212 protein-coding genes, 2 tRNA genes and 1 other RNA gene (2 of these 215 only partly in view) are annotated in these 226,897 nt (G+C 68.4%); 81 read left to right on the top strand and 134 right to left on the bottom strand.

Annotated features, from left to right (window positions below; translation table 11 throughout):
- Together AADV74_RS13895 and AADV74_RS13890 are read left to right on the top strand one after the other, a co-directional pair.
- Positions 1-208: the final stretch of a metallophosphoesterase gene (locus AADV74_RS13895; protein ID WP_342115033.1), read on the top strand. 779 nt of this gene lie to the left of the window's left edge; only the last 208 of its 987 coding nucleotides appear in the window; the start codon falls outside the window, past its left edge; its stop codon occupies positions 206-208.
- A gap of 74 nt (positions 209-282) precedes the next feature.
- Positions 283-356, top strand: a tRNA-Pro gene (locus AADV74_RS13890).
- A gap of 64 nt (positions 357-420) precedes the next feature.
- Here AADV74_RS13890 and AADV74_RS13885 read toward each other — a convergent pair.
- Both AADV74_RS13885 and AADV74_RS13880 read right to left on the bottom strand, forming a co-directional pair.
- A complete protein-coding gene (locus AADV74_RS13885) occupies positions 421-597 on the bottom strand; it encodes a hypothetical protein (protein WP_342115031.1) in 177 nt (58 codons plus the stop codon).
- A 154-nt stretch (positions 598-751) separates the two neighbouring features.
- A complete protein-coding gene (locus AADV74_RS13880) occupies positions 752-2,185 on the bottom strand; it encodes a sugar transferase (protein ID WP_342115203.1) in 1,434 nt (477 codons plus the stop codon).
- Between the two features lie 260 nt (positions 2,186-2,445).
- Between AADV74_RS13880 and AADV74_RS13875 the strand changes: the two genes are divergently transcribed.
- The 3 genes from AADV74_RS13875 (at position 2,446) to AADV74_RS13865 (ending at position 6,343) form a co-directional block, all read left to right on the top strand.
- Positions 2,446-3,384 (top strand): alpha/beta hydrolase, encoded by a 939-nt coding sequence (locus AADV74_RS13875; protein ID WP_342115029.1) that lies wholly within the window; start codon positions 2,446-2,448, stop codon positions 3,382-3,384.
- Positions 3,385-3,441: 57 nt separating this feature from the next.
- Positions 3,442-4,767 (top strand): tyrosine-protein kinase domain-containing protein, encoded by a 1,326-nt coding sequence (locus tag AADV74_RS13870; RefSeq protein ID WP_342115027.1) that lies wholly within the window; start codon positions 3,442-3,444, stop codon positions 4,765-4,767.
- Between the two features lie 91 nt (positions 4,768-4,858).
- Entirely contained in the window at positions 4,859-6,343 is a 1,485-nt protein-coding gene (locus AADV74_RS13865) for a hypothetical protein (protein WP_342115026.1), read from the top strand.
- Here the strand turns inward: AADV74_RS13865 and AADV74_RS13860 are convergent.
- The 10 genes from AADV74_RS13860 to AADV74_RS13815 form a co-directional block, all read right to left on the bottom strand.
- On the bottom strand, positions 6,292-7,344 hold the full coding sequence (locus AADV74_RS13860; protein ID WP_342115025.1) for a glycosyltransferase family 4 protein: 1,053 nt from the start codon (positions 7,342-7,344) through the stop codon (positions 6,292-6,294). The two genes, AADV74_RS13865 and AADV74_RS13860, sit on opposite strands and share 52 nt — an antisense overlap.
- Positions 7,341-8,468, bottom strand: a complete 1,128-nt coding sequence (locus AADV74_RS13855) for a polysaccharide pyruvyl transferase family protein (protein WP_342115024.1) — start codon at positions 8,466-8,468, stop codon at positions 7,341-7,343. Before AADV74_RS13855 ends, AADV74_RS13860 begins: the two co-directional genes overlap by 4 nt.
- Entirely contained in the window at positions 8,465-9,448 is a 984-nt protein-coding gene (locus AADV74_RS13850; RefSeq protein ID WP_342115023.1) for a glycosyltransferase, read from the bottom strand. Before AADV74_RS13850 ends, AADV74_RS13855 begins: the two co-directional genes overlap by 4 nt.
- Entirely contained in the window at positions 9,445-10,599 is a 1,155-nt protein-coding gene (locus tag AADV74_RS13845; RefSeq protein WP_342115021.1) for an acyltransferase family protein, read from the bottom strand. The genes AADV74_RS13850 and AADV74_RS13845 overlap by 4 nt, the downstream gene beginning before the upstream one ends.
- Before the next feature lie 240 nt (positions 10,600-10,839).
- Positions 10,840-11,811 carry a glycosyltransferase family 2 protein gene (locus tag AADV74_RS13840; protein WP_342115020.1) on the bottom strand — a complete coding sequence of 324 codons (972 nt, stop codon included), beginning with the start codon at positions 11,809-11,811 and terminating at the stop codon, positions 10,840-10,842.
- Positions 11,808-12,923, bottom strand: a complete 1,116-nt coding sequence (locus AADV74_RS13835) for a glycosyltransferase (protein ID WP_342115018.1) — start codon at positions 12,921-12,923, stop codon at positions 11,808-11,810. The genes AADV74_RS13840 and AADV74_RS13835 overlap by 4 nt, the downstream gene beginning before the upstream one ends.
- Complete coding sequence (locus AADV74_RS13830) at positions 12,920-13,447, bottom strand: acyltransferase (RefSeq protein WP_342115016.1); 528 nt, start codon at positions 13,445-13,447, stop codon at positions 12,920-12,922. The genes AADV74_RS13835 and AADV74_RS13830 overlap by 4 nt, the downstream gene beginning before the upstream one ends.
- Positions 13,447-14,700 (bottom strand): polysaccharide pyruvyl transferase family protein, encoded by a 1,254-nt coding sequence (locus AADV74_RS13825; protein WP_342115015.1) that lies wholly within the window; start codon positions 14,698-14,700, stop codon positions 13,447-13,449. The genes AADV74_RS13830 and AADV74_RS13825 overlap by 1 nt, the downstream gene beginning before the upstream one ends.
- A complete protein-coding gene (locus AADV74_RS13820; RefSeq protein ID WP_342115013.1) occupies positions 14,697-16,361 on the bottom strand; it encodes a lipopolysaccharide biosynthesis protein in 1,665 nt (554 codons plus the stop codon). The genes AADV74_RS13825 and AADV74_RS13820 overlap by 4 nt, the downstream gene beginning before the upstream one ends.
- Positions 16,358-17,407: a glycosyltransferase gene (locus AADV74_RS13815; RefSeq protein ID WP_342115011.1), complete on the bottom strand. Its 1,050-nt coding sequence runs from the start codon at positions 17,405-17,407 to the stop codon at positions 16,358-16,360. Before AADV74_RS13815 ends, AADV74_RS13820 begins: the two co-directional genes overlap by 4 nt.
- Positions 17,408-17,621: 214 nt before the next feature.
- On the opposite strand from AADV74_RS13815, the gene AADV74_RS13810 reads away from it, so the two are divergent.
- Positions 17,622-18,938, top strand: coding sequence for a UDP-glucose dehydrogenase family protein (locus tag AADV74_RS13810; protein WP_342115009.1), 1,317 nt, complete (start codon positions 17,622-17,624; stop codon positions 18,936-18,938).
- Between the two features lie 218 nt (positions 18,939-19,156).
- Here the strand turns inward: AADV74_RS13810 and AADV74_RS13805 are convergent, their stop codons facing one another.
- Together AADV74_RS13805 and AADV74_RS13800 are read right to left on the bottom strand one after the other, a co-directional pair.
- A complete protein-coding gene (locus AADV74_RS13805) occupies positions 19,157-20,050 on the bottom strand; it encodes a nitroreductase family protein (RefSeq protein ID WP_342115007.1) in 894 nt (297 codons plus the stop codon).
- Positions 20,051-20,225: 175 nt separating this feature from the next.
- Positions 20,226-21,131, bottom strand: a complete 906-nt coding sequence (locus tag AADV74_RS13800) for a hypothetical protein (RefSeq protein WP_342115005.1) — start codon at positions 21,129-21,131, stop codon at positions 20,226-20,228.
- A gap of 345 nt (positions 21,132-21,476) precedes the next feature.
- On the opposite strand from AADV74_RS13800, the gene AADV74_RS13795 reads away from it, so the two are divergent.
- Genes AADV74_RS13795 through AADV74_RS13785 form a run of 3 tightly spaced genes read left to right on the top strand, consistent with a single transcriptional unit; the run spans position 21,477 to position 23,679 of the window.
- Positions 21,477-22,628 carry a polysaccharide lyase family protein gene (locus AADV74_RS13795; protein WP_342115004.1) on the top strand — a complete coding sequence of 384 codons (1,152 nt, stop codon included), beginning with the start codon at positions 21,477-21,479 and terminating at the stop codon, positions 22,626-22,628.
- Positions 22,625-23,203, top strand: coding sequence for a hypothetical protein (locus AADV74_RS13790; RefSeq protein ID WP_342115002.1), 579 nt, complete (start codon positions 22,625-22,627; stop codon positions 23,201-23,203). Before AADV74_RS13795 ends, AADV74_RS13790 begins: the two co-directional genes overlap by 4 nt.
- The gene (locus tag AADV74_RS13785; protein ID WP_342115001.1) at positions 23,200-23,679 is read left to right on the top strand and encodes a VanZ family protein; all 480 of its coding nucleotides are present in this window, start codon (positions 23,200-23,202) and stop codon (positions 23,677-23,679) included. The genes AADV74_RS13790 and AADV74_RS13785 overlap by 4 nt, the downstream gene beginning before the upstream one ends.
- A gap of 61 nt (positions 23,680-23,740) precedes the next feature.
- Here AADV74_RS13785 and AADV74_RS13780 read toward each other — a convergent pair whose 3' ends face one another.
- Both AADV74_RS13780 and AADV74_RS13775 read right to left on the bottom strand, forming a co-directional pair.
- Positions 23,741-23,944, bottom strand: coding sequence for a hypothetical protein (locus AADV74_RS13780; protein ID WP_342114999.1), 204 nt, complete (start codon positions 23,942-23,944; stop codon positions 23,741-23,743).
- 165 nt (positions 23,945-24,109) lie between these two features.
- Positions 24,110-25,909 (bottom strand): DUF4012 domain-containing protein, encoded by a 1,800-nt coding sequence (locus tag AADV74_RS13775; RefSeq protein ID WP_342115201.1) that lies wholly within the window; start codon positions 25,907-25,909, stop codon positions 24,110-24,112.
- Positions 25,910-26,025: 116 nt separating this feature from the next.
- Here AADV74_RS13775 and AADV74_RS13770 point away from each other — a divergent pair, with 116 nt between their 5' ends.
- The 4 genes from AADV74_RS13770 (at position 26,026) to AADV74_RS13755 (ending at position 30,753) form a co-directional block, all read left to right on the top strand.
- Positions 26,026-26,925, top strand: coding sequence for an NAD-dependent epimerase/dehydratase family protein (locus tag AADV74_RS13770; protein WP_342114997.1), 900 nt, complete (start codon positions 26,026-26,028; stop codon positions 26,923-26,925).
- 144 nt (positions 26,926-27,069) lie between these two features.
- The gene (locus AADV74_RS13765; protein ID WP_342114995.1) at positions 27,070-28,197 is read left to right on the top strand and encodes an EpsG family protein; all 1,128 of its coding nucleotides are present in this window, start codon (positions 27,070-27,072) and stop codon (positions 28,195-28,197) included.
- A gap of 7 nt (positions 28,198-28,204) precedes the next feature.
- The gene (locus AADV74_RS13760; RefSeq protein ID WP_342114993.1) at positions 28,205-29,452 is read left to right on the top strand and encodes a lipopolysaccharide biosynthesis protein; all 1,248 of its coding nucleotides are present in this window, start codon (positions 28,205-28,207) and stop codon (positions 29,450-29,452) included.
- Positions 29,449-30,753 (top strand): polysaccharide pyruvyl transferase family protein, encoded by a 1,305-nt coding sequence (locus tag AADV74_RS13755; RefSeq protein ID WP_342114991.1) that lies wholly within the window; start codon positions 29,449-29,451, stop codon positions 30,751-30,753. The genes AADV74_RS13760 and AADV74_RS13755 overlap by 4 nt, the downstream gene beginning before the upstream one ends.
- 25 nt (positions 30,754-30,778) lie before the next feature.
- On the opposite strand, the gene AADV74_RS13750 is transcribed toward AADV74_RS13755, so the two are convergent.
- The 13 genes from AADV74_RS13750 to AADV74_RS13690 all read right to left on the bottom strand — a co-directional run bounded on the left by AADV74_RS13750 (position 30,779) and on the right by AADV74_RS13690 (position 44,580).
- A complete protein-coding gene (locus AADV74_RS13750) occupies positions 30,779-31,573 on the bottom strand; it encodes a glycosyltransferase (protein ID WP_342114990.1) in 795 nt (264 codons plus the stop codon).
- A complete protein-coding gene (locus tag AADV74_RS13745) occupies positions 31,557-32,699 on the bottom strand; it encodes a glycosyltransferase (RefSeq protein WP_425287307.1) in 1,143 nt (380 codons plus the stop codon). The genes AADV74_RS13750 and AADV74_RS13745 overlap by 17 nt, the downstream gene beginning before the upstream one ends.
- Before the next feature lie 50 nt (positions 32,700-32,749).
- Positions 32,750-33,658: an NAD-dependent epimerase/dehydratase family protein gene (locus tag AADV74_RS13740; RefSeq protein ID WP_342114987.1), complete on the bottom strand. Its 909-nt coding sequence runs from the start codon at positions 33,656-33,658 to the stop codon at positions 32,750-32,752.
- Positions 33,655-34,479 carry an MraY family glycosyltransferase gene (locus tag AADV74_RS13735; protein WP_342114985.1) on the bottom strand — a complete coding sequence of 275 codons (825 nt, stop codon included), beginning with the start codon at positions 34,477-34,479 and terminating at the stop codon, positions 33,655-33,657. Before AADV74_RS13735 ends, AADV74_RS13740 begins: the two co-directional genes overlap by 4 nt.
- A gap of 170 nt (positions 34,480-34,649) precedes the next feature.
- A complete protein-coding gene (locus AADV74_RS13730) occupies positions 34,650-36,476 on the bottom strand; it encodes a polysaccharide biosynthesis protein (protein WP_342114984.1) in 1,827 nt (608 codons plus the stop codon).
- Positions 36,470-37,426: a hypothetical protein gene (locus AADV74_RS13725; RefSeq protein ID WP_342114982.1), complete on the bottom strand. Its 957-nt coding sequence runs from the start codon at positions 37,424-37,426 to the stop codon at positions 36,470-36,472. Before AADV74_RS13725 ends, AADV74_RS13730 begins: the two co-directional genes overlap by 7 nt.
- An 11-nt stretch (positions 37,427-37,437) precedes the next feature.
- Complete coding sequence (locus AADV74_RS13720) at positions 37,438-38,025, bottom strand: arsenate reductase/protein-tyrosine-phosphatase family protein (protein WP_342114980.1); 588 nt, start codon at positions 38,023-38,025, stop codon at positions 37,438-37,440.
- 1 nt (position 38,026) lies between these two features.
- A complete protein-coding gene (locus AADV74_RS13715; protein WP_342114978.1) occupies positions 38,027-39,454 on the bottom strand; it encodes a tyrosine-protein kinase domain-containing protein in 1,428 nt (475 codons plus the stop codon).
- A gap of 158 nt (positions 39,455-39,612) precedes the next feature.
- Complete coding sequence (locus AADV74_RS13710; protein WP_342114976.1) at positions 39,613-40,224, bottom strand: thymidine kinase; 612 nt, start codon at positions 40,222-40,224, stop codon at positions 39,613-39,615.
- Complete coding sequence (locus AADV74_RS13705) at positions 40,224-40,889, bottom strand: response regulator transcription factor (RefSeq protein WP_342114974.1); 666 nt, start codon at positions 40,887-40,889, stop codon at positions 40,224-40,226. The genes AADV74_RS13710 and AADV74_RS13705 overlap by 1 nt, the downstream gene beginning before the upstream one ends.
- A complete protein-coding gene (locus AADV74_RS13700; protein WP_342114972.1) occupies positions 40,876-42,144 on the bottom strand; it encodes a hypothetical protein in 1,269 nt (422 codons plus the stop codon). The genes AADV74_RS13705 and AADV74_RS13700 overlap by 14 nt, the downstream gene beginning before the upstream one ends.
- On the bottom strand, positions 42,141-43,424 hold the full coding sequence (locus tag AADV74_RS13695) for a sensor histidine kinase (RefSeq protein ID WP_342114969.1): 1,284 nt from the start codon (positions 43,422-43,424) through the stop codon (positions 42,141-42,143). Before AADV74_RS13695 ends, AADV74_RS13700 begins: the two co-directional genes overlap by 4 nt.
- Before the next feature lie 145 nt (positions 43,425-43,569).
- The gene (locus AADV74_RS13690) at positions 43,570-44,580 is read right to left on the bottom strand and encodes an Rv2578c family radical SAM protein (RefSeq protein WP_342114967.1); all 1,011 of its coding nucleotides are present in this window, start codon (positions 44,578-44,580) and stop codon (positions 43,570-43,572) included.
- Positions 44,581-44,719: 139 nt separating this feature from the next.
- On the opposite strand from AADV74_RS13690, the gene AADV74_RS13685 reads away from it, so the two are divergent.
- On the top strand, positions 44,720-45,457 hold the full coding sequence (locus AADV74_RS13685) for a hypothetical protein (protein ID WP_342114965.1): 738 nt from the start codon (positions 44,720-44,722) through the stop codon (positions 45,455-45,457).
- A 3-nt stretch (positions 45,458-45,460) separates the two neighbouring features.
- Here the strand turns inward: AADV74_RS13685 and AADV74_RS13680 are convergent, their stop codons facing one another.
- The 3 genes from AADV74_RS13680 to AADV74_RS13670 form a co-directional block, all read right to left on the bottom strand.
- Entirely contained in the window at positions 45,461-47,230 is a 1,770-nt protein-coding gene (locus tag AADV74_RS13680) for an ABC-F family ATP-binding cassette domain-containing protein (RefSeq protein WP_342114963.1), read from the bottom strand.
- Positions 47,231-47,647: 417 nt separating this feature from the next.
- Positions 47,648-49,144: a malate:quinone oxidoreductase gene (locus AADV74_RS13675; protein WP_342114961.1), complete on the bottom strand. Its 1,497-nt coding sequence runs from the start codon at positions 49,142-49,144 to the stop codon at positions 47,648-47,650.
- 47 nt (positions 49,145-49,191) lie between these two features.
- Entirely contained in the window at positions 49,192-49,638 is a 447-nt protein-coding gene (locus tag AADV74_RS13670; RefSeq protein ID WP_342114959.1) for a VOC family protein, read from the bottom strand.
- A 218-nt stretch (positions 49,639-49,856) separates the two neighbouring features.
- Here AADV74_RS13670 and phoA point away from each other — a divergent pair, with 218 nt between their 5' ends.
- Positions 49,857-51,380 carry an alkaline phosphatase gene (phoA, locus tag AADV74_RS13665; RefSeq protein WP_342114957.1) on the top strand — a complete coding sequence of 508 codons (1,524 nt, stop codon included), beginning with the start codon at positions 49,857-49,859 and terminating at the stop codon, positions 51,378-51,380.
- Positions 51,381-51,455: 75 nt separating this feature from the next.
- On the opposite strand, the gene AADV74_RS13660 is transcribed toward phoA, so the two are convergent.
- From AADV74_RS13660 to AADV74_RS13635, 6 genes are all read right to left on the bottom strand, one after another.
- Positions 51,456-52,142 (bottom strand): SGNH/GDSL hydrolase family protein, encoded by a 687-nt coding sequence (locus AADV74_RS13660; RefSeq protein WP_342114955.1) that lies wholly within the window; start codon positions 52,140-52,142, stop codon positions 51,456-51,458.
- Between the two features lie 59 nt (positions 52,143-52,201).
- Positions 52,202-53,389 carry a nucleotidyl cyclase domain-containing protein gene (locus tag AADV74_RS13655; protein WP_342114953.1) on the bottom strand — a complete coding sequence of 396 codons (1,188 nt, stop codon included), beginning with the start codon at positions 53,387-53,389 and terminating at the stop codon, positions 52,202-52,204.
- Complete coding sequence (locus tag AADV74_RS13650) at positions 53,386-55,032, bottom strand: sensor histidine kinase (RefSeq protein WP_342114952.1); 1,647 nt, start codon at positions 55,030-55,032, stop codon at positions 53,386-53,388. The genes AADV74_RS13655 and AADV74_RS13650 overlap by 4 nt, the downstream gene beginning before the upstream one ends.
- A 59-nt stretch (positions 55,033-55,091) precedes the next feature.
- On the bottom strand, positions 55,092-55,844 hold the full coding sequence (locus tag AADV74_RS13645; RefSeq protein ID WP_342114950.1) for an SGNH/GDSL hydrolase family protein: 753 nt from the start codon (positions 55,842-55,844) through the stop codon (positions 55,092-55,094).
- A gap of 37 nt (positions 55,845-55,881) precedes the next feature.
- Positions 55,882-56,946, bottom strand: a complete 1,065-nt coding sequence (locus AADV74_RS13640) for an aspartate-semialdehyde dehydrogenase (RefSeq protein WP_342114948.1) — start codon at positions 56,944-56,946, stop codon at positions 55,882-55,884.
- A 172-nt stretch (positions 56,947-57,118) separates the two neighbouring features.
- Entirely contained in the window at positions 57,119-58,399 is a 1,281-nt protein-coding gene (locus tag AADV74_RS13635) for an aspartate kinase (RefSeq protein WP_342114946.1), read from the bottom strand.
- 140 nt (positions 58,400-58,539) lie between these two features.
- Between AADV74_RS13635 and AADV74_RS13630 the strand changes: the two genes are divergently transcribed.
- On the top strand, positions 58,540-59,028 hold the full coding sequence (locus AADV74_RS13630) for a hypothetical protein (RefSeq protein ID WP_342114944.1): 489 nt from the start codon (positions 58,540-58,542) through the stop codon (positions 59,026-59,028).
- A 76-nt stretch (positions 59,029-59,104) separates the two neighbouring features.
- Here AADV74_RS13630 and recR read toward each other — a convergent pair whose 3' ends face one another.
- Entirely contained in the window at positions 59,105-59,701 is a 597-nt protein-coding gene (gene recR / locus AADV74_RS13625) for a recombination mediator RecR (RefSeq protein WP_055825073.1), read from the bottom strand.
- 14 nt (positions 59,702-59,715) lie between these two features.
- Entirely contained in the window at positions 59,716-62,097 is a 2,382-nt protein-coding gene (locus AADV74_RS13620) for a DNA polymerase III subunit gamma and tau (protein ID WP_342114939.1), read from the bottom strand.
- Positions 62,098-62,300: 203 nt separating this feature from the next.
- Here AADV74_RS13620 and AADV74_RS13615 point away from each other — a divergent pair, with 203 nt between their 5' ends.
- The gene (locus AADV74_RS13615; RefSeq protein WP_342114937.1) at positions 62,301-62,453 is read left to right on the top strand and encodes a hypothetical protein; all 153 of its coding nucleotides are present in this window, start codon (positions 62,301-62,303) and stop codon (positions 62,451-62,453) included.
- 45 nt (positions 62,454-62,498) lie between these two features.
- On the opposite strand, the gene AADV74_RS13610 is transcribed toward AADV74_RS13615, so the two are convergent.
- From AADV74_RS13610 to ffs, 5 genes are all read right to left on the bottom strand, one after another.
- Positions 62,499-63,788 carry an MFS transporter gene (locus AADV74_RS13610; RefSeq protein WP_342114936.1) on the bottom strand — a complete coding sequence of 430 codons (1,290 nt, stop codon included), beginning with the start codon at positions 63,786-63,788 and terminating at the stop codon, positions 62,499-62,501.
- Positions 63,785-64,381: a winged helix-turn-helix domain-containing protein gene (locus tag AADV74_RS13605; protein WP_342114934.1), complete on the bottom strand. Its 597-nt coding sequence runs from the start codon at positions 64,379-64,381 to the stop codon at positions 63,785-63,787. The genes AADV74_RS13610 and AADV74_RS13605 overlap by 4 nt, the downstream gene beginning before the upstream one ends.
- Before the next feature lie 183 nt (positions 64,382-64,564).
- Positions 64,565-65,779 carry an acetate/propionate family kinase gene (locus AADV74_RS13600; RefSeq protein ID WP_342114932.1) on the bottom strand — a complete coding sequence of 405 codons (1,215 nt, stop codon included), beginning with the start codon at positions 65,777-65,779 and terminating at the stop codon, positions 64,565-64,567.
- Between the two features lie 3 nt (positions 65,780-65,782).
- Complete coding sequence (gene pta / locus AADV74_RS13595; RefSeq protein ID WP_342114930.1) at positions 65,783-67,906, bottom strand: phosphate acetyltransferase; 2,124 nt, start codon at positions 67,904-67,906, stop codon at positions 65,783-65,785.
- Positions 67,907-68,366: 460 nt separating this feature from the next.
- Positions 68,367-68,463: signal recognition particle sRNA small type (ffs, locus tag AADV74_RS13590), an RNA gene on the bottom strand.
- Positions 68,464-68,580: 117 nt separating this feature from the next.
- On the opposite strand from ffs, the gene AADV74_RS13585 reads away from it, so the two are divergent.
- Positions 68,581-68,665: transfer RNA gene (locus AADV74_RS13585), tRNA-Ser, on the top strand.
- 346 nt (positions 68,666-69,011) lie between these two features.
- Here AADV74_RS13585 and AADV74_RS13580 read toward each other — a convergent pair.
- Complete coding sequence (locus AADV74_RS13580) at positions 69,012-69,494, bottom strand: DUF1801 domain-containing protein (protein ID WP_342114928.1); 483 nt, start codon at positions 69,492-69,494, stop codon at positions 69,012-69,014.
- Positions 69,495-69,678: 184 nt separating this feature from the next.
- On the opposite strand from AADV74_RS13580, the gene AADV74_RS13575 reads away from it, so the two are divergent.
- Both AADV74_RS13575 and AADV74_RS13570 read left to right on the top strand, forming a co-directional pair.
- Positions 69,679-70,122: a helix-turn-helix transcriptional regulator gene (locus AADV74_RS13575; RefSeq protein WP_342114925.1), complete on the top strand. Its 444-nt coding sequence runs from the start codon at positions 69,679-69,681 to the stop codon at positions 70,120-70,122.
- A 4-nt stretch (positions 70,123-70,126) separates the two neighbouring features.
- A complete protein-coding gene (locus AADV74_RS13570) occupies positions 70,127-70,537 on the top strand; it encodes a VOC family protein (RefSeq protein ID WP_342114923.1) in 411 nt (136 codons plus the stop codon).
- 69 nt (positions 70,538-70,606) lie between these two features.
- On the opposite strand, the gene AADV74_RS13565 is transcribed toward AADV74_RS13570, so the two are convergent.
- Together AADV74_RS13565 and AADV74_RS13560 are read right to left on the bottom strand one after the other, a co-directional pair.
- Positions 70,607-72,502: a helicase HerA-like domain-containing protein gene (locus AADV74_RS13565; protein WP_342114920.1), complete on the bottom strand. Its 1,896-nt coding sequence runs from the start codon at positions 72,500-72,502 to the stop codon at positions 70,607-70,609.
- Between the two features lie 60 nt (positions 72,503-72,562).
- Positions 72,563-73,237, bottom strand: coding sequence for an SDR family oxidoreductase (locus AADV74_RS13560; RefSeq protein WP_342114918.1), 675 nt, complete (start codon positions 73,235-73,237; stop codon positions 72,563-72,565).
- A 196-nt stretch (positions 73,238-73,433) separates the two neighbouring features.
- Here AADV74_RS13560 and AADV74_RS13555 point away from each other — a divergent pair, with 196 nt between their 5' ends.
- The gene (locus tag AADV74_RS13555; RefSeq protein ID WP_342114916.1) at positions 73,434-74,039 is read left to right on the top strand and encodes a hypothetical protein; all 606 of its coding nucleotides are present in this window, start codon (positions 73,434-73,436) and stop codon (positions 74,037-74,039) included.
- Between the two features lie 59 nt (positions 74,040-74,098).
- Here the strand turns inward: AADV74_RS13555 and AADV74_RS13550 are convergent, their stop codons facing one another.
- Both AADV74_RS13550 and AADV74_RS13545 read right to left on the bottom strand, forming a co-directional pair.
- On the bottom strand, positions 74,099-74,905 hold the full coding sequence (locus tag AADV74_RS13550) for a putative protein N(5)-glutamine methyltransferase (protein ID WP_342114914.1): 807 nt from the start codon (positions 74,903-74,905) through the stop codon (positions 74,099-74,101).
- A 26-nt stretch (positions 74,906-74,931) separates the two neighbouring features.
- Positions 74,932-75,879 (bottom strand): NADP-dependent oxidoreductase, encoded by a 948-nt coding sequence (locus tag AADV74_RS13545; protein WP_342114912.1) that lies wholly within the window; start codon positions 75,877-75,879, stop codon positions 74,932-74,934.
- Positions 75,880-75,948: 69 nt separating this feature from the next.
- Between AADV74_RS13545 and AADV74_RS13540 the strand changes: the two genes are divergently transcribed.
- Positions 75,949-76,866: an aminoglycoside phosphotransferase family protein gene (locus AADV74_RS13540; protein ID WP_342114911.1), complete on the top strand. Its 918-nt coding sequence runs from the start codon at positions 75,949-75,951 to the stop codon at positions 76,864-76,866.
- 68 nt (positions 76,867-76,934) lie between these two features.
- On the opposite strand, the gene menC is transcribed toward AADV74_RS13540, so the two are convergent.
- The 18 genes from menC to AADV74_RS13450 form a co-directional block, all read right to left on the bottom strand.
- Positions 76,935-78,056: an o-succinylbenzoate synthase gene (menC, locus tag AADV74_RS13535; protein WP_342114909.1), complete on the bottom strand. Its 1,122-nt coding sequence runs from the start codon at positions 78,054-78,056 to the stop codon at positions 76,935-76,937.
- Positions 78,053-78,934, bottom strand: coding sequence for a hypothetical protein (locus AADV74_RS13530; RefSeq protein ID WP_342114907.1), 882 nt, complete (start codon positions 78,932-78,934; stop codon positions 78,053-78,055). The genes menC and AADV74_RS13530 overlap by 4 nt, the downstream gene beginning before the upstream one ends.
- 19 nt (positions 78,935-78,953) lie before the next feature.
- Entirely contained in the window at positions 78,954-80,234 is a 1,281-nt protein-coding gene (locus tag AADV74_RS13525) for a saccharopine dehydrogenase family protein (RefSeq protein ID WP_342114905.1), read from the bottom strand.
- Between the two features lie 193 nt (positions 80,235-80,427).
- Positions 80,428-81,705 carry a D-arabinono-1,4-lactone oxidase gene (locus AADV74_RS13520; protein WP_342114903.1) on the bottom strand — a complete coding sequence of 426 codons (1,278 nt, stop codon included), beginning with the start codon at positions 81,703-81,705 and terminating at the stop codon, positions 80,428-80,430.
- 70 nt (positions 81,706-81,775) lie between these two features.
- A complete protein-coding gene (locus tag AADV74_RS13515; protein ID WP_342114901.1) occupies positions 81,776-82,819 on the bottom strand; it encodes an arabinan endo-1,5-alpha-L-arabinosidase in 1,044 nt (347 codons plus the stop codon).
- Positions 82,820-82,862: 43 nt separating this feature from the next.
- Entirely contained in the window at positions 82,863-84,374 is a 1,512-nt protein-coding gene (arfA, locus tag AADV74_RS13510; RefSeq protein ID WP_342114900.1) for an arabinosylfuranosidase ArfA, read from the bottom strand.
- 88 nt (positions 84,375-84,462) lie between these two features.
- Positions 84,463-85,404, bottom strand: coding sequence for a carbohydrate ABC transporter permease (locus AADV74_RS13505; RefSeq protein WP_342114898.1), 942 nt, complete (start codon positions 85,402-85,404; stop codon positions 84,463-84,465).
- Entirely contained in the window at positions 85,404-86,357 is a 954-nt protein-coding gene (locus tag AADV74_RS13500; RefSeq protein ID WP_342114896.1) for a carbohydrate ABC transporter permease, read from the bottom strand. The genes AADV74_RS13505 and AADV74_RS13500 overlap by 1 nt, the downstream gene beginning before the upstream one ends.
- A gap of 71 nt (positions 86,358-86,428) precedes the next feature.
- Positions 86,429-87,766, bottom strand: a complete 1,338-nt coding sequence (locus AADV74_RS13495) for an ABC transporter substrate-binding protein (RefSeq protein WP_342114894.1) — start codon at positions 87,764-87,766, stop codon at positions 86,429-86,431.
- 203 nt (positions 87,767-87,969) lie between these two features.
- Positions 87,970-88,986, bottom strand: coding sequence for a LacI family DNA-binding transcriptional regulator (locus AADV74_RS13490; protein WP_342114892.1), 1,017 nt, complete (start codon positions 88,984-88,986; stop codon positions 87,970-87,972).
- A 70-nt stretch (positions 88,987-89,056) separates the two neighbouring features.
- Positions 89,057-89,767 carry a phosphatase PAP2 family protein gene (locus AADV74_RS13485; RefSeq protein ID WP_342114891.1) on the bottom strand — a complete coding sequence of 237 codons (711 nt, stop codon included), beginning with the start codon at positions 89,765-89,767 and terminating at the stop codon, positions 89,057-89,059.
- Positions 89,768-89,788: 21 nt separating this feature from the next.
- Positions 89,789-91,063 carry a multidrug effflux MFS transporter gene (locus tag AADV74_RS13480; protein ID WP_342114889.1) on the bottom strand — a complete coding sequence of 425 codons (1,275 nt, stop codon included), beginning with the start codon at positions 91,061-91,063 and terminating at the stop codon, positions 89,789-89,791.
- Between the two features lie 325 nt (positions 91,064-91,388).
- The gene (gene yicI, locus AADV74_RS13475) at positions 91,389-93,713 is read right to left on the bottom strand and encodes an alpha-xylosidase (protein WP_342114888.1); all 2,325 of its coding nucleotides are present in this window, start codon (positions 93,711-93,713) and stop codon (positions 91,389-91,391) included.
- Positions 93,713-94,636: a carbohydrate ABC transporter permease gene (locus tag AADV74_RS13470; RefSeq protein WP_342114886.1), complete on the bottom strand. Its 924-nt coding sequence runs from the start codon at positions 94,634-94,636 to the stop codon at positions 93,713-93,715. The genes yicI and AADV74_RS13470 overlap by 1 nt, the downstream gene beginning before the upstream one ends.
- Before the next feature lie 2 nt (positions 94,637-94,638).
- Positions 94,639-95,616, bottom strand: a complete 978-nt coding sequence (locus tag AADV74_RS13465) for a carbohydrate ABC transporter permease (protein ID WP_342114885.1) — start codon at positions 95,614-95,616, stop codon at positions 94,639-94,641.
- 124 nt (positions 95,617-95,740) lie between these two features.
- Positions 95,741-97,063, bottom strand: a complete 1,323-nt coding sequence (locus AADV74_RS13460; protein ID WP_342114882.1) for an ABC transporter substrate-binding protein — start codon at positions 97,061-97,063, stop codon at positions 95,741-95,743.
- Positions 97,064-97,280: 217 nt separating this feature from the next.
- Positions 97,281-98,486 carry an ROK family transcriptional regulator gene (locus AADV74_RS13455; protein ID WP_342114881.1) on the bottom strand — a complete coding sequence of 402 codons (1,206 nt, stop codon included), beginning with the start codon at positions 98,484-98,486 and terminating at the stop codon, positions 97,281-97,283.
- A gap of 116 nt (positions 98,487-98,602) precedes the next feature.
- Positions 98,603-99,793 carry an ROK family protein gene (locus AADV74_RS13450; RefSeq protein WP_342114879.1) on the bottom strand — a complete coding sequence of 397 codons (1,191 nt, stop codon included), beginning with the start codon at positions 99,791-99,793 and terminating at the stop codon, positions 98,603-98,605.
- 141 nt (positions 99,794-99,934) lie between these two features.
- Between AADV74_RS13450 and AADV74_RS13445 the strand changes: the two genes are divergently transcribed.
- From AADV74_RS13445 to AADV74_RS13425, 5 genes are read left to right on the top strand one after another with little or no spacing between them, the layout of a single operon-like run.
- The gene (locus tag AADV74_RS13445; protein WP_342114877.1) at positions 99,935-101,230 is read left to right on the top strand and encodes an extracellular solute-binding protein; all 1,296 of its coding nucleotides are present in this window, start codon (positions 99,935-99,937) and stop codon (positions 101,228-101,230) included.
- 12 nt (positions 101,231-101,242) lie between these two features.
- Positions 101,243-102,223, top strand: a complete 981-nt coding sequence (locus tag AADV74_RS13440; RefSeq protein WP_342114875.1) for a carbohydrate ABC transporter permease — start codon at positions 101,243-101,245, stop codon at positions 102,221-102,223.
- 2 nt (positions 102,224-102,225) lie between these two features.
- The gene (locus AADV74_RS13435) at positions 102,226-103,122 is read left to right on the top strand and encodes a carbohydrate ABC transporter permease (RefSeq protein WP_342114873.1); all 897 of its coding nucleotides are present in this window, start codon (positions 102,226-102,228) and stop codon (positions 103,120-103,122) included.
- Positions 103,119-105,548 (top strand): beta-xylosidase/alpha-l-arabinosidase, encoded by a 2,430-nt coding sequence (locus AADV74_RS13430; protein ID WP_342114871.1) that lies wholly within the window; start codon positions 103,119-103,121, stop codon positions 105,546-105,548. Before AADV74_RS13435 ends, AADV74_RS13430 begins: the two co-directional genes overlap by 4 nt.
- A gap of 4 nt (positions 105,549-105,552) precedes the next feature.
- A complete protein-coding gene (locus AADV74_RS13425; protein WP_342114868.1) occupies positions 105,553-106,797 on the top strand; it encodes an endo-1,4-beta-xylanase in 1,245 nt (414 codons plus the stop codon).
- Between the two features lie 191 nt (positions 106,798-106,988).
- Here the strand turns inward: AADV74_RS13425 and AADV74_RS13420 are convergent, their stop codons facing one another.
- Positions 106,989-111,281: an endo-1,4-beta-xylanase gene (locus AADV74_RS13420; RefSeq protein ID WP_342114866.1), complete on the bottom strand. Its 4,293-nt coding sequence runs from the start codon at positions 111,279-111,281 to the stop codon at positions 106,989-106,991.
- Positions 111,282-111,376: 95 nt separating this feature from the next.
- A complete protein-coding gene (locus AADV74_RS13415; protein ID WP_342114864.1) occupies positions 111,377-112,420 on the bottom strand; it encodes a LacI family DNA-binding transcriptional regulator in 1,044 nt (347 codons plus the stop codon).
- A 101-nt stretch (positions 112,421-112,521) separates the two neighbouring features.
- Between AADV74_RS13415 and xylA the strand changes: the two genes are divergently transcribed.
- Positions 112,522-113,709, top strand: coding sequence for a xylose isomerase (gene xylA / locus AADV74_RS13410; protein WP_342114863.1), 1,188 nt, complete (start codon positions 112,522-112,524; stop codon positions 113,707-113,709).
- A 122-nt stretch (positions 113,710-113,831) separates the two neighbouring features.
- Positions 113,832-115,235 carry a xylulokinase gene (gene xylB / locus AADV74_RS13405; protein ID WP_342114861.1) on the top strand — a complete coding sequence of 468 codons (1,404 nt, stop codon included), beginning with the start codon at positions 113,832-113,834 and terminating at the stop codon, positions 115,233-115,235.
- 97 nt (positions 115,236-115,332) lie between these two features.
- Here xylB and AADV74_RS13400 read toward each other — a convergent pair whose 3' ends face one another.
- Both AADV74_RS13400 and AADV74_RS13395 read right to left on the bottom strand, forming a co-directional pair.
- Complete coding sequence (locus tag AADV74_RS13400) at positions 115,333-116,496, bottom strand: glycerate kinase (RefSeq protein WP_342114860.1); 1,164 nt, start codon at positions 116,494-116,496, stop codon at positions 115,333-115,335.
- Between the two features lie 87 nt (positions 116,497-116,583).
- The gene (locus AADV74_RS13395; RefSeq protein ID WP_342114858.1) at positions 116,584-117,633 is read right to left on the bottom strand and encodes a Gfo/Idh/MocA family protein; all 1,050 of its coding nucleotides are present in this window, start codon (positions 117,631-117,633) and stop codon (positions 116,584-116,586) included.
- A gap of 277 nt (positions 117,634-117,910) precedes the next feature.
- Here AADV74_RS13395 and AADV74_RS13390 point away from each other — a divergent pair, with 277 nt between their 5' ends.
- Positions 117,911-118,075, top strand: a complete 165-nt coding sequence (locus tag AADV74_RS13390) for a DUF4175 domain-containing protein (RefSeq protein ID WP_162241224.1) — start codon at positions 117,911-117,913, stop codon at positions 118,073-118,075.
- A 102-nt stretch (positions 118,076-118,177) separates the two neighbouring features.
- On the opposite strand, the gene AADV74_RS13385 is transcribed toward AADV74_RS13390, so the two are convergent.
- From AADV74_RS13385 to AADV74_RS13375, 3 genes are read right to left on the bottom strand one after another with little or no spacing between them, the layout of a single operon-like run.
- Positions 118,178-118,432, bottom strand: a complete 255-nt coding sequence (locus tag AADV74_RS13385; protein WP_342114855.1) for a DUF6510 family protein — start codon at positions 118,430-118,432, stop codon at positions 118,178-118,180.
- Positions 118,429-119,217: an FAD-binding oxidoreductase gene (locus AADV74_RS13380; RefSeq protein WP_342114853.1), complete on the bottom strand. Its 789-nt coding sequence runs from the start codon at positions 119,215-119,217 to the stop codon at positions 118,429-118,431. The genes AADV74_RS13385 and AADV74_RS13380 overlap by 4 nt, the downstream gene beginning before the upstream one ends.
- The gene (locus AADV74_RS13375) at positions 119,214-119,807 is read right to left on the bottom strand and encodes a molybdopterin-dependent oxidoreductase (RefSeq protein ID WP_342114852.1); all 594 of its coding nucleotides are present in this window, start codon (positions 119,805-119,807) and stop codon (positions 119,214-119,216) included. The genes AADV74_RS13380 and AADV74_RS13375 overlap by 4 nt, the downstream gene beginning before the upstream one ends.
- A 109-nt stretch (positions 119,808-119,916) precedes the next feature.
- On the opposite strand from AADV74_RS13375, the gene moaA reads away from it, so the two are divergent.
- Positions 119,917-120,984, top strand: coding sequence for a GTP 3',8-cyclase MoaA (moaA, locus tag AADV74_RS13370; protein ID WP_342114851.1), 1,068 nt, complete (start codon positions 119,917-119,919; stop codon positions 120,982-120,984).
- 2 nt (positions 120,985-120,986) lie between these two features.
- Entirely contained in the window at positions 120,987-121,235 is a 249-nt protein-coding gene (locus tag AADV74_RS13365) for a MoaD/ThiS family protein (RefSeq protein WP_342114849.1), read from the top strand.
- 137 nt (positions 121,236-121,372) lie between these two features.
- Here AADV74_RS13365 and AADV74_RS13360 read toward each other — a convergent pair whose 3' ends face one another.
- From AADV74_RS13360 to AADV74_RS13345, 4 genes are read right to left on the bottom strand one after another with little or no spacing between them, the layout of a single operon-like run.
- Positions 121,373-121,786 (bottom strand): molybdenum cofactor biosynthesis protein MoaE, encoded by a 414-nt coding sequence (locus AADV74_RS13360; protein ID WP_342114847.1) that lies wholly within the window; start codon positions 121,784-121,786, stop codon positions 121,373-121,375.
- The gene (gene moaCB / locus AADV74_RS13355; RefSeq protein ID WP_342114846.1) at positions 121,779-122,882 is read right to left on the bottom strand and encodes a bifunctional molybdenum cofactor biosynthesis protein MoaC/MoaB; all 1,104 of its coding nucleotides are present in this window, start codon (positions 122,880-122,882) and stop codon (positions 121,779-121,781) included. Before moaCB ends, AADV74_RS13360 begins: the two co-directional genes overlap by 8 nt.
- Entirely contained in the window at positions 122,879-124,075 is a 1,197-nt protein-coding gene (locus tag AADV74_RS13350; protein WP_342114845.1) for a molybdopterin molybdotransferase MoeA, read from the bottom strand. Before AADV74_RS13350 ends, moaCB begins: the two co-directional genes overlap by 4 nt.
- A 33-nt stretch (positions 124,076-124,108) precedes the next feature.
- Positions 124,109-125,233: a ThiF family adenylyltransferase gene (locus tag AADV74_RS13345; RefSeq protein ID WP_342114843.1), complete on the bottom strand. Its 1,125-nt coding sequence runs from the start codon at positions 125,231-125,233 to the stop codon at positions 124,109-124,111.
- A gap of 220 nt (positions 125,234-125,453) precedes the next feature.
- Here AADV74_RS13345 and AADV74_RS13340 point away from each other — a divergent pair, with 220 nt between their 5' ends.
- Together AADV74_RS13340 and AADV74_RS13335 are read left to right on the top strand one after the other, a co-directional pair.
- On the top strand, positions 125,454-126,209 hold the full coding sequence (locus AADV74_RS13340) for an MBL fold metallo-hydrolase (protein WP_342114841.1): 756 nt from the start codon (positions 125,454-125,456) through the stop codon (positions 126,207-126,209).
- Positions 126,210-126,376: 167 nt separating this feature from the next.
- Positions 126,377-128,944: a transglycosylase domain-containing protein gene (locus tag AADV74_RS13335; RefSeq protein WP_342114839.1), complete on the top strand. Its 2,568-nt coding sequence runs from the start codon at positions 126,377-126,379 to the stop codon at positions 128,942-128,944.
- Here the strand turns inward: AADV74_RS13335 and AADV74_RS13330 are convergent.
- Both AADV74_RS13330 and AADV74_RS13325 read right to left on the bottom strand, forming a co-directional pair.
- The gene (locus tag AADV74_RS13330) at positions 128,874-129,653 is read right to left on the bottom strand and encodes a polyprenol monophosphomannose synthase (RefSeq protein ID WP_342114837.1); all 780 of its coding nucleotides are present in this window, start codon (positions 129,651-129,653) and stop codon (positions 128,874-128,876) included. The two genes, AADV74_RS13335 and AADV74_RS13330, sit on opposite strands and share 71 nt — an antisense overlap.
- 49 nt (positions 129,654-129,702) lie before the next feature.
- Positions 129,703-130,338: a ScbR family autoregulator-binding transcription factor gene (locus tag AADV74_RS13325; protein ID WP_342114836.1), complete on the bottom strand. Its 636-nt coding sequence runs from the start codon at positions 130,336-130,338 to the stop codon at positions 129,703-129,705.
- A 412-nt stretch (positions 130,339-130,750) separates the two neighbouring features.
- Here AADV74_RS13325 and AADV74_RS13320 point away from each other — a divergent pair, with 412 nt between their 5' ends.
- Positions 130,751-131,143, top strand: coding sequence for an SHOCT domain-containing protein (locus AADV74_RS13320; RefSeq protein ID WP_342114834.1), 393 nt, complete (start codon positions 130,751-130,753; stop codon positions 131,141-131,143).
- Here the strand turns inward: AADV74_RS13320 and AADV74_RS13315 are convergent.
- Entirely contained in the window at positions 131,140-132,177 is a 1,038-nt protein-coding gene (locus AADV74_RS13315) for an AI-2E family transporter (RefSeq protein WP_342114833.1), read from the bottom strand. The genes AADV74_RS13320 and AADV74_RS13315 overlap by 4 nt on opposite strands.
- Positions 132,178-132,282: 105 nt before the next feature.
- On the opposite strand from AADV74_RS13315, the gene AADV74_RS13310 reads away from it, so the two are divergent.
- Positions 132,283-132,540 carry a hypothetical protein gene (locus tag AADV74_RS13310; RefSeq protein WP_342114832.1) on the top strand — a complete coding sequence of 86 codons (258 nt, stop codon included), beginning with the start codon at positions 132,283-132,285 and terminating at the stop codon, positions 132,538-132,540.
- A gap of 41 nt (positions 132,541-132,581) precedes the next feature.
- On the opposite strand, the gene AADV74_RS13305 is transcribed toward AADV74_RS13310, so the two are convergent.
- Positions 132,582-133,430 (bottom strand): alpha/beta fold hydrolase, encoded by an 849-nt coding sequence (locus AADV74_RS13305; protein WP_342114830.1) that lies wholly within the window; start codon positions 133,428-133,430, stop codon positions 132,582-132,584.
- A 79-nt stretch (positions 133,431-133,509) separates the two neighbouring features.
- On the opposite strand from AADV74_RS13305, the gene AADV74_RS13300 reads away from it, so the two are divergent.
- On the top strand, positions 133,510-133,986 hold the full coding sequence (locus AADV74_RS13300) for a hemerythrin domain-containing protein (RefSeq protein ID WP_342114828.1): 477 nt from the start codon (positions 133,510-133,512) through the stop codon (positions 133,984-133,986).
- A 4-nt stretch (positions 133,987-133,990) separates the two neighbouring features.
- Here AADV74_RS13300 and AADV74_RS13295 read toward each other — a convergent pair whose 3' ends face one another.
- On the bottom strand, positions 133,991-134,899 hold the full coding sequence (locus tag AADV74_RS13295; protein ID WP_425287306.1) for a cytochrome b/b6 domain-containing protein: 909 nt from the start codon (positions 134,897-134,899) through the stop codon (positions 133,991-133,993).
- Positions 134,900-135,026: 127 nt separating this feature from the next.
- Between AADV74_RS13295 and AADV74_RS13290 the strand changes: the two genes are divergently transcribed.
- From AADV74_RS13290 to AADV74_RS13265, 6 genes are all read left to right on the top strand, one after another.
- Complete coding sequence (locus AADV74_RS13290; RefSeq protein WP_342114825.1) at positions 135,027-135,647, top strand: TOPRIM nucleotidyl transferase/hydrolase domain-containing protein; 621 nt, start codon at positions 135,027-135,029, stop codon at positions 135,645-135,647.
- 68 nt (positions 135,648-135,715) lie between these two features.
- A complete protein-coding gene (locus AADV74_RS13285; RefSeq protein WP_342114823.1) occupies positions 135,716-136,780 on the top strand; it encodes a trans-sulfuration enzyme family protein in 1,065 nt (354 codons plus the stop codon).
- A gap of 162 nt (positions 136,781-136,942) precedes the next feature.
- A complete protein-coding gene (locus AADV74_RS13280) occupies positions 136,943-137,548 on the top strand; it encodes a DUF6518 family protein (protein WP_342114822.1) in 606 nt (201 codons plus the stop codon).
- Positions 137,549-137,639: 91 nt separating this feature from the next.
- Positions 137,640-139,058, top strand: a complete 1,419-nt coding sequence (locus AADV74_RS13275; protein ID WP_342114820.1) for an LLM class flavin-dependent oxidoreductase — start codon at positions 137,640-137,642, stop codon at positions 139,056-139,058.
- Between the two features lie 140 nt (positions 139,059-139,198).
- Positions 139,199-140,128, top strand: coding sequence for a 5'/3'-nucleotidase SurE (gene surE / locus AADV74_RS13270; RefSeq protein WP_342114819.1), 930 nt, complete (start codon positions 139,199-139,201; stop codon positions 140,126-140,128).
- Between the two features lie 97 nt (positions 140,129-140,225).
- Entirely contained in the window at positions 140,226-141,317 is a 1,092-nt protein-coding gene (locus AADV74_RS13265) for a DNA glycosylase AlkZ-like family protein (protein WP_342114817.1), read from the top strand.
- A gap of 38 nt (positions 141,318-141,355) precedes the next feature.
- Here AADV74_RS13265 and AADV74_RS13260 read toward each other — a convergent pair whose 3' ends face one another.
- A complete protein-coding gene (locus AADV74_RS13260) occupies positions 141,356-142,879 on the bottom strand; it encodes an ATP-dependent DNA ligase (protein ID WP_342114816.1) in 1,524 nt (507 codons plus the stop codon).
- A gap of 102 nt (positions 142,880-142,981) precedes the next feature.
- On the opposite strand from AADV74_RS13260, the gene AADV74_RS13255 reads away from it, so the two are divergent.
- From AADV74_RS13255 to AADV74_RS13245, 3 genes are all read left to right on the top strand, one after another.
- Entirely contained in the window at positions 142,982-143,545 is a 564-nt protein-coding gene (locus AADV74_RS13255) for a TetR/AcrR family transcriptional regulator (RefSeq protein WP_342114814.1), read from the top strand.
- Positions 143,546-143,643: 98 nt separating this feature from the next.
- Positions 143,644-145,086, top strand: coding sequence for an MFS transporter (locus AADV74_RS13250; protein WP_342114813.1), 1,443 nt, complete (start codon positions 143,644-143,646; stop codon positions 145,084-145,086).
- A 48-nt stretch (positions 145,087-145,134) separates the two neighbouring features.
- Positions 145,135-145,470, top strand: coding sequence for a hypothetical protein (locus AADV74_RS13245; RefSeq protein ID WP_342114811.1), 336 nt, complete (start codon positions 145,135-145,137; stop codon positions 145,468-145,470).
- A 128-nt stretch (positions 145,471-145,598) separates the two neighbouring features.
- On the opposite strand, the gene AADV74_RS13240 is transcribed toward AADV74_RS13245, so the two are convergent.
- Positions 145,599-146,780 carry an MFS transporter gene (locus AADV74_RS13240; RefSeq protein ID WP_342114810.1) on the bottom strand — a complete coding sequence of 394 codons (1,182 nt, stop codon included), beginning with the start codon at positions 146,778-146,780 and terminating at the stop codon, positions 145,599-145,601.
- A 98-nt stretch (positions 146,781-146,878) separates the two neighbouring features.
- Here AADV74_RS13240 and AADV74_RS13235 point away from each other — a divergent pair, with 98 nt between their 5' ends.
- Both AADV74_RS13235 and AADV74_RS13230 read left to right on the top strand, forming a co-directional pair.
- The gene (locus AADV74_RS13235) at positions 146,879-147,346 is read left to right on the top strand and encodes a winged helix-turn-helix transcriptional regulator (RefSeq protein ID WP_342114809.1); all 468 of its coding nucleotides are present in this window, start codon (positions 146,879-146,881) and stop codon (positions 147,344-147,346) included.
- Positions 147,347-147,389: 43 nt separating this feature from the next.
- Positions 147,390-148,349, top strand: a complete 960-nt coding sequence (locus AADV74_RS13230) for a hypothetical protein (protein WP_342114807.1) — start codon at positions 147,390-147,392, stop codon at positions 148,347-148,349.
- A 39-nt stretch (positions 148,350-148,388) separates the two neighbouring features.
- Here AADV74_RS13230 and AADV74_RS13225 read toward each other — a convergent pair whose 3' ends face one another.
- The 4 genes from AADV74_RS13225 to AADV74_RS13210 all read right to left on the bottom strand — a co-directional run bounded on the left by AADV74_RS13225 (position 148,389) and on the right by AADV74_RS13210 (position 153,553).
- Complete coding sequence (locus AADV74_RS13225; RefSeq protein WP_342114805.1) at positions 148,389-150,197, bottom strand: glycoside hydrolase family 35 protein; 1,809 nt, start codon at positions 150,195-150,197, stop codon at positions 148,389-148,391.
- 111 nt (positions 150,198-150,308) lie between these two features.
- The gene (locus AADV74_RS13220; RefSeq protein WP_342114804.1) at positions 150,309-151,658 is read right to left on the bottom strand and encodes an ABC transporter substrate-binding protein; all 1,350 of its coding nucleotides are present in this window, start codon (positions 151,656-151,658) and stop codon (positions 150,309-150,311) included.
- Positions 151,659-151,751: 93 nt separating this feature from the next.
- Entirely contained in the window at positions 151,752-152,636 is an 885-nt protein-coding gene (locus AADV74_RS13215) for a carbohydrate ABC transporter permease (protein WP_055910125.1), read from the bottom strand.
- Positions 152,633-153,553 carry a carbohydrate ABC transporter permease gene (locus AADV74_RS13210; protein ID WP_342114800.1) on the bottom strand — a complete coding sequence of 307 codons (921 nt, stop codon included), beginning with the start codon at positions 153,551-153,553 and terminating at the stop codon, positions 152,633-152,635. The genes AADV74_RS13215 and AADV74_RS13210 overlap by 4 nt, the downstream gene beginning before the upstream one ends.
- 87 nt (positions 153,554-153,640) lie before the next feature.
- Between AADV74_RS13210 and AADV74_RS13205 the strand changes: the two genes are divergently transcribed.
- A complete protein-coding gene (locus AADV74_RS13205; protein ID WP_342114799.1) occupies positions 153,641-154,702 on the top strand; it encodes a LacI family DNA-binding transcriptional regulator in 1,062 nt (353 codons plus the stop codon).
- 114 nt (positions 154,703-154,816) lie between these two features.
- Here AADV74_RS13205 and AADV74_RS13200 read toward each other — a convergent pair whose 3' ends face one another.
- Both AADV74_RS13200 and AADV74_RS13195 read right to left on the bottom strand, forming a co-directional pair.
- Entirely contained in the window at positions 154,817-159,013 is a 4,197-nt protein-coding gene (locus tag AADV74_RS13200; RefSeq protein WP_342114797.1) for an Ig-like domain-containing protein, read from the bottom strand.
- 198 nt (positions 159,014-159,211) lie between these two features.
- Positions 159,212-160,006: an SDR family NAD(P)-dependent oxidoreductase gene (locus AADV74_RS13195; RefSeq protein ID WP_342114796.1), complete on the bottom strand. Its 795-nt coding sequence runs from the start codon at positions 160,004-160,006 to the stop codon at positions 159,212-159,214.
- A gap of 209 nt (positions 160,007-160,215) precedes the next feature.
- Here AADV74_RS13195 and AADV74_RS13190 point away from each other — a divergent pair, with 209 nt between their 5' ends.
- Together AADV74_RS13190 and AADV74_RS13185 are read left to right on the top strand one after the other, a co-directional pair.
- On the top strand, positions 160,216-160,809 hold the full coding sequence (locus tag AADV74_RS13190; protein ID WP_342114795.1) for a dihydrofolate reductase family protein: 594 nt from the start codon (positions 160,216-160,218) through the stop codon (positions 160,807-160,809).
- Positions 160,810-160,818: 9 nt separating this feature from the next.
- The gene (locus AADV74_RS13185; protein WP_342114793.1) at positions 160,819-161,391 is read left to right on the top strand and encodes a GNAT family N-acetyltransferase; all 573 of its coding nucleotides are present in this window, start codon (positions 160,819-160,821) and stop codon (positions 161,389-161,391) included.
- On the opposite strand, the gene AADV74_RS13180 is transcribed toward AADV74_RS13185, so the two are convergent.
- The 4 genes from AADV74_RS13180 to AADV74_RS13165 form a co-directional block, all read right to left on the bottom strand.
- On the bottom strand, positions 161,369-162,241 hold the full coding sequence (locus AADV74_RS13180) for an alpha/beta hydrolase (protein ID WP_342114790.1): 873 nt from the start codon (positions 162,239-162,241) through the stop codon (positions 161,369-161,371). The two genes, AADV74_RS13185 and AADV74_RS13180, sit on opposite strands and share 23 nt — an antisense overlap.
- A gap of 67 nt (positions 162,242-162,308) precedes the next feature.
- Positions 162,309-163,133 carry an alpha/beta fold hydrolase gene (locus AADV74_RS13175; protein ID WP_342114788.1) on the bottom strand — a complete coding sequence of 275 codons (825 nt, stop codon included), beginning with the start codon at positions 163,131-163,133 and terminating at the stop codon, positions 162,309-162,311.
- 123 nt (positions 163,134-163,256) lie between these two features.
- Complete coding sequence (locus AADV74_RS13170; protein WP_342114786.1) at positions 163,257-166,055, bottom strand: helix-turn-helix transcriptional regulator; 2,799 nt, start codon at positions 166,053-166,055, stop codon at positions 163,257-163,259.
- An 81-nt stretch (positions 166,056-166,136) separates the two neighbouring features.
- The gene (locus AADV74_RS13165) at positions 166,137-166,307 is read right to left on the bottom strand and encodes a hypothetical protein (RefSeq protein WP_342114784.1); all 171 of its coding nucleotides are present in this window, start codon (positions 166,305-166,307) and stop codon (positions 166,137-166,139) included.
- 174 nt (positions 166,308-166,481) lie between these two features.
- On the opposite strand from AADV74_RS13165, the gene AADV74_RS13160 reads away from it, so the two are divergent.
- The 4 genes from AADV74_RS13160 (at position 166,482) to AADV74_RS13145 (ending at position 169,818) form a co-directional block, all read left to right on the top strand.
- Positions 166,482-167,195, top strand: coding sequence for a DUF2306 domain-containing protein (locus AADV74_RS13160; protein WP_342114781.1), 714 nt, complete (start codon positions 166,482-166,484; stop codon positions 167,193-167,195).
- A gap of 4 nt (positions 167,196-167,199) precedes the next feature.
- Positions 167,200-168,330, top strand: a complete 1,131-nt coding sequence (locus tag AADV74_RS13155) for a sensor histidine kinase (protein WP_342114780.1) — start codon at positions 167,200-167,202, stop codon at positions 168,328-168,330.
- Positions 168,327-168,974 carry a response regulator gene (locus AADV74_RS13150; RefSeq protein WP_342114778.1) on the top strand — a complete coding sequence of 216 codons (648 nt, stop codon included), beginning with the start codon at positions 168,327-168,329 and terminating at the stop codon, positions 168,972-168,974. Before AADV74_RS13155 ends, AADV74_RS13150 begins: the two co-directional genes overlap by 4 nt.
- Before the next feature lie 64 nt (positions 168,975-169,038).
- On the top strand, positions 169,039-169,818 hold the full coding sequence (locus tag AADV74_RS13145; RefSeq protein WP_342114776.1) for an EI24 domain-containing protein: 780 nt from the start codon (positions 169,039-169,041) through the stop codon (positions 169,816-169,818).
- A 38-nt stretch (positions 169,819-169,856) separates the two neighbouring features.
- Here the strand turns inward: AADV74_RS13145 and AADV74_RS13140 are convergent, their stop codons facing one another.
- Positions 169,857-172,427 (bottom strand): ATP-dependent Clp protease ATP-binding subunit, encoded by a 2,571-nt coding sequence (locus AADV74_RS13140; protein ID WP_342114773.1) that lies wholly within the window; start codon positions 172,425-172,427, stop codon positions 169,857-169,859.
- Positions 172,428-172,614: 187 nt separating this feature from the next.
- On the opposite strand from AADV74_RS13140, the gene AADV74_RS13135 reads away from it, so the two are divergent.
- On the top strand, positions 172,615-172,989 hold the full coding sequence (locus AADV74_RS13135) for a hypothetical protein (RefSeq protein WP_342114772.1): 375 nt from the start codon (positions 172,615-172,617) through the stop codon (positions 172,987-172,989).
- 72 nt (positions 172,990-173,061) lie between these two features.
- Here the strand turns inward: AADV74_RS13135 and AADV74_RS13130 are convergent, their stop codons facing one another.
- From AADV74_RS13130 to AADV74_RS13110, 5 genes are all read right to left on the bottom strand, one after another.
- Entirely contained in the window at positions 173,062-173,826 is a 765-nt protein-coding gene (locus tag AADV74_RS13130; protein ID WP_342114770.1) for an ABC transporter permease, read from the bottom strand.
- Positions 173,823-174,638 carry an ABC transporter ATP-binding protein gene (locus AADV74_RS13125; RefSeq protein ID WP_342114768.1) on the bottom strand — a complete coding sequence of 272 codons (816 nt, stop codon included), beginning with the start codon at positions 174,636-174,638 and terminating at the stop codon, positions 173,823-173,825. Before AADV74_RS13125 ends, AADV74_RS13130 begins: the two co-directional genes overlap by 4 nt.
- Positions 174,635-175,000, bottom strand: a complete 366-nt coding sequence (locus AADV74_RS13120; protein WP_342114765.1) for a DUF1048 domain-containing protein — start codon at positions 174,998-175,000, stop codon at positions 174,635-174,637. Before AADV74_RS13120 ends, AADV74_RS13125 begins: the two co-directional genes overlap by 4 nt.
- Positions 175,001-175,002: 2 nt before the next feature.
- On the bottom strand, positions 175,003-175,362 hold the full coding sequence (locus tag AADV74_RS13115; RefSeq protein WP_135120782.1) for a PadR family transcriptional regulator: 360 nt from the start codon (positions 175,360-175,362) through the stop codon (positions 175,003-175,005).
- 172 nt (positions 175,363-175,534) lie between these two features.
- Positions 175,535-175,894 carry a PLD nuclease N-terminal domain-containing protein gene (locus AADV74_RS13110; RefSeq protein ID WP_342114761.1) on the bottom strand — a complete coding sequence of 120 codons (360 nt, stop codon included), beginning with the start codon at positions 175,892-175,894 and terminating at the stop codon, positions 175,535-175,537.
- Positions 175,895-176,022: 128 nt separating this feature from the next.
- Here AADV74_RS13110 and AADV74_RS13105 point away from each other — a divergent pair, with 128 nt between their 5' ends.
- Positions 176,023-176,490, top strand: coding sequence for a VOC family protein (locus AADV74_RS13105; protein WP_342114759.1), 468 nt, complete (start codon positions 176,023-176,025; stop codon positions 176,488-176,490).
- Between the two features lie 19 nt (positions 176,491-176,509).
- Here AADV74_RS13105 and AADV74_RS13100 read toward each other — a convergent pair whose 3' ends face one another.
- Positions 176,510-177,544, bottom strand: coding sequence for an NAD(P)-dependent alcohol dehydrogenase (locus AADV74_RS13100; RefSeq protein ID WP_342114757.1), 1,035 nt, complete (start codon positions 177,542-177,544; stop codon positions 176,510-176,512).
- Between the two features lie 99 nt (positions 177,545-177,643).
- On the opposite strand from AADV74_RS13100, the gene AADV74_RS13095 reads away from it, so the two are divergent.
- A complete protein-coding gene (locus tag AADV74_RS13095; protein ID WP_342114755.1) occupies positions 177,644-178,336 on the top strand; it encodes a TetR/AcrR family transcriptional regulator in 693 nt (230 codons plus the stop codon).
- Between the two features lie 26 nt (positions 178,337-178,362).
- Here AADV74_RS13095 and AADV74_RS13090 read toward each other — a convergent pair whose 3' ends face one another.
- The 3 genes from AADV74_RS13090 to AADV74_RS13080 form a co-directional block, all read right to left on the bottom strand.
- Positions 178,363-178,716: a nuclear transport factor 2 family protein gene (locus AADV74_RS13090; protein ID WP_342114753.1), complete on the bottom strand. Its 354-nt coding sequence runs from the start codon at positions 178,714-178,716 to the stop codon at positions 178,363-178,365.
- Positions 178,717-178,885: 169 nt separating this feature from the next.
- A complete protein-coding gene (locus AADV74_RS13085) occupies positions 178,886-179,752 on the bottom strand; it encodes an RNA polymerase sigma-70 factor (protein WP_342114751.1) in 867 nt (288 codons plus the stop codon).
- Positions 179,749-180,342, bottom strand: a complete 594-nt coding sequence (locus tag AADV74_RS13080) for a carboxymuconolactone decarboxylase family protein (protein ID WP_342114749.1) — start codon at positions 180,340-180,342, stop codon at positions 179,749-179,751. Before AADV74_RS13080 ends, AADV74_RS13085 begins: the two co-directional genes overlap by 4 nt.
- 218 nt (positions 180,343-180,560) lie before the next feature.
- Here AADV74_RS13080 and AADV74_RS13075 point away from each other — a divergent pair, with 218 nt between their 5' ends.
- The 6 genes from AADV74_RS13075 (at position 180,561) to AADV74_RS13050 (ending at position 184,623) form a co-directional block, all read left to right on the top strand.
- Positions 180,561-181,439: an RNA polymerase sigma-70 factor gene (locus AADV74_RS13075; RefSeq protein ID WP_342114747.1), complete on the top strand. Its 879-nt coding sequence runs from the start codon at positions 180,561-180,563 to the stop codon at positions 181,437-181,439.
- On the top strand, positions 181,429-181,809 hold the full coding sequence (locus AADV74_RS13070; protein WP_342114745.1) for a sigma-70 family RNA polymerase sigma factor family protein: 381 nt from the start codon (positions 181,429-181,431) through the stop codon (positions 181,807-181,809). Before AADV74_RS13075 ends, AADV74_RS13070 begins: the two co-directional genes overlap by 11 nt.
- 94 nt (positions 181,810-181,903) lie before the next feature.
- Entirely contained in the window at positions 181,904-182,689 is a 786-nt protein-coding gene (locus tag AADV74_RS13065; RefSeq protein WP_342114743.1) for an SDR family oxidoreductase, read from the top strand.
- A 6-nt stretch (positions 182,690-182,695) separates the two neighbouring features.
- Positions 182,696-183,460, top strand: a complete 765-nt coding sequence (locus AADV74_RS13060) for an SDR family oxidoreductase (RefSeq protein WP_342114741.1) — start codon at positions 182,696-182,698, stop codon at positions 183,458-183,460.
- 144 nt (positions 183,461-183,604) lie between these two features.
- Complete coding sequence (locus AADV74_RS13055) at positions 183,605-184,174, top strand: 13E12 repeat family protein (RefSeq protein ID WP_342114739.1); 570 nt, start codon at positions 183,605-183,607, stop codon at positions 184,172-184,174.
- A gap of 116 nt (positions 184,175-184,290) precedes the next feature.
- The gene (locus tag AADV74_RS13050; protein WP_342115197.1) at positions 184,291-184,623 is read left to right on the top strand and encodes an HNH endonuclease signature motif containing protein; all 333 of its coding nucleotides are present in this window, start codon (positions 184,291-184,293) and stop codon (positions 184,621-184,623) included.
- Between the two features lie 78 nt (positions 184,624-184,701).
- Here the strand turns inward: AADV74_RS13050 and AADV74_RS13045 are convergent, their stop codons facing one another.
- Positions 184,702-185,505 carry a formylglycine-generating enzyme family protein gene (locus AADV74_RS13045; RefSeq protein ID WP_425287300.1) on the bottom strand — a complete coding sequence of 268 codons (804 nt, stop codon included), beginning with the start codon at positions 185,503-185,505 and terminating at the stop codon, positions 184,702-184,704.
- 90 nt (positions 185,506-185,595) lie between these two features.
- The gene (locus tag AADV74_RS13040) at positions 185,596-186,627 is read right to left on the bottom strand and encodes an NADPH:quinone reductase (protein ID WP_342114737.1); all 1,032 of its coding nucleotides are present in this window, start codon (positions 186,625-186,627) and stop codon (positions 185,596-185,598) included.
- 71 nt (positions 186,628-186,698) lie between these two features.
- Between AADV74_RS13040 and ligD the strand changes: the two genes are divergently transcribed.
- The 3 genes from ligD to AADV74_RS13025 all read left to right on the top strand — a co-directional run bounded on the left by ligD (position 186,699) and on the right by AADV74_RS13025 (position 190,148).
- Positions 186,699-187,961 (top strand): non-homologous end-joining DNA ligase, encoded by a 1,263-nt coding sequence (gene ligD, locus AADV74_RS13035; protein ID WP_342114735.1) that lies wholly within the window; start codon positions 186,699-186,701, stop codon positions 187,959-187,961.
- 110 nt (positions 187,962-188,071) lie between these two features.
- Positions 188,072-189,379 (top strand): endonuclease/exonuclease/phosphatase family protein, encoded by a 1,308-nt coding sequence (locus AADV74_RS13030; protein WP_342114733.1) that lies wholly within the window; start codon positions 188,072-188,074, stop codon positions 189,377-189,379.
- A 37-nt stretch (positions 189,380-189,416) separates the two neighbouring features.
- Positions 189,417-190,148 (top strand): M23 family metallopeptidase, encoded by a 732-nt coding sequence (locus AADV74_RS13025; RefSeq protein WP_342114731.1) that lies wholly within the window; start codon positions 189,417-189,419, stop codon positions 190,146-190,148.
- A 107-nt stretch (positions 190,149-190,255) separates the two neighbouring features.
- On the opposite strand, the gene AADV74_RS13020 is transcribed toward AADV74_RS13025, so the two are convergent.
- From AADV74_RS13020 to AADV74_RS12985, 8 genes are all read right to left on the bottom strand, one after another.
- Entirely contained in the window at positions 190,256-191,728 is a 1,473-nt protein-coding gene (locus tag AADV74_RS13020) for an MFS transporter (RefSeq protein WP_342114729.1), read from the bottom strand.
- Between the two features lie 110 nt (positions 191,729-191,838).
- Positions 191,839-193,080 (bottom strand): RNA polymerase sigma factor, encoded by a 1,242-nt coding sequence (locus AADV74_RS13015; protein ID WP_342114726.1) that lies wholly within the window; start codon positions 193,078-193,080, stop codon positions 191,839-191,841.
- A gap of 21 nt (positions 193,081-193,101) precedes the next feature.
- Positions 193,102-193,521 carry a YciI family protein gene (locus AADV74_RS13010; RefSeq protein ID WP_342114724.1) on the bottom strand — a complete coding sequence of 140 codons (420 nt, stop codon included), beginning with the start codon at positions 193,519-193,521 and terminating at the stop codon, positions 193,102-193,104.
- Positions 193,522-193,687: 166 nt separating this feature from the next.
- Positions 193,688-193,918, bottom strand: a complete 231-nt coding sequence (locus AADV74_RS13005; protein ID WP_342115194.1) for a helix-turn-helix domain-containing protein — start codon at positions 193,916-193,918, stop codon at positions 193,688-193,690.
- Positions 193,915-194,412: a DUF2975 domain-containing protein gene (locus tag AADV74_RS13000; RefSeq protein WP_342114722.1), complete on the bottom strand. Its 498-nt coding sequence runs from the start codon at positions 194,410-194,412 to the stop codon at positions 193,915-193,917. The genes AADV74_RS13005 and AADV74_RS13000 overlap by 4 nt, the downstream gene beginning before the upstream one ends.
- A 61-nt stretch (positions 194,413-194,473) precedes the next feature.
- The gene (locus tag AADV74_RS12995; protein WP_342114720.1) at positions 194,474-194,968 is read right to left on the bottom strand and encodes a bifunctional nuclease family protein; all 495 of its coding nucleotides are present in this window, start codon (positions 194,966-194,968) and stop codon (positions 194,474-194,476) included.
- Positions 194,969-195,097: 129 nt separating this feature from the next.
- The gene (locus AADV74_RS12990) at positions 195,098-195,784 is read right to left on the bottom strand and encodes an NUDIX hydrolase (protein ID WP_425287299.1); all 687 of its coding nucleotides are present in this window, start codon (positions 195,782-195,784) and stop codon (positions 195,098-195,100) included.
- Positions 195,785-195,793: 9 nt separating this feature from the next.
- Positions 195,794-196,240: a VOC family protein gene (locus tag AADV74_RS12985; protein WP_342114718.1), complete on the bottom strand. Its 447-nt coding sequence runs from the start codon at positions 196,238-196,240 to the stop codon at positions 195,794-195,796.
- Positions 196,241-196,300: 60 nt separating this feature from the next.
- Here AADV74_RS12985 and AADV74_RS12980 point away from each other — a divergent pair, with 60 nt between their 5' ends.
- Both AADV74_RS12980 and AADV74_RS12975 read left to right on the top strand, forming a co-directional pair.
- Positions 196,301-196,765 (top strand): cupin domain-containing protein, encoded by a 465-nt coding sequence (locus AADV74_RS12980; RefSeq protein ID WP_342114716.1) that lies wholly within the window; start codon positions 196,301-196,303, stop codon positions 196,763-196,765.
- Between the two features lie 24 nt (positions 196,766-196,789).
- Positions 196,790-197,083, top strand: a complete 294-nt coding sequence (locus AADV74_RS12975; RefSeq protein WP_342114714.1) for a DUF4287 domain-containing protein — start codon at positions 196,790-196,792, stop codon at positions 197,081-197,083.
- A 3-nt stretch (positions 197,084-197,086) separates the two neighbouring features.
- On the opposite strand, the gene AADV74_RS12970 is transcribed toward AADV74_RS12975, so the two are convergent.
- Positions 197,087-197,305: a hypothetical protein gene (locus AADV74_RS12970; RefSeq protein ID WP_342114712.1), complete on the bottom strand. Its 219-nt coding sequence runs from the start codon at positions 197,303-197,305 to the stop codon at positions 197,087-197,089.
- 58 nt (positions 197,306-197,363) lie between these two features.
- Between AADV74_RS12970 and AADV74_RS12965 the strand changes: the two genes are divergently transcribed.
- From AADV74_RS12965 to AADV74_RS12945, 5 genes are all read left to right on the top strand, one after another.
- Positions 197,364-197,828 carry a MarR family winged helix-turn-helix transcriptional regulator gene (locus AADV74_RS12965; protein WP_342114710.1) on the top strand — a complete coding sequence of 155 codons (465 nt, stop codon included), beginning with the start codon at positions 197,364-197,366 and terminating at the stop codon, positions 197,826-197,828.
- Positions 197,829-197,934: 106 nt separating this feature from the next.
- Complete coding sequence (ectB, locus tag AADV74_RS12960) at positions 197,935-199,203, top strand: diaminobutyrate--2-oxoglutarate transaminase (RefSeq protein WP_342114708.1); 1,269 nt, start codon at positions 197,935-197,937, stop codon at positions 199,201-199,203.
- Positions 199,204-199,220: 17 nt separating this feature from the next.
- Entirely contained in the window at positions 199,221-200,129 is a 909-nt protein-coding gene (locus AADV74_RS12955; protein ID WP_342114706.1) for an endo alpha-1,4 polygalactosaminidase, read from the top strand.
- Between the two features lie 35 nt (positions 200,130-200,164).
- Complete coding sequence (locus AADV74_RS12950) at positions 200,165-200,563, top strand: hypothetical protein (protein WP_342114705.1); 399 nt, start codon at positions 200,165-200,167, stop codon at positions 200,561-200,563.
- A gap of 209 nt (positions 200,564-200,772) precedes the next feature.
- The gene (locus tag AADV74_RS12945) at positions 200,773-203,796 is read left to right on the top strand and encodes a hypothetical protein (protein ID WP_342114703.1); all 3,024 of its coding nucleotides are present in this window, start codon (positions 200,773-200,775) and stop codon (positions 203,794-203,796) included.
- Between the two features lie 57 nt (positions 203,797-203,853).
- Here AADV74_RS12945 and AADV74_RS12940 read toward each other — a convergent pair whose 3' ends face one another.
- Positions 203,854-204,696, bottom strand: coding sequence for a helix-turn-helix transcriptional regulator (locus tag AADV74_RS12940; RefSeq protein ID WP_342114701.1), 843 nt, complete (start codon positions 204,694-204,696; stop codon positions 203,854-203,856).
- A gap of 101 nt (positions 204,697-204,797) precedes the next feature.
- On the opposite strand from AADV74_RS12940, the gene AADV74_RS12935 reads away from it, so the two are divergent.
- Both AADV74_RS12935 and AADV74_RS12930 read left to right on the top strand, forming a co-directional pair.
- Positions 204,798-205,661 carry an SDR family NAD(P)-dependent oxidoreductase gene (locus AADV74_RS12935; RefSeq protein WP_342114699.1) on the top strand — a complete coding sequence of 288 codons (864 nt, stop codon included), beginning with the start codon at positions 204,798-204,800 and terminating at the stop codon, positions 205,659-205,661.
- Between the two features lie 143 nt (positions 205,662-205,804).
- On the top strand, positions 205,805-206,236 hold the full coding sequence (locus AADV74_RS12930; RefSeq protein WP_342114697.1) for a cupin domain-containing protein: 432 nt from the start codon (positions 205,805-205,807) through the stop codon (positions 206,234-206,236).
- A gap of 30 nt (positions 206,237-206,266) precedes the next feature.
- On the opposite strand, the gene AADV74_RS12925 is transcribed toward AADV74_RS12930, so the two are convergent.
- Positions 206,267-206,758 carry a MarR family winged helix-turn-helix transcriptional regulator gene (locus AADV74_RS12925; RefSeq protein WP_342114695.1) on the bottom strand — a complete coding sequence of 164 codons (492 nt, stop codon included), beginning with the start codon at positions 206,756-206,758 and terminating at the stop codon, positions 206,267-206,269.
- Positions 206,755-207,765 carry an AraC family transcriptional regulator gene (locus AADV74_RS12920; RefSeq protein WP_342114693.1) on the bottom strand — a complete coding sequence of 337 codons (1,011 nt, stop codon included), beginning with the start codon at positions 207,763-207,765 and terminating at the stop codon, positions 206,755-206,757. The genes AADV74_RS12925 and AADV74_RS12920 overlap by 4 nt, the downstream gene beginning before the upstream one ends.
- A 135-nt stretch (positions 207,766-207,900) precedes the next feature.
- Here AADV74_RS12920 and AADV74_RS12915 point away from each other — a divergent pair, with 135 nt between their 5' ends.
- Positions 207,901-208,716 carry an NAD(P)H-binding protein gene (locus AADV74_RS12915; protein ID WP_342114690.1) on the top strand — a complete coding sequence of 272 codons (816 nt, stop codon included), beginning with the start codon at positions 207,901-207,903 and terminating at the stop codon, positions 208,714-208,716.
- A gap of 21 nt (positions 208,717-208,737) precedes the next feature.
- Here the strand turns inward: AADV74_RS12915 and AADV74_RS12910 are convergent, their stop codons facing one another.
- The 5 genes from AADV74_RS12910 to AADV74_RS12890 form a co-directional block, all read right to left on the bottom strand.
- Positions 208,738-209,499, bottom strand: coding sequence for a ParA family protein (locus AADV74_RS12910; protein ID WP_342114688.1), 762 nt, complete (start codon positions 209,497-209,499; stop codon positions 208,738-208,740).
- Between the two features lie 75 nt (positions 209,500-209,574).
- A complete protein-coding gene (locus tag AADV74_RS12905; protein ID WP_342114686.1) occupies positions 209,575-210,951 on the bottom strand; it encodes a class I SAM-dependent methyltransferase in 1,377 nt (458 codons plus the stop codon).
- Positions 210,948-212,339: an FAD-binding oxidoreductase gene (locus AADV74_RS12900; RefSeq protein WP_342114684.1), complete on the bottom strand. Its 1,392-nt coding sequence runs from the start codon at positions 212,337-212,339 to the stop codon at positions 210,948-210,950. The genes AADV74_RS12905 and AADV74_RS12900 overlap by 4 nt, the downstream gene beginning before the upstream one ends.
- 99 nt (positions 212,340-212,438) lie before the next feature.
- Positions 212,439-213,239 carry an alpha/beta fold hydrolase gene (locus AADV74_RS12895; protein WP_342114683.1) on the bottom strand — a complete coding sequence of 267 codons (801 nt, stop codon included), beginning with the start codon at positions 213,237-213,239 and terminating at the stop codon, positions 212,439-212,441.
- Between the two features lie 117 nt (positions 213,240-213,356).
- Positions 213,357-214,013: a helix-turn-helix domain-containing protein gene (locus AADV74_RS12890; RefSeq protein ID WP_342114681.1), complete on the bottom strand. Its 657-nt coding sequence runs from the start codon at positions 214,011-214,013 to the stop codon at positions 213,357-213,359.
- Positions 214,014-214,086: 73 nt separating this feature from the next.
- On the opposite strand from AADV74_RS12890, the gene AADV74_RS12885 reads away from it, so the two are divergent.
- Complete coding sequence (locus AADV74_RS12885) at positions 214,087-215,076, top strand: NAD(P)/FAD-dependent oxidoreductase (protein ID WP_342114679.1); 990 nt, start codon at positions 214,087-214,089, stop codon at positions 215,074-215,076.
- 120 nt (positions 215,077-215,196) lie between these two features.
- Entirely contained in the window at positions 215,197-216,579 is a 1,383-nt protein-coding gene (locus AADV74_RS12880) for an APC family permease (protein WP_342114676.1), read from the top strand.
- A 9-nt stretch (positions 216,580-216,588) separates the two neighbouring features.
- Here AADV74_RS12880 and AADV74_RS12875 read toward each other — a convergent pair whose 3' ends face one another.
- The 4 genes from AADV74_RS12875 to AADV74_RS12860 all read right to left on the bottom strand — a co-directional run bounded on the left by AADV74_RS12875 (position 216,589) and on the right by AADV74_RS12860 (position 220,122).
- Positions 216,589-217,038, bottom strand: coding sequence for an MSMEG_6728 family protein (locus AADV74_RS12875; protein ID WP_342114674.1), 450 nt, complete (start codon positions 217,036-217,038; stop codon positions 216,589-216,591).
- A 13-nt stretch (positions 217,039-217,051) separates the two neighbouring features.
- Positions 217,052-217,258 carry a hypervirulence associated TUDOR domain-containing protein gene (locus AADV74_RS12870; protein WP_342115190.1) on the bottom strand — a complete coding sequence of 69 codons (207 nt, stop codon included), beginning with the start codon at positions 217,256-217,258 and terminating at the stop codon, positions 217,052-217,054.
- A 149-nt stretch (positions 217,259-217,407) separates the two neighbouring features.
- Positions 217,408-219,468, bottom strand: coding sequence for a right-handed parallel beta-helix repeat-containing protein (locus tag AADV74_RS12865; RefSeq protein ID WP_342114672.1), 2,061 nt, complete (start codon positions 219,466-219,468; stop codon positions 217,408-217,410).
- 228 nt (positions 219,469-219,696) lie between these two features.
- Positions 219,697-220,122, bottom strand: coding sequence for a VOC family protein (locus AADV74_RS12860; RefSeq protein WP_342114670.1), 426 nt, complete (start codon positions 220,120-220,122; stop codon positions 219,697-219,699).
- A gap of 107 nt (positions 220,123-220,229) precedes the next feature.
- On the opposite strand from AADV74_RS12860, the gene AADV74_RS12855 reads away from it, so the two are divergent.
- On the top strand, positions 220,230-221,249 hold the full coding sequence (locus AADV74_RS12855; RefSeq protein ID WP_342114668.1) for a helix-turn-helix transcriptional regulator: 1,020 nt from the start codon (positions 220,230-220,232) through the stop codon (positions 221,247-221,249).
- Positions 221,250-221,370: 121 nt separating this feature from the next.
- On the opposite strand, the gene AADV74_RS12850 is transcribed toward AADV74_RS12855, so the two are convergent.
- From AADV74_RS12850 to AADV74_RS12830, 5 genes are all read right to left on the bottom strand, one after another.
- Entirely contained in the window at positions 221,371-223,107 is a 1,737-nt protein-coding gene (locus tag AADV74_RS12850) for an ABC1 kinase family protein (RefSeq protein ID WP_342114666.1), read from the bottom strand.
- Between the two features lie 4 nt (positions 223,108-223,111).
- Positions 223,112-223,657, bottom strand: a complete 546-nt coding sequence (locus AADV74_RS12845; RefSeq protein WP_342114664.1) for a PadR family transcriptional regulator — start codon at positions 223,655-223,657, stop codon at positions 223,112-223,114.
- A 128-nt stretch (positions 223,658-223,785) separates the two neighbouring features.
- Positions 223,786-225,096 (bottom strand): DUF2254 domain-containing protein, encoded by a 1,311-nt coding sequence (locus tag AADV74_RS12840; protein WP_342114662.1) that lies wholly within the window; start codon positions 225,094-225,096, stop codon positions 223,786-223,788.
- Between the two features lie 266 nt (positions 225,097-225,362).
- Entirely contained in the window at positions 225,363-225,908 is a 546-nt protein-coding gene (locus tag AADV74_RS12835) for a hypothetical protein (protein ID WP_342114660.1), read from the bottom strand.
- Positions 225,909-225,967: 59 nt separating this feature from the next.
- The gene (locus AADV74_RS12830) at positions 225,968-226,348 is read right to left on the bottom strand and encodes a DoxX family protein (RefSeq protein ID WP_342114658.1); all 381 of its coding nucleotides are present in this window, start codon (positions 226,346-226,348) and stop codon (positions 225,968-225,970) included.
- A 76-nt stretch (positions 226,349-226,424) separates the two neighbouring features.
- Between AADV74_RS12830 and AADV74_RS12825 the strand changes: the two genes are divergently transcribed.
- On the top strand, positions 226,425-226,897 hold the 5' portion of the coding sequence (locus AADV74_RS12825; protein WP_342114656.1) for a sigma-70 family RNA polymerase sigma factor. 430 nt of this gene lie beyond the right edge of the window; 473 of the gene's 903 nt are visible here — the first part of the coding sequence; the start codon lies at positions 226,425-226,427; the stop codon falls past the right edge of the window.

The raw sequence follows: 226,897 nt of genomic DNA, 5'->3' as shown, positions 1-226,897 counted from the left end.
GGTCTGCGTGCCCGGATTCGGCGCACTGGTGACCAATTGCGACATCCCGCGCAGGCAGGTCAAGGGGCTGAGCCTCTGGTGGCACGGCATGCGCAACGCCTACCTCAACGTCTCCGCAGGCCTCGGCACCTCGATCTACGCCCCGGTGCGTTTCGCCTGCCCGCCCGAGGCGACCCTCCTGACGCTGGTGCCTGAGAACGAGCGCTGAGTCGCGGTCCGGCCGCATCCGCTGGTCAACCCGATGCTTTTTATCGGCTATTCTTAGTGAGGCCTTCGGGCCATCGGGGTGTGGCGCAGCTTGGTAGCGCGCCTCGTTCGGGACGAGGAGGTCGTGGGTTCGAATCCCGCCACCCCGACAGATGAGCCCCCTTCCACTGGAAGGGGGCTTCGCTGTATCCGAAAGAGGCTCGCGGATGCCGATCAGTGGACGCGCGGTGCGGAGTTGCGCCCGGCGCCGACGAGGGTCGAGCCGTCCGGCTCCACCACGATGCGCCGTTCGCGGTCGGCGCGGCGGATCATCGCGCCGATGAACAAGGCCGTCGCGAATGCCACGATCGTCCACACGACGATGATCCCCACCACGACTGCTGTCGCCATTCTCGACTCCTCCTCGAGTCGTATCCCTCGAGCACTCCCCCGGTCACGCCGGGATACCCGCTACGATACGGCGCTGCTCTGAGCAGATACTGTACACGCGATACCCCTCGTTCGGGGGACGTGACAGCGAGAAGTCATGGCCGAGGGGAAGGAGTCAGTACGCCCCGTCGCTCCCGAGGACGGCCCGTGCCGTCTTCCAGAGGATGAGCAGGTCGCCCGTGAGGTTCCAGTTCTCGACGTAGTACAGGTCGAGCCGAACGGTCTCGTCCCAGTTGAGGTTCGAGCGGCCGCTGACCTGCCACAGGCCCGTGATGCCCGGCTTCACGAGGAAGCGACGGTGCACGTGCTGCGCGTACTGCTCGACCTCCCGCTCGAGCGGGGGCCTCGGCCCGACGATCGACATGGTGCCGCGGAACACGTTGAACAACTGGGGAAGCTCGTCGAGGCTGAAACGCCGCAGGAATCCGCCGATCGGCGTGACGCGCGGGTCGTTCTTCATCTTGAACATGACCGAGTTGCCCTCGCTCCGCGCGACATTCTCGAGCTCGGCGAGGCGGTCCTCCGCGTCCATGTACATCGACCGGAACTTGAGCATGTCGAATCTCTCGCCCCGGAGCCCGATGCGCTCCTGCCTGAAGATCACCGAGCCGGGGGTGCTGAGGCGCACGGCCACTGTCACGGCGAGGAGGAACGGCGCCAGGAGCACGATGAGCGCGCCCGAGGCCAGGATGTCGAAGAGGCGCTTGATGTACAGCTTCCCGCCGTAGTACCGCGGGGTCTCCACATGGATGAGCGGCAACCCGGCGACGGGCCGCGTGTGCAGGCGCGGGCCGCCGATGTCGGTGAGGCTCGGCGCCACCACGAGGTGCTGCCGCCCCGGCTCGAGCTGCCAGCTGAGCTCCCGCACCAGTGACGGCGACATCTCGTTCGCGCTGGTGATGACGACGGTGTCGGCCTCCACGGCGTCGAGGGACTCGAGCAGGTTGGTGAGCGATCCGGACACCGGGATCTCGGTGCCCTCGATGACGCCGGCCACGGCTCCGCTCGGAGTGCAGGCGCCGACGACCTTGAGGCCGGACTCCGGAGCCCGTGCCAGGTCACGTGCCATGGCGGTGACGGATGCCTCGGACCCGACGAGCAGCACGCGGTGCGACATCCGCCCCTCGCGCCGGCGGGCGGCCAGCCAGTTCCGCCACAGGTAGCGCTCCAGGATGATGCCGGGAAGCCCGAGCAGGAAGGCGAACGCGAAGTAGCGCTGCAGTCCGTCGATGTCGAGGAAGTAGGCGGCCATGCCGCCGGCGCCGAAGACGATCAGCGTCGAGTTGATGACCCGGCGGTACTCGATGGAGCCGGCACCGATGTGGCGCGTCGACCGGGATCCGGCCGCCGTCAGGGCGAACATCCAGACCAGCACGACCACCACCGACACGAGGGTCGGCGCTGTCAGCGTCATCATCTCGCCGATGCCGGCGATCTTCGCCGGCAGTCCGCCGACGTACTGCGCCACAGCGACGCAGAGTGCGATGACGACGAGGTCCGAGAAGAAGAGAAGCTGACCGTACTTCTGGTTCCAGTCGGTCTGCTTCATCACCCTCGAGCTCGTCGCCATGGTGTTTTCAATGGCTTGAGTCAAAAGTCCGTCCCCGTCGAGTTGGTTACACCTAAGCATCGAGCCGCCGCGACGTGCCATCTACGGGGGTCAGATTTAACACACCCGACATATCCTCGACACCGCTGGGTCCACAGAGCGCTATGGAATGGAAATCACGACGCGAGGGTGCGAACCACCGGTTCCCCGACGAGAGCACACGCTCGACGGGGCCGACCAGACAAGGACAGTGAGCCCCGATGACAGAAGCGTCGATCAGCCGTACCGGCAGGGCGTCGCGCCGAGCCGGCCGCGCCCTGGCCCTCGTCGTCTGCGCCGTCCTCGCCCTCCCGCTGGTCTCCTGCGCGAGCACGCCATCGGCCGCAGACCCCAAGGCCACCAACTCGAGCGTCGAGGTCACGCCCGGGCTCGTCTACTCCTCTCCGGAGGGCGGCGACCTCAAGCTCGATGCCTGCATACCGACGGATGCCGCCGAGCCCACCGCCGCCGTCGTCCTGCTGCACGGCGGCGGGTTCACCGAGGGCGACCGCACCGGCGGGGGCATGCGGGCAGTGTGCGAGCTGTTCGCGGCACACGGCTTCGCGGGCTTCTCGATCGACTACAGGCTCGCCCCCGAATTCGTCTATCCGAGCCAGGTCGACGACGTCGAAGCGGCGATCACCTGGATCCGCGAGCCGGAACAGGCTGAGCGCTTCGGCATCGATCCCGCCCGCATCGGACTGTTCGGCAGTTCGGCCGGCGCCATCCTCACCCAGACCGTCGCCACCCTCGGCACGGGCTCCCTGCAGGAGGGCCGGCGCGTCGCCGCGGCCGTCTCGCTGTCCGGTGTCTCGCTGATGACCGAAGAGGCCCTCGCGCTCGGCACCCCGTCTGATGAGGCCGCAGCGATGATCCTCAACTACCTGGGCTGCCCCACGGTGGTCGCCGCCGACTGCCCGCAGGCGGCCGATGCGTCGGCCCTGCTCTCCGTCGACTCCTCCGATCCCCCGATGATCCTGGTGAACGGTTCAGACGAGCTCGTCCCCGTCGAGCAGGCCGAGTCGATGGCCGCGGCGCTCAAGGCTGCGAACGTCCCGGTGCAACTGAGCGTGCAGGACGGCTCGAAGCACGGCATCCAGCTGCTCGGCCCTCGCATCCGTGCCCGCGTGCTCGAGTTCTTCACCGAGCGGCTCTCATGACCCCCACCCCATCCGTGGGCTCACGCCCGATCGACCGTCAACCCCGGAGGTAAGTCAGTGGACTTCAAGCAGACAATCCGCGTCATCCGACGCCAATGGGTTCCCGTCGTCGTCACGATCCTGGCCGGAATCCTGGCCGCGACCGCCTACGTCGCCGTGGCCCCGGCGCAGTACACGACGCAGACGAAGCTGCTCCTCGAGCCCACGGGGGGAACGGGCACGGCGCAGGAACTCGTCGCGGGCAACAACCTGCTCGTGCAGCAGGTGGGCACATTCACCCAGCTCGCCTCGACCCCGGTGGTGCTGCAGCCCGTCATCGACGAGCTCGGCCTCGACACGACGGCGGACAAACTCGCCGACAAGGTGAGCGTCGCCTCTGTCGGGCTGTCGGCGCTGATCGAGATCGAGGCCACGGCCGACACTCCCGAGGGGGCCGTCGACCTGGGCAACGCCGTCGCGGCGAGCCTGAGCGACCAGATCGAGAGCTCGGGATCGACGACCTCACCGGCTGCGATCAGCGCCTCCGTCGTGCAGGAGCCCGTTGCCCCGGCCTCGCCGTCGTCGCCCAACACGATCCTCGCGATCCTCATCGGTCTCTTCGGCGGTCTCGCCGTCGCCTTCATCATCGTCGTGCTGGCAGAGCTGCTGAACACCCGTGTTCGCAACGGTCGCGACATCGCGAAGGCGACGGATGCCGCCTACCTCGGCCGCGTTCCGGCGGAGCGCTCGCTCACGCGGAAGCCCGTACCCTCGCTGACAGCGCCCTCCGGACGCTTCGCCGAGGCCGTGCGCATCATCCGCACGAAGGTCGTCGCCTCGATCTCGGCGTCGACGGCCCCCGTCGTCGTCGTCAGTTCGCCGGGTCTCGGTGACGGCAAGAGCACCATCGCCGCGAACCTCGCCGTCGCCCTCGCAGAAGGCGGCCTGCAGGTCGCCCTCATCGACGGCGACCTGCGCTCTCCGTCGACGGCCAGACTGTTCGGCATCAGGTCCAAGGCCGGGCTGTCGAACGCCCTGCTCGCGGGCGTTGCCCCCGAGTCGATCACCCGCTCCGAGGTGGCCACGGGCCTCACCGTCATCACGACCGACGCCGTCGAGGCTGGAACCAGCGACGTCCTCTCCTCCGAGCGAACGAACGCCGTCATCACGGCACTGGCCGCCGATGTCGACATCGTCATCCTCGACGCCGGTCCCCTGCTGGCGAACTCCGACGGGCTGGCGCTCTCCGAGGTCGCCGACGGCTACGTCGTGGTCGCCCGCGCCGGACGCACCCGCGCCGACGAACTGCGACAGGCCGTCGACTCCCTCGAGGATGTCGGCGCCGAGATATACGGAGTCGTCCTGACGGCGGCGCCTGTGCGCGGCGCGGACGCCCGGGACTGATCGGCGGGCCGGGGACATGACGCTGCAGGCCACTCCGGGACGGCGGAGCACGCCGGACGCTCGGAGAGCGCCGGCGAGGCGGCCATCTCGCGTGAGCCCGCGCCTGAGAGCCGCTGTGCTGCTCTCGGCGACCGGGGCAGTCATCGCGATCGTGCTCGTCGTGGCGTCGCTCCTCGTGCAGCCGGCCCTGTTCATCATCGCCGTCGCCGGTGCCGCGCTGGTGTACCTCGCGGCCTTCCACCCCAAGGTGTTCGCGCTCACCGGCGTCTCGGCGATCATCCTGTCGAACGTGCTGCAACAGGTCGTCGGGCCCCTGGCGTCGAACATCGACGAGGCCGTCATCGGCCTGGCGGTGATCGCCTTCACGACCCGCAGGCTCGTGACGGAGCGACGCATCGTGCTCCTGCCCGGCACGATCTGGTTCCTGCTGTTCTTCGTGTTCGGCGTCCTCAGCGGGGTGGCACTGCACGTGCCGTACTCGCTGATGCTGCAGTCGCTCATCCTCATCGCCAAGGGACTGCTGTTCGCCTTCGCTCTCGCGCAGCTGCGCTGGACCGACCGCGACTTCAGGGTGCTTCTCCGGGCCGGCGTGGTCGCGATCGGCGTCATCGCGGTCACCGGCCTCGCCAACCTGGCCTTCCCCGACGTGTGGCGCGGCATCGTCGGCGGGACCATCACCCACCTCGGCGGCGTCACGGCTCTGCAAGGCCTGTTCCAGCATCCGGCTGCCTTCGGCCGCTTCACGGCTGTGCTCGCCGTCGGAGCCCTCGCCTACGCCTGCGTGGTGCGCACCTCGCTCGGCAACGCCATCCTCATCGGCGTGACGGTGGTGCTCACGACGCTGACACTCGAGGTGAAGTCGATCGTCGGTCTCCTCGCCGCCCTCGGCATCCTGACCCTCCGCTACGGTCGCCCGATCCTCATCGTCGTCGCGCTGTGCTTCGGCCCGTTCGCCATCGCGCTCATCGTGCCTCCTCTCATCGCGCTCGTCGGTGATGCCGTTCAGATGTACATCATCGAGTCCTCAGCGCGCTCCACGATGACCTGGGGATCACTGGCGGTCGCCACGGGGTACTTCCCGTTCGGCGCCGGCTTCGGCCGCTTCGGCAGCTTCCCGGCCGGCGTGAACTACAGCCCCGAGTACTACAACCTCGGCTTCGACCACGTATACGGCCTCGGCCCGGGCGAGAAGGGCATGTTCCTCAACGACACGCAGTGGCCGGCCATCATCGGGGAGAGCGGATGGCTCGGAGCCGCCGCCTTCGCCGTCGGCATCCTCTGCGTGCTCGTGAGCCTGCTGCGTCGCAGCTCGCCGACCGAGTCCGTGCTCGCGCACTGGGTTCGCATCACCGGCGTCGGATGGCTGGTGCTCCTCGTGATCGAATCGGCGGCCGCCCCGGTGTTCGTCTCGGCGCCGTCGTTCCCGTTCGTCTTCGCCGTGGCGGGCATCGTGGCGTCGCTGCGATCGGCAGCGCGCGACGAGCAGCTCGCGACGGGGCTGGTGCCGCCGCGGGTTGTCGCCCCTCAGCGGCTCCCGCGGAGCACGGCCCGCCAGCGCTCTGCGACCATCGGATAGACGGCGGCGGCCGAGTAGTCCCGCTGGAACCTGGCGGTTCCGGCAGCGCGCAGCTCGTCGCGAGCGGCATCCGACACCATCAACCGCTCGAGAGCCGCGGCCAGGCCGGCCGCATCGCCGGCGTCGACGAGCGACCCTGCGCCGTCGGCGAGCACGGCGGGGACGCCGCCGACACGGGTCGCGACGACGCAGTCCTGCCGGGCGAGGGCCTCGAGGATGAACATCGGCATGGCCTCGTCGCGCGACGGGAGGACGGCGATCTCGGCCGACTCGAGCATCTCCATGAGCTCGGCATGCGGGAGCCCGCCGTGGAAGACGGCATCAGGCAGCTCGGACGGGACGACCTCGCGGTCTGCGACGGGTCCGACCACGTGCAGGGTCCAGCCGTCGTGGTCGGCGATCCTGCGCCAGGCGTCGACGAGGACATCGACGCCCTTGCGGAGCGAGACGCTGCCACCGAACACGATGCTCTTGCCCTTGGCCCGCGGGGTTCCCTCGGGAACGGCGTTCGGAATGAGCTCCGTCGGTGCCGTCGGCAGGACTCCGAGTACCGCCGCCCGGGTCTCGGCGCTCAGCACGAAGACGCTGTCGGCGGCTCGCAGCACCGTCGCGACCCTGGCCGGCTCTCGCGCGGCGTACTCGGGGAAACTGCTGCCGTGCAGATGCGCGACGGTACCGAAGCCCCGCGCGTGGGCGAGGCGCAGCAGGAGTCCCTCGCGCACGAACGATCCACCCTGCGAGAGATGCACCACGACGACGCGCTCGTCGCGACCGCGCAGGGTCGCCAGCCGCCAAGCCGCTCCGAGGAAGATCGCCAGAGCCCGGGGACCGGTGGAACCGTCGCGTGACACGATGACACGCAGGTCGCAGTCGTCGAACGGATAGGAGAGGTAGCCGTTCACGACCTGCGTCATGCCGCCGGCGACCTCGCCGCGTCGACCGACGTGAAGCACCTCGATGCGGCGGAGTCTCGTGGGGGGAACGTCGACGGCCACGCTCATGCGTCGACCAGCTCCGTGCGCGCCGGAACTCCCGCGATGAGGCCTTCGACCCGGGCGCGCATGAGCTCGAGCTCGTCTCGCGCGTTCGCGAGGGAGGCACGCACGGCCGGTCCACGCTGCAGAGCCGTCGCCAGGGCCGCGACGATCTCGTCTTCGGTCAGCCCGCTCGACGGAACGCCGACACCCGAGACGCCCGCCGCCTCGAAGTGCCTGTCGATCTTGCCGGACTCGTCGACGAGCAGGGCGATCGGGGCGGCACCTTCGGTCGAGGCCGCGATCAGGACGTGCAGCCTGTCGCTGACGGCGAGTGCCGTCCTGTCGTAGACGGCGCGCAGGGTGTCCTCCTGGCCGGCGTGATCGGAGCCGTCCCAGTCGGCGAGGTCGGCGCCGAGGGCAGCGGCCAGATCGCGCGAGCGCTGGCGATCGCGTAGCACCTGCGTGACGACCTCGACGCGCAGTCCCTGTTCGCTTGCGAAGCGACGGATGCCGGAGACCCAGGCTGCGCCGGGTTCGGGGCGGTCGCTGCGCATCGACACCACGATGGTGTCGCGGCTCTCGGCTGCGGCATCCGTCGACGGTCCTGCTCCTTCACCGAAGGCGAGATCGGGCATGACCTCGCCGCCGAGGTAGGCCGCCGTCGTCCCGTCGCGCCAGGCCGTGAGCTGCGACAGGGCGATGGAGGGACGCATGAGCAGGCGGGGCAGCGGGGCGAAGTCGCGCGACCCCGAGCCCACTCGGACCACCGAACCGCCGCGCAGGCGCAGCAGGGCGAGCAGCGGCAGGACCACAACGTGCTCCTTCATGCCGATGATGGTGAGCTGGATCTCGCCGGGCTTGAACACGTAGTGCGCCGTGCCGCTCCATGCCCGCGACAGCCCGGCTCGGTACCAGGAGGAGAAGGAGCGGTAGACCACGTCGTCGCTGCCGACGCCCAGTGACTCGGCGTAGCCGTCGGGCGATGCGCCGACGTAGACGTGCAGTCGCCCGAGGGGCTTCAGCCAGGCGATGAGCTGGCGTCGCAGGATGATGTCGCCGATGTTGTCGTACTGGCCGACCCCCGGCACGAAGATGTCGATCGCCTCTGCGCCCGGATTCGGAGCCGCCGCAACGGCGCTGCCGCTCACGCTGCCGCCAGATCGCCGCGGATGCCCGTCATGGCTGCCGCGTGGATCATGTCGGAGGTGAGGTCCTCGACCTCGGTGGAGGTGCCGATGCCGAGCTCGGACATGAGCCTGGCGATCTGCTCCTGGTGGTTGTCGACGTGCTCCCCACGATCCTTGCGGCGCACCACGGCGATCGGCGAGATGCCCATCTCGAGCAGTCCGAGCACTGTGCCGACTCCGGCATGGGTGATGACGACGTCGGCCTCGCGGGCGTAGCGCTCGAAGTCCTCTGCGCTCACCTGGGCGTATGCGGTGCCCGGCAGTTCGCGCTTGGCCTCGGTGTAGCCCAGCTGCCAGGTGGTGTCGTCACCGGCGATGCCGAGATCGACGATGCGGTCGACGAGGGACTCGAAGCCGTATCCCTCGATGGTTCCGAGGGTCACGAACAGCTTGAGCCGACCGTCGGCAGGCTTGGGCTTCTCGACATTGTGGAAGGTCGAGAGCACACTCGGGTGGATGCCCCAGCGGCCCGACGACCAGTGCGGGTGCTGTGTGCGCAGTTCGGCCAGGCGGAACCTGTCGAGGATGCGCCCTGACAGCGACGGACCGTCGACCCGCGACACGCTCTCGATGTAGAGCGTCGGCAGACCGCCGAGCTTGGCGGCAGGCAGGGCGGCCAGGGCGAGCGCGGAGCCGGTGCTCACCGCTCCGTCGAACTGCGCGTTCTTGATGGCGGCTCGGATCGACTGGTAAGCGCGCACGACGTTCGCCGCGTCACGCGGCCGGATGTAGGGCACGTAGAGCACGTTGCGCCCCTTCAGCAGCGACTCGCTCTGCGGCGTGCGGAAGGTCACCCACAGCGAGTCGTCTGTCGCACCGAGCCCCGGAGCGAGACGCACCAGCTGAGCGAGGTGACCGCCGGTGGAGGCTGCGAGCAGCAGCTTTCCCCCGATCTCGGGGGTGCTCTCGTTCGTCGGCGTGGTGTCGAAGTCGGTCGTCATGTCGATATCTCCTTGTCGCGTGTGTTCGGAGGCGAAGTCACGGCCGTGAGGGGACCGTCGGGAATCGTGGGGGCATCCGTGGTGCTGACGGATGCCGGTGCCCCGGCCTGAGCCGAGGCGCGCCTGCGCCTGATGACGGGCGGAACATAGAGCCAGCGCACGCGCGTGGTGAGCTTCGAGAGGAGCAGCGAGACGACGATGGCCACCACGACGAGCCCGAACTGGATGGCGATGCCGACGCCGCGATGGACCCCGCCGAGCAGCAGCCCCAGCAGGCCGGCGATCGGCACGATCACGAACAGGTGCAGCAGGTAGATCTGCAGGCTCTCCGCACCCATCGTCGACACGAAGGACAGCATCCGGAGCCTCGCGAGGTAGGCGGAGAGCAGCACGCCGAGGGCGACGGCCGATGCCTGGCCGAGCAGCACGAGGAACGGGACCCAGCGAGCAGGCAGCAGGAACAGGATGGCGGCCGAGGCCACGAGCGCCGCGGCGGCGAGCAGGGTGCGCTGCACAGACACCTTCGCGACGGCGGCGTACACCCGCGGCGCGTACAGCGCCCCGAAGGCGTAGAAGACGTAGAGGGCGCCGACGCGGTTCCAGCCGATGTTGCCGCTGTTGATGAGGCCCGCTGTGACCGCACTCGACAGCAGGGCGGCGAGGATGACATGCACGACGGGTGGGAGCTTCCGCAGCGCCCAGGCTGCGAACGCGAAGACGGCGAGGGCGTAGATGAACCAGTAGCTGCTGCTCGGCCAGACGAGGATGAGCGCCAGGCTGATCGGGTTGCTGGCCGGCAGTTCGCCGAGTTCGCCGCTGAGACCCGGGATGATCAGGTAGAACGCGAAGCGCACGATCGACCAGACGATATAGAGGTAGAGCACGGGCAGCAGGCGCCGTCTCCACAGGTTGCCGAAGGTCCACGTGACCGCGCGTGCGCCGAAGAGTCCGGCGATAAGGAAGAACACGGGCATGGGGAACAGCTCGAGCACGAGCTTCATGCGGTTCGGCAACCCCATGATCCCGGCGTGCTGCAGGTACAGGGTGACGTGGTAGAGCACGACCATGGCGATGGCGACGCCCTTGGCGAAGTTCATCCAGGCGCGCGGGCGCGGCTCGGAGACGGTCCAGCGAAAGGCGGTGGCGGTCACGGCTGTCCAATCTCTCGGTCGGCCGTGCACCCGACTTGACTCGGGTGGGTGCACGCCCACCGTCGGGTCGCAGCTCCGTTCTCGCGATCGGTCCTGCACTGAAAACGTTAGTGAGGGCTCGTCACCTGCAGGAGTCGCCGAGGTTAACGCTCGGCGCTGGAGATTACAGTTGTGTGACGCGAATGGGGGTCGCCGTCTCGCTCGGCACGCCTGCCCCTCTCGCGACATCCGTCACCTGGCCTACTCGCGGGCGCCGCGACTGCTCATGATGCGGCGGTAGAGCGGCATGCTGGTGCGGGCGGCGACCAGCAGTGCGAGGCGATGCGGTTCGCGGGCACGGGCGAGCGAGAGCACGACCGACGGCGTCATCTCGCCGCGGGCCGTGCGCACCAGTGTGCGCGACTCCTGCTCTGTGTAGGCGCCGCTGGTGGCGTCCTTCATGCGGGACAGCAGCGAGAACCGTGCCGTGTAGTAGTCGAGTTCGCGGCCATCGCCTGCACCAACGCGGCGAGCGCAGTCGCGCACGACGGCGGCGACCTGTTCGAGGGACTGCGCCCGCTGGGTGTTCGACCTGATGATCGAGCCGCTGCGCAACCGATAGGTGTAGACGGTGTCGCGGATGCCGGCCACGGTCTCGGCCGCCACCAGGAGCTGCGCGACCATGGCCTGGTCGGAGTGCACCCGCGAGCGGGTGAAGCTGATGGCAGGGAACAGCCGACGGGCGAACAGCTTGTTCCAGAGGTGTCCGCTGACCCGGCCGAGGAGCATGGCCTTGAAGGCTGTGGCGCCGTCGACGGCGCCCGGCTGCAGCGACGGCACCGGTCGGCGCGTTCCGTCGACCGAGAGGTACTCGGCGCCAGCACACACCACGTCGGCCGCGAGTCCGTCTGCGGCGGCGAGCATGGTTTCTGCGGCATTCGTCACCCACTCGTCGTCGGCGTCCACGAACCAGATGAACCGCCCTGACGACGCCTCGACTCCGGCCTCGCGCGCCGCTGCCACTCCGCCGTTCACGGCGAGGGGAATGAAGACGACCGACGGATGCCTCTCGGCGAGCGCGGCGCCCAGCCGGGCGGTCGAGTCGCTCGAACCGTCGTCGACCACCACGATCTCGACGGCGATGGTCTGGCGCATCAGCCGCTCCACGGCGTCGTCCAGGAATTCGGCGGCGTTGTAGGCCGGGATGACGACGCTGACGTCGACGCCCGTCATCGCGGGCCGTCCGCAGCGACCATCTGCAGCACGGTCTCGAGATCCCTTCCGCTGGATCCCACGGAGAAGCGGTCGAGCCAGGCGTCGATGCCGGTGACGTCGATGGCACTCGCCCGCTCGACGGCATCGGCGAGCTGCTCTGCCGTCGGTCCGAGGGCGAGCTCGCCGGTGATGCCCGGCACGATGGCGTCGGCGACGCCGAGGGCGCCGGACACGGCGACCGAAGGAACGCCGGCGGCCGCGGCCTCCACGAGCACGTTGCCGAAGCCTTCACGCAGCGACGGCAGCAGCACGACGGAGTTCGGCTTGAAGTGCGAGAACCAGTCCTCGACCCAGCCCTTGTCGTCGAAGGAGACCCCGAGCCGCTCGGCCTCTGCCGTCACCGAGTCGAGCAGCGGACCGCCGCCGAACGAGATCACCTCGGTCGGAATGCCGCGGCGATTGAGCTCGGCCGCGGCGTGGATCGCCAGTTCCGGTCGCTTCTGGGCGACGAGTCGAGCGGCCAGCACGAGCTGCAGGCCGCCGGCTGTTCCCGGCACGCGCACGACGGGGTCCATGCCGGCCACCTTCGCTGTGGCGGGGTTCGCGACCACCGTGCAGCGCTCCCCCGAGACGCCGAAGCCGCTGACAAGCTCGCCGGCGACGGGGTGCGAGATCGCGATGACGTGGTCTGCCCGGCCGTACATGCGTCGGGCGAATCCGATCTTCACCTTGTGCGGCAGGTCGGAATCGGCCAGGCCCAGCGAGACCAGGTTGCGCTCGCTGATGATCACCGGCGGACGACGCGACTTGGGGCTGAGCGCGGCGGCCGTCAGCAGCACGAGGTTGGCGTGGGCCTGCAGGCTCACGGCGACATCCGGCTTGAAGCCGCCGAAGATCGCGATGAGGGCCCGCGACTTGCCCACATGACCGCGGGCCGTGGCGATCTGGTAGTGCACGACGCCATCGGGCAGGTAGGTGTCGGTGGCCTTGGCCGAGGTCGTCACGACGGCGACGGAGTGGCCGCGTTCGACCAGCCAGCCCATCCAGGTGCGCGCCACGAACTCGGCCCCACCGCCGTGCAGCGATGGAACGACGAACAGGATGCGCAGCGGCGCGTCGGGCTGGGTCATCTGACTCCTTGGGTGCGGCTGCCTTCTGGGGCGGCGTCGAGGGCACGGATGCGGCGGGCGGGGGTTCCGCCGTAGAGCGAATCGGGCTCGCAGTCGGCCGTGACCACTGAGCCTGCTGCGATGATGCAACCCGACCCGATGGCGACGCCGCCGAGCACGATGGCGCCGGCTCCGATCCACGTTCCGTCGCCGATGGTGATGGGGGCGCTGACCGAGGCGCCGGCCCTGGCAGAGGCCGGACCGATCTCGTGGGTCGTCGGCACGAGCTGAACCCGCGGGCCGAGCGACACCCTGTCGCCGAGCACGACGGGCGAGTTCGATCCGACGAGGAGTTCGACGTTGATGAAGCATCCGTCTCCGATGCTCAGCAGGTCGACTCTTTCGATGAAACGGATGCCGGGACGGATGCGGGTGCCGGTTCCCACCGTGACGCCGCAGAAGCGCAGCAGACGCACTCGCACCCGGGGCGACCACAGGGCGCTCGGCGCGATGGATGTCGCGATCAGCTGTCTGAGGCCGCCCATCAGCTCGACTTCCCCGCCGGGATCATGACGGGCTCGCCGAGCCCGGCCGTGTTCGTCCGGGCCAGCTCGATCACCCGGGGCAGCCCGGCGGTGATGGCCGCTCGAGTCGCCGACGACGCAGGCATCACGTGGGCGAGCGATGCGATGACGGGCCCGGCGAAGTCGCCGGCCGGCGATACGCACAGCTCGGGGGCGCCGATGAGCTCCATGAGTCCCTCGACCTTGCCCTGCGTGGCCATCGTCACCGCCGGGGTGCCGCCCATCATGGACATGATCGAGAGGTGCATCCGCCCTGTCACGGTGACTGTCGCCTGGGCTGCGAGAGCGCGGATCTGCGCCGGAGGCAGCAGCTCCTCCACGAACGTGACATCGGGACCGGCGACCACCTCGGCAACCGCGCGGCAGGCGACGAGGTCGTCGCTGAGGTCCTTGATCACGTGCGGCAGGATCACGACGTGGAGACCGGCCGAGCGCAGGTGGTCGATGATGCGCCGGTACTGCGCGGTCTGGTCGGTCGTTCGCGCGATCAGGCCGCTGACGTTGACGATGGCGAACGGCACGGTCGGGATCGCGACGCTCGCATCCGTCGTCGTGGCGGCGAAGACGATGTCGGAGACGAGAGTGACGTTGCTGATGCCGTGCTCGATCGCGCGCTCGGCCGACCGGGGATCGCGGAGCAGAGGCACGACACCGGCGCGACTGGCCCTGACCAGGGCACGACGGGCGCCGAAGCTCGGCGACCCGTTCCAGCTGAAGCCGACGATGCGGGTGGGAACACCCTCGACCGCTCCGATCTCGGCCAGCATGGCACGGCGCACGGAGCCGCGCAGGCTGTAGCGGCCGTCCATGATGTCGGCGCCGATGATGGAGAGGCTGCGAGCGCGCCGCAGCAGTTCGACGAAGGTGCGGATGGCCTGCTCGTGCGCCGGCCCCTCCCCGTAGACGAGGCTCGGGAGGGGGAACACCTCCACCTTCGCCCTCAGGGCGTCGGGTACGACGAAGTCATCGGACTCGCGCACGATGGCGATGATGGGGCCGGGCGCATTCTCGAGGAAGGCCTCGAAGAGCGCCTGGTCGCCGATGTTGCCTCGCCCGGGCGCGGCGATGAGCAGGTGCACGTCACGCGCTGCGGTTGCCGCCAGGGCTGCTGACGCCCGGCGGGCCGTCGCGCGATCCTGTCGGGGCGGCAGCCCGGAACTGTAGCGCAGGTCTCTCCACGTGCGGAGGAGTCTGGATCGGATGCGGCGTCTCATTCCTTCTCCGTTCGGGTCGTCGGTTCTGGGGTGTCGGTCGAGGTGGTGGCGGATGCCGATGCCGGCGCCGGCTCGTGCGTTGCGGCATCCGGAGTCTCGGCATACGGAGCCTCGGCGTCCGAAGCCTCGGCATCCGGAGCGTCGGCGTCTGGAGTCCGGCCGGCCGGGGCCGTCCGCGCCCGGCTGAGGTAGCGACGGGCGCCGATGACCTGCAGCACGTCGGCGCGGAACCGCGGCCAGATGGCCGCCTCCAGCGCGAGCATGCCGAGCAGGGCGACGGATCCGATGGCGAGATGGAGGAGCGGCTGATCGGCGGGCACGGCCAGGGTCGACGCGTAGGAGGCGCCCGTGGCGATTCCGAAGACGATGATCATGCGCAGGCCGTTGAAGAACAGGCGCTTCGCATCGACGTCGGAGACCTTGCTGATCCAGAAGAGGGCGATCGGCCAGGTGATGCCGAGGCCGAGGGCGAAGCCGGCTGCCACGCCGTAGACACCCCAGAGCGACCCGAGCAGGATGAGCCCGATCGTGAGAGGACGCGTGACGAGGGCGGACCAGAGGTTCTCCTTCGTGAGGCCCTTGGAGAGGAACACCCAGTAGCTCACGTAGGCGGCGGCCTGGAACCAGCCGGCGATGAGCAGGATCTGGAAGACCGGAACGGCCTCCAGCCACTGCTCGCCCAGCATGATCGAGACCACGGCCGTCGCCTGGGCTCCGAGGAACGCGAACATGAGGCCGACGATGGTGAGCAGCGTGGTCTGGCCGAAGCTGATGAAGGCGTTGAACCTCTCGCGCTGGTCCTGCAGGCGCGAGAGCACCGGGAGGGCGACGCGGGTGGCCGGTGCCTGCAGTTGCAGCAGCGGCAACATCACCAGCTGGAACGAGCGGTTGTAGAGACCGAGGGATGCCGGCCCGAAGCGGGCGCCGATGATGACGGAGTCGACGTTGCGGCTGACGTAGTTGAGCATCTGCGCCAGGAAGACCGTGACGCCGTAGGACAGCAGCGGCCTCATGCCCGCATGGCGATGGATGCCGCGCGGATACCAGTCGGTCACGATCACCAGCACGATGAGCACGAGGGCCGCCTGACCGACCTGCTGCACGGCGAGCGCCCAGTAGCCGCCGCCCATCACACCCACGACGATGGCGGCGACGAGGGCGATGGCCTGGCCAACGGCATCCGCCACCACCAGACGACCGAATCCGAGGTGGCGCCCGAGGTCGGCGCGGAACTGGGTCGAGAGGCCGTTCAGCAGGAAGGTGATGGAGAGCACCTCGGTGAGCAGCCGCAGCCTGTCGTCGCCGTAGAGCGAGGCTATGGGGCCGGCGAGCACGAAGGTCACGACGCTCAGCAGGGCGCCGATGCCCGTGTTGATCCAGAACAGGTTGTCCTTCTGGTGCGGCGAGAGCGTCTTGGCCTGCACGGCGGCCGATGAGAGACCGAAGTCGCGGAACACCTCGCCGATTCCGATCACGGCCGTCACCATGGCCACGAGGCCGAAGTCCGTCGGTCCGAGCAGGCGGGCGAGTATGACCACGCCGGCGAGCTGCACGATCACGCGTACGGCCTGGCCGCCGATCATCACGACGGCGCCGCGCGATGCCGAGGTGGCGAGCGACTGCTCGACGTCGTCGGCCGGCTGGCGCCTGGTGCGCGTCATCGTGCGGCCTGCGCGATCTCGATGGCGCGACGGTAGGCCGCGGCGTGCTCCTCGCCGAGAACCTTCCAGTCGCGACGCGACAGGTCGGGGGCTGCATCGGCGGCCACCGTGCGCACGGTCCGAAGCGCCTCCGCGATCACGTCGGGGGTGAGATCGCCGTCGTATTCGATGACCCAGCCGGGCCCGACCTCCTCGCGGAGTGCCGTGTTGGCAGGCGATCGCGGCACGAGGGCGGGGCGCGACAGCGAGAGCGCGACGAGGATGGCGCCCGAGTTGTGCATCTCGCGGTAAGGCAGCACGACGAGTTCGGCGTGGCCGATCTCGGAGACCAGCACGTCGTCGTCGACGTAGGCGAGCAGTGCCGAGGTGCGCGGGTCGCGGGCGACGCGCGCCTCCACCAGTTCGCGCTGGCCGACGCTGGGGCTGCCGACCACCCTCAGGGTGAGATCGTCGCCCGGCAGCTCGCGGAAGGAGTCGAGCAGCAGATCGACTCCCTTGTAGGGACGGATGATGCCGAAGTACAGGATGCGGCCGGGTTCGCGCGGCGGCAGCGGGTGCTGGGCGAACTTCTCGATGTAGTGGCCGTGGAGAATGGTGACGGCCTCGGCATCCGTGGGGAGCTCGGTGGTGGGGTTCAGGCGCAGGTAGAGCGAGGTGGACCTGTCGACGAGGTCGAGCGAGCGGTTCTCGGCCGCCGAGCCCTCCTCGTGCGGGGTCACGTTGTGCAGAGTGCGCACGATGGGGATGCCCTTGCGCCTCAGCCTGAACACGAGCACCTGCAGCGCGCGGCGGCGGGCGAAGCGCTTCAGGGGCTTCTTGCCGCGGATCATGAGCTCGGGCCAGTGCACGTGGAAGACGTCGTAGTCGGCCTTGAGCGCGCGCTTCCAGGTGAAGTACCGAATGCTGACGTCGGGAGCTGCGCCGTCGACGATGATGTCGACGTACTTGGTGCGGCCGTCCGGCGGGGCGAGGGTGTGCTGCACCACGAGCGGCCGAGATGGCGCGGGTGACAGCGGGAGGGTGCTGCTGGAGGTGCTGGAAGTCATAGGCGCCTTGTCGTCTCTTTCCGATCTGAAGGGTGGAACGACACTGAACCTCCTGCCGACAGTACCGCCGGATTTTCGCCGGTACGCTGGGTGTCGCGAGATGTACACCCGGTCGTAACGTGTGAGCAACACTCAGGGATGGGCGTTTGGTACAACTTGGAAGACCAGACGCGTGCGCCGTGGCTCGCAAGTGAAATCAACGAAAGGCCAATGCGTGAAGATCTCAGTCATCGGATGCGGTTACCTCGGAGCAGTGCACGCGGCCAGCATGGCCGAACTCGGGCACGACGTCATCGGAATCGATGTCGACGAAACGAAGATCGCCGCACTGGCTGAGGGGCGGGCCCCGTTCTTCGAGCCCGGCCTTCCCGAGATCCTGATCTCGGGCGTGAACTCGGGGCGGCTGCGATTCAGCACCGACATCGCGGATGCCGCCGGTGCCGTGGTGCACTTCGTCGCCGTGGGAACCCCTCAGAAGAAGGGCTCGTACGCCGCCGACCTCACCTACGTCGACGCGGCCATAGACGCGCTCCTCCCGCACCTCTCCGCGGGCGACCTGGTCGCCGGCAAGTCGACGGTTCCCGTCGGCACGGCGGCCCGGCTCGCCGAGAAGCTCGCTGCATCCGGAACCGGCGCGATCCTGGCGTGGAACCCCGAGTTCCTGCGCGAAGGGTTCGCCGTGCAGGACACGATCACGCCCGACCGCCTGGTCTACGGCCTCCCGCCCGAGCCTGAGGCCGCCGTGCGTGCCGAGTCCCTTCTGAGCGAGTGCTATGCGACCGCGCTCGGTGCAGACACTCCCCTGGTGACCACGGACTACGCCACGGCCGAACTCGTCAAGGTGTCGGCCAACGCGTTCCTGGCCACCAAGATCTCGTTCATCAACGCCATGGCCGAGATCGCCGAGGTGACAGGCGCCGACGTGACCCAGCTGGCCGACGCCATCGGATACGACGTCCGCATCGGCCGGCGCTTCCTCGGAGCCGGAGCCGGCTTCGGCGGTGGATGCCTCCCCAAGGACATCCGCGCCTTCACCGCTCGCGCCGAGGAACTCGGCCGTGGTGAGTCCGTCGCCTTCCTCAAGGAGGTCGACGCCATCAACCTGCGGCGCCGTCAGCGCGTCGTCGACCTGGCCGTCGACGCCCTCGACGGCGAGGTGAACGGCAAGCGCGTGGCCGTACTCGGCCTCGCCTTCAAGCCGTTCTCCGACGACATCCGCGACTCGCCGGCACTCGACGTCGCCGTGCGCCTCAAGGGTCTCGGCGCCGACGTGATCGCCACCGACCCCGAGGCCATCGAGAACTCCCGTCGCCTGCATCCGCAGCTCGACTACGTGACCGACACGTCCGAGGCGCTCACCGGAGCCGACCTCGTCGTCATCGTCACGGAGTGGAACGAGTACCGCCAGATGGAGCCGGCGTACGCCAGCGCCCTCGTCGGGGCGAAGATCGTGATCGACGGACGCAATTGCCTCGATGCTGCAGCCTGGCGCGCCGACGGCTGGACCTACAAGGGCCTCGGCCGCCCCTGACCCTCGCCCGGGACGACCTCCGCGGCACCCGCTCGCTGAGGCCCGGACGCAATCCGCGGCCACCGCCCGCTGAGGCCCGGACGCAGTCCGCGGCCACCGCCCGCTGAGGCCCGGACGCAGTCCGCGGCCACCGCCCGCTGAGGCCCGGACGCAGTCCGCGGCCGAAGCGCAGCAAACACCCCGCCCTCGCCTCACGGCGGGGCGGGGCGTTCCTGCGCTCAGTGGCGGGTGAGCACCTGCGACAGCGGACGCTTCGGCGAACGCGCCACCCTGTAGCCATCCGCCGGCGCGTGACCGACCGCGATGAGGCAGATGACGTCTTCGGACGCCGGGATTCCGGCCTCCAGCCGCAGCGCGTCGGTGCGGGCGTTGGTCATCGACCAGTTGAGCATGCAGCTCGAGAGGCCCAGCCCGTGCAGCGCCCAGACCAGGGTCATGGCGAACAGCCCGCCGTCGATCCAGCGCTGGTTGCGCTCCCCGGCGCCGGCGAACAGTCCGCGCTCGACCGTGACGATCAGCACGGTGCGCACGTGGTGACGGAAGCCCGCGTTGCCGTTCTGGTGCGCGAGGATGCGGGCGCTGTCCTCAGCGCCTTCGAACACGTGCACCCGGGCGGCCTGGCGGTTGCAGACCGACGGCGTGCTGCCTGCGAGGCGCACGGCCTCGTCGATGAGGCGAGGGTCGACCGGGCGGTGCTCGTCGAAGTCGCGCACGCTGTGGCGTGTGGCGAAGAACTGCTCCAACAACGCGGGATCGATGGCGTCGCTCGGCGCCGCCATCGGGCTCACGATGTCGCTCAGGGAGCCGGCGGTGTTCCAGCCTGCCAGCGCCTCGCGCGCGTCGACGGCGAAGGCCTGGTAGCCGTCGTCGATGGACGCTCCCGCGGGAACCAGCATCTCGAGTCGGCGATCGACCGCGTCACCGAAAGGATGCTTCGGCGAGCGCAGGCTCAGGCCCTTCTCGACGCGGTGATAGTCCTTCGTCACCTGCGTCTCGAGATGGATGCCTGTCAGCTCTGTGCTGGCGGCGTCGTCGGTCGGCGCCGCCGTCGCCCTGTAGGCGCGGTAGTCGCGGGCGAACTCCGCTCCCATCGCGAACCGCCTGCGCATCATCCGCACCGGCTTTCGAACCAGTTCCCGTACACCTGCCATGATCTGTCCTCCCCCGAGAGACGGGGTGGATACCCCTCGTTCAGGGTACAGACGTGGTGTTAAGGGCGGATTACGGGACGCTGCACATTCGATTCCCGCTCGCTGAGGCCCGGACGAAGTCCGCGGTCGAAGCGGCTCACATCCAGGACTGGAACGTCTTGATCATGTCGGTCTGCGTCCATCCGGGAACCACATGACCCTGATCGTGGTACTGCACGATCACCTCGGTCGCGACGGGCCTGGCCTTGTCAGCCAGGGCGAGCCCGTGCTTCGACGGCGTGACCAGCGGATCGAGCAACGACACCACGGTCTTGACGCGCGTGCCCTTCCAGGCCGACTGGTCGAAGCGCGCAGGGTTGGTGGCGATGGCCAGCGCGCGGTTGTTGCCGTACACCGGCGCAATGCGCACGGGATCGCGGTCGAAGAGGTCCTCCATGTCGTACGTGGCGTTGGCCATGTACATGCCCCGCGCCGCCGGAACGAGCTTCTTGCCGTAGGAGTAGCACATGAGGGATCCACCCCCGGAGTTGCCGCGCATGAAGCTCAGGCCGATCTTCCACACCGTGCTCATGTACTTCGCCACGTTCACCTGAGCCTGGATGGCGGGCTGCGTGGTCCAGAGGCTGCCACCGTAGTTGGCGCAGACGCACACAGCCCCCTGGTCGACGGCCATCTCGGCGCCGTACTTGTACGCGCCGTCGATGGACGTGTAGTCCGATCCGTTGGCGTGGAAGAACCACAGCACCCCGACGGCCTTCTTCGTGCCGGGAAGGGATGCGTATGGCACGAAGATGCGCACTCTGTCGGTGCCGAGCACCACGTCGATGGCCTCGTACTGCTTCTTGCCGAGCTTCGTCACCCGCACCGCACTGCGACTCACCTCATAAGGCAGCTTGGGGATGGGCGAGGTCGCAGCCTGCGCGACGCCTCCAGTCGAGAGCGCGCCGAGCAGGAGTCCGCCCGCGGCACCTCCGAGCACCGTGCGTCGATTGAGAAGGGTCGAGGGTCGGGGTTCGATCGACGTGGGGCGCGTTCCGGGCATGCTGCCTCCTGGCTCACTGACGGCCCGACCCGCGCCTGCGGGCGGCCGATTCGGCATGACTCTAACAACGCGACGAGGTCGAAAACACGGATGCCTCATGTTGTTAACAGGATCGACACGCAACCGTTTCTCCGGGCGGCGAGGCGTCCTTGCGCTTTGCGGATGCCCCCTATAACTTGTGAGAACCGTGACATGGCCCTCGGAAAGGTGGCCGTGTGCGGCGCGAGGGAACGGGCAATGATGCTGGACCGATGATGCGGCTCCGGCTACCGGCACTCGCTTCCCTGAGGTCCACCCCTCGCGATGTGAACTGAGTTGCAGCATCCGCGCGAGGGAGGAGAACCGATGGCCAGCATCGCGATCATCTCGCCTGCCACGGAGTCCAGGGTCTCGGGCACCGTCAATGTCGTCGCCAAGATCACCGGGGGGACGAAGATCTCCAAGGTGACCATCATCGTCGGCGTTCCGGAGTACGGAACACGCGAGGCGAAGGGCGTGGGCGGCGGCAAGTACTACATCGCCTGGGACACCACCAGGAAGCTCGTCGACAACGTGACGCAGACACCGTCGGACGGGGTCTTCTGGATCCGCGCCCGCGCCGTGGTCGACGGCGTCACCGTCACCTCACCCTTCATCGGGGTCGCGACGGCGAATCGATTCCAGAAGGACTCCCTGCCGGCGGGCGGCTGGCGGTCCGAGCTGGCCTGGGCCGCGAAATACGACGGCACCCTCGAGCAGTGGAAGGTCGGCCACGGCGCCGTCGTCGGAGCGAAGTACGTGCAGCTCGTCGACGACCCGATCCTGGGGGCTGCTCGCAAGGTGGCCAAGATCTCGATCCCCGAGAGCGCCCGCTACGACGCGGAGCAGCCCACCAAGACCACCGTGCGCTATCAATCGTCGAGTCGGCGCAACATCGTCGAGGGCGACGAGTTCTGCGTGGGCTTCGCCTTCATGCCGCCGGCCGACTTCCCGACGGTCTACCCCAAGAACGATCCGGCGAATCCACAGGGTCCGGACGCGACGGGCTACATCGCACTCTTCCAGTTCTACGGGCCGCCCTACGTCCAGGGCTCTCCGCTGGTGCTGCACGCCGACAGACGGCTCGCCAGCGACCCGCTCGACGAGTTCGTCATCCGGGGCAACGAGCTGAACGCCGGCGACCCGTGGCCCTACCTGTCTCTGCCCTATCGCCGGGGTCGCTGGACCGACGTGGTGCTGCGCATCCACGTCTCGCGATCCATCTCGAAGGGGTGGATCGAGACCTACGTGAACCAGGGGGCCGCCACGAGCGTGCAGCCGGTCCCCTTCGTCAACGGCGCCCATCGGGTACCCCGAGTGCTGGCTCGCCCCGACTCCGAGGCCTTCCGCACCGACATGCAGATCTACCGTGTCGCGAACCGATTCCCGGTGGTGTCGATGTTCCAGACCGGACACAGGATCGCGCGCACCGTGGCAGAGGCCGACCCGCGCTCGTACCGCAACGGAGCGAAGCCGTGAGCGGGGGCATCCGTCGTCGGACGGTCATCGTCGCCGCCCTGGGCACGGTTGCTGCGGGAGCCGCCGCGGTCGCGCTCCTGCCGCGGGATGCCGCACGCACCGCCTCCGGAGCGGATGGGGCGACTGCGATCCCCACGAAGGTTCCCGTGCCCACTCGCACGCTCGACGAGGTGCGGGCGGAGGCGCTCGGCAGTGCCGGCATGAGGCTCGCCGCGAGTCCGTGGAGCACGGATGCCGCAGCGACGACGACATGGAGCACGCTGTACGTGTCGTGGCTGCTGCGCGAGAACGCCGTGCCGCAGACCCGCGACCCACGTGAGCTGTACGAGCACTTCAGCGCTCTCGGCCAGGTCGGAACCGAGCCGCGCGACGGCGCCGTGATCTTCTACAGTGACGGGCCCGTCGAGAGCATCCACCACGCCGGCTACGTCGAGCGGACTACTGCGGGCGCTGTGGCGACGGTGGAGGGCGACGTGCCGGACTTCCTGCCGCACGACAAAACCTTCGTGCGGCGTTACGGTCAGCCGTGGGACTCCAACATCATCTACGGCTACCCCGAGTACGTGGTGGCATGAACCCGTCACAGCGCCGCCTTCTGGCCGGCGTGCTGCTGGCGGTCTACCTGGTCGTGCTCGCGCTCGTCGTCCTCTGGCCGGAGCCCGTCGACAAGCCGGCGAACCATGAGGTGTACGCCTCGATCATCTGGTTCCACGAGCACGGCTTTGCGTGGGTGACGTACGACACCATCGAGTTCACGTCGAACGTGGTGATGTTCCTGCCCTTCGGGATCATCATGACCGTGCTGCTCGGGCGTCGCCGCTGGTGGATCTCCACCCTCGCGGCAGTTGCCCTCTCGTCCGCGATCGAGCTCGTGCAGCTCCTCGCGCTGCCCGACCGCTATCCGAGCGTGCGCGATGTGATCGCGAACAGCACGGGGGCGCTCATCGGCAGCCTCCTCGTGCTACTGATCGGCACGCTCATCGCCCGTCGCGGACGGCGCGTTCGAGTCGCCGACCGCGGGATCCCCATACCTGCGCACACGTCGCACTGACGATCGGCTTCGACCGGCCTCGACCGCCGTCACCTCGACGACTGCCGCGGTGGGCGTCGGCTCAGCGGCGGTCGGAGCCCGAGGCGAACGCGAGCAGCCGCGCGAAGAGGGCGACGACCACCAGCAGGGGCGCGACCAGAATGATCAGGCCGGCGGATGCCGCCCGGTCGGCGAACCCGGATGCGTGGGAGTACGGCGGCTCCATGACGAGCGCGTCGAACGTGTCACTGAGAGGTCGCTGCGAAGCGCCCGTTATGGAGCTCATGATTCTCCCCGACTGCCCGCGCTACCCGAAAGCGTGGGACTGTTCCGATCGTAGCGACGCAAGGTGAACGCGTGCTGGACGGGAACACCCCAGTGTGCGGGGGTTCTTCAGCGCGCAGTTCACCGCACGGGCACTGTCGTCGGCGCCACGCATGCCGCTGCGCACTCAGCTCGCGGGGACCGTCCCGCAATCGAGCTTGGACTCCGTGACCTCAGTGGGGCTGACCACCGGGGTGACCTCAGCAGAGAGCTTGCGCAGCACGTCATCGGTCGCCAGCACGTCGAACGACATCACCGCGGTCTCCCCTGGTGCGATCGTCGTGATTGCCTGATTGACCGGGTACTCGCCGTCCGCCGTGATCATCGAGTCGACGGGCGCTCCGTCGCGGGTGATGTCCAGCATGGTCGAACCGGGCGGCGCGTAGACGAGAGTGTCGACACGCATATTGCCGATCGCAGTCGTCTGCCCGCCACCGGTGACGTAGTCGGGAAGCGTGGGCACGACATCCGGAGACACCGTATTGGTGAGCGACACGTTCACCCGCACGTGACGCTCGCCATCGGCGCCGCACACCGCCTGCCCCAGATCGACGCTCTGCGTCATGAAACGCTGCATCTTGCCGGGCGTGTAGTCGATGAAGTAGACGCCGAACGCATCCATCTTCTTCGTGCTCACCGGCGGTTCTCCATCGAATTGCGACCCCACGATGAGAGCCTGCTCGTCCGGGTCGTCGGTCCACATCCGGATGCGGCCCTCGGCTGCGGACTTCGTCAACGCGGTCGTTATCGCGGTGACGTCGGTCGCACCCGATCTGATCCGGTCGAATGCCAGAGTAGCGATCGCCTGGTTGATCGCGTCCACCTCGTAGGGCGTGTACTTCGAGTACAGATCGCCCAAGAGGATGGACACTGCGTTCTGTCCGGTGAGCTGCGTTCCGTCTGGGAGGTCCAGCGGGCCGGTGGCCGCGATGATGTTGGAGAGAGCGACGGTGTCAAGGGAGATGACGCCGTCGATGGTGTCGCCATAGCTTCGCTTCCAGATCTCCTTGGCGATGTCGTGCGTCAGCGAGAACCTCGGCGTGCGCGTGAGACTCTGCACGTACTTGCCCAAGCCGAATGGATACGTCGCGATCACGTCGTCGGCGATCGGGATGACGGGAGTGTCGTACATCGGAATGTCCACAGGGGCGGCCGATGCCTGCCTCACCAATTCGATCTGGCCATTGTCGACGTGGAACATGGCAAGGGAGCCGACGGTTCCACCTCCCGGCATGACTTCGCCGTTGTTCTGGAAGAGGAGGAGGTAGTTCTTCGGCCCGTCTCCGCCCAATGCGGCCGGCAGAACCGCGAGAACGCCGTCTAGGCCGGAAAGTGTCTTGCTCGCGGAGGCGAGGGAGCTGCCGAGGCGATCGAGCCCCCCGGCTACAGGAGCGATAAGGCCACTCCGGTCCACCTTCGAGATGCGGTCGCGACTTTCGGTCGCGGCTGCGTCAGCGGCGCTGACCGTGACACCCAGATCGCGGATACGAGCAATGTCGAATGCGCCATTCACCGGCTTGAGCGAAGCGACGTCGATCGTCGAGACCGGAACGACGACATCCGTCGCCAGCCGGTCCGCTTCCTCCGCTGCGACGCGCACCGCGTGGAGGTTAGGCCCGGCAACGGGCACCCATTCCAATGCCCCCCAGACGAGACCGCCAGTTGCGGCACGTGCCGCCGCCGTGTGGGCTTGCAGCTCCGTCGCATCGATCGCGGCCGCGTCTAGGTCTCCGGCGAGGGCATGCGACTGCACCGATGATGCGAGCGGGATGGAGGCCTCGAGTTCAGACCTGACCTTCATCACACCCGGGATGATTGCCAGAGCGATTCCGCCGATCAATAAAATCAGAAGCGCGACAGCCACCGGCACCCACAGCCGTGCACTGCGCACGAGGGGTGTCTTTGCATCTCGAGCGCTTTGTCCCATCTCGCACAACCCTATAGATATGCGCCTGAAAGAATGCCCTAGCATGCGGCAGTCTTCGGCTTCGATCCCTCAAAGTCTCAAGTGCCACATCTCACATCGGATACGGAGTTAAAGACGTGGAACGAGTGCTTGTCACCGGGGCAAACGGGATCATAGGTGCGGCTTTGCGCAGACTTCTCTTGGCCGACGATGCGACCACGAGCGTTTTTGCTGTGCATTCTCCTGCAATCGGAGAATCTGAAAGGGCCTTCGATTTGAGGGACGGGGACAGCATACGGACACTAGTTTCAGCTACTCGCCCGGACGTAGTAATTCACTTAGCAGGCCTGACCGGACCTGGTTGCGAAGTGAGTCCCCAAGACGCATTTCAGATCAATGTTGAAGGTACGCGTCGACTCGCAATGGCAGCCCTCGAGGAGGGAGTCAGACGTTTCGTCTTCGCATCCAGCGCAGCGGTCTATGGAGATCTCGCCAATCGTCCGGCGCGAGAAGACGATCCTCTCGCCGGTCGTTCGGTTTACGCGCGCAGCAAAGCAGAGGCTGAACAGGCACTGTCAGAGGTCGCACTCTCGTCGGGCGCTATGTCCTCGATCAGCGGGCGGATCTTCAACGTCGTGGATCTCAACTCGCGGCTCTCGCTTTTCTCTCGATTATTCGCCTCAGCCCGAGAGGGCAACGATGAGGTCGTCCTCCGCGGCTTGGATTCATTCGTTAGGGACTACGTCCGCAGTATCGACGTCGCCCGCGGACTTCTGGATCTCGCGAGGATCAGACCTCCCCGTCAGAACGATGTCACGAACATCGGCACCGGCGTAGCAACCTCCAACCGAATGCTCATTGAGATGATGACCAAGCGTGTCGCCGTCCGTCATCGTCTCGACGCCAAGGATCTCGGCAGCTACAGCGTCGCTGATACATCTCATTTTCGCGCCCTCGTAGGCTATGAACTTCCACCACTGCCGGGCCTTCTAGCTTCCGAAGCACCCATGGAATCCTTATTCCGAGTTGACGCCTAGGTTTGAGTTTCCTAATCATGTTTCAGTTCTCTAGACTCTGACAGATCGATCGGGAGAATCGCTCGCCCCGAGCCAGGTGCAGCGTCCACGATCCCGCCGCGTCTTCATTGCATTTGCGATGCGCACCGAACAGGAGAGGCCGGAATGCTTCCCTACCTCGGAATCGCTGTCGCAGTGTGGGTTGTCGCGAACTTTCAGTCGGCGTTCCGCCTTACTACTCGCAGGATGCGGTCCGTTCGGGAGCCTGCACCCGTGGCGGAGCTTCCGTCGGCCCTCGCGACACAGGCGGACCCCAAGTGGGGCTTTGGCGACGTAGTCATCGTTGCAATCCTGGTGACGTTTTCCGCGTTGCGATTCAACGTCGGCACCGATTATCCGATTTACCTTCAATTTTTCCGTCAGATCGATCCGGCATCTGATTGGGCGGCGCAGATCGCCGCGTCTCCCCAAGAGGCGGGCTACACCGTTCTCTCGTTGTCCATCGCATCGCTTTCGGATTCTCCATTTGCAATCTTCTGGGCAACGAGCTTCCTGACAGTGGTGCCGATTTATGCTGTCCTGCGCCGACAGAGCACCGACCTCCCGTTCGCCCTGGTCCTATACATCCTTTTCGCCTTCTTCCTCGGGCCCTTCAATACCATCCGCCAAGGGATAGCAGTGTCGTTGCTCTTCTGGGCAAATAGTTGGTACGGCCGAAGCAAAATCGTGTTCGCAATTCTCAGTGCGCTCGCAGTGCTGTTTCATGTGTCCGCTCTCGTCGCGCTTGCACTCATGCTCATCTCGAAGAACTGGAGACCTCGTCTGGCCCCAGTTCTGGTGAGTGTCGCTGTGATGATCGCTCTCGGCACAGCCGCCCTGGCACTCCCCGCCCTGTTGGATGTTCTTTCGACGCTGAACTCACGCTACGAGACTTACGCTGACGATCTGGGACAGGCGGGAGGTGTTGGGGTTTTCCTCCTCCTGGCGATGCGGCTTGCGCTGCTCGTTGTTGCATTTCGGCTGCCATTCCCCGAGGGAACCGTCCGATGGCTTGCGTTCGTGTGTGTGGGCACCGCGTTTCTTGCTCTAGGGACGCAATCGGTAGTCGTGGCGAGGATGGATCAATACTTTGGGATCTTCCTCCTCCTACTCCTCCCAAATCAGCTCAGTGCCACGAAGAATCCGGTGCCGGCAAAGCTTGCTCTGATTGTTCTTGGGGCAGCCCACCTCATCCTTTACGTCACGAACTACGCAGGCCTCCTCCCCTACGAGACTTACCTCGGGGTTCGGTGATCTTCGGATGACCACCTCCAGTAGTCGGTTCCGAAATCTCCAGCCAGCCTTCTGGCTCCTTAGCGCTAACCTGACGCGCTACGCCGGCCAGCTTGTCCTATTTGCATCGATTGCCGTTTACCTCGGGAGTGGGCCAGCAGGCAAGTACGCACTTGCGCAAGCAATCACCGCGCCCATCTTCATTTTGTTCGGTCTCGGCCTGCGCACACTAATACTGACGCTCAGTCCGTCTACGTCGCTCCGCAATTTCACAATTGCACGCTCGTTGTCGTTGCTTGTCGCCATTGGCGTCACGGTGCTGGTCGCAGTGGTCTTCCAGAGCGAGTTCTCGCTGATATTGCTCATCGTCGGTCTCTCTAAGTGCGTCGACTCATTTGCGGATTTCTATGGCGGAGTCTCGCAACGATTGAACTCGGAATGGATTGCAGCAAGCATGAGCGGTGCCGCAGCGCTCGGTGTTATAGGAGGCACCGTTCTCGCGTGGGGCTTGGGACTCACGCTCATCCCGTTAATTCTCATGTCGGCCACCGGCTCCGCTATTGGGTTATTCGTCGCGCAAACCACCTTGCTGCGTCCGCGCTTGGTCGAGTGGCGAGCAAAGCGAACGAGATACTCGACATCGGCGGACCCGTCGGTGCGGATGATCCTCAGGGCAGGGCTCCCTACGGGGTCGTCTGCGGTCCTCGCTCCGCTGCTTGTTGGAGTACCTCAGTACACTCTGGCGCTCACTGGCGAGCCCTCCCTGGTTGCCCATTTCACAGTGTTCATGTACATGCAGCTTGGGACGGAAATGGTGACGAACTCGCTTTCGCAGGCATGGACGCCCCGAGGCCGAGAACTGGAACTCAGCCGCGGACTTACGAGACGGGATGTCTTCAGGGTTTCTCTGCGCTGGGAACGAGCAATCATCCCGACGAGTGCTCTCAGCCTTTTGGCCGCTGCATTGCTTTTCCCGACTTTGTTTCAGGACGCCTATCAGCCCGATATGGCGTCTTACCTTCTGGTCGCCGCGTCGAGCGTGAGTCTGCCTTTCGTTTACGCCGGGCTAACTAGCCTGCCCATCCGGCATTTATACCGTCGCTCGGTGCTGACCAACGCGATCGCATTATCCGTGAGCATCATCCTGAGTGCTGCTCTCATACCGTCTTTAGGGGTTGTTGGCGCGCTCAGTGTCAATCTCGTTGGACTCCTGACTCGCGCCACGGTCGCCTTCCTAGTAATGAACACACCCCACACCAAAAGAGAACAATCGTGAGTGATCAGATTTCCCCGCGCCAGGCCACGCGATCTCACCGGTGGCTCCTCATCGGCAGTGCCAATGGCTCGACGAACTTGGGTGATGAAAGCATGTGGCTGGCTGCCGCCGATGTGCTTCGCTCGGAGCACCCTCATTCGACGATCGTCACCGATGCCGCCCCCGGATGGGAATCGGGCCTCGAACGTGTGGAGCTCCATCCGTTCCTCCTCGAATCGTTGCGACGAGGAAAGTTCCTCAGCCCCTGGACCCACCGCTCCCGCATCGTTGCATCCATCGAGCGACTGGTGTCGCGACCGGGCCGCGTTGCCTATGCACGTAGGGCCCTGGCGCGAGCCAAGAAGGGGCCACGAACGAAATTGCAGCGGCAGTGGTACAACGAAGTTCGGAGTGCCGACGCTGTCATCTTCACGGGAGCAGGGGCGATTAACGATGACTACGCAGCCCACGGCGTATATTCATGGTCCCTACTGACCCACTGGGCGCACACTCTGGGCAAACCCGTGGCATTCCTTGGACAAGGCCTGGGTCCATTGGACGCCTCGAACGCTGCCGAGACAGCGAAGATGCTCAAGTTGGCGAACGTTATCACTGTTAGGGAGGAGACGTCTTTGCACCTGGCCACGAGCCTCATTGACGGCGCGGGAGTTACCCCCTTGCTCACCCCGGACTGGGCCCTCGCCCTGCCCGCCACGTCAAGCGCGCAGTCTGACGCAAGGCAGCTCGTCGAAGTCGTGATCGGAGGAGGGCCTTTCATAGCAATGTCCTTTCACCGCCGACGAGCCGGATCCAGCGATCTTCTCGACCAGGTAGCCGTTCTCGCTGAATCGCTGGTGGAAGCGTTTAGGCTTCAAGGGCTCAAGGTTCTCTTCGTCCCCAATATGCGAGGTAATCGGTTTTCAGACGATCGCGAGACGGCCCGGATTCTGGTCAGATCGTGGTCGGCGGCAAATCGGGATCACATGACGATTCTCGAGCCGGAGACGGGGCCCGCGGTAACAAAGGCGCTACTAGGACTCGCTGATTACCTCATCTCTTCCCGCTATCACCCAATGGTGTTCGCCTTGGCGGAAGGGACCCCCAGCTTCGGTGTAGCGTACGACGACTATTACGTGCAGAAGCTCGTCGGTGTTTCGAGCATCTTCGGGCTAGCCGACAATGTGGCGAATCTCAGGGACCCTTCCCTGACTGCTCGATCGATAATCGCCTCTCTGACTGGCCAACGCGCGCCAGCTGCAGATGATGCCACGGTGGCTGACATTGTTGCTCCGCTTCGGACCTTTATCGCGGCCGTCAGATGAGCTGTCGGGGAAGGCCGAGGAACTCTCAGACAGAGTGACCGGGTTTCCGCAAGCCGAAATAACGGAGATACTGCGCCACGCTCCAAGCTGTCCTGCTCACAAGCGAGGCGACGGGGTTGATGCCGAGCACCTTTGCAAGGTGTCCTTGCCCTGACCAGACGCGCCGGGCGTAGAGGGAATATGGTTTAGCGCCGCGACTCATCTGCCCTCCATGGACGCGATATGAGACGAGTTCGTCAGCTAACACTGCAACTTCACCATCGACGGCCATCCGCAGCCAGAGATCGTAGTCCTCCATTTGTCGAAGCATGGGGTCGTAACCACCTGCCGCGAAATAGGCATCGGTTCGGAACAGAGCGGACGAGTGGATTATTGGATTCCGTTTGATCATCGCGAGGCGTACGTCGTCGCCGGTGGCCGGTAACAACGATCCGGTAGATCTTCCCTGCTCATCAATACGCGATGCACGCGATCCCACCAATAGCGTGTTTGGGTGTGCTCGAAGATAGTCGATTTGGGCCCTGAAGCGGTTCGGAGACGCGATATCGTCAGCATCCAGACGTCCTACAAACTCCTCGGAAACTGTCTCCATTGCCAGCGCCAGAATCCCCGCCAACCCGATCCTGGTCGCAGACTCCACAGTGTCTACGCGTGGATCTCCGAGCCACGGAAGAGAATCATCGGGGCTGGCACCATCATGAGCGACGATGATCCGAAGACCAAGCGATCGTTGGCAAAGCAGCGATTCGACGGCCTCTGACAGCCAGGGATCCCCGCCGATTGTCGGAATGATGACGACGACCTCAGCGTTCTGACCCATGCGGGGCCTCCTCGTCAGATCCTGACAGCATGCGAGAGTAGAACATTCTCATCTGCTCCCACACGACGGTTTGATCAAACCGCTCCGCCACAAATTGCTGCGCCGCGACAGCCTTGACCTTCGCGCTGTAGGGGTCGGACGCAACTGCGAGGATCGCAGCGGCGAGGTCATGCACAGCATCAATTTCAACGATGGTCCCTGTTACCCCGTCGATAACAACATCAGCGACACCTGTCGCATTAGTAGCGACGATAGGTACGCCGGCCGCAGCAGCCTCCAGGATGACGGTGGGCAGACCCTCCCGTCGCGAAGGTAAGCAGAATATGTCCATCTCCGGATATGCGGATGCGGTGTCCGGGAGGTCTCCGGTCATTGTCACCCACGGTTGCGCAAGGGCGGCCCGGGTGGCATCGGAGAGACTCTCAAGACTCTCGGGCGGGCCGACCAGTCTCAGGCGGAATTGCGGAAAGGACGTCCGCAGCTCTACGAGGGCGCCAACCAGAACGTCAATACCTTTGTCTGCCGTGATGCGGCCTACAAATCCGACGACTGTAGGACGTACCGCGTCAGAATGTATGGGCTGCGTCTCGATCGAAGTGCGCTCAGCACGAGCAGCACGGAAGTGCTGTACGTCCACGCCGTTTGCAGAGCCGGCACCGACGACCACAATGTTGCCAGTGGGTAGTCCCAGGTCCCGCATGCGTTTCATGAGACCGGCACCCACCGCCACCTGGACGGTAGAAAGCCTCATTGCGAGCGCCTCCCCTGAGAGGAGGATACGGCGCGTGACTCCGCTAGCAGTCTCAGCTCTGATCCCGAAAACCAAGTAGACACGGTGAGGCACTCCGATGACGCGCGCCGCCATTGACGCGAGCAGCGCTCCCTTTGGAGTTCCGTACACAACCATTCGCGGGCGTAGCCGTGCTATGTCGATCAAGAGCATTGCGAGACCCGCAATATCGGCGAACGGGCTAGGATCGCGGCGGAGGGGGCGTGAGTGCCCACTCACGCCATCTTCGTGCAGAATACGGTCCAGTCGACCGGTATCGCGAGCAATGACGTGAACAGTGAGTCCCGATCGCCTGAGGAAAGCCAACTGGCCCTTGAGGTGGGACTCGACTGACACATCCGTCGTTTCCACGAAGAGAATATCCGGACGATGACCGCTTCGAAACTTCACTGCTCCTGAGCCTCTCCATCCGAAACGGCGACAATCGACTGCCCATACCAAAGCACTTCCAGCCGGCGCGCCGATCCCTGAAATGCGGAATTGTTTGTCCAGCGAGCGACGCGATTCGCGACAGTCAGAACCGTACGGCAGACCCATGCCGGAAGCCGACGGGGTGGTTTGCCTCCATATCTCGCGAGGACGTCGAAGACGGTTTCTCCCTCCCAAGGCTGAACTGTGATCTCCGATGGCTCACCGAGTGCTACGCCTGCGACGCATACAGCGAGGCCATTGAGCGAGGAAACTGGAGACGGCGACAACCCACGCCCGGGGACGCTCGCAAAGGGCGAACGCGCAAAGGAGATCAAGCGTTGAGTTGTCTCTCTCGTCTCGTCGTGCACAGAAGAAGCTCGAACAATCGAAAGCTTCGGTAGTTGGGTGTCGGAGTCAGCGGCCTTGAGTAGCAAAGTCTCGCCCATGGCCTTGGACTCAGAGTACGGGGAGAAGGGGAAAACCCGCCGGGACGCATCGAGAGGATTGTGATTTCCTTGGACTGCGATCGAGCTGATGTGGACGAATCGACGCACACCGGCCAGCTTCGCAGCAATGAACAAGACGAGCGGCAGGAGGGCGTTGGCTCCGAACAATGCCGATGTCGCCTGCGAATCGGGCCGCGCTAGACCTGCGGCATTTATGACCACATCTGCGCCCCGCAGGCTTGATATGAGAGTCGGCCTAGACAAGGCGAGCGACTCAGCTACAGCAATATGCTCGCTCAGCGGTCGCGATTCTCCAAGGATGCGCGGTGCCACGATACTGACCACTTCCTGGCCTCCATCACGAAACGCCTCGGCGATTGCGGCACCAACGAAGCCGCTCGCACCGACGACTGCGACGACGACCGGTCTTGCGCTCATGTCCTGGGCACTTGCTTCCGTGCGAATATGACAGGGAGTGAGATGTAGCCGCCGCAGATCGCGACGATAGCCAGTATCGGTAGAAGCCAATAGCCGGAACCCGCCGACAGAATACCAATGCTGGCGCAGACGGCTGTGGCCCCGCCGACTATCGCAGTGCAGGTCAGGTGACCAAACCCTAGATCCTCGAGGCGGTGATAGACATGCTGGCGATGAGATTCATACCATCGCTCTCCTCGGGCTATACGCGAAAGCAATGTGTAACCGGTGTCAGCGAGGTAAACAGCAACCATGCTCAAGAGCGTCAGTAACGGTACCCCGCTCATCGCAGCCGATACCAAGATCGTCGCAATCACCGCACCCAAGACGTAACTGCCGACATCACCGAGGAAGACGCGTGGTGGCAGCAGATTCCACGGTAGGAAAGCGATAAATGAACCCGCAAGAACCAATCCAGCGGGGATCATCCAGGTGGGCCCGAGGCCCGTGAAGCCGATGGTGGCGACTGCCAGTCCGACGATGAAGCCATGAACGCTGGACATCCCGTTCACGCCATCCATGAAGTTTGCAATATTCATGTACGCCGCGATGGCGAGGCCGCCTACGGGCACCCACCACCAGCAACTGGACACTGCAACCACGACTATAAGACCGACACCAAGCTGCGACGCCGCTCGCACGGCAATGGGAAGGCCACGGAGATCCTCAAGAAACCCTAGAGATCCGGCAAGAACCGCGGCAATGATGATTGCAAGGGGATACGGGCCACCCGCCGGGTCGATTGAGATTGAAATCGACGTGCCAGCGACGACCCCAAGCAATGGGGCTATCCCGAGTCCGCGCAGCGTTGCAACACTGTGGGAGGATCGCGCCGACGGAACGTCGACTACCCGGAGAGAACGAACCAGTGGAACGAGAACGAACGGTGCCAGCCCTGACACCACGAGTGCCACCAAGCCGGCGAACACCCACGGCGATATTCCGGTAGCAATCAATGCCGGGTCCCGCCGCTGGTGCGAGACCTTGTGGATGTCACGACGCGAGCCAACCAGGCATCGAAGCTCAACTCTTCTGCTGGAAGAGATGGCACCTTGGCGTGTGAAATCTTCTGATGGAGTGGGCGGGCGTCTGATTCGCCAGAACCTACCAAGATCTCGTGAAGCTTCTCCCCGTCGCGGAGACCGGTGAAGACGATGGAGATGTCCTTGCCCGACATGTCGATCATGCGCTCGGCTACGTCAAGGATCCGAACGGGTTCGCCCATGTCGAGGATGAGCACTTCGGCAGGCCTTCCAATTCCGCCCGCCTGCACCACGAGCTGGCAGGCCTCGGGAATGGTCATGAAGTAGCGTGTCGCATCTGGGTGCGTGACCGTGAGAGGGCCGCCTGCCTCGATCATCGAGGTGAACGTCGGCAGCATAGAGCCGCGGCTGCCGATCACGTTGCCGAAACGCACCGAGAGGTAGCGCAGGCCGGTCTCATCCGCCATCCAGGCAGTGAGCTTCTCAGCCACGCGCTTAGAGTGACCGAGCACACTCGTGGGGTTCGCCGCCTTATCGGTGGAGATGTTGATAAAAGTGAGCACGCCGGCGTCGCGCGCGGCGTTCAGCACATTGAGGGTTCCGAGCACGTTCGTCTTCCACGCCTCATCGGGATACTGCTCGAGCATCGGGAGGTGTTTGAGCGCGGCCGCGTGGAACACCACCTCGGGCCGACGCTCATCGAAGATGCGGTGGATGACATCGGCCTCGCGGATGTCGGCCAGAACGACCTCGTTAGTATCGAGAAGACCGTGTCCTCTGGTGCCGAGTTGCGCGGTCTGCAGGCCGGTCTCGTCCCGGTCGAGCATGATGAGTTCGGAGGGCTTGAACTTGAAGATCTGGCGACAGAGCTCGGAGCCAATGGATCCACCGGCACCGGTGACGAGCACGCGTTTGCCGGTGAGATAGCCGGCGATGCTCTCCATCTCCGTATCAACCGGATGCCGCCCGATGATGTCTTCGATGGCGATGTCACGCAGGTCGGAGACGCGCGACTTGCCCGCGAGGATCTCTTCGAGCAGCGGCATCACCTTCACCGTGAGGTTGTAATGCACGCCGATGTCGGAAATCCGTCGCAGGAAATCGGAATCGGCATGCGCGATGGCGATCACCAAGACTCGGGCGTTAGTGTCGCCGACGATACGTTCGATCTGGTCGATCGAACCGCGCACTGGGACGCCACCGATGTGCCGATTGCGTAGAGCCGGATCGTCATCGATGATTCCGACCGGCAGGTACGACGAGTGCGGGTCGGTGACCATGCGTCGAATGAGCGCCGTGCCGATGTATCCGGCGCCGTAGACCAGCGTGGGCTGCGCGCCTTCACCCGGCCGGGCGTGGCGCTCTACGTAGAGGCGCTTGAGGTAGCGCACTGAGAACATGAAGAGCAGGGCGATCGGGAGGGCGATGAACATCGTGCTGCGCGGGGTATGGAGCCAGGTGCCGAGAATCGCGATCGGGATGCCGAGCAGAACAGCCACGACAAGCGCAGCCAAGCTCAGCGCGCGAACCTCGTCGAAATTTCCGTAGGTGTACCGCCCTTGATAGAGGTGGAACACGAGGCCAATACCATATTGAAGCGCAGCTGCGGCCAGCGAGAGGATGAGGAGCGGCAGGACGGCAATCTGCATCGCATTGAACTCGTAGCGGAAGAGTTCGGCCAGCGAGATGGCGAGGAACCACGAGAGTGCATCGAGAGCGTACTGGGAGCCGAATCGGATCGGTCGGCGCTTGTAGCCAGCCTCCACGATGTCGCTGACGCGATTGCGCCTCACCATGTCAGTCCCCCGTCGGTCGAGCGTGCGAACGCGTCACCTGACCACAACCAGATCGTATCGCCGCCCTGAGCCACGGCGTTGTCCTGTGGAGCCGCACCGGACTCCACGCAGGTCGATGGCTGCGTTGCTTCCGTGCCGCCTTCCACCGGGGTGGAGGAGACCTGGGCGCCGTCGCACCCGTTCTGGCGGGAGATCACGATCAGGTAGCCGTCGCCGCCGGGTGCGACTGCCGCGGCGCCGGTGACCGACAGCGGTTCGCTCCACGAGCCTCCGGCATCCGTCGTCGTCATGACCGTCGAGCTGGCGCAGAGCACGGCGGCCGCGGTGTCGCTGGTCGCGGCGACCTGCACAGGCTGGTCGCATGGCTGTGATGCAGCGCCACCGGGAGCGACGACCGACGTGGCATCCTGGCTCAGGTGCCACGTCGTGTCGACCTCGTCGGCAGCCTCCCACTCCTCGCCGGCCACGTAGGAGCGGGCGAACAGCGGGGTGCAGCTCGCGGCGTCTGCCGACACGAGGGCGACGTAGTCTCCGCTGCCCGGAAGGATCGTTCTGACGGATGCCGCCGCCGGCTCCACCGTCACTGTGAAGTCAGACCAGGATGCCCCGCCGTCGTCGGTCGCCTGGACGATGGGCTGGTCGCCCGGGCACGAGCCCACGCCCGCTCGATAGGCGCGCTCGCCGTCGACGGCTGCCATGATTCGGGCGGGCGGGGTCACGACAGCGACAGGCTCGGCCGACGGCTCGACGGTCGGCGTCGCACGGTCGACCGGGACCAAACTCGCGGGGGTCGACACCGCAGCGCCATCAGGAGCATTGCGATTCTGGGTGAGCGCCAAGTAGACGAGCACGATTACGACCAAGGCGAGTGCGGCGATGCCGACGATCCACAGGGGACGCGAGCGCTCCCCTGAGGAGCGATCGGTTCTGCCGGGGACTCGTCTTGCCATGGAACGACCGACTAACTGACCGATGCGGCGCGTTCGATGAACGCAACAGTGTCGCGGACGGCGGGAACGAGCTGGTCGGCAGAAGCCTGGTACACCGCGTTGGACTGACGGTAAGGATCGACGACGTCGTCGTCTGCGGGAGAGTCGGCGGGTGCGACTATCCCCCGGAACGATGATGCGACGGCGATTGCCGATGCGAACGGCTTCGAGCCAGGAACGAACCCGTCAGCCAGGTCCTCGTCGCTCACTTCAGTGACGAGGCGCGCGAACTCCCGGAGGGTGAATGTCTTCCTGACAGCACTCGGCACCATCTCGACGATCGCCCGACGGTGGTCACGCGACAGGGCGAGAACGAGGTCGGCCTCGACGATCTGCTCCGCCGTCAGCTGCCGCGCGACGTGTGCAGCCGCATCCGTGGCCCCGTAACGGGCGGCGAGGACCTGCGATTGGGGCGCCATCGGCGAGCCCACCATGGCGATGGTGCCAGCGCTCGTCACGGTCGCATCAGCAACCCCGGCCAACCCCTGACGAAGGAGTTGCTCGGCGAGGGGGGACCGGCAGATGTTCCCCGAGCAGACCGTGAGGATGGAGATCGCCATGTCAGCGCTTCCGTCGACTGCGGGTCTTGGTCGGTGCGGCCGACTCCGAGGCGTCGTCCTCTTCGTGAATGACGCCGTAGGTGTACGCGCCGTAGCCATAGCTGTCTGGACCCTTTGTCGGAAGCATCGTCACGACGACACCGGCGAGGCGGCCGCCGGATGCCGTCAGCGCACGGACGGCCCCGGCGAGCTCCTGCTTCTTCGTGCTTCCGGATGCAGCAACCAGGATGGTGCCGCCGGTGAACTTCGAGACGACAGCGGCATCCGTGACCAGCAGAAGGGGCGGCGCGTCGATGAGGATGTAGTCGAACTGCTCGGAGAGAGTCTCGAGGAGCTCGACCATGGGCCGTGACCCCAGCAGCTCGCTCGGATTCGGGGGGATGCGCCCCGCCGGGAGCACGAAGAGCTTGCCGCGGCCCCACTTCTGCAGTACATCGGCGAGCGTCGCACGACCGATGAGGAGATCGGTCAGTCCGACTCCACCCTCGATGCCCATGTACTCGGCGATCTTGGGGAGGCGGAGGTCGCCGTCGATGAGCGCGACCCGGGCACCGGTCTCCGCCAGCGAGATGGCGAGGTTGGCTGTCGTGGTCGACTTGCCCTCACCAGGGCCGGCGCTGGAGATGACGAAGCTGCGCGGACCACCCTCGACGTTCACGAACTGGAGGTTGGTGCGGAGGCTGCGGAAGGACTCCGCGCGCGGGTTGCGGGGATCGGCGTGCACGATGAGCGGACGCTTCTTGGCGTCGGGATCCAGGGCGATGCCGCCGAGGAGAGGCTTGTCGGTGATCTGCTCGATGTCGTGCAGCGAGTGGATGCGGGTGTCGAGGACACTGCGAAGGATGGCCAGGCCGATTCCGGCGGCGAGACCGACGAGCGCGCCGAGGATGAGGTTCAACGGAACGTTGGGGCTCGAGGGGCGCGACGGCGCGGTGGCAGGCTGGATCGTCTCGATCTTCACCAGGCTGGGGGCCTCTCCCGACGGCTTCTCGAGATTGTTCACGACCACGTCGGAGAAGTTCGCCCCGATGGAGTTGGCGATGAGCGCCGCCTGCTCCGGATCCCCGTCGGTGACGGTGATGGCGATGAGAACGGTGTTGAGCGGGGACGATGCCGTCACCTGCGCCGCGAGTTGGGCACTGGATTCGGAGAGGTCGAGTTCCTTGACGACGCGGTCCAGGACCACAGCACTGGCGACGACGTCGACGTAGGACGTGACGGCCTGGCGGGCGAAGCTTGTACCCTGAACGAGGTCTCCGGTGGCCGCCGCCTCACCGGCGCGAACCGAGACGTAGAGCTTCGTCGTCGCCTCGTACTTCGGGGCCACGAGGATGGAATAGGTGGCGGCGAGGCCGATTCCGAGGAGCGCGAAGACCACGATGAGGATCCAGCTCTTGTGCAGGATCCGGACGTAATCGCGTAACTCCATTGGTTCTGCTGTCCCCCGGTTTGTGGTTGTCGCAGACGTAGTACTGCGTCGTACATTTTGGCACACGGCATGAAGGGGCAGGTCCGTCGGACGCTGTGTTTCGGGCGGATGTGCCTTCTCATCGGCCAACATAGCCCCACTACCGGGTGCCGTCGCGCCTAACGGTTGGCGAGCCGCCCGCCGGACTCCTGCAGATAACACGATCCGCACAGCGACTCGTACCCGACGTGAACCCCATCGATCGCCACCTGGTCGCCGTCGAAGACGAAGGTGCCGTCGACGAGCCGGGCATTGAAGACGGCTTTGCGTCCGCAGCGGCAGATGGTCTTCAGCTCTTCGAGGCTGTGCGCGATCTCGAGCAGACGGCGGCTGCCGGGGAAGGCGACGGTGAGGAAGTCGGTACGGATGCCGTACGCCAGCACCGGGACGCCCTCGAGGATGGCGATGCGCAGCAGGTCGTCAGCCTGCTCGGCCGTGAGGAACTGGGCCTCGTCGACGAGCAGGCAGCTCACGTCGCGGCCCGTCACTGCGACCTGGGCCGCGCGGTGCCGCTGGAACTCGGCATAGGCGTCGGTGTCGGGACCGAGGACGAAGTCGACCTCGCGGGTGACGCCGAGGCGCGACAGGATGCCGAGGTCGCCTTTGGTGTCGATCGACGGCTTGGCGAGCAGCACGCCGTGACCGCGCTCCTCGTAGTTGTGTGCGGCCTGCAGGAGGGCAGTGCTCTTTCCGGAGTTCATCGCTCCGTAGCGGAAGTACAGCTTGGCCATTACTCGAGGAATCCGTCTTCGGCTGCCCGACGGATGAGGTCGGTCTTGCGGCTGGCCGGCCGGCCCACCTTCTGGTACTTCTCGCGCACGCGGCGGAGATACGTCTTGGCTGTCTCGTACTTGACGTCCATCGCCTCGCCGACCTCGATGGTGCTGCGGCCTGTGACGTAGAGGACGAGGGCCTGGCGCTCGCCAGGGCTCAACTGCGGCTTGACGAGAGTGACGCCGGGGGTGCTGGCCACTCGATCAGCGACGCCCGACGTGGGGACCGGCATCCGCAGGGCCGATCGGACCGCCGCCATGACCTCGGCCATCGGGAGCGCCTTCGACAGGAAGGCGAGTGCTCCGGCCGATGTCGCCCGTGCACGGGCGTCGGCGCTGTCGAGGGCGCTGATGACGATGACCTTGGCGCCGGCCGCACGACAGGTGCGGATGCGGGCCTCGATGGAGACCGGTTCGACGAGCTGGAAGTCCATGAGCACGACGTCGACCGGGAAGTCCTCGCTGCGCACGAAGTCGAGCCAGCGGTTGGCCGCCACGGCCAGAGTGAAGTCGGGAGCGTTGCTGGCGATCCAGCTGGCGACGGAGTCGAGGATGACCTCATGGTCGTCGAGCAGCCCGACTCGAACAGGCCGCGCCGCGACGGCGTTCTCAGTGCTGGGCATAGTCGAATCCTACTGTCACGGTCCCCGGTGCAACGCGCACGACGACCCCCTCGAACAGGACACGCACGACCGCGAGATACTGCACGAGGATCCCCTCGGCCCGGCGCGCACTGAGCGATCGAGGCGCGGCATCCGTCATCGCGGAGATCTGCACGGAGACGGATGACGCAGCCGACCCGCCGCCGCCACGCAATCCCGAGCGTGCTCCTGGCCCCTGGCGCAGAACCACTGCGACCGACCGTGCAGCGATCTCGTCGTCGCGGCTGATGGCCGCGACCAGGGCTGCACAAGCGACGCGCTGCTCACCGCTCATTCGCAGCGCGAGCACGTCGGGGTCGTCGACGCCGGGCGAGCCGCCGCCGGGCAACGCGATGCCGTCGGCCACGTCGTCCAGCCAGGTGCGACCTATCTCGGCGACGAGGGACCCGCGCAGGGTGTCAGCCAGCGCGCGGGCGCGGTCCACATCTTCGCGCTCGACGGTTTGGGCGTTGATGCCGCGGGTGAGGAACGGCAGCACGTCGCGCGCCAGCACGCTCACCTGTTGCTGCTGTACCGAGCGCGCGAGGCCGATGCGCGCCTCGTCCTCGATCTCGAGAGCCGCTCGCGACACCACCCGCTGCCAGTCGCGCACAGCGCACACGAAACCGTTCGAGAACGCCGCGGCCGCGATCCCGAGAGCGAGCGGCGGCACCACGAGCACCACGATGTACTCGGCCAGCGGGGCGTGCACGGCGAGGTAGGGCGCCTGGGCGATGGGGAACAGCGCGAGCGCGAGCGACGCTGCGACGGCGCCGACGACGAGCGAGAGCGCCGGCCTGTACGGCGCCATCATGGCGAGCAGGATGGCCACGGTGACCTGCCCGAAGTCGTCCTGCAGCAGCAGGTTGGTCCCGAAGCGCGAGATCGTCTCGAGCGCCGCCGCGACGACCGCGAGCGTCACGACGGCGAACGCCGCCTGCGGCCCGAACGGCGACGACGAGGGGTGGGCTGCCGCCAGGAAGACGGCGCAGGCCACGACGAGCACGACCACCGCTGCGATGCCGACGGCCGGCTGCTGCACGGCCTCCCACTGGCGCGCGGTCTGGAAGCCCGCGTAGCTGACGGCCATGATCGAGCCGATCCAGGAGAGCGGATGCGCGCTCAGTGTTCCGAGCGGATCGACGACCTGTGGACTCCTGCGCCACGACGCATCGCGCGTCGCTTCGATACGCGAACGGATGTCGCCCCAGCTCACTCCGCTGCCCGCCGCGCTCACGAGGCTGTCCCGTCAGCTGCAGGACGGTCTGCGGTCGACTGAGACGCCGCGGGTACCGACTCGACCCGGCCGGTTCCGGACATGGCCGGGAGCACGATCACGACACTTGTTCCCGAGCCCGGGGTCGACCACACCCGCACGGACCCGCCGACGGCCTCGACCCGCGCGAGCACGGAGTGGCGCAGGCCGAGGCGAGGCGCCTCGGTCTCCGACGGCACGAAGCCGACCCCGGCGTCCGTCACGGCCACCACCACCTCGTCTTCGTCTGCACTGACCGAGAGATCGGCATCCGTCACCCCGGAGTGCCGCAGCACGTTGATGAGGCACTGCGTGACCGCGAGACCGAGCGCTTCCGCCTTGTCGGCATCGAGCCTGAAGACGACGGAGCGGTCGCCGGAGACGTCGATGGAGAGTCCTTGGGCTCTGGCCGCCGAGATCGCCGAGGCGAGCGGGGTGGCGAGCCAGTCGGCGGAGCCCGTGCTGATGGCGTCGCGTGAGAGCAGCCAGTCCTGCCCGATGATGCGCTCGAGGTCGCGGGCGATCATGGAGCGCAGGCGCGGATCGATGGGGCCCGGCTCGGCTGCCGCGACGGCCATGAGGTGGCTGAGCGCGGTGTCGTGCAGCAGTGCCGTGGCGCGCGACCCGAGTTCGCGGCGAGCCGTGAGCGCGCTGTCGCGGCGGGACGCCTGGTGGATGAACTGCTGCGCCGACTTCGCCCGGCCCGTGTCGAACGTGGTCGCGAGCAGCACGATCGCGATGAGCAGGTATGTCGCCGGGGCGAAGGGATCGATGCGGAACTCGACGCCCGTGGCCATGGCGGCCAGCAGTACGGCGGTCTCGCCGAGCAGGAGGCCGAGTGTGCTCCAGACCAGGCCGACCAGTGGGGTGTCGCCTGCCCCGCCCACCATCACCAGAGCCATGACGGGCAGCGCGACGATGAACAGGTCGGTCGTGGGGAAGAGCAGGTCGTCGCTCAGGATCGTGACGGCGTAGATGAACGTGCTGGCCGCCCCGACCGCCAGGTAGCCGACGGTGGCGAGAACGGTGTGGTGCCTCGTGAGCGTGATGAGCAGGATCGCCATCGGAATGAGCGCGACGATCGTGGGCCAGAGTCCGTCGTGCGGATGCTCGAGGCTGAGCGAGATGATCGCTGTCAGGGCGCCGGCGAGGCAGACGAGGCCGAACCAGTGCGCGGCGCGCGCGATGACGCGACTCATCGTCGGTGCGATGAGGTGGTTCGGCAATCCGAGCGTCACAGTGAGCACCCCCTCGAGGTTCATTCCAGCGCATGAGCGGCGGTCGTACCCCGCATTCTCTGGAAATGTACCCCGCTCTGGGACGGTGCGCGAGCATTCGGGGGACAAATTCAGGTGTCAATTGGCGCATAGGACACCGTGAACCTCGCGTCGGCCGAGCTCGCAGCCCTCAGAACAGCGTCGGCTCCGGGTCGGATCGAGAAAGCACTCCCCCGGTGTTCGGCGAGAGTCGGGTGCGGTTCAGTCCGTGCTTGCGCACCAGCGGTGCCACCCTCTCGGCGAGCCAGGCGCGGTACTCCTTCGGTGCGTAGGTTCCTCGGTACATCGCCCGGTACCTGGGCAGAAGCGCCGGATACTCCCGCCCGAGCCAGAGGAAGTACCACTCCTTCACGCCGGGCTTGAGGTGCAGCGCCGAGTGCACGACCCCCGTGGCCCCGGCCTCCTTCGCCTGCCGCATCGCCTCGTCGAGATGGGCGACGGTGTCGGTGAGGAACGGCAGGATCGGCATCATGAAGACGCCGCAGTCGAGGCCGGCCTCGCGCACGGCCGTCACGGTGGCGAGACGCGCCTTGGTGGTCGGTGTCCCCGGTTCGACGGACTGCTGCAGCTCGTCGTCGTAGACGGCGATGGACATCGCGATGTCGACCGGCACGCGAGTGGCGGCATCCGCCAGCAGCGGAAGATCGCGACGGAGCAGGGTTCCCTTGGTGAGGATGCTGAACGGCGTTCCGGTGTCGGCGAGCGCCCCGATGATGCCGGGCATGAGGGCGTAGCGCCCCTCGGCGCGCTGGTATGGATCGGTGTTGGTGCCGAGGGCGACGGCGTCGCGCTTCCAGCTCGGGCGGCTGAGCTCCTTGCGCAGCACCTCGGCCACGTTCACCTTCACGATGATCTGCCGGTCGAAGTCGTCTCCGCCGTCGAGGTCGAGGTAGGTGTGCGTCGGGCGGGCGAAGCAGTAGGCACATGCATGGCTGCACCCCCGGTACGGGTTGATGGTCCACTCCATCGGAACCTGGCTCTGCACCGGGAGCTTGTTCAGCGCCGACTTCGCCAGGACCTCGTGGAACGTCATGCCCGCGAACTCGGGGGTCCTGACGGAGCGCACGAGGTTGTTGAGCTTCGCGAGTCCGGGCAACGCGTCGGCGTTCTCGACTCCCAATTCCTGATTGCTCCACCGCATGCGTTCATTCGAACACATCTTCGAATCGATGGCAAGCAGGTCGACTCGGAGTGTCGGACGGGGCGCAGTGTGTATCTGTTTGATCACGACGCCTTCAACGGGACTGACGGGAAGCTAATCTTCAGGTCAGGAGGCCGAAATGGCGAAAATGTCCGCAGTGGGTGCTGCGTGGGTGGCGGTGGCCTCGTTGCTGCTCGTGGGATGCACGTCAGCCCCGTCTTCGAAGCCGACGACGGGGCCGGGAACGTCGACGTCGGATCCCAGTCCGACCGCGACGCCGACCGAGGATGCCGTACCTGCAGTGTCGCCCGGACCTGAAGCCGAGTCCCGCGCAGCCATCACCCGGATCGTCGTGCGACCTGAGTACCTTCAGTTCATCGACGAATCCGGCGCCGAGCTGCAGAGCATCTCCTACGACGACGCTGCCGACGCGTACGTCGAGCTGTTCACCGACCTGATGGGAGCTGGACCCGACATCTCGGACACTCCGGGCGGGAATGAGTCCCTACCGACCACCCACTACGAGTGGGACGGCTTCGTTCTCCGCGATGACCACGAGAGCGGCGATACGGAGTGGGACATGAACGTCTCCGTCACGTTCACGAAGGCTGAACTCGGCCCCCGCCACATCGGCGTCGCCACCACCCAGGGGTTCCAGCCGGGAGACGACCTCGGCTGGCTCGCGACCTACATGAACGAGCCGTACGACGAGAACGCGGCCTTCCACCAGGTGCAGGCGGAGCACGGTGAGCCCATCGGTGAACAGAATCCGGACAACCCCTACTCGAACTCGAATTCGGTCGCCGGACAGGACGGGTTCAAGCAGGAGGGCACCGTCATCTTCGCTCCCTGGAACTTCGGCATCGGCCACGTCTGACGTTCAGCGAACGGCCACCACCAGGGCGGCATCCGACACCGGACGCAGATGCAGCTCGGCACCGGTCCAGCGCCGACGCAACCAGCGATCGTGGCTCGCGATCACGACGGCACCGGGGTAGGTGCCCAGAGCCTCTTCGAGGTCCGTCGCGAGGCCCAACGACAGGTGGTTCGTCGGCTCGTCCAGCAGGAACAGGTGCGGAGGCTTCGCGATCACCAGCGCGAGCGCGAGCCGACGCTGCTGCCCGACCGAGAGGGTGCCCACGGGTCGGTTCTCGTCTCGCGGAGCGATGAGGCCGAGGCTCGAGAGCGGCACCTGCTCCGCCCGCCGTTCCCCCATCACCGACTCGTAGACGGCGCGCGCGGGGAGGGCGGCATCCGGGAACCTCACATCCTGCTCGAGCAGGCCGACGCGCAGGCCACGGCGGCGCTGGAGCACGCCATCGCCCGAGCCGATGCGGCCGGCGAGCAGCCCCAGCAGCGTCGACTTTCCGGCTCCGTTCGCGCCGGTCACGAGCAATCGCGTCTGCGGCTCGATCTGCAGGTCGACCGGGGCGAGGCGTCCTGCAACCGCGAGACCCGCCGCCTGCACGAGCAACCCGGGCTCGTCACCGAGCGCCTGCGATCCGCGCGGGATGCCGGCGAAGGCGAGGGGTGCCGGAGGCTTGCGCACCTGCTCGCGCTCGAGGACGCTCAGACGCCCCTCGGCGTTGTGCACGCGCCGCGCGATGGCCTGGTCGTTGCGAGCGCCCTTGAAGCCGTGGATGAACTTGTCGTTGTCGCGTGGACCGCGACCGTGAGCGACCGAGCGCGTCGTGACCGCCACCGCATGCCGAAGGCGGCCGAGCTCCTCCTGTTCGACGACGTACTGGCGCTCCCAGCGCTCGCGTTCCGACGCCTTGTGGTCGAGGTACTCACTGAAGCGACCTCCGAACACTGTGACGGATGCCGCGAACGTGTGCGAGTCAGCGGAGTTCGCGGCAGCGACCGGGCTCCAGGGGCCGAATCCGGGCCGCGGAGTCGATGAACTCCGCTGACTCGCACCAGCGTGGTGTGCGCGCGCAGCGTCGAGATCGACCAGCCCTGTGGCGACGGCGTCGAGGAAGGCACGGTCGTGGCTGGCGAACAGCACCGGGCCCGGCCAGTCGCGCAACTGCCGCTCGAGGAACTCGGCGGCGGAGTCGTCGAGGTGGTTGGTCGGCTCGTCGAGGAGCAGGGCGTCGGGCCGCCTCAGCAGGAGGGCGGCCAGGGCCACGCGACTGCGCTGGCCGCCGGAGACCTCGTCGAGGCGCCGGTCGAGCGGAAGGCCGAAGACGCTGAGGCCGTCGCGCAACACGTCGCGACGGGCATCCGCTCCCCAGACGTCGGCGCGCTCTGCGTCGTCGAGGGCAGCGGCATAGCGCTCGGAAGCGGCCCGGGACTCCGGGTCGCCGGCGAGGGCGGATGCCGCATCGTCGAGTTCGCGCTCGATCGTACGGATCTCGGCGAGGGCGTCCTCGAAGACGCGCCCGACGGTGTCGCTCGGACGGAACGGAACCTCCTGCCACAGGATGCCCGTGCGCAGCGGCCTCGTGATGACGCCGTGGTCGGGAGCTTCGACTCCGGCGAGGATGCGCAGCAGCGTCGACTTGCCGGCGCCGTTCTCGCCGATGAGGCCGACGCGCTGGCCGCGGCCGACGCTGAAGCCGACGTCGCTGAACACGCGACGGTCGCCGTAGCTGCGGGAGACCCCGTCGAGGCGGAGGTGATCGGAGTGGATGAGGGGAGATCGCAAGAAGGGAACCACCTTGTCGAGGTGGCCCGCCGCGTGCCGTTCGATCGGGGCGCGGATGCGCGTCGCTGAGCGGCACGCGGCGGGCGGGGGGATCCCGCCGGGCATGTGCCGCCGATTGCTCGAAGCCCTCCCTGACGGTTCATCGCAGTGCGCCGGAACCGTGCTGCGGATGTCGATGTCCGGGCCCACGAATCGAGGACCGGACCGGCTGCATCCGCCGGGAAGGATGCCGAACGTCGACGGCGCCTCGGGCGCGGGACTGATCGGCAGTTCTACTTCATAGCGGGGTCGACGATAGCAGGGCGTGCTGGGAGGTGTCCAGACCGGATGTATCGGATGCGCTTCGGTCGCGGACTTCGTCCGGGCCTCAGCGAGCGGGGCCGGGAGCAACCTCTCGCAGAGGCGCGAGTGCTGTGGCTAGACGAGCGCCTTCTGCGGCGTCGGCAGACCCAGCGTGGCGGCCGTCGACGCCAGCGATGCCGCCGCTACCTCGGGCTTGTCGTTGAGCGTCGTGCCGAAGCTCGGGATCATCTCGCGCAGCTTGGGCTCCCACGACGGGAACTCCGTCGGGAAGCAGCGCTTCAGCACGTCGAGCATGATGGGCACTGCGGTCGAGGCCCCGGGCGACGCGCCGAGGAGTCCGGCGATGGTGCCGTCGGCCCCGGTGATGACCTCGGTGCCGAACTGCAGAACGCCGCCTGCCTTCTCATCCTTCTTCATGACCTGCACGCGCTGGCCTGCCGTGATGAGCTCCCAGTCCTCGTCCTTCGCCGTGGGCATGAACTCGCGCAGCGCGTTCATCTTCTTGCGACGGTCGGCCGCGAGCTCGCCGATCAGGTACTTCATGAGGTCGAAGTTGTGGAAGGCGACGGCGAGCATGGGCCAGATGTTGTGCCAGCGGATGCTGAACGGCAGGTCGAACCACGTGGAGGTCTTCAGGAACTTGGGCGTGAAACCCGCGTACGGCCCGAACAGCAGCGACGTCTCGCCGTCCACCACGCGGGTGTCGAGGTGAGGCACGGACATGGGCGGGGCTCCGACCCCGGCCTTTCCGTAGACCTTGGCCTTGTGCTGGGCGACGACGGCCGGGTTCGAGGTCTTGAGGAACTGCCCGCTGATCGGGAAGCCGCCGAAGCCCTGCACCTCGGGGATGCCGGAGTGCTGCAGCAACGCGAGAGCGCCACCACCGGCACCGACGAACACGAAGCGAGCGTGCACCTCACTGCGGGTGCGGCCGACGCCGTTCAGCACCTTGACTCGCCAGGTGCCGTCCTTGGTGCGCTTCAGGCCAGTGACCTGGTGGTTCAGGTAGAGCTCGCCGCCGCGCTTGGTGAGGTCGGCGAACATGGAGTGCGTGAGCGAGCCGAAGTCGACATCCGTTCCCGACTCGATGCGGGTGGCTGCGATGCGCTGGCGCTTGTTCCGCCTGCGGGTGATGAGGGGCGTCCACTCCGCAATCTTCGCGGGGTCGTCGCTGAACTCCATGCCCTCGAACAGCGGCTGGTCCTTGAGGGCGTCGTGACGACGGCGCAGGTACTCGATGTTCTTCCTGCCGTGCACGAAGGTCATGTGCGGCGTCGTGTTGATGAACGACGACGGCTCGGGCAGCGCACCCGTCGACACGAGGTGCGACCAGAGCTGGCGGCTCACCTGGAACTGCTCGTTGATGCTGATGGCCTTCGCGGGGTCGACGGCGCCGTCCTTGCCCTCGGGCATGTAGTTCAGTTCGCAGAGGGCGGCGTGGCCAGTTCCCGCGTTGTTCCACGGATTCGAGCTCTCCTGGGCGACATCGCCGAGGCGCTCGTAGGCGCGGATCGTCCAGTCGGGCTGGAGCTGCTTGATGAGGGTGCCGAGCGTCGCGCTCATGATGCCGCCGCCGATGAGGACGACGTCGATGGGGGCCGGAGAAGTCACGGATACCAGTCTATCCGCGCGCGAGCCGGCACTCTCGCGCCAGCGGCCTACTCGCCGCCGAGGACGGGCAGCCCACGCTCATCGAGTGGCCAGAACGGGTTGTGCGCGATCTCCCAGAGGTTGCCGTCGGGGTCGGCGACGTAGCCGCTGTATCCGCCCCACTCGGTCTCAGTGGGAACCTTCGACACCGAGCCGCCGAGCGCCATCCACTCGCCGACCGCGTCATCGACCTCGTCCCGGGAGGCCACGTTGATGGCGAGGGTGACGGCGCGGAACGCCGGGGCGTTGGCGTGCATCGTCGAGGTTCCGGCATCCTTCGCCAGCTCGGCCGTCGACCAGAGCGCGATCACTCCCCCGGGCGTCGCGAAGAAGGTGATCTCGCCCTCCACGGAGGACGGCGCCGGCTCCCAGCCGAGCGAACGGTAGAACGCCGTGGCGGCGATGACGTCGGCGACGCCGAGCGTGACGAGTGAGTAGCGCTGCGGAATGGCCATCCCTCGACGCTAGCGGGGCGGCATCCGTCTGCCTACCCCCGGATGCCACTCCGCCGCGTGTCCCCCATTCGAGGGTGTTCACCCGAATGGCCCCGTGCGTTCATGCGAATGTCGGATGCGGCTGCTGACCTGTGTATCGCCTGTGGAGCAGGCATCGTGCCCGCCTCGGCGGACATCCCGCGCAGACCACATCACGCAGACCATCACCAGGAGAGACCATGCCCTTCCGCCCCACCTCTCGAGCCATCGGCCGCGCCGGCGCCGCCGTCGGCGTCCTCGGCCTCGCCGCAGCCCTCGTCGTGGGTTCGAGCCTCGCCGCCACGGCGACCTCGCAGCCCACTCCCGACCAGACCGGTGGCGCCGCCCGCAACCACGGCTTGGACCAGACCCTCACCGTCGCCGGCGCCCTCGCCAGCGGTACCAAGGCGCGTAACGTCATCCTGCTCATCGGGGACGGGATGGGCGACAGCGAGATCACGATCGCCCGCGACTACCTCTACGGCGCCGGCGGACGCCTGCCGGGCATCGATGCCCTGCCGCTCACCGGCCAGTACACGACCTACTCCCTCTACAAGGACGGAGACCCCCTGGCCGGCAAGCCCGACTACACGCCCGACTCGGCCGCGACGGGCACGGCGTGGGCAACGGGCACCAAGACCTACGACAACGCCATCAGCGTCGACATCCACAACAAGGCCCAGAAGACCCTGCTCGAGCTCGCCAAGACGCAGGGCCTGCGCACGGGCGATGTCTCGACCGCTGAGATCCAGGATGCGACTCCGGCCGTGCAGGTCGCACACGTTGCGGCCCGCAGCTGCTACGGGCCCGACAGCCCCACCTGCGGCGCAGACGCCCTGGTCGCCGGCGGGGCCGGCTCCATCTCGGAGCAACTGCTCGACACCCGTCCCGACCTCACCCTCGGCGGCGGCGCTGCCACGTTCAACCAGACCGCGAAGGCCGGCGAGTGGAACGGCCAGACGCTGTTCGCGCAGGCTGCAGACCGCGGTTACCAGGTCGTGAAGGACGCGGCATCGCTCGCGGCCGTGAAGAAGGCGAGCCAGGACTCGCCCGTGCTCGGCCTGTTCGCCGACGGCAACTTCCCGACCCGGTTCGCTGCGTCGACCGCGACTGTCGGCGGTTCTGGTGGCGCTGCCACGACCTGCACGCCGAACCCGGCGTACCTCGGGGCCGGACTCACGCTGAGCGACCTGACCAAGAAGTCGATCTCGCTGCTCAACGACAAGAAGGCGAAGAAGGGCTTCTTCCTTCAGGTCGAGGGAGCCTCGATCGACAAGCGCGACCACGCTGCAGACGCGTGCGGTCAGATCGGTGAGACCCAGGACCTCGACGAGGCCGTGCAGGCTGCTCTGGCCTTCGCCAAGGCCGACCGCAACACGCTGGTGATCGTCACCGCCGACCACGCGCACTCCAGCCAGATCGTCGACGGAGCCACCCCCGGCCTCGGCTCGACGCTCACCACCGTCGAGGGTTCGCCGCTGCGAATCTCCTACGGCACCGCGGCAGCCGGCGGCTCGCAGCAGCACACGGGATCGCAGCTGCGCATCGCCGCCTATGGTCCCGGTGCGGCGAACGTGGTCGGCCTGACCGATCAGACCGACACCTTCTTCACCATCTCGAACGCGCTGCGTCTGAACGGCTCACTGGCTGTCGAGTGGCCGGTGAAGCACGGGCACGGCTCGAAGAACTGGTGGAACTCGAAGGGCGGCAAGGGCGGCAACTGATCGCCTGAGTCACTCACGAGCGGGGCGCATGCTGCGGCATGCGCCCCGCCCTCGCGTTCTCACGACCCGAGCCGGTCACAGGCCGATCGCCGCGAGCGCGGAATCCATCTTCTCGGCCATCTCCGCGTAGCCGGCGTCATTCGGATGCAGCCCGTCGGGGGCCATCCACTCGGGATTCCCCTCGATCCAGTGCGAGGCGTCGGGGATGTGGTCGGCTCCGATGCGATCGGCACCGGCCTCGACCCAGTCGATGATCTGCTGCACCGAGTCCGGCCGATCGTCGGTGTACCAGAAGGGCTCGACCACCACGATGCGCGCATCGGGCAGTTCCGCCGACAATCTGGTGAAGTCGTCCTCGATGGCGGCCTCGATGTCGTCGGCCCGATCGGGCATCGAGAAGTTGTCGTTCAACCCCATCGTCACGATCACGATGTCTGGGTCCGCGGCGATCACGGAGTCGAGCTCGTCGACGCTCTGGTACTCGCGGTTGTTGACGAAGCCGAGGCCGTCGGTCGACGGGTTGACCTCGGTCCAGCCTCGATCGGCGCTGATGATGCTCGACCAGCGCTTCTCCGTCGACGACGCACCGGTGCCGCGCGTGTAGGAGTCGCCGTAGAAGGCGACGACGGGGGCGTTCGGATCGACATCGACGGAGGCGGTCGATCCGCCGACGGGCTCCGCAACGCTGCAGCCCGTCAGTGCGAGTACCGTCGCCGCCAGGACGGCTGCGATCCCGGAGGGCAGGAAACGGCGCTGGGTCATGCGTGGGGTTCGCTGCGGCCGGCCGTGCGGATTGCGCCTCGCCACGGTGATCGCCGCCCTCAGCCGGCGGGGGCCTCGGCCCGCTCGTCCGTCGCGATCACGACGGACTCCCCCAGGGCGATCGCGTACTGGGCCGTCGACTCGGCCCTGCTGATCAGGGTGCGTGCGCCTTCCTCCGGGTTCGTCGGATCGCTCAGCGCCACTCCGATGGTGGCTGTCGGCCGGATGCCGCCCAGATCGGCCATGCCGGGGTCGAGCAGGCCGTCGACGATCCGATCGGCGATGGCGCGCGCATCCGTTCCCTGATCGATCGACGTGACGACGATCAGGGATCCGGGAACGTCTTCGAACACCGCGGCGAATGGCGGACAGTGAGCGCGAACGGATTCCGTCCAGGCCGTGCACATCTCGTCGGCTGCGTGGCGGCCGAACGCCGTGGCGACGGCACTGAGCGTGTCGAATCGCACCGCCAGCACGGCGACGCCGCGACCGTACCGGGATCCGCGCTTCATCCAGCCGTCGGCCAGCGCCTCCAGCCCGCCGATGGCGAGGCCGCTGGCATCGTCCGGCCGCCGCGACCGACGGACGCCCCGGAGGCGCGCGCGGTCGGCGCGGAGCACCGACATGGAGATGGCGCCGACGATGGTGACGGTGATGACGACGAAGCTCGTCGGGATGGTTGAAAAGCCCGCCTGGAACAGCTCGGTATCGGGGCCGCCAGTGATGAAGAGCACCGTGCGCACGGAATAGTAGGCGCTCTGCAGGAGGAGCACGATGGCGAGGGCACGAGCGTTCGGGTTCGCGCCCATGCTGCCTGTGAGGGATTCCACCCCGGCGCCACCGGCGAAGGCGGCAATGGAGATGAACATGATGCCGGCGCCGGCCCAGTCGCCACCTGATGGTCCCTCGATGATGACGGCGATGGCGGTCGCCACCGTCATCAGCACCACGAAGACCCAGATGAATCCCGGTCGATTGTTGTAGGCGCGGGCGCCGACCCACATGCATCCGGCTGTGGCGACGTAGCCGGCGTTGCCGACGGCGACAGCCCACCAGGCGTCGCCGTTGGCGGCCCAGAACAGGTAGCTCACGACTGTGAGCATGCCGCTCAGGTAGGCCAGGGCCCAGATGCGCCCCGCAACCTCGTCACGGCGCACGAGGGTGTCGGCGATGAACGTGACTCCGGCGACGACCACCACCAGAGCCGTGACGAAGACCACGGACTGCAGATCGAACTCGATGTTCATGTCTTCTCCCAGGGGATTCGCACTCTGGCGACGGTGCCCACGCCGAGGGCGCTCTCGATGGTGAGCTCGCCCCCGTGCCGGCGCACGATGTCGCGACTGATGCCGAGGCCGAGGCCGCTGCCGTGCACGCTCGATCCGCGCACGGACTCGCTGCGGAAGAACCGCTCGAACAGCCGCGGCACCTCCTCGGGCGCGATGCCGGTACCGGTGTCGCGCACTGTGATGACGGCGGCGCCAGCGGCCCCCGGTGCAGCCTCGACCGTCACGGTGCCGCCCGCTCGGTTGTACTTGATGGCGTTGGTGACCAGGTTGTCGACCACCTGCCGGATCCTGAAGGCGTCGACGACAGCGTGCAGCTCACGGATGCCCGATGCCTCGATCGTCACGTGGCTCTCCCGAGCCCGCGGCGCGAGGCTCTCGACCGAGGCGGCGACGACCGAGGCGAGGTCGGTGGGTCGGCGGTCGATGGTGAGTTCGACCGGGCCGTCGCCTGCCGTCGAAGCCGCGAGGATGTCGGTGATGAGACCGAGCATGCGGTCGGCGTTGCGGTCGGCCACCTGCAGGTAGCGCTCGGCTCCCTCTGAGAGCTCCTCGTCGCGGGCGAGGTCGAGGTATCCGACGATGCTGGTGAGAGGCGTGCGCAGTTCGTGGGAGACGGATGCCACCAGGTCATCGCGGGCGCGCACGGCAGCGAGCTCGGTCGTCACGTCGCGCGTCACCACCACTATGCCCTCGTTCGTGGCGCCGGGTCCGCTGCGCAGCCGACGGGCGGTGATGCTGAGCGCGATGCCGCGGCCGGGGGCGCCGACCCACACGATCATCCCGGCGAACTCCTCGCCGCGCTGCAGCCTGGCGAGAGGGGCGTCGTGCGCGTCGATGGGAGTGAGCCCGTTCGCAGCGAAGAACGGGGCGCTGCCGGCGGCATCCGGAGCGAGGATGTCTCCGCCCGCGGCGGCCATGATGCGACCGTGGCTCCTGTTCATGACGGCGACCTCACCGTCGGTGCCGACGCGTGCCACGCCGAACTCCACGGCGTCGAGCACGTCGGCGAGCAGGTTCTCCTGGCGGCGGGCCCGGACCATCGCCGACTCCAGTACGCGCGATTGGCTGCGCAGCAGCTGCCGACGAGCCGCGGAGCGCCGAGCCGCGGTGACGGTCGATGCCGCAACGGCGGCGAGGACGAGCGGCAGGATGACCACCGACGGAACCGTCAGCGTGCCGACGGGGTCGCCGGTGAGGAATGCCCCGGTGACGATCATCGCGCAGATCGAGAGAACACTGCCGACGGCGCCGATGATGCCGAAGTAACTGCTCAGCCAGATGACCGGGAAGATCCAGAGCAGACCGGCTCCGAGCGACGGGTCGGCGAACCGCAGGCAGACGATGGCGACGATGTCGAGCGCCGGGAGCGTCGCGGCCCAGCCGCGCGGGAATAGATGCCAGGGCACGGCTACGGCGAGCCCGCATCCGAGGAACGCAAGGAAGACACCGAGGAAGAACGCGCCCGGCCTTTCGGTGTCGTCTGAAGTGACCTGCTGCACCGCCACGACGAAGAGGATGACCACCCCGAAGAGCAGCTGGCTGAGCGTGACGGCGCGATCGAGGGAGCGATCGGGAGCCGCAGGGAGCTCGGTACCGGACATGGTCTCGACACTAACGCGTGGTCGGACCTCCGACTGCTCGCGCCACTGCGGTCGTCGGGCTACAGACCGAGCTTGGCCAGAGCCGCGTTCATCTTCGCGGCGATCATGGCGTAGCCGGCGTCGTTCGGATGCAGACCGTCTGCCCCACGCAACTCGGGGCGGCCGTCCATCCAGTGCGAGGCACCCGGGATGTAGTCGGCGCCGATGGCGGCGGCCTCCTCTTTCACCCACGCACTGATCTGCGCCACTGAGGCAGGTCGCTCGTCGCGGTACCAGAACGGATCGACGATGATGATGCGCGCATCCGGGAGCTCGGTGGCGAAGCGCCGGAAGTCAGCCCTGATCGCAGCGTGCACCGCAGCGGCGGCACCGGGCGCGGCGATGGCCGAGTTGTCGTTCAGACCCATCGTGCTGATGACGATGTCCGGTCTGGCGGCGACGATGGTGTCGACGATGTCGATCGGGTCGCGGGTGCGGTTCGTGACGAAGCCGAGACCGCCGATGCTCGGATTCACCTCGATCCAGTCGTGGGCTCTGCTCACGAGAGTCGACCAACGATTGCCCGAGACGGATGCGCCCTCACCGTGCGTGATCGAGTCGCCGTAGAACGCCACGACCGGACGCTGCACCGCAGGCGTCGGAGCGGGGGCGGGCGTCGGGGTCGACGTGGCGGTCGGTGCGTCGGTCGGGTCGGCTGCTCTCGTCGACGAGTCGATCATGGATCCGGAGGCGCTCGGCGAGCATCCGGCCAGCAGGAAGATGCCGAGGAGAAGCACGACGGCGCCGGCGACGGATCGCGAGACGGGGTTCATCTGTGGACGTGGGACCTTCGGGTGGCGAACGGGCGGCTCAGACGGCGGCGGGAACGAGCTTCGCGGCGACGAGCTCCGCGATCTGCACCGCGTTGAGGGCGGCACCCTTGCGCAGGTTGTCGTTCGAGATGAACAGGGCGAGGCCGCGCCCGTCGGGGGCACCCTCGTCCTGACGGATGCGACCGACATAGCTGGGATCCGTTCCGGCGGCCTCGAGAGGAGTCGGAACGTCGGTCAGGACGACGCCTGGAGCCGTGGCGAGGATTTCCTCGGCCCGGGCGACGGAGATCGGGTTGGCGAACTCGGCGTTGATCGAGAGCGAGTGGCCGGTGAAGACGGGAACGCGCACGCAGGTGCCGCTCACGAGCAGGCCGGGCAGGTCGAGGATCTTGCGGCTCTCGTTGCGGAGCTTCTTCTCCTCATCCGTCTCGAAGTCGCCGTCGTCGACGATGGAGCCGGCGAGCGGGATCACGTCGAAGGCGATGGGACGCACGTACTTGTTCGGCGCGGGCAGCTCGACGGCGCGGCCGTCGTGCACGAGTCCGAGCACGTCGCCCTCGAGGGCGGCCCGCACCTGACCCTCGAGCTCCTCGGCGCCGGCGAGGCCGGATCCGGAGACAGCCTGGTAGGTGCTCACGATGAGTCGCTCGAGCCCGGCCTCCTCGTGCAGCACCTTCAGCACGGGCATGGCCGCCATGGTGGTGCAGTTCGGGTTCGCGATGATTCCCTTACGGGCGTCGGCGATGGCCTCGGGGTTCACCTCGCTGACGACGAGCGGGACATCGGGGTCCATGCGCCAGCCCGACGAATTGTCGATGACGGTGACACCGGCCGCCGCGAAGCGCGGGGCCTGCGCCTTGGACAGCGTGGCGCCGGCGGAGAAGATGGCGATGTCGAGGCCGGCAGGGTCGGCCGTCGCGGCGTCCTCCACCACGATGTCCTCACCTCGCCATGGCAACGTGGTTCCGGCGGAGCGGGCCGAGGCGAAGTAGCGGATGCTCGCCACAGGGAAGTCGCGCTCGTCGAGCAGGCGGCGCACGACCGCTCCGACCTGTCCGGTCGCTCCGACCACACCGATGTTGATTCCCACGCTGTTGCTCACGTCTCTTGCCTCTCGTTCACGTCAAGTCTGACAGGGGCGGGCCACGCACCGGGTTCGGATCGGTGTGATCTCACCGTTTTGGCGGCTTCGCCCTGTGGAACGGCAGTCGATCGACTGCCTGGTGGGCTGCTGCCCGACGGATGCCGCCCCACGGCTCCGCTGCATCCGGACCCTAGCGGCCGGTGCCTCCGTGCACGACCGCCTCGTCCTCGGCGTCGAGCCCGAACGCCGTGTGCACGGCGCGCACGGCATCGTTGATGGCGTCGGCGCGGGTGACGATGGAGATGCGGATCTCGGAGGTCGAGATCATCTCGATGTTAATGCCGGCCTCGTAGAGGGCCTCGAACAGGGTGGCCGAGACGCCCGAGTTGGTGCGCATGGCGTTGCCGACCACGGCCAGCTTGCCGATCTGGTCGTCGTACTGCAGGCTCTCGAAGCCGATGCCATCCTGCGCGTTGCTGAGGGCGGTGATGGCCTTCTGGCCGTCGTCCTTCGGCAGGGTGAATGAGATGTCGGTGCGTCCGGTCGACGCTGCAGACACGTTCTGCACGATCATGTCGACGTTGGCGTTGGTGTTCGCCACGATCTTGAACAGCTTCGCGGCGACCCCCGGAACGTCGGGGACTCCGACGACGGTGATCTTGGCCTGGCTGAGGTCGGTCGCGACTCCGGCGATGATCGACTCTTCCATGGTGGACTCTTCTCCCTCTGGCAGCTTCTGGGGGTCGTAGACGATGGTGCCCTCGTTGTAGTTGAACGACGAGCGCACGTGCAGGGTGACGCTGTGACGGCGGGCGTACTCGACGGCGCGGATGTGCAGCACCTTGGCACCGGATCCCGCGAGCTCGAGCATCTCCTCGCTGGTGATGCGGTCGATCTTGCGGGCCCTCTTCACGATGCGCGGATCCGAGGTGAAGATGCCGTCGACGTCGGTGTAGATCTCGCAGATGTCGGCACCGAGGGCGGCGGCGAGGGCTACGGCCGTGGTGTCGGATCCGCCGCGGCCGAGGGTGGTGATGTCGCGCGACTCGCGACTGAAGCCCTGGAAGCCGGCGACGATCGCGATGGCGCCCTCGTCGAGGGCCTCGCGGAGGCGACCGGGGGTGACGTCGACGATGCGCGCTGCGCCGTGCTGGGCATCCGTGATCATGCCGGCCTGACTGCCGGTGAAGGACCTGGCGTCGTAGCCGAGGCTGCGGATGGCCATGGCGAGGAGCGCCATCGAGATGCGCTCGCCTGCCGTCAGGAGCATGTCGAGCTCACGCGGCGCCGGGATCGGCGTGACCTCGTGCGCGAGGTCGAGCAGGTCGTCGGTGGTGTCGCCCATGGCACTGACGGCCACGACGACCTCATTGCCCTCGCGATGCGTCTCGACGATGCGCTTGGCAACCCGCTTGATGCTCTCGGCATCGGCCACGGAGGAACCGCCGAACTTCTGCACGATCAAGCTCACGAACAACTCCTGGGGTGGGACGAGGCGGAACCCCCATCATAAACGGCGCGCATATGCCCTCTGCGCTATGTGACGTGGGGACGCGGCAACGTGGGCAGGGTGATGGCGCCCCATCTGCGGTGCGCGGTAGTGTGCGGCGCATGGGCGCGCTCGATCAGTGGTCGGACTTCAATGTGGCTCTTGCCGGGGCCACTGCGGCGCTCGCCGGCCTCATCATCGTCGCGATGTCGGTGAACATCGCCGAGATCATGAAGGCCGCGACCCTGCCCACGCGGGCTGCGGCGGCGATCAGCACCCTCGTGCTCGCACTCATCGCAAGCCTGATCGGCCTCTTTCCCGGCACTCCGCTCTGGGCTGTCGGTGCCGTCGTCCTGGTCGGCGCCCTCATCGCCGCGACGTTCCAAGCTCGAGCGATCCACTGGATCCTGAAGGACGGAGGTGCCCCTCGCGGCGCCGCACCCGCCAAGATCACTCTCGGCGTGGTTCCCCTGGCGACCTACGCCGTCGGAGGCGTCAGCCTGCTCTGCGGTCTCGAGTGGGGGCTGACCGTCGTGGCGGCGGCGAGCATCGTCGCGATCGTCGGCGCCGTGGTGCTGGCATGGGTGGTGCTGGTCGAGATCCTGCGCTGAAGGTCGCTCGCCGCCCGCGCGCACACGGGAGTATCAACGGGTCGTCAGCTGACCAGGTCGTCAGCTGACCGGGTCGTCAGCTGACCGAGCGCCGGCCCTCGAAAGCACGACCGAGGGTGACCTCGTCGGCGTACTCGAGGTCGCCGCCGACGGGCAGCCCCGATGCCAACCGCGTGACGCGGATCTCGAGCGTCGTGAGCAGACGCGACAGATATGTGGCCGTGGCCTCGCCCTCGAGGTTCGGGTCGGTGGCGATGATCACCTCCTGCACAGTGCCGTCGGCGAGCCGCTGCATCAGCTGGCGGATGCTGAGGTCGTCGGGGCCGATGCCGTCGATCGGGCTGATGGCCCCGCCGAGCACGTGGTACAGCCCGCGGAACTCGCGGGTGCGCTCGATCGCGACGACGTCCTTCGCCTCCTCGACCACGCAGATGAGAGCCGGGTCGCGTCGCGGGTCGCGGCAGATCGTGCAGGTGTCCTGCTCGGAGATGTTGCCGCAGATGCTGCAGAACTTGACCCGCTCACGCACAGTGGTGAGGATCTCGGCGAGGCGCGCGACATCGAAGCTCTGCGTCTGCAGGATGTGGAACGCGATGCGCTGCGCCGACTTCGGACCGATGCCCGGCAATCGGCCGAGCTCGTCGATCAGGTCTTGGACGATTCCCTCGTACATGTCTCTTCCCGCCCCTAGGCCCGCTCGCGGAAGCCGGTCTTGGGAGTGTGTGGCTGCTCCTCGAGGAATGTGGCTCCGAGCACCTCGCGCACGACCGACTCACCGTAGCGCTGGCCGGGGGCCACGGGGCGCTGACCGCGCGCAGGCTGCCGCTGTGCACCCTGCTGCTGGTGCGGGGCCGCGGGGGCCGGGCGCTGGGGAGCAGTGTCGTAGCGGGGGCCGGGGTCTTCGGGGAGGCCGGGGTCGTAGGGCGGCTCGTCGTCGAAGGGCGGGGGCACATCGTCGAACGGCGGCTCGTCGTCGGACGGGGCTGGCGCAGCTGGGGTGGGCGCCACCGTGGGAGCAGGGCTCGTCGCGGGGGGCGCAGGTGCGGCCTTCGGCTGTGGAGGAGTTGGAGCCGTCGCCTCAGCGGCCGCAGGTGCTCCGGCTCCGGGGATCGCGATGGTGGCCCAGCCGTCTGCGGAGTCGCCGGGGGCTGATGTCACAGACGCAGCTGCCCCGGTTGCTGATGGCGCAGACGCGGATGCGGTCGGCGTGCGCGCCGACGGGGATGCCGCCGGTGCCGTCGCCGGAGCGCCACTCGACGAGGCGGCGGTGGCTGCGGCGCCGCCCCCATCACCGGTGGGAGGCGTCGTCACCTCGGGCGTTCCGGGGCCGCCGGGGCCGCCGGGGGTCTCGACGCGGGCGATGAGCTTCGGAGTGAAGCCGAGGATGTCGGACACTGCGCGCTTGAGGTGGTCGCCCACACCTTGGCCCGGAGCGGCCTGCTGCTTGAGCGCTGCGACGTCCTTCTGGCTCGGGAAGCCGAGCACGAGGACGTCGTCGTCGCGGAGTTCGCGCACCTGGGCGGTGAAGACGACCATCCAGGCGTTGAGGTTGGCGACCTTGACGGCCTCGAGCACCTCAGGCCAGGCGTCTTTGACCTGGGCGAACGTGACCGGGCCGACGGGGGTGGTGCGCACGGCGGCGGCGGTCGCGGCCGTCGCGGCGGCGTCGGCAGCCGGCGACTGCGCGGCGGGGGTCGTCTCAGCAGGAGCGGCGGCGGGAGCCGGCGCCTCTGCGGCGACATCGTCGCTGCCTCCGCTGGAGGACGCGGCGGGCCGAGCCGTCGGAGGCGCTGCGGGTGCAGGGGCGGCGGCGGGCGCAGGCGCGGAGGCAGCGGGCGCGGCTGGGGCGGGTGCACGGCCAGCGGCGGGGGCGGCCGGAGCGGATGCTGCGGGGGCGGCATCCGTCACCCCGACACGACGTTCCAGGCGCTCGACGCGGGCGAGGGCGCCGCGTTCGGTGTCGTCGGCCGCCGGCACGAGGGCACGGGCGACGAGCAGCTCCAGGTGCAGACGCGGCGACGTGGCGCCGGTCATCTCGGTGAGGGCGGCGTTCACGATGTCTGCCGTACGCGAGAGCTCGGCCTGGCCGAAGGCCGTCGCCTGAACGCCCATGCGGTCGAGTTCGTCCTGCGGAACACCGCGCAGCACGGCCGCGGCGCCCTTGGCCGTGGTCGCGCCGACCACGATGAGGTCGCGCAGGCGCTCGAGCAGGTCTTCGACGAACCGCCGCGGGTCTTGCCCGGTCTGGATGACACGGTCGATGCCGGCGAACGCTCCCGCCGCATCGCGGGCCGCGATGGCGTCGATGATCTCGTCGAGCAGGGCGCCGTGGGTGAAGCCGAGCAACGCCACCGCCCGCTCGTAGTCGACCGTGGAGTCTTCCGACCCGGCCATGAGCTGGTCGAGCAGCGAGAGGGTGTCGCGTGGGGAACCGCCCCCGGCACGCACGACGAGCGGGAGCACGCCCGGGGCGACCTTCACGCCCTCCTCGTCGCAGAGCTTCTGCACGTACTCGAGCATCTGGGCCGGCGGCACCAGCCGGAAGGGGTAGTGGTGCGTACGCGAGCGGATGGTGCCGAGCACCTTCTCGGGCTCGGTCGTCGCGAAGATGAACTTGACGTGCTCCGGCGGCTCCTCGACCAGCTTGAGCAGGGCGTTGAAGCCCTGTGGCGTGACCATGTGGGCCTCGTCGAGGATGAAGATCTTGTAGCGGTCGCGGGCCGGGGCGAAGATGGCCCGCTCGCGCAGGTCGCGGGCGTCGTCGACGCCGTTGTGGCTCGCCGCGTCGATCTCGACGACGTCGAGCGATCCTCCGCCTGCGCGCGAGAGCTCGATGCAGCTGTCGCACTTTCCGCATGGGGTGTCGGTCGGACCCTCTGCACAGTTGAGGCAGCGCGCGAGGATTCGGGCCGACGTGGTCTTGCCGCATCCGCGGGGCCCGCTGAAGAGATAAGCGTGATTCACCCGGTCCGCGCGCAGGGCGGTCATGAGCGGATCGGTCACCTGGGACTGCCCGATCATCTCGGAGAACGTCTCGGGCCGATAGCGGCGATACAGGGCGGTGACCACGGTTCAAGAGTAGTCGGCGCCGCCGACATTCCCGCCCGGTGCCGCGAGCCCCTGTGGAGTCCCCCAGTGGTGGGCACAAACGTCCGTTTCACGGCGGGAATGGGTCGTTCTCCCAGTGATCTCGAGGATTCTGGTGTTGCCATCGAGATACCCCATCTCTCGCGCTCCCGCGCGACACCGCTACCCGAAAGCCGGTGATCGTCATGTTTCACCACGCTGCGTCGACGCTGCACACGAGCACGTCGCTGTTGGCGACGTCCGGCATGAATCCGGGCCTCTCCATCGTCGTCGCGGCGGGCGCCCTGCTGACCGGAGTCGCACTCTACCTGGGCCTGCGCCGGCGCAATCAGGGCTGAGATCACCGCAGCTGCCGCATCCGGAATCGACTCGGATGCAGCGAGTCAGGCGCGCGGCGACGACTCCATGCGCGCCGCCGACAATCCGTGGAACGAGCGGTCCACGAGGGGCGTGAGCGTGAGGCACCCGTAGAGCACGGCCGCGGCCACCAGGGTCGCCTGCAGCCCGAAGGCCTCGACGGACAGGCCGGCGGCGAACGCTCCGAGCGGCATCGTCGCTGCGACACCGGCCGACGTCGCGCCGAACACACGGGCCCGCATGGAGGCCGGCGTCATGCCGTACATGACCGTCGAGATCATCGGGTTGATCGCGCCCGCCGCGAAGCCTGAGACGAGCATCACGGCCAGGAGGATGGCGAAGGGGACGGCGAGGGCCATCGCCGCGTACGGGACCACGCCGGCGACGGCGAAGCAGGCGACGAACAACGCCCGCCCGGCCAATCGATGACCGACGCTCGCGAACACCACGGACCCGACGAGCGCTCCGCCAGCGAAGCAGGCGATCATGGCACCGAGCGTCGCGGGGTCGCCGAGCACCGTCGTGGCGTAGACGGGCTTCAGCACCGTCATGCCTGCCACGTCGATGGCGTTGGTCGCGGTGACGAGCAGTACGACGGCACGGATCAGGCGGTTCTCCCACAGGAATCGGAACCCCGCCGTCAATCCGGAGAGATACGACTCCGGATGCCGTTCGGCCGCGCTGCCGCCGGCTCCGTCCCCGGCGCGGCCGGCGCGCGGCACCAGGACGGCCACGATCACAGCCGAGACGATGAAGGTGCCCGCATCGATGAACAGGGCCCCGAGGGGACCGACCAGAACGACCAGGCCACCGGCGAGAGCAGCCCCGAGCATGCGCGCCGACCGCTCGATGGCGCTCTGCGCCCCGGCGGCACGCGTGATCGGCACCCTGCCGAGGCGCGCGAGGTCTGGCACGAGCGACGCACGCGCCGAGTCGCCCGGGGTGTCGAGGAGCCCGCTGAGGAAGACGAGGAACAGCAGCCCCCAGAACGGCAACCCCACTGTCGCGGCGAGCACGGGGATGGCGAGGACAGTGAGCCCGCTGGCCAGGTCGGCCACGATGCTCGAGAGGCGGAATCCGAACCTGTCGACGATCACCCCTCCGAGCGCACCTCCGACGACGATGGGCACCGTTGCGAACACTCCGGCCACACCCGTGGCGATGGGCGAGCCCGTGGTCTGCAGCACGTAGAGCGGCACGGCGATCACCGTGACGGCGTTGCCGGCGAGCGACACGAGCTGCGCGGTCAGCAGCGCGACGAGTGGCAGGCGTCGCTTCGGCGCGAGTGCCGCATCCGTCGTCATCTGCTCGGTCATGGTCGCGGGAAGGCGTTGTAGAGGTAGCGCACGACGCGGGTGCCCTCGCGGGTGGTGCGTCCCCGGTCCCACCACTTGGTCACGAGCGCGTCGAACTCGCCGGTCATCTCGGCGAACTCCTCGAGGGTCAGGTGGGCGAGGAAGTCGCCGCTGCTCGAGGCCGCGAGCCACTCGCTCTCGAGTGTCGCCTCGGCCTCGAGAGCCTGCAGCTGCTCGGAGAGGTTGTGCTGCAGGAACATCTGCCGCATGGCGACGGATGCCGCGAGCCTGGCGGGATCGTCACGGAGCTCGAGGGGCTCGAAGTGGGTCGTGTCGTGGGCGGCGCGCCACCATCGCTCTCGTCCGTCGCTCGCGAGCTCGGGTGCCTCGACGACGTAGCCCCACTTGGCCAGGGTGCCGAGGTGGTAGCTCACAGTGCCGGGGGCCTCGTCCACGGCGTCGGCCAGGCGACCGACCGGAGCAGGCCCGTCGGAACGCAGCAGGCCGAGCAGCGTGAGCCGCAGAGGGTGCGCGAGTGCGCGCATCGACTTGGGGTCGGTGACCGTGACGGATGCCGCCGGCTCGGGCGCGGGCTGCTCGCTGTCGCTGCTCATGAGCCCACCCTAGTTCCACAAGAAATCTTGTGCAACGTTTCTTGTGGAACTCCCGCGGCGCTCGCTGAGGCCCCGACGAAGTCAGCGGTCGAAGCGCCCCTGACCGGCTCGGGGGCGGTGAAGACGCTTCGGGTGGTCGCTACGCTCGGCCCTCAGCGAGCAGAGCGTCGCTACGCTCGGCCCTCAGCGAGCAGATGCGCGCGTGACCGCCAGAGTCTGCCGGGCGATCTCGAGCTCCTCGTTCGTCGGGACCACGAGCACCGCCACTGTCGAGTCGTCCGTCGAGATCACCCGGGCGGCACGCGAGCGCGCCTCGTTCCGCTCCGCATCGATCCGGATGCCGAACGACTCCAGGCCCTCGAGCGCCCTGGCGCGGATGACCGGCGAGTTCTCCCCCACCCCGGCGGTGAACACCACGGCATCCACGCGACCGAGCTGGGCGAAGTAGTTGCCGACATACCCGCGCAGCCGGTGCACGTAGACGTCGAGGGCGAGGGCGGCATCCGCATCACCATCGAGGGAGGCGTCGACGACGTCGCGCATGTCGCCGCGTCCGCTGAGCCCGAGCAGGCCGCTGCGCTTGTTGAGCAGGTCGTCGACCTCGTCGATGCTGAGCCCGGCCCGGCGCTGCAGGTGCAACAGGACGGCCGGGTCGATGTCACCGGAGCGCGTGCCCATGACGAGTCCCTCGAGCGGCGTCATGCCCATGCTCGTCTCGACCGAGCGGCCCCCGGCGACGGCGCAGGCCGACGCTCCGTTGCCGAGGTGCAGCACGATCTGGTTGATCTCGCCGACGTCGCGTCCGAGGAACTCGGCGGCGGCGTGGGACACGAAGCGGTGGGAGGTGCCGTGGAAGCCGTACCGACGCACCCTGTGCTTGGCAGCCAGCTCGGCGTCGATCGCATAGGTGTAGGCGGCGGGCGGCAGTGTCTGGTGGAACGCCGTGTCGAAGACGGCGACGTGCGGCACGTCGGGGAAGGCCTTCTGCGCCGCGACGATGCCCTCGAGGTTCGCCGGATTGTGCAGGGGCGCGAGGCTCGACAGCTCGTCGATGTTGATGCGCACCAGGTCGGTGATGACCGTTGGCTCGAAGAAGCGCGCGCCGCCCTGCACCACGCGGTGTCCGACGGCGACCACCGGATGCGTCTCCAGTGACGGCCCCAGGTCGGCGATGGCGTCGAGCATCACGGCGAAGCCCGCCGTGTGGTCGGCGATCGGCAGCTCGCGCTCCGACTTCTCCTCGGCACCGTCACTGCCCACCACGGTGTGCACGGCACGACCCTGCGCCTCGCCGATGCGCTCGACGAGGCCTGTGGCAAGCATCCGCTCGCTCTCGGAATCGATGAGCTGGTACTTGAACGACGACGAACCGGAATTGACGACGAGAACGGATGCCACGACTCAGCCGGCTGCCTGGATCGCGGTGATCGCCACTGTGTTCACGATGTCCTGCACTGTCGCTCCTCGGGAGAGGTCGTTGATCGGCTTGTTGAGGCCCTGGAGCACCGGCCCGATGGCGACGGCGCCGGCGCTGCGCTGCACGGCCTTGTAGGTGTTGTTGCCGGTGTTGAGGTCGGGGAAGATGAACACCGTCGCGCGTCCAGCGACGGCCGAGTCGGGCGCCTTCGCTGCGGCGACGGCAGCATCGGCCGCTGCGTCGTACTGGATGGGTCCTTCGACGAGGAGGTCCGGCATCCGCTCCCGCACGATCGCCGTGGCGTCGCGCACCTTCTCGACGTCGGCACCCGAGCCCGACTCGCCGGTGGAGTACGAGAGCATCGCCACGCGCGGCTCGATGCCGAACTGCTCGGCGGTGCCCGCGGACGAGACGGCGATGTCGGCGAGCTGCTCAGAGGTGGGGTCGGGGATGACCGCGCAGTCACCGTAGACCAGCACGCGATCGGCGAGGGCCATGAGAAAGACGCTCGACACCACTCCGACGCCTGGACGGGTCTTGATGATCTCGAACGCCGGACGGATGGTGTGCGCTGTCGTGTGCGCCGCACCGGAGACCATGCCGTCGGCGAGGCCGAGGTGCACCATCATGGTGCCGAAATAGGAGACGTCGGTGACGGTGTCTCGCGCCTGCTCGACCGTGGGAGCCGCCTTGCCCTTATAGGCGCGCAGCTCGGCGTAGCTGTTGGCGAACTTGAAGCGCAACACGTCGTCGAAGGGGCTGACGACGTCGGCCGCGGCGATGTCGAGTCCGAGCTCGATGGCCCGCGAGCGCACCTCGAACGGCTCGCCGAGGAGCGTGATGTCAGCGATGCCGCGCGCCAGCACGGTGGCTGCCGCACGCAGGATGCGGTCGTCGTTGCCCTCGGGCAGCACGATGCGGCGGCGCTCGGAGCGCGCTCGCTCGATGAGGCCGTACTCGAACATCAGCGGCGTGACGACGCTGGAGCGGTTGAGATCGAGCAGTTCGATGAGAGCGTCGCCGTCGATGTTCTGCTCGAACAGGGCGAGGGCGGTGTCGAACTTGTTGCGCGACTCCGCGGCGAGCCGGCCGCGCGTGTGCGTGATGCGCACCGCGGTCTCATAGGTGGTGAGCGGCGTGCTGATCACGGGCAGCGGCGAGCGCACGCCCTCGATGAGTCGCTCGATGGGCTCGGGCAGCTCGAAGCCGCCGTTCAGCACGATGCCGGCGAGCGACGGGAACGTGCCCGACGCGTTGGCCAGCAGCACGGCAAGGAGCACATCGGTTCGGTCGCCGGGGACGACTACCACCGCACCGTCGACGAGGCGGGGCAGCACGTTGTCCATCGACATCGCGGCGACGACGACGCCGAGGGCCTCGCGCGACAGCAGCTCTTTGTCGCCCTTGATGAGGGTGCCGTCAGTGGCCTCGAGGATGGCGCCCATGGTGGGAGCCACGAGCACGGGGTCTTCGGGAATGGCCCAGACGGGAACATCCGTCGCTCCGGGGATCGCGGATGCGACGGCCGAGACGATCTCGTCGAGGTTCTCGGGATCGGCACGGTTGACGATGACGGCGAGCAGTGAGGCGTGCTCGACGCGGAGCTCGGCGAGCGACAGCTCCGCGAACTGGCGCATGTCGTCGGCCGTGCGGGCATCGGCGCGGCCGAGGGCCTCGCCCACTCCGCTCTGGGTGTGGCGTCCGCCGAGGGCGAGCAGCACAGGGGCGCCGAGATTGGCGGCGATGCGGGCGTTGTAGCCGAGCTCGGTGGGACTGCCCACGTCGGTGTAGTCGCTGCCGACGATGACGACGGCGTCGCACGCTGCCTCGACGGCTTTGTAACGCTCGACGATGCGTGAGAGGGCGGCATCCGGATCGGTGTGCACGTCGTCGTACGTGACTCCGACGCAGGTGTCGTAGTCGAGGCCGGCCGTCGACTGCTCGAGCAGCAGGTCGAGGACGTAGTCCCGCTCGGTGGTGGAGCGAGCGATGGGCCGGAAGACCCCGACCTTCGCCGTCGTGCGCGTGAGTGTCGCCAGGATTCCGAGCGCGATCGTCGACTTGCCGGTATGCCCTTCGGCAGAGCTCAGGTAGATGCTTCGCGCCACTCTCCCAGCCTACGGGCGCGCTCGCTGCCGACGCTCAGCGAATGTGCAGCTTGCGGTGACTTTTCAGGCGGAGTTCACCCGCCGTCGGCTCGGTTCGCGCGCGATTGCAGGACGAGGCTCGACATGGGTGCGATATGCAGCTGTGTATGGAGTGGTCCTGCATTTGTGGCTGGTCAGGGCAGGACAGCGGATGCCACCGGGCTCAGGCCTTGGTGATCGCCGGGATCTCGTAACCACCGTCGACGACGGATGCCGCCGGCGCCGCCCGTTGCACTCGCCCCTTGGCTCTCGCGTATGCAGGATGGGACGCGGCATGGCTGCGATATGCGGCCGAGTCGAACGTGGTCCTGCATTCTCGGCGGATGGCTGATCGGGCTGCGGCTGCCCGTTAGATAGACGTGACCCCTCGCGCACCTCGGTACATCAGCAGAGTCCCGGTTACCCGCGCGGCCCGTTAAAAAGAGGTGACCCCTCGCGCACCCGTCAGAGCCCGGTTACCCTTGCTGCGTTTCCGCCCTGGGGGAGTTGGCCTGGATGGCGCCACGCGAGGAGCCGAGGAACAGTTTACGGGATGAATGGGCATGCTCGGCGCACAGGATGGCTCGCGGCATCCGGAGCCCTCAGCGTCGGGTAAGATTCTCTGAGGTCGTTTCCTTCGGGATGGCGATCGACCGGGAGAATTCGCCTAGTGGCCTATGGCGCACGCTTGGAAAGCGTGTTGGGTGAAAGCCCTCGGGGGTTCGAATCCCCCATTCTCCGCAGAAGAAGGGCCCGCTCACACGAGCGGGCCTTTTCTGGTTCAGGATGCCGCACGGTGACGCGCAGCGCCCACAGTGGGGTTCGAATCCCCCATTCTCCGCAGAAGAAAGGCCCGCTCACACGAGCGGGCCTTTTCTGGTTCAGGATGCCGCACGGTGACGCGCAGCGCCCACAGTCGGGTTCGAATCCCCCGTTCTCCGCAGACGAAGGGCCCGCTCATACGAGCGGGCCTTTCTGGTTCAGGATGCCGCACGGTGACGCGCAGCGCCCACAGTCGGGTTCGAATCCCCCGTTCTCCGCAGAAGAAAGGCCCGCTCACACGAGCGGGCCTTTTCTCATTCCCCGATCAGCCCACGGCTCTCCCGACCATCCGCCCGATGAGCTCCGCGCTCTCGTCGGTGAGGTGATCGAGGGCGTACGAACTCGGCCAGAGACCGGCGTCGTCGTCGAGCTTCGCGTTGACGCTGAAGCCGAGCGTGGAGTACCGCGCCTTATCGTCCAGTCCACTCCGGAAGAAGACGATGACCTTCCCGTTCTGGGCCCACCCGGGCTGACCGTAGTAGAGCTTCGGCGAGAGTTCGGGGGCGGCATCCGTCACGATCGCATGAAGGCGTTCGGCCAGGGCGCGGTCCGGCTGCTGCATGGCGGCGATCTTCGCCATCACCGCAGCCTCCTCGGCCGCAGCCTTCTCGGCGGCGCTCCCCCGTCGTGCCTCGGCCTTGAGCTCCGCGGCACGCTGCTTCATCGCGACGCGTTCCTCGCGAGAGAATCCTCCCGATGCGGCCGCGCCGTCGTCGGGCTTCCTGCTCGTCCTGGATGGGGTGCTCATCTCTCGGGTGTCCTCTCCTCGTTGATCTGCTGGTGTCTCATCACGCTAACCGGACGGAGCTGCCTGGTGCTTCTCGATTCCTGATCGCTGCAACCCGCACGCCACCCCGCACAAGGGATCGTGGCAGAGTGAGGAGATCCGGAGCTGTAGTGCCCACCTCCGAACGCAGCCGATTGGACCAGCGATGCCCAGGACGACGCCCGAGGACCGGCGGAACGATCTCGTGCTGCTGCGTCGGGTGCGCGACAGGATCGATCGTGAATACGCGTCGCCGCTCGACATCGAGGCTCTCGCTCGCGGCGTGAATCTCTCGGGCGGTCACCTCAGCCGGGCTTTCAAGCTCGCCTATGGCGAGGCGCCATACCGCTACCTGATGACGAGACGCATCGAGCGCGCCATGACCCTCCTCCGCCGCGGTGATCTGAGCGTCACCGAGATCTGCTTCGCCGTCGGCTTCTCGTCACTCGGAACCTTCAGCACGAGATTCAGCGAACTCGTCGGGGTCTCACCCACCGCCTACCGGCGCGGGACGAGCACAACGGCAGGAATCCCCGCCTGCGTTGCACGAGTCGTGACCAGACCGATCAGGAATCGAGAAGAGCGCGGAACAGCCCTACCCGTAGCGTGAGCGCATGAAGATCACCATTCACGCGAGCTACCTTCCCCATACAGATCCGGATGCCTCACTGGCCTTCTACCGCGACGTGCTCGGCTTCGAGGTGCAGAACGACGTCGGCTACGCCGGGATGCGGTGGATCACGGTCAGCGCCCCTGGGCAGGCAGGCACCGCCATCGTGCTGCAACCACCTACCGCCGACCCGGGCATCACGGAGGCTGAAGCCGACGCCATCGCCGAGATGATGGCCAAGGGCACCTACGCCGGCGTCCTCCTCGCGACGGACGACCTCGATGCCGTGTTCGAACGGATCGAGGCGAGCGATGCCGAGGTGGTGCAGGAGCCGATGGATCAGGACTACGGCCTGCGCGACTGCGCTTTCCGCGACCCTGCGGGCAACCTCATCCGCATCCAGCAGGTGCACTGAGCACAGGGATCGCCCTGTCTCCGGCGTGAATCCGACGGCTCGTGGCGACTCGAACGCCGATCGGTCAGCTCACCGCCGCTTGCGCGTTCCGAAGATGCCCGCCAGCACACCCGTGAGGATCGTGCGGGTGGCCGGCGACCCGAGCACGTCCTTGATGACCCTGCCCTGCGCCTTGGCCCGCGCCGCCTGCTCCTTCGCGGCTCGGGCCGCCTCGGCGTCCGCCGTGCGCTGGGCCTTGGCGCGCGCGGTGGCCTCGGCATCGGTCTGCTTCTTGATCGCCGCCGCCTGCTTGGCGTACTCGGCCTCGGCCTTCTTCGCCGCCTCGGCGTCGGCAGCGGCCTGCGCGGCTGCAGCCGCCGCGTTCATCTTCGTCGTGAGGATCTCGGATGCCGACTCCCGGTCGACGGCGGTTCCGTAGACGGTCTGCAGCGGCGAGGCGGCAACCGCTGCCGCGATGGCCGGCTCGGGCGTCGGCGACATCAGACCCTGCGGTGCACGCAGACGCGTCCAGGCGACGGGGCTCGGCGCGCCCTTCTCGTTCATGACGGTGACGATCGCCTCGCCGGTGCCGAGGGTGGTGAGCACCTCACCGAGGTCGTAGCCCGACTTCGGATAGGTCGTCACCGTGGCCCGCAGGGCCTTGGCATCGTCGGGCGTGAACGCGCGCAACTGGTGCTGCACCCTGGAGCCGAGCTGGGCGAGCACGTCGGCCGGAACGTCCTTCGGTGTCTGCGTGACGAAGAAGATGCCGACGCCCTTCGACCGGATGAGACGCACCGTCTGCACGACCTGGGCGAGGAAGTCCTTCGACGCATCGGTGAAGAGCAGGTGCGCCTCGTCGAAGAAGAACACCAGCTTGGGCTTGTCGAGGTCGCCCACCTCGGGCAGGTCGTTGAACAGGTCGGCGAGGAGCCACATCAGGAAGGTCGAGTACAGCGCAGGCTTGTCGGCGACGCCGGGAACCTCGAGCAGGCTGATGACGCCGCGTCCGTCGGAGGCCAGGCGGAGGAACTCGGCGGTGTCGATCTCGGGTTCGCCGAAGAACACATCCGCTCCCCCGTCCGCGAAGACGATGAGTTCGCGCAGGATCACTCCGACGGTGGCACTGGAGAGTCCGCCGAGGCCCACGAGCTCGGCCTTGCCCTCGTCGCCGACGAGGTAGGTGAGCACGGCGCGCAGGTCGGCGAGGTCGAGCAGGGCCAGGCCCTTCTCCTCGGCGTAGTGGAACACGAGGCCGAGGCTCGACTCCTGCGTGGCGTTGAGGCCCAGCGCCTTGCTGAGCAGCAGAGGACCGAAGCCGGCGAGGGTGGCGCGGATCGGAACGCCGTTCCCGACGCCGCCGAGCGAGAAGTACTCCACCGGGAAGCTCGCCGGCGTCCAGTCCTGGCCGATGCCCTGAGTGCGGGCGAGCAGTTTCCCGCTCGGTTCCCCCGGGGTCGCGACGCCCGACAGGTCGCCCTTGATGTCGGCGGCGAACACGGCGACGCCGTTGGCTGACAACTGCTCGGCCAGTCCCTGCAGGGTGCGGGTCTTCCCGGTTCCGGTTGCCCCGGCCACCAGCCCGTGGCGGTTCATCATGGCCAGGGGGATGCGCACCTGCACGTCGGCGAGTGGGTCGCCGTTGACAAGCGCTCCCATCTCGAGAGCGGCGCCACTGATGTCGTACCCGCCGCGGATCGCCTCGACCTGCTCAGCGTCGAGCGGACCCGCGGCACTCTGGGGAACGGATGCCGCAGCGGGCGCGTCCGTGTCGGATGCGGCGGGCGCCGAGGCCGATGTCGCGGCATCCGGCGCCGCAGCCACCTCGGCCGCGGCCGCGGTCGCCTGGGCGTCGGCCGCTGCCCGGGCCAGCTCGGCCGCCTGCTGCGCCTTCAGGATCGCCTCCTGGGCTGCGGCCTGCAGCCGCTCCGCCTCCTCGGCGGCCGCGACGGCGGCGGCCTGGGCATTCCGAACCTCGTCGCTCATGGCTCGATCCTAGCCACGGAGCGAGCCCTGTTCGGGGGTGATCTTCGCGCGGCGGTCGGGTCAGTCGAGGGAGGCGAGCGCCTCGGCGATCGGGGTGTCGCCGTCGATGACGTTCAGCACCCCGCCGAGCGCTGCGGGCCCCTCGAGCAGTGCTGCGATGACCGCGGCGGTGTTGGCCCGACTCGTCGAGCCCGAGGTGACGTCGTCACCGATGCGCACTCGACCCGTCAGCGCGTCATCGTTGAGATGCCCTGGCCGCACGATGGTCCAGTCGAGATCGCTCGCCCGCAGGGCGTCATCCGCAGCCTTCTTGGCGACCTGATAGGCGCCGAACGACTCGTCGCCCGAGGTGTCGGCCTGATCCGCACCGATGTACGAGATCTGCACGAAGCGACGGATGCCGCTCTGCCGCGCCGCCGCGATCGACTTCACCGAGCCCTGGTGGTCGACGCTCTCCTTGCGAGCGGCGCCGGAACCGCCGCCAGCGCCGGCTGCGAAGACCACGGCGTCGACGGCGCCGCCATCTGACGCGACAGCGGCGAGCGCCGACGTCAGCTCCTCGGCGGAGGCCGTCTCGATGTCGAGTACGACGGGCACGCCGCCGGCGGCGCGCACGTCGTCTGAGTGCTCGGGGTTGCGGATGACGCCGACGGCCTGGTGACCGGCATCCGTCAGCGATCGTGTGAGCAGCAGGGCGATCTTGCCGTGGCCGCCGATGATGGCCGTTCGGGTCATGGGAACTCCTCGATGTCGTGTGGAGCGATCCGGACGGATCGACCCGTCTCCATTCTGCGCCCCGGCTCGGGTGCATCGCCGTGGGCACCTCCGGGGCGCCGACGGCGCCGGCACGCCCGTGCACCCCGATGTCCTCGTTAATGCGGCTTCCGATCCGCGTTCGCTGTGCCCCACAATGTTCCAGGGGGTTTCTTTCATGACCGAAGTTCGTGGCACCGACGTTCGAACGCAGACGTTCCGTCCCCGCAGCCCGCTTTTCGGACAACTCGCAGTCGCCACCGGCGTGCTCACTGTGCCCGTGTTCGCCGTGCTCTACTGGATCAGCGTGCCGGTGGGCAGTTGGCTCGTCGTGGTCGCACTCCAGGTGCTCGTGATGCTCATCGTCGGCGTGGGCGTCATAGCCTCCCGCAGCGTCTTCGTGCAGCTGCACGACTGGGGCGTCGAGGACCACTGGCCGTTCGGCTTCACCAGCCGGGTGCGCTCGAGCGACGTCGACACCATCCTGCTCATCGACCTGTACACGGGCAACGGCACGGAGACCGTCCCTCAGCTGTTCGCCCTCGACGGCCGAGACACCCTGGTGCTGCGCATGCGCGGACAGATCTGGACTCGCTCAGCAATCCAGCAGGTGGCCGCCCGTCTCGGAGCACCCGTCGTGCACGCGCCGGTTCCGATGACGCTCACCGACTTCACCCGCATCGAGCCGCAGCTGCTCACCTGGTTCGAGCGGCGTCCACTCTGGGCGGTCCGTGCGCCGCGCACTCTGGCCGCGAGCGCCGATCGCCGGGTCTTCGAGCAGTAGCGAAGCGACAGCCGTGTCCGCGACCTCGGATCGCACCCGCGCACGACGGCTGTCGAGACTCAGCCCGTCTGCCCGCTGGGGCCCGTCCGCCCGATGACCACGGTGCCGTCCAGCTCGTCGTCGTGCACGATGCGCGCCACGAGGCCGGCGTCGGCGACGATGGCTGCGGTGAGCGGCGCCTGCCGAACGCTGGTCTCGATGAGCAGGTGGCCTCCGGGTCTCAGCCAGACGGATGCTCCGGCGGCGACCCTGCGCTGGATGTCGAGGCCGTCCGATCCTCCGTCGAGTGCGACGGTCGGCTCGTGTACGCGAGCCTCGGGCGGCATGAGCGCGATCGATTCCGTCGGCACGTAGGGGGCGTTGACGACGAGCGCGTCGACCCGGCCGCGCACGGCATCCGGCAGCGCGTCGTAGAGGTCGCCGAGGAAGACCGTTCCCCCTGCGGGCTCGATGTTGCGTCGGGCGCAGGCGACCTCGACGGGATCGACGTCGGCGGCGAGGAGTTCGACGCCCGGTAGTCGGCTGGCGATGGCGGTGCCGATGGCGCCGGTACCGCAGCAGAGGTCGACGACCAGCGTGTCTGCCGTCGAACCGGACGACAGCAGTGCCACGGCCTCGTTCACCAGCACCGCGGATCTACGGCGGGGAACGAAGACGCCGGGGTCGACCGTGATGCGGAGGCCGGCGAAGTCGGCCCAGCCCACGATGCGCTCGAGCGGCTCCCCGTCGACGCGGCGGCTCGCCATGCCCTCGAGCTCCTCCGCTGTGCGCGCGGTCTCGATGAGCAGTGCGGCCTCGTCTTCGGCGAAGACGCAGCCGGCGGCGCGCAGGCGGGCGACGAGAGCACTCTCGGCTGAGGGCGTCACGACAGAAGGCTCACCGCTGACGGGCGTCACGGCAGCAGAATGACCTTTCCGCCGGGGTGGCCCTCCCCCACGAGCGCGAGCGCGGCGGCCGCCTCGGCGAGGGGATAGGTGCGCGCGACGCGCACGGTGAGCTCGCCGCGGCCGGCGAGCTCGATGAGCGGCAGGCGGGCGCCCATCCGCAGCTCGGTGCCCGGGTCGGCGCCCGCACCCCCGCCCAGACGCTTCGCCCCGATCTCGGCGGCGCGCTCGAAGCCGGCGACCGTCGCGATGCGGTCGACGTCGGCCACGAGGGCGGCCGAGGCGTCGAGGGCCTCGTCGGTGCCGACCGTGTCGAGCGCGACATCCGCTCCGTCGGGCAGAAGCGCGCGCAGGCGGTCGACGAGGCCGTCGCCGTAGACGACCGGTTCGGCACCGAATGCCTCGAGCAGCCCGTGGTTGCGCTCACTGGCCGTGGCGATGACCCTGGCGCCCCGCAGTCGCGCGAGCTGCACGGCGGCGAAGCCCACGGACCCGGCCCCACCGTGGATGATCACCACGTCACCTTCTCCGACACCCGTTGCCTCGAGCAGGTGGAAGGCCGTCACGCCGGTCAGGAGCAGGCCGGCGGCTTCCTCCCAGCCGAGGCTCGCCGGCTTCGGGAGCACAGATGAGGCAGCCACAGTGATCTCCTCGGCGTAGCCGCCGGAGACCCTGTAGCCGATCACCTCGTCGCCGACGGCGATCGGGCCGGCCGGGCCGACGGCATCCGGACCCGCGGCCGTGACGACGCCGGACACCTCGCTGCCCGGATGCAGCGGCAGGCGGGACGGATTGCGGCCCCAGACGCCGTTCAGCAACTTGGCGTCGGCGGGATTGACGCCGCTCGCGAGCACGCTGATGGTGACCTCGTCGGCGCCGGGTGCACGGGTGGGCTCGTCGGCAAGCTCCAGCGCCTCGGGGCCGTCGAAGCTGCGGGCGATCATGACACGGGGCATGCGGTTCCTTCTCTCGTGGCTCACGTCCATCATGCCGCGCCGGGCGGTTCGCCGCGGAATACTGGAGGCATGAGCGACCTCGGACCCGTCGACCCCGGTCGCGGCGGCGAGATGGAGTGGCTGCGTCGTTGGCGGCTGCAGCCCGACGGCGACGCCTTCGCGACGGCGACGAGCGCGCTCACACCCGTACTGCTTGCCGATGGCACGGCCGGGATGCTCAAGGTGGCGCGGGTCGACGAGGAGATCCGCGGCGGGGCCGTGCTCGCTGCCTGGGACGGGCACGGCGCGGCGCGGGTGCTGGAGGCCCAGGATGCCGCCGTGCTGCTGGAGCGCGCGACGGGCACGCGCTCGCTCGTGCACTGGGTGGAGAACGGATGCGACGACGAGGCGACGCGCGTTCTGTGCGAGGCGGCAGGCGTCTTGCACGCGGCATCCGGCGATCTGCTCGCCGCCGATGTCGGCGAGCGCCAGGACACGCCGGAGCTCGTGCCGCTCGAGGTGTGGTTCCGCGAGCTGCTGACCCGCGCGGACGGCAACCGGGCGACGGTGGCCGGCAGCGATCCGGGCTTCGTGCGGCGGGCGGCCGCCATCGCCCGCGAGCTGCTCGATGGACAGGACACGAGCCCGCAGGAGGTCGTGGCGCTGCACGGAGACATCCACCACGGCAACGTGCTCGACTTCGGCGACCCTGCCGCAGGCGGCCGCGGCTGGCTGGCCATCGACCCGAAGGGACTCGTGGGAGATCGCGCCTTCGACTACTGCAACCTGCTCTGCAACCCGTCGCACGAGCGCGCGCTCGAGCCGGGGCGCCTCGAGCGTCAGTTCGCCGTGGTGACGGATGCCGCCGGCCTGGCTCCCGATCGCCTCGCGCGCTGGCTCGCGGCGTGGTGCGGGCTCTCCTCCGTGTGGTTCGCGCTCGACGGCGATGCCGGTCACACGGCATCCGCCACCGCGATCGGCAAGAGGGCGCTGGCGCTGATCGGGTGAGGGCTCCGGCCGCTTGGGCGCCCGGCGCTCCGGCACTCCGGCGTTCAGCCGTTCAGCCGTTCAGCCGTTCAGCCGCGCAGTGTGCGATGCGGGCTCAGCGCCCGGGCGGCCACGAAGGCCTCGTCCACCTCGACGCCGGTGCCCGGGCCGGTCGGAACGCGCAGCTGTCCGGCATGCTCGCCCGAACCGAGCACGAAGGGCTCGGCGAGGTCGTCGGCGAAGTACCGCCCGGAGGCCGAGGTGTCGCCGGGCAGGGTGAAGCCGGGCAGGGCCGCGAGCGCGACGTTGGCTGCCCGGCCGATGCCCGTCTCGAGCATGCCGCCGCACCAGACCGGAACCGAGAGCTCGCGGCAGATGTCGTGCACCCGCAGGGCCTCGAGGTAGCCGCCCACCCTCCCGGCCTTGATGTTGACTATCGACGTCGCCCCGCGCTCGATCGCATCGACGGCGATGGCGGCGCTCAGGATCGACTCGTCGAGGCACACGGGAGTCTCGATCACCTGCGCCAGGGCTGCATGCGAGGCGATGTCCTCCTCGTCGAACGGCTGCTCGATGAGGAGCAGATCGAAGGGGTCCAGGCGCTTCAGGTGCTCGGCATCCGCCAGCGTGTATGCGGTGTTCGCGTCGACCTGCAGCAGGCCGTCGGGTCCGAGGAGCTCGCGCACGCGGGCGACGGGCTCGAGGTCCCAGCCGGGCTTGACCTTGAGCTTGATGCGCTTGTAGCCCTCGGCGACGTAGCCGGCGACCTCGGCGAGAAGCTCGTCGATCGAAGGGGCGATGCCGACCGAGACACCGCAGTCCACCCACTCGGCGGTCGCGCCGAAGTACTCGCCGAAGGAGCGGCCGACCGCGCGCAGCTCGGCATCGAGCACGGCGGCCTCGAGGGCGGCCTTGGCCATGCGGTGCCCGGCCACGTAGCCGAGCTGGCGGGCGACGGATGCCGCCGTCACATCGGGCGCACGCAGCAGCGTCGGCGCCAGGTAGTGCTCGATCACGTGAGCGGCACCGTCGACATACTCGGAGCTGTAGAACGGCTCGGTGCCGGCGACGCATTCACCCCAGCCGTCTCCGGCATCGGTTCGCACCCGGATCAGCAGCACCTCGCGTGCGGTCTGCACGCCGAACGAGGTCTCGAACGGCCGCACCAGCGGCATGCCGACGCGGTGCAGCTCGATGGCGTCGATCCTCATGAGCGGTCGGCGCTGTCATCGCGGTCGGCGCTGTCGGCCGTGAAGATGTAGTCGTTCGCCGCGGTGAGCTCAGGACGCAGGCCGGCGGCGAACGCATCGCGGAACGCCTGCCGCGATGCCGTACGACGTTCGGCTGCCCAGGCGGGATCATCCGCCCGCAGCGTCTCGAAGTCGTCGGCCAGGGCGAAGGTGTCCTCGCCCTGCCAGACCGGCTGCTTCCCGCGGGCCAGCGCGCGCAGCACGCGGGGCGAGTCGAGACGCCAACGCACCTCGAAGCGGTCGCTGCGGTCGGTGCCGGTGATGGCGTCGTCGAGGCGCCCGTAGAAGTCGGGGTGGAAGGCCGTGACCTCGGCGCCCAGCTTCACGAGGTTGACGTGGGCGTTGCGGCGGATGAGCGGATCGAAGGTCCAGCGCACCTGCGTCACGCCGTGATCGAGGCAGACCGCGCGCTGGAACAGCTTGAGGGCGTGGCCGACTCCCCCGCTGCGTCGCCAGGGGGCGACGGCGTTCATGTGCGAATGCAGGTGCAGCCCGTCCTCCCAGCCGAGGAACCCGAGGGTGGCACCGACGGCAGCGCTCGTGACTCCGGGGCCGGACTCCGTGGCGATGAGCACGGTGTTGCCCGCGTGGTCCATCGCCTGCAACATGGCGCGGTCGGGGCTGCGACCCTGGCCCCAGGTGCGCTCGAACAGGCCGACGACCGCGTCGAGGTCGCGAGGGTCCGCGTCGCGCACGCTCACGCCGGCGGCATCCGCTGCCGACTCGGCGAGGGCGTAGGCCGCTCGAACGACGTCGCTCGGCGCCGCGTCGGCTGGAAAGCGAGGAGCTTCGGGCGCTCGGGGCGGCTCGGAACCGCTTTCGGCGGGTCTCTCGGTCATGAGTTCCTCGCTTTCCAGATCATGCTGCGGCGAGCCTGTCGTCGAGGCCCCAGGGTTGGCCATAGCCGCCGTCGCTCTCGGACGCCGCCATGAGGGCGAGGAAGGGCTCGGCGTCGAAGGCCTCGGGACCGAGCACGCCCACGCCGGACCAGGCTCCGGATGCCAGCAGTTCGAGGGCGATCACCGGGTTGAGGGCCGTCTGCCAGACGACGCACTGGCTGTCGTACTCCGCCATCGTCCACTCGTTGTCGGCCACGTGGTAGAGGTAGACCTCGCGGGGGTTCTCGTCGATTCCCGTGCCGGTGACCCACACTCCGGCGCAGGTCTTGCCCGTCATGAGCGGGCCGATCGTCGCGGGGTCGGGCAGGGACGCTGCGACGACGTCCCGGGCGGCGACCTCGACAGGGCCGTTCGCGCTGCGCACTCGCACCGGGGTGGTGGAGTCCAGCCCGAGGAGGTGCAGGGTCTCGAGCACGTTGATGAACTCCGCGCCGAGCCCGTACTTGAAGGTGACGCGCTTCGCGTCGAGCCAGCGCGGCATGAGGAGCACCTCCTCGTGCTCGACGTTGACGCACTCGACCGGGCCGATGCCGCCCGGGAAGTCGAACACCTCGGGCTCCGAGAACGGCGCCGTGGTGAACCATCCGGCATCCTTCTCCCAGATCACCGGGGGGTTCAGGCACTCCTCGATCGTGGTCCAGATGGAGAACGACGGGGCGAAGATCTCGTTGCCGTCAGAGTCGCGCACCACGAGGTTGGCGCCATCGCGGGTGCCGAGCTCATCGATCTCGCTGAACAGGTGGTCGCTGGCGTAGCGGGCGAACACATCGGAGAGGCCGGGCTCGACTCCCATTCCCACGAGGGCGAGACGACCAGACGCCTCCCAGTCGCCGGCCTGGGCGAACTGGTCGTCGCCGAGCTTCACTCCGGTGAGGTTGTGCGGATCGGTGCCGTGCGGCTCGGACAGGCTCATCGCCATGTCGAGGTAGTCGGCGCCCGCGGCGAGCGCTCCGGCGAAGATCGACTGCACGAACTTGGGCTCGACGGCGTTCATGACGTGCGTCACGGAGTGCTCTCGGGCGACGGATGCCACGGCTTCAGGGTCGGACGCGTCGATCCGCGCGGCCGTGAACCGGGCGGCCACGTCGGCGCCGTGACGGTCGGCGATCCACGCGATCGCGCTCTCGGCGCGACCGAGGTCGTAGTCGCTGACGACGATGTGCTCGTAGAACGAGCGGCGGGCGGCGATCTTGGTGATCGCGCCGCCGACTCCGCCGGCTCCGATCAGAAGGATTCTCATGACTCGACGCTATCGTGAGCGCCGGTCGCTTCGCCCTCTTCTGGTCCCGCCGCAGTGCGCTTCGACCGCGGACTTCGTCCGGGCCTCAGCCAGCGGGCACACCCACCACCGCTCGCTGAGGGCCGAGCGAAGCGACCGCCCGAAGCGACCGCCCGAAGCGACCGCCCGAAGCGCCCGAAGCGCCCGCCCGAACCTACAGCCCCAGCGCCTCCGTGAAGGGGTTCCGGAACACGCCGCGAGGGTCGAGGCGATGGCGCAGGACGGCGAAGTCGGCGAAGCGCGGATAGAGGGCCGCGACCTCGGCGCCCGGCAGGGTGAAGAGCTTGCCCCAGTGCGGTCGAGCCGCGAAGGGTGACAGCGCCGCCTCGAGCAGCGGCAGGAACGCCTCGACAGCCGGCTGTTCGGGCAGCCAGGTGAAGTGGAGGCCGATCACGTCGGTGCCGAACGCCGGGCTCAGCCAGAGCTCGTCGGCCGCGACGGTGCGCACCTCGCACACCTGCAGCAGCGGCGCGATGCGCGGAGCGAGCAGCCTCACGGCCTCCAGGGCCTCGGCCGCGAGGGCCCGGGGCACCAGGTACTCCGACTGGAGTTCTGCACCGTTCGACGGCGTGAACCCGAGCTTGAAGTGCGGCAGCCTGTCGAGCCACGCTCCGGGCACGCCGAGCTGGTCGGTGCAGTTCTCGGGCGAGACTCCGGGCAGCGGATGCCGCGGCCCATCGGCCGGCGTCAGGGCGAGGGCGAGCGCGGCGGGGTCGGCGGCGTCTGTCGCCACGGCATCCGTCGCCACCCGTCGCTTCACCCAGAGCTGGTCGATGACATCGGAGTCGCGCCAGGTCGTGAACATGCTCGTGCTGTAGCCGAGCGAGGTGACGGCCGAGAGGTCGGCGAGAACGTCGTCCCACTCGAGCTTCTCGTAGACGGTCTGGGCCACCGAGTAGCTCGGCTCGATGTCGAGGGTGAGCGTCGTCACGGCCCCGAGGGCACCGAGGCCGACGACCACGCCGTCGAAGTCCGCGTCTCCGCGCGCATAGGTGCGCACGTCACCGCTGGCCGTCATGAGCTCGACGCCGGCCACGGAGCCGGCCAGGGAGCGCACGCCGTCGCCCGACCCGTGGGTACCCGTGGCGACGGAGCCCGCCACCGAGATGTGAGGCAGTGAGGCGAGGTTCGCGAGCGCCCAGCCCTGCTCCTCGAGCGCTATCGCGAGGTCGCCGTAGCGCAGCCCTCCCGACACCCTCACAGTGCGCGAGGTGGAGTCGATCTCGAACACGGGATGCAGGGCCGCCAGCGAGATGAGCACCCCCGTCGTGTCGGCGATCCTGTTGAAGGAGTGCCGGGTGCCGAGCATGCGCACGTGGGTCTCAGAGCGCAGCAGGCCCGCGAGCTCGCCGTAGGTGTGCGGCGTCATCACCTGGCGCGCGCCGTATGCGAGGTTGCCCGCCCAGTTCGTTCCGGCATCCAGCTGAGTCATACGTCAATCCTCTCGCGCCCCGGTGCGGGCGGCGTACACGTCTGGGCCTTGGGGGCGGCGGATGGCGCCGTCACCAGTGCACGTCGGGCCAGCCGTCGGCGTCCCACCGCAGCGGCAGCAGCGCCAGTTCGAAAGCGCCACCGGCGTCGCCGTTGTAGAAATGCAGCGCCATCATGCCGTCGGCCACGGACTGGCCGCCGGGTCCGATGCGCTCACCGTCGGTGGCGATCACCGGGGTTCCGCCGTCCTGCAGGAGAGGGGTGCCGGCACGATCGATGTAGGGCCCGGCCGGCTGGTCCGCGCGCCCGACGGCCACGTTGTACGTGCTCTTCACGCCCTGGCAGCAGGAGTCGCGCGAGACGAAGAGGAAGTAGTCGCCGTCGTGCTCCACGATGTACGGCGCCTCGATCGCGTTCGGCGGGCTCTGCCGATCGGCCAGCCGCAGTGGGTCCGCGTCGTCGGCTCGCAGGCCGTCGGGCCAGGCCAGTTCGACCATGCGGATGCCGCTCCAGAACGATCCGAAGGCCATCCACGGCGTGCCGTCCGAGTCCTCGACGATTCCGGGGTCGATCGCGTTGAAGTCGTCGCGGGTGGTCGACGTGACGACGGCACCCTGGTCGACCCAGTCGTAGTCTGGGTCGTCCGGATCGAGAGTGCTGTTGGTGGCGAGCCCGATGACCGACGCGTTCTTGCCGAACGTCGACGCGGAGTAGTAGAGGTACCAGGTGCCGTCGTGCTCGATGAGCTCGGGCGCCCAGAGGTTCGACACCCCGGGAACGGCATCCGTCAGCCAGGCAGGCTTCTCGTCCCACACCTCGCCTGCGTACTGCCAGCTGTTGCCGTCAGCGGAGGTGCGCACCTGGATGTTGCCGTCGGCCACGGACTGGTTGCCCGTGGAGTAGACGAACCAGGTGTCGCCGTCGTGGGCGAGCGCCGGGTCGTGGGTCGACAGGTCGCCCGAGAGTTCCCGGGCTCCGGATGCCGCACAGCCGGCGAGCCCGATGGTCACCGCGAGCGCCACGGCGGCGAGGGCCGCAACGGAGCGCAGACGCCCGCGGCGGCCGCCGCTGCCTGCCCGACCGAAGCCGGGGGTCCCCGCATGCCGCACCGTCATGGACGATCGGTGCGGCATGCGGGGAGTCATTCGCGCGCCTCGATCAGCCGAGCGAGATCGCGGTCCACGACACCGGCGGCAGCGTGATCGCGAGCTCGCGGCCGTCGATCGCCGCACTCTCGTTGGCGTGAACGCCGACGCGCTCGGGATCCTGCAGCGTGTTGACGGCCGTGAGGTCGTCGTCGGCGAGGGTGTGGGTCTCGAGGATGTCGACCGCGCCGAGCCCGCCGATGTCGACGGTCACAGTGATGGCCTCGGTCTGCGAGCGGTTGACGAGGAACACGGCCGAGCGGCCGGTCTCGTCGTCGTGCGTCGCGACGGCGTCGACCAGCGGAACCTCGCCGTAGACCTCGGTGGAATAGGTGGGGGCGTCGAGCTTGAGCTCGAGTGCCCGGCCCTGCGCGAGACGCGAGGTGATGGCGAACGGGAAGTAGGTGGTCTGCTTCCACGCGATGCCCCCTGGCTCGGTCATGATCGGCGCGATCACGTTCACGAGCTGGGCGAGGGAGGCGCTGGTCACTCGGTCGGCGTGCTTCAACAGCGAGATCATGAGGTTGCCGAAGACGACGGCGTCCGCGACCGAATACGCGTCCTCGAGCAGCCGCGGCGCGACGGGCCAGTTGTCGACGCCCTCGATCTTGTCGACGCCGTGGTAGCGGTCGATGTACCAGACGTTCCACTCGTCGAAGGAGATGTCGATGGTCTTCGAGCTGCCGTTGACGGCCTTCACGTGGTCGGCCGTGGCGACGACGGACTCGATGAAGTGGTCCATGTCGACAGCGGAGGCCAGGAACGAGTCGAGGTCGCCGTTCTTCTCCTCGTAGTAGGCGTGGCAGGAGATGTAGTCGACGTCGTCGTAGGTGTGGGTGAGCACGACGCGTTCCCACTCCCCGAAGGTGGGCATGTGGGCGCTCGACGATCCGCACACCACGAGCTCGAGCGACGGATCGACCTGGCGCAGGGCCTTCGCGGTCTGCGAGGCGATCTTGCCGTAGTCGTCCGCGGACCGGTGACCGAGCTGCCATGGTCCGTCCATCTCGTTGCCGAGGCACCACATCTTGACGCCGAACGCGTCGGTGGCGCCGTTGGCGATGCGCTGGTCGGAGAGGGCAGTGCCGCCCGATATGTTGGAGTACTCGAGCAGGTCGAGGGCCTCCAGCGTGCCGCGGGTGCCGAGGTTGACGGCCAGCATGAGCTCGCTGCCCACCTTGTCGAGCCAGGAGGCGAACTCGTGCAGGCCCACCTCGTTGGTCTCGGTGGAGTGCCAGGCCAGGTCGAGGCGGCGCGGGCGGTTCTCCTTCGGACCAACGGAGTCCTCCCAGCGGAAGCCGGAGACGAAGTTGCCGCCCGGGTAGCGGATGGCCGAGACGCCGAGTTCCTTCACCAGGTCGATGACGTCCTGGCGGAAGCCCTCGGCATCGGCGGTCGGGTGGCCGGGCTCGTAGAGGCCGTCGTAGACGCAGCGGCCGAGGTGCTCCACGAAGGAGCCGAAGAGGCGGCGGTTGATGGGACCGATCGCGAAGTGCGGATCGATGGTGAGGCGTGCGGTGGGCATGGCGGTCTTTCTGGGTCGAGGTCGAGACGAGATCGAGGGTCGGGTTCTGGTTCCGGGGCAGCCGGCCGGCTGCGCTGACGGATGTGCGCTACTTGATGCTGCCGAGCGAGAGTCCGCCCTGCCAGTAGCGCTGGAGGAACAGGAACGACAGGATCAGCGGGAGCACCGAGATGAACGATCCGGAGGTGATGAGGTTCCATACCTGCTCGCCGCCGGCACCCGCGTTGGAGAGGGCGGTCCAGCGGTTGAGTCCGACGGTGACGGGCAGCAGGCCGGGGTCGGTGAGCACGGCGAGCGGGAGGAAGAAGTTGTTCCACGTTCCGACCACCGACAGCAGCAGCACGGTGACGATCGCCGGCTTCAGCAGCGGCAGGGCCACGGTGAAGAAGGTGCGGATCTCACCGGCACCGTCGATGCGTGCGGCCTCCAGCATTTCGTCGGGAACCGCATCCTGCGTGTAGACCCGCATGAGGTAGACGCCGAACGGGCTCAGCAGCGACGGCAGGATGACGGCCCAGGCCGTGTTGATCAGCCCGTACTGGCTGAGCAGCATGAAGGTGGGGATGACGAGCGCCGTCAACGGCACCATGACGGAGCCGAGGATGATGGTGAAGACCGCACCTCGCCCCCGGAAGCGGTACTTCGCGAAGCCGTAGCCGGCCAGGATCGACAGGATCGTCGCCCCGATTCCGCCGGAGAACGCGTACAGGAACGAGTTGCCGAGCCACGTCCAGTAGATGCCGCCCTCGTGGGTGAACAGTCCGGCGACGTTCTGGAACAGGGCGAAGTCGCCGTCGAACCAGAACGCCGGGCTGGTGAACAGGCCGGAATTGGACTTCGTGGCGGCGACGAACAACCACCAGATGGGGATGATGAAGTAGATCCCGAGGATGACGAGGAAGACGTGCGAGCCGATGCGTCGCCGGCCGGTCCGTCGGCCGGGCCGCTGCGGTCCGCGGACCTCGTGCACCGGGATGCCGGTGGTGTGGTGGTCGCTCAGGTCGGCGGTGCGCTGGGAGAAGACGGTCATCACTTCAGTCCGCTCTGCTTGCGTGTGAGGAAGAGGAAGATGAACGAGCCGCCGAACACCAGGATGCCGAGCGAGAACGCTATCGCCGAGGCGTAGTTGAACTGGCTGTAGGAGAACGCGAGCGAGAAGGCGTACATGTTGGGCGTGTATGCCGCGTCGATCGCTCCCTGCGCGATGTTGCGCAGCACCACCGGTTCCGTGAAGAACTGCAGGGTCCCGATGAGCGCGAACGTGATCACCATGACCATCGACGAGGAGATCATCGGCACCTTGATGCGCGTCGCGGTCTGCCAGCCGTTGGCGCCGTCGATGCGGGCCGCCTCGTAGATGGACGGATCGATGGACCGCAGCGCCGCGTAGATGACGACCATGTAGTACCCGGCCCACTGCCACGTGACGATGTTGACGAGGGCGCCGAAGACCGTGTCGGAGGCGAGGAAGTTGGGCGTGTCGAGGCCGAACAGGCCGAACACCGACGACGCCGGGCCGAACCGGGGACTGTAGAGGAAGCTCCACATGAGGGCGCCGATGACGACGGGGATGGCGTACGGCGCGAAGATGAACAGCCGGCTGAGCTTGGAGAGCCAACTCGTCAGCGTGTCGAGCACGAGGGCTGCGGCGAGCGCCACGATCAGCTGCAATGGGATCATCACCACCGCGAACCCGGCGACGCGTAGGAGCCCCTCGAGGAAGAGCGGATCGGTGAACGCCTTCACGTAGTTGCCGGCTCCGGTGAACTGGGTGCCGGTGGCCAGCGTCGACGTGAACAGGCTCATCCCGAACGCGTAGAACAGCGGGAACACCAGGAACAGCAGGAAGACGACGATGAACGGGGTGACGAAGAGCCAACCCCAGCGCTGGCGCTTGACCTCGAGGCCGGCGCCGCGTCTCTGTGGGCGATGCGCGGACGTTCGGGCCGAGCCCGGGGCCGCGACGGCCGTTGATGTTGTCATGATGGCTCTCTCGTCGGTGAAAGGTAGGGTGGCGGGTGGCCGACCGTGAGGCCGGCCACCCGGGTCAGCCGCTACTGGAGCACGAAGCCCTGGTCGGTGGCGTACTTCTCGAGCGACGCCTGGAGGTCGTCGAGCGCCTGGTCGGAACTCTTCTCGCCCTGCACCATGGCGTACTGCTCTTCGGTCAGCTGGTCGTAGGCGTAGTTCTGGAACGGGCTGAACGTGAAGCCGGTGTATCCGGATGCCGCCGCGAGGAAGACGTCCTTGTTGATCTGCTGTCCGCCGAAGAACGGGTACTCGAGATCCCGGAAGTAGTCGGAGTCGAGGATGGGCTTCCAGAGTGGGAACAGGGCGGCCTTCTCGATGCCGATCTTCCACGCTTCCTCGGTTCCGAAGACCTCCTTGGCGACCGTGGCCGCAGCCTCCTGGTTCTTCGACTGGCTCGTCACCGCGAAGGTCGAGCCGCCCCAGTTGATCTGCACGGGGTTCGCTGCGTCCCACTGCGGAACGGGTGCTGCCTGCCAGACGGCGCTGGAGTCTGCGTCCGAGAGCCCGCCCAGGTAGCCGGGCCCCCAGGCGGCTGCGACGTAGATGGCGTAGCTGCCGTCGACGAGCTTGGTGTTGTAGTCGGCCGTGAAGGCGTCATCGGTGGCGACGAGACCCTTCTTCACCAGGTCGTCCCAGTAGGAGAGCACCTTCTTCGAACCGGCGTCGTTCACGTCGATGCCGATCTCGGTGGGCTTGGCGTTGTCGTAGGCGAACGGCACCGATCCGGCCTGGGCGTAGAGCGCCTGGTTGTAGGCGCGGCCGTTGGTCGGGAAGTCGGCGAGCACTCCGGGAGCGCCGGCGTCCTTCAACGCCTGGGCCGCAGTGGCGAACTCGTCCCACGTGGTGGGCACCGGGATCTTGTACTGGTCGAGGATGTCCTTGCGGTAGAGCATGCCCATGGGGCCGCCGTCGACCGGGATGGCGTAGACGGCGTCACCGCTCGACACGTCCTTCCAGGCACCCTCGGTGTAATCGGCCTTCACGTCGTCGGCGCCGAACCCGGTGAGGTCGACGAGCGCCTTGCGGATGGAGAAGCTCGAGAGCACCTCGGACTCGAGCATGATGACGTCCGGTGCGCCGGAGCCGGCTTCGATGGCCGTCGAGAACTTGGTGTACTCGTCGTTGCCCTGCCCGGCGTTGGTCCAGCAGATCTGCACGTCGTCGTGGTTCTCGTTGAAGAGGTCGACGACGTCTTCGAAGGCCGGGTACCAGGCCCAGACACTCACCTGGGTGGCGTCCTTGTTGACGATCTTGTTGGTGCAGTCGGCCTTCTTGGCGGACTCGGCGGCCGGGCTGCATCCGGTCAGCGCCGCAGCGGTGACGGCGACGAGGCCGATCGCTGCCAGGAGCTTGCTCTTCATTGTGCTGTGCTCTTTCTCTCGCGGTGTTGGACACCAGTGTCAGCAGTGCGATGGGAGGGGCCCGACCTCTCGGACACCAGCTCTCCGCGATGAGATCGAACGTTTTACAACGTTGTAAGTAAACGTTGTAAAAGACATCGTGCAACGAGATCGGCGGTCCTGTCAAGCATCCGTTCATCACGGATGCATCACGCCGGCGACCCTCAGAGAGGGGGCGTCGACTCGCGTTCGACGATCTCGTAGCGCGCCAGGATCTGACGCGCGTCGCCGATGGCGCCGTCACGATCGCCGATGCGCTGCAGCAGCGTCGCCACGGCCGTCTCGGCGATCTCGTCGCGACCCGGATTGACCGTGGTGAGGCTGGGCAGCGAGTACTGCGCCTCGTCGAGATCGTCGAAGCCGATCACCGCGACGTCGTCCGGCACTCGAAGGCCGGCCTCCTGGATGGCGCGCATCGCGCCGAGGGCGAGGGTGTCGTTGAGCCCGAAGACGGCGTCGAACTCGACCCCCATCGCGAGGAGCGCGCGCATCGAGGTGGCTCCGTTCGAGCGATGCCAGAGCGTCGTGTAGCCGATGAGGGCGGGGTCGAACTCGAGCCCGGCGGCGTCGAGGGCCTGCATGTAACCGCGCAGGCGGAGACCGGCCGAGCCGATCACCTCGTCCTCGTGCGCGCCGATCACCACGATGCGCTTTCGGCCCCGCTCGATCAGGAATTCGGTCGCGGCACGTGCGGCCTCGACGTTGCGCATGGTCACGTGGTCTGCCGGGCCGTCGAAGATGCGCTCGCCGAGCAGCACCAGCGGGTAGGGCACCTCGAGGCGGGCGACGTCGTCCATTCCCATGCCCAGCGGGGAGAAGATCAGCCCGTCGGTCATCTTGAGGCGGGGGCTGGTGAGCACCTCGAGCTCGCGGGCCCTGTCGCCGTTCGTCTGCTCGATGAGCACGACCTTGCCCGCCCGCTCGGCCGCCCTGATGACGGCATCCGCGAGCTCGGCGAAATAACTGAGGCTCAGCTCGGGCAGGGCCAGCGTGATCGCGCCGGTGAGACCGGAGCGCAGGCTGCGCGCGGAGAGATTGGGCTGGTAGCCGAGTTCCTCGATGGCGGTCTGCACCCGGGCGCGGGTGTCCGGCTTGACGTGCGGGTAGTCGTTGATCACGTTCGAGACGGTCTTGATCGAGACGCCGGCGATGCGGGCGACGTCGTGCAGCGTGGCCGCCATGGCTCCCCCAATTCCGCCGGACCGCCCGGATGCCGTCACTCTACAACGTTGTATCCGACTATCGGCCGAGCTAGGCCGCCGGATGCCGCCGCTCGTGCAGCGCCAGGCGCTCCTGCTCGAGCTTCTGGGCGAACGGGCCCCAGATGACGAGGGCCATGCCCGCTCCGATGAGAAATCCGCCGATGGTGTCGGTGAACCAGTGCGCGCCCAGATAAGTGCGGCTGACCGCCATGAGGACTGTCCACGCCGCGCCGGCGATCCACACCCAGACGACCGGGAAGATGACACCGAAGGCGACGGCGACTGTGGCCGCGTTGGCCACATGCCCCGAGGGGAATGAGCCGAAGTCGGAGACCACGAGCATGTCCTCGGGGCGGGCCCGGCCGAACAGCTGCTTGAGGATCTGCACGCCGATGGCGCTGGCGGCCGAGGCTATGGCGAAGTACAGGGCGGCCCAGCGCCTTCGAGCAGCGAGCAGCGCGATCACCGTGGCCAGCGGGATGATCAGCGCCCCGATGAGAGTGCCACCGGCGTAGTTGAAGAACAGCGCGAGGGCGTCGCCGACTGGCCCGCGGATCTCGGTCATCTCCTCGGCCCACTCCTCGTCGAGGCCGAGCAGCAGCGTCTGCTGGCGCACGACGATCACGACGCCGAGCAGTACCGCGACGATGAGGAGGGCGGCTCCGGACACCAGTGGGATGTGGCGGCCGAACCACGACGCGCGTCGCTCGGGCTCAGCGTCCGTGGGGACGGGGTCGGGGTCGGCGATGTGCGGCTCCATCCACCTACGCTACCCCGTTGGTCAGTGCGTCAGCGCCGGTACGGTGCTGGGCTTGACAACCACCCAGAGCAGGATGATGGAGATCACGGCCGTCGTCGCCATGACCGCTCCCATGGGCAGGGCGCTCGAGACACCGAGCACACCGACGATCGGCGAGAGCACGCCGGCCAGGCCGAAGTTCAGGGCTCCGAGCACCGAGGCCGCGGTTCCCGCCTCCTTGCCGTGGTTGGCGAGGGCGAGCACCTGGATGCAGGGGAAGGTGAAACCGCAGGCCGTGATGAACAGGAACAGCGGCAACACGGTTCCCCACAGGCCGGCGCCGGCGACGTCGAGCACCATGATCGCGATCGCCATGGCGAACAGCGCGATGGTGGTGCAGGCGATGATCCACTGCGGACCGACCCCGCGACGCATGAGCAGGGAGCTGGTCTGGACTCCGAGCACGACGCCGACGGAGTTGACGGCGAACAGCAGGCCGTACTGCTGGGCGTCGAAGCCGTAGACGCCCTGGAACAGGAACGACGAGCTCGAGAGGTAGGCGAACAGGCCGGTGAAGGTCATGCCGCCGATGATGGCAACGCCCACGAAGGTGCGGTCGGAGAACAGCGCCCTGTAGCGCTGGCCGACCGTGGTGGTCCCGTCTCCGTGGCGCTCGCCCTTCGGCAGCGTCTCGACGATGAGCAGGGCCACGCAGACGATCACGACGGCGCCGTAGAGCGCGAGCACCCAGAAGATGCCGCGCCAGTCCATGAAGAGCAGCAGCTGCGAGCCGATGACCGGCGCGAGCACGGGGGCGAGACCGCTCACCAGGGCGAGGCGCGAGAGCATCTTGACGAGCGGACGACCGCCGAAGAGGTCGCGCACCATGGCCATCGCGACCACGCCACCCGCCGCGGCGCCGAAGCCCATGAGCAGACGGAAGGCGCCGAGCCAGTAGATGTCGGGCGACAGGGCCGCGCCGACGCAGGCGACGAGGTGCACGCTGGTGGCGGCGAGGAGCGGCAGGCGGCGGCCCACCTTGTCGCTCCACGGGCCGACGATCAGCTGGCCGAGCCCGAAGCCGATCATGGTGCCGGTGAGGGTGAGCTGGATGATCGCGGGCGAGACGTTGAACTCGTCCTGCAGCACGGGGAACGCGGGCAGGTAGAGGTCGATGGTGAACGGGCCGAGGGCCGTGAGCGCACCGAGCACGAGGATGTAGACCAGGCGCTGCCTCGGGCTGAGGCGGTCGCCGGGGTGGGCATGATTCACCGCGCTATCGGGAGTGATGGCGGGGATGGAGCCGGTGTACGTCAAAGCGAAGGTCCTCGGGAGCTGGGGGTCGGTGTGCGGCGGCGCGCAGCGATCGAGGGCGATGGGTCGTGCCATGCCGATGGCACGGATGCCCGAGAGTCACGGATGCGGCGGGCCACGCGAGGCGGCTGCATCGCCGCGGATCGAATCGATTCGATCGTTGCTGGTCAAGCCTAACGCAGAGGACGGCACGTCAGCCAGTGAAAACCTGAGAGTGGTCGGGTTTCGGGGTACACCAGAGCGAACCTCCCACCACTGGTCGAGTAGCTCGCTCCGCCCGCGGGCTACTCGATCAGCGACGGGAACGACGCGCTCGGGCGCAGCTCGATCAGCGGTCGAGAGGGATGGACACCGCGCCGTCCGCCGCGGCCGCAGTCTCGCCGACGACACCCAGCGCGACCGACCAGCCTGAGGCGAGGTCGGAGGTGACGCTGACGGTGGCATCCGTGCGCTCGACCCTGAAGCTCGCGCTCGTGCCGTCGGGAGTGGTCACCACTGTGGTCGTCGTGCCCGGTGCGCCCGGAAAGACCCGCAGGGTGAGCCCGTCGAGGTAGTCGTAGTCGGGCCGGTCGGCGCGCGCGCCGACAGGGATGACGGCGCCGGGCCGCACGTACAGCGGCAGGGTACGGAAGCCGTGGTGCTCCCGTACCCAGCGCCCACCGCTGACGACGCGGCCCGAGAAGAAGTCGGTCCACTCCCCCGCCGGCAGGTAGAAGTCCACGTCGCCGGACTCCGCGAACACCGGGGCCACGAGCAGGTCGGGTCCGAGCAGGTACTGCCGGTCGAGGTACCCGGTGGCGGGGTCGTCGCCGAACTCGAGCTGCATGGGCCGGAGCAGCGGGGCTCCGGTGACGGATGCCTCGAGCCCGAGCTGCAGCAGGTAGGGCATGAGCGACAGCTTGAGCTTCGTGAAGACGCGAGTGACGTCGACGGCCTCGTCGTCGAAGATCCACGGCACCCGATACGACGTGGAGCCGTGGAAGCGACTGTGGCTGGAGAGGAGGCCGAAGGCGGTCCAGCGCTTGAAGACACCGGCATCCGGAGTCCCCTCGAACCCGCCGATGTCGTGGCTCCAGTGGGCGAAGCCGCTGAACGACAGCGACAGGCCACCGCGCAGGGTCTCGGCCATCGACTCGTAGCTCGAGGTGGAGTCGCCGCCCCAGTGCACGGGCATGGACTGGCCGCCGGCCGTCGCCGAGCGCGCGAACAGCACGGCTTCGCCCTTCCCCCTCCCCTCCTCGAGCACCTCGAAGACGGCGCGGTTGTACAGGGCCGTGTAGTAGTTGTGCATGCGTTCCGGACTCGAGCCGTCGAAGTAGTCGACGTCGATCGGAATGCGCTCGCCGAAGTCGGTCTTGAAGGCGTCGACGCCCTGATCCATGAGGTGCCGCAGCTTGCCCTGGTACCAGGCCGTGGCTGCGGGGTTGGTGAAGTCGACCAGGCCCATGCCGGCCTGCCAGAGGTCCCACTGCCATACCTCGCCGTTCGGCCTCGTCACGAGGAAGCCGCCTGCCTTGGCCTCGGCGAACAGCGGCGAGCGCTGGCCGATGTACGGGTTGATCCACACGCAGAGGTGCAGGTCCTTCGCGTGCAGCCGTTCGAGCATCCCAGTCGGGTCGGGGAAGACGCGCGGATCCCACTCGAAGTCGCACCAGTTGAACTCGCGCATCCAGAAGCAGTCGAAGTGGAACACGGAGAGCGGCAGATCGCGCTCGGCCATGCCGTCGACGAAGCTCGAGACCGTCTCCTCGTCGTAGTCGGTGGTGAAGCTCGTCGAGAGCCAGAGACCGTACGACCAGGCCGGCACGACGGCCGGGCGGCCGGTGAGCTCGGTGTAACGGTCGAGGATGGCCTTCTGGTCGGCGCCGTGGATGACGAAGTACTCGAGAGCCTCCCCGGGCACCGAGAACTGCACGCGCTCAACGGTCTCCGATCCGATCTCGTAGGAGACGTGGCCCGGGTGGTTCACGAAGACGCCGTAGCCGCGGTTCGTGAGGTGGAACGGCACCGACTTGTAGGCCTGCTCGCTCGAGGTGCCGCCGTCCGCATTCCAGATCTCCACGGTCTGGCCGTTCTTCACCAGCGGGCCGAAGCGCTCGCCGAGGCCGTAGACCAGCTCGCCCACGCCGAGGTCGAGCTGGGCGTGCGTGTAGGTGTCACTCCGGGGAGCGGATGTTCCTGTGCGGGCATTGCCGACGAGTCCGGAGTCGACCTGGGCGTCGTGCGCGAGCTGGATGAGTCCGAGTGACTTCGCGCCGCTTCCGGTGAGTCGGCGCCCGCCCGCGAGGAACTCGAGGTTCCACGAGTCTGTGCCGACGGCGATGCGCGCACTCAGGGCGCCGGCGGTCAGGGTGGCCTCGGCATCCGTCACCGACACCTCGCCGATGTCGTCCCGCTCGCCGGGGAGCGGGAAGGAGAGCTGGTCGTGACCTCCCTGGAAGTGCTCGACCCGCACGCGGATGACATCGGCGAGCGGCGACGACAGCGTCACGGTGATGCTCGGTCGATTGAGAGTGTCGCCCCGGGAGGTGATGACCTTCGTGGGCGCCGTGACCACGAGATCGTGATCGCCGGCGACGACGTCGTAGGCCTGGGCGGCGTAGAGGGCCGTGACGCCAGGACGCAGCTGCCAGAAACCGTCGGTGAACTTCATTACTTGACCGCTCCTGCTGTGATGCCCCTGGTGAGGGTGCGCTGGAAGATGAGGAAGAAGATGAGCGTGGGGATGAGGCCGAGAAGGGCCGAGGCGCTCGTGGTCGTGACGTCCATCAGGCGATCGCCCTGAAGTGTGGCGATGGCGACGGGCACTGTCTGGTTGTCGTTCGACACCAGGAAGGTCAGCGGGATGAGGAACTCGTTCCATGTCCAGATGAAGAAGAAGATGAGCAGCACCGAGAGCGTCGGGCGGCTGATCGGCACGACCACGCGCCACAGGATCTGCCAGCGGCTGGCGCCGTCGAGCGCGGAGGCCTCGAGGATCTCCTTGGGGAAGGTGCCGTAGACGCTGGAGAGCAGGTAGGTGCCGAAGGCGCTCTGGATGACGGTGAAGATGATGATGACGCTCCACACGTTGTCGTAGAGCCCGACGCCCTTGAACATGAAGTACAGCGGGTAGAGCAGCGCCTCCTGCGGGAGAACGTTGGCGAGCAGGAACAGCACCACGATCCAGGTGCGACCGCGCACGCGCCCGACGCCGATGGCGTAGGCGTTGAAGACCGAGATGATCACGGCGAAGATCGACACCGTCGCCGAGATGAAGAAGCTGTTCCAGAGCTTCAGCGGGAAGTCGACACGCTCCCAGAAGGCGCCGATGCCATCGAAGTACAGGCTCGTCGGCAGCTGCAGCGGACCACCGTTGGAGTAGTCGCCCGGCGACTTGAACGAGTTGATGAGGATGAGGTAGAACGGGGCCGCGATGAGCACGCCGACGATGACGGCGGCCCCGAGCAGCACCCAGTCGCCCAGCGTGCGCTTGGTCTTGCGCTTGCGCAGCTTGAAGGTGGAGTCCTTCCTGGGCTGCTCGAATGCGTTCTGATTCTTCGACGCGGATGTCGTGTCGGGGGCGATGATCGCCATGTTCAGCGCTCGCTCTCTGCTCGTTCGGCACGGTTCTGCGCCTTGATGAAGAAGATGGCGACCACGATGATGATGATCGTCAGCGCCGTCGCGATCGTGGCTCCGTACCCCACCTGCTGGCTCTGGAAGAACTCGCTGTAGGAGTAGTAGCTGGGCACGATGGTCGAGTTGCCCGGGCCGCCGCGGGTGAGGGTGTAGATCGGGCCGAACACCTTGAGCGCGGCGATGGTGCAGGTCAGGGTGACCACGAAGATCTCGGGACGGATGATGGTGACGGTGATGGCGGTGAAGCGCTGGAACCAGTTGGCCCCGTCGAGCTCGGCCGCCTCGTAGAGCTCGGGGTCGACCCGCTGCAGGGCCGCCATGAAGATGACGACGGGGTAGCCCAGCTGCACCCAGACCATGACGACCATGATGCTGGCGAGCGCCGTGTCGGGGCTGCCGAGCCAGTTGTGCTCGAGGGAGCTGAGTCCGATAGCCCCGAGGATCTCGTTGAGGGCGCCGTCATCCGCCCGCAGGATCCAGCCGATGACGACGGCGGCGACCACGACGGGGAGGATCTGCGGCAGGTAGTAGGTGGCCCGCAGGAAGCTCGCGAGCCTGCCGCCGAACTTACGGCCGATGAGGTCGAACAGCATGGCGGCCAGAGCCAGGCCGAGCAGCGTCGGGATGACCACCATCGCCACGATCATGGCGATGGAGTTGACGAACGACATCCAGAACTTGTCGTCGCCGAGCAGTTCGATCCAGTTGTCGAGTCCGATCCAGATCGGCGGGCGGATGCCGCGGTACTCGGTGAAGCTCAGATAGATGTTCCAGATCAGCGGGACGATCACGACGATCGCCAGCAGGATGAACCCCGGGATCAGGTAGACCCAGAAGGCCGCCCGGTCGTTCTTGCCGCTCTTCGGCAGAAGGGGTTCCTCCACCGGCCGCTTCTTCCTCTCCTTCTTCGGAGGGGTGGTGAGCTGCGTCGTCATGACGAGAGCCTTTCTGTGGTGCGGTCGTGCTCGTGCGCACAGGGGTGGTGACGGCGGGGAGGCGAGCACACGACCTCCCCGCCATCGGTGCTGATCAACTGTCCAGATCGATCAGCGGGGGCGATCAGCCGACGATGTCGTCGACGCCGTCCTGGTAGTCCGTGCCGAGCTGGTCGAGCACCTCGTCCGGCGACTTCGTGCCGTTCACGAGCTCCTGCAGACCGGCGTTGAGCTGGTCGTAGAAGGTGGGCGTGGGCCAGTCGGGGTAGAACGCCAGGCCGTCGCGGTCCGTGAGGGTGGTGAAGTTGGCGATGAGCTCCTGGCTCTTCGCATCCGTGATGTCGGACTCTTCGGCCGCGACGGGGATGCCGCCGTTGTTGCCGATGATGGCCTGGATCTTCGGGCTCATCGTGATGTCGATGAACTTGTAGGCGAGGTCCTTGTTCTTCGAGTTCTCGGGAACGACCCAGAGGTTGCCCGAGGAGCCCGGCGCCATGTCTGAGCCCGGGAACAGGAAGGTCGACCAGTCGAAGCTCGTGATCTCCGTGGCGAACCGCCCGTACCACCAGCTGCCCGAATAGAAGATCGGGGCGTCACCCTTGATGAAGCTCACTCCGGCGTCCTCGGCCTTCAGGCCGGTCGAGCTCTTGGAGATGTAGCCCTTGTCGACCCAGTCCTGGATGGTCTCGGTTGCGAAGGTGAAGTCCTCGTCGTGGAAGTCGACGGTGCCCGTGTACGTCTGGTAGTCGGTGACCCACTGACGCGTGGCCTTGCTCAGAGCGAGCTGGTACCAGAGCTGTCCGAGCGGGTACTCGGCTGCAGACTCGGCGAGCGGCGTGATGCCGGCGTCCTTGAATGTCTTGAGCGCCGCCTCGAACTCCTCGAAGGTCGTCGGCACGGCGATGTCGTACTTCGCGAACAGGTCCTTGTTGTAGTACACGTCGACGAATTCGCCGTAGTTCGGGATGCCGTAGAAGTGACCGGATCCCATGACGCCGTCCTCGTTGTACTTCGCCGTGGTCTGCAGCGATGAGGCCAGCTTGTCTTCCCAGCCATAGGCCTTCACGGCGTTGTCGAGGTTGCTGAGCAGCCCCTGGCTCGAGAGCAGGCCCGCTGTGGCGTTGCCCTTGTTGTACTCGAGGATGTCCGGGGCCGAGTCTGAGTTGAGCACCTGGCTCGCGGTGGAGCGGATGGCCTCGAAGGCCTTCTCCTCGAACTTGACCTTGGCTCCGGTCTCGGTCTCGAACTCCTTGATGGCCTCGTCCCACGCCTTGCCCATCGCGCTGTCTGCACCCTCGTAGTGCCAGAGCGTCAGGGTCTTGCCCTTGCCGTCGGGATCGGTGTTCACCTTGGCGTCATCGCTCGACGCCCCGCCGGCCGAGCACCCGGCCAGGAGCAGGGCTCCGATCACGATCCCGGCTGCTGCCGCAAAGTTCCTCTTGCGCATCACTACCTCCTTGTACGGGAGGGATGCCGTCGTGCAGGACGATGGGGCAGCCACTCCGATGCCGTTTTGTTTGCGTCGCCAACATAAGCCCGACAAAGCGGTCTTCGCAACCCTGATTTCATCGGGTGCGCAGGATGAAGACCCTTTAGTCAGGCGGAATCCCCCGTCACAGCGGGGTTTTCGGATACTGACATCCTATTGTTTGCCCCGGCAACAATCAGGGTTGCTGGGTGCCGCCCATGAGCACGCTGGGAGAGGCGATCAGCTCGGAGAACACGAGCTCGGCCGCCCCGACGAGAAGCAGGTCGACATCGGTGGAACCCGTGAGCACACGCAGCCCCTCCTGCGCAGAGCGGATGGACTCGCCCACGATGTCGGCGGGATCGACGCCGTCGATCACCGAGGCGAGGAAGCCTCCGATGATGATGGTCGAGGGATTGAACAGGTTCACCACCGTGCTGACCACTCGGCGCAGGATGCCGCGATACCGGTCCAGGAGCGCGGCGACCTCCGGGTCGTCACTGACGCGCAGGCGCTCGGCGAGGAAGTCAGCCTGCGCGACAGGGAGGTCGAGGACCGCCAGCAGTTCGTCACGCGACACCTCGGTCTCGAAGCATCCGCGCGCCCCGCAGTGGCAGAGTCGGCCGTTGTCGGCGACGAAGATGTGACCGACCTCGCCGGCGTGCCCGTTGGCGCCGAGGGCGAGGCGGCCGCCGATGACGGCTCCCCCGCCGATGCCGCTGGCGCCGCCGATGATGTAGAACAGGTCGTCGGCGTCGCGACCGGCTCCGAAGGCGCTCTCCGCGCGAAGGGCGAGCGCCGCGGCGTTCGCGGCCTGCGCGGGCACCCCGAGTGCGGCCGACATCTTGGCGGCGAGGGGCTCCTCCGACCAGCCGAGGTGGGTGGCCTCGCGCACGAGGCCGTCACTCAGGCGCACCTGGCCCGGCACCGCGATGCCGGCTCCGACGATGCGCCACGGAACGTCGGTGTCGCTGGTCATGCCGGCGACGACGGCGGCTGCGGCCTGCACCACCTCGTCGACGGTGACCGGTCCGTTCCAGGGGATGCGGGCCCGGCGCAGCACGCGACCGCTGAAGCCGACCAGGCCGACGTTGAGGGCGTCGACCTCGGGGTTCACGGCGATGGCGACGGTCGCGGCATCCGGCACCACGACGCTGCTGGGGCGTCCGGCCCCGGAGACGACGGCGGGGCCCTCGCTCACGAGGCCGAGGGCGACGAGGTCGCCGATCACGACGCCCACCGTGGAGCGGTTGAGGCCGGAGAGGCGGGTCAACTCGGCGCGCGAGAGTGCGCCGTCGCGGTGCAGCCAGCCGAGCAGGCTCGACAGGTTGCGGTCGCGGATGTCCTCCGCGGTACCGCCGCCCGCTCGGAGCGAGCGCTGGGACTGGGTGATGGCCGACACGGGATCGACCCTACTCAGTGCGGGGCTTTCGGGGGGTTTGCAGCCGCCGCCAACCTAAACCGTGTCGCCCCACGCCCAGACACGCGACGGGTCTCAGGGAGGGAGCGGGGGGTGGGTCAGCGGACCGGCGCCGGGGCGGCGGCCGGGAGTTCCGGGTCGGCGAGCACCCCGCCGAAGGCCGCCTCGGCCGCACCGATCAGCAGGCGGTCCTCGCCGAGGCCGGCCACCCTGATCACGAGCCCCTCCCCCGCGACGGGCAGCGCCTGCGCGAGGACCGCAGCCTCCAGCGCCGCCAGATCGCTCTGCGCCACGGTGGCGAGGAAGCCGCCGAGGATCACGAGCGACGGGTTCAACACGTTGATGGCGTTGCAGAGCGCCGTGGCGAGGATGCGCCGCTGGCGTTCGAGCTCGCGCTGCACGGCGGCATCCGTCGACTGGATCAGAGCGTGGGCGAGAGTCGGCTCGTCAGCCGTGCCGAGGCCGACGACCTCGAGCAGTCTGGCTCGGCTCACCTCGTCCTCGAGAACGCCGTCGGGGGCGCGCCTGTCGTCGGTCGTGGCGATGCCAGGCCGGTTCTGGCCGAACTCGCCGGCATAGCCCGCGGATCCGCCGACGAGACGGCCGTGCACGATGAGCCCGCCGCCGATGCCGCTGGCGCCGCCGTTGAGGTACACGATGTCGTCGACGCCGCGGCCGGCGCCGAAGAGGTGCTCGGCCACCGCTCCGAGGCTGGCGTCGTTGTCGACGACTGTCGGCAGGCCGATCGCCGTCTCGAGCAGGTCGCGGATGGCGGCATCCGACCATCCGAGGTGCGGAGCCCAGCGCACCAGGCCATCTGCTCGGCGCACCTGACCCGGCACGGCGACACCGCACGCGAGAAAGCGCAGAGCGGCCAGATCGTCGGTCGATGACCAGCCTGCGACAGTGCGCGCGACGATGTCGACGGCTTCCTCGGGGCTGACGACGTGGTCGACCTCGATACGTTCGCTGTGCAGCACGCGGCCGCCGAGGCCGACGGCCGCGATGGTGATGGCGTCGACCTCGGGGTTCACGGCGACGACTGCGGCGAGCGGATGCGGCGCCACGACGGGAGAGGGGCGGCCCACGCGATTCGTGGGGTCGGGCGCGCTCTCGACGACGAGGTCGAGCGCGGAGAGCTCCGAGACCAGGGTGGCGACGGTCGAGCGGTTGAGTCCTGTGGCAGCGGTGACCTGCGCGCGGGACAGCGGCCCGTCGTAGTGCACGAGCGACAGCACTTTCGACAGGTTTCGGCGATGGACGCCGTCGAACGTCCCCAGGGTGCTCACGGCTAACACTCTAGGGGCGACTGGCCGTCGGGCAGCGAACCCGCGCTGAATATGTTGCGCTTGACGGCATATCTGCGCAGCCGTAGTATCAGAGCGTCCAGATCACTTTCGACGCAGACGTCGAAACTTTCGAGAGGTTCAATGATGAACAGACGCAGCACCAAGCGACTGCTCGCCGGCGCAGCGGCCGTCGGGCTCGCGGTCGCAGCACTCAGCGGCTGTAGCGCGAGTACCGGCGACAGCGGCGACGGCAAGGTCACGCTCACGTGGTGGCACAACGGCAACCAGGATCCCCTGAAGGGTCTGTGGGAAGACGTGGCCGCGGAGTTCGAGGAGGCGAATCCGAACGTCACGGTCGAGGTCACCGGTTACCAGAACGAGGATCTGCAGAAGACCCTCATCCCGAACGCGCTGCGGTCGAACGACCCGCCCGACCTCTTCCAGGCCTGGGGCGGCGGCGAGCTGAAGGACCAGGTGGCGGCAGGCTACGTCAAGGACATCTCCGACGACGTGAAGGATGAGCTCGACGCGATCGGCCCCACCGTCAGCGGCTGGCAGATCGATGGCGCGACGTACGCGCTCCCGTTCAGCTACGGCATCGAGGGCTTCTGGTACAACAAGGACCTGTTCGCGCAGGCCGGGATCACAGCACCCCCGACGACGCTCGACGAGCTGAACGACGACGTGGCCAAGCTCAAGGACGCCGGAATCGCCCCCATCTCCGTCGGAGCCGGCGACAAGTGGCCCGCCGCCCACTGGTGGTACAACTTCGCCCTCAAGGACTGCTCTCCCGAGACCTTGACGAAGGCGCAGTCCACCCACGACTTCAGCGACTCCTGCTTCACCACCGCAGGTGAGGACCTCGAGACCTTCCTCAAGACCGAGCCGTTCAACGAGGGCTTCCTGGCCACCCCCGCCCAGCAGGGCGCGGGCAGCTCGGCCGGCCTCCTCGCCAGCGGCAAGGTCGCCATGGAGCTCATGGGCCACTGGGAGCCCGGCGTGATCGGCGGTCTCACCGACGACAAGAAGGTTCCGGAGTTCCTCGGTTGGTTCAACTTCCCGGGCATCGACGGCGCCGCAGGCGACCCGACGGCTGCCCTGGGAGGCGGCGACGGCTTCGCCTGCTCGCAGCAGGCACCCCCGGAGTGCGTCGATCTGCTGAAGTACATCATGAGCGCCGACGTGCAGAAGCGTTTCGGTGAGTCCGGCGCCGGCATCCCGACGGTTGCGGATGCCGCATCGAGCGTCGCGGACCCCAACCTGCAGATGGTGCTCGAGGGCAAGCAGAACGCGTCGTACGTTCAGCTGTGGCTCGACACCGCCTACGGAGCCACCGTCGGTGGCGCCATGAACGATGGGATCGTGAACCTGTTCGCGGGCAAGGGATCCGCAGAGGACATCGTCAAGGGCATGCAGGACGCCGCAGCGACGGAGTAGTCGACACACGCCATGACACTCACACGCACCGAAAAGGTCGGGTCCGCGGTTTCCGCGGGCCCGACCCCGGCGCGACGGTCGACACGACCGTCGCCCGCCAGCCGCCGCAAACGCCTCGAGATCGCCCTCTTCGTCGGCCCGGCGACCCTCGTCTACGTCGCCTTCGTGCTGATCCCGGTGGTGCTCGCCGCCATCTACAGCCTCTACAAGTGGAACGGCTTCGGCCCGCTCACCGACTTCAACTTCCCCGACAACTACATCCGGGCCCTCACCGACCCGGTCTTCGTCGGAGCCATCGGCCACAACCTGTTCATCGTGGTGATGTCCCTGGTCATCCAGGGTCCGGTGGCCATCGGGCTCGCCCTGCTGCTGAATCGACGGATGCGCGGGCGCACGCTGCTGCGCGTCGTCATCTTCATCCCCTACGTGCTCAGCGAGGTCATCGCCGGACTGTCCTGGAAGCTGCTGCTGCAGCCAGACGGCCCGTTCGACGCCTTCCTCTCCACGATCGGCCTCGGCGGCATGTCGAAGCTCTGGCTGGCCGACTCCGACGTCGTGCTCTGGACCATGTTCTGGATCCTGACGTGGAAGTACATCGGCTTCGCCATCATCCTCTTCCTCGCCGGCCTCCAGGGCGTGCCGGAAGAGCTCAGCGAGGCCGCAGCGATCGACGGCGCCAGTTGGTGGCAGATCCAGCGGCACATCACCATTCCGCTGCTCGGACCGACCATCCGCATCTGGGCGTTCCTGTCGATCATCGGCTCCCTCCAGCTCTTCGACATGATCTGGGTCGTCACCGGCGGCGGTCCAGCCGGTGCCACGGCGACCATGGCCACCTACATGGTGCAGTTCGGCTTCCAGCGCAACCAGCTCGGCTTCGGCAGCGCCGTCGCGGTGATCCTCTTCATCGTCTCCCTCATCTTCGCCCTCGTCTACCAGCGGTTCGTGCTCAAACGCGACCTCGCCGGTTCCCTCACCCAAGGAGTGGGTTGATCATGACCACGCCCACCATCACGGCGCCGGCCGCAGCCGGCCAGCCTGCCGCATCCGGCCCCGTCCCCGGAGTCCGTCGCGGCTTCGACTGGGGTCAGCCCTTCGTCTACCTCATCGCGCTGATCATCGTCGGCATCACGATCGCCCCGGTCGCCTACATCTGGATCGGCGGCTTCCGCACCACACCGCAGATCAACGCGAACCCGTCGGCCTGGCCCGACCCGTGGGTGCTCGACAGCTATGCCTCCGTCATCACGTCACCGACGTTCTGGCTGCAGGTGGGCAACAGCACCATCACGGCGCTGGCGACCACCATCGGCGTCGTCATCCTCGGCGTCATGGCGGCCTTCGTCATCGCGCGCTACGAGTTCAAGGGCCGTGACGCCATCTACTCGATGTTCACGGCCGGCCTGCTGTTCCCCATCACCGTGGCGATCCTGCCGCTCTACCTGATGCTCAAGAACATCGGTCTGCTCGGCACTCTCGCCGGGGTCTTCGTTCCGCAGATCGCGTTCGCGCTGCCCACGACGATCATCATCCTGGTGCCGTTCCTCCGTGCGATCCCGGCCGAGCTGGAGGATGCCGCCGCCATCGACGGCACCAGCCGCTTCGGGTTCTTCTGGCGCATCCTGCTGCCGTTGTCGGGGCCCGGCCTCGTCACCGTCGGCGTGCTCGCCTTCGTGGGCAGTTGGAACGCCTACCTGCTGCCGCTGCTCATGCTGAGCGATGCGTCGACCTACACGCTGCCTCTCGGAGTGCAGCAGTTCTCGACGCAGTACTCGCAGGACACGGCGGCGGTGCTCGCGTTCACCTCGCTCGCGATGCTGCCGGCCATCCTGTTCTTCACCCTCGCCCAACGCCGCATCGTCGGCGGCCTCACCGGGGCGGTGAAGGGATGACCGCGCCCGAGAGAGTACGTCTGGTGACGGATGCCGCTGCGACGGATGCCGCTGCGACGGATGTCGCCGTGACGGATGCCGCCTGGCAGGACACCGCGCTCCCGGTCGACGAGCGCGTCGACGCCCTCATCGACGCCATGACGGTGTCGGAGAAGGTGGCCCAGCTCTACGGGATCTGGGTCGGCGCCTCGGCCGAGGGCGGCGATGTCGCCCCGCACCAGCACGACATGGAGGAACTCGTCGACCTCGACACCCTCCTCCCGTCGGGCCTCGGGCAGCTGACCCGGCCGTTCGGGACAGCCCCGGTGGATCCGGCGCTGGGGGCCATGTCGCTGCTGCGCACCCAGGAGCGCATCGTCCGCGAGAGCCGCTTCGGCATCCCGGCGATGGCGCACGAGGAGTGCCTCGCCGGCTTCGCCGCCTGGGGCGCCACGGCCTATCCGGTTCCGCTGAGCTGGGGTGCCACCTTCGATCCCGACCTGGTCGAACGGATGGCGGCCCGCATCGGAGCCGACATGAGGGGCCTCGGCGTCCACCAGGGCCTCGCCCCGGTGCTCGACGTCGTGCGCGACGCCCGCTGGGGTCGCGTCGAGGAGACCATCGGCGAGGACCCGTACCTGATCGGCACCGTGGCCTCCGCGTACATCCGCGGCCTCGAGTCCGAGGGCGTCGTCGCCACCCTCAAGCACTTCGTCGGCTACTCGGCGTCGAAGGCCGGACGCAACCTCGCGCCGGTCTCCGTCGGCCGCCGTGAGCTCACCGACGTGCTGCTGCCGCCCTTCGAGATGGCCGTGCGGGAGTCCGGGGTGCGCAGCGTCATGAACGCGTACACCGACATCGACGGGGTGCCGACGGCGGCCGACGCGTCGCTGCTGACCGAGCTTCTCCGCGACACGTGGGGGTTCGACGGCACTGTCGTGGCCGACTACTTCGCCATCGGATTCCTGCACCTGTTGCACGGAGTCGCCGGGGACTGGACTGACGCTGCCGCCCAGGCCCTGGAGGCGGGCATCGACGTCGAGCTGCCGACGGTCAAGGCGTTCTCGGGGCCGTTCGTCGCCGCCATCGAGGACGGCCGCATCGACGAGTCCCTCGTCGACAGGGCGCTGCGCAGGGTGCTCCGCCAGAAGGCTGGATTCGGCATGCTCGACGCCGACTACTCCCCCGTGCCTGCTGCCCTGCTCGGGCGCGACCTCGGCCCGGGCTCCGACCTGCGCGGCAGCGTCGACCTCGACTCGGCCGAGAACCGCGAGATCGCGCGCGCTCTCGCCGAGCAGGCCGTGGTGCTGCTGCGCAATGACGGGCTGCTTCCCCTGGGAGCGGCATCCGAGGCCCCGAAGCGCATCGCCGTGATCGGTCCGAATGCCGACGACCCCTACGCCGTGCTCGGGTGCTACTCGTTCCCGGCCCATGTGGGCGTGAAGCATCCCGAGGTGCCGATCGGCATCGAGCTGCCCACTCTGCTCGAGTCGATCCGGGCCGAGTTCCCGGCGTCGACGGTGCACTTCGTTCGCGGCACCTCGGTCGACGGCGGCGAGATGGATGCGGTTCCCGATGCCGTCGCCGCGGCTCGCGCTGCCGACGTCGTCGTGCTCGCGCTCGGCGACCGTGCCGGCCTGTTCGGCCGCGGCACGAGCGGCGAGGGCTGCGACGCCGAGAGCCTCGCGCTTCCCGGAGCGCAGCAGGCGCTGCTCGACGCCGTGCTCGAAGCCGGCACCCCGACGGTCGTGACGCTGCTGGCCGGGCGGCCATACGCCCTCGGATCGGCGACGGATGCGGCATCCGCGATCGTGCAGACGTTCTTCCTCGGCGAGGAGGGCACCCCGGCGATCGCCGGAGTACTGAGCGGGCGGGTGAACCCCAGCGGACGCCTGCCCGTCTCGGTGCCCGGGCACCCCGGAGCACAGCCGTCGACGTACCTGGCGTCTCCGCTCGCCGCAGCGAGCGAGGTCTCGAACATCGACCCAGCCGCCGCATTCCCGTTCGGGCATGGACTCGGATACGCCCCGTTCGACTGGCGCGATCCAGCTGCAGCCGTGGCCTCGATCGCGGTCGACGGTCGCGTCGAGGTCTCCGTGACTGTCGCGAACGCCGGCGATCGGCCGGGCGTCGAGGTCGTGCAGGTGTACCTGCACGATCCGGTGGCGAGCGTCGTTCGCCCGGTGCAGCGGCTGATCGGCTATGCGCGGGTTCCGCTCGAGCCTGGGGCATCCGTTCGCGTCGCCTTCGACGTTCCAGCCGACCTGGCGAGCTTCACCGGCCGCGATGGCCGGCGCATCGTCGAGCCCGGAGAGATCGTGCTCGGACTGGCCCGGTCGAGCGGCGACATCGTGTTCGCACAGTCGGTGCAGCTCACGGGTGGGACGCGCGTCGTTGACCACACACGGGAATTGCACGCCGGCGTGCGTCTCGAACCAGTGGGCTGACCCGATGGATCTCGTCTCCCCGGGTCGCGGCGACCTTCCGCACCGACTCGGGGAGGCCGTGGTCACGATGCGCGACCCCTCGGGTCGGCCGATTCCGGATGCCGCCGTGCTCGTGCAGCAGACGGCGCATGCCTTCTCCTTCGGCAACATCGGCTTCGACTTCATCGATCACGCCAACGGCTCCGGCTCCCCCGGTGACGCCGAGTTGGCCGAGCTCTGGCTCGACCTCTTCAACACCGCCACCCTTCCCTTCTACTGGGGAGGCTTCGAGCCCGACCCCGGCAGGCCCGACACGCGACGCCTCGCCACGACGGCGCACTGGTTCGCCGATCGCGGTGTGGCGTTGAAGGGGCATCCGCTGGTCTGGCACACAGTGCAGCCGCCCTGGCTCCTCAACCACGACACCGACGCCATCGAACGGCTGCAGCGGGAACGCATCCGCCGGGAGGTGGGCGACTTCGCGGGCCTGATCGACACCTGGGACGCGATCAACGAGGTCGTGATCATGCCGGTGTTCGACAAGGAGGACAACGGCATCACCAGGCTGGCCCGTGAGCGCGGGCGCATCGCCATGGTGCGCCTGGCCTTCGAGGAGGCGCTGGCGACGAATCCGACGGCCACCCTGCTGATCAACGACTTCGACCTGTCGAGCGCCTACGAGTGCCTGCTCGAGGGGCTGCTCGAAGCGGGCATCCCGCTCTCGGCGATCGGCCTGCAGACGCACATGCACCAGGGGTACTGGGGCGAGGACGCGATGCTGGCCATGGTCGACCGCTTCGCCCGCTACGGCCTGCCGTTGCACCTGACCGAGACCTCGCTGGTCTCGGGCGAGCTCATGCCGAGCCACATCGTCGACCTCAACGACTACCAGGTGACGAGCTGGCCGTCGACACCCGAGGGCGAGGCCCGCCAGGCCGACGAGCTCGTGAGGCACTACGGCTCTCTCGTCGCGCATCCCTCGGTGGAGGCGATCACCTACTGGGGAATCACCGATCGCGGGGCCTGGCTCGGCGCACCCATCGGGCTCGTGCGCGCAGACGGCTCCCGGAAGCCCGCCTACGACGCCCTGCACTCCCTGGTGAAGGGCGACTGGTGGGTTGCACCGACATCGGTGCGAACGGATGCCGCGGGTCGCTTCAGGCTGCGCGGCTTCGCCGGCGACTACAGCGTCTCCGTTCCCGGCGAGGCCGACCGCTCGTCCGCGCTGCGCCTCGCAGTCGGGGCTTCGACGGCCGACCTGATGCTCTGACCTGACCTGAGCTGAGCTGACCGGCGCCGCTACGGGGACCTGGACCCGTCACCCGCCGTATGAAGGCATTCCCGATTCTCGATCCCCGGATTTCCGGGAGACGAGCTTCGGGTGCCTTCACACGGCGGGAGTACTGCCTTCACACGGCGGCAGCAGCGGCGGCATCCCTACGGCTGCCGCCGCCTGCCGGATCAGAACAGCAGCAGCAACGGGAACGGGTTGCTGACCGAGCTCGCAGCCGAGCCCGCCCCGCTGAACTCGGCACGCACGATGTGGATGCCGGAACGCAGCGGCGGCAGGGTGATCGTGGCTGAGCCGTTCGCCTTCAGGGCGACGGGTGCTCCCACCTTCTTCCCGTTGATGCTCAGCTGCACTGTGCCCCCGGCCACGGACTCGCTGGAAGAGACCTTCACCGTCGCCTTCGTGGTCTGCCAGGAGAACGCGAGCAGACGCGACAACGACAGGGAGGTGGCGGACGGCGCCTTCGGAGTCACGGCGGCAGAGGTCGCCGTGACCGAGGTCATGCCCGGCTTCGCGGCCGTGACGACGACGGTCAGAGCGGAACCGGCATCCGTCTTGCGCACCGTGTAGACGGCCTTCGTCGCGTCGACGACATCAACACCGTCGACCCGCCACTGATAGCTGAAGGTCAACCCCTCGGTGTCCCAGGTGCCCGGTGTCGCGGTGAGCCTGCTGCCCACGAGCGCGGTGCCGCGGATCGCCGGAGCGACCGTGTTCACGGGCGAGACCGGAGGCGCCACGGCACCGGCCACCAGCTGCCCGACGCCCCACCGGGCCGTGGACTGGTAACCGACACCCGACGGGTCCGCCCAGTTGCGGATGGAGGTGCGAGCTCCGGCCGCGGCATCGTTCACCTGGAAGTCCAGCCCGTGCACGGTGTCGATGCCGCCGTACTCGAGCAGGCTCACCGCGGCCTCGACGACGTAGCCGCCGTCGGCGAGCGCCGTGGCACTCTGCACCCGGTTCGCCTGGAAGGCCTCGTCGCCGGTGCCGAACGACACCGCGTTGGCCGCGCTGATGCGGATCTGGGTGTCGTCGTAGCGGTAGGAGCCGTTCTTGGCATTCCCGGGATCGACGAAGATCTCCACCGAGTCCTGGATCCACGGGTCTGATCCCGACACGTCGACGACGGGGTCGGCCACCTCGGCGAGCACGTAGAGCGTCTGATCGCGCCAGAGCGTACGAACCGTCGCGGTGGCGCCCGATGTTCCCACCACCTGCTTCTCCGTGGTCACGGCGTTCGCGTCGGTCCAGGCCTCGTCGATCTCGCCGTCGATGGTCGGCGCGAATGCCGCCTGCACGACCTCGAGGAACGACAGCGGCTCCAGCAGGGTGATGGTGCCGACCGCGCCCGGTGAATTCCAACCGGACGTGTCGTTCCCCTCGTCGAGGATGCGCACGTCGAAGCTGTGGGTCTCACCCTCTGCGGCAGCGATCGGGATCTGCACCACCGCCTCGTAGCCCCCGGAGCGTATGGTGAAGACACCATCCATGTCACCGATCCCATCGGTGAATATGCGCCCGACTCCGCCATCGACCTCGAACTCGAGTCCGTCGTTCTCGGCGGGCGTGGCGTCGTCGACGCTCACGTAGACGGTCAGGTGATCGGCCGCCCAGCGGAGCTGGAACGAGCCTCTGTCCTCGATGGGGAGCAGCGGCAGGCGGTCCCACTCGGGAGACGACGTCGCCGCGTCGGTGAGCGGAACATCGCCCTGGAACACGTTCGCGGTGCGCACGCGCGGGGCCAGGTCGCCGTCGACGATGCCGTCGTAGGCCGGCTTGGCCTGCAGTCCGTCGTCGAACACCAGCGGAGCGCCGGATCCCGCTCGCCAGCTGCGGCCGTCGGTCAGTCCCCACACGGTGACGGAGAACAGGTCGTCGGCGTGCTCCCTGAAGGAGCGGAAGGCGTCGCGGTAGTAGTAGCCCTGCTCGATGAGGTTCGCCTGGCTCACCGGGGTGCCCGTCGTGACGTCGAGCTCCGTCACGGCCTGGGTGACGGGGAGGTCCTCGAAGGCGTCGAGTGCTGCGTCGAGCGTGCTCACCGGCAGCGAGAGGCTCACGTGGAACTGGTGGCCGACGCCGTCGACAGGAACGCCGCGCTCGAGGAGCCGCTGCACGAGCGCGTGGTACCGCGCCTGCTTTCCGGCCTGCTCCGAGTTGTAGTCGTTGATGAACAGGGTCACCGGATGCTCGACGCCCTCGGCCGCGTACTCGCCGTTGAAGGCCTCGTTCGCGTACTGGAAGGCCAGGTCGATGAACTGCTCGCCGAGGATCCGGTACCACTCGCTGCGTCGCAGGCCGTCGGCCGAGTCCGCGGCATCCGACACCACCTCGTTCACGACGTCGAACGCGTACAGCGGGTTGGTGTCGCTGCCGAACGCCCCGTAGGTGTCGTTGAGGTGCTGCGCGACGCTGAAGATGTGCGTGCGCATCCTGTCCTTCAACACCTGCTGGTCGGCAGCGCTGGCGGTGAGCGGCGTGCCCGCGTCGCCCTGGAAGAACCAGGCCGGCGTCTGGCTGTGCCACACGAGGGTGTGCCCGTAGACGTTCAGGTCGTTGTCGCGGGCGAACGCCATGAGGGTGTCGGCCTCGGCGTTGGGCGTGAAGACGCCGTTCGCGTCGTACCAGGCCTCCGGCTTCATGTAGTTCTCGCTGGTGACCTGGTCGAAGTGCTTGAGCAGCAGTTCGGATGCCGCTCCCGTGGTCTCCCGGCTGTCGATGGCGACGCCGACCGGGAAGTCGACGGTGTCCTTGATCGGCAGCAGGTCCTGCACCTGGGACGGCTCGGGAACGCTCACCACGATGTCGTCGAGGAACAGGTCGGAGGTGTTGGTGCCGTTGTAGTCGGTCTCGAAGTACAGCAGCGCCGAATCGGCGGCTCCCATCTGGAAGGTGGCGGTCACCTCGGTCCACCCGTTGTTCGACACCGAGGCGAACTGCGCGAGCGTGGAGTAGCTGGTAGATCCGTCGACCGTGCGCGCCATGCTCAGCCAGACGTCATCCGTCGGCTGCCCCTCTCCGAAGCGCACCCAGGCCGAGAGGTCGTAGGTGGTTCCGGTCTGCAGGACTCCGCTGACGTCGCGGCCGATCCCGCTTCCCTGGGAGGTGCGGTCGGTGACGGATGCCGAGAACTCGCCTTCGTGCGCGACGGCATCCGTCGTCTCCACGACCGGAGCTCCGGAACCGCTGTCGCGCGGCCCCCACCCGTCGAGGCCGTCCTCGAAGTCCGTGTCGATGACCTTCTCGCCGCCGGGAACTCCCGCTGCGGGAGCGCCGACGGGGAGGCTGAAGGTCCAGCCGTCGGAGAGACGTTCGGAGACCACCGTCTTGACGGCCGCGAGCGTGCCGGTACGGTCACCGCCGCCGTCGTGCGCGAGCACGACCTGACCGGGCTTCATTGCGGCCCGCAGGTTGGAGGTGAGGGTGTCGACGTCCTGCGTCTCCCAGTCGTTGATCGTGTTGACGACGCCGAGCGGCTGCATGCCGAGAGCGACGGCCACGGCGGCGGTCTGACCCCATGAGCCATTCGGGGCCCGGAAGAACGGCACCTTCGCCTGCGGGTCCCCGAGCGCGGTGCGGATGGTGGCGAGGTTGGCCTTCATCCGGTCCTCGGCGGCAGAGGCGGACAGGCCGCCCATATCGTCGTAGTTCGTCGAGTGGTTGCAGAGGGTGTGACCCTCGGCGACGATGCGCTTCAGCAGGTCGGTCCCGCCCGGAGCGGTGATGTTCTGGCCGATGACGCAGAACGTCGCGTGCAGGTCGTTGGCCTTCAGGTAGTCGAGCAGCGCCGGCGTCGTGCCCGGGTTCGGGCCGTCGTCGAAGGTGAGCGCGGCGACGTCTCCGCTCCCCTGCGCGAGTGTCACCGGGGTGGCGACGGGGTTCGGGGCACCGCCGGGGACGAAGTCGGGATCGGGCTCGGGGCCGGGGCCGGCATCCGTCGTCGTCACGACTATGTCGTCGACGAGATAGCTGTACGGCGCCGCCGGAGCGAGGTCTGCCGTGCCGATGTAGACCTGAAGCACTGCCGGGTCGGCGTCGGACGGCACTGTGTACTCACCGCTCACGGTGGTCCAGGAATCCGCCGTCATGGTGGTGTTGCCGATCCAGGCGTACGCGGGCTTCATGACCAGGCGTACGCCGACGCTTCCGGGCACACCGGGTGCCAGGCGCGCCTTCATGCTGAACGCGTAGGTGGATCCCCGCTCGAAGATGCCCGTGGGGCTCTGCAGGCCCACGTAGTCGGCAGCGCGGTCGCTGATCTTCGCGACCTTGCCGGCCGCATCGTCGATCACGCTCACGGTTGCGGCTCCTCCCCCGCTCTGCGTCCAGGTGCCCGTGGTGCCATCCTCGAAATCGACGGAGCTCACCGTGACGGGCGCGGCGGATGCCGGTGAGATCGGCCCGACCACCATCCCGGCCGTGGCCAATGCGATGACGATGGCTCCGAATGTGCGACGTTGCATCAGAAGCGCCCCTTTGCGCTGGGAGATATGTGGAGATTGCCAACATATGCGGCAGCCCCGAAAGAGGGTCAGGTCGTTATCGAAACGTTACGAAACTATTCCGATAGTTTCGAGGCGGGCTGGGCCGGCGGCGCCGTGCTCTCGCGCACCACGAGGTTCGTCGCCAGGTCGATGCGCGGCGTTCCCGTGAAGGTCTCGGTGCTCATCCGGATGGCGATGCGCGTCGCCTCCTCGGCCATGCGCCGCAGCGGCTGGTGGATGGTCGTGAGCCTCGGGCTCACCCACTGGACGAGGGGGATGTCGTCGTAGCCGACGATCGACAGGTCTTCGGGAACACGCAGCCCGCGTGATCGAGCCACTTCGAGGACGCCGAGCGCCTGCAGGTCGCTGCCGGCGAAGATGGCCGTGGGCGGGTTCTCGAGCGAGAGCAGCTCGGCAGCATGCGAACGCCCGCCTGTCACGTGGAAGTCCCCGAAGCGTACCCAGTCGGGGTCGACGTCCAGACCGGCGGAGTTCATGGCAGTGCGGTAGCCGTCGACCCGGGCCAGGGAGCACATCATGTCCTCTGGCCCGGTGATGGTCGCGATTCGCGTGTGCCCCAGCTCGATGAGGTGGCGTGTGGCGAGGAGGCCTCCCGACCAGTTCGCCGATCCGACCGATGGCACGTCGGGCGACGGATCGCCGGCCGGGTCGATGATGACGAACGGGATGGCGCGCGATTGCAGCCTCTCGCGGTACTCGGGTGCGAGGCCCGAGAACACGAGCACGACGGCGACAGGGCGGCGACGCATGACGCCCTCCACCCAGGCCGGGTCCGGCGCGTGCCGACTGCCGCTCTCCGTGAGGACCACGGACAGGCCGTGCTCCTTGGCGACCGCCTCGACTCCGGTGATGATCTCCATCGACCAGACGCTCTCGAGCTCGTGGAAGACCAGCTCGATCAGGTCGGCCTTCGCGGCAGTTCCGGCGCCGCGGCGGGCATAGCCGCGCTGCGCCAGCAGCTCTTCCACACGGGACCGGGTCGCCGCCGCGACATCGGCCCGCCCGTTGAGCACTTTCGAGATCGTCGACAGCGAGACTCCGGCCTCCTCGGCGACGGAGGCCAGGGTGACGCGATCATCGGTGTGGGCTGTCGTCATGTTTCGATCCTAGTTTCCGAAACTATCGGCGTGGTTGCAATGCAGCATCCGCCGATATACGTTGTTCTTAACAACAATTCCGTTCATCGAGGAGCAGGAACATGACCACCCCCACTCGCGCCGACAAGTTCTCCTTCGGCCTCTGGACCATCGGCTACAACGGCACCGATCCTTTCGGCGGCCCCACACGCAACCCGCTCGACGTGGTGCACGCCGTCGAGAAGCTCTCCGAGCTCGGTGCTTACGGCCTCACCTTCCACGATGACGACCTGTTCGCCTTCGGGTCGACGGATGCCGAACGCCAGACCCAGATCGACCGTCTCAAGCAGGTGCTCGCCGACACCGGCCTCATCGTTCCGATGGTGACCACCAACCTGTTCAGCGCGCCTGTCTTCAAGGACGGCGGCTTCACCTCGAACGACCGCGCCGTGCGCCGCTTCGCCCTCCGCAAGGTGCTGCGCAACCTCGACCTGGCCGCAGAGCTGGGCGCCAAGACCTTCGTCATGTGGGGCGGCCGCGAGGGCGCCGAGTACGACTCGGCGAAGGACATCCGGTCGGCCCTCGAGCGCTACCGCGAGGCCGTGAACCTGCTCGGCGACTATGTCACCGACAAGGGCTACGACATCCGTTTCGCCATCGAGCCCAAGCCGAACGAGCCGCGCGGCGACATCCTGCTGCCGACCCTCGGTCACGCCCTCGCCTTCATCAGCTCCCTCGAGCGCCCTGAGCTCGTTGGCCTCAACCCCGAGGTCGGACATGAGCAGATGGCCGGCCTCAACTTCGCAGCCGGCATCGCCCAGGCGCTGTACCACGACAAGCTGTTCCACATCGACCTCAACGGCCAGCGCGGCATCAAGTACGACCAGGACCTCGTCTTCGGCCACGGCGACCTGCACAACGCCTTCGCGCTCGTCGACCTGCTGGAGAACGGCGGCCCGAACGGCGGCCCGTCCTACGATGGCCCGCGTCACTTCGACTACAAGCCGAGCCGCACCGAGGACGAGAACGGTGTCTGGGACTCGGCCGCAGCCAACATGCGCACGTACCTGCTGCTGAAGGAGCGCGCCGCGGCCTTCCGCGCCGACCCCGAGGTGCAGGAGGCGCTGACCGCCGCCCGCGTTCCCGAGCTCGCGCAGCCCACCCTCGGAGCCGGCGAGAGCTACGACGACCTGCTGGCCGACCGCGCTTCCTACGAGGACTTCGACGCCGACGCCTACCTCGGCGGCAAGGGCTTCGGCTTCGTGCGGCTGCAGCAGCTGGCGACCGAGCACCTGCTGGGCGCTCGCTAGCGCTCACTGCCGTTCGCACGATTCAGGCTGGTTTCCGTTCGGCAGGCTCGATTCGCCCGAATCGAACCTGCTCGACGCGATCCAGCCTGAATCGTGCACACCGTCACTGAAAGAGTGAACCCATGACTCTCGTCGCCGGCGTCGACTCCTCGACGCAGTCCTGCAAGGTCGTCATCCGCGACGCGTCCACTGGAGCGCTCGTGCGCTCGGGTCGGGCGCCGCATCCCGATGGCACCGAGGTCGACCCCACAGCCTGGTGGGGCGCCCTGCTCTCTGCCTTCAGCGATGCCGGCGGCTTCGACGGCGTCGAGGCCATCTCGATCGGCGGCCAGCAGCACGGCATGGTCGTGCTCGACGCCGACGGCCGGGTCATCCGCGATGCGCTGCTCTGGAACGACACCCGCTCGGCGCAGGCAGCCCTCGACCTGATCGCCGAGGTCGGCGCCGAGGAGTATGCCAGGCGTACCGGCGTCGTGCCCGTCGCGTCGTTCACGGCCACCAAGCTGCGCTGGCTGCGGGATGCCGAACCTGATGCCGCCGCTCGCGTCGCGGCTGTCGCGCTCCCCCACGACTGGCTCACCTGGCGCCTGCGCGGCTTCGGTCCCGCCGGCGAGTCGCCGCTCGGGCCCGTGCTCGAGGAGATGACGACCGACAGGTCGGATGCCAGCGGCACCGCATACTGGAGCGCCACGACCGGCGACTACGACCGCGAGCTGTTCGTGCGCGCGCTCGGCCACGACGCCGTGCTCCCCCGGGTTCTCGGCCCCTCCGAGCGCGCCGGCAAGACGCCCGACGGCATCGTCGTCGGCGCCGGCGCCGGCGACAACGCCGCGGCCGCTCTCGGCCTCGACGCCCAGCCGGGCGACGTGGTCGTCTCGATCGGCACGTCGGGCACGGTCTTCGCTGTGACGGACGCCCCGACAGCAGACGCGTCGGGCACTGTCGCGGGCTTCGCCGACGCGAGCGGCAACGCCCTTCCCCTGATCGCCACGCTCAACGCGGCGCGCGTGCTCGATGCCGTCGCGGGAGTGCTGGGCGTCTCGCACGCCGAACTCGGCCGCCTCGCGCTCGAGGCCGAGCCGGCGGCATCCGGAGCCGTGCTCGTTCCCTACTTCGAGGGCGAGCGCACTCCCAACCTGCCCGACGCGACGGCGACGTTCTCGGGCCTCACGCTGGCCAGCACGACGCGGCCGAGCCTCGCCCGCGCGGCCATCGAGGGCATGCTCTGCGGGCTCGCCGACGGACTGGATGCCGTGCGCGGCCAGGGCGTCACGGCGACCAGACTGCTGCTGATCGGCGGGGCGGCGCAGAACCCAGCGGTGCGCGCCGTCGCGGCACAGGTATTCGATGTGCCGGTGGTGGTGCCCGCCGCCGGAGAGTACGTGGCGGACGGCGCCGCCCGTCAGGCGGCGTGGGCGCTGACAGACGCGCGGCCGACGTGGCCGCTGGCGATCGAGGCGGAGCTGCCACTCGACACGCGCCCGGTCATCCGGGAGCAGTACGCGGCGGCCACTTCAGGTCGCTGACCTTCCGATCGCAGAGGCCCGGACGCAGTCCGCGGCCGAAGCGCGCTCAGCGGGCCGGGGCACCAGATGCACTTCGGGCGGTCGCTTCGCTGGGCCCTCAGTGAGCGGTTCGATCGGCTGAGCACACCCGCGCCAATCGCGCTCCCGCATCCCGCAGCCATCGGGCCGGATCAGCACGCGCCGCTGCGCTGCCGCCGGCGAGGACGGCGAGCGAGACTGAAGCCGCGAACGCCGAGGTGTCACCCTCGATCGCCCCGGCGGCGAGTGCCACGGCGATCGGCGCGCGGTCGTCCGGCATCCGCGCGGCAGCGGCTGCGGCATCCAGCACGTACGACGGCACCTTGCCAGCCAGCGACTGGTGGTCGAACCGGCCTTCGCCCGTGATGACGACGGATGCTCCCGCCAGCGCGGCAGGCAATCCCAGTGCCGCCCCCACCGCCGCAGCGCCGGGCGAGATGGTCGCGCCCCACGCGAGCAGGCCGAATCCGGCGCCGCCCGCGGCACCCGCGCCCGGAGTCGCGGCATCAGCTCGCACGGGCAGGTCGGAGACCGCCACCTGTGACGCCCAGCGAGCCAGACCCACCTCGAGCCCCTCGACCTGCGACGGGGTCGCCCCCTTCTGCGGACCGAACACGGCGGCAGCGCCGCGCTCCCCCAGCAGCGGATTGTCGACGTCGCTGAGGATGACGGCACCGCCCGGGGGCAGCGGGCGCAGAGCGGAGGCGTCGATGGCCGCCAGGTGGGTGAGTCCCCGATTGCCGACCCGGATCGGGCGCCCGGCCGCGTCGCTCAGATCGAGGCCGAGCGCAGCGAGGGCGCCGGCCCCGCCGTCCGTCGACGAACTGCCTCCCAAGGCGAGGAGCAGGCGGTCGACTCCGGCATCGAGGGCGGCGGCGATGGCCTGCCCGAAGCCGAAGCTGTGCGCATCGAAGGGCAGCAGGGGATCCAGCAGGGTGATGCCCGAGGTGCTCGCGAGCTCGACGACGCCGGTCGGCCCGTGACCGCCGGCCGCCGGCAGCCACAGCCACGAGGCAGCGACCGGCCGTCCGTCGGGTCCGTCGACGCATACGGGCATGCGGCGGGAACCGGACACGGCGAGTTCGAAGGCGTCGAGCGTCCCCTCGCCGCCATCGGCCATCGGCACGAGCCTCAGCTCGTCGGCCGGGCGCACCGTGGCCCAGCCGTCGGCGAGTGCGCGTGCGGCATCCGCTGCACCGAGCGTGCCCTTGAAGGAGTCGGGGGCGATGACGATGACGGCCATGGTCCTAGCCTCGCCCATGCCGGTGCGATGGGAGTGAACGAAGTGTCCGGGGTGTCCGGCGTGGCGAGCCCGACGCAGCCCCAGCGCTCATCCCTGCGGCGGCGCCCCGATCGCACGCACCTGGCGCCGCGCCTCGTCGATGGTCTCGAGCACGGCGATCGAGCGGCGCAGCGGGTGCAGCGCTGACTGCGTGCGTCCCTCGCTGATCTCCCGGGCCACGGATGCCGCCTGCCAGGCCAGTCCGTCACGACCCTCGAGCCCCGACTCATCGCGCCAGAGCAGCTCGCCGCCGTCGGGGCCGACGAGGGCGAAGCTGCCGGGCATGAGGAACAGCGGGTCGATCTCGATGCGCGCTCGGGTTCCGAAGATGCGCGCCTCGGCCGTGGTCTGCACGAAGAGCGAGGTGCTGAGAAGCGCCTGCGCGCCCTCATCCCCGTCGAGCACGAGCGACGTCTGGCCATCGACGCCCGTCGCCGCGAGAGTTCCGGTCGCCGTGATGTCGGTGGGTGTGCCGAGCACGAAGTGGGCGAACCAGACCGGATAGATGCCGAGGTCGAGCAGGGCGCCGCCACCGAGTGTCGGGTCGAAGATGCGGCTGCTCGGGTCGAACGCCGGCTTGCCGCCGAAGTCCGCCGTCACGAGCTGCACGTCACCCAGAACCCCATCGGCCAGAAGCGAGTTGATCACCGTCGTCTGCGGCAGGAAGCGCGACCACATCGCCTCCATGGCGAAGACTCCGGCGGCCTCTGCGGCTTCAGCCACCTCCCGCGCCTCGGCGGCGGTGGTGCCGATCGGCTTCTCCACCAGCACGTGCTTTCCTGCGGCGATGGCGAGCAGCGCCAGCGTGCGGTGCTCGCTGTGCGGCGAGGCGATGTAGACGATGTCGACCGCCGGATCCGTCACCAGCGCCTCGTAGGAGTCGTACCAGTTGTCGATCCCGTGCGCTGCGGCGAAGCGCGACGCGCGCTCGGAGCTGCGGGATGCGACGGCGATCACCCTCTGGTCCGTGTTCGCGTGCAGGGTTCCGACGAAGGCATTCGCGATCATCCCCGGCGCGAGCACTCCCCAGGCCAGTGTCGGACCGCCACGCAGCGGGGCGGCAGTGGACGCCGGGAGCGTCTGCGGCAGAGAGGTCATGAACGCGATTGTAGGGGCGCGACGCGCCCGGTGGCGGCTCCGGCATCCTGTTCTGCGCGTCCGCCCATCGCAGAAAGCTGAGGAAATCTCTGCTCGGGCCCGGCCATATAGCAGGAAGTCCGATCCGATACCAGCCCGTTCGCAGATTCCCCACCATGTGCCAAGATTGGCGAGGCCCAAACGGGAACCCCCTCAACAGGGGTCATCGTGAAGCGGGCCACACGGAGGGTGCCGGTCACAAGTCGGCTCCCACAACAGAAAACGGGAACAACAGAATATGAATCTTCTTCTCATCATCGTGGCCGTCGTCGCCGTCATCCTGCTCTTCACGGGTGGATTCGTCTCGGCTCTCAACTGGCTGATCTGGGTCGGAATCATCCTGCTCGTCATCGCGGTCATCGCGTGGCTGCTGCGTGTCATCGGCGGACGCAAGTCCGTCTGATCCAAAGAACTGAGGGAGGGCCCGTGCGCATCGCGCACGGGCCCTTCTCTTGTCCAGCGGCCGTTCTGCTCGGGCGGCCATCCGGCCAGAGAGCGCGGAGTCTCAGCGTCGCACCTCGACGGCGGTGATCCCCGAGAAGCTGAGCCAGAGCCTGTCATCCGATTCCACGATCGTGGCCAGCACGTTGTCACAACTCGCGCAGCGCACCACCGTTCCCGGCGTTCCCTCCCAGACCATCGCCCGGGCGAGCACGTCGATCGTGCCGCAGCCGGCGCACCGAGCCGACGCCGTCGTCGGGTCGAAGCGGAACAGCTCCGAGAGCACGCCAGCGAGCGAGTTGCCGTCGAGATGCGTCATGACGTTCCTCCGAAGCGTTCCGTGCGGATGGACCGCGGATCGTGGCCCAGGTCGACGAGCCATTCCGCGACGGTCTCGACGAAGGTCGTGGACCCGCACAGGTACACGCGTGGGTTGTCCGACGCCGGGAAGACGGACGACTCCACCACGTCGCGCGTGATGCGGGCGGGCGTGACGGGCCAGCCGTCGGGTGCGCGCCGGGTGTAGATGAGGTCGACGCGCAGGGCGGGCACCCCGCCGTCGTCGGCGAGCACGTCGGGGAAGAAGACGTCGTCGGGAGTGCGCACCGAGTACAACAGGCGGAACGGCGTCGAGTCGTCTGCGGCCACGTGCGAGCGGATCATGGCGACGAGGGGAACGACACCCGATCCGCCGCCGATCAGTTGCACAGGGCGGGCGGATGCCGCCACGCGGCCGTCCCCCCCGGCATCGGCTGCCGCATCCGGACCCGCATCCGGCTCCCAGACGAACCAGCCGCCGAGGGGTCCGTGGATCTCGAGCATGTCACCCACCATGAGGTCGTCGACGAGGAACGGCGACACCTCCCCGTCGGGCAGCTTGTCGACGGCGAGGTCGACGCGGCTGCCGGGGCCCGCCGAGGCGATCGAGTACGAGCGCGTCGCCGAGTACCCGTCGGGGGCGGTCAGACGCACGTCGAGGTGCTGCCCGGCGATATTGCCCGGCCAGCCATCGACGTCGATGATGATGCGCCGGGCGCTCGGTGTCTCCGGGTGGACCTCGACCACCGTGCCGACGCGCCAGGCTGTGTCGGATGCGCCACTCACCAGTAGCGTTCCTCTTTCCACGGGTCGCCGTGGATGTGGTAGCCCGATTGCTCCCAGAACCCGGGCTCGTCATCGGCCATCATCACGAGGCTGCGCACCCACTTGGCGCTCTTCCAGAAGTAGAGGTGCGGCACGATGAGGCGTGCCGGCCCTCCGTGCTCGGGATCGAGTGGTTCGCCGTCGAACTCGAAGGCGATCCAGGCCTGGCCGTTCAGCAGTTCGTCGAGCGGCACGTTGGTCGTGTAGCCGCCGTAGCTGTGAGCCATCACGTAATCCTGGCTGGTCTCGACGTCAGCGAAGAGGGTGTCGAGCGAGACTCCGCGCCAACTGGTGCCGAGCTTCGTCCAGTGCGTGACGCAGTGGATGTCGGTCGTCACCTCCTCGATCTTCTCCGCCATGAGCTGCTCCCACGACCACGTGCGCGCCTCTCCGCTCTCGGGCACGATGGAGAACTCCCACTCGGCCGTGTCGATGTGCGGCGTCGGGCCCGCTGAGAGCACAGGGAAGTCGCCGACCTCCGTCTGCCCTGGTGGAATCCGAGGGTCGCGGTCACGCGAACGTCCGGAGAATCCTCGGGTGATGAACGACATCGGATCCCCTTTCGACTGCAGCACGGAAAAGGCGGCAGTTCCCTCACGATAGTGACGCCGAGGGAGTCGTGTCACGCAATGCGTTCGAGATTGATCGTAGGGTTGACGAATGACGCCGATCACGCTCGGAATCCCCGCCGTGCGGCGAGACCCGTCGGCGTCGCCGTCGACTCTCGGGCGACCGGATGTCACGGGGCTGGTCGATCGTTTCGGTCGCGTCGCCGAGGACCTCCGCATCTCGGTCACAGAGAAGTGCTCGCTGCGCTGCACGTACTGCATGCCCGCGGAGGGCCTGCCCTCGATTCCGCGCAATGACCTGCTGACGGCATCCGAGATCGCCAGGCTCGTCGGGATCGCCCACCACGATCTGGGTGTCAAGGAGGTGCGGTTCACCGGCGGTGAACCACTCACCCGCGCCGACATGGTCGAGATCGTCGCCCGCTCGCACGAGGTGGCGCCGGCCATACAGATCGCCATGACCACCAACGGCATCGGCCTTGACCGCAAGGCCCGGGCGCTCGTCGACGCCGGCCTCACCCGCATCAACGTGTCGCTCGACACTCTCGACCGCGAGCACTTCATCCGGCTCACCCGTCGCGACAGGCTCGACGCCGTGCTCGCGGGCATCGCCGCCGCACACGCGGCCGGGCTGACGCCGCTCAAGATCAATGCCGTGCTCATGCGCGAGACCCTGCACGATGCGACCGAGCTGTTGGCCTGGGCCGTGGCGCACGACTGCAGGCTGCGCTTCATCGAGCAGATGCCGCTCGACGCCGACGAGACCTGGCGCCGCGACAACATGGTCGACGCGGCCGAACTGCTGGGCGTTCTCGGCGAACGCTTCGTGCTCACTCCCGTCGCCCGCGAGGACCCGTCCGCTCCGGCCGAGCAGTGGACCGTCGGCGGCGGGCCCGCGACTGTCGGCATCATCGCCTCGGTCACGCGCTCGTTCTGCGCCGCCTGCGACCGCACCCGTGTCACCGCCGAGGGAACAGTGCGCTCCTGCCTGTTCGGCGACGACGAGACCGACCTGCGGGGTCTGCTGCGCAGTGGCGCGACGGATGCCGACATCGCCGACCGCTGGCGCGCCGCCATGTGGAACAAGCAGGCCGGCCACGGCATCGACGCTGCCGATTTCCATCGACCCGCGCGGTCGATGGGAGGGATCGGCGGCTAGGCGTGGCCAACGTGCACGTGCGCTACTTCGCCGCGGCGGCTGAGGCCGCAGGGCGCGAGGAGGAGGTGCTCGACGTCGACTCCGACGCCACTGTGGGCGACCTCGGCTCCGCCCTCGTCGCGCGCTACGGCCCGGTCATGGCACGCGTCGTGACGTCGGGCTCGTTCCTGGTCGACGGCCTCGCGACGCGCGACCCCGCGCGTCGTCTCGGCGCCCGCGTCGACGTGCTGCCGCCGTTCTCCGGGGGGTAGAGCGCGCTCGACCCGCACCTCCGTTCGTTGAGGACCGGACGAAGTCCGCGTCCGAAACGCATCAGGACCGAGGGCGCACCAGGGCGCGTCGACCGCGGGCTTCGCCCGGGCCTCTGCGAGCGGGAGCGCGGGAGTCCCTACAGGTTCACCCACTCCGTCGTGCCCGTCGCCAGGTGTTGGCGCTTCCAGATGGGCGTGCGCTCCTTGATGCGGTCGACCAGGGCCGAGCATGCGGCGAAGGCGTCGGAACGGTGAGCCGACGCCACGCTCGCGACCAGAGCGACGTCGCCGACGCCCAGCCGTCCGATGCGATGCGCCGCAGCCACGCGCACGCCGAACTCCCGGGCGATCTCCTCGCACACTGTGCGCAGGAACTCCTCGGCATCGGGATGCGCCTCGTAGTCGAGCAGCTCGACGCTCTCGCCGTGGTCGTGATCGCGGATGACGCCCTCGAAGGTCACCATCGCGCCATCCTGCGGCGTGAGCACGAAGGTCTCGATGACGGCGCGGTCGAGCCGGTCGGCCGTGACCTCGGCGAAGACGTCAGGCATGGTGGTGGCTCCGTTCGCGCCGCCCGCCGTGCCCGCCGCCGGCGAGCTGGTCGACGAGATGCGGCAGCACCTCGCCCAGCACGCCGAGGCCGTCGCGCACGCCGCCGGGCGATCCCGGCAGGTTCACGATGACGGTGTCGCCGGCGAGTCCGGCCACGGCGCGGCTGAGCGCCGCCGTGGGCGTCACGGCCCGACCGGCAGCGCGGATCGCCTCGGCGACCCCGGGCAGCTCGCGGTCGAGCAGGGCGCTCGTGGCCTCCGGCGTTCGGTCCTGCGGGTGCAGCCCGGTGCCCCCGGTCGTGATGATGATGCGCGGCGAGCCGGCGAGAGCTTCGGCCAGCGCCGTCGCGACGTCGGCATCGGCCACGACGATGGGGGCGTCGACCGCGTAGCCGGCGGCCCGCAGCCAGTCCGCGATCACGGGGCCCGTCGCATCCGTCGACGTGCCGGCGGCGGCGCTCGTCGAGGCCACGACGACGACGGCCGAGCCGGGCGACGGGACCACGACGGCAGCAGGCGCGGCGACGGCTGGACGCACGGCGGCCGCATCCGCAGCGGCATCCGTGCCCGGCGATTCGACGAGCAGGTCACCGGCAGCTCCGTCGGCCACCCAGTGTCCGCGCTTGCCGCCGGTCTTCTCGAGCAGCCGGATGCCGCCGAGCTCGGCGCCGGGGTCGACGGCCTTCACCATGTCGTGCAGGGTGAGGCCCGCGATGGCCACGGCGGTGAGGGCCTCCATCTCGACGCCCGTGCGGCCGGTGACCGACACCTGCGCGCGGATGTCGATGCTGTCGGCGCCGAAGCCGAACTCGAGCTTCACGGAGTCGAGCGGCAGCAGGTGGCAGAGCGGGATGAGCTCGCTCGTGCGCTTGGCACCCTGGATGCCGGCGATGCGTGCCGTCGCGAGCACGTCGGCCTTCGGCATGCCGTCGGCGATCACGAGCGCCACCACCTCGGGCGTGGTCGTGAGGCGTCCGGTGGCCACGGCGACCCGGCGCGTGACGGTCTTGTCGCCGACGTCGATCATGCGGGCGCGGCCCTGATCGTCGACGTGGCTCAACGCCGTGGCGTCGTGGTGCTCGTGCTTCTCGGTCATAGCTCCAACACTTCCACGAGATCACCGGCGGCGAGAGCAGCGACGGCTTCCGGAACGATCACGAGCACGTCGGCGGCGGCGAGGGCTGCCACGAGGTGCGAGCCGGGTCCACCGACGACCTCGACGACGCCACCCGGCATCCGACGCCCGCGGAGGTACTGCCGTCGACCGACGACGGAGGTGACGGATGCCGCCATCGCGCGCTGCTCGCGCACGGCGACGGGCAGGCCGGCGATCTCGCGCAGCACCGGCGCCACGAACAGCGCGAACGACAGCTGGCTGCTCACGGGGTTGCCCGGGAAGCAGATCACGGGCAGGCCGCGATACGTCGCCGTGGCCTGTGGACCACCGGGCTGCATGGCGACGGCGCCGACCCAGGCTCCGAGCGGCTCGAGCAGGTCGCGCACCACCTCGTGGTCGCCCATCGAGACTCCGCCGCTGGTGAGCAGCAGCTCGGCGCCGGCATCGATGGCGGCGTCGAACCTGGCGCGCAGCTCCTCGGCGTCGTCGCGCACGCGGGCGGCCGAGACGACGACGGCTCCGGCGGCGGCAGCGGCAGCCTGCAGTGCGATCCCATTGGAATCCGGGATCTCGCCGGCCCCCAGGGGCTGGCCTGGGGTGACCAACTCGGATCCCGTGCTCACGACAGCGACCCGCACGCGCGACCGCACGGCCACCTCGGTCAGCCCAGACGCGGCGAGGGCGGCGAGCTGGCGCGACTCGAGCAGCACCCCGGCGCCGAGCAGTTCGGCTCCGGCCGGGAGGTCGGAACCGGCCTCGCGGATGTACTCCCCCACCTCACGAGCGCGCCGGATCGTGACGGCATCGCCGTCGACCGTCGTGTCCTCCACAGGGACCACCGCATCCGCCCCCGGCGGAATCGGAGCACCCGTCATGATCCGGGTCGCCGTGCCGGGCTCCAGCGCCGACGGCTCGCCGGGAGCTGCCGCCACCTCGCCGACGATCGGCAGCGTGACGGGCGCTGCGGCCACCTCGACGGTGCGCACGGCGAAGCCGTCCATCTGGGAATTGCGAAAAGGGGGCAGGTCGATGGCGCTGTGGATGGCGTCGGCCGTCGCCCGGCCGCGTGCGTCGAGCAGCGGCAGGGTGTCGGCCGCTCCGCGGTCCCGAAGCGGGGCGAGCAGCGCCGCGACGCGCTCGGCGTGCTCCTCGACCGTGATGCGCTCGCCCATCAGTTCTCGCCCGCCATCAGCGCCGCCTCGCCATCAGTACCGCTTCATTCCCGGGTCGACGGATGCCGCCCACTCCTCGATTCCGCCGGCGAGGTGCGATGCCTGCGAGAAACCGCTCTGCTCGAGGAACACGAGGGCGTGCGCCGACCGAACCCCGAGATGGCAGTACACGACGACGGGGACGGATGGATCGAGCTCGCCGATCCGGGCGCCGAGCTCGCCGAACGGGATGCGCGTCGACCCCGGGAGCTCGGCGATCGCCGCCTCCCAGTCCTCGCGGACGTCGAGGAGAGCGGGCGGGTTCGCCCCGTCGAGCGCCACGGCGAGCTCGGGCGCCGAGTACGTGCGGGGGCGGGAGTCTGCCGCGCTTGGTTCCGGGACGACGGAGGTCGGAGACTTGACGGCGGCTGCGGCATCCGTCGCACCGCGAGCCGGGTCCCGGGCGTACGGCACCTCGCGGGTGCGCCCGGTGAGCGCGTCGTACACCGCGACGCGGCCGAGGAGGGGCTCCCCGATGCCCGTCAGGAGCTTCACGGCCTCGGCCGCCATGAGCGCACCGGCCACGCCGCACACCATCGGCAGAACACCGGTCAGCTCGCAGCTGTCGCCGTCATCGCTCGACTGCTCGGGGAAGAGGTCGCGGTAGTCGATGCCATGCGCATCCCAGGCGACGCCGACCTGCGCGCCGTAGCCCACAGCAGACCCCCAGACCAACGGGATGCCGAGGGCGGCCGCAGCGTCGTTGGCGGCGTAGCGGGCATCGATGCTGTCACTGCCGTCGATGACGAGGTCGACCCCGTCGAGCAGCACCGGTGCGTTCTCGGTGCTGAAGAGCACGGGGTGACGGATGACCAGAAGATCGGGGGCGAGGCGTGCAGCGGCATCCGCCGCCGAATCGACCTTGAGCCGACCGACGTCGGCCACGCCGTGAGCGGTCTGGCGCGGCAGGTTCGTCTCGTCGACGGTGTCCGGGTCGACGAGCGAGATGGTGCCGATGCCCACGGCCGCGAGCGCCGGGATCACGGCGCTGCCGAGACCGCCGGCGCCGATGACGAGGATGTGAGCGTCGGCGAGCGAGCGCTGGCCCGCGAGCCCGAAGCCGGCGAGAACGTGCTGGCGCGCGAAACGACGGGACGACGGATCGACGCTCGGAGCCATACGCCGATTCTGACACGGGCAGCCACCCGCATCGGGTCGCCCGCCCTGCTCGCACCGGCCCCTCCCCGCTCGCTGAGGCCCGGACGAAGTCCGCGGCCGAAGCGCCCGGTCCCGCCCCCGCGCGCACCGACCCCTCCCCGCTCGCTGAGGCCCGGACGAAGTCCGCGGCCGAAGCGCCCGGTCCCGGCCCCGCCCCCGCCCCGTGCCCTACGCTGCTGCCATGAGCTCCATCGTGCGCCGCGTGCTCGCCCCGAACCCCGGGCCGATGACGCTCGACGGCACGAACTCCTACGTGATCGCAGCCCCTGGCTCGGCATCCGTCATGGTGATCGACCCGGGTCCGAACGACGACGCCCACCTCGCCGCCCTCGCATCCTCCGGCCACGTCGAGCTCATCCTGCTCACCCACCACCACGCCGATCACGCCGACGGCATCGACGCCCTCGTCGCCCGAACCGGCGCCCCTGTTCGCGCCCTCGATCCGGCCCTCTGCCGCGACGCCCCGCCGTTGGTCGACGGAGAGCTCATCGACGCGGCCGGAGTGCGCCTGCGCGTGCTCGGCACCCCCGGCCACACGGCCGACTCGGCGTGCTTCCTCCTGCTGGGCGATACCGACGCCGCAGTCTTCACCGGCGACACGGTGCTCGGTCGCGGCACCAGCATCATCGCCGACCCTGACGGAGCCCTCGGCCCGTACCTGCGCTCCCTCGAGCGGCTGCAGGCGCTCGGTCCTGTACGCGTGCTGCCCGGTCACGGCCCCGAGCTCAACGACCTGGCCGCCGTCGCCACCGCCTACCTCGCGCATCGCGCAGACAGGCTCGCCGAGGTGCGCCGGGCACTCGAGCAGGTGGGCACCGACGCGTCGGTCGCAGCCGTCACCGACCTCGTCTATGCCGGAACCGATGCCGCTGTTCGGCCGGCGGCCGAGGCGTCGGTGCGCGCCCAACTGGCTTACCTGCGCACGATGTCGGACTGACATCGAGCGCCGCGAGCCCGGAACGCGCCATCACGATCAGGCAACCAATGCCACTCTTCTGCGCACCTTCTGTCAGAGTCGAACATGACGTGATGCACTCCGGGGACGGGAGGGTGCGCGCTGGAGGCATCCGCTGGCCGGATGCTCACTGAGAGAGGGGTGCAGGGGTGGGTGATTCCGAGGCTGAACGGCCCGCGAGGGGGCGAGCCTTCCTCGCGTTCCTGGGGCTGAGTGTCGCCGTAGCGGTGCTGGCCACCCTCGCAGTGACCCCTGCCCTGGCCATCGGAGGTCTGGCCGCAACGAGCAGTATCTCGATGTTCGAGAAGCTTCCCGGCTACCTCGAGATCAGCGACCTCGCCGAGAAGACCAACATCTACGCCACGGTCGACAACGCCCCTCCTTACCTGCTGGCCTCCTTCTTCGACCAGGACCGCGAGGAGGTCGAGTGGGAGAACGTCTCGCAGTACGCGAAGGATGCCGCCGTCGCCGGGGAGGATCCGCGCTTCTACGAACACGGCGGCATCGACATCCAGGGCACCCTGCGCGCGGCCCTCGTGAGCGTCTCGGGCGGCGACATCCAGGGCGGATCGTCGATCACCCAGCAGTACGTGAAGAACGTGCGCGTACAGCAGGCCGTCGCCACGGCGAAGACTCCTGAGGAGGAGGATGCCGCTGTCGAGTCGGCCATCAAACAGACCCCCGACCGCAAGCTCAAGGAGATGCGGCTCGCGATCGGCGTCGAGAAGAAGTACACGAAGGACCAGATCCTCCTCGGCTACCTGAACATCGCCTTCTTCGGTGGGCGCGTCTACGGAATCGAGTCGGCGGCCAATTACTACTTCGGCACCAGCGCTGCTGAGCTCTCCCTGGAGCAGGCGGCATCGCTGCTGGCGATCGTCAACAACCCCGAGAAGTTCCGCCTCGACAAGCCGGACAACGCCAAGAACGGCGCCGAGAACGGTTACGCCAGCACGAAGTCCCGGCGCGACTACATCCTCGACAAGATGCTCGAGTACAGCAAGGTCACGCAGAAGGAGCACGACGCAGCCGTGGCGACGCCGATCGCCCCCGTCATCACCGAACCGAGCACCGGCTGCACGAGCGCAGGCGGTTCCGCCTACTTCTGCGACTACGTCTATTGGACCATCCGGAACAACGAGGCCTTCGGCGCGACCGAGGCCGAGCGGATGAACCTCCTCAAGCGCGGCGGCCTCGACGTCTTCACCACCATCGACCTCAGTCTTCAGGGAACGGCCGAGACCGCCATGACCGAGCTGGTCCCGCGCACGGCGCCCGCCATCGACGTCGGTGCGTCGAGCGTGTCCGTCGAGGTCGGCACCGGACGCGTGCTCGAGATGACCCAGAACAAGATGTTCTCCGATGACCCCGAAGTCCTCGCCAACCCCGAATACAGCGCCGTGAACTACAACACCGACGGCGACTACGGCGGATCGGCCGGCTTCCAGCCGGGATCGACCTACAAGATCTTCACCCTCGGAGAGTGGATCAAGGAGGGGCACTCCCTCAACGAATACGTGAACGCGTACCGCCGCTCCGACTGGGGCACCTTCAACGACAGCTGCAACGGTCCAGTGTCCGACCCGTCGTGGAGCCCGCGCAACGACGAGGGTGGTGGCGGTGGCACGTGGACGGCCCTGTACAACACGCAGAATTCGGAGAACACGGGCTTCGTCGCGATGGCCAAGCAACTCGACCTCTGCGGCATCCGCCAGACCGCCGAAGCCTTCGGAGTGCATCGGGCCGACGGCAACCCGCTGCAACAAGGACCTGCCTCCATCCTCGGTACGAACGAGATCGCCCCCATCACGATGGCCGCGGCCTTCGCCGCCGTCGCCGCGAACGGCGTCGTGTGCGAACCGATCGTGATCGACAGGGTGCTTCGCCACGGCAAGGAGATCACGGTGCCGTCGGCGAACTGCGCACAGAAGGTCGACCCGAAGGTCACCTCGGCGATGGCCTACGCCATGCAGCGGGTCATGAGCAACGGCACGGGCTCGACCTCCGACTACCGCACTGAGCCGCACTCGCCGATGATCGGCAAGACCGGCACGAGCGACAACGCCGAGGCCACCTGGATGAGCGGGGCGAGCACCCGCGTCGCCACCACCGTCGGCGTCTACAACGCCAGCGGCCACGTGAATCTCCGCGACACCTACTTCAATGGCACGGAGGCGGCCGTCATCCGTCACCAGATCTGGCCCCGCATCATGTCGACGGCCAATGCGAAGTACCCCGGCGGCGAATTCGCCGACCCCGACGGCAGCACCCTCGTCACAGTGACGCGCGACGTCCCGGATGTCCGGGGCAAGTCGATCGTCGAGGCCGAGCAGATCATCGAGGACGCCGGCTTCAGCTTCGCCGACGGCGGCGCGCGGGATTCGGAGCTGCCGGCAGGTCAGGTCGTCGGCACCGACCCGTCTGGCTCGGCGCCGCGCGGCTCCCTCATCACGGCCTTCACGTCGAACGGCTCGCTCGTCGTCGTGCCGTCCGTCGGCTCGGATCCCCAGAGCGCTGCGAAGACGCTCCGCGACGCGGGCTTCACCGTGAAGACGTCAGAGCAGGCGACGACAGACTCTCAAACCGTCGGGAAGGTTATCTCCCTCGACCCGGCCCCCGGCACAGCCGTCGCGCCGGGCTCCACCATCACGATCGTGGTGGGGAAGGCGGCGCCGAAACCTGATCCGACGCCGAAGCCGGTGCCGAGCGACGGCTGAGCCCCCAGCGGGTGACCTGGCCTATCGCCTCCAGTGCGATGCCCGTCGTCATCTTCGAGGTGCCGTCGTGGCGTTCGACGAAGGTGATCGGCACCTCCCGGATGTCGGCGCCGGCGCGTTCTGCACGCCAGGCGACCTCGATCTGGAACGCGTAGCCGGCGCTCTGCAACCCGTCGAGATCGAGGGAGGCGAGGAACGGCGCCCGGAACGCCCGGTACCCCGAGGTGATGTCGTGCAGGTGCGACCGCAGCATCACCCTGGCGTAGGCCGTTGCGCTCCGTGAGATGAGCTTGCGGTACCACGGCCAGTGCACGGTGCGTCCGCCCGGAATCCAGCGCGCCCCGATCGCGAGGTCCGCGCCGTCAGTGATCGCGGCGATGAGCAGCACGAGCTCCTCGGGCTGATGCGATCCGTCGGCGTCCATCTCGACGATGATGTCGAACTCGCCGGAGTCGAGCGCACGGTGGAATCCGGAGATGTAGGCCGGGCCCAGACCTTCCTTGCGCGCACGATGGAGAACCTGCATCCGTGGTTCCGCTGCCGCCATCTCGTCGGCCAGTGCTCCGGTGCCGTCTGGCGAATTGTCGTCGACGACGAGCACCGACGGCTTCGACTCCGACGCCAGCACCCCCTGCACCAGCGGGCGCAGGGAGTCGACCTCGCAGTAGGTGGGCACGACGACCAGCACCCGAGGCGCGTCCGCGCTCACAGCGTCCGTCGTTCCGGCTGGACTGCGCCCATGTCGTTCATCAGTCCCATTATCGATGCAGATGGCGCTCGACCATGTCGAGCGCCCAGTCGAGGCGTTCCGGGGTGACAGTGGCGCGGAAGACGATGCCCCACATCTCGGCCAGCCTCTCCGACAGGTCGGCCCGCGCCGTGAACACCTCGGAGATGATCTGGATGCCCGTGAACGACGGGATGATGAAGCGCGCGAGCATCGCCGGGTCGGTGTCGGGCCGCAGGTCGCCGGCCGCGAGAGCCGCTCGCAGGATGGTCTCGAAGGTCGCCAGCCAGTCCTCGTACGGTCCGCGGATCGGCGCATCGAAGGTGGACGACTCAGTGGTGAGGCGGATGCCGGCCCTGGTGAGCGGATCGGTCTGCAAGCGCCGGGCCAGACTGGAGGAGATCACGACGGCGGTCTCGAGGGCGGCCTCGTTCGTGAGCGCCATGTTCGCCGCGGACCTGGAGGCCGCCTCGTGCTGCGCCTCGATCACGGCGCCGGCGAGCTCGTCCTTCGACCTGAAGTGGAAGTACAGGGCCCCCTTGGTCACGCCGGCCGCCGCTGCGATGTCGGTCAGGGAGGCTGTGGCGAATCCGTTCCGGTCGAAGGTCTCTGCGGCACCGACGATGATCCGCTCGCGCGTCGCACGAGCTCGTTCCTGCGTTGCCATCGGTCTCCTGTCAGCGGGCTGCCGACATGTTAGTCGTGGAAGCTATGGACGCAACTCAGCCTGCGAGGAGCTGTCAGGAACCCGCGCGAGCCGTCACTGCTCAGACGGAACTCGGCGCGGGCAGAAGGAAAGGGAAGCCCATGTCCCCCCGGGCTTCCCTTCCGCATCCGAATGGCGGATGCGCGGCGCAGACCCCCGTACGCGCCACCTCTGGAAAGCATAATCGAAACAAAACCAGTCGTTCGGAATGTTCACCCGCGCGAGGCCGTCTGTTACATGATCGGGATGGAGCGTGACGGATCGGCGGCCCGGACGGCAGACTCGTGTGCGATGCGCGTGCCTTTCGGCACTCCTCAGCGGTAGTTTGTGGTCAGACGCGCGGGCGGGCCGGGCGGAACGGGAGACAACCATCATGTTCAGCGACTTCTGGGGCTTCGTCTGGGTCTTCTTCTGGGCGTTCGCCTACATCGCATACCTGTTCGTGCTCATCTACATCCTCGCCGACATCTTCCGCGACAAGAGCCTCAACGGCGGGCTGAAGGCCCTCTGGATCATCGCGATGGTGTTCCTGCCGTTCCTCACGGCCGTGGTCTACCTGATCGCCCGCGGCACAGGCATGAACGAGCGGGCCGCCGCCAGTGCGAACACCGAGATCCTCTCCGAGGACCGCTCCTCGATCCAGGCGCAGTCCTACGCCGACCCGCAGGCAGAGATCGCGAAGGCCGCAGCCCTGCGCGACCAGGGCGTCATCACCCCGGGAGAGTTCGACGCCATCAAGGCCAAGGCCGAGGGTAAGAAGTTCTAGAGTTCGTTCTGACGCGGCACCACGACCTGCTTGATGATCAGCAGGATCGACGCTGCGACGGGGATGGCCACGAGCGCTCCGAGGATTCCGAGCAGTGATCCGCCTGCGAGGGCCGCGATCACGACGACGGCGCCGGGCACCGACACCGCACGGTTCATGATCCGCGGGCTCAGGATGTAGGCCTCCACCTGCATGTAGATGATGTAGTAGATGGCGGCGACGATCGCCGTCTGCGGACCGGAGATGAGGCAGGCCAGCACGATGATGACCGAGCCCGTGATGGTTCCGACCAACGGGATGAGCGAGAACGTGAAGGCGACGACGGCCAGCAGGATCGCGAACTTGGCGCCGATGATGGTCAGGAAGATCGCGCTCAGGATTCCGTTGCAGAGCGCGAGCGCCACTTGGCCCATGACGTACTTGCCGACGGAGTCGGTGATCTGGTCGGCGAGCTCGCTGAAGCGCGAGCGCTTCGTGGCCGGCACCAGCTGGTAGGTGCTGCGCTTGATCGCCGGGAGTGACGACGTGAAGTAGATCGTCAGGATGATCACGATGATCGTGGCGAAGAACCCGCTGATGATGCCGAGGCCCACCTGCAGCACTCCGCCGCCGATCTTCCCGGCGTTGTCCTGGAAGTAGGCGACCACGGAGTCGAGGTTGTCCTGGTTGACGATCGTCGGGAACTGCTGCTGCGCCTGGTGCAGCAGGTCGAGCGCGTCACCGCTCTGCACCCACTTCGTGATGCCCTCGATCGCCTGCGTCGACTGGTCGACGATCACCGGCACGATGGCCCAGACGAGGCCGGCGATGGCCGCCAGCAGCACCACCATCGTGGTGAGCAGGGCCAGCCAGCGCTTGAAGCCGCGACGCTCGAGGAACGAGATGAGTGGCTCGATGCCGAGTGCCAGGAACAGCGCGGCACCGATATAGGTGAGAATCGTCGCCAGCGACACGATCGACATCAGGATCAGGATGCCGAGGCCCACCCCGAGGGTGCCGATGAGCCCGAGGCGGAAGGCGTTCTGGATCTTCATGGCAGCTCCTGCGGTAGGGAATCCCAGTATGGGCTTCTGACCGGCGGAATTCAGCACCTTGACACGGCGCTTCGGAAGGCCACTCGATGACGGATGAAGCTCCGGATGCCGCGTGTCAAGGTCTCGGCATCCGCATCGCACCGGCGTACGCTCGCACCGAGCGGCGGTCACGAGACCGCGGCGGATGAGACGACGAGGAGCACCACGATGACCGACTCGACGCCGACCGGCGACAACTACCCCGACGAGCAGCCCGGCCGCGAGGCCGACGCCGCTGACCAGGTCGACGAGCAGTCGTTCAACCCAGACGACACCGCCGACGAACTCGAGGGCGGACGCGAGGAGCAGCCGACGGCCGAATAGACCCGGCGCGCCTCGCACGCATGCCTGGCACGGCTGTCGCGCTACGCCTCGTTCGAGCCGATCAGCACGGCCAGCCGGTCGAGCGCATCCGGCACCACCGAGAGCACCGAGACGTGGCCGTCCTCGGGTCGTGCCCAAAGCTGGGCGTTCGGCAGGCGGCTGAGCATCCACGACGCGTGAAGTCGCGGCACGACGCGATCGAGGTCGCCCTGCACGAGCAGCACCGGCGCAGCGACCTCTTCGAGGTCGAATCCCCACGGTGAGGCGAACGCCACATCGTCGTCGATGAGCCCGCCATCGCCCCATTGCGCGGATCGGCCGACGTCTTCGCCGAGCGACGACCACGCGCCGTCCAGGGCGGCGAAGTCGGCTGCGATGAACTGCTCGGGGTCGAACTCGTCGACCTTGGCGAACGCGGCGCGACCGGCACGTCCGCCGTCGAGCGCGGCCCGCAGTCCACCGGGGGCGACCATGCCGCCGAACCAGTCGAACCGCTCCGTGAACGGGGCGATGCCCGCGATGATCACAACGCCGCGCACCCGCTCGGGCGACAGCGCCGCGCAGGCGAGAGCGTGGGGTCCGCCCCCTGACGCTCCCATGACGGCGAAGCGCTCGATGCCGAGAGCATCCGCCACCGCAGTCACGTCGCCCGCGGCCGAGGCGACGTCGCGCCCCGGATTCGGCGTAGATCCGCCGTAGCTCGGACGCCCGTAGGAGACGAGGCGGATGCCGCGCTCGCGCGTGGCCGCGAGCACGGGCTCGAGGGGCGCCCCGGTCTGTGGGGAGCCGTGGTGCCACACGAGGGTGAGGCCCGAGGCGGCATCGGCTCCGGTGTCGTAGGCATGCAGGATGCGCCCGTCTGGCGTGTTGACGTCGAGCTCGGTGGTCATCCGGCGAGTGTAGACCGACGTCTCATCTCTGCGTCGTGCTGCCGCAGGCATGCGCCGATGTCTGCGATCATGAACCCCGATGAGCACCGAGAGACTGATCGCATGGGGCCACGAGATGCGGGCCGTGCACGAGCGGCTGCGGCAGGCTCTCGCCGCGGCGCGCGAGACGGTCGAGTCTGGCGGTGATACGGCATCCGTCGCCCGCGACATCCGCCTGTTCTGCTGGGGATTCTGCGTGGCGCTCGACGGCCACCACGCCAGCGAGGACACCGCCCTGTTCCCGGAGGTCGTTCGGCAGCATCCGGAGCTGCAGCCCATCATCGCCAAGCTCATGCAGGACCACCGCATGATCGCCCACCTCATCCGCGACCTCGAGCGCGCGCTGCAGTCGGGTGCCGAGCCAGCCCTGCTCCTGGGCCACCTCGACGGCATCGGCGCGATCATGACGTCGCACTTCGGCTACGAGGAGCGCCAGTTGCTCGGTGTGCTCGACACCATCGAGGTCTCGTCGACGGATGCGACCCCGCGCTCGTTCTTCGGTCCGCTCGCCGAGTGACCGCTCAGCGCTTCTGGGGCGGGCGCACTCCCTGCACGCGCCCGAAGCGGGCGGCGAGGGGCACGAGCACGAGGGGCTTCGCGAGCAGCCAGGCTCCCACCATCGCCACCACCGAGATCATGAAGATGATGAAGCCCACCCAGTCCTCGGAGTCCCGGGCGGCGTACATGATGTTGAGGTTGCGCAGGGCCCCGGTGGTGAGCACGAGGAAGACGTGCACGGCCGTGAACGCGAGGAAGAACAGCATCACGGGGTAGTGCAGTGCCCGCGCGAGCTTCTCGGGGACCACGCGCGACCACGCGCCCTCGAGCGGCCAGATCGGTGAGAGGCGCAGGCCCGTGATGATGGCGAGCGGTGCCGCGATGAACACCACGGCGAAGTAGCTGAGCAGCTGCGCGGCGTTGTAGGAGACCCACGAGTCCTCGACCGGCCAGTCGAGCGAGGCGTACTGGAGCAGCGCCGAGATGGTGTTCGGCACGATGCCCCAGTCCGTCGGCACTACGCGCACCCACTGGCCGGTGGCGAAGAGCAGCACGATGTACGACAGGCCGCAGAGCACCCAGAGCGCGTCGACGACGAGGTGCAGCCAGAGCGGGATGCCGAGGCGGCGCGGCGGGCGCTTGGTGCGCGGCCAGCGCGTGTTGTCGCGGGTCCAGAACGCCGGCGGGCGCACTCCCGACTTCAGCAGCATGCCCGTGCGCACCAGCATCACGAGAAGGAACGCGCTCAGGAAGTGCTGCCAGGCCAGCCACGCCGGGATGCCGACGGGTGACCCATCGGGCGGGGTCGTGCCGCCTGGGTACTCGGCGATGAAGGCTGCGACCTCCGGCAACTCCCGCAACCAGCGCGCGACCAGCACGATGACGGCGAAGGCCACGACCGCGGCGGGGATCAGCCACGCGAGCCGACGCATCGGCACGCCCGCGAACGTGGGGCGGTCGGGTTTCGGCACGTCTCTCACCTTCGCAAAGCAGCGGCGCGGATGCAAGCCGGCTCCCACCCTACGACCGGCGCCACGCTCGGTGTGCCAGCCTGAGCACATGGATCCAGCCGACCTGGCCCGTTTCGCTGCGGCGAGCGCCGGCATCCGCTCGCTCAGACGCGTGGTGTTCGTCGAGGGCGACAGCGACCGAGAGGCCGTACTGCAGTTCGCGCTCACCGTCGGGCGCGACCTGGGCGCGGAGGGCACGGCCGTGGTCGGCATGGGCGGCGCCAACAGCCTGCCGCGCTTCCTCGAGATCGCCGAGGCCAGCGGCCGCGACCTGGCTCTCGCCGGCCTGTGCGACGAGCAGGAGGTTCCGGTGTACCGCCGGGCTCTCGAACGGGTCGGGTTCGCGGATGCCGCGCACCCCGTGCCGCTCGAGACCCTGGGCTTCTTCGCCTGCAGCCACGACCTCGAGGACGAACTCATCCGCGCTCTGGGCATCGAGGTCGCGGTCTCCATCGTGGCTGAACAGGGCGAGGGCGCCAGGTTCGAGCGGATGCGCCGTCAGCCCGCTCAGCGTGAGCGGTCGCTCAACGCCCAGTTGCACCGCTTCATCGGCGCCGGTGCCGGTCGCAAGGCACGGGTGGCGCGCGCCTTCGCCGAGCGCATCCCGCCCGAGGGCATCCCGGCGCCGATCCTCGGGTTGCTCGCGGCGACACTTCCGGCGGAGGCGTAACGCGCTCCGCCGATCCCCGATACTGGGACGGACGCACGAGTCGCGTCCCCAGTCACACCGGAGGTCCCGTGCACGAGCAGAATCCCGCCTTCCACCCCGAGACTCTCGCCATCATCGCCGGTCGCCCGGCACGGGAGGTCGACGAGCCGCTCAACGTGCCCGTCACCCTCGCCTCCACCTACGTCGCCGGGGGCGAGCGCGAGTACGGCCGCTACGCGAACCCGTCGTGGACGGCCTTCGAAGACGCCCTCGGCGTCCTCGAGGGCGGGCGCTGCCTGTCCTTCGCCTCGGGCCTCGCCGCCATCTCGGCCGTTCTCGACCTGGTCGAGCCGGGCGGCACCGTCGTGGCTCCCCGCCGCTCCTACACGGGCACGGTGCTGCAGCTCGACGACCGTGCGCGTGAGGGGCGACTGAGCGTGGTGTACGTCGACATCGCCGATGCCGCCGCGGTGGCCGAGGCATCCGTCGGCGCCTCCATGGTCTGGATCGAATCGCCCACCAACCCTGCCCTCGAGCTCGCCGACATCCCCGCCATCTCCGAGTCTGCCCACGCGGCCGGCGCCATCGTCGTCGTCGACAACACCTTCGCGACGCCGGTGCTGCAGCGTCCGCTCGAACTCGGTGCCGACATCTCGGTGCACTCGGCGACCAAGTACATCGCCGGCCACAGCGACGTGCTGCTCGGTGCCGTCATCACGGCGACGGATGCGCACCACGACGCCGTGCTCGGCCGGCGCTCGCTCTACGGGGCGATCCCGTCGCCGCTCGAGGCCTTCCTCGCGCTGCGGGGCCTCCGCACCCTGTCGGTGCGCCTCGAGCGCGCGCAGGCCTCGGCCCAGGAGCTCGTGCGCCGCCTCGCCGATCACCCCCAGCTCGACGAGGTGCGCTACCCCGGCTTCGGAGCCATCATCTCGATCGTGGTGAAGGGCGGGGCGGACGCCGCAGACGCCCTCGTGCCGCGCACCGCGCTCTGGCTCCACGCCACCAGCCTCGGCGGCGTGGAGTCGACCTTCGAGCGGCGCCGTCGCTGGGCGGCCGAGCACGAGACCATCCCCGAGGGCCTCGTGCGCCTGTCGGTCGGGCTCGAGCACGTCGACGACCTCTACGACGACCTCGTCGCCGCGCTGGGGTAGGTGCCAGTGTCTCCGCCGCACCTTCGGCGCATCGGCCCGCGGTGCAACCCGGGCCCACGCGCGAAGGTGGGCCGTGGGGGCGCTCGACCCGGCTGAGGCTCAGGGTCGAATCGGGGATGTGACGGATGCAGCGACCCGGGGCCGTTTCCTAGCGTTGACGTCATGCACCCGGCCGTCGCCTCCTCCCTGCGCACAGTCGCGATCACTCTCGCGGCCCTCGTGCTCGGGGCGCTCACGCCACTCGGGCAGGGCGCCCTCCCGCCGGAGCTCTCCTCGCTGGCCAACTCCGCGTCAGGCTGGATGATCCCCACGGCGCTGCTCGTCTGGCTGCTCGCCCGCGGCTACCTCGAGGCGGCGATCGGCGGAGCCCTCGGCTTCATCGCCCTCACGGTCGGCTACACGGTGGCCTCTGCCTGGCGCGGAGTCGACTTCGACCCGCTGTTCTGGGTGATCGTCGGAGTCGTGGTCGGCCCGTTCATCGGCCTCGCCGCGCACGCCCTGCATCGTTCGCCGCTCTCCGCCGCCCTCGGCACCGGACTGCTCTCGGGCGTGCTCGTGGGAGAGGCGGTCTACGGCCTGACCGTCGTCGGCGACACCACGAGCCCGGTCTACTGGTGGATCACAGCGGCGCTCGGGGTCGCCCTGCTGGTGGCCACGGCGGCCCGCATCCGTCGCCCCCGACTCATCGTGCTGGCCACGGCACTGACGACCTCGATGGCCGCGGTCTTCCTTGTCGCCTACCAGCTGCTCGGGTCCGTTCCGCGATAGCCCGAGGCCCGACGGTCAACCGACGAACTGCTGTGACGCCGTGTTTCAGAGACCCTCGTGGCTGCCGAGTCGACGGGAGAGGATGGCCGCCATGTCTTCAGAGTCGACAACACCGAGCGCCCACCTCCCCCAGCGCCAGATCCGCTTCAACGCCTTCGACATGAACTGCGTCGCCCACCAGAGCTCGGGCATGTGGCGGCATCCGCAGGACCAGTCCTACCGCTACAAGGAGATCGGTTACTGGACCGAACTCGCGAAACTGCTCGAGCGCGGAACCTTCGACGGCATCTTCATCGCCGACGTGCTCGGAACCTACGACGTCTACGCCGGCAGCAACGAGGCCGCCATCCGCCACGGCGCCCAGGTTCCGGTCGCGGACCCGCTGCTGCTGGTCTCGGCCATGGCCGCGGCGACTGAGCACCTCGGCTTCGGCGTGACGGCCGGCACTGCCTACGAGCACCCGTACCCCTTCGCCCGGCGGATGTCGACTCTCGACCACCTCACGAACGGCCGCGTGGGCTGGAACGTCGTGACCGGATACCTGCCGAGCGCCGCCCGCAACATGGGGCACGATGACCAGCTCGAGCACGACGACCGCTACGACCACGCCGACGAGTACCTCGAGGTGCTCTACAAGCTCTGGGAGGGCTCGTGGGAGGACGACGCCGTCGTGCGCGACCGCGAGACCGGCGTGTTCACCGATCCGTCGAAGGTGCACGAGATCGGCCACAGGGGCAGGCACTTCACCGTGCCCGGCATCCACATCTCGGAACCGTCGCCGCAGCGGTCCCCCGTCATCTACCAGGCGGGTGCCTCCTCGCGCGGCATCGGGTTCGCCGCGGCGAACGCCGAGGCCATCTTCGTGGCCGCGCCCACCAAGGAGGTGCTGAAGTCGACGGTGGCCCGCATCCGCGATGCCCTGGAGGCAGCAGGACGCGACCGCTATGCCGCTCGCATCTACACCCTGCTCACGATCATCACGGATGCCACTCCCGAGGCCGCGCAGGCGAAGTACGAGGACTACCTCACCTACGCCAGCGAGGAGGGCGCCCTCGTGTTCATGTCGGGCTGGATGGGCATCGACCTGTCGCAGTACGACCTCGACGAACCCGTCGGCAACGTGCAGTCGAACGCGATCCGCTCCGTCATCGCCAACTACGAGGAGTCGGCGAAGAACGGCGAGGTTTTCACAGTGCGCGACATCGCCCGCGGCGGCGCCATCGGCGGCCTCGGCCCCACCATCGTCGGGTCGGGCGAGGAGATCGCCGACACCCTGCAGGAGTGGGTGGACTACACCGACGTCGACGGATTCAACCTCGCCTACGCCATCACGCCGGGCACGTTCGAGGACGTCATCGAGTTCGTCGTGCCCGTGCTCCGCGAGCGCGGCGCCTACCCGACCGAGTACGTCGAGGGCACGCTGCGGCAGAAGCTGCACGGACGCGGCGATCGCCTGCCGGCAGAGCACCGCGGCGCCCAGTACCGGGTGGGGGCCTCGGTCACGGCCTGACGCTGGGGCCGCCGCAGAGCGAGCGCATCCACACGGCGACGTGTCGGTCGATGCCCGTTCACGCCTGATGTTCCCGTGGTTCACCGGGAGCTGGCAGGTTGTGCGGGCGCGCATCGCGCACCCCTCGAGAAGGAGATCCCATGCCTCATCGCTCCCCCCTGTTCCTGCGCGGCGCCGTTGCCGTGACCATCGCGGCCACAGCTCTCGGCGGCCTCGCTGCTGCGCCGGCCATGGCAGCCACGACGAAGCCGTCGGCCTCTCCGTCAGCGTCGGCTCCGCTTCACATCCTGCTCACCAACGACGACGGATGGAACGCCCCGGGCATCACCGCGGTCTACAACGCCCTCGTGGCCGCCGGGCACGACGTGACGATGTTCGCGCCGTCGACCAACCAGAGCGGTGTCGGCGCACGCGCGACCTTCGGCGGCACCCTCGAGGTGACGCACCCCGAGGAGGGCAGGTACGCGATCGCCGGGTCCCCGGCCGATTCGGTGGAGGCCGCGCTGTCGACCGTCTACGCCGCAGGAGCCCCCGACCTCGTGATCTCCGGCACGAACACCGGCCAGAACATCGCCGCGGCGACAGTGCACTCCGGCACGATCGGTGCTGCAGTCACAGCGTTGAACGACGGGATCCCCGCGATCGCCGTGAGCACCGAGACCAGCTTCACCAGCGCCGCCCAGCCGCCGTTCGACGCGACCGCGGCGTTCGTCGTGAAGCTCGTCACGCAGCTTCAGAAGCAGGCCGGCACTGGCAAGCGTCTGCTGCCCGGCGGCCTCGGGCTCAACGTGAACTTCCCGATCGTGGAGAACGGCGGAGCACCGAGGGGCGTAGCGCTGACCAGCACCGGCATGGGCTTCCTCGACGTCGTCGACTCCGGCGTGCTTCCCGCCGTGGGCGCCACATCGTCGATCACCGTCAGCGTCAACCCCGCCGTGCCCGAGACCGTGAAGAACGCGGATTCGACGGCTCTCGCCGCAGACAAGATCGCGATCACGCCGATCACCGGCAACTACGACACAGTGCCCAGCGTGACGCAGCTGAGCAGGCTGGTGGCCGGGCTCCGCTGACCTCACGGAGGGTGACTCAGCGCACGCGCCGGGTCACCCTTCGCCCAGTCGGCAACGCCGGTCGCATGCGCCCGCTGCCACGCCCTACCGTTGACGCATGGAGCCGCATCGCCTCAGCCGCACCGACGCGCACCGCATCGCCGTGCGGGCGCAGCTGCTCGATGCCGACCGCCCGACCGACCTGCTCGCGCTCGTGCGACACCTCACGCTGCTGCAGATCGACCCGACGGCGGCCGTCGCGCCGAACGCCGACCTCGTCGCCTGGAGCCGGCTCGGCAGCGCGTATCGGCCGGAGCACCTGACACAGGCACTCGAGCAGGACCGCACCCTCGTCGAGTTCGAGGTGCTCATCCGCCCGGTCGAGGACCTGCCGTTGTTCCGGGCTGGCATGGCTTCGTATCCGAGTTACGAGCGCAGCCGGCTGTGGTTCGAGCAGAACGCGCAGTTCCAGCGCGACGTGCTCGAACGACTGCGCGCGGCCGGGCCTCTGACATCCCGCGAGATCGCAGACACCTCGGTGGTTCCGTGGCCGTCGTCGGGGTGGAAGAACGATCGCAATGTCACGCAGATGCTCGAGTTCCTGGTGTCTCGTGGCGAGGTCGCCATCTCCGCCCGCCGCGGACGCGAGCGCATCTTCGACCTCGCCGAGCGTGTCTACCCGCCCTCCGCCGAGACCATCTCGGCAGAGGAGGCGATCCGCATCCGCAATGAACGCCGGCTCGCCTCTCTCGGCCTCGCTCGTGCGAAGACGACGGCGTTCCCGATGGAGCCCGGCGACGTGGGCGCCGCCGGCGAACCCGCTGTCGTCGAGGGAGTGCCCGGCGAGTGGCGCGTCGATCCCGGTCAGCTCGCACGGCTGAGTGAGCCGTTCGCCGGCCGCACCGCCCTGCTCTCGCCGTTCGACAGGCTGGTGCACAACCGCCAGCGCACGCTCGAGCTCTTCGAGTACGAGTACACGCTCGAGATGTACAAGCCCGCCGATGCCAGGCGCTGGGGATTCTTCGCGCTGCCGATCCTGCACGACGACAGGCTCGTGGGAAAGCTCGACGCCAAGGCGGACCGCAAGGCCGGCGTCCTCACCGTGAACGCCGTGCACGAGGACGTTCCCTTCACGACACGGATGCGGTCGGCCGTCGACGCCGAGATCGAGAGCCTCGCCTCCTGGCTGGGGCTCGAGCTGCGCGGCTGAGTGCACTCGCGTCTGCGACCGAGCCTCGGCCGCCGAGGCTATTCGCGCAGCATGGCCCGCAGCGTCTGGACGGTGTCGGCATCCGTCGCCGGCTTGTCGTCTCGATAGCTCTTCACGCGGGCGAACCGCAGCGCGATGCCGCCGGGGTAGCGGCTCGAGCGCTGCACGCCGTCGATCGCGATCTCGACGACCGTGATCGGCTCGACCCAGACCGTGCCGGCCGTGCGGCGCACCTCGATCTCCTGGAAGCGCTCGGTCTGCCAGCGCAGCAACGCATCGGTCAGCCCCTTGAAGGTCTTGCCGACCATCACGTAGTCGCCGGGTTCACCGAACTCACCGGTGGGATCGAGCGCTCCGAGATGAAGGTTCGACAGCAGCCCGGTGCGCCGCCCCGAGCCCCACTCGCACGCCAGCACGACGAGGTCGTAGGTGTGGACGGGCTTCACCTTGATCCAGCTCGACCCGCGTCGGCCGGCGGCATACGTCGAGCCGATCGCCTTCACGACGACGCCCTCGTGGCCGGCCGCCAGGGCTTCACGTGACACTCTCTCCGCCACCTCGGGATCGCTCGTGACCTCGCCCGGGATGCGGTTGGCCGGCGCTATCCGCTCGAGCTCGGCGATGCGGATCGCCAGCGGTTCGTCGAGCAGGTCGCGCCCGTCGAGGTGGAGCACGTCGAAGAACCACGGATGCAGCACCGTCGAGCGGGCGGCATCGGCGCCGAACGTCGACATGGTCTCCTGGAACGGTCGCGGCGCTCCGTCCTCGTCGAGGGCGAGCGTCTCGCCGTCGAGGATGACGTCGTGGACGGGCATCCGACGCACGACGTCGACCACCTCGGGCAGTCTGCGGGTGATGTCGGCGAGGTTGCGGGTGAAGACGCGGATGTCGTCGCCCGAACGGTGCACCTGGATGCGGGCGCCATCGAGTTTGAACTCGACGGATGCCTCTCCGGTGGCCTCGAGTGCTGCCGCGGCGCTGGCCGCTGTTCCGGCGAGCATGGGGAGAACTGGCCGGCCCACGACGAGGCCGACCGAGTCGAGCTCCTCGGCCGTGCCGGTGAGCGCCAGCCGTGTGGTCTCGCCGAGGTCGCCCGACAGCATCGCGGCCCGGCGAACGCTCGCGATCGGCCGGTCGGAGGCCCGGGCCACGGCGTCGGTGAGCACGCCCTCGAGTGCGCCGGTGCGCACCTCGCCGAGGAGCACTCGGCCGATGAGATCCTGTTCGGTCGCCGTCGCGCGTGCGGTGAGAGAACGGAGCACGTCGGCGCGCGCCCCCGCCGAGCCGCCACCCGACGTCGCGAGCAGCTGGTCGAGCACGGTATCGAGGTCGGCGATCGCGAGTGATGCTTCCTCTGCGGGCGACCCCATGGCGGCTTCCATGCCGCGCCAGCCGACGCCGACCCGCCCCTGGCGGGGCTTGCCCACCAGGAAACCGACGGCCGGTGCGATCTCGTCGGGCTCGAGGCGGCGCAGCAGCTCGGCCAGGGCCTCGACCTTGGCGAGGCGCGAGCGCGTCGCAGTCACGGCATCCGTCGTCGTCACAAGCTCGTGGAGCAGCACCGGCTCAGTCTGTCATCGCCCGCCGACATGAGTGGGGGCATTGACACGGATGAGGCTCAGGCCCCTTGACCGCGAGGCGAGAGTGAGTGTACAGTCACTCTCATGGCCGAACGCAGCTCCATCCTCTCGACAGCGGAGATCCGCAAGCCCGTCGTCGCAGCGAGCGCGGTGCGCGAGTTCGCCCGCGGCGGCTACCATTCCACGACGATCGCGGCTGTCGCGAACGAGGCCGGCATCTCGCCCGCCTATGTCTTCAAGCTCTTCCCGAGCAAGGAGAAGCTGTTCGTCGTCGCGCTCGAGGCCTGCTTCGCGCAGGTCGTCGAGGCTCTGTCTGCCGGTGCGGATGCCGCGGTCGACCAGTCCCCGGAGGCCGTGCTCGACGCCATGGGCGCCGCCTACTCCGACCTCATCCGCGACCGCACCCTGCTCATGCTGCAGGTGCACGCGCAGTCGGCCGCCGAGATCCCCGAGATCGGCCAGGCACTGCGGAACGGTCTGGCGAAGGTGACCGCCTTCGCACAGGGCCGCTCCGGCGCCGACGACGAGGCTGTGCAGCACTTCATCGCCTACGGTCAGCTCTGCCACCTCATCGTCACTGCCCGCATCGACGAGGTGCCGGAGTCGTGGGCGCGCCTGTTGTCCGCCGGCATCCGCCACCCCGAGTAGACCAAGCGGGCCTGCGCTCCGCGTCTTTTTGCCCACAAGAGTGAGTGATCAATCACTCTCGACCTGACCACCATCGCCCGACACAGAAGGAGCACATCATGACCACGTCCGCCACATCACAGATCGCGGAGACAGCGCCGCCCGTGCGCAGCACCCGCCGCTGGCTCGCCCTCACCGTGCTCGCACTCGCCCAGTTCCTCGTGGTGCTCGACGCCTCGATCGTGAACATCGCCCTCCCCGTTCTCGGGCAGCAACTCGGCCTCGACACGGCAGCGCTGGCCTGGGTCATCACCGCATACGTGCTCCCGTTCGGTGGCCTCCTGCTCCTCGGAGGCCGGCTGGCCGACCGCTATGGTCATCGTCGCCTGTTCCTGATCGGAGTCGCCGGATTCGTGGCGGCCTCCGCCCTCGCCGGGCTCTCCGTGAGCGGCGGGATGCTGCTCGGAGCCCGGGCCGTCCAGGGTGCATCCGCCGCACTGCTGGCCCCGGCTGCCCTGGCCCTGCTCACCCAGCTGTTCCGGGTCTCGGCTGATCGCACCAAGGCCCTCGGGATCTGGGGCGGCGTCGCCGGCATCGGCTCGGCCGCCGGCGTTCTACTGGGCGGAGTGCTCACCGGAGCCTTCGGTTGGCAGTCGGTGTTCTTCGTGAACGTGCCGATCGGCCTCATCGTGCTCGCCGCCATCCCGCTACTGATCACCCGCGACCCTGCGTCGGTCCCCTCGCGTCTCGACGTGCCGGGCGCAGCCACCATCACCGGAGCCCTCGTGGCCGTCGTCGGGGCACTGAGTGCTCTGCAGCAGCTCGGACTGACGCATCCGTTGACTCTCGGGCTGCTTCTCACGGCAGTCGTGCTCGGCGCCGCGTTCGTGCTGATCGAACGGCGCACGACCGATCCTCTCGTACCCCTGTCGGTCTTCCGCAATCGCAATCTCACGACCGGCAATCTGGTCATGCTTCTGGTCGGCGCCGCCATGGTCGCGCTGTTCTTCGCCCTCTCGGTCTTCATGCAGGCCGTGCTCGGCTACGACGCTCTCACCGCCGGCCTCACGCAGCTTCCCCTCGCCGGCGCTCTCGTCGTCGTGGCGGGCCTCGCCCCGGGCCTTGTGGGCAGATTCGGCGTGAAGGGCACCCTCTTGGGCTCCCTCGTCATTCTGGCCGCCGGCCTCGTCTGGCTGGCCATGGCCCCCGCGGACGCCGTCTACGTGGTGGACATCCTCGGGCCGAGCCTGCTCATCGGCGTCGGCCTCGGCGGCGCGTTCGTCACGGCGACGCAGCTCTCGGTCGACGGAGTCGACGGCGGCGAGACCGGGCTGGCCGGCGGCCTGGTGAACACCAGCCAGCAGATCGGCGGCGCCCTCGGGCTCGCCGTGCTGGCCTCCGTGGCCGCGGCTCGCACCGAGGTGCTCAGGGCTGCAGGCGCTCCACTCGGTGACGCGCTCACCGGCGGCTTCTCCTGGCTCTTCCTCGGAGCCGCCGCTCTCACCGTGGCAGCCGGTGTCGTGGCGGCGTTCGCGACCGGACACCCGGCGCTCCGGGACTGAGTGGCGCTCGCCCTTGCCTGCGGCATCCGCCGGTCGTACCGTCGAGGCATGACCGAGCCCAACCCGGAGCGCCTGCAGGGGCGCGAGTTGCTGGCCGGCGTGACGGCCGACCTCCAGTCGCAACCCGACGTGGGGGTCGGTCGCATGTTCGGCTCCGAGGGCTACTCGGTGCGCGGCAAGCTGTTCGCCTTCGTCTCGACCGATGGCTCCCTCGTCGTGAAGCTGCCGGCCGAGCGCATCGAGGCACTCGGCCTCGACAACATGGTGATGCACGGTGGCCCGGCGAAGGAGTGGGCCACGGTGCCGCTCGCCGATGGTGCTGATCGCTGGCGGGCCGTCTGCGACGAGGCGCACGCCTTCGTCGACGAGATCACCCCGCGCTGACAGACCAGCCAGCACCACGAACCGGCTCGCCACTTTCGGTCGCAATTCACCGCGTTCAGCGACAGAAAGTGGCGAGCCCGCGCCCCAGCGGGCTGGACCGCGGGAGTAGCAGGCTGCCGGATGCCGCGCTACGCCGGCAGAGGCATCCGTCGAGGCGCATTCGCCACGACGAGCGAGGCGACACCGATGAGCAGGATGATGGGCGCTCCGATCTCGAGCGCGAGCTGCAGGCCCACCGAGGTGGCGAGCACGCCGAGGCCGAGGGCGGCGACGGCCTGCACGAGGTAGCCGATGACGTAGGCCGCCGAGATGACCCCGGCCCGGTGGTGAGCCGGGGCGCTGGCCGTCACGAGGCCGAGCCCGCCCGAGAACATCAGGCTGTACCCGGCGCCCGCCACGAGGGAGGCGACGATGAAGGCGGGAAGCGAGTGCGCGAGGCCGGCCACGATGAGCAGCCCGAGTCCGGCTGTGGCGAGCACCGGGCCGAGAGTCACGGCCAGGCGCGGGCGCATCGGACGCGCCAGCACGGCGACCACGCCGATGGCCACCGCAGAGAGCGAGATGATCGCGCCGTCGACGAAGGCGTTGTCGCTGCGCACGAGGTCGCGGGCGATCTGCGCTCCGAGCGCGAGGAAGATGGCGCCCATCGCGTATGCCGCCGAGATTCCCAGCGCGCCGGCGAGAAAGGCCGGGCGCTCGCCGAGCGGCATCCGGGGAAGGCGAGGCTGCCAGCGTTCACTGCCGTCACGCGCATGACGCGGCAGCAGGAACGCGGCGACGCCCACCACGACGATCACGGCAGTGAGCACCCAGAAGCTCAGGTGCAGAGGCGCCGGGGCGTACTGCACCAGCGCTCCTCCGACGAGGGTGGCGAGTGCGAGGCCCGTCGCCGTGGAGGCCGTCGTCGCCGAACTCGCCCTGCGAGCGCCGTCGGGCCCGCCGAACTCGACCATCGCGGCTGTGGCCGGGCTCAGCGAGAGCCCGACGCCGACGCCCATGAGAGCCCGGCCGACGAAGACCCAGGTGAGGTCGGGGGCGATCCCGAAGACGACGGACCCGGCAGCGAGGGCACCCAGGCCCATGAGGATGACGGTACGACGCCCGATCACGTCGGACAGGTTGCCGAAGATGATGAGCACGGGCACCAGGACGATCGGGTACACGGCGAAGATCGCCGTGCTGACGGCCGGCGGCAGTCCCCACTCCTGCGCGTAGAGCGGGTACACGACCGTCGGCGCTCCACTCGCCCAGAGGGCCAGGCCGGCGACGGATGCCGCAGTCCAGAAACTTCCACGCTGTGACAGGGTCACGGGTCCGCCTTTCGGGCTCACACGAGCTCCACCTGAATTGGTTTCACCAAGTTAGCATGCTGACTACGTTTCTCCTAGTCAGTTGCTATGATCGATGCATGACGAGTGCGACGACCCCCAGCGCCGAGCGTTGCTCGATCGCGCGCAGCCTCGAGGTGCTCGGCCAGAAGTGGTCGATGCTCATCGTGCGCGAGGCGTTCTGGGGACGCACCCGCTTCGCCGAGTTCCGAGCCCGGCTCGGCGTCGCCCCCGACGTGCTCACCGATCGCCTGGGCCGTCTCGTCGACGCCGGCATCCTCGAACGTCGCCCCTACCGAGCCGACGGCGAGCGCGAGCGCGAGGAGTACGTGCTGACGGATGCCGGCACCGCCCTGCTGCCGGTGCTCGCGGCGATGAACGCCTGGGGCGATGAGTTCCGCCCGACGGGCTTCGGCTCGGCCGCCGTCTACACCGACCGGGCCTCGGGGTCACCGGTGCGGCTGGCCTTCCTCGACCCCGACGGGGTCGAGCACGATGCAGCCGATGTGACCGTCGTGCGCGGTCCGGGAGCGGCATCCGTCGTCTGACAAGCCCCTTGCCCCTGTCGGTGGCCGGGCCTACGGTCGAGCCATGGACGTCACAGACTGGCTGCTCGACTCCGATCCCGCGATCCGCTGGCAGGTTCTGCGAGACCTCACCGATGAACCCCCCGAGGCCGCTGAGGCCGAACGCGCCAAGGTGACGACGGAGGGGTGGGGTGCCGCGCTGCTCGCCCTGCAGGACGACAAGGGTTACTGGGGCGGCGACGAGTACGGCGAGGATCGCAAGAGCGTGCACTGGACGCTGCAGTCGCTGCGTCGCTTCGGCATTGATCCGGATGCCCCATCAGTCGCCTCGGCCGTGAAGCTGGTGCACGACAATGTCGTCTGGCACTACTGGGACGACCTTCCCTACTTCTCGGGCGAGGTGGAGCCGTGCATCAACGGCGGCGTGCTGGCCTCGGCCGCGTACTTCGGCGCGTTGGGCGAGGGCAGCGACCGCATCATCGCGCGGCTGCTGGCGGAACAGCTCGAGGACGGCGGCTGGAACTGCGAGGCGCCCGAGTCGACCAAGGCCTCATTCGACACCACGCTCTGCGTGCTGGAGGGGCTCGCCGAGTACGAGCGGGCCGCCAGCCAGGTGAACACCTCGGAGGAGACGGATGCCGACCGCGTCGTGCTGACGGCCGTGACCACCGCCCGCCACCGCGGCGAGGAGTACTTGCTGGAGCACAACCTCTTCCGCCGGCTGTCCACCGGGGAGATCGTGCAGCCGCGCTACGGCAACCTGTCGTTCCCGCCGTACTGGTTCTACGACATCCTGCGCGCGCTCGACTATTTCCGCAGTACGGGGCAGGTGGCCGACCCGCGGGTCGAGGACGCCATCGACAAGCTCATCGCCCAGCGCCAGGACGACGGCCGCTGGCTCGCCGGGAAGCCGTGGCCCGGCGAGGTGTACTTCGCCCTCGACGCGCCTGAGGACGAGCCCAGCCGCTGGAACACCCTGCGCGCACTCCGCGTGCTGCGCTGGTGGGACGGCGAGCTCGGGTAGCCGCCCCTCCGGCTGTCCGGCCGTTCGCGAGACCGCCGGCTAGACCTCGGTGTGCCCGAGCTCGGGCCCGGCGAGGAAGACCGCCCGCACGTCGGCGAGCACCTCGAGTTCGAGCACGACGATCTCGTTGGCTCCGGCGCGCACGACAGGCCCCGGCACGAAGAGCGTGCGCTGCGGGCCGCGGCGCCAGTAGCGCCCGAGCAGGAAGCCGTTCACCCACACGAGGCCCTTGCCCCAGCCGGCCGTGTCGAGGAACAGGCCATCGGCGTCTGCGTCGAGCGTGAACTCCCCCCGCGCGATCACGGGTCCGGCTGTGTCGGTTCCGGATGCCGTGCCGCTCGACGCGGCGTCGGCCGCAGCGTCGACCGCTGGGGCGGCAGCCACTCCGGGCACCGCATCCAGCTCGATCGGCGTCACGGCCCAATCGAGCACCGGCGCCCCGTCGAGTCGGGCGCCACCGATGAGTCCCTTGGCCTCGCCGATGCGCTGGCCGTAGTTCACCCGGCCCTGGTCCTCGACGAGGATGCTCAGCTCGCCGCCCGTGCGGGGCAGGGCGATGGCGTTCTCGTGCGAGTCGCGGGCGAGCACGCCGACGGGCGCTCCGTCGAGGAACACCCAGGCGCGGTCGCGCACCTCTTCGAAGCCGAGGATTCCGGCACCCGCACGGTCACCCGGCAGCGTCGTGGTGAACAACGCCAGCCCCCGGTCGTGCTGAAGGTCGTCGAATGTCGGCAGTTCCCGGTGTGCGCTCGTCGTTCCGAGCGGTGAGCCGGATGCCGCGACCACATCGAACAGCGCAGCGACCCTCTGCAGCGGCACCTCGAACGCCGCGGCGGCGGCCGCGGCATCCGGAACCTCCGAGGGAACCGGAGCGTACTTCGCGATCACGTCGCGGAAGGCGAAGTACTTGGCCGTCGGATGCCCGGCCTCATCGAGTGGGGCGTCGTAGTCGTAGCTGGTGACGATCGGCTGGTACATGCCCTTGTCGTTGGCTCCACTGGTGAGGCCGAAGTTCGTGCCGCCGTGGAACATGTAGAAGTTGACCGATCCGCCGACGGAGAGGATCGCGTCGAGATCGGCTGCTGTCTGCTCCACCGTGTTGGTGTGGTGGTGCGTTCCCCAGCTGTCGAACCAGCCGTTCCAGAACTCGGCGCACATGAGCGGGCCTGTCGGCTGGTGCTCGCGCAGGGTCGCGAAGCGTTCGGCCGTGCGCGACCCGAACGAGGCCGTGAGGTGCAGGCCCGGCAGGCTCCCGTCGGAGAGCATCTCGGGTGTCGGCTGGTCGATGGTGGTGAGCGGCACGGTGATGCCGGCGTCGCGGGTGACCTGCACGAGGTGAGCGAGGTAGTCCTTGTCGGAGCCGTAGGCGCCGTACTCGTTCTCGATCTGCACGAGCACGACGGGTCCGCCGCGATCGATCTGCAGCGGCGCGACGATCGCGTAGACCTGCTGCAGGTACTCGGTCACGGCCTCGAGGTAGCGCGGCTCCGAGCTGCGCGGGCGTACCTCGGGGTCACGCAGAAGCCAGGCCGGCAGCCCACCGTTGTCCCACTCGGCGCAGATATAGGGCCCCGGGCGCACGATGGCGTGCATCCCCTCGGCGGCCACAAGTTCGAGGAACCGGGCCAGGTCGAGCCCGCCCTCCGTCGAGAACTCCCCGCGTCGGGGTGAGTGCGCATTCCAGGCGACGTAGGTCTCGATGGTGTTGAGACCCATGAGGCGCGCCTTGCGGATGCGATCGGCCCACTGCTCGGGGTGCACCCGGAAGTAGTGCATGGCACCGGAGATCACTTGGTGCGTGCGCCCGTCGAGGAGGAAGTCGGTCTCGCCGATGGTGAATTCAGACATGGAGGTCCTCAGGAATGAGAGATGGGATGGTGAACGGATGCGGGTCGCGGCTCATGCCCCGACCCGCATCCGCTCACCGGATGACGCGCCGTCGCCCAGCGACGGACAGGGTCACTTGTTGACGGTGAAGCCCTGGCCGTTGCCGTAGTCGACGAGCTGCTTCTGCCACTCGGCGAGGCCGTCGTTCAGGTCGCCCTTGTTGGCGTACGACTGCCCGACGGTGTCACCGAAGATGCTGTTCGCGTACACCTGGAACGGCAGGTACTGCCAGCCGCTCGGGACGTCCTTGGCTGCTGCGGTGAGCACCTCGTTGATCTTCTGGCCGCCGAAGTACTCGGGCGCCTGGGCGAGGAACTCGTCGGACTCGAGGTCGGCTGTGGTGGCCGGGAAGCCGCCCTTCTCGAGGAAGACCTTGATCGACTCCGGGTCGTTGTTCAGCCACTTGAGGAACGCGGCGGCGAGGGCCGGGTTCTTCGACTGCTTGATCACGGCCTGTCCACCGCCACCGTTCTCGGCCGAGGCGGGAGTACCGTCGTAGGTCGGGATCGGAGCGACTCGCCAGTCACCCGAGGCGTCGGGAACGCTGCCCTCGAGAACGCCGGGCATCCACGCGCCGGTGATGAGCGTGGCGATGGTGCCGTCGCCGAGGCCCTTGTACCACTCGTCGCTCCAGCCGGGGATGTCGGAGAGCAGTCCGCCGTCGATCAGGCGGTTCCAGTTGTCGGCCCACTTCTTGCTGCCGGCGTCGGCGAGGTCGATGGTCACGTCGGTGCCGTCGGCCTGGAACGGCTGGCCGCCCGCCTGCCAGATCATGCTCGTGGCGAAGCCGGAGTCACCGGTGTCGGAGGTGATGTACTTCGTCGGGTCGGCCGCGTGCAGCTTCTCAGCGGCAGCGACGTACTCGTCCCACGTGGTCGGCACCTCGATGCCGTACTGGTCGAAGACGGTCTTGTTGTAGAACATCGACATGGGGCCGGAGTCCTGCGGCAGGCCGAAGACCTTGTCGCCCGAGGTCACGGATCCCCAGGTGGACGCCGAGTAGTCGTCCTTCAGGTCGCCGAACCCGTACTGCGAGAGGTCGACGAGCGAGTCGGACAGCGAGAACTGCGGGATGGCGTAGTACTCGATCTGGGCGACGTCGGGGGCGCCGGAGCCGGCCTTGATCGCGTTCTGGAGCTTCGTGTACTCGTCGGTGTTGGTTCCGGCGTTGACGAGCTTCACGTCGACCTTGGGGTAAGCCTTCTCGAAGGCCGCGACCTGGGCCTCGGCAGAGGGGGTCCAGCTCCAGTACGTGATGGTGCCGCCCTTCTCGAGGGCTGCATCGAGGTCGGATGCCGAGCCGGAGCCTCTGGACGAACCGGAGTCGGCCGAGCAGCCGACGAGGGCGGCACTGATGGCCGCGACGGCGACGATCGCTGCTGCGCTCCGACGGATGCCGGAGCTGCTGCGCTTGATGGTCATGGTGTTCCTTTCACTTCCTTGTAAACGGTTCCGGTGCAGGACGCCCCGGGTGAGAGTGGTGCTGTATCTCGCAAGCGGATGCCTCTCGAACACTCACTTGACGCTTCCGGCGCTCAGCCCCGACTGCCAGAAACGCTGCAGGACGAGGAAGGCGGCGACGATGGGGAGGATCGTGAGCAGGGAGCCCGTGATCACCAGGTTGTAGATGGGCTGCGCCGCGACCCCGGTCGCCTGCGCGTTCCACTGGTTGAGGCCGACCGTGAGAGGGAACCAGGCCGGGTCGCTCAGCATGATCAGCGGAAGGAAGTAGTTGTTCCAGGTCGCGACCACGGCGAACAGCAGCACGGTGACGATTCCCGGCGCAAGCAGGCGGATGGAGATGGTGAAGAAGGTGCGGAACTCGCCGGCACCGTCGATGCGAGCAGCCTCGAGCAGTTCCGTCGGAATCGACTCCGCCGCGTAGACCCAGATCAGGTACAGGCCGAAGGGGCTGATGAGCGACGGGATGATGATCGCCCACGGGGTGTTCGTGAGGCCCAGCTGGCTGAACATGAGGAACGTCGGCACCGCGAGCGCGGTTCCGGGGATCGCGATAGCACCGAGCACGACGGCGAACACGGCACGCCGACCCGGGAAGCGGTACTTCGCCAGTCCGTACCCGGCGATTGTCGCGAGCAGGGTCGCACCGCCTGCGCCGACGACCACGTAGAGCAGCGTGTTGCCGAGCCAGCGCACGAAGATGCCGTTGTTGTAGCTGAGCGTCTGCGCGATGTTGTCGAACAGCGCGAAGTCGCTTCCGAACCACAGGCCGAAGGTGGAGAACAGCTCGGGCTGCGTCTTGGTGGCGTTGATCACGAGCCACACGAGCGGCACGAGCGTGTAGACCACGAACAGGAGCATCAGGAGCGTGAGCGCGATGGACTTGCGCGACCGTGGCCGCGAGTTGTCTCGACTGCGCACGTAGGCGGGGGCGCTCATCGGTCTTCCTTCCGCGAGCCGCGGAGTTGCACGACGTAGGCGATCACCGCGGTGATCACGCCCATGACGATCGCCACCGTGGCCGAGTAGTTGAACTGCTGCCCGGCGAAGGAGAGGTTGTACGCGTACATGTTCGGGGTGAAGTAGCTCGTGATGATGTTCGGCGCCAATGGCTTGAGGATGTTCGGCTCGTTGAAGAGCTGGAAGCTTCCGATGATGGAGAAGATGGCGGCGATCACGATCGCGCCGCGGAGGGCGGGGATCTTGATTCCGGTGATCACACGGAACGGGCCGGCGCCGTCGAGTTCGGCGGCCTCGTAGAGCTCGGTGGGGATGGTGCGGAGGGCCGCGTAGAAGATGAGCATGTTGTAGCCCACGAACTCCCACGTGACGATGTTTCCGATGGCCGGGAGGATCCACTCCCGGGTGAACGGCGTGATGACCTCGGAGCCGAGGAAGTCGTTGATGTTGGCTGCCAGCCCGAAGTTGCCTCCGTAGATGAAGCCCCACATCAAGACGGCCACCACGGCCGGAACCGCGTAGGGCAGGAAGATCACGATGCGGAAGAAGCCCGTGGCGTGCAGCCGAGCGCTGTCGATCGCCATGGCCGCTGCCAGGGCGAGCACGAGCATGATCGGCACCTGGATGACGAGGAAGAGCAGCACGCGCAGGAACGATTCCCAGAACTTGCCGTCGGAGAGCACCAGCAGGTAGTTCTCGAAGCCGACGAAGGCGTTTCCGCCCACCAGCTGCTCGCGGAACAGGCTGAGGTACACCGCGTAGATCACCGGCGCGATGAACACGAGAAGGAACACGGCCATGAATGGACCGACGAAGGCCCATCCGCGCCAGTCGCGTCGGGCCTTCCGGCTCGGTCGCGGGATCGGAAGTCCCTGCTGTCGTGACAACGTCGTCATTTCACTCTTTCGTGGAGAACCTATGTTTACGTCAACATGTGGTGGTGGAACAGTAGCATGTTGACGTAACCATGACAAAGGAGACTCATGACGGCCACGGATGAAACAGGCGCAGTCGAAGCGTCCCGCCGCCGCGGTCCGTCGATGGCGGATGTCGCCCGCGAGGCCGGGGTGTCCGGCCAGACGGTGTCTCGCGTGTCCACCGGGCGCCCCAACGTCGACGAGGAGACCCGACGCCGCGTGCTCGAGGCCATGCAGAAGCTCGGCTACAGGCCCAACAGCGCCGCCCGCGCCCTGCGCTCCGGCCGCTTCCGCACCATCGGCGTCATCATGTTCACCCTCTCGTCGTACGGCAACATGCGCACCCTCGACGCGATCGCCGTCACAGCGGCATCCGCCGGCTACTCGATCACCCTTCTCCCCGTGCAGCACCTGACGCAGGGCGAGGTCTCCGTGGCCTTCGGCCGCCTGAGCGAGCAGGCCGTCGACGGGATCATCATCATCATCGAGGCGCACCTGCTCGACGATGCCGACATCACCCTCCCGCCCGGCCTGCCCGTCGTCGTGGTCGATTCCAGCGCCCGCTACCCGTACCCGGTGGTCGACACCGATCAGGCGCAGGGCGCCCGCATCGCCACGGAGCACCTGCTCGACCTGGGACATCAGACCGTCCAGCACATCTCCGGACCGCTGGGCTCGTTCTCCGCCGGTCGTCGTCGAGACTCCTGGGCCGAGACGCTCCGCTCTCGTGGGGCATCCGTTCCCGAGGTGATCGTGGGCGACTGGTCGACGGATGCCGGCTACAGGGCCGGCCTGGATCTCGCCGACGATCCGGATGTGACCGCCATCTTCGCCGCAAACGACCAGATGGCCCTCGGCGTGATCCGCGCCCTGCATGAGCGCGGCGTCGCGGTGCCTGATGATGTGAGCGTCGTGGGATTCGACGACATGGAGGAGGCGGGGAGCTTCTGGCCGCCGCTCACCACAGTGCACCAGCACTTCGACGAGGTGGGCCGCCTGAGCGTGAGCCAGCTCCTCGACGAGATCGACGGCGACCTCCCCGAGGAGCTCACCGTGCGGGTGCCGACGGAGCTCGTCGTGCGCGCCAGCACCGGCCCGGTCGGACCCGCTCGCACGACGGGCCGCTGAGGAGCGACTGCGCGCGCCGGGACACCGGCCGCAGCGCGAGCGCGGTTCCCGGTCGGACCGGACTCGAGAAGCGGGACGACGGCCCGACCGGCCGCCGCCCCTCTCCGCGAACTCCTACTTGCTCACGGTCACCGAGACCGGGAGGCTCGTGGTCGTCCCCGCCGCATTGGTGAAGGCGACCGTGTAGCTGTACGTCCCCTTCGCCTTGCCCGTGACCGCGAGGGCGGCTTTCTGGGCAGCCGGCGTTCCTGCCTTGAGCTCGCCCGATCCGATCGCCGTGCCGTTCTCGTAGAACGTGTACGACGTCGCATTCGTGCCCCACCACAGGTTGGCCGTCAGTGTGTACCTGCCGTCCTTGTCGTGGTTGTCGTGGCTGAGCACCGGGGTGCTCGGATTGGCGTCCTTGACCACGACCGCGACCGACTGGGTCTTCGTCGTGCCCGAACCGTTCACGAGGGCTCCCGTGTAGACGTAGGTGCCGTTCTTCCGATCCGCGACATCGACCACAGCCTGCTGGGCGGCCGGCGTGGCCGAGGTCAGGCGCACGGTCTTGATCAGCGAACCGTTCTCGTAGAGCTTGAACAGCGTGGCGTTCGTGCCCCACCACAGGTTCATCGTGATGCGGTAGCTGCCATCGAGGAGTCCGGTGTCCCAGCCGTTGTCCGAGGCGAGCACGCCCACGGCCGGCTTCGACGTCGATCCGTCGCCAGCGGGCACCTCTGAAGGCACGACAGGTTCGGAGACAGCGACGCCGTCCTCGAATCCGGGGGCGGATGCCGTCACGGTCACCGTGATCGCCTTGTCGATGTCGGCCTCGCCGACGCGATAGTCGGCACCGGTCGCGCTGCCGATAGCGGTTCCGTTGCGGTTCCAGCGGTAGGCCAGCGTCGCACCGGCCGGATCCGCCGTCGCCCCGACGGCGGTCAGCGTCTCGCCGAGCAGCGCAGCTCCCTCGATGTGCGGAGCCGTCACCGCCACCGACCGCGTCACCACGACGGAGTAGGTCCGGCTCGCTCCGTCGGGAGCCGTCACCACGAGGGTCGCGGTCCCGGCGTTCTCATCGGCCTGGGTGATGGCGATCGTGGCGTTGGAGTCGACGGCCACGCCGGTCACTCGCGGCCAGCGGTCTCCCTCGACCTCCAGGGAGTAGTCGGTCGTGCTGCCGCTGAACCCCGGCAGCGCCGCACCGTCGACGCTGAGACGCGCCAGGTCGGTGACCCCGGCCGCCGAGGCGGTGCGGGCGTAGATCTCCACCTCCGACACGATCATGTGCGTGTTGGCGTAGGCATCCATGACCACCCGCACCTGCTTGGCCTGCACGCCGCCGAGGGACACGTCGACGACCGGCGCGGTGCCATCCGCCGGGATCGGCACGTCGACGGTTCCGGCGGATGTCCATGCGCTGGATCCCGGCGCCTGGTACTCCACCCTCATGGTCTTCGCCCAACTCGTGGTGCTGTCCTTGTAGAACCGCACGGTCACGTGATTGACGGTCGAGGCCGCTGCGAGGTTGTACGTCAGGGTGTCCTGGGCGTTCTTGTTCGCGCTCCTCCAGTTCGACCAGCCCTTGTCGTTGGTCACGCCGTTCTTGGTGCGATCGACGCTGTAGGACGCGCTCTCAGTGAAGGTGGCGGCTGCGGTGCTGGCGGGAGCGATGTTCTTCTCTCCGGGCGCCGTGACGATGACGGACAACGTCGCGGGAAGGGCCGGCGCCGACGCGTCGTTCGACGCTGCCGATCCGGGAATCGTCAGCACTCCGGGGGCAGCGAGAGCCGCATCCGTCAGTCCCGACCAGTCCCAGGTGACAGCCGCGGCATAGCGGTTGTCGCTGGCGCCGATCTGTGCGGGCACCGAGGTCGGGGCGGCAGCACGGACGGAGGCTGCTGACGCCCCGGCATAGGTGGTCACGGACACGGGGTCGGTCGACGCGAACCCGCCGATGTCGACGACGACCTCGGCCGAGTCGAACGCGGCACCGAAGAGGTCGGTTCCGCTTCCACTCAGTGTCACCGAGCCCGGCTTCGACCAGTCGGCATCGCCGACGTCCCAGGTCACGGCCGCGCTGCGCTGCACGCCGCCGCGGTAGGTGACTGTGACGGTCGACGGCAGGGTCGGTGCGACCCCGGCGATCGTGCTCGCCGTCGTCGGGTTCACCGACACGATCTGCGTGTCCTTGAGGGACCACAGCTGGTTGGACCCGTTGTTCGACGGCCACGTGCCGACGACGGTTCCGTCCGCGGTCGCCTGCCCGTTCACGTCGAGGGCACGCGCGTAGGCCGCGCTGACCAGCCCGAAGGTGGTGCCGTTCGTCGTGCTCGGGATCCACTGCAGTGCTTTGTCGGCCGCCGCCTGTTCCGGCGTGGCGTCGACGAGCACGGTTCCGGATGCCGTGGACCCGAGTACCCGCCCGACCCCGTTGCTCAGCACGATGCGTTCGCGATTGGTGCCGGCGCCCGAGACGACCTTCGCCGTCCAGAGCTGAGTGCCCGCCTGCTGCGCCGTGGTCGCCGTGGTCGTGATCGTCACGCCGCCCGCACCGGTCTGGGCGGGGGCTGTGAGGGCCTTGCCGCTCTGGGTTCCGATCAGCTGGTAGCCATGGCCGTCCTCGACCCGGGTCGCCGTCTCGGCGACGCCCGACGCTCCGCTCACCACGAGGGTGGTGACGGACTTGGCCGGGACCGTGATGTGCGCCGTCTTGCTCGCCGCATCGATGGCCACCGGGGCTCCGGTGACCAGGGCGTTCTTCTCCACGTCGTCCGCGGGCGAGGCGGTGGTGACGACGGGGGTCACCGTTGCGCCGGCGGCGATCGTGCCGAAGCCCGACAGGTCGAGCGTGATGTCGCGGGCGCTGGAGTCTGAGTTGACGTGCACGAGGTTCAGTCCTGCGCCGTCGGCGGTCAACGCCGCCGTCGTCTGCGTGTTGTTCGTCGGGATGAAGTTGTCACCGGGGCGGATGTAGTGGGTGAAGTTGCGCACGGTGTTGTACTTCGCGTTGGTGAGCACCTTGCACGAGGGGTCGGCACTGCCGTCGGCGATGCGACGCAACGACTGACCCTGGGCGTTGCAGTCGAAGTCGACGAAGACGCTCCCCCAGTTCAGCTTCTCGACCTTCTGCATGTTGTAGAGGTCCTCGACCGGCTGCCAGAACACCCAGGCGCTCGGCTCCAACTCGCGCATGTCGTCGATCATGCGGGTGGCGACGCCGATGCCATTCTCGATGTTGGTCTGGTTGAAGCCCGTGCCGTCCCAGTCGCCCTCGACCTCGCTCATCCAGAGCGGCTTGCCGGAGGCCTTGGCGATGTCGCGCGCGACGAGGCGGTCGGAGGTGCCATAGGTGTGCACGTTGAGCTGCGACACCAGGTCCTTCGACTGCTGGCTCCAGGCGTTCCAGTTGGTGGCGAAGATGGACGGGTTGGTCTCGTCCATCGCCGAGATCTTCACGTCGGTCGTCGTGTCGGCTGCTGCGAGCTTCGCAGCGAGCACCTTGATCATCTGGTCCTGGGCTGCCGGGCCGATGTGTGCGCCCTCCTGGCGGCTGGCGGACGTCGGCCATCCGTTCGATCCCAGGGTCGTCGACCAGTAGTTGGTGTTCGGCTCGTTGAACGGGTCGAGGGTGTCGAAGTCGACGCCGTAGGTGCTCTCGATATGCTCGACGACCGTCGTGAGGTAGGTGGCGAACTTGTCCATGTTCGCCGGCGCGAGCTGCTCGGTATTGCCGTTGCCGATACCGCCCGAGGCGTAGCCGCTCTGGGTGAGGAAGTAGGGCGGGGAGTTGCTGAACGCCTCCCACTTGGTGATCTTGTCCTTCAGCGCGTTCACCCACCACAGCTGGGTGGCATCCGCCGTGAAGTCGTAGTCGGAGGCGTCATCGCCGTCCCACGCCGCCGCATACCGCGACCGATCGGCGTACGTCGAGGTGATGCGGCCATTCGCATCGGACGCGTCGAGGTCGGGGTTCCACCAGCCGTCGACGGCACCGCCCGGACGGAGGTACGAGGGCACGTCCGTCGCGTTGCCTCCGCCGATGTTGTAGCGGGCGATGTTGAGGTTGAGGCCGTCCTCGCCGAACACCTTGTCGAACAGCTCCTGGCGCACCGAGTCTGGGTACCCGCCGGTGGCGTTCGCGAACCAGACGAGGCTGGTGCCCCATCCGTCGAACGCCGCGCTCGGCGACGCCGGATTCGGCGTGATGGTGACGGGGATGCTCGCCGCCTGCGAGGGGGTTCCTCCCACGGCTGCGGCGGTAACGCTCGTGGCCAGCACGACCGCAGTCGTCAGTGCTGCGGCCCAGCCGGTGCGTATCGACTTCATTGTCATCGTGATCCTTGATCTCTGCTCTGAGGTCCGGTGTCGTACTCGGTAGCGCACATGTTGACGTAGCCAAAGTCATGTTGACGTAAACACTTGCGCGTGTGGCCGAGTATAGGCAACGACAGCCGACCGCGACAAGGAGCAGGACGAGAATCTGTCAGCGATGGCGGCACCGATCAGCCGGGCCGCCGGCATCCGCTAGTCGACGATCATCCCGGCCGTCAGATTGGCCACGACGCCGGTCATGGACCGAGCGCGATCCGAGGCTGCGAACGCCAGGTACTCGGCGACCTCGTCCAGCAACGGGAGCCTGTCGAGCAGGGTATTGCCGGCCAGCCCGGCCAGCCAGTCCGCCCGGGGCGTGGCGGTGAGCGCGGCGATGCGGCCGAACATCTCCCCGGTGTACGACGTGCCGACGGCATCCAGCAGCGCATTCGGACGAACGCACACCACGCGCACCCCGGCGGGCCCGAGCTCTCCGGCCAGCGCACGCGAGAACCCCTCGAGGCCCGCGCTCTGGGCGGCGTTCCCGATGAGTCCTCGGCCGGTCAACCGGGCGCCGGGGGTCGAGATCGTGAGGATCACGCCACCCCCCTGCGCAGTCATGTGCCGCGCGGCCGCCTTCGCCGTGACGAAGTTGGTCTGCAGGTAGCCGGTGACCGGATGCAGGTAATCCGCGAGCGACGTGTCGCCGATGGCGAGCCCCTGAACGTGGTCGAAGCCCACGGCGTTCAACGCCACGTCGATGCCGCCGTGCGCCCGGGCGACGGCATCGACGTGACGGTCGACGGCATCCTGATCCATGGCATCCACCACGGCGATCTCGACCGACCCCCCGCCGGCTCGGATCGAGGATGCCGCAGCCTCGAGACGCGGCAGGCTGCGCCCGGCGAGAAACACCCGGGCGCCCTCTCGCGCGAACACTTGCGCCGCAGCGGCACCGACCGATCCCCCACCGCCGTGGATCACGGCGACCTTGTCTTCGAGCAGCATGCGTCACTCCATTCATTCACCCTTTTGGTTGAATGTACGCCGAGGTGGCGCCGGCGTCAATCCCATTCAGCCCGAGCTGTCTTGGTCTTGCTCCGGCGACGACAATTCGCCTGGACATCAGGGAGGGGTGGACACCCCCGGCGGCGATGTCTCAGGATGGAACGGTGCACCGGCGCACGAGGTTCCGGCGACGACGGAAGGATGCATCCGTGGGCAGAATCATCTCGAACATGTTCATCACGCTCGACGGGGTCTACCAGGGCCCGGGTGGCCGCGACGAGGACACCTCGGACGGCTTCGCGTTCGGCGGCTGGCAGGCTCCGGTCTCCGACGACGAGGCTGGCGCAGCCATCGGCGCCGAGATCGAGCGCATCGATGCCCTGTTGCTCGGCCGGAAGACTTACGACATCTTCGCCGCGTACTGGCCGCATCAGAGCGACGACATCGGCGGCGTCCTGAACCGCGTCCCCAAGTTCGTGGTCTCGAGCACCTTGACCGATCCCACGTGGGAGGGCACGACGGTGCTGCCGGATGCCGCAGCCGCTGGTCGCCTCCGAGACGAGTACAACGAGGTGCACATGTTCGGCAGCGGAGCCCTCGTCCGCTCGCTTCTCGCCGAGGACGTGCTCGATCGCCTGCACCTCTACCTCTATCCGCTCACCCTCGGGCAGGGCAAGCGCCTCTTCGATGACGGGACCATCCCGGCGACCTTCCGTCTGGCGGAGCCGGCGCGCACGTTCCCGAAGGGCGGCGTCTCCCTCGTCTATGAACGCGCAGGGGAGGTGGAACTCGAGGACATGTAGGTCGGCTCGATGGTGATCGAGGTGCGACCCGCCACGCGGTCCGCCGACGTGGCGACCATGGTCGGACCCAAGCGCCCCGACGCGAACGTGTGCTGGTGCCTGAGCTACCGCATCCCTTCGAAGGAGAATCTCGCGCTCTCGGGCACCGCCCGCGGAGAGCGCGTGAAGGAGCTGTGCCGTGAGGACCCGCCGCCCGGCGTCATCGCCTACGACGGCGACGAGGTCGTCGGCTGGGCCGGCGTTCACCCCCGCGCCGACACGACATTCGCCACCAACCGCAGGATCCCACACGTCGACGACCTCGACGTGTGGTCGGTGTGGTGCATCCGGGTACGCCCCGGCCACCGGGGGCAGGGAATCTCGCACGCACTGCTCGAGGGCGCAGTCGCGTTCGCGCGCGACAACGGCGCCCCGGCCATCGAGGGCTACCCCGTCGACAACAAGGGCGAGAAGGTCGACCTCACGATGGCCTACGTCGGCACGCGAGCGCTCTTCCAGAAGGCCGGCTTCAGCAAGGCCGCAGACACCACGAGCGTGCTGAACGGCTTCCCGCGCATCCTCATGCGCCTCGCCCTGAGCTGAGCTCGTCGACCCTGGCGTGCTGCAGCGCCCACGCGAGGGCGTGGTCGGCCACCTCTTCCCAGCCGGGTTCGGCGCAGATCCAGTGCGAACGCCCTGGGAACTCGACGTACTCGGTGACGGCGGGCGACTTGGCGTAGTGCTTCGCGTTCGACCGGTTCACCGAGGGCGGCATGATGTGGTCCTTCTCGCCGCCGATGAAGAGCAGAGGCGCGCGGTCGGCGTCGTAGTCCACCCAGGTCTCCTGCTTGCCGGGGGTGAAGTTCGCGAGCAGTCCGTATGCCCACACCCAATTGCCCGGCGCCGCGATGGCGAACTCGTTCCAGACTGCATCCGAGTCCTCCCGCGACAGCGTGTTCGCGAAGGCGTAGTGGAACTCTTCGGCCGTGAAGGCGACGGCCTTGTGGTAATTCGCTGGATTCTTCAGCGCCGGGAACAGCGACTTCGCCTGTGAGAGCGGGGTGACGCGCACGCCCTCCGTCGGTGCAGAGTCGACGACGACGGCGGATGCCCCGAGGCCACGGGCGAGCAGGAGCTGGGTGAGCGTGCCGCCGAAGGAGTGACCCATGATGATGGGCGGGCGCGGAAGCGCCTCGATCTGGGCTGCGATGTGGTCGACGGTCTCGGGCACTGTGAGGTCGGCGATCAGCTGCGGATTCTCGCGGAGAGCCTCCACCTCGATCTCGAACCCCGGGTAGCCGGGCGTGATCACGGTGAAGCCCTGCGCCTCGAACCGCTCCTTCCAGCCCCGCCAACTGCGCGGGGTCATCCAGAGGCCGTGCACGAGCACGATGGTGTCCGGGGCGGATTCAGAGGCGCCGGGGGCTGTTCCGGTGTCGATGGAGTCGGTCATGATGCATCCTTTCGAGGGGCCGTGCGCCCGGGTGGGCCGATGGCCGGGTGGGGTGGAACTCGGTCGGTCAGGAATCGATGAAGGCGAGCAGGTCGGCATGCAACCTGTCGCGTGCGGTGTCGGGCAGGCCGTGGGCGCCGTCCTCGTAGACGAGCAGGGTCGCTCCGGCGATGGCGGCGGCGGAGCGCTGGCCTCCGACCGAGAACGGCACGATCTGGTCGTCTGAGCCGTGGATGACCAGCGTCTGCACGTCGACGGCGGCGAGATCGGGGCGGAAGTCCGTCGCCGAGAACGCGGCGATGCACTCGTAGGCACCCCGGTGGCCGCTCGCCATGCTCTGCAGCCAGAAGGCGTCGCGCACGCCCTGCGAGATGTCGCGGTTGCGGTTGTGGCCGAAGAAGGGCCCGTCGGCCAGATCTCGGTAGAGCTGCGGGCGGTCGGTCGTCTCTCCAGCACGGATGCCGTCGAACACGGCCAGCGGCAGGCCGTCGGGGTTGTCGTCGCCCTGCAGCATGAGCGGCGGAACCGCAGACACCAGCACCAGGCGCGCCACACGCTCGGAGCCGTGGCGTCCGAGGTAGTGCACGATCTCGCCCCCGCCGGTCGAGTGCCCGACGAGGGTCAGCCCGGTGAGGTCGAGGTGGGCGATGAGACAGGCGAGGTCGTCGGCGTAGGTGTCCATCTCGTTGCCCGCCCAGGTCTGGCTCGATCGGCCGTGACCGCGCCGGTCGTGCGCGATGACCCTGTGGCCGTGCTCGGCGAGGAAGAGGGCAGCCGCGTCCCACGCGTCGGCGTTCAACGGCCAGCCGTGGCTCAGCAGCACCGGCGTGCCGGCTCCGCCCCAGTCCTTGTAGAAGATCTGCGCGCCGTCGTCGGTCGTGATGTAGGGCATGATCGCCTCCCGGTCTCTGCCCGCGAGCATGACCGACCGCATCCGTCGACCGAACCACGTGCGGCACGTAGTCGTGACGGCGCGAGCGGCGCCCACAGTGCGCCCGGTCTCGGTCGGCGCCCCTCAGTCGCCGGTCAGGCGCTCCGCCAGCTGGCGGCGCGAGGTGACCTCGAGCTTCCGGAACACCTTGCGCAGGTGGTAGTCCACGGTGTTCACGCTGATGAACATGGCGGCCGCGATGTCGGCATTGGTGCTGCCGGAGGCCGCCAGCCGCGCCACCGCTGCCTCTTGGGGTGTGAGCAGGTCGGCCTCGCTCCCCGCGTTCCGCGAGATGTGCTCTCCGGTCGCCTCGAGTTCGCGCCGCGCCCTGTCTGCGAACGCCGGCGCTCCGACCCTGGTGAAGATGACGAGGGCGGCCCGCAACTGCTCCCTGGCCTCGCGGCGTCGCTTCAGACGGCGCAGCCATTCGCCGTAGAGCAGGTGCGCCCGCCCCAGCTCGCCCGGTGCCGACGCCAGTTCGAGCTGGTCGACGGCCTCGCGGTAGAGCGTCTCGGCGTCGTCGTCCGAGGAGAGCATGGCGGCACTCCGCGCGGAGACTCCGCGCACCCAGGGGGTGCCGCTCGACGCGGCGAACAGTTCAAGGCTGTGGGCCGCGGCGACCACGGCATCCGGGTGCCCGCTGCGAACTCCGGCCTCGATGAAGTCGGGCAGCTGCTGGTACGTCACCTGCAGGAACGGACGCTCCACCATGGGGGCCAGCCGCTCGAAGGCGTCGCGGTAGTGCCCATCCGCGATCGATCGGATCGCGAGGCCGGTCTCGGCGACGGTGAACGCCCCGACGAACCCCGAGGCGAGCACGCCCTGGGCGACCAGTTCGACCTGTTCGGTCGGCGCGCCGCTCCACGCCAGGTACGACGCGTTCACCACCTGCTCGGCGTCGTAGCCGATGGCACGGCGCAGTTCCCGCACCTGTTCGACGTAGCGGCCGGATGCCGCCGGATCGCCGCGTACCAGCTCCACGAGGCTCAGCATCCAGAGCGTCGTATCGAGCACACGCAGGGAGCCGGCATCGCGCGCGGCACGCGCCGTGCGCTCGAGCAGCTCGGTGCAGGCCCGCGCGTCCCAGAGGCCCATCGTGATGGCGATGCCGAAGAAGCCCATGTCGAGCAGCGCGGCGTCGTCGAGCTCGAGGAGCATGGTGACGGCGGCGCGCATGGGCGGAACGGCTTCGGCGTAGGGCAGCAGGATGTGAGCGCCGAGAGCGCGCAGCGCAGTCGCCAGCGGCCCGGGAGCCACATCGGCACCGTCGAGCAGCCTCTGCCCGAGCTCGGTGAGAGTGACGCCCCGGGTCTGCCACTCGGTGTTGAGCACCAGCTCGAAGGCGCGCACGAGGGTGCGCTGTTCCAGCTCGGGAGCCAGGCCGTGGAAGAGCTCGGCCGCATTCAGCAACGTGGAGGCTCCAGAAGCGATGCCCGCGGCGTCGGCGACGAACAGCGGAAGCAGCGCGCGCAGGGTGAGGAGACGGCCGCGCCCGATCGGATCGAGCGACGACTCGTCGATGCGGCCGAGCAGGTCGAGGGAGACGCCGGCCGCACCTGCGCCCGCCGCCGCCTCGGCCGCCGCCAGCAGTCGGCCATCCCGTTCCGGCCCCGGCGGCGTGAGGTCGCCCGCCCGAGCGAGGAGGGCCGCGCGCGACGCCGATCCGCCTCGCCCACCGGCAGAATCCGCGACCTGCTCCATGCGGTCGGCGACGGCGGCATCGGTTCCGATGCTGGCCTCGGCGGCGTGCCAGACGGCCACGTCGATGCGCCCGGCCTCGTCGGCGGCGTCGCGCAGGGCCGCGTGAGCCCGGCGGCGGTCGGCATCCGTCATTCCGTTGTAGACGGCGGCACGCACGAGCGGATGCCGGAACGTCACCCCGCGCCCGCCGGCATGCACGGCGGCGAGGCCGGCGCGCTCCGCCGCCACACCGGCATCCCGGGGCAGGCCGAGCCGGTCGGCCGCGCCCGCGATCAGTGCGGCATCTCCTGTGGATTCGGCGGCTGCGAGCAGCAGCCACTGCTGTGCTTGGTGCGGAATCTCATCGATCTGACGCAGGTAGTGGGTCTCGAGCCTCGCACCGACGGGCATCGGTACTCCGGCGAGCGTGGAGTCGGTGAGGGTCCTGACCGTCGATTCGCGTGCGAGATCGATGAGGGCGAGGGGGTTTCCTCCGGTCTCCTCGGCGATCTGCCGCGCAAGGTAGGGGTCGAGGTCCTCGCCCGACGACGCGCCGGCCGAGCGATTGAGCAGTGCGACGGATGCGAGAGGGCCGAGCCCACCGAGCTCGAGCACGGGAAGTCCGGCGACGGCGGCCTCGACGCGCGCGTCGGGTCGGGTACCGAGGAGGAGACCGACGGACTCGGCGGTGAGGCGGCGCCCGACGAAGGCGAGCACCTCGAGAGATTCGGCATCGACGAGATGCGCGTCGTCGACGAGGCACAGGACCGGCTCCGCCTCGCCCGCCGCTGCGAGAAGTGACAGCATCCCGAGCCCGACGAGGTAGCGATCGGGCGGATCACCGACGTCGATGCCGGCTGCGATGCGGAGGGCGGCGGCCTGGCGGGCGGGGAGGGCCGGCAGATATTCCCGGAATGGCATACCGAGGCGCTGCACGACGGCGTAGGGCATGGCCGACTCGGCCTCGAAGCCGTCGGAGCGCACCATCCGCACGCCGGAGACGCTGCCCAGCAGAGCGGTCTTGCCGATCCCCGGATCGCCCCGCACCACCAGCGCGCCGCCGCGCCCGTTGCGCGTGGCACCCACGAGGGCGCTGAGACGGGCGAGCTCGGCGGAACGACCGAGGAGTCCGGTGGATGAGGCGTCGATGCCATCACGGTAGCGGCGGGGATGCCGGGAACGCCAGACCTCTGCTCCGCTCACCGCCCCCGAAGGCTGGAGGGCGCGGCCGATCGACCTTCGATCGGAACGCCGCGACCGAATGCGTCGGCCATGTCGATCGGGTCAGTAGTCCTCGCGTGCCTCCCTCAGCAGGCGCAGTTCGTCCTCAGTGTCCTGCCACGCCCCCAGCGCCGATGTCAGCTGGGCGCGAAGCCAGGCGGCATCCCCGTCGTCCGCATCGATCCGTGCCAGCTGCTGCAGTCGTTCGGTCGCCGTTCCATTCAGGTCGTCCATCGCTCCACCGTCCGTTCGCGTGGCCCGGAAACGGATCGGATGCCGCTCTCGTCGACCATCACGCTCATCCAATCAGCTTCCGCCCACCGGCGACATGCCCATCGGCCGAACGGATGAGGCGATCGGACCGTCCGGCCGATGCGCCGCGCAGCCGCCGAGCACGACGATCGAGCCATGACAGAAACCATCGAGCCTCTCACCCCTCGCCGGCCCCGGACGCGGCGCCCGGAGTGGCTCGCCCCCGCGGGGCTCATCGCGCTCAGCCTCGTACCGATCCTGGCCGGGTCGGTGCGGCTCTCCCAGCTCACCACCGGCGCCACGGTGACAGCCGAGAACGCGCGCTTCTTCGATTCGCCGGTTCCGGTGATCGTGCACATCGTGAGCTCGAGCGTGTTCCTGGTGCTCGGAGCACTGCAGTTCGCACCGTCGCTGCGTCGACGCCGCTGGCATCGCATCTCGGGTCGCATCGTCGCGCCGGCCGGAGTGCTCTCGGCACTGTCTGCACTCTGGATGACGCTCTTCTACTCGATGCCGGCCACGTACGGTCCGGTCCTGTTCGTGATGCGCGTGGTGCTTGCGATCGCGATGGTCGCGGCGATCGTCTACGCGGTCCTCGCGATCCGCCGCGGGGATGTGCGCACCCACAGCGCCTGGATGACCCGCGCCTACGCGATCGGCCTCGGAGCCGGAACCCAGGTGTTCGTCTTCCTGCCGTGGACGCTGCTGCTCGGCGCGCCCGACCAGCTGAGCTACTCGGTGCTGATGGGCGCCGGGTGGGCCATCAATCTCATCGTCGCCGAGATCGTCATCCGTCGGCGGTCGAGACTGTCCAGCCCGCGAACCCGTACCTTCGGCCGATCCGCAGCCGCGCCGGCCCCTCTATCCTGAGGGCATGACGAGCCCCATCCGCGTGCTCTGGGAGGCGCCGGCGGCGTCCCCGGCTCCGCCGCGGCGCGTCTGGCGCGACTGGGCACTCGTCGCGGTCCTGCCGCCTCTCGCGCTGGTCGAAGCCGCCCTCCGTCCCGACGTCCCGGGGCGCTGGCTCTGGGCTGCGCTGCTCGTCGCGCTCGTTCCGACCCTGCTCTGGCGTCGCACCCATCCACTCGGGATGCTGGCGACGGCCTTCGCGGCCGGAACGGCGATGAGCCTCGTGATGGGCGGCGAGCCCGAGCTCTTCACGACCGCGTACTTCCTCGTCCTCGTCTACGCCGTGATGCGCTGGGGCACCGGCCGTGCGGCACTCGCAGCCTCGGTCATCCTCGCCATCGGCATCCTGTCGCCCCTGCTGTTCGGGGCCCCGACCGTTGCCGACGTCATCGGTTCCATCGCGGTGGTGGTCACGACGAGCACTCTCGGGGTGACCTTCCGCCTGCGGGCGTCGGCACGGGCCCGAGATCTGGAACGGATGCGATCATTCGAGCGCGAGCAACTCGCTCGCGACCTGCACGACACGGTGGCTCACCACGTGTCGGCGATCGCGATCCAGGCGCAGGCCGGCATCGCCGTCGCTGCGACCGATCCGGAGGCGGCGACGGGGGTGCTCCGGGTGATCGAGAACGAGGCGTCCCGCACCCTCGACGAGATGCGCTCGATGGTGCGCATCCTCCGCCAGGACGACGTGGCCGAGCTCGCGCCCGTTGCCGGGCTGGGCGAACTGGCGCGCTTGGCACAGCTCGGTGAGGAGGGTCCGGATGTGGTCGTGACCATCACCGGCTCCATCGACGACGTCCCGCCGGCGATCAGCGCCGCAGGCTTCCGCATCGTTCAGGAGGCCGTGACGAACGCACGTCGGCACGCCGTCGGAGCCACGCGCGTCGAGGTGACCGTGCTGGTCGACGACGCCGGCGTGCGACTCGACGTCCACGACGACGGTGAGCCTGTCGGCCCCTCCGTGCCGGGATACGGGATGGCCGGGATGGCCGAGCGCGCAGCCCTGGTCGGCGGAACCTGCCGGGCCGGTGCGGTCGCAGGCGGCGGCTGGACCGTGGGCGCCGTGCTCCCCAGGTCGGGCTGGTCGGTATGAGCGTGCGCGTCCTCATCGCCGACGACCAGGAGCTCGTGCGCACCGGGCTGCGCATGATCCTCGACGCCCAGGCCGGCATCGAGGTCGTCGCCGAGGCATCCGACGGAGCACAGGCCGTTGCGCTGGCACACGAGCTCAGACCCGATGTGTGTCTGATGGACATCCGGATGCCGGTTCTCGACGGCATCGCAGCGACCACCCTGCTGGCCGGACCGGGGGTGCCCGACCCGATCCCCGTCGTCGTGATCACGACCTTCGACCTCGACGAGTACGTCTACGCCGCGCTCCGGGCGGGCGCGCGCGGATTCCTCCTGAAGAACGCCGGAGCCGTGCTCCTCGCCGAGGCCGTGCACGCCGCCGCTCGGGGCGACGCCCTCATCGACCCGAACGTCACCGTGCGTCTCATCGAGGCGTTCGCCCCGGCGACCCGGGCCCCGGTGGCCGAGCCGACGAGCCCCATCACCGACCGTGAACAGGACGTGCTCGCAGCTGTCGCACGCGGCCTCGGCAACACCGAGATCGGCCGTGAACTGCACATCTCGCTCAGCACGGTCAAGACGCACATCGCGAGCCTCATGGTGAAACTCGAGGTGCGCAACCGGGTCGAACTCGCGATCTGGGAGCACGAGCGCCGTCGGCGCTGACCCGTGGATCACGTGCGCGTCAAGCCCGGGGAGCGCAGGTCCCGCTGCACCTAGGCTGAGCCACGTGCTGAGCGGATTCCTGTCGGGCGTTGCCCTATTGCTGCGCGGTTTCGGCGTCTGGCGCCGCAACCCGGGCGTGATGCTGCTCGGGCTGGTGCCTGCGTTCATCGTCTTCGTGCTGATCGTGGGCGCCCTCGTCGCGCTGGGATTCAGCCTGGCGCCGTTCATCGAGTGGGCGACCCCGTTCGCCGACACGTGGACCGAGTCGTGGGCCACGGCACTGCGCCTCACCCTCGGTGCGATCACCCTCGGAGCCGCCGGGCTGCTGGCGGCCGTCACCTTCACGGCACTGACGCTGGCGATCGGCGACCCGTTCTACGAGCGCATCTGGCGCGCGGTCGAGCTCGACCTGGGCGGCGAGATCCCCGACCGCGGCGCCGGCGTCTGGCGGGCCGTGCGCGACTCGAGCGCCCTCATCGCGCTCGGCGTCGTCTCGTCGCTCGTCGTGGTCGTCGTCGGTTTCATCCCCGTCGTCGGTGCCGTGGCCGCACCTGTGCTCGGCGTCGTGCTCTCCGGTCGCCTGCTCGCCCGCGAGCTCACCTCGCGCGCCTTCGAGGCTCGAGGTCTCACACCGGCCGAGCGTCGCGCCGTGCTCCGCCCGCACCGCGCTCAGATGCTCGGCTTCGGCGTCGCGACCCAGCTGCTGTTCCTCATCCCGCTCGGTGCCGTGTTCACCATGCCTGCAGCCGTTGCGGGTTCGACGATGCTGGCGCGCGCGGCCCTCGACGCTGCGCCGACGCCTCAGCCAGCAGAAAACAGGATGAGCCGCCCGATACGCCCGTGAGGGACGCCATCGGGCGGCTCATCCTGTGATGAGTGGCGCTAGGCCGCCTGCGCCAGGCGGGCGGATGCCGTCACGACGATCGCTCCGTCGCGGGCGTCCACCTGTACGGCGCCGCCGTCGCCCACAGACCCGTCCACGAACAGGTCGGCGATTCGGTCGTCGACCTCGCGCTGGATGAGGCGGCGTAGCGGCCGCGCTCCGTACTCGGGCTCGTAGCCGTGCTCGGCGAGCCAGTCGACGGCGGCATCCGTCACCTCGATTCTCACCTCGCGGGCGGCGAGGCGAGCTGATGTCGCACCCAGCAGAAGCGAGACGATCTCGCGCAGCTGCGGAGCATCGAGCTTGCGGAACAGCACGATCTCGTCGATGCGGTTGAGGAACTCGGGCCGCATCGCCTCGCGCAGCTTGCCCATGACGCGGTTCTTCAGGTCCTGCTCGGAGCTGAAGCCCGAGGCATCCGTTCCCCCGACGAAGCCGAGGGCGCCGGAGCGTGAGGCGAGGAACTCGCTTCCGATGTTCGAGGTCATGATGACCACGGTGTTGCGGAAGTCGATGCGCCTGCCCTGGCCGTCGGTGAGGTGACCGTCGTCGAGCACCTGCAGCAGCAGGTTGAACACGTCGGGGTGCGCCTTCTCGATCTCGTCGAACAGCACGATGGAGTACGGGTTGCGCCGCACGCGCTCGGTGAGCTGTCCGGCCTCGTCGTAGCCGACGTATCCGGGAGGGGCACCGACGAGGCGCGACACCGTGTGGCGCTCGCCGAACTCGCTCATGTCGAAACGGATGACGGCACTCTCGTCGGCGAACAGCGAGGTGGCCAGCGTCTTGGCCAGCTCGGTCTTGCCGACGCCTGTCGGGCCGAGGAACAGGAAGCTGCCCACGGGACGGTTGGCGTCGCCCATTCCTGTGCGGTTGCGGCGCACGGCCTTGGCGACGGCGGTCACGGCGTCGTCCTGGCCGATGACGCGCGAGTGCAGCTCGGTCTCGAGCACGGCCAGGCGGTCGCGCTCACCCTCGGTGAGACGGTTCACCGGGATGCCGGTGGCCCGCGAGATGACGGCGGCGATCTCGGCCTCGTCGATCACTGCGCTCGCCGATGCCCGCGCGGAGTCGGCGGCCGAGACGACCTCGGCCAGCTTGACCTGCACGCCCGAGATCTCGTCGCGGATCCGCGATGCCTCCTCGTAGTGCTCGGCACTCACGGCGGCGTTCTTCGACGCCTCGAGCTCGGCGAGCCGAGCCTGCAACGCCGACACGTCGACCTTCACGCCGAGGCGCAGGCGCAGCCGAGCTCCGGCCTGGTCGATGAGGTCGATCGCCTTGTCGGGCAGCACTCGGTCGGTGAGGTAGCGGGCCGAGAGCTCGACCGATGCGCGCAGGGCGGCATCCGTGTAGCTCACGGCGTGGTGCTCCTCGTAGGCGGGCTTGAGTCCGTGCAGGATCAGTACGGCGTCCTCGATGGACGGCTCGCCCACCCGCACGGGCTGGAACCGGCGCTCGAGGGCCGGGTCCTTCTCGATGGTGCGGTACTCCTTGAGCGTCGTCGCACCGATGAGGTGCAGCTCGCCGCGGGCGAGGCGGGGCTTCAGGATGTTGCCTGCGTCCATGCCCTCGCCGGCTCCCCCGGCTCCGACCACGCTGTGCACCTCGTCGATGAAGACGATGATCTCGGTCTTGTGCGCCGCGATCTCGTCCATCGTCTTGGTGAGGCGCTCCTCGAAGTCGCCGCGGTAGCGGGTGCCAGCCAGCATCGCCGGCAGGTCGAGCGAGATGACGCGCTTGTCGCGCAGCTGCTCGGGAACGCTGCCGTCGACGATCGCGCTGGCGAGTCCCTCGACGATGGCGGTCTTGCCGACGCCGGCCTCGCCGACGAGCACGGGGTTGTTCTTGGTGCGGCGGCTGAGGATCTCGATGGCCTGCTCGATCTCGTCGGCGCGGCCGATCACGGGGTCGAGCTCTCCGGCCACAGCGAGGGCGGTGAGGTCGGTGCCGAACCTGTCGAGCATCGGTGTGTCGGATTCCGGTGACTCATCGTCTGCAGCATCCGTGCCCTCGAACCCGGTGTCGTCGCCGACGGTCTCGCGCATGCCCTGGGTGAGCGCTTCGGCCGTGACGCCGGCGTTGGCCAGCACCTGACCGGCCGGGGTGTCCTGGTTGAGTACGAGCGCGAAGAAGAGGTGCTCGGGCTCGATGTACGTCGACCCGGAGGCACGGGCCACCTGGTAGGCGTGGAACAGCGCGCGCTGGGCCGAGTTGGTGATGGTCGCAGCGTTGACGGATGCCTCCCCCGACGCACCGGGCAGCCGCTTCTCGGCGGCCGTGGCGATCGCGGCGGGGTCGACGCCGAGGCGCCTGACTGCGTCCTTCGCCGCATCCTCCGCGATGATGATGCGCAGGATGTGCAGCGCGTCGAGCTCGTTCTGGCCGCGCTCGAGGGCGAACCGGCCGGCCTGCTGCAGGATCTCCTGCGTACGGGCGGTCAGGAAACGGCTCAGGTCGATCGACCGCGGCGTGTTCGCGCGGGCGCGCTCGCCATCGAGGTAGCGGGCCAGGAACTCGTCGAACGAGTTGCCGGCATCGCCGTTCTGGGGTGTGAAATCGTCGGGCACGGGACCTCCTGAATGAAACTTGAGTGCCTTGCACTCAACTTCAACGCGGAGGGGGCGCGGGTATTCCCGGTGTCGTCGAATACGCAGAAGAGGCCGAGGGCGCGCCCCTCTTCCCGTCGACCCGGCGCGAGGGAACCGGTGGTGCCACGAGCATCGCGCCGCCACTTCGACCCCCTAGGCTCACCCCATGCCCGTTGCCGCCATCGCCCTCTGCGTGATCCTCGCGGCTCTCGCGATCTTCCAGCTCGCCCTGATCCTCGGCGCCCCCATCGGCCGCTTCGCCTGGGGCGGGCAGCACCGGGTGCTGCCCGCGAAGCTGCGCATCGGCAGTGCCGTGGCCATCGTCATCTACGCGCTGATCGGCACGCTCGCGCTCGATCGCGCATCCGTCATCGACGTCGTTCCCGACGCAGTGTCGACCGTCGGCATGTGGGTGGCGTTCGGATACTTCGTGCTGGGCATCCCGCTCAATGCGATCTCGCGCAGCAGGCCCGAGCGCTTCACGATGACCCCGGTCGTGATCGTGCTCGCCGCGCTCAGCCTCCTCGTCGCCCTGGGCTGACGCGACGACGCCCGCCTCCTGCGAGAGGAGACGGGCGTCCAGGTGACGGATGCCACGGGCGCGGCAACCCGGTCAGCTGAACTTGCGCTTGTAGATCGAGTTCGCCCAGACGTAGGCGACGATGAGGATGCCCACGAGCCAGGCCAGGGCGATCCAGATGTCGCTGCCGACGGGCTGCCCGGCGAACAGTGCTCGCGTGGTGTCCACGATGCTGGTCACGGGCTGGTTCTCGGCGAACCAGGCGACAGGGCCGGGCATAGACTCCGTCGGCACGAACGCCGAACTGATGAACGGCAGGAAGATCAGCGGGTAGCTGAATGCGCTCGCGCCGTCGACGGTCTTCGCCGAGAGCCCGGCGACCACGGCCAGCCAGGTCAGCGCGAGGGTGAACAGCACCATGATGCCGGCGACGGCGAGCCAGGTGACGAGATCGGCTCCGGTGCGGAACCCGAGGATCAGCCCGACGCCGATCACGATCGCGATCGACACGAGGTTCGCGACCACCGAGGTGAGCACATGCGCCCAGAGCACACTCGACCGGGCGATCGGCATCGACTGGAAGCGTTCGAAGATCCCGCCCTGCAGGTCGAGGAAGAGCCTGTACGAGGTGTACGCGATTCCCGACGCGATGGTGATGAGAAGGATGCCGGGGAGCATGTAGTCGATGTACGACTCGTCGGAACCCGTGTCGATGGCTCCGCCGAGCACGTACACGAACAGCAGCATCAGCGCGATCGGGGTGACCGCGGTGGTGATGATCGTGTCGGGGCTGCGGAGGATGTGCCGCAGCGAGCGCCCGGTGAGCACACCGGTGTCGCCGAGAACGTGGGTGGTCATCGCTGTTCTCCTTCTGTCTGTGCCGCGGCAGCGGCATCCGTGGTCCCGGTCACGCCGGTCAGGGCGAGGAAGACGTCCTCGAGGGAGGGCTGCTTCTCGACGTATTCGACCGTCGCTGCCGGGAGGAGACGCTTGAGCTCGGCGAGGGTGCCGTTCTGGATGATCGTGCCCTCGTGCAGGATCGCGATGCGGTCGGCGAGGTGTTCGGCCTCGTCGAGGTACTGCGTGGTGAGCAGCACCGTGGTGCCCTGACCCGCGAGAGTCTTGACGGTCTGCCACACCTCCTTGCGCGCCTGGGGGTCGAGCCCCGTGGTCGGTTCGTCGAGGAAGATGATCGGCGGGTTGCCGATCAGGCTCATCGCGATGTCGAGCCTGCGCCGCATTCCGCCCGAGTAGGTGCCGGCCCGGCGACTGCCAGCATCCGTCAGCGCGAAACGCGTGAGCAGCTCGTCGGCGATGCCGCCCGGGTTGCTCAGGTGTCGAAGCCGCGCGACCAGCACGAGGTTCTCGCGTCCGGTGAGCACCTCGTCGACGGCGGCGAACTGGCCGGTCAGGCTGATCGATTCGCGCACGTCACCGGCAGAGGCGACGACGTCGAATCCATGTACGGATGCCGCACCGGCGTCGGCCTTCAGCAGCGTCGACAGGATGCGCACCAGCGTGGTCTTGCCCGCCCCGTTCGATCCGAGAAGGGCGAAGATGCTCCCGGCGGCCACGTCGAAGTCGACGCCCCGCAGCACCTGCAGGTCCTTGAAGGACTTCTGGATGCCCTGCACCCTGATCGCGGGTGCAACGGCTGTTGGAGTGGTCACTTGTGGCCTCCTTCGGCGTCCTCGATCGCCTTGTTCAGGCGAGCGCGCTCCTTGTCGATCCACTGCTTGCCGCTGTAGGCCTGGGCGAAGGTCTCGGCGAACTCGGCCGGGTCATCGCCGACGATGTCGCGAACGGGGGTGCCGTCGACCGCAGCGCGCTCCCAGAGGTCGGCCAGGTCGGTGAACATGGTGATGAGGGTGTCGCCGTCGACGACGCCGCCGGCATACATGAGGTAGCGGTGCATCGCCTTGGCGGCGGTTCCGTACGGCTCGGGGAGGCCGTCGATGCGGGCCTTGTCCTGCTTGTACTGCTTCTTCTGCTCGAGAGAGCCAGTGAGGGTCTCGATCCACTTCGCGGCCATGGTCATTCTCCTTCGTGCTGCGGGTTGTCTGTGTGGTGGTGGTGGTGGAGCTGTTCGATCCGTTCTGCAAGGAAGCTCCAGCTCTTCCAGAACTCCTCGAGGTATTCGCCGCCCTGTGCGTTCAGCGAGTACACCTTGCGGGGCGGGCCCTTCTCCGACGGAACCTTCGTCACGTCGACGAGCCCTCGCTGCTCGATCCTGACCAGCAGCGCGTAGACGGTGCCCTCGACGATGTCGGAGAAGCCCTCGTCCCGCAGCTTCGCCGTGATCTCGTAGCCATATGCGGGCTCGGAGGCGACGATCGCGAGCACGATGCCCTCGAGCGTGCCCTTGAGCATCTCGGTCATCTGCTGCTTGCCCATGGGACCCTTCTTCCAACTACTCTGCGGTGATGAGTACTAGTACTCAGTGATGATGACTACCAGTACATAGTGACACCGAATACCGAAGAGTGCAACAGCGAATTCCCGTTCGTCGAATGACGGATGCCGCACACCCTCAGGTGCACGGCATCCGTCGATCTCGCGAGAGCTGCTACTCGCTGAGCTCACTCCGGTCCTGGCGCTTGAGCGCCTCCAGCTCGGCCCGCATGCGCTCGTACTCGACCTCGCGCTCGAGGTCGGCGAGCTGCTGCTCGGTCGAGCGCGTGTCAGACGGGACGGGTCGTGCAGGGGCGGCATCCGCACCCCACGACATCCTCGGACGTGAGACGGATGCCGGATACTCGCGTCCGATCGCGAACCAGAGGATGGTGCCCACGAACGGGATGAAGATCACCAGCAGCACCCAGGCGAACTTGGGGAGGTGCTTCACCAGCCAGGTGTCGCGCGTGATGATGTCGACGAGGGCGAAGACCATCGCGATGAGGACGACGAAGGAGAACAGCATGGGCATGGCCGCCAGCCTAGGGACGGTCGGGGCTGCGCCACCTGCCCCAGTCGTGGGCGCACGTCCCCCTCGCCAGCTCACCCGCATCCGCGTAGCGTGAAGGGCGGCATCCGAAGCGAACGAGGAGGTTCACCATGGCCGAGCTCTCACCAATCACGCCGTGCCTGTGGTTCGACGACAGGGCGCGGGAGGCGATGGAGTATTACGTCGACGTGTTCCCCGACTCACGGATCCGTTCCATCGAGGAGTACCCGGACGAGTCGCTCGACGAGCACTTCGCGGGCATGAGGGGCAAGGTGTTGAACGGTCAGTTCACGCTGAACGGCATGGACTTCGTCTGCCTCGACGGCGGCCCTCTCTTCACCTTCTCCGAGTCGATCTCGTTCGTGGTGCGCTGCGCGGACCAGGCCGAGATCGACCGCTACTGGACGAGGCTCTCCCACGTGCCCGAGTCGGAGCAGTGCGGCTGGTGCAAGGATCGGTTCGGCGTGAGCTGGCAGATCATCCCGGCGAACATGGGCGAACTCACCCGAACGCCGGCGCAGATCCAGGTGATGATGGGCCAGAAGAAGATCGTGATCGCCGAGCTCGAGAACGCCTGATCCGGATGCGGCCTCCCTCTCACGGGATCCGCAGCACGACGCTCCCGCGCTTGCGACCGGTGTCGACGTAGCGGTGAGCCTCGACGATGTCGTCGAGGTCGAACGTGCGGTCGATGACCGGACGGAGCTCACCGGATCGCGCAGCCTCGGCGAGCCGGGTCATGCCATCGGCCCCCAACGACGCACCGCGGTAGTCCACGACGGCGCCGCTCCGACGCGCCTGCACGGGCGCGGCCAGCATGCCCGGCAGATCGGTGATGACGAGAAGCAACGCACCGCCTCGGCGTAGGAGGTGGGCGACTCTCGCGAACGGAGCATTGCCGACGCAGTCGACGATCACGTCGTATGGCGCATCGGTGCCGCGCATACTCCCCACGCCGGCGAAGTCCTCCCTCGTGTAGTCGATGACGCGCGCCGCCCCGAGTGATCGAGCGAGATCGGCGTTCCGCCCACTCGTCACCGCCGTCACGCGCGCACCCCGTCGATGCGCCAGTTGAACGACTGCTGAACCGACAGCCCCGGACGCGCCGTTGACGAGCACCTCACTCTGCGGCCCGATCTCGACGCGATCGAGGTAGCGCAGCGCTGTGTGACCACCGAAGATCACCGCCGCGGCATCCGCGAAGGCGAGGCTGACAGGTTTGAGCGCCACCTCGCCGTCCTGCTCGATCACCACGTATTCCGCATGGCATCCCATGCGGCTGCCCCGCATCACGATGACTTCGTCGCCGATGGCGAAGCGAGTGACCCCCGATCCGACGGATTCGACGACGCCGGCAGCATCCATGCCCAGCACGGGCTTCCGTGGTCGGAACAGGCCGATGGTCGGAGCGACCAGGAGCGCGAGTCCCCGAGGAACACTGCGGCTGCGCAGGCGATGGTCGGCGATACTGACCGTCGACGCATGCACACGGACGAGTAGCTCATCGGCCCCGGGATCGGGTTTCGGCACGGCACCGACATGAACGACGTCGGGCGGACCGAAGGTGCGCGCGACTGCGGCACGCATCTGCACTCGGGTGTTGGGCGCGGTTTCAGGCCTATCGAGCGTCATAATGAATCCCTTACGTCGTAAGTTATACGGTGTAAGTTACGCTCTTTTCAGCGCGCCGTCCAGAGCGATCGCAACAGATCCCGCGTCATGAGGTGAACCATGCCCCCGAAGACCGCCGAGCGAGCGCCGCTCAGTCGCGACACCGTGCTGCAGGCGGCCGTCCGGCTCGCCGACCGCGATGGCATCGAGGCGCTCACCATGAGGGCGCTCGCCAACGACCTGGGCGTCGAGGCGATGTCGATCTACTACCACCTGGCCAACAAGAACGCGATCCTCGACGGGGTGATCGAGGTCGTGTTCGCCGAGGTGGAGCGAGAGGTCGACGGGTTCGACGCGCCGGCATCGATCGATGCATCGACCTGGGCGGCAGCTCTTCGTGAACGACTCCTCGGAACGCGGCGCGTGATGCTGCGACACCCGTGGGCACCCGGAGTCATGAACGTGCGCGGGGCACCCGGGCTCACCGCCATCCGTCACATCGACGGCATCGTGGCTGTCATGAGCTCAGGCGGCATGTCGCACGAACTCATCCACCACAGCCTGCATGTGATGGGCAGCCGGCTCTACGGCTACGTCCAGGAGCTGGGCGACGACTCGCAGACTCCGGGCCCTGCGGAGTTGGATGCGCTGGCGGGGTTCGCACCTCATCTCGCCGCGATGCTGTCCACCGTCGTCCACGATGACCCGGAGTCGACGCTCGGCTGGTGCGACGACCAGACCGAGTTCGAGTTCGGGCTCGACCTCCTCATCGAGGGCCTCGAGCGACGGCGCGCGGCCGAGGCGCTCGGCTGACGCCGCCCCGAAGAGGTCGACAGCCGTCACTCCCCCACGTCGACCGTGTACGAGATGATCTCGGTCACCCTGCCGTCGACGAAGTCGTAGATGTCGCACGACGCTACGACGGAGACCGCTCCCCCGGACTCGGTGTAGCGGGCCAGGCTGTCGACCACGACGCCGTCCTCCCCCACCACGGTGCGGAAGCGCTGGAACTCGGTGGTGACGTCTGCGAGGTCGGCAGCGGTGCCGCGGCAGAGCTTCTCGACGGCGTCGCGCCCGAGCACGGGGTCTGCGCCGACGAGGCTCCAGACGATATCCTCGGCGAGGTACGGCAGTGCGTCCTCGAAGCGGTGGCTCGAGAAGGCTCGCGCGATCTCCTCGGGGGTGGCATCCATGGTCCGTCCTCTCCCTCGCGGCACGCATCGTTGCGCGCTTGCGCCTCACGGTAGTCGCGGTCGCCCGACTGCGGTAGCGCTCCCGCGGCTCCGAGAGGGCACGCGCACACAGTCGTGGCCAGTCGGCATCGTGCGTTCCCCTCCCTCGGGGCAGAGAATCGGGCTAAATTCAACGCGCCAGCGTCACCGCGGCATCGAGCCGTTCGAGCTTGTCGGGATTCACGACCGAGAACAGCTGGGTGACGCGCCCGTCCACCACCACCATGCTGACGGCTGCGGCGAGCGCCCCGTTCACGTCGAACAGCGCCCCGGTCGTTCCGTTGAGCGAGGCGACGGCGCCGACGAACGTCACCCGTGCGGCTCCGTTGATGAGGTAGGTCGCGAGCTTCTCGGCCCCCACGATCGGCTTGCGAGCAGCGCCGATGAGCCCGTTGCCATCGGCGACGAGCACCACGTCGGGAGCGAGCACCGCCAGCAGCCCGGGCAGGTCGCCCGTGTTGAGCGCCAGCACGAATCGCTCCACGACATCCTGCTGCTCCGTCCGATCGACACGGATGCGCGGACGCCGGGCCGCCACATGATCCCGGGCGCGATGGGCGATCTGCCGCACTGCCGCAGGCTCCTTGTCGAGTACTTCGGCGATCTCCTCGTAGGGGACGTCGAACACCTCGCGCAGCACGAACACAGCACGCTCGGTCGGCACGAGAGTCTCCAGCACCGTGAGCATGGCCATGGACACGCTCTCGGCGAGCTCGACGTCATCGGCCACGTCGGGGGTCGTGAGCAGCGGCTCGGGCAGCCACTCCCCGATGTAGTCCTCCCGGCGCCGCGAGTGCGAGCGGACCAGGTTCAGTGCCTGCCTGGTCACCGTGCGCACGAGGTAGGCACGCGGCTCGCGCACCTGCGACTGGTCGACCTCCGACCACCGCAGCCACGACTCCTGCAACACGTCCTCGGCGTCAGCGGCCGAGCCGAGCATCTCGTAGGCGACTGTGAACAGCAGCCGCCGGTGGGTGATGAACGGGTCGTCGCTCATGCCGTCGACCCTACGGCGGCATCAGGCGCGCTCGCCAGTGGGGGCAGGCCACACGCATCCGCGAATTCCGCCGAATGGATGCCGAGGGCGATGTTCACCCTGGCGCTGGTGTTCATCAGCGCCACCCGCGCCGTCAGCTCGATGAGTGCCGGCGCGCCGAGCTGGGCGAGCAACTCGGTCGAGAGCGCATCCGTCACAGCCACAGGGGTCTGGCTCATCGCATCCGCGTACTCCATGACAGCACGTTCCAGCGGCGTGAACACCTCGGAGGTGCGCCACCGCGGCACCTCCCGGGCCTTCACCTCGTCGAGGCCGCTGTTGTGCGCCATGAAGTAGTTGAGGTCGAGGCAGAAGCTGCATCCGACAGCCGCAGCGGCGGCCATGTTCGCCAACGACTCCAGGTTCTTGTCGAGCTCGTGCCACTTCCTCGCCTTGCCATTGAAGGCCATCATGCCCTTGAAGACGGCCGGGTTGTTCCAGAGCACCCCGAGGGAGTCGGGCACGCTGCCGACCATCTTGCGCATGGCCAACTTGACCACCGCCCCGTAGCCGCCCGTGACCTCGACCGCCGGAATCCGTGCATCACTCATGTCATCGCTCCATTCGAATGTGTCATTCCTGTCGATATGGAGACACCGGTCGAGGGGCGGATGTGACATGGGCGTGCACCTCGCGCCCTCCGCCGCCGCAGAGTAGGGTCCGAGCATCCGGAACGAATCGATCGAGATCTGTCACAGAACGGCGTGCTGCGCGGTCTCAGTGGGTGAGGGCCGGTGCGGCCCCGTCCGCTGACCGACAGGACTGCGACATGGATGCCGACCTCGACGAGGCACTCGAGCTGTTCAGCGCCGTGCGACCCCGGTTGTTCGGCATCGCCTACAGGATGCTCGGCAGCGCCGGCGAGGCCGAGGACATCGTGCAGGACGCCTGGCTGCGCTGGCAGCGCACCGACCGCACTGTCGTCGAGAACGCGGCGGCTTTCCTCGCCACGACGACCACACGCCTGGCCATCAACGCCCTGCAGTCCGCGCACTCCCGCCGCGAGACCTACATCGGGCCCTGGCTGCCGGAGCCCGTCGACACCAGTGCCGACCCGACGCTGGGGGCAGAGCACGCCGAGGCGCTCGGCTTCGCCGTGCTCGTCATCCTCGAACGCCTCACCCCGACCGAGCGGGCCGCCTATGTGCTGCGCGAGGCCTTCGATTACCCCTACGCGCAGATCGCCGAGATCGTGCAGCACTCGGAGCCGGCGGTGCGTCAGCTCGTCAGTCGCGCCCGCAGGCACCTGGCCGGCGAGCGACGTCGAGAGGTGGCTCCGGCCGATCAACGGCGCCTGCTCACGGCGTTCCTCGCGGCGGCCCAGACCGGCGACCTCGATGCGCTCGAGCGCCTGTTCGCCGAAGACGTGGTGTCGTACTCGGACGGTGGTGGCGCCGTGCGGGCATCGAGGTTCCCGGTTCGTGGTCGCCACACCGTCGCCAAGTTCGTGCGTGCCTTCCACACCACGTTCTGGGGTGGCGTGACGATCACGGATGCCGAGACCAACGGCCAGCCGTCCGTGGTGTTGTCGAAGGACGGAGCGACCTTCGCCGTGCTCACCGTTGTCGCCTCCACGGAGGGGATCGACCAGGTGCTGTGGATCCTCAACCCGGCCAAGCTCCAGGCCGTGGCCTCCGGTGTCGCCTGACCGTGTCGCCCGCCTCCTCGTCGCGCTCGACCGGCACGACGACCTGGCACTCGCGGCGATCCTCCACCCCGACGCGCGGCTCGTCATCGACTCCGGTACCAGCGCCGGAGGGGTGATCTCAGGTCGGGCACGCGTCAGCCGGGCCCTCGGCGACCTGACCGTGAGGCATCCGGATGCCTCCTTCGAGGCCGCGAGCGTGAACGGTGCACCCGGCATTGCCCTGCGCGACGGGGGTGCCCCCGGCGACGTGCTCGGCATCCTCGCCGTCGACGCCTCGGCCGACGGGAGCGTCGGCGCTCTCTGGCTCTGCACCGCCACGGCGAAGCTCGAGCACTGGAACGGCCGATCACCAGGGGGCGGTCGGGACTGATTCGGCCGCATCCGTCACAGACCGAGCCGCCACTCGGTCTGAGCTATCTGAAGGCAGCGGAATCACCGCAGGCCGTGACGGAAGGAACTCGCTCATGAAGATCGTCGTCATCGGAGGCACCGGCCTCATCGGATCCCAGGTCGTCCGGCACCTCGCCGAGCACGGCCACGACGCCATCGCCGCGTCGCCCAACTCCGGCGTGAACACCATCACGGGCGAGGGACTCGCCGAGGTGCTCGTCGGTGCGAACGTCGTGGTCGACGTGTCGAACTCGCCATCGTTCGCGGATGCCGACGTGCTCGCGTTCTTCACGACCTCCACGGCCAACCTCCTCGCCGCCGAACGCGAGGCCGGCGTCACTCACCATGTCGCTCTGTCCATCGTCGGCGCCGACCGTCTTCCGAACAGCGGCTACCTGCGAGCCAAGGTGGCCCAGGAGAAGCTCATCGAGGAGTCGGGACTGCCCTACTCGATCGTGCGCGCGACGCAGTTCCACGAGTTCATGGGGCGCATCGCCGACGAGGCGACGGTCGACGGCGTGGCCCGCGTCTCCACCGGACTCATGCAGCCGATCGCCGCGGCGGATGTCTCGATCGATGTCGCGCGGGTCGCAGCGCATGAGCCGCTCAACGGCACTCTCGAGATCGCCGGACCCCAGCGTCTCGGCCAGGACGAGCTGGTGCGCACCGTGCTCGCAGCGAAGGGCGACACCCGCGCGGTCGTCTCCGACCCCGAGGCGCACTACTTCGGCACGAAGCTCGAGGGCGACGAGCTCACCCCCGGGCCCGATGCACGGCTCTCGACCACCTCGTTCGCCCAGTGGCTCGAGGCGCAGGCCCAGCCCTCTGCTGTCGCGGGCCAGCCGGCCGCGGTGAAGTAGGCCATCATGCGCATCGCGGTCATCGGCGGTACCGGCCTCATCGGAACGCGACTCGTCTCCAGACTGCGCGCCGACGCTCACGACGTCGTCGCGGCATCGCGCGCGACCGGGGTCAACTCCTACACCGGTGAGGGCCTCGCCGAAGCCCTCACCGGCGTTGAGACGGTGATCGACGTGTCGAACTCGGGGTACCTCGACGAACGTGAGGCGAACGAGTTCTTCTACGGGTCGACACTCAATCTGCTCACCTACGGGGCCGCGGCCGGTGTGGGTCATCACGTGGCGCTCTCGGTCGTCGGCACCGACAGGCTCGCCGGCACCGAGGGCGGCTACTTCGCCGCGAAGGCAGTGCAGGAGCAACTCGTGCGGGCATCCGGCCGCCCGTACTCCATCGTTCACGCGACGCAGTTCTTCGAATTCATCCAGAGCATCGCGGATGCCGCCTTCGTGCGCGGCGCCGTTCGAGTGTCGAACGCGTTCATCCAGCCGATGGCCGCCGATGACGTGGCCGCGGCGACGGCCTCGGTCGCTCTCGGCCGTCCGCTGAACGGACTGGCCGAGTTCGCGGGCCCGGAGCGATTCAGGCTCGCGGAGATCGTGCGACGGGGCCTGGACATCCGGCAGGACCCACGCGAGGTCGTGGCCGATCCCCTGGCTCAGTACTTCGGCACGCTGCTCGAAGAAGATGAGCTGTTGCCGGGGCCGGGAGCGACCCTGGCCTCGACGCGGATCACGGACTGGCTCGCTGACGCGCCCACGGTGAGCGCCTGAGACGCGTCCGTCCGTGGGTCCGTCCGTCCGAATACCGCACACATCATCGAGTCTGCTTGTGCATAACCCCGTGAACAATCGTCATCTTGTGCTAATCTGGACTCACTCTCAAGTACCCGTGCCGCGACCTTGATGGAGTACCGGATGACCACATCCATCCCCTGCGTCCCGGGCACGACTGTCGCGACCGGGCTCGACCTGATCCTCGACCGGCTCGATGAAGCCGTCACCGCGCGAACCGCTGAGAATCGGGCGCAGGCACGGCTGTGGACGGCGTTGGCGGAACTGTTGCGGTTGGCGCGAGCGAACCCGCACATCTACCTCCGCACCACCGGCACCGGGCAACCCGACGCGATCGCTCTCGCCGAGGACGTCGCCGCCTACGACGCCGGGTTGCGGTTGCGGATGTCCTCCGGGCAGGTGCGTCACCTCGCCCACCGCGCCCAGACCCTCGAAGACCGGATGCCGCACCTGCACGCCGCCTTCACCACCGGCACCACCACGGTCGCCCACGTGAACACCGCGCTGGACCTCCTGGTCGGGTGGGACGACCCCGCCGGGGTGTCGTCCTTCGACCAGCAGCTCGCCGACCCCGCCACCACCGCGACAGTGGTCGTGTTCCGGCGCGCCACCAGATCCGCGCCGACCTCGCCGCTGGCTGGCTCGCCGGCGACGACACCCCCACCGCCGCGACCATCCACCCCATCCTGCTGATCCCGGCCCTGTCCCTCCTCGGCCACGGCACCGAACCGATCGAACTGCGCGGCTACGGACGCATCGACCCGGTCAGCGCCGCCCGCCTCCTCACCGCCGCCCCCGCATTCCGGCGGGTGTTCACCGACCCGATCAGCGGCGAGAAACTCACCTACGACCGCACCCGGTACCGCCCGACCCAGGCACAACGCGACTGGGTGGCGATCCGGTTCGAGGACTGCATCGACCCCACCTGCGCCCGCCCCGTCACCGACACCGACATCGACCACCTCGACGAATGGGCCCGCGACGCAGGCCCCACCAACGAGGACAACCTCCACCCCCTCTGCGACACCGGCAACCGACGCAAGAATCTCAGCCGCATCCACAACCAACGCCAACCCGACGGAACAGTCAGCATCACCACCCCCACCGGCTACACCGTCACCACCGAAGCCGCACCTTTCTAGAGCCCGAACATCACTCACGGGCGCTTCGAACACGCGCTCCGCGCGGTCCTCAGCGAGCAGGACCTCAGCGACGGGCCGTCACCCCTCGAATCGCAGCGGCGTCCATCCGACCGGACGAGGCCCGCGCACATCAGCACGCTCCCGATCGGCCCGCGCCGACCAGCCCTGCGCTTCGTCGACGCCGGGCGCTCCGACGACCCCGCGCGCCACTCGTAACCCGACGTCCTCGAGCACCGCATCCGGGGCACTTCCCCGCCGAACCGACGCCCGCAGGCTCCACTCCCGATCGGCCCACCCGCCACCGCGCAGACTGCGATAGTCGCCGTAGCGCGCGGTGTCGGCGTAGTCCCAGCACCACTCCCAGACGTTCCCGAGGGTGTCGAACAGGCCGAATGCATTCGGCTCCCTACCTGCCACGGGCTGAGGCCCGGCAATGTCGTCGCCCGCCGACCACGCGATATCGCCGAGCGCGCCATACCTCGGCTCGGTGGAGCCTGCGCGGGCAGCGAACTCCCACTCGGCCTCGGTCGGCAGGCGGAAGCCGTCGGCGCTCACGTCCCAGCTCACGGAGCGGCCGTCGATGAGATAGGCACGACGCAGGCCGACGGCATCCGACACCGCGTTGCACCAGATCACGGCTTCGAACCAGGTGACCGGATGCCGGGGAGCCGTGTCGCCGCTGCCTTCGGGCGAGCCCGGCACCGACGCCCACTCGTGCGCGGTCACCGCCGTGCGCCCGATCTCGAACGCCTGCAGCTCGACCGTCCGCATCGACTCCGAGCGTGCATCGCGCAGCTCGATCACGCCGGCCGGCACGGGGATCAGAGTGGGCACAGCGGGCAGCGCGGGTCGACCGGGCTGCTCCGAGTTGGTCGCGGGCACGGCCCCACGCTACCCGCGCGCGCACCACCCGGCATCGAGCACCCGCTGGTCGGTTGGCACCCCGCTTCGACCGCGGACTTCGTCCGGGCCTCAGCGAACGGCCTCTGCCACCTCGATCAGCACCTTGCCGACGACGCCACCCTCGACGGCATCGTGCGCCGCCGCCGTCTGCTCCAGCGGGTAGCGGTGAACGGGCAGCCCAGTCTCGTCGCCGATGCCCAATGCTCCGTCGGCGGCCGCCGCCGTGATGGCAGCACCTGCCGCGGCCCATGCCGCGGGTCCCATCGTGTAGATCAGCACGAACTGGTAGCGCAGGTTGAGCGAGATCGCCCGCCCGAACTCGATCGTGAGCGGCACGCCCCCGTCGTTGCCGTAGCTCGCGATGGTGGAGCGCGGATGCGTCACGGCCTGGTCGAGCGCGGCGTTGGCACCGGCCGCCACCTCCACCACGATGTCGACGCCGTCGGGAGCGAGAGCACGGATCTGCTGCTCGGCATCAGGATCTCGATAGCTGACGACGTGGTGCGCGCCGGCGGCTGCGGCGAGCGCGGCCTTGTCGGCTCCGCTCACCGTGGTGATCACGGTGGCGCCGGCCCAGCGCGCGAGCTGGATCGCCGCGTGGCCGACGGCGCCGGCTCCTCCGGCGACGAGCACGACGCGTTCGTCGAGGGCACCCGGTGCGAGCTGCGCCGGACCATCCTCGGCCACGGTCAGGGCGCGGTGTGCCGTCACCGCGGGAACGCCGAACACGGCGCCCTCGTCGAAGCTCACGGCATCCGGCAGCGGGAATGCCCGCGAAGCCAGGGTGATCGTGTACTCCTGCGCGGTTCCGGATGCCGGTCGCTGCCACGCGGAGATCCCCAGCCAGACGCGATCCCCGACCGCGAACTGCGAGACGCCGGGCCCGACCGCATCGACGATGCCCGCGCCGTCCTGGTTCGGGACGCTCTCGACGCCGGTCGGCGCCGCGTTCGACCCTCGCCGCGTCTTCCAGTCCGTGGGATTCACGCCCGAGACGATGATCCGCACCCGGATCTCTCCTGACCCCGGTTCCGCGATCTCACGCTCGGTCGATTCGAGCACCGACGAGTCGCCGGTCTGGGTGTACACGATTGCTCTCATGACGGATGCAACCAACCGGTCGTGCCGAGGATTCCTCGCGCGACGGAGGCCCCGCGCGTAGCATCGCCAGCATGAACGCGGCCAAGGACGACGCGACCACGCTCGAGATCGAAGGCCGTGAGGTGCGCATCAGCCACCCCGACAAGGTCGTCTTCCCCGAGCCCGGCCTCACCAAGCTCGACCTCGTGGAGTACTACCTCGCTGTCGCCGACGGTGCTCTGCGGGGAGCAGCCCACCGCCCCATGGTGCTGAAGCGCTTCGTGAAGGGCATCGACAAGGAAGCCTTCTTCCAGAAGCGCGCCCCCGAGTCCCGGCCATCGTGGATCGAGACCACCACCCTGCACTACGCCTCCGGAACCTCCGCCGAGGAGGTCGTCGTGACGGATGCCGCCTCCTTGGCGTGGGTGATCAACCTGGGCTGCATCGATCTCAACCCGCATCCGGTGCGTGCGTGGGACCTCGATCACCCCGACGAGCTGCGCGTCGATCTCGACCCGATGCCCGGAGTCGACTGGGCGCAGATCGTCGACGTCGCCTTCGTCGCCCGCGACGTGCTGACCGACTGCGGACTCGTCGGCTGGCCGAAGACCAGCGGGTCGCGCGGCCTGCACATCAACGTGCGGATCGAGCCGCATTGGAGTTACCGCGAGGTGCGTCTCGCCGCCGAGACTCTGGCCCGCGAGGTGGAGAACCGTGCTCCCGGACTCGCGTCGGCGCACTGGTGGAAGGAGGAGCGGGGAGCGAGCGTCTTCGTCGACTTCAATCAGAACGCGAAGGACCGCACTGTCGCGTCGGCGTACTCGATCCGCGCCCTGCCCGACGCTCGTGTCTCGACGCCGCTCACCTGGGACGAGGTGCGCGATCGACGACCCGAGGAGTTCACCGTCGCCACGATGCTCACCCGGTACACGGAACGCGGCGACGTCGCGGCCGGTATCGATGACGCTGTCGGCAGTCTCGACGGCCTCCTGGCGCTGGCCGAGAAGCTGGGTCCGGCCGAGAAGGCTCCTGCGTCGGCGAAGGCTGGCCCTGCGAGCCCCGGGGGCCCTGGCGGATCCGACGGCTCGGGCCGGAGACAGTCATCCATGCCGCTCATCGAGATCGCCCGGGCGAAGACCAAGGAGGAGGCCATCGCCGGCCTCGAGAATTGGAAGGCACGGCATCCGGAGGTCGTCGCCCACCTCGAGCCGGCAGACGAACTCGTCGACGGCATGCGCGGCTCGAGCTCGCTCTGGTACCGCATCCGCGTGAATCTCCAACACGTGCCTGAGGCGATGCGCCCTGAGCAGGCAGCTCTCGAGGTCGACTACGACCCCTGGGCGGGGCGCGGCTGAGCCGAGCGGTCACCTCCGGTTCTTCCCCTCGTCACCTGGGACCCCTAGTTTGGGGGACAGGGGTGAATCGCACGCATCGCTCCGTCCGCATCGCCCACGAAGGAGTCAGCATGCCCGCCAGACGTTCGATCCCGATCGCCATCGCCGCCACCGTGATCGGAGGCCTGCTCACCGCCACCGTCGGCATCGGCGCCGCGACGGCCGCCACGACGAGCTCCACGAGCGCGAACCAGCGCACAGCGTCGGCAGCCGCATCCGCCCTCCCCGCAGCCACGAACCTGCGCGTCGCCACCTTCAACCTCTCGCTCAACCGTGGTGCCCCCGGCCAGCTCGAAGCCGACCTCGCCGCGGGAACCAACGCGCAGGCGCGAACAGTGGCCGAGATCATCCAGCGCGCGAACCCCGACATCGTGCTGCTGAACGAGTTCGACTATGTTCCGGATGGCCGGGCCACCGACGCCTTCCGCAGCAACTACTTGGCCGTCGGGCAGAACGGTGCGAACCCGGTCGACTACCCGTACGCCTACACGGCGCCGTCGAACACCGGCATCCCGAGCGGCTTCGACCTCAACAACGACGGAACAGTGGGCGGCGGAGACGACGCCTTCGGCTTCGGCGTCTTCGAGGGGCAGTACGGCATGGCCATCCTGTCGAAGTTCCCGATCCTCACCGACAAGGTGCGCACCTTCCAGAAGTTCCTCTGGAAGGACATGCCCGGTGCCCTCCTCCCCGACGACCCGGCCACCCCGGCGGCGAACGACTGGTACTCCCCCGACGAGCTGAAGGTGGTGCGCCTCTCGAGCAAGTCGCACTGGGACGTGCCCGTGAAGGTCGGCAAGGCGACAGTGCACGTGCTCGCTTCCCACCCGACCCCGCCCACCTTCGACGGACCCGAAGACCGCAACGGCCGTCGCAACCACGACGAGATCAGGTTCTGGGCCGACTACATCTCCCCGCTCAAGAGCCGCTACATCACCGATGACGCCGGCAAGCGCGGCGGACTCTCGCTGCTCTCGCCCTTCGTCATCCTCGGCGACCAGAACGCCGACCCGCTCGACGGCGACTCGGTCGACAGCGCGATCCAGCAGCTGCTCGACAACTGGCGCATCACGGACCCTCGGGCCACGTCGGCCGGCGCACCCGAGGCTTCAGCGCTGCAGGGCGGCGCGAACGCCACCCACCAGGGCGATCCGAAGTACGACACCGCCGACTTCGCCGACACCGCCCCGGGCAACCTGCGCGCCGACTACGTGCTGCCGTCGCGAGGACTGCTCCAGGTGCGCGACGCCGGCGTGTTCTGGCCGACGCAGTCCGATCCGCTGTCGGCGCTCACCGGAGTCTTCCCGTTCCCGAGCAGCGACCACCGCCTCGTGTGGGTCGACCTGCGGGTTCCGCGTCTCGTGGGCCTGTTGGGCTGACGGATGGCGCGAGCCTGAGCCTGAACCTGAGCCGCCAGTGCCCTACTCCCTCGAGCACCCCGTCGTCGTGGACTTCCCGCTCCGCGGCGAGGGGTGGCTCGCTGTCACGACGCCTGCCACCCGCGTGCCGAGCCACGGCGTCGACGTGCTCGGGCAGACGTACGCCTACGACTTCCTCAAGGTCGATGACCGGCCGGGCGGTCACTTCAGCCCGGCGGGTGGCCTACGCGGCAACCTCGTCGGAGTTCGTGCGCGCGACTGCTACGCGTGGGGAGCATCCGTTCACGCCCCCTGCGACGGCGTCGTCGTGCGAGCGACCGACGGCATGGCCGAGCGCGAGTGGATCCATCCCGTGCGCGAGATCACCCGCATGACGTGGAACGGACTCACCTTCACCCCGGCGAAGCTCGGCGCCATCATGGGCAACCACGTGCTGCTGAAGCTCGATGCCGGTGCGTTCACCGCGGGCGCGACGGATGCCGCCCGCGACGTCTTCGCCGGGTTCGCACACCTGCAGCCGGGCAGCGTGAGCGTCGTCGACGGCCAGCGCGTGCGCAGGGGCGATCTGCTCGGCCGCGTCGGCCACACGGGCAACTCCACCTCGCCGCACCTGCACTTCCAGCTGATGGACTCAGCCGACCTGCTGCACGCGCACGGCATCCCCTGCGCCTTCAGTGCCTACGAGGTGCAGCGCGACGCGGCCTGGGAGCGGGTGACGGATGCGATCCCCGGCAGCAGGGACCGCATCCGTTCGACCCCCGCTCGCTGAGGGCCGAGCGAAGCGACCGCCCGAAGCGCCCTCGGCAGCGGCCCACTACGAAGCGCTTCGACCGCGGGCTTCGCCCGGGCCTCAGCGACCGAGACTGCGTCCGGGCGTCAGCGACCGGATGTGACCGGCACCGAGCCCGTCGGCGCCTCGTCGTCGACGGCAGCCGTCGACTCAGCCGCATCCGTCCCCGCCTGCCCCTTCGGCCGACGGATGAACGCGATCGCGATCACCGTGCCCACGAGCATGGCGACCGCCGAGCACAGGAATGCTGCCGAGTACCCGTCCACGAGGGCGCCCATCGAGTCGGGCACCGATGCGTCGCGCATCGCCGAGGCGTAGGCCGTCGCGAAGATCGAGAGGCCGATCGATCCGCCGATCTGCATCGCGGCGTTCGCGGTGGCGCTCGCGGCTCCGGCATCGTGCGGGGCGACACCGGCGAGAGCCAGGTTCTGCATCGGGATGAACAGCATCGCCATGCCGATCCCGAGCAGCACGAGAGCGGGCAGCACCTGCACGACGTAGCTGCCGTCGACCGTGATGAGGCTGAGGTAGCCGAGCCCGACGGCAGCGATCAGCGTGCCGCCGATCATCAGCGGGCGCGGACCCCAGGTCGAGAGCACCTTTGTCGCGAGCGGCGCGCAGAGCGAGATGACCACAGGCAGCGGCAGAGTGGCGAAACCGGCCACGAGAGGCGAGAGGCCGAGCACGATCTGCAGGTGGAAGGTGAGGAAAACCATCGCGCCGATCATCACGCTGCCCGCGATGGCCTGCAGCAGGAAGGCCCCGCCCCGCACCTTGTCGAGCACGATGCGGAGCGGCAGCAGGGGCTGGCCAACGCGCGACTCGATCCAGACGAAGGCCACGAGCAGCACGACGCCGACCGCGATGAAGCCGACCGTGCCGACAGAGGTCCAGCTGTCCTCGGCGAGGGTGAAGCCGTAGACGAGCGAGCCCAGGCCGAGCGTCACAGTGACGACGCCGGGGATGTCATAGCGGTTCTCTCCCTCGGCTCGGCTCTCGGTCACGAGGATGGCGCCGGCGATGAAGGCGATGATCACGACGGGCACGTTCACGAGCAGGCACCAGCGCCAGTCGGCGACCTCCGTCAGCAGTCCGCCGAGCAGCATGCCGACGCCGGCACCGGCACCGGCGACGGCGCCGAAGACGGCGAACGCCTTGTTGCGGTCGCGTCCGCTCGGGAAGGTCACCGTGAGCAGCGCGAGTGCGGCCGGCGCCATGAGGGCGGCGAACACCCCCTGCAGCCCGCGGGCCAGGATGAGCTCGGTGCCGTTCTGGGCGATGCCGCCGATGACGGAGGCGATGCCGAACCCGACCATGCCCACGAGGTAGGTGCGCTTGCGGCCCCAGTAGTCGGCGATGCGGCCGCCGAGCAGCAGCAGCGCACCGAAGGCGAGGGCGTAGCCGGTGACGACCCACTGACGTTCGGAGTCGGTCAGCCCGAGTTCCTGCTGCGCCTGCGGCAGCGCCATGTTCACGATGGTGCCGTCGAGGACGACGATGAGTTGAGTGAGCGCGAGGGTGACGAGCACCCACCAGCGACGAGAGGTTGACGAAGACATGGGCGTGGCCCGCTTTCCGATTGAGTATGTGTGATCACGGGGTTTCCAGCCCGGATCACGCCCCTGAATCGGTGACGCGACCACACCGACGAAGAATGTCGGTCGAACGTTCAGGTTACCAGCTTCCGTTCCAACGCCGCCCGCTCCGCCGCATTCCTGCACAGCCCCAGCGCCTCGAGCAGCGCGGCTCGTCCCTCCTCGCGGCGCCCCATCCGCAGCAGCAGTTCGCCGCGGACCGCCGGCAGCAGGTGCGACCCTGCCAACTCGCCGCGCTCGGCGATGGAGGCGACGACGGCCAGGCCATCCGCCGGTCCGGAGTCCATCGCGACGGCGACGGCACGGTTGAGCTCGATGATCGGCGACGGCGCGAGACGCCCGAGTGCCTCGTAGAGGATGACGATGCGCTGCCAGTCGGTCTCGCCGACGGATGCCGCCACGGCATGGCACTCGGCGATCGACGCCTGCAGCCCGTACGCCCGCAGACCCCCGGCCGGGCTCACAGCGCGGGTGAGGGCTGCCCGACCCCGCCGGATCGCGGCATGATCCCAGAGGCTGCGGTCCTGGTCCTCGAGCAGCACCGGGCTGCCCGAGGCGTCGAGCCTGGCGGGGAAGCGGGCGGCGGTGAGCTCCATCAGCGCGAGCAGGCCGAAGACCTCGGGGTCGGGCTGCAGCTGCGCCAGCACGCGGGCGAGCCGCAGGGCCTCGCTCGCGAGTTCTGAGCGCATCCACGCGTCCCCAGCCGAGGCGTAGGAGCCCTCGGTGAAGATCAGGTAGATGACCTGCAGCACGGAGCTCAGGCGTTCGGGGATCTCAGCGGCATCCGGAACCCCGAAGGGGATCTGCGCCGCGGCCAGGGTCTTCTTGGCGCGGGTGATGCGCGCCTGAACCGTGGGCCCCGGTACGAGCAGGGCCTGGGCGATCTCGTCGGTGGTGAGGCCGCCGACGACGCGCAGGGTGAGCGCGAGCCGCGACTCCTTCGAGAGCACGGGGTGACAGGCGATGAACATGAGCGCGAGCACGTCGTCGTCGATCCCGTCGGGGTCGAACAGGGCGTCGGCACCGGGCGTCGACTCGTCGAGATCACGGGCGAGCACGGCGTAGCGCTCGTCGCGACCCGATCGCCGACGGAACGCATCGATGGCCCGCCGACGGCCGACAGTGAGGAGCCACCCCGTTGGCTGAGTCGGCACGCCGTCGACGGACCACGAGACGAGCGCCTCGGCCAGGGCCTCCTGCGCGAGGTCCTCGGCCAGGGAGAAGTCGCCGGTGTACCGGGCGAGGGCGCCGACGATGCGTGCGGACTCGATGCGCCACACGGCTTCGACGGCGCTCCGCGCCTCGGTAGAGCTCACCACGCGATCAGCACCACGCGATCAGAGCTGCCCGGTCTGCTCGCGCCAGGCGCGCTCCTTCTGGATCCAGATGTTGTCCTGCGGGAACTCGTCGATCGACGGCACACGACGGATCTCGGTCTTGGTCCCCTCGGTGTACGGCGCGCGCTTGGCCCACTCCACGGCCTCCTGCTGCGAGGCGACGTCGAGGATGTAGAAGCCGTTGAAGAGCTCCTTCGTCTCGCCGTACGGGCCGTCGCTCACCACAGGCGTGTCGCCGGTGAAGTCCACGACGACGCCGGTGCTCGGGTCGTCGAGGCCTTCGGCCGCGAGCAGCACGCCCGCGTGGATGAGCTCGTCATTGAACTTGCCCATGGCGTCGAGAAGGTCGGCGAAGTCGGCTTCGGCGAACTTCGTCGCCGTCTCGTCGCTCGTGCGCATGATCAGCATGTACTTGGCCATCGTCGTTCTCCTTGTTCTGAAAGGTCGCTCTTCGACCTTCTCACTCCAAGGTCGAACGGCGCGATGGGGAATCGACACGGGCGCCGAGAAAATACCCCGCTCGCCGAGGGCCGAGCGAAGCGACCGCCCGATGCGCATTCAGGGAACGGATGCGCTGACCATCCATTCAGGTGGTCAGATCGTGCTCCTCCTCCGAGTCCACGTACTCGAGCAGATCCCCGGGCTGACACTCCAGCACCCGGCACATGGCGTCGAGCGTGCTGAACCGCACCGCCTTCGCCCGGCCGTTCTTCAACACGGCGACATTCGCCGGCGTGAGGCCGACCCTCTCGGCGAACTCGCCGACACTCATCTTGCGCTTGGCGAGTTCGACGTCGATGCGAACGACGATCATCAGATGACGTCCTCCATGTCGGCCTGCAGCACGGTGGCCTGCCTCAGCAGAGCCCGCAGCACGACCACCGTGAGCACCACGACACCGCCGATCAGCACCAGCCCGAACAGCAGCATGGGAGTGCCCGGGTCGCGCAGCTCCGGCGTGAAGTAGATGATGCCCACGATGAGGGCCGAGACACCGGCGAGTAGAGCCCAGCCGACGACGAGGGCCCACACGATCCCGTCGACCCAGCCGAACGACTCGTTGCTGAAGATGCGATCGGCCCGCACCAGGGTGAGCAGCCGCCAGGTGCACACGATCACGACCTGGATGCAGAGCACCTCGACGACGGCGAACGCGAGGAGCAACCACGGAACCGGCCCGAGATCCGGGTTCTGCTCGGCCATGTACCGGAACTGGCCCGGCAGGCTGAACGTCTGAGCGACGACCAACCCGGCGAAGACGAGCACCAACAGCACTCTGAGCGGGACGACGACTCGATCAATGCTTCTCATGCATTGATTAATACGCGATTTCTATCGTTTGTCAATCGATTAGTGAAACCGAATAGAGATCTCAGCCCTGGAAATCCTCGGGATCCACGTGCTCGAGGAACTCCTTGAACTCCTCGAGCTTCTCCTCGTCCTCGGCGACGTCGACGAGTTCTGCCGGGATCCCTGCCTCCTCGACCACCGCATCCGCCACCCAGATCGGCGCATTGAAGCGCGCGGCGAGCCCGAGAGAGTCGGATGGCCGCGCGTCGATGACGCGGCGCCCGGATGGCGTCATCAGCGTGATCTCTGCGTAGAAGGTGCCGTCCTCGATGCGGGTCACGTCCACCCGCTCGACCTCGGCCCCGAGGGTCTCGAGCACGGTCTTCATGAGGTCGTGCGTGAGCGGCCGCGGAGGTTCCTCGCCCTGCGTGGCGATGAGGATCGACGTCGCCTCCAGCTCGCCCACCCAGATGGGCACGACCCGGCCTTCACCGGGCTCGTCGAGCACGGGCTTCAGCAGGATGATGTGCTGCAGCGCCGAATCGAGCGCCACCCCGAGGATGCGCACCTGCACCATGACGCCTCCCCTCGGAGTCTGCGGCCTGAGATCACCGGTCGATAGTGCCATGGTAGATCCGGATGCCGTGAGCCCGCCCCGTGTTCAGCGCGCCCGTGTTCAGTGCACCGGTGTTCAGTGCGCCGATGCTCAGGGCAGCAGATCGTCGGGCACGACCACGCGCGCGTCGTCCCACGGTTCGGCCCAACCCAGCTCGTCGAACATGCGCGACAACACCATGGCGGTGAAGCCCCAGATGAGCCGCCCGTCCACCGTGAACGCCGGCGATCGATAGGTGCGCTCTCCCAGCGTGTGCGACGTGATGGCGCGGTTCGAGGGCAGGAGGAGGTCGGCCACAGGCACCCTGAAGACGTCGACGGACTCGTCGTGATCGACGGCGGCGACCTCCGAAGGATGCGTCCACCACGCCGGTACCGGGGTGACGAGGTGTCGGCTCACCGGCACCGGGAACGGGGGCAGGGTTCCGAGAGGCTCGATGCCGTCGGGGTCGAGGCCGGTCTCCTCGACGGCCTCGCGCAGGGCTCCGGCGATGGGTCCGTCGTCGGAAGCCTCGAGTCGGCCGCCGGGGAACGCGATCTGCCCGGCGTGCGTGCGCAGCGTCGAGGCGCGACGCAGCAGCAGCACATCGAGGTCGCCGCGCACGGGTCCGTCCGCCCGCGCGGGCTGGTCGTCGAGCACGCCGAACAGCACGAGCACCGCCGCTGGACGCAGCGTCGCCGACCCGAGCATCGCCCGCTGCAGGTCGGCGTGCCAGTCGAGCGGACGCCCGCACAGCGCCTCGAGTTGGGAGCGCGGGCCGTCGTCGGCTGGGATCATGGGTCCAGCCTAGGCAGGTCGGATCTTCTTCAGCTCCTGCGCGAGCATCACGATGATGCCGCTCGGACCGCGCACGTACGTGAGCTTGTAGATGTCCTCGTAGGTTGCAACGCCGCGCAGCGGGTGACATCCGTGCTTCGCGGCGATCGCGAGGGCATCGTCGATGTCGTCGACCGAGAAGGCGACGCGATGCATGCCGATCTCGTTGGGAAGAGTGGGCTCCGTCTCGATCGCATCGGGGTGGATGTACTCGAAGAGCTCGATGGCGCCGTGACCGTCCGGCGTCTGGAGCACCGCGATCCTGGCGTGGTTCCCGTCGAGGCCGACGGCGGTCTCGGCCCACTCGCCGCTGACGGTGTCACGGCCGGCGACGGTCAGCCCGAGGTCGGTGAAGAAGGAGATCGCGGCTTCGATGTCGCGAACGGCAATGCCGACGTTCTCGAGCTTGATGGGCATACCTTGCATGCTACTCACCGACCACTGAGGGTCGCGTCCCTAGCCTCAGCTGTGCCTCTGATGAGAGGCTGGCGACAGAGCGAGCGGCATCCTGTCGCTCCCGAGCGAATCGGAATCGAGGCCGCCATGCCCGTCTCCACCAGCCCCGCCGAGATCACGATGGAGCCCAGCGAGGCCGCATCCATCGCCCCGGAGGTCATCCCTGCAGCGGCCCTCCTGATCGGCACCAAGGGCACCCGCCGCTTCGTCGGCCGGGAGCACGGAGCCGGGATCTCGTACTTCTTCGTCGACGCCGAGCCCGGCGACGGGCCGGACCTGCACTGGCATCCGTACACCGAGACCTGGTTCGTCATCGAGGGCACTGCGCGCATCAGCGTCGGTACGGCCACCCTCGTCGCGAACGCCGAGGACACGGCCACGGTTCCGGCCGGCGTGTGGCATGGTTTCAAGAACGCTGGCACCGGGCGCCTCCGCATCCTCTGCATCCACGCGTCGGACACGATCATCCAGACCTGGGCCGACTGAGCCCCGACCACGAAGGAGTAACGCATGACGTTCCAGGCCTACCTCGACAACATCGAGGCCAAGACCGGGCTCACCCCGCGCCAGTTCCTCGAGCTCGCGCACGAGAAGGGCTTCGACGAGACCACTAAGGCGGCTCCGATCCTGGCGTGGCTGGCGGAGGACTACCAACTGGGCAAGGGCCACGGCATGGCGCTCGTGCACGTGATCACCAAGGGCCCGCAGATCAGCCAGAAGCACGTGAACACCGGCACTGCTCACAGCGATCCGAGCGACACGCTCTGGCTCGACGGGGCCGCTTCGAACCCCGCCACGACATAGGGCTCAGCCCGCGCTCGGGCAGTACAGCTGCGTCGGCACCCGCTGGTCGCTCGACCGCTCGATGCGGTGCTCCGACATCGGGTGGTGGCAGAGCGGACACGACGGATCGGCAGGACGGATGTCGGGACCCTCGGGGCGACCGATGCCCACCTGCGCGGGTCCGGTGAACGTGCGCACCACGTCGTTGGCCTTCTCGTAGAAGCGCCAGAACCTGCTGCCCATCTCTCCAGCCCCATTTCGTTCGTGTACTAATCATTAGGGTAGCAGGTAGTCTGGGCGCATGAGCAGTTCAGCCCAGACCCTCAGCCCGCAACCCGACGTTCTCGCCCTCGAGAACCAGGTCTGCTTCGCCCTCGCGGTGGCCGCGCGCGGGGTCATCGGCCTCTACCGCCCCGTGCTCGAACCGCTCGGGTTGACGCATCCGCAGTACCTCGTCATGCTCGCGCTCTGGGAGCGCAGCCCCCGTACCGTGCGCGACCTCGGCGATGCCCTCCAGCTCGAGCCGGCCACGCTGTCGCCGCTGCTGAAGCGCCTCGAGACTCAGGGCTACATCGCCCGCGATCGGAACCCGGCCGACGAGAGGGCCTTGAACATCACGCTGACGGATGCCGGAGCCCGGCTGCGCGAGCAGGCCCTGGGCGTTCCTCCCCAGATCGTGGCCAGGCTCGGCGTCGAGCTCGACGAGCTCGAGCGCCTCCGGTCCCAGCTCACCGACGTGATCGCCGCGGTACGCGCGACGCGCTGAGCGGCATCCGTCGTCGTCGGGGAATCGGCGGGCGGCAACGTACCCTTTCAGAGTGCGCATTTTCGACACAGCGCGCGCAATTCATTCGAGCAAGAGGTGGTGCGACGTGAGCGACGTCTCGTCTTTGGAGACATTCGATCGACGGGAGTCGGAGGTTCGGGGCTACATCCGTTCCTTCCCCGTGGTCTTCGACAGTGCCCGAGGATCCGTGCTGACGGCCGCCGACGGCCGCGAGTTCCTCGACTTCTTCGCCGGCGCCGGAGTTCTGAACTACGGCCACAACAACCCGGCCTTCACGCGCGCGCTCATCGAGTACCTCGAGCACGACGGCATCATCCACGGCCTCGACATGGCCACGAGCGCCAAGAAGGGCTTCATCGAGGCCTTCGAGAAGCTCGTGCTCGAGCCGCGCGGCTTCGACTACAAGCTGCAGTTCACGGGGCCGACCGGCGCCAACGCCGTCGAAGCCGCGCTCAAGGTCGCTCGCCAGGCCACCGGCCGCTCGAACGTCGTAGCGTTCACCAACGCCTTCCACGGCCTGAGCCTCGGCGGCCTCGCCGCCACCGGCAACAGCCACTACCGCGAGGCGGCGGGCATCGCGCTCGACAACGTCACGCGGCTGCCGTTCGACGGCTACCTCGGCGAGGGCGTCGACACCCTCGACCTGTTCGAGAAGATGCTCGGCGACCCCGGCAGCGGTCTCGACCTGCCCGCGGCAGTCATCGTCGAGGCCGTGCAGGGCGAGGGCGGCATCAACGTCGCGAGCTCCGCCTGGCTCCAGCGCCTGCGCCAGCTCACCGCCGACAACGGCATCCTGCTCATCCTCGACGAGATCCAGTCGGGCATCGGTCGCACGGGATCGTTCTTCGCCTTCGAGGAGTCCGGCATCGTTCCCGACATCGTCACCGTGTCGAAGTCGATCTCAGGCTCGGGCCTGCCGATGTCGCTCGTGCTTCTGCGCCCCGAGGTCGACGTCTGGAAGCCGGGTGCCCACACGGGAACGTTCCGCGGCAACAACCTCGCCTTCGTCTCGGCTCGGGTCGCCCTCGAGGAGTACTGGACGGATGCCGCCCTCACCGACGGCGTGAAGGCCAAGTCGGCGGTGCTGAGCGATGCGCTCGCACGCCTCGCCGCCGCGCACCCGTCGCTCGGCGCCGTCGTGCGCGGACGCGGCCTGATGTACGGCCTCGCCATCGACAGCGACCGCACCCTCGCCGGCCGCATCTCGAAGGAGGCATTCACGCGCGGCCTCATCATCGAGACCTCCGGCGCCCACGACGAGGTGCTCAAGTTCCTCCCCGCCCTCACCATCAGCGACGACGAACTGGCTCGCGGCCTGCAGATCGTCAGCGACAGCCTCGACGCGGTGCTCTGAGCGCCCCAGGCACTCCCATGAGCAGCATCCCGCGCAGGGTCCTCACCGCTGCACTCGCCGTCAGCCTGGCCGCGGCATCCGTCGCCGGAGTCGCCATGGCGGCGGACGCCGGAACGGATGCGACGACCACCGCGGGTGCGACGACCACATGGAGCGCATCAGCAGCCTCCGCCGCCGCGAAGAAGGTCACGCTGCCCCCGGTGAACGGGCGCTTCGACTACCAGCTCGGCGGCGCATACACACCGGCGTCATCCGTGAGGATCGTCGCCCGTGATAGCACAGCGGAGCCGGCGACCGGGAAGTACAACATCTGCTACGTCAACGCTTACCAGACCCAGCCCGACGACGTGAAGACCTGGTCGGGCAGGAACAGCGACCTGATCCTGCGCAACAGCAAGGGCGTGAAGGTCGGCGATCCCGAATGGGACGAGTACCTGCTCGACACCTCGACAGCCGCCAAGCGCACGCGCATCGCCGCCATCATGAACTCATGGATCGACGGGTGCGCCGAGAAGGGCTTCCAGGCGATCGAGCCGGACAACCTCGACTCCTGGACCCGCTCGAAGAGCGCCGGAAAGCAGTTGCTGACCAAGGCGCACAACGTGGCCCTCGCGCAGCTGCTCGCCGCCCACGCGCACGGCAAGGGCCTGGCCATCGCCCAGAAGAACACGCCGCAGCTCGGCACGGCAGGCAAGAAGACCGTCGGCTTCGACTTCGCCATCGCGGAGGAGTGTCAGATGTACACGGAGTGCGCTGCCTACACGAATGTCTTCGGCCGCAACGTCATCGAGATCGAGTACACCGACAACCCGAAGTCGGCCTACACGACGGCCTGCAAGAAGCAGGGCACGACGATCTCGGTGATCCTCCGCGATCGCGACGTGGTGGCCAAGGGCAAGCCGGACTACGTCTACAAGTCCTGTTGAACGCGCTCGCGCGGCACCGCTTGTAGGCTGCACCCGTGCGCATCCGCCCCATCGATCTCGTCGACGTGCTCGTCTACCTGGTCATCCTCGGCCTCTTCGTCCAGTTCTTCCCGGCGGTGATCTCCGAGTCGTTCCTGCTCTCGCTGCTGACGGCAGTGCTGCTGAAGGTCGCGCTCGAGGTCGTCGTGGCACTGAAGACGCGGGTCGTGGCGCGCGTTCGGGCTGCGACGACGCTGCCCGGGCGCGCTGTCGCGGCGGCCCTGCTGTTCGTGGTCGCCGCCGGCAGCAAGTTCGTCATCCTGTGGCTCACCGACCTGCTCTTCGGCGACGCCGTGTACCTCGGCGGCTTCCTTCCCGTCACCCTCCTGATCATCACGCTGATGCTCGCGCGCGTCGGTGTGCGCCGTCTGGTCGAACGGCCGGCGGCCACCTGACCCACCCGCTCGCTGGGCGCGGACGAAGTCCGCGGCCGAAGCGCACCCACCACCCGCTCGCAGAGGCCCGGACGACGTCCGCGGTCGAAGCGCACCCACCACCCGCTCGCAGAGGCCCGGACGAAGTCCGCGGCCGAAGCGCACCCAGTGCAGGGGCCAACGCCCCCGGACGGTCAATCGACCGATCCGATCCGGGCTAATCTGACGCAGTGAAACTCGCATCGCGGCGACGTTTGACGCTCATCGGCGTCTCCCTCGCCCTCCTCGCCCTCGGCGCCGGCGTCGCCTCCCAGGTATCCGACGCACTCGGCCTGCAGAGCCAGCCCTCGGTGGGCATCCCCGTCGAGAACCTCAGCGTCGCACCGGCCTCAGCCGTCGTGCTGCCACCCGAATTCACCGGCATCGACGCCCCCGACGACCTGCGCGTGACCACCGCCGTCGACGAACTGCGCGACGCCGTGGCCGACGCCCGAGCGACATCCGGAACAGCGACCCTCACCGTGAGTTTCGACAGTGTCGACGCATCCGGAGAGAGCTACTCCGTCTCGGGCAGTCCCACCGACATCCGCATCTCGGCGGCCTCGCGTGGCGGTGCGGTCCTGGGCGTCTACGACCTGGCCACCGCCGTGCGCGCCGGGCGGCCCGTCACCGAGAACCTCGGCCGCACGGTCGACTCCAAGCTGCCGTTCCGAATGGTCGATCTCGGGGCTGTCGGAATCGAGCCGGATGCCGAAGCCCACACTGCCGGCACCGACTACTCCCACAACTCCAACGCCTTCAAGGACGTGATGCTCGCCGACGCTCCCTACATCGACGAAGCGGCTCTTGCCGTCGCGACGACGGAGTTCGAGGAGTACGTGCGACACACCGTCGCGCTCGGCTACAACGCGATCGCCGTGCCGGGCTTCATCGAGTTCATCACCTTCGACGGCGTCGGCGACGGCACCGAGGTGTACGCCGCCGACGACCAGCACCGCGCACGCGCTGACGCCATGCGCGCCGCTTTCGAGCCCATGCTCGAGTACGCCGACGACCTCGGCATGAAGGTGTACTTCCGCACCGACATGCTGGCTCTCACGACCCCGCTCGAGAACTATTTCGATCGCACCTTCGGCGGCCTCGCCACCGAGGACCCGGCATTCTGGGACGTCTACCGCGCCGGCCTGGACGAGCTCTACGCAGCCATGCCGTCAGTAGACGGTGTGCTCATCCGCATCGGCGAGGCCGGGCAGGTGTACGACCTCCCGGGCTGGGACTACTACTCCAAGCTCGCCGTCACGTCGGTAGCATCGGTTCGCGCGATGCTCACGACGTTCAGCGACCAGGCGGAGGCATCCGGGCATGAGGTCATCTTCCGATCGTGGAGTGTCGGCGTGGGCGCCGTCGGCGACATGCACGTCGATCCGGCGTCGTACGCGCAGGTGCTCGACGGGATCGACTCCCCCGCCCTGATCGTCTCGACGAAGCACACCCTCGGCGACTTCTACAGCTACCTGCCGATGAACACGACGCTGGAGTCCGGGTCGCAGCGCCGCATCATCGAGTTCCAGAGTCGACGCGAATTCGAGGCTTATGGGGCACTGCCCAACGACCTCGGCGTGCTCTATCAGCAGGCGCTGGAGCACTTCATCGCCGCGAATCCGAACGTCGAGGGCATCTGGACCTGGACGCAGGACGGCGGGCCGTGGCGCGCCGGCCCTCTGACCCTCGAGCTGAAGGCGGGCTTCTGGCAGCTGTACGAGCTGAACACCCGTCTCGCCGCGAGCCTCGCACGCGATCCGGACGCCGACCCTGCCGAGCTCACCGCCGACTGGATCCGCCAGTGGTTCTCCGACGACCCGGCGACGGTCGAGGCCATCGGCGCGGCCATGGCGGAATCGCGCGCGGCCGTCACCAAGGGGCTGTACATCGGGCCGTTCGCCGATCAGCGGGTCCGAGCTCTGGGTCTCGAGCCACCGCCCATGATGTGGATCTTCGAGTGGGACATCCTCACGGGCGACAGCGCGGTGCTCGACGTGATCTACCACGTGAGCAAGCCTGAACTCGAGCAGGCCATCGCCGAGGGCGACGCCGCGGTCGAGACGGCGAAGTCCATGCGCGATGCCATCGCGGCGACGGATGCCGGCACCTGGCGCGACGACACGCTGCGCGAGCACTTCGTCGACACCCTCGACTACCAGGTGAACCTGTTCCAGACCCTCGGCTCGTACCGCACGATGGTGCTGCGCCATGCGCAGTGGCTCGATACGGGGTCGGATGCCGCCTACAGCGAGTGGGCGCAGGCGAAGACCGCGTTCCAGGGCTTCGCGGCCGTGCACGAGGCGAACTACGCGGGCGACGTCGACCTCCCCGCCTACAACCTCACGGCCGCGCGCATCGGCATGGAGCGCGCGACCCTCGACCTGCCGATGGCCTGGCTGGCGCGCGTGGTCCTGGTGCTCCTCGGCCTCTGGCTCGCCCTCGGGATCCTCGCGGGTCGCGCCCCCTTCTCCCGCTGGCCCGGCGCCACTGCGGCACGCGCGCTCTGGCTCGTCGGAACACGACCCTGGCGGGCGACGGATGCCGTGGCCGGGTTGTCGAGACTCTCGAAGGTGTTGCTCGTGGTCGTGCCCGCGGCGCTCCTCGTGGTCAGCCGCGGCATCCTGACATGGTTCATCGCGCCGACGCACCTGCTCTTCACCCTCGCGGCGTGGCTCGTCTTCGCCGCCGGCATCGCCCTCGTGATGAGGAAGCTGTCGCCGTGGCCGATCATCGCCGCCGCCGGTGGCGCCATCGCATTGCGGGTGATCCTGCTCCTTGCTGTGCTCGCCGTGCGCGGGCCCGGCTACTACTGGTTCGGCTTCTGGACCGACCCGCTCGCCCGGACGCTGTACATCACGGTGGCGTTCGCGCTGTTCGCCTGGGTGCTGGTGGCTGTCGGCTGGTCGCTGGCGGGCCAGATCGGCGGGCGCCGGGCGACGGGGGCCGTGCTCGGCTCGAGCGGACTCGTACTCGTGCTGCTCGGCGGCTTCCTCGGGGTGGTCGGCCTCGAACAGGCACTCACGATCTGGAACGACCAGATGGCGCTGCTGCCGTGGGGCCTCTCGCGCATCCTCGGCCTGACGGTCTACCTCGAGATCCCGGCGTCGACGCCGTGGTACGCCGCAGCCTTCGGTGCCCTGCTCCTGGTGATCGGAGCGCTGCTGGCGCTGCGCTGGCGGCGCACACCCGCCAGCCCGCTTCCCGCTCGCTGAGGCCCGGACGAAGTCCGCGGCCGAAGCGCCTACACACCCGCCGCGGCCCCGCTCGAGTCACTCCACCAGCGCCTGCGTCCCCAGGACCACCGCGAGCGCCAGCTTCTCGGCATCCGCAGTGCCGGGCTCAGCTGTGTAGACCATGAGCCGCAGGTCGTCCGCGGCGACGACAAGGGTGTCGCAGTCGAGCGTGATGTGGCCGACGGTCGGGTGGTCGATGACCTTGCGCCGCGCCAGCTCGCGAGGCCTCTCGAGCTCGCCGTGCTCCCACAGCTCCACGAACCGAGCGCTCTGCGCGCTGAGCTCGCCGATGAGCCCACCGAGCGCGCGATCGGCGGGATACCGCGACGCCGTCAGCCGCAGGTCGCTGACCATTCGCGCCTCCAGCTCGGCCGTCTCCTCAGGCGTCTGCACGGCGCGGTTGCCCGGCCCGACGAGGTTGCGCCACACGGCATTCCTCTCGATGCCGCGCAGCTTCGAGGTGTCGCCCATGAGCGCGTCGTACGGAGCGTTCGCCACGATCAGCGTCATGCTGGCGTCGTAGACCGCGACCGGCGTGTTCGCCAGCCGGTCGAGCAGTCGCTGCACGCTCGGCGGAATGCGCGTCGGAACGATGTCGAGCCCGGGAGCGGCGTGGCCGGCCAGCTGGAAGAACAGTTCGCGCTCGGCATCCGACAGCCGCAGCCCCCGGGCGAGAGCCTCGACGACCTGGGCCGAGGGCGAGGTCGACCGGCCCTGCTCGAGGCGCGTCAGGTAGTCGGTGGAGATTCCGGCGAGTGCGGCGAGCTCCTCCCGACGCAGACCAGAGGCCCGCCGCCGACCGCCGACGGGAACACCGGCACTCTCGGGCGTCACGCGATCACGCCAGCGGCGCAGCATCCGTCCGAATTCCCAGTCCATGCGTCCAGTCTGCGCGCCCGGTCGGCGCTTGTCCTAGCCCTGGTAGTCCTACGACAACCGAACGACTGCCTATCGGCATCCGGCACGCGGATGCTGGAAGCATGACAACCGCACCCGCTTCATCGCCCGCCCCCTCAACCGCCGCCGCGCCCCTCGCCCTCGTGACGGGCGCCTCATCCGGCATCGGCCGCGCCTTCGCCGAGCGCCTCGCCGCGCTCGGCCACGACCTCATCATCGTCGGACGCCGCCGCGACCGCCTCGACGCGCTGGCCGCCTCGCTGCCGGACGTCGCGGTGCAGGTCATCGAGGCCGACCTCTCGACCATCGAGGGCATCACCACCGTCGCTGACGTGGCCGCCAGTCGCCCCGTGAGCCTGCTCGTCAACAACGCCGGCGTCGCGCACTACATGCCGTTGACAGACCTGCCGGCCGAGAAGGCTCTCGAGCTTCTCAACGTCAAGGTCGTCGCGCCGACGCTTCTCACCCGCGCAGCCGTGACGGGCATGATCGCTCGCGGCGCCGGCACCATCGTCAACGTCGCCGGCATGATCGCCTTCTCCGGCCCCGCCGAGGCGCCGGCTCCGCAGGGCGGCCGCAGCGTCTACACAGGCACGCTCGCCCACACTGTGGCGCTCTCGCAGAGCCTGAGCGCCGAGCTCGCGGCATCCGGTTCCGGTGTCACGGTGCACGTCGTCTGCCCGGGCGTCGTGGCCACCGAGTTCCACACGGTGCAGGGCATGGACCTCTCGGCGCTGCCCCGCATGTCGGCTGACGATGTGGTCACGGCCACGCTCGCCGGCATCGACCTCGGAGAGGTCGTCATCGCACCCGGCGTCGAGGACTATGCCCTGCTCGAGTCGGTCTTCACCGCCGACGTCGCAGCGTTCCACGGCCAGAGCCCGCAGCTCGCCTCGCGCTACGCGGCGGTCGTCGCCGCGACCACCCCCGCCCCGCTGGTTGAGTAGCGCCGACGAAAGCGACACACCCAACCACCCCGGCCCACCTTCAGCGCACCGGCTCACGTCGCAGCCGGGGCCCGCGCGCCGAAGGTGGCCCCGATCACGACGATCGCCCGCATCCGTCGGATGCCCCGCCATACGATGAACCCATGAGCGACAACTACGACATCGTGGAACTCGGCAGCCTCGACGACTGGCGCCAGCACTTCGGCGGATTCCGCCCCGAGAGCTCGCGCGACGGCCGACGGGTCGTCGACCACGAACTCACGATGCAGTTCATCGGCATGACGGCCAACGCCTTCGAGCCCGGTGAAGAGGCGGGGTACTGGCACGCGCACTCCCGCATCGAGGAGGCCTACGTCTTCCTCGCCGGTCGCGGCCAGATGGGCATCGACGACGAGATCGTCGACGTCGGTCCGGGTACCGTCGTGCGCGTCGGCCAAGGCGTGTGGCGCACCTGGCGCTGCCTGCCCGACTCGCCAGAGCAGTTGCGCTGGCTGTGCATCCGCGCCGGAGGCACCGAACTGCCGCACCTCCCCGACGACAGCACGAGGGACAACGACCGCCCGTCGCCCTGGTGACAGGCGTGGCGACCCACGGCGCGCAAGCGCCTACTCCGGCTTCGCCATCTTCCGCAGCAACGCAGCGAGCGTCGCCTGCTCCTCCTGACTGAGCCCGCTCAACTCCTCGGCCTCGCGCTGGGCGAGCGTGCGCATGGCGTCGTCGACCCGTGAAGCGCCCTCGTCGGTGAGCCGCACGAGCACGCTGCGTCCGTCCCGCGGATGCGGCCGCCGATCGACCAGACCACGTCGCGACAGGTTGTCGAGTCGGTTGGTCATTGCGGCGCTGCCGATCATGGTCGCCTCGATCAACTGGGCGGGGCTCAGCTCGTGAGGAGCATCCGCTCGCCCCAATGCGGCGAGGACGTCGAACTCCCACGCGGCGAGGCCCGCGCCGCTGAAGGCGCCGGCTCGCAGCACGCTGAGCTTCTTCGACACGCGCCGGAGCCGCGACATGACGTCAAGCGGCGTCAGGTCGACATCGGGCAGTCGACGGGACCACGCATCGATGATCAGGTCGACCTCGTCGTCGGGCTCACTCACGTTCGGAGCCTACCGCCGTGCTCGACGCCGGCCAGCGCACCCGAACGCCGCACCTCCCCCGGCGTCGCCGAATAGTGCCGCTTGAACGCCCGACTGAACGCTGCCTCCGAGGTGTAGCCCACCCTGCTCGAGATCGACGCGATCGGATCGGCCGTGCGCACGAGCTCAGTATGCGCCTGCTGCAGCCGCCAGCCGGCGAGGTAGCGCATCGGAGGCTCGCCCACGAGGGTCGCGAACCTCTCGGCGAAGGCCGAGCGCGACATGTTCGCCTGCCGGGCGAGCTCGACCAAGGTCCAGTCGTGGTCGGGCCGGGCGTGCATGCGGCCGAGGGCACGTCCAACCTGCGGGTCCCGCACGGCGGTGAGCCAGCCCGTCGCGGGGAGTTCGGTCGTGCGCAGCCACCACCGCAGCACCTGGATGACTAGCACGTCGGCCAGGCTCGTCATGACGGCCTCGCCGCCGGGCTGGGTTCCCTCGGCCTCGCGAGCCAGCATCCGCAGCACCGATTGGAAAGCCCCTGCCTCGCCGTCGTCCCAGGCGTCGACACGGATGAGGCCCGGCAACTCGTCGGTCAGGCGTGAGGCCAGCGGGGCGTCGACCTTCATCGCCGCGTAGGCGATCTGGGTGCGGTCTCCGCCGCCGTCGATTCGCATGTGCTCGAACGTCTCGGTGACCCGCTCGACGGGGATGTCGAAGAGCGGTCTGCTCGCGGCATCCGCCGTGCTCAGCAATCGGTGGGTCACCCCGCGCGTGATCAGGGCAGCGCTCCCGGCTTCGAGCGTGTGCCGCTCGCCGTCGATCTCGAGCACACAGCGGCCGGCGAGCACGACCGGAAGCATCATGTAGCCGTCGAGCTCCGGGAATTCAACGCCCCAGGGTGCCGAAAGCTCGGCGCGGCAGTAGAGCGCGCCGGTGAAGCGCAGCAGGTGGAGACCATCAGCGAGGTCGTCGGCGGTTTCATGTGCCCCACGGATGCCGCGGCTCCTGTGCGGGCGCGGATTGACCATGCGTCCAGAGTGGCATGCCGATCAGCCGGACGTCCCAGATTCTGGATGATCGGCATAGAGACAGCGGCGCAGGGCGATTGTCCGTCTCGCAGTCCGGCGCGAGGGTGTACGCATCACCAACGAAGGGAATTCACCATGTCCACCACATTCGCTGTCATCGGCTCCACCGGCAAGACCGGGCGTCGCGTCGCCGCCCTGCTCGAGGCCGACGGTTACACGGTGCGCCGACTCGCCCGCGAGACCAGCCCCGCCTTCGACTGGGAGCGCCCGGAGCTCTGGTCCGACGCGCTGCGCGGCGTCGACAGGCTCTACGTCGCCTACGTCCCCGATCTCGCAGCCCCTGGCTCCGAGTTCGCCATAGCCCGCCTCACCGAGGTCGCCCGCGCTTCCGGTGTGCAGCGCATCGTGCTGCTCTCGGGTCGCGGCGAAGACGGAGCGCGGCGCTGCGAAGACATCGTGCTCGGCTCCGGCATCCCGTCGACCATCGTTCGGGCCAGCTGGTTCGCGCAGAACTTCACCGAGGGCGCGCTCAGCTACGCGGTGCAGACCGGAGTGCTCGCCATGGCCGCCGGCGACGTGGGGGAGCCGTTCATCGATGTCGACGACATCGCCGAGGTGGCGACTCGGGCGCTCACCGAAGACGGGCACGAGGGCGTGGTGCACGAGGTCACCGGACCGCAGTCGCTGACCTTCGCGGAGGTCGCCGCGCTGCTCTCCAAACTCAGCGGGCGCGAGGTCGTCTACGTGCCGCTGGGCTTCGACGACTTCCACGCCGCCGTCGCCGCCGAGGAGGGCGAGTTCGTCGCGACCCTGCTCACCGAACTCTGCCGCGAGGTCTTCGACGGACGCAACGTGAACACGACCGACGGTGTCGCGAACGCGCTCGGACGTCAGCCGCGCGAGCTCCGCGCGGTGCTCGCCGAGGCCGTCACCGCGGGGGCGTGGGTGTGACGACGGAGCTCAGTAGCGCGCTCAGCGCTTGCGCTTGCGCGCCTTCACCTTGATCACCGTGGCCACCCGCGCCCACAGTTCACCGAACGCGCGGGCGGCCTCGGTGTTGGGGGCGTAGCTCGACACCGGGGCCCGCAGTGTGCCCATCCGCTCGATCACCACGGTGGCGGGCACGACGACGTCGGTCACGGCCTTGCTGGTGCCCGGGAGATCGCGCACGGTCTCACGGTGCATGGTCTTCCGCCGGTCGACCATCGAGAAGAACGTCAGGATCCGAGCCTTCGACACCGATTCGGCGACGAACTCGGTGACCTGCTCGAGGGAGCGCATCGCCAGCGGCGACGGCACCAGCGGGACCACGACGACGTCGGCCGAGAAGATGGCGTTCTCAGCCACCACAGCGGCTCCGGGCGGGCAGTCCAGCACCACGACGTCGTAGTCGTCCTCGATGTGCTCGAGGATCTTCGCGATGCGCTGCTGCGACTTCTTCGCGTGGTCCAGCACGAGGTCGAGGTCGCGGTAGCCCGCATCGGCAGGAAGCACGTCAAGGGTGCGGATGCTCGTCGATCGGATCGCGTTCTTCACCTTGCTGTCGCCGGCCACGAGGGCGTCGATGCCGCCCTTGAGCTTGGGCTTCACCTGCAGCAGGAAGGTCGCGGCCCCCTGCGGGTCGAGGTCCCACAGCAGCACCCTGAAGTCGGCTGACGCCTCGGCGGCGAGGTTGACCGCGGCCGTCGTCTTGCCGACACCGCCCTTGGTGCTGTACACGGCTACGACCTTCATGCCGGGGAGTCCTTCCGTCGGATGACCGGCGCCGAGCAGCACCACTCTTGACGCCGAAGCTATCAGCCTCGACTGCTACGCCGTCCACCACGGCCGCAGCGGCAGCCTGTCTCCGGCGCCGGCGTGGGCATCGGGCCGGGTGGCCAGCACCTGGTGCAACTGGATTCCGCCGACCTCGAACGCCAGCCGTGACCCTGCCATGTAAAGGCCCCAGACCTTCGCCGTGGGCAGCCCCACCTCGGCGACGGCCTCGTCCCAGTGCTCGACCAGGTTGGCGCACCAGTCGCGCAGTGTGAGCGCGTAGTGCTGCCGCAGGTTCTCCTCGTGCAGCACCTCGAGGCCGGCATCCTGAGCCTCGGTGATGATGCGACCCGAACCCGTGAGCTCACCGTCGGGGAAGACGTAGCGGTCGATGAAACCGCGCGTCGAGGGCGTGGACGTGTTGTCGGGCCGTGTGATGCAGTGGTTCAGCAGCAGGCCGCCTGGGCGGAGCCGAGATTGCAGGAAGCGGAAGTACGACGAGTAGTTGCGCACTCCGATGTGCTCGAGCAGGCCGATCGACGACACGGCGTCGAAGCCGGTCTCGGTGATGTCCCGGTAGTCGCCGAACCTCACTTCGGCCAGATCGGGCAGGCCCTCGACGGCGATGGCCCGCTGCGCCCACGTCGTCTGCTCCTCCGAGAGGGTGACGCCAGTGGCCTTCACGCCGCGGCGGGCGGCGTAACGCACCATTCCGCCCCACCCGCATCCGACGTCGAGCAGCCTGTCCCCCGGCTTCAGCCGCAGCTTCTCGAACACCAGCCGGTACTTGTTCTCCTGCGCCTCGTCGAGCGAGGCGTCGAGGCTCGGGTAGCACGCGCAGGTGTAGGTCATCGACGGGCCGAGCACCCACTCGTAGAAGGTGTTCGAGACGTCGTAGTGGTGATGGATGGCCTCGGCATCGCGACTCTTGCTGTGCCGAAGGCCCTCGGCGACCCGACGCCAGCGCGGCGGAGCCTCCTGGGGAGGTGGAGCGATCGGGCGCAGGTGCTCGACCCCGATGGAGCGGACGATCTGCGCCATCACACGCGGCGACGGGAGCTTGAAGACCAGGTCGTCCGCGAGGGCTCGCAGCAGGTCGTACGGGTCTCCCGGATGCACTCCGTGGATCTCGAGATCGCCCGCGATGTAGGCCCGACCGAGGCCCAGATCGCCCCGACTCGTGGCCAGGTAGGTCGTGCCCCGCGGAGTCTTCAGCTCGATCCCGAGCGGCGCATCCGCCGGCCCGGCCGCACTCCCGTCGTAGGCGGTGAACCTCAGCGGGAGGTGGCCGCCGGCGAGGATCTCCAAGACCTCGGCGAGCGTGTACTTCCCCGTCGCCTCCGGTCTCGCAGCGGCATCCGTCGCACTCGGGGAATGGCTGGAACCACCGGGATCCGTGGAACCGGTCGGGCGTTCCTTGAACGTCGTCATCGTCGTTGCACCGCCTTCGCATAGAGGTCGAGGAGTCGGGAATCGGGGTCGTAGCGTTCCTTGGCGTTTCGGTAGCTCGGGCCGCCGTAGAGCTCGTCGAACTCCTCCCGCGAGTAGAACGATTCGGAGTACAGCGACTTGTGGCCGTCGAGCTCGCTCACCTTCTGCTCGATCAGTCGGTTCGACGTCCCTTCGGTCGAGCCCACCGGGACCGTCGACCAGAAGCCCACGTTCACGTAGGTCTGCTGCGGCCTCATCGGGTAGAGCGGCCAGCCGGCGTCGGTGCCCCGCCCGTCACGGAGCCGCAGCGGGCACAGCCAGATCGGCTCGATGGGCACAGTCGCCAGGAACCAGTCGAGGAACTCGGCGCAGCGGTCGATCGGGATCTCGACGTCCTGGATCACGCGCTCCCGTGCTGGGCGATTCTTGAGTCTCTCGAGGCGGTCGCCGATGTCGAACCGCCGTTCCAGCGTCATGAGCTTCGCGTAGGAGCTGCTGCGTCGATGGTGCCGAGGCCAGACCCGTCGGACCAACGGATGCTGCGCGCCGAACGCCTCCGAGCACCAGAACCAGTCGGTGTCCCACCGCCACAGGTAGTCGTGGATCGTGAGTCGGTCGGCCGTCACTCCGTCGTCGTGCTGGAGGGAGCGGTAGTAGATGCGCTGCCGGGTGTAGTCGCTCACCGGGCCAGGCGCCGCGGTCTGCGTCCCCAGGCAGAGGTAACTCTCGACCGCGCTGAACACCACGCCGTCGAGGTAGTCCACCGGAACCCCGTCGTGGAGGCCGGTGTCGACGATGCGATCCATCGCCGCGACGAGGTCGTCGATGGAGTGGAATCGCACGTGCCTGAGCGCGACGAACGGCTCGACCGGCTCCAGCTCGATGCGCAGGCGCACGGCGTAGCCGAGCGTGCCGTAGGAGTTGGGGAAGGCCCGGTACAGCTCGGGGTGCTCGACCGGCGATGTTGTGAGCACGTCGCCCGCCCCGGTCAGGATGTCCATCTCGAGCACGGACTCGTGCGGCAGCCCGTTGCGGAAGGACGTCGACTCGATGCCGAGACCCGTGACGGCTCCTCCGAGCGTGATGGTCTTCAGCTGGGGCACGACCAGCGGAGCGAGGCCATAGGGCAGTGTGGCCGCGACGAGGTCGTCATAGGTGCACATGCCGGCAACGTCGGCGGTCTTCGCCTCGGGATCGACCGAGATCACGCCGGTCAGGCCGGAGGTGTCGAGGCCCGGCGCATCCGTCTTGGTTCGCGTGCGGAACAGGTTCGAGGTGCGTTTGGCCAGACGAACGGATGCCGCGGGCGGTACCGCCCGATAGCTCTCCAGAAGGCGCTCCACGCCGTCGGCGTGAGCGGTTCGCGCGTCGGTCGCGGGAGCGGACACGTGTCACACGTTAGTCCGCAGCCATGCCTGCGTGAAGGGCCTCGTCCTCGCTCGCTGAGGCCCGGACGAAGTCCGCGGCCGAAGCGTGCCGAATCCGCGCTACTCCCCCCGTGTGAAGAACTCCACTGCCGCCTGCCGGAACACCCGCGACCCGGGCGCATTGAAGTGGTGACGGTCGGGCAACTCCACGAAGGTGCCATGGGGTGTGGCATCCGCCAGCAGCCTCGACCGCTCGAGGATGGCGTCCTCGCTGCCCGTCGCGAACAGGATCTCCTGAGTCGGCGGATGCGTCGGATCGGGATCGGCGTCACCCAGCCGCATGCCCTCGGCCAGCCCGATGAGAGCGCGCAGATCGTTGCCTGGAACGCGTTCGGTGAGCGTCACGTAGTTCTGCGTGACCTTGTCTTCGACAGGTATGCCGTGATCGACATATGCCCGGGCCTGCTCGATCTGCAGGCGTGCGAGAGGCCGCCCGTCGGGGATGCCGCCGAGCACGGCACGCCCCACGTGCTCGGGAACCTGTACGGCGAGCTGCCAGCCGACTCGCGCCCCCAGCGAGTAGCCGGCGTAGAGCACGGTGTCGAGGATGTAGGTGTCGAGAACCGTCACGAGGTCGTCGACGAGGGCATTCATCCCGTAGGCGGACGCCTCGTAGGGCTTGTCGCTCGCCCCGTGCCCGCGCTGGTCGACACCGAGCACGCGGAAGCCCGCACGCGTGAGGTCGCGCACCCAGCCCGTGCTCACCCAGTTGTCTCGGCAGCTCGACGCGAAGCCGTGCACGCAGAGCACCGTCGGAGCATCGTCGTCGCCCCACTGGTAGGTCGCGATGCGCAGACCGTCGGCCGACATCACGTACTGCGGCGACGGCATCTCGGTCAGGGCGGGGAAGGGGGCGCTCATGCTGCCATTCTCTCGGTAACCGCCGCCTCCCCGCTGGTCGAGTAGCGACCACACCGCTGGTCGAGTAGCGCCCGAGCACAGCGAGGACGCGCATCGAGACCACCGTCACCCCGCGCCTCACCGATCCCGCGACTCCCGCAGGTGCACCCGCTCGCCCTGTGTACTCAGCAGGTTGAGGATCTCGGCCGGTTCCATCGACGCGCTCACGTTGCCGTGCGGCAGCCGGGTGTCGAACTCGGCTGCCTCTCCGGCCTCGAGCACGATCTCCTCGGTGCCGAGGGCCAGCCGCACGCGACCACTGAGCACGTAGATCCAGTCGTAGCCCTCGTGCGTGCTCGTCTCGACGGGCGCTGCAGGGTCGTGACCGGGCAGCACCATCTTGAAGGCGTGCACGTCTGGGTTGTCTCGGGTGAGCGGGATGATGGCCTTGCCGTTGCGGTAGAACGGCTTCGGGCGCACGCGCGGGTCGGCGATCTGCGGCGCACCGACGAGGTCGTCGAGGCTCACCCGATACACCCCGGCGAGCCGCATGAGCAGGTCGAGCGCCGGCCTCCGTCCGCCTGACTCGAGTCGCGAGAGCGTGCTCACCGAGATGCCTGTGCGCTCGGCGAGCTCGGCGAGGGTGAGTTCCCGGCGCTGGCGGAGCGCGCGCAAGCGCGGGGCGACCTGGTCGAGCATCGCCTCGAAACTCGTCGACGCAGCGTCGGGGGCGGCATCCGGAGCCCCTGGCTCGTCCGACCCCGCTGCAGAACTCCAGTCGTGCACGTGAGCCATGGGCGCTCCCTTGTCTTTGCAGTTTCAGCAAACCTGTTTGCCATTGTACGAACCGACGGCGCAGGATCGACCCATGAACACATCCTGGGACGTCATCATCATCGGCGGCGGCAGCGCCGGACTCAGCGCCGCCCTCATGCTCGGCCGTTCGCGCCGACGCGTGCTCGTCATCGACCAGGCGCGACCCCGCAACCGCTTCGCCGCCCACATGCACGGCGTGCTCGGCCGCGACCACACCTCACCGCTCGACCTCCTCGCCGACGGCCGCCGCGAACTGGCGCGCTACGACACCGTCGAGGTGCAGACAGGAGGAGTCGCGTCCGCAGCCCTCCTCGACGAGGGCACCGAGGACGGCACGGAAGACGGCACGGAAGACGGCACCGAGGCGGCCTTCGAGGTCGTGCTCGATTCCGGCGACACCCACATCACGCGACGGATGCTGCTCGCCACGGGCCTGCGCGATGAGCTGCCGGACGTCCCCGGCCTCGCCGGGCAGTGGGGACGCGGCGTGGTCGTCTGCCCCTACTGCGACGGCTGGGAGGTGCGCGACCGCAGCATCGCCATCCTCGCGGCCAGCCCCATGAGCACGCACCAGGCACAGCTCATGCGCCAGCTCTCCGCCGACGTCACCTACCTCGTGAACGGCACCGAGCTCCCCGACGAGCTGCGCAGCGCGCTTATCGCGCGCGGCATCGTCGTCGAGGAACGCCTGATCGCTTCGATCGAAACGGATGCCTCAGACACCGTCACCGCCGTGCGCCTCGCCGACGGCGCATCCGTGCCCGTCGACGCGATCTTCGCGGGCCCGGCGCCGGCACCACTCGATGCGCTGGCGCGCGAACTCGGCGCCGCTGTCGTCGACCGCCAGGGCTCGAGCTGGCTCGACGTCGACCCGATGGGCCGTACGAGCGTCCCTGGCCTCTGGGCCGCGGGCAACGTGACGGATGCCCGGTCGTCGGTGCCCTTCTCCATGGCCGCGGGCAACATGGCCGGGGCCGGCCTCAACGCCGACCTCGTCGAGGAGGAGGTGCGCAAGGCTCTCGCTGTGACGCCGGTCGAATAGCCACACTTCCCCGCCGGAAGTCAAGGGGCCAACGCTCGCCAGCGCACCCGGGAACAATGAACGGAATGCACCGCTTCACTTCCCTTCACCAGCACGCCATCGCACAGACGGGAGCCTCCCGTGGCTGACGCACCCACGACAGCGGCCCCGGATGCGACCGACACACCCGACTCCGACACCCGCCTGCGCCGCTCCATCACCGGCCCGCTCCTGTTCCTCTTCGTGCTCGGCGATGTCCTCGGGGCCGGTATCTACGCGCTCATGGGCGTGCTGTCCGAGGAGGTGGGCGGGGCGCTCTGGCTCCCTCTGCTGCTCGCTCTGGTAATGGCGCTCTTCACGGCCGGGTCCTACGCAGAGCTGGTCACGAAGTATCCACGCGCCGGTGGCTCCGCCATCTACGCCGAGCGCGCCTTCAAGCGGCCCGTCATCTCCTTCCTCGTCGGCTTCTGCATGCTCTCGGCCGGCGTCGTCAGCGCCGCGGGTCTGGCGCTCGCCTTCGCCGGCGACTACCTCGGCACCTTCATCGACGTGCCCCCCATCCCGGCAGCCATCGTCTTCTTGGCACTCGTCGCCGCCTTGAACGCCCGCGGCATCCGCGAGTCCATGGCGGGCAACGTCGTCATGACGGTCATCGAGCTCACCGGACTCCTCATCGTCATCATCGCCGGAGCCGTCGTGCTCGGCTCGGGCAACGGGGAGCCGGCCCGTGTGCTCGAGTTCCGTGACGGGGTCTCGCCGTGGGGCGCCGTGCTCGGAGCCACCATCATCGCCTTCTACTCCTTCGTCGGATTCGAGACCTCGGCGAACGTCGCCGAGGAGCTGCGCACGCCACGCAACTACCCGCGTGCCCTGTTCGGCGCGCTGGCCGTGGCCGGCGCCGTCTACGTGCTCGTCGCCCTCGCCAGCTCGATCACCCTGTCTCCGTCGGAGCTGGGCGAGTCGAGTGGTCCGCTGCTCGCCGTCGTGTCGGCATCCGGCCTCGGAGTCCCCGAATGGCTGTTCAGCGCGATCGCCCTGATAGCCGTGGCCAATGGAGCGCTGCTCACCATGATCATGGCGAGCCGCATGACCTACGGCATGGCCGAGCAGGGCCTCCTCCCCAGTGTGTTCGGGCGGGTGCTCCCGAAGCGCCGCACGCCGTGGGTCGCCATCCTCGCGACCACTCTCATCGCCATGGGGCTCACGCTGTTGGGCGACCTGTCGGTGCTCGCCGAGACAGTGGTGTTCCTACTGCTCTTCGTCTTCGCCAGCACGAACATCGCGGTGCTCGTGCTGCGCCGCGACAAGGTCGACCACCCGCACTTCCAGGCCTGGACGGTTCTGCCTATCCTCGGCATCGCCTCCTGCGTGCTGTTGCTCACCCAGCAGTCGCCGCAGGTCTGGCTGTTCGGAGCGATCGTGCTCGTCGTCGGTGCCGCGGTCTTCCTCATCGCTCGTCGGGTGTCCGCGTCGCGCGCTTCGACGACGTCGGGCGCCGGCTCAGACGAGGGCAAGTCCGAGTAGGGCAATCCCTCAGACGGATGCCGCGGGCCAGACGTACGGCAGGTCATCAGGCACATCGGCAGCCAGTTCGGCGTAGAACACCGGATCCTTCCGCAGCAGGTTCGACCGGTGCGAGCGGTGCAGTTCCTCGTCGCCGATCCACGGCGGCCAGGGGAAATCCCCATGGCGATACGCCTCGCCGTCCTCGGGCACGAGATCGAGGTCGGCGAGCGTCTTCGCCCGGCAGGTGTCGGCGTGACCTCGCGCCTCCCACTCGTCGCAGATCGCATCCTGGTACGCCATCAGGGCGGGCCGGAAGCCCCGCCACATCCGCACCACCGGGTGGTGCTGCCAGCCGTAGCCGGGCAAGGTGAGCGCGCGCATCACCTGCAGCGTCTCGACGCGCTGCTTTCCGAGCCGACTCTGGTCGAGCGCGGCGGCGCTGAGCGCGAGGTCGGCGCAGGGCAGGAAGGTCTGCACGGATGCGCCTGCGCTATTTCTTCAGCACGCGCAGCGCCGAGCCCTTGTGGGCCGCGCGGGCGCCGGTCTTCTCGCTCTCGACGATGAAGGCGGGTTCCTTCTCGCTCGCGGTGAAGTGCTGTCCGTCGAAGGTGAAGTCCGAGTTGCGACGCTCGACGACCCGGCCGCGCGTGCGTCCCTGCGAGGTGTTCCAACTCACGCGATCGTCGACAGCCACCATGAGGACCTCCTGTTGACGGCCCCGGATGCGGGGCTCGTACCGAGCAGCGTAAGCGGCGGCCGTCGCGCCCGACACGGGGTTGACGTGGTGCCAGAAACGCAGTGCGGCTCCGCTGATCACCAGCGGAGCCGCACCGATTCATCCGGTCCTCAGCCTCGGACTCCTGCCTGCGCCATGACCTCCTGCGCTGCAGCCGGCCACTGCTCGCGCGGCACTCCGTTGAGGTCGACGTTGTCCGTCCACGTCAACCGGTACTCGGGGTAGCGCGGGTAGCGCTCATTGCCGCCGGTCCACCAGTTGCTCGTGAAGGTGTCGTCGAGCGTGTTGAAGATCGTCGGCCCGTTCGTGTCGGCATTGACGTACATGTAGCGACTGCTGTCGAGGATCACGTTCTCACGCACCGCGACGTAGCGGGTGCCCTGGTCGATGAGCATTCCGAAGGTCTCTCGACTGTCGTAGATGTAGTTGCGCTCGATGACAGTGCCCGGGCTCGCCGAGAGGGTGTAGATGCTTCCTCCGTCGTGCATCTCGTTCTTGGTGTCGTAGATGAGGTTCGCCGCCACGTGGTTGTCGCGGAACGTGGTGGGCGTCGTGTAGATCGGCTGATAGTCGTGCAGTCCGGCCGCCTGGTAGTAGTCGTTGCTGCCCGGGTCGTTCGATCCCCAGCCCCACCCGATGTCGATTCCGTCGTAGGGCAGGTCGGTCAGCGTGTTGTGCGAGATCTCCGCCCTCGTGACGTAGGTCGAGAGAACCCCGGCACTGTCGCGGTAGCTCTGCCCGATGCGGGTGATCGTGTTGTCGGTGATCGTGATGTCCTTCACCGTCATGCGCACGTCGCTCGGGTGATGCGCATCCGGCTGGATGCCGCCCACGACGATGCCGGAACCCGCGAGGTCGCTGAACGTGTTGCCGGTGACCGAGATGTCGGATACGCCGTAGCCGACGCCCGAGGCATTCGAGCCCGGGTCCATGCCGATGCCGAGGCCGACCGAGCCGAGCTGATCGAAGGTGTTGCCCTCGAAGGCGACCTTCGATGCCGCCGCAACCTGCACCGCTGCCGGCACCTGCGACCATTCGTTGCGGGTGGCCTCGAATTCGGGGCATCCGTCCTGGCAGGTCTCGAGGTAATCGGCCGGCGGGGTGTAGTCGCCGACGATGTGAGCGCCGCTCTGCTGGTCGGCGTAGCCCCACTCCGAACTGGGCCGCATCCACGTCGTGTGCGAGAACTCGATGCCCTGGAACGTCAGGTTCTGCACGGGCTTGTCGTAACTGCCGCTCACCTGAACCAGCGTCTCGAGTTCGGGGAGCCGCACATCGACGCCGTCCATCGTGGCGCCGGGCGCCGCCTCGTAGTACACCTTTCCGTTCGGCGAATCGAGGTACCACTCGTCGGCATTCGCGAAGAACTCGTAGCTGTTCGCGAGGTAGATGGCGCCGCGGTTGTACGGCGACTTCAGGGTGTCGTAGCCGAAGTTGTTGTTCTGCCAGGCGGGCTGAACCATGGCGATCTGGTTGTCGCTGATCGACTCGACCGGCGAGACACGGTCGGTGAACGATCCCATGCTCACGATCTCGAGATCGGACTGGTTGGGCAGCGCGGCGAGGTCGCCGAACCTGTCATCGTTAAGCGTGATGCCCGCCTCTGTCCAGGTGAGGTGGGCGCGATCCTTCTTGTCGGCGCCGAGCAGCAGCTTCGTCCGCTCAGCGGGCTGCCCACCGACGTAGAGCTGACGGGATTCGGTACCCGGAGCCACATCGGCGACCCAGATGTTCTTCTCCACATCGTGGAGCGTCCAGCCGGTGACCTGGTGCCCGCCCGACAGTACGGCCTGCTCGCCCGGAGCGCTCGACCACGTGACTGTGTGCCCGTTGGACCCGCCGTCCTTCTGGCCGAAGGACAACGGCTTGTCGAGCTCGTACGTGCCGCCGTCGAGCAGCACCTGCACGTCCTGTTTCTTCCCCTTGTTCGATGCGACCGCCTGCGCAGCCGCGATCGTCCGGACGACGATGTCGCCCTTCGGAGCGCCGTGCTTGCCGTCTGGCGCGACCACGATGGTGAGCGATCTGCTCCCGTGGCCGCCGCCCTTGTCATTCCCGCCCTTGTCGAGTTGAGCAGCCGAGGCTTGTACCCCAGAAACGGCGAAGCCGGTCAGGACGAGAGCGAACGCACCTGCTGTCGCGATGGCGCGATAGTGAGTGTGGATCTTCATTGATTCCCCCAAACATCAGTTGAATAACGTCATACGAGTGCACCCTATTCGGGGGACAGCGGGGAAGTCAAGGAAGAGAGAGGCGGCCGAGACACGGATCGTCGAATTATTCATCTAAGAAAAGCCGGGCAGTGCCTGCGGCCGGATTGGGCTGCAGACGCGATATCGGGTCTGCAGCCCTGTACCCCGAAACGTCGGGCGCCCGATGTCGGGCGCGCCGACCATCGCCTACGACGGGTCGTAAGCCACTGCGACGTCGAGTACCCAGACGACGCCGAACGCGTCCTTGAGCATCCCGTAGGCAGGAGAGAACTGAGAGGGGGCCAGGTCCGCGACGATCGTCGAGCCCTGGGCGAGCCTGCGCCAGAGCTCGGTGATCTCCTCAGCCGAGTCGGAGCGCACGGAGACGAACAGCGACTTCTCCCCTTGCTCATAGTCGACGCTCGACGGCACGTCGTACGCCATGACCTGGAAGCCGCTCTCGCCGATGACCTGGCCGAACTTGATCTGATGCGCCTCCTCCGGGATCTCGACGCTGTACGTGTCCTCGTTGGTCATCGCGATGAGCTGGCCGCCGAAGACCGAGTGATAGAACTCGAGGGCCGCCCGGGCGTCGCCGCGGAAGTTGAGGTGCGGGGTGGTGATGACGGTCATTTTTCTGCTCCCGGATGCGAGTGGTCGACCCGGACGCTCCGGGTCGTGATTCACTCTTCCGCTCGTATAGGACAGCTTCGGTCCTATACAGGAAGTACTGTGAAGCCATGACCACGCCAGCCTCCACGACCGCGCGACTGCTGCGGCTGCTGTCGCTTCTGCAGACCCGCCGGGACTGGCCGGGAACCGTCCTCGCAGACCGCCTGCAGATCAGCCACCGCACGGTCCGCCGCGATGTGGACCGTCTGCGCGACCTGGGCTACAGCATCCGGGCCACGATGGGACCCGATGGCGGCTACAGGCTCGATGCAGGGAGCGATCTGCCGCCCTTGCTGTTCGACGATGAACAGGCGATCGCCGTGACGGTGGCGCTGCAGGCGGCCACGGAGACGAATGCCGGCATCGAGGAGGCCGCCCTGCGCGCGCTCGCCACTGTGCGGCAGGTGATGCCCTCCCGACTGCGTCATCGTCTGGATGCCATCAGGTTCACGACACTGCACCGGCCGGGCGACGCGGCTCCCGTCACCGCGTCGCCAGAGGTGCTCATCGCGCTGTCGACCGCAGTGCGCGCCCGAGAGGTGCTGCGCTTCGACTACGCGAGTCGCGACCCGAGCGAGGATGACGCTGACGCCTCGCCCCGAGCGCCCCGCAGAGTGGAACCGCATGGCGTCGTCACATCGGAGGGGCGCTGGCACCTCCTCGCCTGGGATCTCGAGCGCGATGACTGGCGCATCTTCCGCGCCGACCGCATCTCGCCGCGCACCCCGACCGGTCCGCGGTTCAATCCGCGCGAGATCCCGGGTGGCAGCGCCAGCGCCTACCTGTCGGCACGCTTCAGGGGGTCGGATGCCGCCGACACCTGGCCGTGCCGCGGCACGGTCATCCTCGACCTGCCCGCGTCGGAGGTTCTGCCCTTCGCGGGCGACGGCACCGTTGAAGCCCTCACCCCCAATCGCTGCAGTCTCGAGATCGGATCCTGGTCGTGGGGCGCCCTCGCCGCTGCGTTCGGCCGATTCGAGGTCGCGATGGAAGTCGTGGGACCACCCGAACTCGCCACCGCGTTCGAGGTACTCGCGGCCCGCTACGCGGCAACGGCGACCTATCCACCCACTCCGCTGGTCGAGTAGCGCCCGCTCCGCCACCGCTGGTCGAGTAGCGCCCACCCCATCACCGCTGGTCGAGTAGCGCCCGAGCGCAACGAGGCCGCGTATCGAGACCACCCTCAGCGCGCCGCCGCTCTCAGCTGCGTCAGCGAACCCGCCCGCCCGCGAACAGCGCGTGCAGCAGCGGCACGATCGACGCGACCATCAGCACCGTCCCGAACACGACGTCGTCCGCACGCACCACGGCGCCCGCGATCAGCAGGGCGCCGAACAGCACGGCCGACACCACGCGACGTGCCGTGCGCTCCAGCCTGGCGACCCGCTTCTCGAGGGCGGGGCTCGTGACCGCGACAGTGCCGTCGTCGAAGCGGGTGACGAGTGAATCCAGCCGCTTGGGCAGGCGGATGGCGATGCCGGCGACCTCCACAGCCTGCTTCGCGAGATCCTGGACGACATTGCCGCGCTCGTCGCGGATCAGCTGTGCCGCGTACGGCTCGATGGAGTCCCAGAGGTTGAACTCGGGATCGAGAGCACTGCACACGCCCGAGGTGAGCGACATCGCCCGGATGATGAGCAGGAAGTTCTCGGGCAGTTGGAACGGCAGCGACCGCACCACATCGCCGAACTGCACGGCGAAGTCGCGGAACTCCCGCGGATCGACCTCGCGCAGCTCGGCGAAACCCATTCCACCGAATCGGGCGAAGAGCTGAGTCATCGCGCGCTCGAGTTCTGCGGTCTCGGCCGATGGCAACAGCACGCCGAGGTCCTGGATCGCGTCGACCAGGCCCTTGCCGTCGCGCGATGCCGCCGCGATCAGCAGCTTCCGCAGGCCGCTGCGCGTGCCGGTGGGCACTTCGCCCATCATGCCGAAGTCGATGAACGTGAGCTTCCACGCGGGCTCCCCGAGCTGTCCCGGCTCACCGGGCTCGCCACTCCCGGCCAGAGGGGTGACGAAGATGTTGCCCGGATGCGGGTCCGCGTGGAAGAAGCCGTTCCCGAACAGCTGGTCGAACATGACGGCCGCGAAGACCGGGGCAACGTGCGTGGGGTCGATGCCGGCCGCGCGCAGGGCGGCGGCATCCGTGATCTTGATCGCAGTGACGTCTTCCAGGGTGAGCACGCGGCGGGTGGTGCGCTCCCACACGACGGTGGGCACGCTCACCCGCGCGTCGTCGGCGAAGGTCGCGGCGAAGCGCTCGGAGCTGGCGGCCTCGTGGAGGTACTCGATCTCCTGGAGGCTCGTCTCGGCGAACTCCTCGACGAGCGCTCTGGCGTCGACCCGGTCGGACACGAGCCGCACGCGGCTGAGCCATCCGCCGACCTTGCGCAGGGCCGAGAGGTCGGTCTCGACGATCGCCTCGATGCCCGGCCGCTGCACCTTCATCACGACGGCGTCGAGCCCCGTGTCTTCAGCGTCGAGCGGGGCGAGGCGAGCGCGATGAGCTTGGCCGAGGGATGCCGCAGCCACGGGAAACTCGTCGATCGAGGCGAAGGCGCGCTCGAGTGGCATCCCGAGCTCGGCTTCGGCGAGCGCACGGATCTGCGGGAACGGCACCGGCGGCACCTCGTCCTGCAGCCCCTCGAGCTCCCGCGTGATCTCGGGAGGCAGCACGTCGAGGCGCGAAGACATGAACTGCCCGACCTTGATCATGAGCCCGCCGAGGTCGACGGCGAGAACGTGGAAGCGCTGCGCGAATCGCTGCATCCGTCGCGATCTCGATCGCTCGGCGACCTTGGCGAGACCGATACGCGGAAGGAACAACTCGAACCACCACGTGACGGCGAGGTTCCAGCCGGCGAAGCGGAGGATGCGCCTGTAACGGGCGCGGGTGTTGCCCGCGCCCGTTGTCGAGGCTTGCCGGCCCTGATGAGCCGATGGCACCCCGTCAGTCCTGGGCGAGGATGAGGTGCAGTCGGCGACGTGCGTCCTCGAGCACGGCGACGGCCTCCTTGATCTGTTCCTTCGAGCCCTCGGTGTTCACCTGTGCGGCAACTCGGGCGAGCTTGACGCCCACCTTCGGGAGCGCCGAGAAGCCGGCGTCATCCGACGAATCTGTCGTGGCCCACGGCGAGGATCCGCTGGCGCTTTCGGCCTCGACTCGACCTGCCTCGGTCAGCGCGTAGGTCTTGCGTCCGTTGGACTCCTCGGAAGTGATGAGAGCTTCGTCGGCCAGCAGCTGAAGCGTCGGGTAGACGGATCCGGCGCTGGGCTTCCAGCTGCCTCCACTGCGCTCCTCGATCTCACGGATGATCTGGTAGCCGTGCATCGGCTGTTCGGCGAGCAGCGCGAGGACGGCCGCACGCACGTCTCCTCGACCCGCACGGGAACCGCCGCGCTTCTCGAACGACGAACGGAACTCCTCCATCTTCTGCCAGATGGTCTCCGGGTTGAGGCCGGCTGCAAAGCCACTGGTCGGGAATGAACTGCCCATGATGATCTCCTCCGTGAGTCGTGAACGATATCCAACGATATATCGCGATATCCGCGAACGATAGGGTTCCCAGCGCACTCGAAGCATCGGTCGTGCGGGTCTGCCCAGTGCCAGGATCAGCACCCCACTCATTCCGCCTGAGCAGCCGATCGCTCAGCGACCGCCAGCTCGATGCCGGACGCTCCGAGCCCACTTCGGTCGAACCCGGAAGCCAGCTCGATGTCGGCGGCCTCCTGAAAGTGTCTCTCGACATCAGCGAGCAGGAGACCGCGTTGGGCGCGCAGCACCGGGCGCCGATCCTCGGCTGCCACGGTGAGCAGGTCGTTCAGGGCCGAGTGGATGCGACGGGCCACCTGCGGGGACCCCGCTCCGGCAAGCCTGATCTCAGTGAAGGCGAGGAGGACGAATCCGTCCCACGTCATCACCCGCTCGATGAGCCGCAACTCCCCATCCTCGTCGCGGTGACGGCCGTCGGGGAACCCCCGTCTGACCAATTCCCGAAGGCAGTCGTGAAGACGATCGATGGCTTGGACCGCGGTGGTCGGATCCTGCCAGGGCGCGTCGGCGAGGGCACGAATCGCCATGTCGACGAGGAGGCGCATTCCGTAGGCGACGTCCTGCTCCAGTGTGCGCTCGGGGCGGAGAATGATCGAAGCGCGCACCTTTTCCCGGTCGAGACGCTCGGAGTCGCCGTCGACACGGAAGAGCTGCGCACCAGCCGGGACGAACTCTCCCAGAGCGGGGACCAGTTCCAACGTGCACCTCGCCTCTCGTGCGGCCGCGACGAGCGGCTCGTACCTGATCATGGTGACGACACCGGACTCCTGCGCCGTGACGATGGTGGAGTCGTCGGCGTCTGGCACGTACTCCACATTCGGGAAGTTCTTGTCGATCAGCTTGCGGGTGCTGTCGCCGGCGATCTCGACGAGCGCCGAGACCCGCAGGGCCTGGCCGATGTGGTGGATGTACACCACGAGGACGGCGATGCTGACGAGGGAGAGCACGAAGGTCGTGACGATCGCGATGCCAGGCACCTGGCCCGGGTCGCTGCCCGTGCCGATCCGGATCTCCCTGATGGCCAGGAGCGTATGGACGAACGTCGCGACGAACAGGCCGATGGCGAGCTGGCTCGGCCGGTCGCGCAACAGCCGCTGCACGATGCGCGGGGAGAACTGACCCATCGCGAGCTGCACCACGACCAGGACGATCGTCAACACCAGGACGGTGAGGTTGACCATCGACGTGGCGACCGTGGTGAGGATCTCCAGTGCGGCCTCCGGGCCGCCTACGAGTTGCTCAGGAAGGAGGTCGTAGCCGGTGGCGCGGTCGAGGGCGATCGTCGTGAAGGAGATCGCGATCCCGACCAGCACGCAGGCAACCGGAATCAGCCACAACGATGCCGTGACGTCGCGCACTGCCTTGAATACGCTGATATTCATACCGCTCCCTCGCACCATCAGTCGGACGGGGCTGAGCGGGAAGACCGCCGATGATTTCCGCCAGTGGTGTTCCGCAGAGACGCCTGTGTCCGGGCACAGCGTAGCTCCGCCCGGGCCTGTCGATTTATGGGCTTGACGAATCGTCGCCGGTGAGCAGGTCGCTTCTGCCGATCGTGCAGATCCCGCCGATCGAGCAGCCCGCGAACGCAGCCAAAGAACAGACCGACCGCCTCGCTCCGACGCGGGGTAGCCGCAGCCGCTCGAGGTCAGTGCACCAGCGCACTCAGCCAGATCACAGCGAGGCCGAAGGCCGTGGTGATGAGGGTGCTGAGCAGCCGCATCGGCCACGTGCCGTGGTTGCGCTCCGAGTTCACCCAGCCGATGACGGCGAGCGTGAGAACGCCGATCCACAGGGCGATGTAATAGGCGACGTACTCGTCGACCCAGCCGAACGTGGCTGTCGCAAGGGCAACGGATGGCAGCAGCATCGCCAGCAGCATCCCGATCGAGTGCCCGGCGGCAGCGCCGATGGCCTGACCGATCGGCACGGCTCGCCCCTCGACGCTGTTCCGGCTCGCGACGACGGCGGCGTAGACGTGGGTGAGCCAGAACACCCAGACGGTGCCCACGATGAAGAGCAGCACCTCACCATCCGTGTCGAAATGCCAACCCACGGCCACGAGGGTCGTGACGAGAACGATCCCGTACACGGCATGCTCCGTGTTGTAGGCGTTGAAGAGGAGGCGGGTCAGGCGCCCAGGACGTGTCGCACGCGCGACGCCCGAAGATCTGCTCGCGCCCTCATCATCCATGCACCCAGATTCCCACGCCAGCGGGGTCGGAGGCGAGGCGTGCGTCGACTAAGTAAATGTCACCCGAAGCTTTCCACGCCGAACCGCCCCCACGCCACGAAGACGCAGAGGGCGAGGTAGAACAGATTGAGCAGCGCGTGCTTCGGTTCATGGCGACGGAACTCCACCACCGCTGCCCCCGCCATGATCACCCCGAGCCCGACGGCGGCGACGGGCACGAGCATCGGCGCGACGCCGAGGACCGCGGGTAGGATCAGGCCGATCGCACCGAGGAGCTCGAGCACTCCGAGGCTCTTGACGAAGAGGGGATGGAAGTCATTGACCCATCCGGCGCCAGGCGCCTTCGCCAGCTTCTCGTACGGGATGAACAGCTTCGTCGAGCCCGCCACCAGGAAGACGACGGCCAACAGGCCGGTAGCGACCCACAGTGCGATGTTCATGATCTCTCCTCGTCGGTTACCTCCGAGCGCTTGTCACCTTCAGGTGTCCCGGCCCGTCATAGAGGTATGACGGAACGTGAACGTGGAAGGTAACAAGCCGGCCGCATCGGGGCCCGGCTCCGATGCGGAGGCGCGGGCAGCCGAGTTCGAGGCGCACCGGGCACGGCTCATCGCCATGGCGAATCGGATGCTGGGCACCAACGCAGACGCCGAGGATGCCGTGCAGGAGGCTTGGCTGAGACTCGCGCGCTACGACGGGGAGCCCATCGACAACCTCGGCGGTTGGTTGACCACCGTCGTGGGGCGTGTGTGCATCGACATGCTGCGGGCACGGAACGCCAGGCCCGAGGCGGCCTACGACGACAGGGTGACCGACTGGGTCGTGACTGAGGACGACGGGGGCACCCCGGAGGATGAGGCGATCCTGGCCGATTCCGTCGGGGCGGCGCTGATGGTGGTGCTCGATTCGCTGACCCCGGCGGAGCGGCTCGCGTTCGTGCTGCACGACCTGTTCGCGGTCTCGTTCGACGAGATCGCCGTGATCGTGGG

The organism is Leifsonia stereocauli (genome assembly GCF_038432415.1).
In the GTDB taxonomy this organism is placed as follows: domain Bacteria; phylum Actinomycetota; class Actinomycetes; order Actinomycetales; family Microbacteriaceae; genus Orlajensenia; species Orlajensenia stereocauli.
The sequence above is the reverse complement of the archived record's forward strand: the minus strand, read 5'-3'. Positions and strand labels throughout refer to the sequence as shown.

Excerpts from the sequence above, each read along its gene's own strand:
- moaA (WP_342114851.1), top strand. The coding sequence starts at position 119,917 with ATGACGCCGATCACGCTCGGAATCCCCGCCGTGCGGCGAGACCCGTCG.
- AADV74_RS12910 (WP_342114688.1), bottom strand. The coding sequence starts at position 209,499 with ATGAAGGTCGTAGCCGTGTACAGCACCAAGGGCGGTGTCGGCAAGACG.
- AADV74_RS13445 (WP_342114877.1), top strand. The coding sequence starts at position 99,935 with ATGATGAACAGACGCAGCACCAAGCGACTGCTCGCCGGCGCAGCGGCC.
- AADV74_RS13670 (WP_342114959.1), bottom strand. The coding sequence starts at position 49,638 with ATGGCCATTCCGCAGCGCTACTCACTCGTCACGCTCGGCGTCGCCGAC.
- phoA (WP_342114957.1), top strand. The coding sequence starts at position 49,857 with ATGCCCTTCCGCCCCACCTCTCGAGCCATCGGCCGCGCCGGCGCCGCC.
- AADV74_RS13155 (WP_342114780.1), top strand. The coding sequence starts at position 167,200 with ATGACGAGCCCCATCCGCGTGCTCTGGGAGGCGCCGGCGGCGTCCCCG.
- AADV74_RS13545 (WP_342114912.1), bottom strand. The coding sequence starts at position 75,879 with ATGCCCCGTGTCATGATCGCCCGCAGCTTCGACGGCCCCGAGGCGCTG.
- AADV74_RS13780 (WP_342114999.1), bottom strand. The coding sequence starts at position 23,944 with ATGAGCTCCATAACGGGCGCTTCGCAGCGACCTCTCAGTGACACGTTC.
- AADV74_RS13825 (WP_342115015.1), bottom strand. The coding sequence starts at position 14,700 with ATGAGACGCCGCATCCGATCCAGACTCCTCCGCACGTGGAGAGACCTG.
- AADV74_RS13565 (WP_342114920.1), bottom strand. The coding sequence starts at position 72,502 with ATGAGCGACGAGGTTCGGAATGCCCAGGCCGCCGCCGTCGCGGCCGCC.
- AADV74_RS13485 (WP_342114891.1), bottom strand. The coding sequence starts at position 89,767 with ATGGAGCCGCACATCGCCGACCCCGACCCCGTCCCCACGGACGCTGAG.
- AADV74_RS12835 (WP_342114660.1), bottom strand. The coding sequence starts at position 225,908 with ATGGATGATGAGGGCGCGAGCAGATCTTCGGGCGTCGCGCGTGCGACA.
- AADV74_RS13385 (WP_342114855.1), bottom strand. The coding sequence starts at position 118,432 with ATGACGCATCTCGACGGCAACTCGCTCGCTGGCGTGCTCTCGGAGCTG.
- AADV74_RS13110 (WP_342114761.1), bottom strand. The coding sequence starts at position 175,894 with ATGCCCATGCTGTTCTCCTTCGTCGTCCTCATCGCGATGGTCTTCGCC.
- AADV74_RS13345 (WP_342114843.1), bottom strand. The coding sequence starts at position 125,233 with ATGGCTCCGAGCGTCGATCCGTCGTCCCGTCGTTTCGCGCGCCAGCAC.
- AADV74_RS13760 (WP_342114993.1), top strand. The coding sequence starts at position 28,205 with ATGACCACCTCCAGTAGTCGGTTCCGAAATCTCCAGCCAGCCTTCTGG.
- AADV74_RS13885 (WP_342115031.1), bottom strand. The coding sequence starts at position 597 with ATGGCGACAGCAGTCGTGGTGGGGATCATCGTCGTGTGGACGATCGTG.
- AADV74_RS13390 (WP_162241224.1), top strand. The coding sequence starts at position 117,911 with ATGAATCTTCTTCTCATCATCGTGGCCGTCGTCGCCGTCATCCTGCTC.
- AADV74_RS12930 (WP_342114697.1), top strand. The coding sequence starts at position 205,805 with ATGAGCGACAACTACGACATCGTGGAACTCGGCAGCCTCGACGACTGG.
- AADV74_RS13730 (WP_342114984.1), bottom strand. The coding sequence starts at position 36,476 with ATGGTGAGGCGCAATCGCGTCAGCGACATCGTGGAGGCTGGCTACAAG.
- AADV74_RS13255 (WP_342114814.1), top strand. The coding sequence starts at position 142,982 with ATGGCCGAACGCAGCTCCATCCTCTCGACAGCGGAGATCCGCAAGCCC.
- AADV74_RS12895 (WP_342114683.1), bottom strand. The coding sequence starts at position 213,239 with ATGAGCGCCCCCTTCCCCGCCCTGACCGAGATGCCGTCGCCGCAGTAC.
- AADV74_RS13310 (WP_342114832.1), top strand. The coding sequence starts at position 132,283 with ATGCCGCGTGTCAAGGTCTCGGCATCCGCATCGCACCGGCGTACGCTC.
- AADV74_RS13750 (WP_342114990.1), bottom strand. The coding sequence starts at position 31,573 with ATGGGTCAGAACGCTGAGGTCGTCGTCATCATTCCGACAATCGGCGGG.
- AADV74_RS13530 (WP_342114907.1), bottom strand. The coding sequence starts at position 78,934 with ATGACCGAGAGACCCGCCGAAAGCGGTTCCGAGCCGCCCCGAGCGCCC.
- AADV74_RS13830 (WP_342115016.1), bottom strand. The coding sequence starts at position 13,447 with ATGGGCGGCCTCAGACAGCTGATCGCGACATCCATCGCGCCGAGCGCC.
- AADV74_RS13105 (WP_342114759.1), top strand. The coding sequence starts at position 176,023 with ATGGCCGAGCTCTCACCAATCACGCCGTGCCTGTGGTTCGACGACAGG.
- AADV74_RS13765 (WP_342114995.1), top strand. The coding sequence starts at position 27,070 with ATGCTTCCCTACCTCGGAATCGCTGTCGCAGTGTGGGTTGTCGCGAAC.
- AADV74_RS13840 (WP_342115020.1), bottom strand. The coding sequence starts at position 11,811 with ATGACGGGCGTCGACGTCAGCGTCGTCATCCCGGCCTACAACGCCGCC.
- AADV74_RS13150 (WP_342114778.1), top strand. The coding sequence starts at position 168,327 with ATGAGCGTGCGCGTCCTCATCGCCGACGACCAGGAGCTCGTGCGCACC.
- AADV74_RS13715 (WP_342114978.1), bottom strand. The coding sequence starts at position 39,454 with ATGGAGTTACGCGATTACGTCCGGATCCTGCACAAGAGCTGGATCCTC.
- AADV74_RS13185 (WP_342114793.1), top strand. The coding sequence starts at position 160,819 with ATGGTGATCGAGGTGCGACCCGCCACGCGGTCCGCCGACGTGGCGACC.
- AADV74_RS13835 (WP_342115018.1), bottom strand. The coding sequence starts at position 12,923 with ATGACCCAGCCCGACGCGCCGCTGCGCATCCTGTTCGTCGTTCCATCG.
- xylB (WP_342114861.1), top strand. The coding sequence starts at position 113,832 with ATGACTCTCGTCGCCGGCGTCGACTCCTCGACGCAGTCCTGCAAGGTC.
- AADV74_RS13030 (WP_342114733.1), top strand. The coding sequence starts at position 188,072 with ATGCCCGCCAGACGTTCGATCCCGATCGCCATCGCCGCCACCGTGATC.
- AADV74_RS13440 (WP_342114875.1), top strand. The coding sequence starts at position 101,243 with ATGACACTCACACGCACCGAAAAGGTCGGGTCCGCGGTTTCCGCGGGC.
- AADV74_RS13000 (WP_342114722.1), bottom strand. The coding sequence starts at position 194,412 with ATGAGAAGCATTGATCGAGTCGTCGTCCCGCTCAGAGTGCTGTTGGTG.
- AADV74_RS13055 (WP_342114739.1), top strand. The coding sequence starts at position 183,605 with ATGACCACATCCATCCCCTGCGTCCCGGGCACGACTGTCGCGACCGGG.
- AADV74_RS13650 (WP_342114952.1), bottom strand. The coding sequence starts at position 55,032 with ATGTCCGGTACCGAGCTCCCTGCGGCTCCCGATCGCTCCCTCGATCGC.
- AADV74_RS13725 (WP_342114982.1), bottom strand. The coding sequence starts at position 37,426 with ATGGCAAGACGAGTCCCCGGCAGAACCGATCGCTCCTCAGGGGAGCGC.
- AADV74_RS13375 (WP_342114852.1), bottom strand. The coding sequence starts at position 119,807 with ATGTCGTTCATCACCCGAGGATTCTCCGGACGTTCGCGTGACCGCGAC.
- AADV74_RS13115 (WP_135120782.1), bottom strand. The coding sequence starts at position 175,362 with ATGGGCAAGCAGCAGATGACCGAGATGCTCAAGGGCACGCTCGAGGGC.
- AADV74_RS13630 (WP_342114944.1), top strand. The coding sequence starts at position 58,540 with ATGGGCGCGCTCGATCAGTGGTCGGACTTCAATGTGGCTCTTGCCGGG.
- AADV74_RS13710 (WP_342114976.1), bottom strand. The coding sequence starts at position 40,224 with ATGGCCAAGCTGTACTTCCGCTACGGAGCGATGAACTCCGGAAAGAGC.
- AADV74_RS13195 (WP_342114796.1), bottom strand. The coding sequence starts at position 160,006 with ATGCTGCTCGAAGACAAGGTCGCCGTGATCCACGGCGGTGGGGGATCG.
- AADV74_RS13575 (WP_342114925.1), top strand. The coding sequence starts at position 69,679 with ATGCCCAGGACGACGCCCGAGGACCGGCGGAACGATCTCGTGCTGCTG.
- AADV74_RS13435 (WP_342114873.1), top strand. The coding sequence starts at position 102,226 with ATGACCACGCCCACCATCACGGCGCCGGCCGCAGCCGGCCAGCCTGCC.
- AADV74_RS12985 (WP_342114718.1), bottom strand. The coding sequence starts at position 196,240 with ATGCCCATCAAGCTCGAGAACGTCGGCATTGCCGTTCGCGACATCGAA.
- AADV74_RS13580 (WP_342114928.1), bottom strand. The coding sequence starts at position 69,494 with ATGAGCACCCCATCCAGGACGAGCAGGAAGCCCGACGACGGCGCGGCC.
- AADV74_RS13505 (WP_342114898.1), bottom strand. The coding sequence starts at position 85,404 with ATGACCGTCTTCTCCCAGCGCACCGCCGACCTGAGCGACCACCACACC.
- AADV74_RS13655 (WP_342114953.1), bottom strand. The coding sequence starts at position 53,389 with ATGAACATCGAGTTCGATCTGCAGTCCGTGGTCTTCGTCACGGCTCTG.
- AADV74_RS13880 (WP_342115203.1), bottom strand. The coding sequence starts at position 2,185 with ATGAAGCAGACCGACTGGAACCAGAAGTACGGTCAGCTTCTCTTCTTC.
- xylA (WP_342114863.1), top strand. The coding sequence starts at position 112,522 with ATGACCACCCCCACTCGCGCCGACAAGTTCTCCTTCGGCCTCTGGACC.
- AADV74_RS12920 (WP_342114693.1), bottom strand. The coding sequence starts at position 207,765 with ATGGTCAATCCGCGCCCGCACAGGAGCCGCGGCATCCGTGGGGCACAT.
- AADV74_RS13415 (WP_342114864.1), bottom strand. The coding sequence starts at position 112,420 with ATGACGACAGCCCACACCGATGATCGCGTCACCCTGGCCTCCGTCGCC.
- AADV74_RS13075 (WP_342114747.1), top strand. The coding sequence starts at position 180,561 with ATGGATGCCGACCTCGACGAGGCACTCGAGCTGTTCAGCGCCGTGCGA.
- AADV74_RS13860 (WP_342115025.1), bottom strand. The coding sequence starts at position 7,344 with ATGAGCGTGGCCGTCGACGTTCCCCCCACGAGACTCCGCCGCATCGAG.
- AADV74_RS12995 (WP_342114720.1), bottom strand. The coding sequence starts at position 194,968 with ATGGTGCAGGTGCGCATCCTCGGGGTGGCGCTCGATTCGGCGCTGCAG.
- AADV74_RS13795 (WP_342115004.1), top strand. The coding sequence starts at position 21,477 with ATGGCCAGCATCGCGATCATCTCGCCTGCCACGGAGTCCAGGGTCTCG.
- AADV74_RS13360 (WP_342114847.1), bottom strand. The coding sequence starts at position 121,786 with ATGCCTGACGTCTTCGCCGAGGTCACGGCCGACCGGCTCGACCGCGCC.
- AADV74_RS13010 (WP_342114724.1), bottom strand. The coding sequence starts at position 193,521 with ATGGCCAAGTACATGCTGATCATGCGCACGAGCGACGAGACGGCGACG.
- AADV74_RS13400 (WP_342114860.1), bottom strand. The coding sequence starts at position 116,496 with ATGGCCGTCATCGTCATCGCCCCCGACTCCTTCAAGGGCACGCTCGGT.
- AADV74_RS13085 (WP_342114751.1), bottom strand. The coding sequence starts at position 179,752 with ATGAGCGACGACCCGTTCATCACCCACCGGCGGCTGCTGTTCACAGTC.
- AADV74_RS13275 (WP_342114820.1), top strand. The coding sequence starts at position 137,640 with ATGTCTTCAGAGTCGACAACACCGAGCGCCCACCTCCCCCAGCGCCAG.
- AADV74_RS13785 (WP_342115001.1), top strand. The coding sequence starts at position 23,200 with ATGAACCCGTCACAGCGCCGCCTTCTGGCCGGCGTGCTGCTGGCGGTC.
- AADV74_RS13250 (WP_342114813.1), top strand. The coding sequence starts at position 143,644 with ATGACCACGTCCGCCACATCACAGATCGCGGAGACAGCGCCGCCCGTG.
- AADV74_RS13720 (WP_342114980.1), bottom strand. The coding sequence starts at position 38,025 with ATGGCGATCTCCATCCTCACGGTCTGCTCGGGGAACATCTGCCGGTCC.
- AADV74_RS13525 (WP_342114905.1), bottom strand. The coding sequence starts at position 80,234 with ATGAGAATCCTTCTGATCGGAGCCGGCGGAGTCGGCGGCGCGATCACC.
- AADV74_RS13175 (WP_342114788.1), bottom strand. The coding sequence starts at position 163,133 with ATGCCCTACATCACGACCGACGACGGCGCGCAGATCTTCTACAAGGAC.
- AADV74_RS13690 (WP_342114967.1), bottom strand. The coding sequence starts at position 44,580 with ATGCGGTGGAGCAATCAGGAATTGGGAGTCGAGAACGCCGACGCGTTG.
- AADV74_RS13325 (WP_342114836.1), bottom strand. The coding sequence starts at position 130,338 with ATGGCAACGCAGGAACGAGCTCGTGCGACGCGCGAGCGGATCATCGTC.
- AADV74_RS13265 (WP_342114817.1), top strand. The coding sequence starts at position 140,226 with ATGGAGCCGCATCGCCTCAGCCGCACCGACGCGCACCGCATCGCCGTG.
- AADV74_RS13280 (WP_342114822.1), top strand. The coding sequence starts at position 136,943 with ATGCACCCGGCCGTCGCCTCCTCCCTGCGCACAGTCGCGATCACTCTC.
- AADV74_RS13515 (WP_342114901.1), bottom strand. The coding sequence starts at position 82,819 with ATGACGGTGCGGCATGCGGGGACCCCCGGCTTCGGTCGGGCAGGCAGC.
- moaCB (WP_342114846.1), bottom strand. The coding sequence starts at position 122,882 with ATGACCGAGAAGCACGAGCACCACGACGCCACGGCGTTGAGCCACGTC.
- AADV74_RS12935 (WP_342114699.1), top strand. The coding sequence starts at position 204,798 with ATGACAACCGCACCCGCTTCATCGCCCGCCCCCTCAACCGCCGCCGCG.
- ligD (WP_342114735.1), top strand. The coding sequence starts at position 186,699 with ATGAACGCGGCCAAGGACGACGCGACCACGCTCGAGATCGAAGGCCGT.
- AADV74_RS13135 (WP_342114772.1), top strand. The coding sequence starts at position 172,615 with ATGCCCGTTGCCGCCATCGCCCTCTGCGTGATCCTCGCGGCTCTCGCG.
- AADV74_RS13290 (WP_342114825.1), top strand. The coding sequence starts at position 135,027 with ATGGATCCAGCCGACCTGGCCCGTTTCGCTGCGGCGAGCGCCGGCATC.
- AADV74_RS13230 (WP_342114807.1), top strand. The coding sequence starts at position 147,390 with ATGGACGTCACAGACTGGCTGCTCGACTCCGATCCCGCGATCCGCTGG.
- AADV74_RS13165 (WP_342114784.1), bottom strand. The coding sequence starts at position 166,307 with ATGGACGACCTGAATGGAACGGCGACCGAACGACTGCAGCAGCTGGCA.
- AADV74_RS13560 (WP_342114918.1), bottom strand. The coding sequence starts at position 73,237 with ATGACCCGAACGGCCATCATCGGCGGCCACGGCAAGATCGCCCTGCTG.
- AADV74_RS13160 (WP_342114781.1), top strand. The coding sequence starts at position 166,482 with ATGACAGAAACCATCGAGCCTCTCACCCCTCGCCGGCCCCGGACGCGG.
- AADV74_RS13775 (WP_342115201.1), bottom strand. The coding sequence starts at position 25,909 with ATGGGACAAAGCGCTCGAGATGCAAAGACACCCCTCGTGCGCAGTGCA.
- AADV74_RS13875 (WP_342115029.1), top strand. The coding sequence starts at position 2,446 with ATGACAGAAGCGTCGATCAGCCGTACCGGCAGGGCGTCGCGCCGAGCC.
- AADV74_RS13090 (WP_342114753.1), bottom strand. The coding sequence starts at position 178,716 with ATGGATGCCACCCCCGAGGAGATCGCGCGAGCCTTCTCGAGCCACCGC.
- AADV74_RS13340 (WP_342114841.1), top strand. The coding sequence starts at position 125,454 with ATGAGCTCCATCGTGCGCCGCGTGCTCGCCCCGAACCCCGGGCCGATG.
- AADV74_RS13470 (WP_342114886.1), bottom strand. The coding sequence starts at position 94,636 with ATGGCGATCATCGCCCCCGACACGACATCCGCGTCGAAGAATCAGAAC.
- AADV74_RS12915 (WP_342114690.1), top strand. The coding sequence starts at position 207,901 with ATGTCCACCACATTCGCTGTCATCGGCTCCACCGGCAAGACCGGGCGT.
- AADV74_RS12980 (WP_342114716.1), top strand. The coding sequence starts at position 196,301 with ATGAGAGGCTGGCGACAGAGCGAGCGGCATCCTGTCGCTCCCGAGCGA.
- AADV74_RS13315 (WP_342114833.1), bottom strand. The coding sequence starts at position 132,177 with ATGAAGATCCAGAACGCCTTCCGCCTCGGGCTCATCGGCACCCTCGGG.
- AADV74_RS12860 (WP_342114670.1), bottom strand. The coding sequence starts at position 220,122 with ATGACCGTCATCACCACCCCGCACCTCAACTTCCGCGGCGACGCCCGG.
- AADV74_RS12975 (WP_342114714.1), top strand. The coding sequence starts at position 196,790 with ATGACGTTCCAGGCCTACCTCGACAACATCGAGGCCAAGACCGGGCTC.
- AADV74_RS13645 (WP_342114950.1), bottom strand. The coding sequence starts at position 55,844 with ATGAACCCCGTCTCGCGATCCGTCGCCGGCGCCGTCGTGCTTCTCCTC.
- AADV74_RS13220 (WP_342114804.1), bottom strand. The coding sequence starts at position 151,658 with ATGACCATCAAGCGCAGCAGCTCCGGCATCCGTCGGAGCGCAGCAGCG.
- AADV74_RS13490 (WP_342114892.1), bottom strand. The coding sequence starts at position 88,986 with ATGGCGGCCACGCTGCACGACGTCGCCCGCATCGCCGGCGTCTCGATC.
- AADV74_RS13180 (WP_342114790.1), bottom strand. The coding sequence starts at position 162,241 with ATGACCGACTCCATCGACACCGGAACAGCCCCCGGCGCCTCTGAATCC.
- AADV74_RS13695 (WP_342114969.1), bottom strand. The coding sequence starts at position 43,424 with ATGAACCTCGAGGGGGTGCTCACTGTGACGCTCGGATTGCCGAACCAC.
- yicI (WP_342114888.1), bottom strand. The coding sequence starts at position 93,713 with ATGAAGTTCACCGACGGTTTCTGGCAGCTGCGTCCTGGCGTCACGGCC.
- AADV74_RS13020 (WP_342114729.1), bottom strand. The coding sequence starts at position 191,728 with ATGTCTTCGTCAACCTCTCGTCGCTGGTGGGTGCTCGTCACCCTCGCG.
- AADV74_RS13520 (WP_342114903.1), bottom strand. The coding sequence starts at position 81,705 with ATGACTCAGCTGGATGCCGGAACGAACTGGGCGGGCAACCTCGCATAC.
- AADV74_RS13555 (WP_342114916.1), top strand. The coding sequence starts at position 73,434 with ATGACCGAAGTTCGTGGCACCGACGTTCGAACGCAGACGTTCCGTCCC.
- AADV74_RS12955 (WP_342114706.1), top strand. The coding sequence starts at position 199,221 with ATGAGCAGCATCCCGCGCAGGGTCCTCACCGCTGCACTCGCCGTCAGC.
- AADV74_RS13060 (WP_342114741.1), top strand. The coding sequence starts at position 182,696 with ATGCGCATCGCGGTCATCGGCGGTACCGGCCTCATCGGAACGCGACTC.
- AADV74_RS12905 (WP_342114686.1), bottom strand. The coding sequence starts at position 210,951 with ATGACGACGTTCAAGGAACGCCCGACCGGTTCCACGGATCCCGGTGGT.
- AADV74_RS13040 (WP_342114737.1), bottom strand. The coding sequence starts at position 186,627 with ATGAGAGCAATCGTGTACACCCAGACCGGCGACTCGTCGGTGCTCGAA.
- AADV74_RS12845 (WP_342114664.1), bottom strand. The coding sequence starts at position 223,657 with ATGGGCAGTTCATTCCCGACCAGTGGCTTTGCAGCCGGCCTCAACCCG.
- AADV74_RS13100 (WP_342114757.1), bottom strand. The coding sequence starts at position 177,544 with ATGACGCTCGATAGGCCTGAAACCGCGCCCAACACCCGAGTGCAGATG.
- AADV74_RS13430 (WP_342114871.1), top strand. The coding sequence starts at position 103,119 with ATGACCGCGCCCGAGAGAGTACGTCTGGTGACGGATGCCGCTGCGACG.
- recR (WP_055825073.1), bottom strand. The coding sequence starts at position 59,701 with ATGTACGAGGGAATCGTCCAAGACCTGATCGACGAGCTCGGCCGATTG.
- AADV74_RS12830 (WP_342114658.1), bottom strand. The coding sequence starts at position 226,348 with ATGAACATCGCACTGTGGGTCGCTACCGGCCTGTTGGCCGTCGTCTTC.
- AADV74_RS13850 (WP_342115023.1), bottom strand. The coding sequence starts at position 9,448 with ATGACGACCGACTTCGACACCACGCCGACGAACGAGAGCACCCCCGAG.
- AADV74_RS13420 (WP_342114866.1), bottom strand. The coding sequence starts at position 111,281 with ATGCAACGTCGCACATTCGGAGCCATCGTCATCGCATTGGCCACGGCC.
- AADV74_RS13610 (WP_342114936.1), bottom strand. The coding sequence starts at position 63,788 with ATGACCGAGCAGATGACGACGGATGCGGCACTCGCGCCGAAGCGACGC.
- AADV74_RS13740 (WP_342114987.1), bottom strand. The coding sequence starts at position 33,658 with ATGAGCGCAAGACCGGTCGTCGTCGCAGTCGTCGGTGCGAGCGGCTTC.
- AADV74_RS13215 (WP_055910125.1), bottom strand. The coding sequence starts at position 152,636 with ATGAGCGCCCCCGCCTACGTGCGCAGTCGAGACAACTCGCGGCCACGG.
- AADV74_RS12840 (WP_342114662.1), bottom strand. The coding sequence starts at position 225,096 with ATGAATATCAGCGTATTCAAGGCAGTGCGCGACGTCACGGCATCGTTG.
- AADV74_RS13200 (WP_342114797.1), bottom strand. The coding sequence starts at position 159,013 with ATGAAGTCGATACGCACCGGCTGGGCCGCAGCACTGACGACTGCGGTC.
- AADV74_RS13540 (WP_342114911.1), top strand. The coding sequence starts at position 75,949 with ATGAGCGACCTCGGACCCGTCGACCCCGGTCGCGGCGGCGAGATGGAG.
- AADV74_RS13805 (WP_342115007.1), bottom strand. The coding sequence starts at position 20,050 with ATGATGCGCAGGCGGTTCGCGATGGGAGCGGAGTTCGCCCGCGACTAC.
- AADV74_RS13300 (WP_342114828.1), top strand. The coding sequence starts at position 133,510 with ATGAGCACCGAGAGACTGATCGCATGGGGCCACGAGATGCGGGCCGTG.
- AADV74_RS13660 (WP_342114955.1), bottom strand. The coding sequence starts at position 52,142 with ATGACCCAGCGCCGTTTCCTGCCCTCCGGGATCGCAGCCGTCCTGGCG.
- AADV74_RS13425 (WP_342114868.1), top strand. The coding sequence starts at position 105,553 with ATGGATCTCGTCTCCCCGGGTCGCGGCGACCTTCCGCACCGACTCGGG.
- AADV74_RS12965 (WP_342114710.1), top strand. The coding sequence starts at position 197,364 with ATGAGCAGTTCAGCCCAGACCCTCAGCCCGCAACCCGACGTTCTCGCC.
- AADV74_RS13320 (WP_342114834.1), top strand. The coding sequence starts at position 130,751 with ATGTTCAGCGACTTCTGGGGCTTCGTCTGGGTCTTCTTCTGGGCGTTC.
- arfA (WP_342114900.1), bottom strand. The coding sequence starts at position 84,374 with ATGCCCACCGCACGCCTCACCATCGATCCGCACTTCGCGATCGGTCCC.
- AADV74_RS12970 (WP_342114712.1), bottom strand. The coding sequence starts at position 197,305 with ATGGGCAGCAGGTTCTGGCGCTTCTACGAGAAGGCCAACGACGTGGTG.
- AADV74_RS12990 (WP_425287299.1), bottom strand. The coding sequence starts at position 195,784 with ATGATCCCAGCCGACGACGGCCCGCGCTCCCAACTCGAGGCGCTGTGC.
- AADV74_RS13065 (WP_342114743.1), top strand. The coding sequence starts at position 181,904 with ATGAAGATCGTCGTCATCGGAGGCACCGGCCTCATCGGATCCCAGGTC.
- AADV74_RS13235 (WP_342114809.1), top strand. The coding sequence starts at position 146,879 with ATGACGAGTGCGACGACCCCCAGCGCCGAGCGTTGCTCGATCGCGCGC.
- AADV74_RS13820 (WP_342115013.1), bottom strand. The coding sequence starts at position 16,361 with ATGACGCGCACCAGGCGCCAGCCGGCCGACGACGTCGAGCAGTCGCTC.
- AADV74_RS12890 (WP_342114681.1), bottom strand. The coding sequence starts at position 214,013 with ATGGCTCACGTGCACGACTGGAGTTCTGCAGCGGGGTCGGACGAGCCA.
- AADV74_RS12885 (WP_342114679.1), top strand. The coding sequence starts at position 214,087 with ATGAACACATCCTGGGACGTCATCATCATCGGCGGCGGCAGCGCCGGA.
- AADV74_RS13245 (WP_342114811.1), top strand. The coding sequence starts at position 145,135 with ATGACCGAGCCCAACCCGGAGCGCCTGCAGGGGCGCGAGTTGCTGGCC.
- surE (WP_342114819.1), top strand. The coding sequence starts at position 139,199 with ATGCCTCATCGCTCCCCCCTGTTCCTGCGCGGCGCCGTTGCCGTGACC.
- AADV74_RS13295 (WP_425287306.1), bottom strand. The coding sequence starts at position 134,899 with ATGCGTCGGCTCGCGTGGCTGATCCCCGCCGCGGTCGTGGCCTTCGCC.
- AADV74_RS13685 (WP_342114965.1), top strand. The coding sequence starts at position 44,720 with ATGGCGAAAATGTCCGCAGTGGGTGCTGCGTGGGTGGCGGTGGCCTCG.
- AADV74_RS12865 (WP_342114672.1), bottom strand. The coding sequence starts at position 219,468 with ATGAAGATCCACACTCACTATCGCGCCATCGCGACAGCAGGTGCGTTC.
- AADV74_RS13465 (WP_342114885.1), bottom strand. The coding sequence starts at position 95,616 with ATGACGACGCAGCTCACCACCCCTCCGAAGAAGGAGAGGAAGAAGCGG.
- AADV74_RS13570 (WP_342114923.1), top strand. The coding sequence starts at position 70,127 with ATGAAGATCACCATTCACGCGAGCTACCTTCCCCATACAGATCCGGAT.
- AADV74_RS13225 (WP_342114805.1), bottom strand. The coding sequence starts at position 150,197 with ATGTCTGAATTCACCATCGGCGAGACCGACTTCCTCCTCGACGGGCGC.
- AADV74_RS13705 (WP_342114974.1), bottom strand. The coding sequence starts at position 40,889 with ATGCCCAGCACTGAGAACGCCGTCGCGGCGCGGCCTGTTCGAGTCGGG.
- AADV74_RS13305 (WP_342114830.1), bottom strand. The coding sequence starts at position 133,430 with ATGACCACCGAGCTCGACGTCAACACGCCAGACGGGCGCATCCTGCAT.
- AADV74_RS13210 (WP_342114800.1), bottom strand. The coding sequence starts at position 153,553 with ATGACGACGTTGTCACGACAGCAGGGACTTCCGATCCCGCGACCGAGC.
- AADV74_RS12870 (WP_342115190.1), bottom strand. The coding sequence starts at position 217,258 with ATGGTGGCTGTCGACGATCGCGTGAGTTGGAACACCTCGCAGGGACGC.
- menC (WP_342114909.1), bottom strand. The coding sequence starts at position 78,056 with ATGAGGATCGACGCCATCGAGCTGCACCGCGTCGGCATGCCGCTGGTG.
- AADV74_RS13615 (WP_342114937.1), top strand. The coding sequence starts at position 62,301 with ATGTTTCACCACGCTGCGTCGACGCTGCACACGAGCACGTCGCTGTTG.
- AADV74_RS13205 (WP_342114799.1), top strand. The coding sequence starts at position 153,641 with ATGACGGCCACGGATGAAACAGGCGCAGTCGAAGCGTCCCGCCGCCGC.
- AADV74_RS13130 (WP_342114770.1), bottom strand. The coding sequence starts at position 173,826 with ATGACCACCCACGTTCTCGGCGACACCGGTGTGCTCACCGGGCGCTCG.
- AADV74_RS12855 (WP_342114668.1), top strand. The coding sequence starts at position 220,230 with ATGACCACGCCAGCCTCCACGACCGCGCGACTGCTGCGGCTGCTGTCG.
- AADV74_RS13350 (WP_342114845.1), bottom strand. The coding sequence starts at position 124,075 with ATGGGCGAGCGCATCACGGTCGAGGAGCACGCCGAGCGCGTCGCGGCG.
- AADV74_RS13500 (WP_342114896.1), bottom strand. The coding sequence starts at position 86,357 with ATGACAACATCAACGGCCGTCGCGGCCCCGGGCTCGGCCCGAACGTCC.
- AADV74_RS13120 (WP_342114765.1), bottom strand. The coding sequence starts at position 175,000 with ATGGCCGCGAAGTGGATCGAGACCCTCACTGGCTCTCTCGAGCAGAAG.
- AADV74_RS13800 (WP_342115005.1), bottom strand. The coding sequence starts at position 21,131 with ATGCCCGGAACGCGCCCCACGTCGATCGAACCCCGACCCTCGACCCTT.
- AADV74_RS13395 (WP_342114858.1), bottom strand. The coding sequence starts at position 117,633 with ATGACCTCTCTGCCGCAGACGCTCCCGGCGTCCACTGCCGCCCCGCTG.
- AADV74_RS13605 (WP_342114934.1), bottom strand. The coding sequence starts at position 64,381 with ATGAGCAGCGACAGCGAGCAGCCCGCGCCCGAGCCGGCGGCATCCGTC.
- AADV74_RS13460 (WP_342114882.1), bottom strand. The coding sequence starts at position 97,063 with ATGCGCAAGAGGAACTTTGCGGCAGCAGCCGGGATCGTGATCGGAGCC.
- AADV74_RS13495 (WP_342114894.1), bottom strand. The coding sequence starts at position 87,766 with ATGAAGAGCAAGCTCCTGGCAGCGATCGGCCTCGTCGCCGTCACCGCT.
- AADV74_RS13815 (WP_342115011.1), bottom strand. The coding sequence starts at position 17,407 with ATGACTTCCAGCACCTCCAGCAGCACCCTCCCGCTGTCACCCGCGCCA.
- AADV74_RS13080 (WP_342114749.1), bottom strand. The coding sequence starts at position 180,342 with ATGAGTGATGCACGGATTCCGGCGGTCGAGGTCACGGGCGGCTACGGG.
- AADV74_RS12940 (WP_342114701.1), bottom strand. The coding sequence starts at position 204,696 with ATGGACTGGGAATTCGGACGGATGCTGCGCCGCTGGCGTGATCGCGTG.
- AADV74_RS13095 (WP_342114755.1), top strand. The coding sequence starts at position 177,644 with ATGCCCCCGAAGACCGCCGAGCGAGCGCCGCTCAGTCGCGACACCGTG.